Origin of the sequence: Streptomyces sp. NPDC005408, assembly GCF_040606445.1 — a bacterium.
Lineage (GTDB): Bacteria > Actinomycetota > Actinomycetes > Streptomycetales > Streptomycetaceae > Streptomyces.
On sequence record NZ_JBEXEX010000007.1, the window covers coordinates 1 to 222,770 of the forward strand.

The window sequence follows — 222,770 nt, forward strand, 5'->3', positions numbered from 1 at the left end:
GTGGCGGACACCTCTGGCGCCGGAGCCTCGCCTGCCGCGTCGCCGGACAGGGTGCGCCCGCCCGGGCGCACGCCGGGCAGCCCTTGCCCAGCGAACTCGGGAGGAACCGGCGTTGCACGTCCAGGAGTGGCTCGAGACCGTCCCTGCGGTCAGCATCTACCTCCTGGTGGGGGTGGTCATCGGCCTTGAGAGCCTCGGCATCCCGCTGCCGGGGGAGATCGTCCTCGTCAGCTCGGCCCTGCTCGCCTCGCAGCACGGCGAGATCAATCCGTACATCCTCGGCGCCTGTGCCTCGGCCGGCGCGATCATCGGCGACTCGATCGGCTACGCCATCGGTCGCAAGGGCGGACGGCCGCTGCTGGCCTGGCTCGGCGGGAAGTTCCCCAAGCACTTCGGTGAGGCGCAGATCGCCATGGCCGAGCGGTCCTTCGAGAAGTGGGGCATGTGGGCGGTCTTCTTCGGCCGCTTCGTCGCACTGCTGCGTATCTTCGCCGGGCCGCTCGCGGGCGTCCTGCGCATGCCGTACTGGAAGTTCCTCATCGCCAACGTCCTCGGCGGAATCATCTGGGCGGGCGGCACGACCGCCGTCATCTACTCCGTGGGCGTCGTCGCCGAGGCCTGGCTCAAGCGCTTCTCGTGGCTGGGGCTCCTCCTCGCCGTGCTGATCGGACTCACCTCGATGCTCGTGCTCAAGAGCCGGGCCAAGAAGGCCGCCGCGCAGGCGCAGGCCCGTCCGGCTGACGAGCCGGAGCCCTTGCCCGCCACCGACTGAGCGGCACGGTCCGACCCGTACAACGCGGTCCGAACCAGGTTCGAACCGGCCTCGACAAGGAGCACAGGCGATGGCAGGACAGGCACTGATCGCGGCAGTGGGCGGCAAGAAGCCGAGCATCGCGCCCGACGCCTTCACCGCTCCCACGTCCGTCGTGATCGGTGAGGTCACCATGGCCCCGGGCTCCAGCGTCTGGTACCACACGGTGCTGCGCGCGGACTGCGGCCCGATCGTCCTGGGCGCCGACACCAATATCCAGGACAACTGCACGGTCCATGTCGACCCGGGCTTCCCTGTCACCGTGGGCGAGCGCGTCTCGGTCGGTCACAACGCCGTGCTGCACGGTTGCACCGTCGAGGACGACGTACTGGTCGGCATGGGTGCGACCGTCCTCAACGGCGCTCACATCGGTGCCGGTTCGCTGATTGCCGCCCAGGCGCTCGTACCGCAGGGGATGCGCGTACCGCCCGGCTCGCTCGTCGCGGGTGTGCCCGCCAAGGTCAAGCGTGAGCTGACCGAGGAGGAGCGGGAGGGCATCAAGCTCAACGCCGCGATGTATCTGCTGCTGGCCAAGGGGCATCGCGAGGCCACGGAGACCGACTGAACTCCCGCAGGTTTCCCAGCGGGAGCTCGACCCGGCCGCAGCCGGCTACACGGGCGGTCCGCCTGGGGAGGCGGGCATGACAATCTCGGCCGCCACCACGCTGCCCGCTTCGAGCCGGCGCGTGGTGGTGCGGGTCGCGAAAGCGTCGACGAGCCGGAGTCCATGACCGAGGTCGGCGTGGGCATCCAGCGGCTCCGTCCGCCGTACTGAGCGGTGCTTCCACCGCCCGCCGTCCCTGACCTCGGTGATCAGGGTGTTCCCACGCACCCTGATGGCCACTGCCACCCACGTGCTTCCGCTGTGCAGCACCACATTGCTGACCAGTTCGGTGACGATCACCGCAAGTGCCTCGTGGAAGTCGTCGTGGAGTCGCCACCGCTGCGCGACGGCGCGGGCGAAGTGCCTCAGCGTGCGCGCGGCTTCCGGCGTCGCCGACATCGCACACTGGGCCAGACCCGAAATTCCGCCATGCGGCACCCGGCCGGTAGGCGGATGGTGGGAGGACTCCTCTGCTGATGCGATCACTGTCGGCTCCTTTTGCCCAGGTGATGCCCGGGCGCTGGGTCTAACCTCGTGGGCGGCGCACAGTCCGCGCAATTGGGGAGACTGAAGTACGGATACGTAAAGAAATGAAATGCCCGGAAATGTCGAGGAGGGTGAGCTGGTGAGCACGCTCAGTGACGAGGCCTGGGAACGGTGGCTGAAGCAGACCCTCGACCGCCCCACCCGCCAGCCGGCCCTGCTGCTGATCGAAGGAGTGGCGGGAACCGGCAAGAGCCGGCTGGTCGACCGCCTGCTAGACGCCTCCGAGACGGGCTCACGGCCACGCGTCGTCCTGACCTTCACCGCCTCCGGCACCGCACTGGCACATCACCCCGCGCATCCGCCCCGCCCCGAGGCGGGCAGCGACGGGCCCGTCGGGCGCGCCCGCCTCGAACCGCCCCCATTGCCGCCGCGCATCTATCCGGAGGCAGCCGCCCTTGCAGAGGAACTGGCACCGCTGCTGGAGTCCGGCGGCCCGGTACTGCTGATCGCGGAGGACGTGCACCGCGCCGACCCCGGCAGCCAGGACCTGCTGCGCCGCCTCCTCGAGCGGCCGCCCGCCGGGCTCGCGGCCGTACTCGTCTACCGGCCCGAGGAGCTGGCCGAACCCGGTCTGGTGCTGGGCAGGCCCGTCGCCTACCCGGCCCGGCTGTCCCTGCTGCGCATACGTCTCGAACCGCTGGACGCCGAGCAGGTGCGCCGGCTGATCGAGGATCGGCTGGGCCCCGAGAGCTGCCCGCCGGAACTGGTCGTCCGGATTCACGAGCGTTCCGCCGGAATCCCGCAGGTCGTCGTCGACCTGGTGCGCCAGCTGGAGGACATGTGCGGCCCCAGGGAGCGGTACACCGCACGGGACGTGGACGCCACGGGGACTCCCGTACGGCTGGCCGAGCTGGTACTCGGCCGGCTGGCCGCGCTGGCGCCCGAGCACCGGGCCGTCGCCCGAGCTGCGGCCGTACTGGACGAGCCCAGCACCGCCGATGACCTGTACGCGGTGGCCGCGCTGCCCGCGGAAACAGGGCGCCAGGCCCTCGTGGCGGCCCTGCGCGGAGCCGTACTCCAGGAGACCGGCAGCGATGTGTACGGATTCCCCTCGCCGCTCGCAGGCACGGCCGTCTACCAGGAGCTGCCCGGGCCACTGCGCCAGGACATGCACCGCCGGGCAGCCACCGTCCTCGCCCGCCGCCACCCCGTCCCCTGGGCCCGGCTCGCCACACACCGGCACCGCGGCGGCCAGCTGCGCGGCTGGCTGAAGGCCGTTGAGAGGGCCGCGGAGCAGTCCGCGGAGGCCGGTGAGCACCAAAGGGCCATGGACCTGCTGGAACATGCCCTGTCCCACCCCTCGGTCCCGCGCGAGGTGCGTGCCCGCCTCGCGCCACTGCTGGCCCACAGCGCGGTGCTCGGGCTGCACACCGACCAGACCGTGCAGGTGCTGCGGCAAATCCTGGACGACCAGTCCCTGCCCCCGGCCGTACGCGGCCAGATCCGGCTCGACCTGGGACTTGTTCTGTACAACCAGGCCGGTATGGGGCTTCAGGGCTGGGTGGAACTGGAGCAGGCGGTCGACGAGCTGACGGAACGTCCGGCCCTCGCGGCACGCGCCATGTCGGCGCTCGCCATGCCCGTGATGTCCGCGGTTCCGCTGGAACGCAATCTGCACTGGCTCGAAAAGGTCCAGAAGATGGCAGCCCGCAGCGACGACGCCGAAGTGCGCACGGCGGTCGCCGCCAACTGCATCGCCGTACAGCTGGAGATCGGGGATCCCTCGGCCTGGGACGTGCTGGAACGGCTGCGCGCGGACACCGATCACCCCGACCGGCTCACGCATGTGGCACGCGGCCTGGTGAACGCGGCGGACGCCTCCCTGTGGCTCGGACATCTGCAGCGCGTCGGAGATCTGCTGGAGGAAGGGCTCGATCTGGCGGCCCGCAGTGGTGCGTCCTACGTCGAACAGGACGGGCGCGGCACCGTTCTGCTGCTGGACTGGATCACCGGCCAGTGGGAAGGGCTGGCAGGCCGCGCGCGTACCTTCGTCGCCGAGACGGGCGTCATGCCGGGCCCCGCGGCCGACGCCCGGATCGTCCTCGGCATGCTCGCCCTGGCGCAGGGCGAATGGCAGCAGATGGCGGCCTGGCTGTCGGGCGACGGGCATCCGCTGCCCGTCGGCTCACCGCTGCCGCATGTGGCCGCGGCCGCCGGTGCGTTGGTGCGCACCGCACTCGCCCGCGGTGATGTCGACACCGCCGCGTCCGAGGCGGCCGACGCCTGGGACAGGCTGCGTGACAAGGGCGTCTGGGTGTGGGCCCCGGAGCTCGCGCCCTGGGCCGTCGAGGCGACCGCCCGCGCGGGGCGCCGGCAGGCGGCCGAAGACATGCTCGCCGAGTTCGAGACCGGCCTGAAGGGCAATCTCGTCCCGTCGGCCGTGGCGGCACTCCACTGGTGTCGCGGCGTCCTGCTGGAGACGGCGGGTGAACAGGCTGAGGCGGTGCCTCACTTCCGCGAAGCGGCGGCCATGTACACGGAGATGCCCCGCCCGTATGCGGCGATCCTGACCACCGAGGTCGCGGCCCAGTGCGTACTTGAGTCGGGCACGAGCACCGGCGCCGAGGGTGCCGTGGAAGACCTGGCCCTGTGCGTCCAGCAGCTGACCGATCTCGGCGCGGGCTGGGACGCGGCACGGGTACGGGCGACACTGCGGGCTCATCAGCCCGCGGCGGAACAGCGCCCCCGTGGCCGCCCGAGCTACGGGGACCAGCTCTCCCCGCGCGAGCAGGAGGTCGTCGACCTGGCCTCCGCGGGGCTCACCAACCGGGAGATCGCCGCGACGCTGCACCTGTCGCCGCGTACCGTGGAACAGCATGTCTCCCGCGCTCGCCGGAAGCTCGAATCGCAGTCCCGGCAGCAGCTCAGCCGGACCAGGAACCACCGCCCGGGCTGATTTATTTGCGTATCCGTAGATCGCCTCCACGGATATGCGCCCGTCTGGCTGCGGCATAGCTTCCAGGCACCGAAAAGCGGAACGCACCGTTGCCGCGTCTCGTCGTGGCAGCAGAGTGCCCGCTTCGGTGCTGTGCCCGGGATTGCCGGAAGGCCGGGGCGAGTGCGGGCCACGTCCCCCACCACGGTGGCCGCCCTCGTTGAGGCAAGGGGGGTCCGGCCCCGGGCACGGTCTTCGTCGCTGACGGACAATCAATGACCTTGTGTGCTGCGCGGTGGGGTGAACATCACAGCCAACCGCCGTGATCAGGCCAGGTGGGCGGACTACCGTGTGCGGGTGCCCAAGAACCGAAACATGTTCTCATCGCTTGCCGCCTGGCGGCGCCGCGTCCTCGCGCGCGCCGTGCACCGCGGCTGGCGCTGGGTGCAGGAGGCGGGCGCCGTCACGGCGGAGCACCCCGGCCGGCTGCGGTTTCGCCGGCTCGGCTCCGGCACCCGGCTCGCCTTCCCGCAGGGCACCGTCTTCGGCGAGGCGTGGATCGAACTGGGCGACCACTGCATCATCGCCGAGCAAGTGACCCTCACGGCCGGGATGATGCCCGGTCTTGACCTGGGCGCCGAGCCCATACTGACGCTGGGCAACGGCGTGGTTCTCGGCCGCGGCAGCCATGTCATCGCCGACACCCGGGTGACCATCGGCTCGGACACGTACTGCGGGCCGTATGTCTACATCACCTCGACCAACCACAGCTACGACGACCCTCATGAGCCGGTCGGCAAGCAGTGGCCGCGAACCGAGCCGGTCGACATCGGCCCTGGATGCTGGCTGGGCACCGGAGCGGTGATCCTTCCCGGCGCTCGGCTCGGCCGCAATGTGGTGGTCGCGGCGGGCGCTGTCGTACGCGGCGAAGTCCCCGACCACTCGGTGGTAGCGGGGGCTCCCGCCCGTGTCGTACGCAGTTGGGATCCGGTCCAGGGCTGGCAGCCTCCGCTGCGTACGCCGGCTCCTGTGCCGATCCCGGAGGGCGTCACCCCCGAACAACTGCTGGCGCTCGCGGAGTTGGACCCGGACGCCTCCTAGGGCCTAGCCGGTGGCCAGCAGTACGGTGCCCACCAGCGCGAGCCCCGCGCCCGTCGCCTGGACCACACGCAGCCGCTCCTTGAGCATCATGAGCGCGGCGAGGACCGTCACCACCGGGTAGAGGTTCGCGAGTACGGCGGCGATGGTGACGGGGCCGTGCTGCGCGGCGATGGAGTAGGTGCCGTTGGCCGCGACATCGGCGAGCCCGACGAAGGCGAGCGCCGGGAGCGAGGCGAGGACGACCCGCATCCCGCCGTCCTCGGGCAGCGCCCGCGCCCCGCGCTTCACCGATACGAACAGAGCCGCGCCGCCGACCGTGACATTGGTGACGCGCTGTACGAACAGGGCGAGGAAGAGCCCGGTGATCGTGGTCGAGGCCTCGGCGATCAGCGCCATCACGGCACCGAAGCCGAAGGCGGCGAGGAGGGTGAGCAGGATGGCCTGACGCTGCACCGGCGCACCGCGCAGCTGGGGTCCGCCCGCCAGCACGATCCCTGCCACGGCGACTGCGATTCCGGCGAACTGCAGCAGCCCGGGCCGCTCACCGAGGGCCAGCCCGACGCATACGGGCACCGCGACGCCCAGTGACCCGAGCGGGGAGACCACACCCATCGGGCCAAGGGCGAGCGCCTTGTAGAAGGAGAGCATCGCCACCGGGCCGACGACGCCCGCCGCGACGGCGTACCAGAGCTGCGGTCCGGCCTCGTCCAGGCCGCCCGTGGCGATGACGATCGCGCCGAGGACCATCACCGCGATCGCCTGCGAGGCGACGACGACCGTCAGGGCCGGCATGCGACGCGTCAGCAGTCCGCCGCCGAAGTCTGCCAGCCCCCACAGGAAGCTGGTGGCCAGCGCGAACAGTGCGGTCATGGCGGGCCTCGCAGTACAGTGCAGTGAACGTTTGGGTGCATCACACGGTAGTGCACTGTATTGAACTCTGTCATCCAGAATATTGGACGGAACGTGTCGGACCTCGACCAGCTCACGCAGTCGCTCGCCCGCAATCTCAAGCGCTGGCGCGGCGAGCGGGGGTTCACGCTCGATGCCCTCGCCGCCCGGTCGGGGGTCAGCCGCGGCATGATCATCCAGATCGAGCAGGCGCGCACGAATCCGAGCGTCGGGATCACGGTGAAACTCGCCGACGCGCTCGGCGTCAGCATCACCACGCTCCTCGACTACGAGCAGGGCTCTCAGGTCCGCCTCGTACCCCCGGAGCAGGCCGTCCGCATGTGGTCCACATCGACCGGCAGCTACACCACTCTGCTGGTCGGCACCGAACGCCGCGGGCCCCTGGAACTGTGGGCCTGGAAGCTGATGCCCGGCGACACCAGCGAGTCCGACCCGCACCCGGAAGGGACGATCGAAATGCTCCACGTCACCGCGGGCGAGCTCACGCTCGTCGTCGACGGCGAGCCCCACACCGTACCGTCAGGCACGTCCGCCACCTTCGAGGCGAACGTTCCGCACGCCTACCGGAACGAGGGGGACGAGGCGGTGGAGATGACGATGGCCGTCTCCATCCCGCCCGTACGCTGAGACGGCCAATCGTGCCCGGCGGCGGCGCTGTTAGCGTGACGGCATGCGCGCTCCGATGGGGAACTTCGACGACGCCCGGCCCGCCCCCGACTGCCTCGAACTGCTCACCCGGCCCGTCGCGGACGCCGTGCGCGCGTGGCACGGCGACATCCCGGTGGAACAGCTGATCTACGTCGACACCGACCCGGAGATCGCGGACACCGCCGTCTTCGTGGAGCACTACGGGCAGGAGCTGCTCGAACAGTCGGCGAACTGCGTGGTGGTGTCGGGCAAGCGGGGCGGCGAATCGACGCTCGCGGCGTGTGTGGTCCTGTCGAGCACCCGAATCGATGTCAATGGCGTGGTCCGCAAGCAACTGGGCGCCCGCAAGGCGTCGTTCGCGTCGATGGACACGGCGATCGTCGAAACGGGGATGGAGTACGGCGGCATCACGCCCATCGGGCTGCCCGCCGGCTGGCCGCTGCTCGTCGACTCGGCGGTGGTCGACTCGGAGTGGGTCCTGATCGGCAGCGGGCGCCGGCGCGGCAAGCTGATCGTGCCGGGGAAGGTGTTCGCGGGACTGCCGGGCGCGGTGGTCGTCGAGGGCCTTGGAATCGGCCCTTCCTGACCTGCCGGTCCCCCTAACCCAGCCGCGGTATCTCGATCGCCGGGCAGCGGTCCATCACCATGTCCAGACCGCCCGCACGGGTGCGCTCGTACGCGTCCTCGTCGATCACACCCAGCTGGAACCAGACCGCCTTCGCGCCGATGGCCGCCGCCTCGTCCGCGACCGGTCCGGCGAGGCCCGAATTGACGAAGACATCGACCACGTCGATCGCGAAGGGGATGTCGGCGAGCGTCGCGTAGCCCTGCTCGCCATGGACCGTCTCGGCCTTGGGGTGCACCGGGACGATGCGCTTGCCGTAGCGCTGGAGGACGTCGGCGACCCCGTACGCCGCCCGCGACCGGTTGTTCGACAGGCCGACCATCGCCCAGGTGTCGCCCGTCGAGGTGAGAATCCTGCGGATCGTCTCTGCGTCTGCGTACATGCACGGGACAACGGGCGGCCCGCGCGGAGCATTCCCCTCCGGTCGGTCTGTGTCTGCGCGGCGCATAGGGTGGCCGGATGCAGGAGCAGTACCGGACGGTGTCCCGCGAGGGTGTGCACGAGACCGAGGTCAACAGATCGCGCTTCATCTGCGCGCTCGCGCCCGCCGCGACCGAGGAGGAGGCGCAGGCCTTCGTCGCACGCATCCGCAAGGAGCACCCGACCGCCACGCACAACTGCTTCGCGTACGTGATCGGCGCCGACGCCTCCGTGCAGAAGGCGAGCGACGACGGCGAACCCGGCGGGACCGCGGGTGTCCCGATGCTGCAGATGCTGATGCGGCGTGATGTTCGTTATGCCGTGGCCGTGGTGACCCGGTACTACGGCGGTGTGAAACTCGGCGCCGGCGGGCTGATCAGGGCGTACGGCGGAGCTGTCGGCGAGGCCCTGGACGTGCTCGGCACCATCACCCGGCAGCGCTTCCGGCTTGCCACCGTCACCGTCGACCACCAGCGCGCGGGCAAGCTGGAGAACGATCTGCGGGCGACCGGGCGGGCTGTGCGCGAGGTGCGGTACGGGGAGACCGTGACCATCGAGATCGGGCTGCCGGACGCCGATGTCGATGCCTTCCGCAGCTGGCTGGCCGACGCCACGGCGGGGACGGCGGGACTGGAGCTGGGGGGCGAGGCGTATGGAGACGCCTGAAGCCGCCCGTGATGTCAGACCCCACCGATACTCTCGGGGATCATGAGATTCCTGCATACGTCGGACTGGCACTTGGGGCGGTCGTTCCACCGGGTGAGCATGCTCGACGCCCAGGCCGCGTTCCTCGACCACGTGGTGGCGACGGTGCGCGATCGCGACGTGGACGCGGTGCTGGTCGCGGGAGATGTGTACGACCGGGCGGTGCCGCCGCTCGCCGCCGTCGAGCTGTTCGACCGGGCGCTGCACCGGCTCGCCGCCGTGGGTGTGCCGACCGTGATGATCTCCGGGAACCATGACTCGGCGCGCCGGCTGGGTGTCGGGGCCGGGCTGATCGAGCGCGCAGGGATCCATCTGCGTACCGATCCGGCCGGGTGCGGCACACCGGTTCTAATGAGCGACGCCCACGGGCCAGTGGCCTGCTACGGACTGCCCTATCTCGAACCCGCCCTGGTGAAGGACGAGTTCAGGACGGAGAAGGCGGGACACGAGTCCGTCATCGGTGCGGCCATGGAGCGAGTGCGGGCCGACCTCTCGACCCGGGAGGCGGGCACCCGGTCCCTCGTCCTCGCCCATGCCTTCGTGGCGGGCGGCGAGGAGAGCGACAGCGAGCGGGACATCACGGTCGGCGGTGTCTCCGCCGTGCCCGCCGGTGTGTTCGACGGCGTCGACTATGTCGCCCTCGGCCATCTGCACGGCTGCCAGACCGTCACCGATCGCGTGCGCTACTCCGGATCGCCGCTCGCCTACTCCTTCTCGGAGACCCGCCACCGCAAGACGATGTGGCTCATCGATCTCGGCGCGGACGGCGAGATCGGCGCCGAGCGCATCGACTGTCCTGTGCCGCGGCCGCTCGCGCGGCTGCGCGGAGCGCTTCAGGAACTGCTGGACGACCCTGCGCTCGAAGGGCACGAGCAGTCGTTCCTCGAGGCCACCCTCACCGACCCCGTCCGCCCGGCCGAGCCGATGGCGCGCCTGGCGGAGCGGTTCCCGTACACCCTGAGTCTCGTCTTCGAACCCGAGCGGTCCGACGACGGCGAGGTCGCCTCGTACGCACAGCGGCTCAAGGGTCGCGACGACCACCAGATCGCCGAGGACTTCGTGGCCCATGTGCGCGGCGGCAGCGGGCCCGACGGTCTGGAGCGCACCGTGCTGCGCGGCGCCTTCGACGACGTACGGGTGGCCGAGGGCGTACGCGAGGTGGCCAGGTGAGACTGCACAGGCTGAGCGTCACCGCCTTCGGGCCGTTCGGCTCCAGCCAGGAAGTCGACTTCGACGCGCTGTCCGCGGCAGGGATCTTTCTGCTGCACGGGCCGACCGGTGCGGGCAAGACCTCCGTCCTCGACGCGGTCTGCTTCGCGCTGTACGGGGCGGTGCCGGGCGCGCGGCAGAGCCCGGGCGCGTCACTGCGCAGCGACCACGCGGCGGCCGGGACCTTCACCGAGGTCTGCCTCGAACTGACCGTCGGAGGGCGGCGGTTGGAGATCCGGCGCCGACCCGCGCAGCCTCGTCCCAAGCGCAAGGGCGCGGGCTTCACCACCGAGAAGGCTCAGAGCTGGCTGCGTGAGTACGACGCCAAGGAAGGCGCGTGGAAGGCGCTGAGCCGGTCCCACCAGGAGATCGGCGAGGAGATCGCGCAGCTCCTGGGGATGAGCCGCGAGCAGTTCTGCCAGGTGGTGCTGCTGCCACAGGGCGATTTCGCCCGCTTCCTGCGCGCCGACGCGGAGGCGCGCGGCAAGCTGCTCGGACGGCTCTTCGACACGCGCCGCTTCGCCGCGGTCGAGGAGCGCCTGGCCGACCGGCGACGCGCTGCCGAGCAGCAGGTACGGGCCGGTGACGAGCGGCTGCTCGCGATCGCCCACCGGATGGAGCAGGCCGCGGGCACGGTTGCGGGGGACTGGCCGCCGCCGAGGCAGCAGCCAGGGGATCCCGGACTCGCCGCGGCCGTCCTGGAGTGGGCGGCCGTCGCCCGCGCGGGCGCCCGCGAAACGCAGGACATCGCCGGCTGCGCGCTCTCCGCGGCCGAAAGCCGGCAGGCGGCCGCCCGCCATGCCCTGGACGCCGAGCGCGAACTGGCCGGGCTGCAGGCGAGATACGAGGACGCACGGAGGCGGGGTGAAGCCCTGGAGGCTCGGCGTCCGGAGCGTGAACAGCTCCAGGCCAGGCTGGAACGCGCCCGGAAGGCGGAGCGCGTGGAGCCCGCGCTTTTGCTGCGTGACGACGCCGAGCGGGAGCACCGGGGCGCCCACACGGACCGGGATCGGGTACGTGCCGGGCTGCCGCCCGAACTCCAGGACGCGGGAGCGGAGCAACTGGCGGCCCTGGAGCGGAAACTGCGCCAGGACCTGGGCGGCCTCGAAGCCGCCCGGCGCGCGGAACGGCGCAGCACGGAGATCACCCGCGAGCGGGCCGACCTCGACCGTCAGGCCCGGGCGGACGACGACATCCTCGAGGATGCGGCGGCCTGGCTGGCGAGCTGGGAGACGGTCAGGCGCACCCATCAGGAACGGATCGCGGCCGCGCAGGAGGCGGCGACGCGCGCCGAACACCTCGCGGGGAAGCTCGAGCCCGCGCACCGCAGGGCACGGGCGGCCCGCGAACGGGACGAGCTGGCGGCACGCACCGTGCAGCTGGAGGAACGGCTGCGTACGGCCCGCGAGCGTGCGAACGCGGCGCGCGAGAGCTGGCTCGACCTCAAGGAACGCCGACTGCGGGGCATCGCGGCGGAGTTGGCGACCGGCCTGGTCCCCGGCGAGCCCTGCGCGGTTTGCGGCTCGCCGGACCACCCCGCCCCGGCCCGCGCGGGAACCGGCCACGTGGACCGCGCGGCGGAGGACGCGGCCTACCAGGACTACACGCGCGCGGAGGCCGCCAAGACGGAGACGGAACGCGAACTGGCGGTGGTGCGCGAGGCGTTCACGACGGCGAGTGAGCAGGCAAGGGCCACCGCCTCGGGCGAAGGCGGCTCGCCGCTCCTCCCCGACACCGAAGCCGACACCGGAGCCGACACCGCCCCCGATGCCGCCGAGCTGTTCGCCCTCGTCGAGAAGTTGGAGCGCGAGTACCACCACGCGCACGGCGTCGCCTCCGGCATGCACGACGCGCGTGAGGCGCTCGACCGCGCCGAGCGGGAGCACCAGGGGCGGCTCGATGCGCAGCAGCAGGCCGAGCGGCGGGTCGCGGCGCGGACCTCGCAGCGGGAAGGGCTCGACCGGGAACAGGCCGCGCTGGAAAGCGAGTTGGCCCGGGCCAGGGGTGGCGCGGGCAGTGTCGCCGAGCATGCCGCGCTGCTGGAGCGGCGGGTGCGGCTGCTCGCCGACGCCGCCGAGGCCGTACGGTCCTTCGACCTCACCGCGCAGCGGCTGAAGGAGGCCGACGACCGGTTGGCCGACGCCGCGTTCCGGGCCGGGTTCGACACACCGCGCGCTGCGGCCGCCGCGCTGCTCGGGGCCGCGGAGCACCGCGAGCTTCAGCACCGTATCGACGCCTGGCAGACGGAGGCGGCCGCCGTCGCCGACCGGCTGGCCGAGGCGGACACACGGAGCGCCGCGGAGCATCCGCCCGCCGACCCGGAAGCAGCCCGCGCCGCCCACGACGATGCAGAGCGAGCGCTGCGCAACGCAGCGTCCGTGCTCGCCGCCGCCCGCTACCGGTGCACCGAACTCTCGAAACTGTCGCGCCAGGCCGTGGCAGAAGTACACAGGCTCGGCCCGCTGCGCGACGAGTACGACCGCGTCGCCCGCCTCGCCGCGCTCACCGCCGGCACGTCCGCCGACAACGAACGCAAGATGCGCCTCGAGTCGTATGTGCTCGCGGCCCGCCTCGAGCAGGTCGCGGCCGCCGCCACCGCCCGCCTGCAGCGCATGTCGTCCGGCCGCTACACCCTGGTCCACAGCGATGCCAAGGCCGGCGGCAAGCGCTCCGGGCTCGGCCTGCATGTCGTGGACGCCTGGACCGGAAGCGAACGCGACACCGCGACGCTGTCCGGCGGCGAGACCTTCTTCGCCTCGCTCGCCCTCGCGCTCGGCCTCGCCGATGTCGTCACCGACGAGGCCGGTGGCGTACGACTGGACACCCTCTTCATCGACGAGGGCTTCGGCAGCCTGGACGACCAGACCCTCGACGAGGTGCTCGACGTTCTCGACTCGCTGCGTGAAAGGGATCGCAGCGTCGGCATCGTCAGCCATGTCGCCGATCTGCGCCGCCGGATCCCCGCCCAGCTGGAGGTCGTCAAGGAACGGCACGGCTCTGTCGTGCGGCTCCTCTCGACCCCGCTCAGCGGCTGATCGCCCGCCGCGGGAGAGGTGAGGAGTAGACGACGCTGGTCGTGACCGACCCCAGCGCGCCGATCTTGCCGGAGACCTCTTCGAGATGGGTCATCGAGCGGGTCGCGACCTTGAGGACGAAGCAGTCGTCGCCGGTCACATGGTGGGCCTCGAGGATCTCCGGGGTCGTCTCCAGCAGATCGTGGAACGGCTTGTAGTTGCCGTTCGGATAGCGCAGCCGCACGAAGGCGAGGATCGGCAGTCCCAGCCTCTCCTGGTCGACCACCGCCGTGTAGCCCGCGATGACTCCCCCTTCCTCCAGCCGCCGCACCCGCTCGGTGACGGCGCTCGCGGACATGGAGACGGCCCGTGCCAGCTCGGAGAAAGTGGCCCGGCCCTGGTGCTGCAGGGCATGCAGGATGCGCCAGTCGGTGGCGTCCGGTGAATATCCGGTCATGTCCGAGAGATAACAGGGGATTCCCCGGCCGATCAAGACAAGCCCCGGGAATTCTCACTTCAGCCGGACGATCACGGACCGTAGATTTTCAGTCATGACCACGACGCAGCTCACCGCGAACCCCGTCCTCCGCGTGCCGCCGGCCTCGCCCGCCGCTGCCGCCGCGTACTTCGGTGCCAGTCTCGCCTTCCACGCCGATGTCTCCGACGTCGCCTCGGCGCTCGCGGCGGGTGGCGACCCCGGATTCGTCGTTCTCGACTCCCGTTCCACCGAGTCCTGGGACCAAGGGCACGTCCCCGGTGCGATCCATCTGCCGACCGCGCTGATCCCCGAGCAGGCCGAGCAGCTGCTGGACAAGTCGGTACCGGTCGTTACGTACTGCTGGGGTCCGGGCTGCAACGGTGCGACCCGCGCCGCGCTCGCTCTCGCCGAACTGGGCTACCAGGTCAAGGAGATGCTCGGCGGCTTCGAGTACTGGGCCCGTGAGGGCTTCGAGTTCGAGACCTGGGAGGGCAGCCGGAAGCGGGAGGCCGACCCGCTGACGGCGCCGGTCGACGCGGACGACTGCGGCTGCTGAACCCGTACGGGGGACGGCTGGGCAGAGGGGGCCGCGGGCTCAGGCCTCGCGGCCGAGCCCGGACGCACCCCGCTGGGGCCGACGCGGGGGCGTGCCCGGCCCCGGGCCCGCCCCAGCCGACGGCGGGCCGGGCTTCGCCTCGCGCCTGAGCCCGGCACCCGGCCCGTCCTTCAGACCGCGGGCGTCAGAGCTTCGACAGCTCGTCGACCAGATCGTCGAGACCCAGCGACCCCTGCGACAGCGCCGCCATGTGCCACGCCTTCGCGTCGAACGCGTCGCCGTGCGCCTTGCGGGCGTTCTCCCGGCCCAGCAGCCACGCCCGTTCACCCAGCTTGTAGCCGATCGCCTGCGCGGGCATCGACAGATACCGCGTCAGCTCGCTCTCCACATAGTCCGCGGGCCGCCCGCTGTGACTGCCGAAGAACTCCTGCGCCAGCTCCGGAGTCCAGGTCTCGCCCGGGTGGAAGGGCGAGTCCGCCGGAATCTCCAGCTCCAGATGCATGCCGATGTCCACGATCACGCGGCACGCCCGCATCATCTGCGCGTCCAGATAGCCGAGCCTGCGCTCCGCGTCGGGCAGGAAGCCGAGCTCGTCCATCAGCCGCTCCGCATACAGCGCCCAGCCCTCCGCGTTGGCGCTGACGCCGCCGACCGTCGCCTGGTAGCGGGACAGCTGGTCCGCGACATGCACCCACTGCGCGATCTGCAGGTGGTGGCCCGGCACACCCTCGTGGTACCAGGTCGACACCAGGTCGTACACCGGAAAGCGTGTGTCGCCCATGGTCGGCAGCCAGGTGCGTCCGGGCCGGGTGAAGTCCTCGGAGGGAGCCGTGTAGTACGGCGCCGCAGCGCCGCCCGGAGGAGCGATCCGTGACTCCACCTTCCGTACCCGCTCGGCGAGTTCGAAGTGGGTGCCGTCCAGCGCCTCGATCGCCTCGTCCATCAGCTTCTGCAGCCAGACCCGTACCTCCTCGACGCCTTCGATGTGCTCGCCGTGCACATCGAGGTGCGCAAGCGCCTCCCAGGGCCCCGCGCCCGGAAGGATCTTGTCGGCCTCGGTCTTCATCTCGGCCAGCAGCCGGTGGTATTCGGACCAGCCGTACGCGTATGCCTCGTCGAGATCGAGGTCGGTCCCGTTGAAGAAGCGCGACCAGCGGGCGTAGCGCTCGCGGCCGACCGTGTCGGGCGCGTCCGCGACGGCGGGGGCGTACACATCGCGCATCCAGTCACGCAGCTCGGCCAGGGCCTCGGTCGCCGAGCGGGCCGCTGCGTCGAGTTCGGCGCGGAGCGAGACGGGGCCGTCCGCCACGAACTGGTCGAACCAGCTGTGGCCCGTGCCGAGCCACTCCGTCATTTGGCCGATATTCGTCTGTGTGGCACGGGGACCGCCGAACAGTTTGCGCTCGAGTCCCAGTTCCAGCGAGGCCCGGTAACCATCGAGCGCGCGCGGCACCGCACGTAGCCGCTGCGCGATGGCTGCCCAGTCCTCATCGGTCTCCGTCGGCGTCACCGTGAACACCTCGCGCACCGTATGTACCGGTGAGCGCAGATTGCTCACCGTGCGCAGCCCCTCATCCGACTCGTGAACAGCGAGTTCGGCCGTAAGGCGCTCCCGCAGCAACCGCCCGCAGCGCCGCTCCGCGTCGGTGTCGGCCCCCGGCAGCTTCTCCGCATCGTCGAGCCGGGCGAGGGTCTCGCGGGCCAGTACGGCGAATGCCTCCTGACCTGCGGGGGAGTAGTCGGGCAGGAGACCTGAGCTCTTCTTGACCCCGAGATATGTGCCAATGGTCGGATCGAGTTCGATGAGTGCGTCGACGTAGGCGTCGGCGACCTGGCGGGGCAGCTGGCTGCTGAGGGTGACTGGCATGCGCACATCCTCATACGAGTGGGCCCTCCGCGTCACCATCATCCGGTCTCAGCGGCCTGTCAGCCACCTGTCTGAGGAGGCAGCAACGGGCCGCAGTCCCACTGCTGGAATATCAACCGGGTCTCGACACGGGCGACTTCGCGCCGCGAGGTGAATTCGTCCACCACAAGTCGCTGCAGATCCGCGGTGTCCGCCACGGCGACATGCACCAAGTAGTCGTCGGGGCCGGTGAGATGGAACAGCGCGCGTGACTCGGGCAGCGCCCGGATGCGCTCCACGAACGGGCCGATCAGTTCACGCCGGTGCGGACGCACCTGTACGGAGAGCAGCGCCTCCAGTCCCCGTCCGAGCCGCGCCGGGTCCAGGGCCAGCCGGTGCCCGAGGATCACGCCGGAGCGGCGCAGCCTCGCCACCCGGTCGAGGCATGTGGAAGGAGCGACACCGACCTCCGCCGCCAGGTCGCGGTAGGTGGTCCGGGCGTCGTTCTGCAGCAGGCGGAGTATGTGAAGATCCACCGGGTCGAGAGCGACAGTTTCAGCCATTCGCCGAACGTAGCACGGGCTCTGGCCAAGACCTGCCGGTAGGTGTTCACAGTGCGGGCATGGAGAACGCAGCCTTCGCCGCCCACCCACCCCGGGCGCTGGCCACCGAAGCAGTCCACGCCGGACGCGAGGATCTCGCGCAGCTCGGTCTGCACGCCCCGCCCCTGGATCTGTCGACCACCTACCCCTCGTACGACGCCGCCGGAGAGGCCGAACGGATCGACGAGTTCGCCGCCACCGGAGCGCGCCTGGAGGGGCCGCCCGTCTACGCCCGGCTGGACAACCCGACCACGGCCCGCTTCGAGACGGCACTCGCCAGGCTCGAGGGGGCCGAGAGCGCGGTGGCATTCGCCAGCGGGATGGCGGCGCTCACCGCCGTACTGCTCGTACGGGCGAGCATGGGCCTGCGTCATGTGGTCGCGGTCCGTCCCCTCTACGGCTGCAGCGACCATCTGCTCGGTGCCGGGCTGCTGGGCACCGAGGTGACCTGGACCGACCCGGCGGGCATCGCCGAGGCGATCCGGCCGGACACCGGTCTGGTGATGGTGGAGACGCCCGCGAATCCGACGCTGGCGGAGGTCGATCTGCGTGCGGTACGGCACGCCTGCGGCTCGGTGCCGCTGCTCGTCGACAACACCTTCGCCACTCCCGTGCTCCAGCGGCCGGTCGAGCACGGCGCCCGCATCGTGCTGCACAGCGCCACCAAATACCTGGGCGGGCACGGCGATGTCATGGGCGGGGTGGTGGCCTGCGACGAGGAATTCGCGGGCAAGCTGCGCCAGGTCCGTTTCGCGACCGGCGGCGTTCTGCACCCCATGGCCGGATATCTGCTGCTGCGGGGACTGTCGACGCTGCCCGTACGGGTACGGGCCGCCTCCACCACCGCTGCCGACCTGGCCTGCCGGCTGGCGGCCGACCCGCGCGTCGCCCGAGTGCACTACCCGCAGATCGGCGGCGCGATGGTCTCCTTCGAGGTGTACGGCGACCCGCACGGCGTGATCGCCGGCGTACGGCTGATCACTCCGGCGGTCAGTCTCGGCAGCGTCGACACCCTGATCCAGCACCCGGCCTCCATCAGCCACCGCATCGTGGCTGAGGGAGACAGGCGCTCGGCGGGCGTCAGCGACCGGCTGCTGAGGCTGTCGGTCGGTCTTGAGGACGTCGAGGATCTGTGGCGCGATCTGGCCGAGGCCCTCAGCGCTCAGCCTGTTCGAACCGGGAACGGGGGCGAACGGCAGTCGCGTCCAGTCGGGCGGTGATCACCAGCGTGCCCTCCTCGATCTGGAAGTCGAGCGGCAGCCCGAGACTGCGCATGGCCGCGACCATGCCGGTGTTGGAGGACTGGGTGACGGCGTAGACGCTTTCGCAGCCGGCCTCGACGGCGAGGTCGACCAGCCGGCCGAGCAGCTCCGAGCCGATGCCGCGGCGCTGCCAGGCGTCCTCGATGAGCAGGGCGACCTCCGTCTCGTCGCCGTCCCACAGCAGATGGCCGAGGGCGACGAGCTTGCCCGAGGCCGTCTGCACGGCGAGGGTGCGGCCGAAGCGAGGGCTGAGGAGATGGTTGAGATAGCGGTCGGCGTCACCGATCGGGCCGTGGTAGCGCAGGCTCAGGGTGCGGTCGGAGCAGCGGTCGTGCATGGCCTTGGCCGCCTGGACGTCGCCCTGGTCGGCGCGGCGCACGGTGATCTCGTTGCCCTCGGGCAGGGTGAGGACGTCCTCGCTGCGCGGGATGCGAGGGCCGAGTCGGGCATCCAGCTCGACCAGGGCACGCGCCCGGGCGAACTCCGTGGGCGTGAACGGGAGATAGGGCCGCTCGACGGTGATCGCGCCGCCGTTCGGGTCGCGCAGCCGCATCACTGTCTCCTCCAGCACGCCCTCCACAGGCGGAGTCTCGCCCGTGGGGCGGCCGCTGAGGCTGACGGCCGGGAGCGAGTGGATCGTGCAGCGGCCGAGCAACTGGCGCAGCGCGAGCGGCAGTTCGGCCGCATCCAGCGCGGTACGGGTGGCGAGGCCGAGCACCCGGGTCGGGGTGTCGACGAGATCGTGGGTGTCGGCGCGCTCGATCCACGTGTTGCTGCCGCCGACCGCCGAGATCTCCCGGGTGAGCTGCTGGGCCTGGAGGGAGGCGGGGGCGCGCAGCAGGAACTCGTCCACCGTGCCCTCGGCGAGCGGGTGCGTCTGCAGGGTGAGGATGTCGACCCGGTGCAGGGCGAGTGCGGTGCACAGCGCGGCGAGGCTCCCGGGTGTGTCCCGCACGGTGGTGCGCATCCGCCACAGCGAGGTCTCGAGCAGCTCACCGCCCTGTCCCGCGAGTTCGGTGGCGACGACCCCCTGGGCCGCGGCGCCCTGCTTAGCCCCGCCGGCGGTATCGGATGTGATCACCGGAGGGGCATGGCTGTGGCGTCGTGCCCACCATGTGTGGAAGGCGGCCGTGGCGATGAGCGCAACCGCCGAGGCGATGAGCAGGAATGGACCGTCGGGCCCGTGCCCGATCATGTTGGCGATGGCATCGGCGACGGCCACGGCGGTGAACAGGGCCGCCAGCTCGACGAGATCCCGCCGCCAGTGGTGCGGGCGGCGGGCGGTCTTCGCAGAAGTCACATCAGTCATGGCATCACTGTGACCGAATGGTGTTGCGTGATCACGAACGCTTTGTGACTGATGGGTTAAGCCCGGATCTGGAACGCTATCGACTGGTTTTCGCCGTTTCTGGCCTGGACTGATCGGCTCCCTGATGCAGCGCGGTCTGCAGCCGGGATGCCTGCGCCACGAGCTGGGAAGAGCCCCGGCGCGTGGCAAGCTCCGCCAGCCCGAGTATCCCCTGCGGACCCACCGAGACCGCCGCGGGCGTCCCCGCGGACGCCGCGGTGGTCTCTGCCGTCCCGGCCGTCCCACAGTGCTCGACACAGTCGGCGGCCACGCCCAGTATCTCGCCCAGCCCACGCGCCGGTGTATCCGGGCTCAGCAGCCCGGGCAGCGCCCCTGCGAGCACGGACCAGGTCGTCGCATAGGCGCCGGTCGCCGCCGCCGTACGGGCGGAGTCGGCAAGCCGGTTGGGCTTCACCGTGCCCCGCCCCACCAACTCCGCCAGATCACGGCCGAGCAGCTCGCCGTCCAGCTGTCCACGGGCGGCCAGCACGAGCAGGGCATCCACCGCCGCCAGCCGGTCCTCCGGGCGACGGGCTCCCAGACCCGCGGCCAGCGCCCGATGCAGCGCGGGCCCCGCGACCTCCCGCGCGCCTCCGGCCTCGGCGAGCGTGGGCAGACTCGCGGTGGTGCCGGGCAGATCCTCCTGCGCGGACTCCATCAGCGCGGGCAGCAGCCAGCCGGCCAGTGCCTCCCGCTCGTGCGGCAGGATCGCCGACGCGTGCGCGTGCAGGCCCGCCCAGTGGTAGCAATGCCGGTACGAGTTGGTCTGCGCGCGGCCCAGCCAGTGGAACGGACGGGGGAACTCCCGTTGTATCGCCAGCCGTTCCTTGGTCTCGTGCAGCTTGCGGCGGGTGACCGTGGCGGGCCGTTGGAACAACCGGCGTGCCGGGACGTCCGAGGGCTCCGGCTCGGCGTCGGCCTCCAGCGCGGGCATGGCGGGCCCGCCCCCTGACAACCACGCGGCCAGCCGGTCGCCCTCCTTGGTACCCAGGTCCGCGGCGGCCCTGGCCACCGCATCTGCTCCGGACCGCGGAACCCTCAACAGAGCCAGAGCGAAGTCCACAGGAGCGATCGGCACATCGAGCCGTTGGTACTCCCGCAGCCGCCCAACTAGTTCAGCAGGATCCAGTGCACCGGTCTGCCAGGTCGGGGTTGCCAGCAGGAACGGCAGCGGCCGGGTGCGTACGAAGAACGCGACCTCCCACAGCCGGGCGTTGACGACGGCCTCGAGCCCCGCATGGGCGCAGGTGTCCGGCGCGGTCGCCCGTACCCGTGCGTTGTGCAGGGTCTTGACCGACACCCGCTCCAGCAAGGCCGCGGCCACCACCTCCACCCCGAACGGATGCCCGGAGAAGCGCTGGTCGCGGTCCCAGCGGAAGGAGCTGTCGAGCCACCACCGATCGGCCAGAGTGGCGCGCAGCGCCTCTGCCAGCGCCTCCGGCTCCCGGTGGATCATGCGGACGAGGCCGTCCAGCGTGCGCTCGTAACGGCTCATGTCATCGTCGGCGCGCAGGAGGACCATCAGGTCCTCGACCAGTTCGGGGACGGAATCAGCAGCGGGAGCGAGCCTCCTCGGTTCGGGCGGTGGCGGCAGGATCTCTTCGTACGCCTCCCGGGTCCCGGCATCGGCCAGGGCGCCGAATACCTCGACTGCCGCAGCCCGGTGCGCCGGGCTCAACAGGGCGGCTGAGGCGGCCAGTTCCTCACGCAGGTCCTGCTCGCCGACGGGCGGGACAGCGCGCAGATGCCGGGCCACCAGCTTCAGCGCCCGCTCCTGAACGTCCACATCCTGATGGCCGAACGCCTCGGCCACCACCGGCAACAGCTCCCGGGACGCCTCCGAGTCGCTCCGCATCACCTTGCCCAGCAGCACCAGTTGAGCCCGTACCAGCTTCTTCTCGCTGCGGAACAGAACGGCGCCCGACATATGAGCAAGGGCGGACGTGGACAGTCCACCGGTCCCGGCGATCCGGCCCAGCACGCTCTGGGCGTGGGCGGCCACGGTCGACGTCCCGTCGGACGCCATGCCCATCCAGTCCGCGACCCGGGCCCTCTCCTCGGCCGGGGTCAGCGCGAGGCGGCGCAGCAGGATCAGGAAGAACCGCATCTCACCAGGCCGCCCACCGCGCAGCAGCCGGGAGACACAGGCGTCCACCAACAGCTCCCGGTCGAGCACACCTTCGTCGGCGAGGCAGGTGAGTACCGAAGGCCAGTGGGCCGGGTTGTCGGGCTCGTCGTACCAGCCCAGCGGGCGGGCCAGCTGGGGCGTCTCGAAGAGCCGGGGCACCAGGATCCGGACGGCCGTGTCCTCGCGGAGCGTGGCGAGCAGGTTTCCCTGCGGCCGGGAGACGGCCTCTGCCCATCCGTACACATAGCCGTCCGTCGTGGGCACCGGGCACTTGGCCAGCTTCACGAGCTCATGAATCAGCGGATAGTCGTCCTGTGCGGTCGACGTCCGCCCGGCCAGCCGGTGGGCGACATCGCCCAGCCACTGCGGATCCCTGTCCGAAAGGACGTCGACGATCATCCCGTACGGCAGGTCCTGCCAGTCGCGCAGATCGCGCGCTCCGATCCAGGCCGCGGCGGCGGCCGCCCCCGTGTGACAGCCGGCGCCCGCGACGACCATGGCGGCCCGGATACGGGCGCGCTCCCGCCAGCGGTCCCAGTCCCAGCCGCGCAGCTCGGCGCGGATGGTCTTCAACTCGGCGAGCAGCGCCTTGCGTTCGGCCGGAGTCAGAGGCTTGAGCAGACCCGGAACCTCGCCGGACCGCCCTGCCCGCACGGCTTCGAGCAGCTCCTTCATCGCGTCTCTCCAGCAGTCGCATCGGCGGTCATCCCGTGCATCGGGGTGTCCGCAGGCGTGGCCCCACGCCGGGCCATGCGGACGGCCAGCGCGTGTTTGCACGGGCCGCGCCTGCCCCGGTAGTCCGACCACCACTGGCAGGTGCAGCTCAGAGCGCCCGCCGACTCGCGCACCTGGTAACGACGCTCACCGGAGACGACCGACGCCAGTTCCCCGGCGAGCTCGACCGCCCCGGACGAGACCAGTTCGCGGGCCGCGACCAGACGCGGATTGTGCCGCTCCGCGCGGTCCGCGTCGTAGGGCAGCTCGCGGTGGAAGTACGCGGCGTCGGCGATGTCATAGCCCACCCGGCCCGCCGTGCCGAGCCTCGTGAGCGCGGCCCTCACCCGCTGGACCGGCAGCCCTGACCGGTCAGCCAGCTCCGCCGGGTCGATCTTCGGCTCCCAGGCGAGCAGTACGGAGATCAACTCGGCGTCCTGGGCGGCCTCTTCGGTGGCCAGCGCCTCCAGCACCCCGCCCTCGCCGGAGAATCCCCGCGACGCCTCCGGGGAGAGAGTGAGGGTGAGCCGCATCCCCGGCAGCACGACCTCCCAGGCGCTCGCCGTCGCGGCGCCGTCCGTCGCCGGGCCGTACACCCGCAGCGCCGTCGCATGCCGCAGCACCCGCTGCAGCGCGGCCAGCCGCTCGGGACCCGGCAGACACACAGCCCCCGTCACCGGCCTCGTGGTCGGCCGCAGCGTCCTGCCCGCCGGTACGACCCACATCGCGCCCCGGGACGCAACGCCCGACCCACGCGGCAGGGAGCGCAGAAAACGCACCGTGTCGGCGGCCGGCAGCTCTGCCCGCAGATCGAAGCCCACGCTTGCCACCTGTGCCTCGGCGAACCCCCGCAGCCAGCGGTCCGGTAGCGGAACCTTCCGCTCCACCACCGCGCCCTCCAGCGTGGTGACCGCGAGCTCCTGCGGTCCCACGCGCAGATGGAGCGGGTCGTCGCCGGTCATCCGCGAAAGAGCCTCGCGCAGGGGGTTGTTGACATCCACATTGGTCGTACCGTGGCCGGTCTCGGCCCCGTCGAGTCCTTCGCGCAGCACGTCGAGCCGTGCGTACACGCCGCAGCAGCCCGAGAACGACTCGAAGCGCAGCCGGTCGCCGTTCCCCGTCACCACCGGGTCGAGCAACGGGCGCCGGGTGGGGTCCCAGTAGCGGGCGGCCGCGACATCCGCGACCGCGAGCAGCCCGCGTGCCGTTATCTGCGGCGACGTCAGAAAGCCGGAGAAGAACGTGGGATGGGCCTGCGCGCCCGTCGGGGTGAGCCCGCCCGAAGTCTCCAGGCCGAGGAGCCGTCCGCCCCCTGCGGATTCGAGGGCGGACGGCCGGGCGTAGGCGAGCGCCTGCATTGATCGCGTCATGCAAACGACGTTAGGACCCACCACTGACAATCGGTCCCGGCACGGGGACGGGCCAGGTACTGCTGGCCCCCGCGCACTACTGGCCCCCGCGCCCAGGCTGCAGCACCTTGCTGAACAGAACCGTTCCGCCCTCGGCCCGCAGCCGCACCGTCAACTCGCCGCTGCCGCCGTCGATGTCGACCTCGCCGAAGTACTGCGGGGACTCCATCGGCGAGACATTCGCGCGCTCGGGCGCCCGTACGAAGACACGCTCGGGACCGAAGGTGCCGTCGAGCGCGTTGGCCGGGAAGCCGCCCGCCGCCAGCGGACCCGAGACGAACTCCCAGAACGGCGCGAAGTCCTTGAAGGCCGCACGCTCCGGCGCGTAGTGCTGCGCCGATGTGTAGTGCACATCCGCCGTGAGCCAGAGCGTGCCCGTGATCCGGCAGTGCTTGATGAACCGCAGCAGCTCGGCGATCTGGAGCTCGCGCCCGAGCGGCGCGCCCGGATCGCCCTGCGCCACGGCTTCGAAGTTCGTCGCGCCGTCCGGCACGACCAGGCCGAGCGGCATGTCGGAGGCGATCACCTTCCACACCGCACGCGACCGCGACAGCTCTCGCTTCAGCCAGGCGAGCTGCTCGGCGCCGAGGATGCCCTGGGTGTCGTCGGCCTGCCGGTCGGGGGAGTTGGCGTTGCGGTACGAACGCATGTCGAGGACGAAGACATCGAGCAACGGGCCGTGCCGCACGACCCGGTGGACACGGCCGTCGCTCCCGCCCGAGGGGAGCGTCGAGATCGGGAAGTACTCACTGAAGGCGCGCATGGAGCGCTCCGCGAGCACGTCCACGTTCTTTTCCGTGTAGCGCACGTCGTCCAGGATCTGGCCCGGGTACCAGTTGTTGCGTACTTCGTGGTCGTCCCACTGCACGATCGTCGGTACCTGCGCGTTGAAGCGCCGGACGTTCTCATCGAGGAGGTTGTAGCGGAAGTTGCCGCGGAACTCTCCGAGGGTCTCCGCCACCTTGGACTTCTCCTCGGTGGTGATGTTGCGCCAGATCCGGCCGTCCGGCAGCGTCACGCTCGGCTGGATCACGCCGTCCGCGTAGACCGTGTCGCCGCTGCACAGGAAGAAGTCCGGGTCCAGACGCCGCATTTCCTCGTACGCGCGGTAGCCGCCGATGTCCGGGTTGATGCCCCACCCCTGGCCCGCGATATCGCCCGACCACAGAAAACGCACGCCCGCGCGGCGCGTCGAAGGAGCCGTACGGAACGTCCCGTACACCGGCTCACTGGTGCGCCGCGGATCGTCGGGGTCGGCCAGAGTGACCCGGTAGTACACCTGCTCGCCCGCAGGCAGACCGCGCAACGAGGTTGTGCCCGTGAAGTCCGTGCCGGGCCCGAGCAGTGGGCCGTGCCGGCGGTGCGTGCGCCGGAAGGAGTCCGTCGCCGAGGTCTCCACGATCATCCGCGCGGGACGGTCCGAGCGCACCCACACCAGGCCGGAGGAGGTGGTGACATCGCCGGTCTGCACACCCCACGCGGCGCGGGGGCGGCCGGACAGCCCCAGCGCGGGCGCCGCCCCGAGGGTGGGCAGCGCCAGCGCCGCCGAAGCGGCGACCGTGCCGCGCAGTACGGAACGGCGGTCGGGGGACGGTCTCCGCGGGCTGTGCGACATCGCTGCGCCTCCTGGGGCAGGTCGGACGGGTGTGCCGAGCCATGCCTAGCGCCCGGCCACGGCCGGAGCGCGAACCCCAAGTGAACAACTGCCCCTACGGCTTACGGTCCCGGATGTGCCGCCTCCGCCATGAGCCGGACCCCGCGGACGATGTCGGACGGCGCCAGGTGCGCATACCCGAGGACCAGCCGTACGCCCGTTTCCTCGGCGCTCACCGTCCGGTAGTCGGCCAGCGGGCGCACCGCGACACCGGCGCCGGCTGCGCCTTCCAGAAAGCGTGCCTCGGGGCCGTAGTGCTCCGGCAGCGCGGCGATGATGTGCAGTCCGGCCGCGATACCGCTGACCTGCGAGCCCGGGAAGTGTTCCGCCAGCGCCGCGACAAGCGTGTCCCGCCGCTCCCGGTAGGCGCGCTGACAGCGGCGCAACTGCCGGTCGTAGCCGCCGCGGTCGACGAATTCCGCGAGGAGCGCCTGGTCGATGGCGGGATTGCCGAGATCCATGGTGCGTTTGCGCTCGACCACCTCGTCCACCAGGTGCGCAGGGACCACCAGCCAGCCGAGTCGCAGCCCCGGCGCCAGCGACTTGCTGACCGAGCCCGTGTACGCGACGTGCTCCGGGTCGAGCCCCTGGAGAGCCCCGACGGGAGCCCGGTCGTAGCGGAAGTCGCCGTCGTAGTCGTCCTCGACGATCAGACCGTCCACCGACCGTGCCCAGTCGAGGAGTTCGGCGCGACGCCTCGCGGAGTACTCGATTCCGGTCGGGAACTGGTGGGCCGGCGTGGTCACCACGGCACGGACACCGGACCCCTCCAGTGGCCCCGTGGCGAGCCCTTCGTCGTCCAGGGGCAGCGCCGTCATGCTCAGCCCTGCCGCCGAGAACAGCGGTCCGTGCTCGGGACTGCCCGGGTCCTCGACACCCACGGTCCGCAGCCCGTGCCCGTGCAGCACAAAGCCGAGCAGCGTCATCGCCTGCGCGACGCCGGAACACACCACCAGTGACTCCGGATCGGCCACCACGCCGCGCCGCCGGGTGAGCAACGAGGCCAGCGCGGTGCGCAGTTCAGGCAGCCCGCGCGGATCGGGATAGCCCAGCGCGCGGTGCGGCAGCCGTGCGAGCACGGACTTGTGCGTGGCGGCCCATGCGGCCCGCGGGAAGAGCGAGAGATCGGGCGTCCCGGCACGGAAGTCCACCTGCGCGCCGGGAGCGCGCGGCGCCAGGTCCCGCGCCCCGCGCACTGCCGCGCGCGCCGCGTCCCCGACCCAGGTGCCCGCGCCCCGGTCGCTGCGCAGATAGCCCTCCGCCGTCAGCTGCTCGTACGCCTCGGTGACCAGGCCCCGCGAGACGCCCAGATCGGCTGCGAGCTCGCGGCTGGACGGCAGCCGTGTGCCCGCCGCCAGCCGTCCCGATCGCACGGCGTCGCGCAGCGCCGACTGCAAGGCACGGCCGCGCTGCCTGGCCGGAGCGGCGGCCGCGGGCAGCAGCAGTTCCCAGGCAGCGTTCCAGGAGTCACCCCGGGAGGGTCCGCCTGCCGCCGAAGTGGTCCCCGATGACGTCATGGAAGTGGACCTTAATCGGGACCGCCCTGATCCATAGCGTCGCCATCATGAACGCGAACTCCCTGCGCGGGGCGCTGCTCGTCAGCTTCGCCTATGTCCTCGTCGGCGCCTCCTTCACCGCCAACAGCGTCCTCGGGGACTATCCGTACGCAGGCGGCCAGGCTCTGCGCTACGCCCTGGCCTGTCTGCTCCTGCTGCCGCTGCTCGGCGGCCGGGCCGCGCTCGCGCCGCTGCGGGCCCTCGGCCGGTCTCAGTGGGTTCGGCTGGCCGTGCTCGCCGCCGTCGGCATGGTCGGCTTCAATCTGGCGATCCTGGCCGCCGAACGCACCTCGGAACCGGCCGTTCCGGGCGTGTTCGTCGGCTGCGCACCCGTCATCGTCGCCGTACTCGTACCGCTCCTGGACGGCCGCCGGCCCGCGCGGCCCGTGCTGTACGGAGCGCTGCTCGTCGCCGCCGGGGCCTTCGCCGTCCAGGGCTGGGGCCGTACGGACCTGATCGGCATCGTGTGGTCGGTCGGAGCACTGGCCGGTGAGGTCGGCTTCGCCGTACTGGCGACTCCGGTGCTGCGGCCGCTCGGCCCCAAACTGCTCACCGCCACCGTCTGCGGCATCGCCGCCGTCGAGTCCACGGCCATCGGCCTTGTCCTCGACGGCGCTGGCTTTGTCCGCATGCCGGCGCAGGGGGAGACGCTCGCGCTGCTGTGGCAGGCTGCCGTCGTCACGGTCATCGGCTTCGTCACCTGGTACATGGGCGTTCAGCGCATCGGCGCCGAGCGCGCCACGCTCTTCACCGGACTGATCCCGGTCGCCGCAGCCCTCACCGCGCCACTCGTGGCGACGGGCTCGTTCGGCGCGCCCCAGGCCGCGGGCGGTGTGCTGGTCGGGGTGGGCGCGGCGCTCGGCTCGGGCGTGTTCACCAGGCGGTCAGCGGCCGCCGTCCAGGATTCAGCGGCTGCCGTCCAGAATCACGCGGGCCACAAGCGCGGGATCGTCGTTCATGGGGACATGGCCGCAGCCGGGCAGCCGCACCAGCCGGGCACTGGGAATGACGTGCTTGGCCCGGATGCCCTGGCGGCGCAGCAGCAGCCGGTCCCGCGTGCCCCAGCCGATGGTGACCGGCACATCGGGCACATCGTCGGTGAACAGGACGTCACGGCCGGCGGCGAGCGTCTGGTGGAATCCGGTCGCCTCGCGCAGGGCGAGGGTCTCGGCGACGGCCGCATCGGGTGAACGCCGCCCGGGCCGGGCGTAGATGGTGCTGATCAGCGCCGCCCGCCCGGCGGCCGACCGGGACAGCCCCTCGATCAGCGGCAGCGGCATCGCGCGCGCCGCACGCCGCATGGTGAGCAGCACCCCGAAGGCGTACTGCCGCTCGCCCGGCGACCAGAAGCCGGCGGGCGACAGCGCCGTCACCGACCGTACGAGCTTCTCCCTGCCCAACTCCAGGGCGAGCAGACCGCCCAGAGAGTTCCCCACCACGTGAGGGCGTTCGATCGCGAGAGCTTCGCAGAGCACGCCGAGGATCGAGCCGACGGTGGTGAGGTCGTACGAAACGCCGTCCGGCAGCGCCGGAGACGTGCCGAAGCCGGGCAGGTCGATGGCGATGACATCTCGTTCGGCCGCGAGGATTCCCATGACCGGCTCCCACGCCTGCCAGTGATGCCCGATGCCATGGAGCAACAGCAGCGGCTCGCCCTTGCCCGCGCGCTCGTAGCTGACGGACAGCGCCTGGCTGCCGCGGGGGGACTCGATGGAGAACGAGATCTTCTCGGCCATACTTGCTGCTCCCTGGTGTCGCCCACGTGAAGACGTTTTAGACGGCTTGTCAGTAACAATTACCGCTCAGTAGCTTCGAGTTCAAGGGGGCGAGCCTACGCCGCGGCGGTTGTGTCGCGCGCCGCACCCAAACCGGCTGGACAGGCGCAGGGCGGTCGGCTGGGATGGAGGGGTGGCAACCGACACCGTGACCGACGTCTTCGAAGAACACCGGCCAGTTCTGACCGGCGTGGCCTACCGCATGCTCGGCCGGGTGGCCGACGCCGAGGACGTGGTGCAGGATGCCTGGCTGCGCTGGTCGGCCGGCGACCGGAGCGATGTCGTCGAGCCGCGCGGGTATCTCGTACGGATCACCACCCGCCTCGCCATCGACCGGCTGCGGCAGGCCCAGTCGCGGCGCGAGGCGTATGTCGGGCCCTGGCTGCCCGAGCCGCTCGCCACCGACTTCGGGTACACCGTCCCCGACACCGCCGAGCAGGCCGTTCTCGCCGAATCCGTCAGTCTCGCCGTCCTCGTGGTGCTGGAGGCGCTGTCGCCGCTGGAGCGCGCGGTGTTCGTGCTGCGCGAGGCCTTCGGATTCCCGTACGCGGAGATCGCCGCCACCCTCGACCGCTCCGAGGCGGCCGTGCGTCAGCTCGCGGGCCGGGCCCGGCGCCATGTCGAGGAGCGCAAGCCTCGCTTCGACGTCGACCCCACCGAATGCCGTGATCTCACCGAGCGCTTCCTTGCCGCCGCCTCGGGCGGTGACCTGGAGTCGCTGCTGAGCCTGCTGGCACCCGATGTGCGCCTGGTCGGTGATAGTGGCGGCAAGGCCAAGGCGCCCCTGCGGGTCCTGGAGAGCGCGGACAAGGTCGGACGCTTCCTGTTCGCCGTGGCGCACCAGCCGATTCCGGAGCCGGGCTTCCGCTTCACGGAGCTCAACGGAGCGCCTGCGCTCCTCGTGCTCTCCGGCGGCAAGCCGGACACCGTCCTCCAGTTGGAGGTCCTCGACGGTCGGATCCAGTGCGTCTACATCATCCGCAACCCCGACAAGCTCACCTCGCTGACCGCGACATAGACGGTCCTTTCGCACGTCAGACCCCGTGTCCAGATCCGGCCACGGGGTCTTTTGCTGCGCGCGTGTCACCAGGTACGAACGTCCTGTGAACGCTCTGCGAATCCGGCTGGTTCCGCTGCGTAACGGCCGCAGGATTGGTCTTGACCAAGTAGATGTACCGTCCTATGGTCGCAGAGTTAGTGCAGGAACCTTTAATAAACAAGGGCGCGGAATAGCCGCCGCTGAAACGGCGATTGCGGAGGATCAGGGTGGGGACCACGCAGCTGGAATCGGTGCCGGAACCTAAGTACTGGCACCTCAAGACCGTGCTCGGCCAGGCACTCGACTCCGATTTCGCGGTGGGGGAGATCCTGCCGAACGAGCGTGATCTGGCCGCTCGCTTCGGAGTCGCCCGCGCCACACTCCGTCAGGCACTCGAACAGCTGGAGCTGGAAGGCCGGTTGCAGCGGCGCCGCGGCGTCGGCACCACCGTCGCCCCGCCGCGCATGGGCGTCGACGTCTCCACCACCGAGCACGCCTGGCCGGGCACCGGGCAGGACGCCTGGCAGTCCATTGACTGCTCGGCGGTGGTCCCGCCGGCCGCGGTCGCGCGACTGCTGGAGACCGAGGCCGACGAGATGACGCACACCGTTCGCAGGCTGCGTGTCTCCCACGGCCAGTCGGTCGCCGCGGAGCTGCTGTACGTCCCGGCCTCGTCCGTGCCCGAACTGTCCGCGATCGACGCCCCGGCCGGTCCCGCCCGGGCCCGCGCCGTACTGCGCGAGCTCCAGCACCTCGACCTGGAGGGCCAGGACCGCGCAGTGGAACTCGGCTCGGCCCGTGCCGACGACGCCAAGGAGCTCGACCGGCTGCCGGGCGCGCCCGTGCTGGTCGTCACCACGCGCTACTTCTCCGAGGGCAAGACCGCGGCCGTCTCGGTCGCCACCTACCGCGCCGACACCTGCCGGCTCACCTTCGGGGACTCCGGCGATCTGGAGATCAGCCACGACGACCAGGAGCGCCGCGCCTCCTGAGCCTCGCCGCCTTCTGCTTTCTGTTTTACGTACGCCCCGTCGGTACGGCCCGTCGCATTGAGCTCGCGCTCAGCGGCGGGCCGTCACCGTTCCCTCGATGGCGAAGAGCTGCTCCTCGACATGGTCGAGCGCGAGGCGCAGCGCACCGGTCGCCACGGCCGCCTCGCCGAGCAGCGACAGAGCCACCCGCGGCGGGCGCAGACAGTACCGGGACAGCTCGTCGCGCAGCGGATCGAGTACGCCGTCGAGACCCGCGGCCCAGCCGCCGATGACCACCAGCTCCGGATCGAGCGCCAGCACCAGCGCCGCCACATCGTGCACCAGACGCTGGATGAACCGCTCTACGGCCTCCTGCGCGCGGGAGTCGCCCTGCTTGGCGAGCGCGAAGACATCGGCCACCGCCTGCTCGTCCAGCGGATGCAGCGGCTCGTCCGTCGTCGACAGCAGTTTCTCCGGGGTCACCTCGCGACCCAGCAGATGCAGCGCCCCGATCTCGCCCGCCGCGCCCCCGAAACCGCGGTGCAGCCGTCCGCCGATCAGCGAGCCCGCACCCGGGCTCAGCCCGGCCAGCACGAACACGATGTCGTCGGACTCGGTCGCGGCGCCCTTCCAGTGCTCGGCTACCGCGGCGGCGTTGGCGTCGTTCTCGACGAGTACCGGACAGCGGAAGGATCTGCGCAGCCGCTCGCCGAGCGCCAGACCGGTCCAGCCGGGCAGCGCGGTCCCGAGTCGTACGGTTCCGTCGGCCTCCACGATGCCGGGTGAGCCGACCCCGACGGCCCGCAGACTGCTCCGCGCGACCCCGGTCCTGCGCAGGACATCGGCGACCACCTGCCGCACCCGCTCAAGACGCTCGTCCTCGGACGCCGTCTCCGAGACATCCCTGGATCCGGCGCCGATGATCCGCCCGTCCAGGCCGGAGAGCAGGGCGGCGATCCGGTGAGACCCGATCTCCACACCCAGCAGATGACCGGCCTCGGCCCGGAACCTGAACCGCCGCGCCGGCCGTCCCTGACGGCGTGCAGCGCCCTCCTCGGGGATGCTCTCGACGACGAGCCCGGCCTCGATGAGCCCCTCGATCACGCCCTCGACAGTCGGCCGTGACAGACCGGTGATCCGGGTCAGATCCGTGAGCGTGGGGGAGCCAGCGCCCCGCAGTGCATGGAGTACCACCGCGGAATTGATCCGCCGCAGCAGCGACGGGTCTCCGCCGGTCAGCCGCCCCACGGTGTGTCCTCCCAGCTCGAGCGCGTGTCTGCCGGATCGTACTCGCTGGCCGCGACGGCGGCGAGCATCCGTAGGAGGCGGCCGCGATCAGGCAGGGGCCACGAAACCGGACTCGTACGCGGCGATGACCGCCTGGGTGCGGTCGCGGGCCCCCAACTTGCCGAGCACCGCGCTGACATGGGACTTCACCGTCTCCGTGCCGACCATCAGCTCGGCGGCGATCTCCGCGTTGGACAGCCCACGCGCCATCAGACGCAGCACAGCCGCCTCACGCTCGGTGAGCGCAGCCCGCTCCATGGCCGCGCGGGCGGTGTTGTTCCCGTACTCGGCGGCCAGGGAGCGCACAGCGGCCGGGAACAACAGGGACTCGCCCTCGGCGACAAGGCGCACAGCGTGCACGATTTCGGCGGGACGGGCGCGCTTGAGCAGAAAGCCGTCCGCCCCGGCGCGCAGCGCTTCGTAGACGTACTCGTCGTTCTCGAAGGTCGTCACGACCAGGATCTTCGGCGGGTCCTGCACGGTGCGCACCACCGCCCGGGTCGCCTCGATGCCGTCGAGCAACGGCATCCGGACGTCCATCGCCACCACATCGGGGCGCAGCTGCCGCACCAGCGGGATCACGGCGGCTCCGTCGGCGGCCTCGCCGACCACCTCGATATCGGGCTGCGCCTCGAGCACGGCGCGCAGGCCCGCGCGGACCAGGGGTTCGTCGTCGACCAGAAGAACGGTAACCGGCATCCGGTCAGCGTAGGCCGTTCAGCGGCAGTCTCACGCGCACCCTCCATTCCCCTTCGAACGGTCCGGTCTTGGCCTTTCCGCCGAGCAGCGCCGCCCGCTCCCGTATGCCGCGCAGCCCGCTGCCGCCCTGACCCGTCGATGCCGTGCCGTCCGTGAGCGGATTGGTCACGTCCATCTCCAGGCGCTGCGCCAGGACGGCGATCCTCACCCGCACGGGGACGGGCCCGCAGTGGCGCAGCACATTGGTCAGCGCCTCCTGGAGGATGCGGTACCCCTCGCGTGACACCGGCCCCGGCACCAGCTCCAGCGCACCCGTCATCTCCGCCTCGACCTTTGCACCCGAGGCCCGCGCCGACTCCAGCAGCCGGTCCGACTCGTCCAGCGTGGGCCGCTGACTCACCGGCTGCCCGGTCTCGCGCAGCACGAGGAGCACGCGCTCCAGATCGTCCAGCGCGGCCCGGCCGGTCTCCTCGATCGCAGCCAGGGCGCGCTCGGTGAACTCAGGGTCCCCTGCGGCCCGAGCGGCACCTGCCTGCACCACGGCGACGGTCAGCGCGTGCCCGATGGAGTCGTGGATCTCCCTGGCGATGCGGTTGCGTTCGAGCAGCTGCTCGGTGCGCTCCTCAAGAGCCGTGAGACGCTCGGTCGGAGAGGGACCGAGCAGCCGTCCGGCGAGAAAGGTGACGAGTTCACCGAGCACCACGAAGCAAGCGAGCAGCACCACGATCGGTATCACCGCGAGCAGCGCGTACCACCAATGCGGTTCCCAATCGCCCAGCACTGTGGGGTCGGTGGGCGCGGCGCCCGACGCCTGCGAGATCAGATCGACCGCGGTTACCGGCAGCCACACGCTCACCATCGTGGCCAAGCCGGACAGGAGCAGCCGCGCCTCCAGCCACAGCACCGTCCGCCAGCGGTCCCGCCAGGTCGCCGCGGGCGCGACCGCGATAGAGGCATCCGGCTTGCCCCGTTCGTCCGGCGTCAGCAGCAGCTGGGCCTGCATCCCCTCTTCGAGCCGCACCGCGGGAACGAGACCGACCGGAACGGCCAGCAACGCCACGATGTAGACCCGCTCCATGTCGATGAACAACCAAATCGCCACGAAGGCTATGGGGATGCACAGATGGAGCCAGCGTGTGTAGGTGACAGGCCGGGTCAGCGGGCGGAAGAAGTGGAGCATCCTGCCATCGTGCCAGCGCCATGATCGCCCCGGCTCCCCCGCACGGGGGAAACGATCTCCACGGGCGGGGGAGGCCCAGGACCTGGTGCGACGGCCAAAGTTGAGACATGACCAGCATCGACGTCCAAGAACTCACCAAGCAATACGGCGCGACCCGCGCCGTCGACCACCTCTCGTTCAGCGTGCGGCCCGGCCAGGTCACCGGATTCCTCGGTCCCAACGGCGCCGGAAAGTCCACCACCATGCGGATCGTCCTCGGTCTGGACCGGCCGACGTCCGGAAGCGCCACCCTCGCCGGACGCCGGTACGTCGAGTACGACGAGCCGCTGCGACAGGTCGGTGCGCTGCTCGACGCGCAGGCCGCGCACGGTTCGCGCACCGCACGGAACCATCTGCGGGCGCTCGCAGTGAGCAACCGCATCCCGGCGCGGCGCGTGGAAGGGGTCCTTGAGGAGGCGGGCATCGCGAGCGTCGCCGACCGTCGGATCAAGACCTTCTCGCTCGGTATGCGCCAGCGGCTCGGGATAGCGGCGGCCCTGCTGGGCGACCCGGCAGTGCTGATACTCGACGAACCGTCCAACGGTCTGGACCCCGAAGGGATCATCTGGATCAGGGAGTTGATGCGCTGTCTCGCGGGGGAGGGCCGGGCCGTCCTTGTCTCCAGCCATCTGATGAACGAGACCGCCTCGTTCGCCGATCACCTGGTGGTCCTTGGCCGGGGGCGGCTGCTCGCAGACACCCCGATGCGGGACTTCATCGACTCGCGCATCCGGCCCAGGGTCCGGCTGAGGACGACGGAAGGAGACCGGCTGCGCCCTGTCCTGCTCGGCAAGGGTCTGGCGCCCGTCCAGAGGGAGGAGGGGCTCTGGACCGTCGAAGACGTTCGGGTGGAGGAGATCGGGCGGATCGCCGCGCAGGAGGGCATTCCCGTCCTCGAACTCACCCAAGAGGAAGCCACGCTGGAGCAGGCCTATCTCGATCTGACCGCCGGTGAGGCCGACTACCAGTCCGTACGTCCGACCGTGACCCAGGAGGCATGACCGTGTCATTCCCAGCAGTTGTCCACGCCGAGTGGATCAAGGTCCGCTCGCTGCGCTCGCTCTCCGCCTCGCTCATGTCCGTCTTCCTGGCAACAGCCGGACTCTCCATCCTCGTCTGCTCCACGCTCGGCCGTCCGGAGCCCGACGTCACGGACTTCGATCCCGTGCTGTTCTCCTACTACGGCCTGAACCTCGGACAAATGGCGGCCCTCACCTTCGGCGCCATAGCCATGGCCGCCGAGTACAAGAACGCCGGTATCCGGGTCTCCCTGGCTGCCGTTCCGAACAGAGCGCTGTTCTATGCGGCCAAACTGGCCGCGGTGGGCGGGCTGGCGTTGATCGTCGGCATGATCACCAGCCTGACCTGCTTCTTTTCCGGCCAGGCACTCATGGACAAGGGATTGGGCATAGGCATCGGCGATCCGGGAGCGCTGCGCGCAGTCGTCGGCTGCGCCCTCTACTTCATGCTGATCAGCCTGCTGTCGGCCGGGCTTGCCGCCCTGCTGCGAAGTGTGACGGGTGCGCTGAGCCTGCTCGTTCCGCTGTTCCTGATACTCCCCTTCGTGATCGGGGACGTCTCGAACGACAGCGGCGCCGCCGATTTCTTCCCCGACCGGGCGGGCCAGCAGGTCCTGCTGCAGGATCCCTCGGGGTCGCTGGGGCCCTGGAGCGGCCTGGGGGTCCTGGCAAGCTGGTCGGCCCTAGCGGTGGCGGCCGGCTGGTGGGCGCTGCGCCGCCGGGATGCCTGACGGACAGCCAAATGTCAGTGGAGGCCGGTTTACTGGGGGCATGACCACGGCACAGCACCTCGAGACGATCGACTTGCTGCGCTCCCGGGGGTTCCCCGCGGAGCCCGGCCCGTCGGACGTCGGCCAGGAAGGCCCGGGATTTCACATAGCGGAGCTGAACGGGCATTTCGGCGACGACGCGGACGCCGAACAGCGCCTGGCCGAGCACGACGCCCTGCTGGACGTGCTCATAGAACGGTGGGGCGAGCCGGACCTCTTCAGTCTCGCCAGTACGCAGCTGCGCGCCGACGGGGACGAGGACGTGCCCGATCCGTGGCGGCGGCTCAGCGAGCAGATGGGCTGGCTGCACCTGTGGCGCATCGAGGACCTGTGGATTGCGCTCGGCCTGTCCGAGTTCCAACTGCTGGCCGTGGTCACCGACATAGACCCGCTTTAGAGGGAGCCGTCCCCCGGCGAACGGTCCGCTTCTACCGCAGCTTCCGCTTCTGTTTCCGCCTCCGCTGCCGCACGCAGCCGGCCGAACTCCTCGGCCATCGTCTGCGCGGTCCAGTGCGCGTTGAGCCCGCTCGGATTGGGCAGCGCCCAGGTCCTCGTCTCGCCGATCGTGCGCTCCTGCGGCCCGATCTTGGCCTTCTTCTCGCCGAAGGCCGTGCGGTACGCGGTGACACCGACGACCGCCAGCCATCGCGGACGCAGCCGCTCAACCTTGGCCGTCAGCAGGCGCCCGCCCTCGCGGAATTCCTCGTCGCTCAGTTCATCGGCACGAGCCGTCGCGCGGGCCACGACATTGGTGATGCCCAGCCGGTGCGCGAGCAGTTCCTCCTGCTCCGCGGGTCTGAACTGACGAGGGGTGAAGCCCGACAGATGTAGTACCGGCCAGAACCGATTGCCGGGTCTTGCGAAGTGATGGCCCGTCGCCGCCGTCATCAGACCCGGGTTGATCCCGCAGAACAGCACGGAAAGCCCGCCCGCGACCACATCGGGAACGATGCGGTCGCGAGCGGCCTCCAGATCCTCGGGGGTCAGAGGATCGACCCCGGGGTGTAACCGGCGGCCTCCGGGTGCTGCTTGGCGATCTCCTCGATCCGGGCGACCACCACCGCCACCTGGTCGCTCGCCGCGCCGGTGAACGACAGCTTGTCGGCCATCAGCGCGTCCAACTGCGCGCGGTCCAGCGGGATCCGCTCGTCGGCGGCCAGTTTGTCGAGCAGCTCATTGCGCTCGGCGCCCTGCTCCCGCATCGCCAGCGCCGAGGCGACGGCGTTCTCCTTGATGGCCTCGTGCGCGAGTTCGCGGCCGACCCCGGCGCGTACGGCACCCATCAGCACCTTGGTGGTGGCCAGGAAGGGGAGGTAGCGGTCCAGCTCACGCGCGACGACGGCGGGGAACGCGCCGAACTCGTCGAGCACGGTCAGGAAGGTCTCCAGCAGGCCGTCGAAGGCGAAGAACGCGTCCGGCAGCGCGACCCGGCGGACCACGGAGCAGGAGACGTCGCCCTCGTTCCACTGGTCGCCCGCCAGCTCGCCCGTCATCGAGGCGTAGCCGCGCAGGATGACCATCAGGCCGTTGACGCGCTCGCAGGAGCGGGTGTTCATCTTGTGAGGCATCGCGGAGGACCCGACCTGGCCGGGCTTGAAGCCCTCGGTCACCAGCTCGTGCCCGGCCATCAGCCGGATCGTCTTGGCGATCGAGGACGGCGCGGCAGCCAGCTGCACCAGCGCCGAGACCACGTCGTAGTCGAGCGAGCGGGGGTAGACCTGGCCGACCGAGGTGAAGGCGTGCGCGAAGCCGAGGTGTCCGGCGATGCGCTGTTCCAGCTCGGCGAGCTTCGCCGCGTCGCCGCCCAGCAGGTCGAGCATGTCCTGAGCTGTGCCGACCGGGCCCTTGATGCCGCGCAGCGGGTAGCGGCCCAGTAGATCTTCGAGGCGTCCGTACGCCACCAGCAGTTCGTCGGCCGCGGTCGCGAAGCGCTTGCCCAGCGTCGTGGCCTGCGCGGCGACGTTGTGCGAGCGTCCGGCCATCACCAGCTCGGCGTACTCACCGGAGAGCTTGCCGAGACGCGCGAGCACCGCCACCGTGCGGTCGCGCATCAGCTCCAGCGAGAGCCGGATCTGCAACTGCTCGACGTTCTCGGTCAGATCGCGGGAGGTCATGCCCTTGTGGACCTGCTCATGGCCCGCGAGCGCGTTGAACTCCTCGATGCGCGCCTTCACATCGTGGCGCGTGATCTTCTCGCGCTCGGCGATCGACGCAAGGTCGACCTGGTCGAGCACCCGCTCGTAGTCGGCGATGGCGGCCTCGGGCACCTCGATGCCGAGGTCCTTCTGGGCGCGCAGCACTGCGAGCCAGAGCTGACGCTCCAGCTTCACCTTCTGCTCGGGGGACCACAGGACGGCCAGCTCCGCGGAGGCGTAGCGGCCGGCCAGGACATTGGGGATGCGGGGCTTGGCTGTCACGTGTACGGATTCTACTGGCGGTTTACGCAGGCCAGCGCCCCGGCCCGGTTTGTGGCTTACTACGAACCCGGAGCCTCGTACGGCAGCAGCTCGGGCCTCTTGGCCGGACGGCCGTCCCCGGAGGAGCGGCCCGTCAGCCGTCGCCCGATCCACGGGCCCAGATACTGACGCGCGAACCGCAGGTCACCGACCCGCCGCGCCGCCCAGCCGGTCCGCACCGCTGGAGGCAGCAGCGACTGCCAGTCGTCCTCCGCGTCGTGCCCCAGGGTCTGCCAGACCGCCTCGGCCACTCGCCGGTGCCCCTCGGCCGTCAGATGGAGCCGGTCCACGTCCCACATCCGCTGGTCGGCGAGCACCTCGGAGCCGTACAGATCGACCACCAGGGCGCCGTGCCGGGCCGCCAGTTCGTCGACGAAACCGAACAGCTCCTCCATGCGGGGGCGGAAGCGTTCCAGCACCGGGCCGGTGCGGCCGGGGCTGCGCATCAGCACCAGCTGCCGGCAGGACGGCGCCAGCTTCTCCACGGCCTCCTCCAGGAGCCCGCGCACCCTGCCCATGTCGCACTTGGGCCGCAGCGTGTCATTGAGCCCGCCCACCAGTGTGATCACATCGGCCTGCATGGCGGCCGCCACGTCCACCTGCTCGTCGACGATCTGGCCGATGAGCTTTCCGCGGACGGCGAGATTGGCGTACCGGAATCCCGGGGTATGCGCGGCCAGCCGGCCCGCGAGCAGATCCGCCCAGCCGCGGTAGGAACCGTCGGGCAGAAGGTCGGACATCCCCTCGGTAAAGGAATCGCCGACCGCGACAAAACTGGTGTAGTTGGCATTCATCTCCATGGCGGAGCGATCGTACCGCGCGGTAAGGTCCGTCGGTTCCGTACCGGGAGGGGAGCTCTGTGAGTGACGCGCTGCTGAACGCCCTGGCCGAGGCGCTGGCCGATCTGGTGACCACGATCGACACCTGTGACGACGATGTCCTGGACCCCGACACCGCGGTGAAATGGCTGGAGAACACGGGCTATCTGCTCGCCCGGCTCTCGCCCGCGGACCGCCGGGCCCTGTCCGCCCTGGTGCGCCGGGCCGCGGCGCGCGGGCCCGACGGCGCCTGGCGCGACGACCTGCTGCGGATCCCCGAGAGCTTCGGCCTCGATGACGACCAGCACGAGCTCTACTGCGACTCGGTCGAGCGTCTGGAACGCCGGTTCGTCGAGACCGTGCGGGGCGTGGCCCCCGCCACGCCCGTGCCGACCTGCCCCGGCTGGACCTTCGCCGACCTGGTCAAGCATCACGGCGCGACGCACCGCTGGATGGAGCACCTCGTACGGACCCGGGCAGCCGAGCGCGTCTGGTCGCGGGACGTCCCCCTCGAACTTCCCGACGACCCCACGGCGTATCCCGAGTGGCTGGCCCGCAGCGCCGAAGCCACGCTGCGGACCCTGCGCGCGGTCGACCCGGAGACACCGATGTGGTCGCACGGCGCCGACCAGCGGGTGCGCTTCTTCCCGCGCCGGCTGCTCTTCGAGGCCGTCGTCCATCTGGCCGACGCCGAACTCGCGCTGGGTCTGGAACCGCGGATCGAGGGGGGCACGGCCGCGGACGGTATAGAGGAGTTCCTGGAGAACCTGCCGTACTACTCCTGGACAGCCGAGCCGGTCGCCGCTCTCGCGAACGGCTCGGTCACGCTGACGGCCAGGGACACCGGTGCCGCCTGGAGGGTCAGATTCGGGGACGGCGGCTACTCCTGGACCAAGAGCGCCGACGAGACCGCCACGTGCGTCGAGGCCACGGCGGGCGATCTGCTGCTGCTCGTCTACGGACGCCACCGCGCCGACGACGCACGCTTCCGCGTCAGCGGAGACCGCGCCGTTCTCGATGCCTGGCTGGCGGCGACCGCGCTGTAAATCTGCCGCCGGGTCTGTCGGTACGGCGCGTTCCGCAGTATGTCCAGAAGCATGTTCACCGCAGACTTCTGGAAAGCCACCGCGGAGCGCGCCGTGCGCACCTTCGCCCAGTCCCTGGTCGCCGTCCTGATGGCCGGCGCGACGAACCTCTTCGACGTCGACTGGCCCGCCGCACTCGCCACCGCGGGCCTGGCCAGTGTCCTCGCCGTACTCACCGCGATCGGCGCGGCCAAAGCCGGACGGCCCGGCCCGGGTCTCACCGAGACCACGGAACGGGCCGCCGCCACCACGACTGCTGCCGCGCCTGCCACCGGGGCGGGCTAACCGGGCATGCCCACCAGCTCCCGCAGCACGTCCTCCATCGTCACCAGGCCCACGGGCGTGCCGTCCTCGTCCAGCACCGCCGCCAGATGCGTACGGCTGCGCCGCATCGCGGTGAGGACGTCGTCGAGCGGCGTCACCGCCCGCACCCGTGCGATCGGGCGCAGCGCCGTGACGGGGAAGGGCTCATCGCGCGGAGTCGCGTCCAGTGCGTCCTTCACATGGAGATAGCCGAGGATCCGGCTGCCCGAGTCCACCACCGGGAAGCGGGAGAACCGGGACTCGGCGGACAGCGCCTCCAGTTGCTCGGGCGTCGTCCCGGCCTGCGCGTACACCACGCGCTCGACCGGCATCACCACATCGCGCACCGGCCGGCGCCCCAGCTCCAGGGCGTCGCGCAGTCGCTCGGCCGAGCGGTCGTCGAGCAGACCGGCATCCCCCGCGTCCCGCACCATCCGCGCCAGCTCGTCGTCCGAGTAGGTCGCCGCCACCTCGTTCCTGGTCTCGACCCGCAGCAGTTTCAGCAGCCCATTGGCGGCAGCGTTGATCGTGAAGATCACCGGACGCAGCGCGCGGGCCAGTGTGACCAGCGGCGGGCCGAGCAGCAGCGCGCTCCGCGCGGGCTCGGCCAGTGCGATGTTCTTCGGCACCATCTCGCCGAGCAGCATGTGCAGATACGTCGCCACCGACAGTGCGATCACGAACGAGATCGGGTGGATCAAGCCGTGCGCCACACCCACCGCGTCGAACACCGGCTCCAGCAGATTCGCGATGGCGGGCTCGGCGACGATGCCGAGCACCAGGGTGCACAGCGTGATGCCGAGCTGCGCGGCGGCAAGCAGCGCCGAGACATGCTCCAGGCCCCACAGGACGCTGCGCGCCCTCCGGTTCCCGGCCTCCGCCTCCGGCTCGATCTGACTGCGGCGTACGGAGATCAGGGCGAACTCCGCGCCGACGAAGAAGGCGTTGACCACCAGGGTCAGCAGGCCGATGAGGAGCTGGACGGCGGTCATCGTCCGGCCTCCTCGGTGTCGTCGGCCGACGGGAGCGGTGCGTGCATCAGCACCCGGGCCGCACGCCGTCCGGACGCGTCCACGACATCGAGCCGCCAGTCGGCGAGCTCGATCCGGTCGCCCTCGACGGGGATGCGTCCCAGCGCGGTGGCGATCAGACCGGCGAGTGTCTCGTACGGGCCCTCGGGCACCCGCAGGCCGACCCGCTCCAGCTGGTCGGTCCGCGCCGCGCCGTCCGCCGACCAGAGCGAGCGGCCGTCGGCGTCCTCGCCCGCCCGGGCCAGGTCCGGAGTCTCGTGCGGATCGTGCTCGTCGCGCACCTCGCCGACGACCTCCTCCACGATGTCCTCCAGCGTTACGACGCCTGCCGTACCGCCGTACTCGTCGATGACGACGGCCATGGTGTTCTTGCCGGACAGCCGGTCGAGCAGCCGGTCCACGGTCAGGCTCTCGGGCACGAGCAACGGCTCACGCAGCAGTTCGGAGACGCGGTGGCGGGGACGGCGCGCGGCCGGGATGGCGAGGACGTCCTTGATGTGCGCGATGCCGACGACGGTGTCCAGGCTTCCCTGGTAGACGGGGAAGCGGGACAGGCCGGTGGCGCGGGTGGCGTTGGCGACGTCCTCGGCGGTGGCTTGCACCTCCAGGGCGGTGACCTGGACCCGCGGGGTCATCACGTTCTCCGCGGTCAGCTCGGACAGATTGAGGGTGCGTACGAACAGCTCGGCGGTGTCCGCCTCGAGCGCGCCCTCCTTCGCGGAGTGCCGGGCGAGGGCGACCAGTTCCTGCGGGCTGCGGGCGGAGGCCAGCTCCTCGGTCGGCTCCATGCCGAGCCATCGCAGGATGCGGTTGGCCGTGTTGTTGAGATGGCTGATGAAGGGCTTGAAGGCGGCGGTGAAGACCCGCTGCGGGGGCGCCACCACCTTGGCCACGGCCAGCGGCGACGAGATGGCCCAGTTCTTGGGGACCAGCTCGCCGACGACCATGAGCACGATCGTCGACAGGCCGGTACCGATGACCAGGGCGACCGACGAGGCCGTCGAGGGGGAGAGACCGAGCGCCTCGACCGGGCCGCGGAGCAGCTTCGCGATCGACGGCTCGGCGAGCATGCCGACGACCAGATTGGTGACGGTGATGCCGAGCTGGGCGCCGGAGAGCTGGAAGGTGAGGCTGCGTACGGCCTTGAGGGCGCTCGCCGCCCCGCGTTCGCCGCGCTCGACGGCCGCTTCGAGATCCCCGCGCTCGACGGTGGTGAGGGAGAACTCCGCCGCGACGAACGCACCACAGGCGAGTGAGAGCAGCACCGCCACGACGAGCAGGAGCACTTCGGTCATCGGGTCACCTCCGTCCCATGATCGGGCAGGGCCAGGAGGAATGCTCGATGTCGGCTACTGGGAGGCTCGCCCATGGGCGGACGCTCACACCTTTCGTACGTGGGGGAGTGAATGGTTCACCCATGGTAAAGGACCGGCAAAGTACCCGGTGCCGCGGAGGTCTGTGCCGAACGCCACGGCCGTCTAGGTCCAGTCCGGCCGATCTGCCGGGCTCGCGTGCCCTGGTGCGCACTCCCCCGTAGCCCTTCGGGCACGGGAGGTGCCCCCACGCCGCGTTGCGTCAGTCGCCGACGCTCCGCGTCGGCTCTCCCCCTGCCTTCGGCGGGGGGACCCCCATCCTCCGTCTTGCGATCGCACGCACCGCAGTGACATCAGCCGCTCCGCGGCGGGCCGCTCACTGATCCGGCCTGATCCAAACGACAGGACCTAGGCGAAGGGCTTCACCCAGCGGCGCCAGTGGTCCTCGCGGTGGTACCCGGCCGCGGCCCACGCATGCTGGGCGCGCTCGTTGGCCTCAAGCACCATGGCGTCGCCCCGCCTGCCGCCCGCGGCCAGGAAGCGCCGCTCGGCCGCGTCGAGCAGTGCAGTCGAGATCCCCTGCCTGCGGCGGGAGGGAAGGACGGCCAGGCGGTACAGCGAGCAGCGCCACCCGTCGTACCCGGCGATCACCGAGCCCACCAGCAGCCCGCCGGACTCGGCCAGGATCAGCGCCTCGGGGTCCCGCTCGATCAGGCGGGTGAGCCCGTCCACGTCGTCGGTGATGCTCGTGCCCTCGGCCGCTTCCTTCCAGAAGGCCAGGACGGTCTCCGCCTCGTCCGCCACCGCGGGGCGTATATGCAGGTCGATCATGGCCAGGAGCCAAGCACGGTCCGGCTCCGGCCCGCCACTGACTTCCCACGGTTCGAGACGGCCCGCCGGAACGGGGGCGGTTCACCCGCGCAGTTCCTGGATCACCGGGCCGAAGGTCTCCAGATACGGGTCGAGGACGGTGATGTACGAGAAGCCGTACCGCTCCCGCTGGGCGCGCAGCTGGTCGGCGATCTCCCGGACGGTGCCCACGGTGACCAGCGGCAGGGCGAGCACCTGCTCCTCGCTCAGATACGGCACCCGGGCCAGCAGGTCCTGCACCGCGGCGCCGCGGTCGTCGGTGACCGCGACGAGCTGGAGGAGCAGATTCAGCTCCGGCGGATCGGCACGGTCCGCGACCAGCCTCCGGTACACCGCGATCCGGCCGTCCAGCTCCTCGGCCGTGTGTACCTCCAGGCCGTCCTTGCCCACACGGGCACCGGTGAAGGCGACGATTTCGGCGTGCTGCACCGCGAGCTTCAGCACCTGGTCGCCGTTCCCGCCGATCAGCAGGGGCGGACGCGGCCGCTGCACCGCACGGGGCACATGCTCCTCGTCGCCGAGGAGCCGGTCCAACTCCTCGACCGTACGCCGCAGATGGCCGACCCTCCCGCCCGGCGAGAGGAACTCCAGGCCCGCCCGGTCGTGTTCCTCCTTCACATAGCCGGCGCCCAGGCCGATCTCCAGCCGCCCGCCGGTGAGGGCGTCCGTCGTGGCGATCTCGCGGGCGAGCAGCGCCGGATTCCAGAAGCCCGTGTTCAGGACGAAAGTGCCGACCCGGGTCCGCTCGGTCGCCTCGGCCGCGGCGACCAGCGCCGGGAAAGGCGCGGGCATTCCGAGATGGTCGGGCACCTGGATCACGTCGTAGCCGAGCTCTTCGGCACGCCGGCACTTTGCGCGCCACTCCTCGCCCCCGGCGGGCGTGAGCATGTTCACCGCGAAACGGAACGGCCTGGCCATGAACTCCCCTTCCACGGACGGCTACTCGTGCGCGATGGCGGCCAGCACATTCATCCGCGAGGCCCGCAGGGCCGGAAGCACCGCCGCGGCGAGCCCCACGATCACCGAGCCCACGACGACCGCGATGACAGTGCCCCACGGCACGGCGAACGCCTTGAGCCCCTCCAGCGCCAGCACCTGCTGCACCGACACACCCCAGACCATGCCCAGCGCAAGCCCCAGCAGTGCCCCGAAGACCGCGATCACGACGGATTCCAGCCGGATCATGCGCCGCAGCTGGATCCGCGAGAGACCGATGGCACGCAGCAGTCCGATCTCCCGGGTCCGCTCGACCACCGACAGGGCAAGGGTGTTGACCACGCCGAGCACGGCGATGACGATCGCGAGCCCCAGCAGCGCGTACACGAGATAGAGCATCACGGCGATCTGCTGGCGGATCAGCTCCTTGTAGTCGGCCTGGTCCCGCACCTGCACCTGCGGATAGGGATCGAGAGCCTTCTCCAGGGCCTTGCGCAGCTCCTTGGCGTCGCTGCCGCTCGCGGCGTTGACGTACAGCACGGCCTCCTGGCCGCCCGGCAGATACTTCTCGACGGTGGACAGCCCCATGAACAGGCCGCCCTGCATTCCGGGCCCGCCGCTCTGGTCCATGTTCGTGAGCGCCCCGACCGTCAGCCGTGCCTTCTGCCCGCCCGCGAACTCGGCCGGCAGGACCGATCCGACGCGCACCTTGTGGTCCTCGGCGAATCCGCGGTCCATCGCGATGCTGTCCGGCGCCAGCGCGGCCCTCGTGTCTCCGCTCGCGTAGGTGATGTGCGCGGCCTCGTCCAGCTGCGGGTCATAGCCCGAAGCGGTCGACTCCACCCGCTTGCCGTCCGGCATGCTCAGCGCAAGAGGCGCGAAGCGCTGGCGTACGACGGTGCCCGCGCTGTCGACGTCCTTCACCTTCTGTGTGATCTCCTCGGGGAACGGCATGAAGTTGGCGTTCTGTACGACGAAATCGGCGCCCAGTGTCTTGTCGATCTGGTTGTCGAAGGACTTGGTCATCGAAGCGCTGGCAATCGAGAGACCGCCGACCAGCGCCAGGCCCACCATCAGGGCTGCCGCGGTGGCACCCGTACGCCGGGGATTGCGCAGCGCGTTGCGCTGACTCATCCGGCCGACCGAGCCGAACAGCTTGGGGAAGGCCCCGCCGAGCACCCGGATCACCGGCCGCACCAGCAGCGGTCCCGCCACCACCGTCGCGATCAGCGTCAGCACCACGCCGAGCCCCAGCAGCGAGGCGGCCGACGAGGTCTTCTCGCTCACCGCGCATCCGGCGAGCGCGGCGGCACCGGCCGCGGCGACGACGGCTCCGGCGATGGCCCGGATCTTCAACGGCCGTCCCACTCCCGCCACTTCGGCATCCGCGAGCGCGGCCATGGGGGAGACCCGGGCGGCCCGCCGGGCGGGCAGATACGCGGCCACGAACGTGACGCCGAGCCCGACCACATACGCCGATACCGGAGTCGCCACCCCCACCACCATCTCGGCGGCGCTCAGATTCATCCCGAGCAGGCCCATCAGCTCGATCAGCCCGGCCGCGAGCCCGATTCCGGCGGCCAGTCCGAGCGTCGAGCCGACCAGACCCAGCAGCAGCGCCTCGGTGAGGACGGAATTGCGGACCTGGCGGCGGTCCGCGCCGAGCGCCCGCAGCAGCCCCAGCTCGCGGGTGCGCTGGGCGATCAGCATCGAGAAGGTGTTGACGATCAGGAAGACGCCGACCAGTACCGCGACGCCCGCGAAGCCGAGCATCACGTATTTGATGACATCGAGGAACGGGCCCAGTTGGGCGGCGGCCGACTCGGCCTGCTCGTCGGCGGTCTTCAGTTCGTACGTATCACCCAGCGCGGCCGCGATCCGCTGTTTGAGCATCGCATCGCTCACTCCGTCGGCCGCCTCCACCGACACCGAGGTGGCCACACCGGTCCTGCCGAGCAGCTTGGTCTGGGCGGTCGGGGTGTCCAGGAAGACCAGCGCGGCACCGGGGTTGGTGGTGGTGAAGGTCGCGATCCCGACGATCTCGACCTTGAACGAACCGGGCTGCGCGAGAACGCTGAGCGTGTCCCCGATGCCCAGCTTCTTCTTGTCGGCGGTGTCCTTGTCGAGCAGCGCCTCACCGGGGCCGTGCGGCTCGTGACCGCTGGTCAGTTTCACCGGGCTGCGGTCGGATACCCGCCAGGCGGTGGCGATGGTGGGTGCACCGGTCGTCGGCCCGACGGCCTCGTTCTCGTCGTCGACGACCGTGATGTTCTGTACGGACGCCTCGATGTGGGTGGCCTTGACGCCGTCGACCGAGCCGACGCGGTCCGCGAGCGATGCGGGCACCGTCCGGACGACTCCGGTGGGCACGCTCTCGCTGATGCCCTCCTTCGGGGAGATGGTGACGTCCGCCGCCGTGGAGGCGAAGAGCCGGTCGAAGGTGCGCGAGACGGTGTCCGAGAAGATCAGACTGCCGCTGACGAAGGCCACGGACAGCAGTACCGCCAGTGCCGAGAGCAGCAGTCGGCCCTTGTGTGCGAAGAAGCTCCGCAGCGTTGCCTTGAGCACGGTGTCCTCAGCTCTTGCGCGGGTCGTCGAAGCCGGGGGTCTGGGGGTTTCCCCCAGAGAAGAGGCGCATGCGTTCCAGTACCGCCTCTGCTGTCGGGTCGGGCATGACGTCGACGATCCTGCCGTCCGCGAGGAACAGCACCAGGTCCGAATGGGCGGCGGCGCCCGGGTCGTGCGTCACCATCACCACGGTCTGCTCCAGCCGGTCGACGGCCTCGCGCAGGAACGCGAGCACCTCGGCGCCCGCGCGTGAGTCGAGATTGCCGGTCGGCTCGTCCGCGAAGATCAGCTCGGGTCGGGAGGCCAGCGCACGGGCACAGGCCACGCGCTGCTGCTGCCCGCCGGACAGCTCCGCGGGCCGGTGCTTCAGCCGGTCGCGCAGCCCGAGTGTGTCGATGACCTGCTCCACCCACTCGCGGTCGGGTTTGCGCCCGGCGATGTCCATAGGGAGCGTGATGTTCTCCGCCGCGGTGAGCGTGGGCAGAAGGTTGAACGCCTGGAACATGAAGCCGATCCGGTCCCGCCGGAGCCGGGTCAGTTCGCGGTCCTTGAGTCCGGTGATCTCGGTGTCGCCGAGCCAGACCTGTCCGGCGGAGACCGTGTCGAGGCCGGCGAGGCAGTGCATCAGCGTGGACTTGCCCGAGCCGGACGGGCCCATGACCGCGGTGAACCGGCCGCGTGCGATGTCGACATCGACGGCGTCCAGGGCGCGCACGGTCGTCTCACCCGTGCCGTAGGCCTTGGTCAGAGCCCGCGCCCGGGCCGCGAGCGGCACATCCGCGGCTTGATCGTAGGTGGGTGCAGTGGCTGGTGTGGACAAGGCCGCCTCCCGGGTCGTGGCCGCTCCGGCTCCCGTACAGGAGGCGAGGGTAGAGCGGGCGTCGGTGTTTCGGCATCCATCCCAGGTCCGGTCCTCAGGGTTGATGTAAGGGACACGGGACGGCCCTCTTGCCGATGCTAGCGTCAGCGCGCTAGCTTGATGATGTGGCGAAGACTCAATTGAACGTGAGAGTGGACGAGACAACCGCGGAGGCCGCGCGCCAGCGGGCGATGCAGCGCGGGATGAGCGTGAACCGCTACATCGAGGAGCTCGTCAAGCAGGACGCCGGCGAGGTGGGACGCACCTTCGTGGAGGCGGCGTCGGACTTCATGAAGCAGTACGAGTCCGTGTTCGCCGAGGAGTTCGGCACGGAGCACGGCAAGGGCAAGCGGTGACTGCGACGACCACGCCGGAGCGGCTGCGTACCGAATGACCCTCTCGATCGACCTCGCCTGGCTGCTCATGGTCGCCGAGCACAAGACACCCGGCGACCCGCAGGTCTCCGACTGGGGGGCGCTCGTCGCCGCCGTCAGCCGCCACGAGGCGGAGATATTCGGCATCCCCGTCTACAGCGACCCGCACGCCCGTGCCGCGTCCCTGCTTCAGCTGCTGCTCCATGTCCCTGCGCTGGAGCACTCCAACGCGATGTTCGCCTCCGCCGTGGCCTACGGCTATCTCGTCGCCTGCGGACTCAAGGTCGTCACATCGCCCGTGCAGGTACGGGATCTGGCGCGGCTGGTCAAGGACGGCACGGCGGACGTAAGGACCATCGCCGACGAACTGCGGCAGTGGAGCCACTGATCACGCCGGCGGCGCGTCCATGACGAAGGGCCGCCGCGCCACGCCCAGCACGCAGGACGACGTCGGCAGCCGCACCCCTCGCCCGGGCACCTGCAGCCTGCGGTACATACCGAGTTCGAAGCCCGCTGCCTCGATCGCGGCGATGGTGTCCCGCGCGGTGTGACACCCCCCGAACAGCAGCGGCCAGACCGTGCGGTCAAGCGCGCGCTGGGTCCTGGCCATGCCCTTGGTCCCGGCCAGGCCGTGCTCGAAGAACCGCAGCTCGCCGCCCGGCCGCAGGACCCGTCTGATCTCGCCGAGCGCGCGCGGCAGATCCCGTACGGAACACAGCACCAGCGACGCCACGGCCGCGTCGAAGGCCTCGCTCTTGACCGGCAGTGCCTCCGCAGCGCCCGGCACCACGTCGACCGGGACCTCGGCGGTCCGCGCGGCCTGCGTCGCCAAGTGCCGCAGGCTGCGCTCCGGTTCGAGCGCCACGACCTCGGAGACGGCCGCCGGGTAGTGCGCGAAGTTCAGTCCGTTGCCCGCGCCGATCTCGATGACCCGTCCGGAGAGGCCGGACAGCAGCTCCTCGCGAAACGCCAGGATCCCCGCGCTCTTGTCGGCCGCCACGCTGAACCTGGCGTAGAAGCGGGCGAAGACCGGATGGTGAACTGCGTCCTGGGGCACTTTGGTGCTGCTCCGGGGCATGGCGGGCCTCCTCGGGACGGCGGTGCACTCACCGCCATTGTCCCCCCGCTCAGACGAAGCAGAACTCGTTGCCCTCGGGATCCCTCAGGACCTGGAAGCGGCCGTACTCGTCGGTGATGGCCGCTCCCACCCGTACGGCGCCAAGAGCGACCGCCTCGTCGGTGGCCGCGTCGACGTCGCCCGCGTCGAGATCGAGGTGGAGCCGGTTCTTGGCCGCCTTGCCCTCGGGCACGCGCTGGAAGGCGACGCGTACGAAACCGGGCGGATCGATGTACGACCAGTCGTCGCTGCGGTCGACCGGGTCCCCGCCGAGCAGGGCGGCCCAGAAACGCACCAGGCCGGCGGGGTCGTGACAGTCGAAGACGATCTCCTCGATACGGGCTCGCATGCGATCAGCGTACGGCTGCGCCGAACGTCTCGGCGTCCCACACGCCGCCGAGCGGTGGCGCGAGCCAACTCCCGGCGCGAGCACGGAACTCGGAGGGTGCCAGCGAGCCCGCTCTCTCCGGGACGGCCCCGAGCAGCGGCGCCCCGGCAGCCTCCGGAAGGTCCGCAAGATTGCACCGCTCGGCCAGATCCGGCTCACCGGGCCAGCTCCCCACGACCACGCCCAGCTGCTCCAACTTCCGCGCCCGCAGGGCCTCGGCGGTCAGCGCGGTCGTATTGAGGGTCCCGAGCCCGGCCGCCACGACGACGATCACCGGAGCGGCCAGCAGCCGGGCGACATCGGCGAGGGTCGCCCCGTCCTCGTCGAGGCGCACAAGCAGTCCGCCGGCTCCCTCGACGAGTACGAGGTCATGCTCGGCGGCGAGCTTCTCCACGGCCTCGACCACATCGCCGGGCCGCACTGCCGCCATCTTGGCCCGCCGCGCGGCGGTCGCGGGCGCGAGCGGCTCGGGAAACCGCGCGAGCTCAACGCCGGTCACGTCCCCGCCGAGCCGCACCACCTCGGCGACGTCACCGTCCTCCCCGGCCGCGATCCCGGTCTGCGTGGGCTTCACCACGGCAACGGACCGCCCCTGCGCCCGGAAGGCCGCGGCGACGGCAGCGGTAACGACGGTCTTCCCGACCTCGGTCCCGGTCCCGGTGACGACGATGACTGCCATTGGCTGTGCGCTGCCTTTCTGTATGTGTACGTCGCGGGTTGCAGGGGACCGGGGCGTCAGCCCGCGGCCGCCGCCGCGCCCACCGCGCGGCACACCCGCTCCAGATCCTCGTCCCCCGTCACATACGGGGGCATCGTGTAGATGAGGTCCCTGAACGGCCTCAGCCAGACCCCTTCCCGCACCGCCGCCTCGGTCGCCGCAGCCATGTTCACCTCATGGTCCAGCTGTACGACGCCGATCCCGCCCAGCACACGGACATCCCTCACGCCGGGCAGCTCGGCCGCCGCCGCGAGCCCGTCCCGCAAACCCGTCTCCAGGCGTTTGACCTCCTGCTGCCAGTCCTGCGCGAGCAGCAGATCGATCGACGCGCACGCCACCGCCGACGCCAGCGGATTGCCCATGAACGTCGGGCCGTGCGCCAGCACCGGGACCTCGCCGCGCGAGATGCCATCGGCCACCCGCGTCGTACACAGCGTCGCCGCCATCGAGAGATAGCCGCCGGTCAGCGCCTTGCCCAGGCAGATCACATCGGGCGAGACCCCCGCCTGCTCCGCCGCGAACAGCGTGCCGGTGCGGCCGAATCCCGTCGCGATCTCGTCGAAGACCAGCAGTACGCCGTGCTCGTCGCACGCCTCCCGCAGTACCCGCAGATACGCGGGGGAGTGGAAGCGCATCCCGCCCGCACCCTGCACGACCGGCTCCACGATCACCGCGGCCAGCTCGTCCGCATGCCGCGCGACGGCATCGCGCAGCTCCTGCGCGTACGACTCCTCGAACTCCACCGGCGGCGCGCCCACGAAGATCTGCCGCGGCAGCACTCCGGACCACAGCTCGTGCATCCCGCCCTCGGGGTCGCACACCGACATCGGCTGCCAGGTGTCCCCGTGGTACCCGCCGCGCCAGGTCAGCAGCCGCTGCTTGGCCGGCCGCCCCACCGAGCGCCAGTACTGCAGGCACATCTTCACCGCGACCTCGACCGAGACCGAGCCCGAGTCGCAGAGGAAGACATGCCGCAGCGGTTCGGGTGTGATCTCGACCAGCTTCGCGGCCAGCCGCACGGCGGGCTCGTGCGTGAGCCCGCCGAACATCACATGGCTCATCCGCCCCAGCTGGCCGTGCGCGGCTTCATTGAGCACCGGGTTGTTGTAGCCGTGGATCGCCGACCACCAGGACGACATGCCGTCGATCAACTCACGCTGCCCGTGGACCGGTTCGGCGAGCCGCAGCCGTACGCCGGACGCGGATTCCACGATGAGCGGATCCGTACGGCCCGGCATCGGGCCGTACGGATGCCAGACGTGCGCCCGGTCCAGCGCCAGCAGCTCGCCGGGGCTGTAGCCGGAGTCCTGCACGGACTCAGGCATTGGGCGCGACATCGGTGCCCGCGCCGCGGCGGCGCACGGCGACCAGGTCCGTCCGGGCCGCGGGAACCTCGGAGACGGGCTCGGTGACCGCCTCGCCGTCGGCCTCGCCGTCACCGCACGGCGCACACCCGCCGGAGTGCGAACCGCAACCGCCGCCGGCCGGCGCGTCCGCACGGTGCTGCGGCAGCGTCGTCGTGTCCGTGCCCTCCACCTCGAAGCCCGCGTCCGCGATCATGTCGAGGTCGGCCTGACCCGCCTGGCCCTCGCTCGTCAGATAGTCGCCGAGGAAGATCGAGTTGGCCAGGTTCAGCGCGAGCGGCTGCATCGAGCGCAGATGCACCTCGCGGCCGCCCGCGATCCGGACCTCCACGTCGGGGCAGACGAACCGCACCATCGCGAGAATCCGCAGGCAGCGCTGCGGGGTGAGGTTCCACTCCTTCGCCAGCGGGGTGCCCTCGAAGGGGATCAGGAAGTTGACCGGTACCGAGTCCGGGTCGAGCTCGCGCAGCGAGAAGACGACGTCGACCAGGTCCTCGTCGCTCTCGCCCATGCCCGCGATCAGCCCGGAGCAGGCGGAGAGCCCGGCGGCGTGCGCCTTCTGCACGGTGTCGACGCGGTCGGCGTACGTGTGGGTCTTGGTGATCTCGCCGTACGTCGCCTCGGACGTGTTGAGGTTGTGGTTGTACGCGTCGGCGCCCGAGTCCCGCAGCCGCTCCGCCTGGCCGTCCGAGAGCAGCCCGAGGCAGGCACAGACCTCGACGCCCTCGTTCTGCTCCTTGATCGCCTCAATGGTCTTGCCGACCCGTTCCACGTCCCGGTCCGTCGGACCGCGGCCGCTGGCGACCAGACAGACCCGCTTGGCGCCACCGGCCACACCGGCGGCCGCCGCCTGGGAGGCCTCGTCGGGCTTCAGCCAGGTGTACTTCAGGATCTCGGCCTTGGACCCGAGGCGCTGGGAGCAGTACGAGCAGTCCTCGGGGCACAGCCCCGACTTCAGATTGACGAGATAGTTCAGCTTCACCCGCCTCCCGAACCACTGGCGGCGCACCTTGCCGGCCGCGGCCACCACTTCGAGCAGATCGTCGTCGGAGGTCGCCAGCACGGCGAGCGCTTCTTCACGGCTCGGCAGCTCGCGCCGCAGCCCCTTGTCCACCAGCGTGTTCAGCAGGTCCATGGCGCTGATCCTGACGTACGGGATGCGCCAGGGCCAAGGAGGAACTCGACAAGAGAGCATGTTCGAGGTGTGTGCATGGCCACATCCGCTCCTCTAGTGACCCCGGTTAGGGTCTGTGCGCTGCCTACAAAAGGACCGGACCACCATGCCCCAGGATCCTTTCGACTGGATCGACCACGAGTCGCGCCGCCGTGAGCGGGCGGGTCTCGTGCGTACGCTCCGGCCGCGCACCGCCGAGTCCGAGCTGCTGGATCTCGCCAGCAACGACTATCTGGGCCTCACCCGCCACCCGGAGATCACCGGCGCCGCGGCCCATGCGGCCCGCCGCTGGGGCGCGGGCGCCACCGGCTCCCGGCTGGTCACGGGCAGCACCGCCCTCCACGCCGAGCTCGAGCGGGAACTCGCGGCCTTCTGCGGTTTTGAGGCGGCCCTGGTGTTCTCGTCGGGCTATGCCGCGAACCTCGCCGCCGTGACCGCGCTGAGCGGCCGCGGCGCGCTGATCGTCTCCGACGCGGGCAACCACGCCTCGATCGTCGACGGCTGCCGCCTCTCGCGCGCGGAGACCGCGGTCGTCCCGCACGCCGATGTCGAGGCCGTACGCAAGACGCTCGACGCGCACCCGGGGCAGCGGGCCCTCGTGGTCAGCGACTCGGTCTTCTCGGTCGACGGGGACGCCGCGCCGCTGGCGGGCCTTGCCGAGGCCTGCCGTGAGCACGGCGCGGCCCTCCTCGTCGACGACGCGCACGGCTTGGGCGTACTCGGCGAAGGCGGCCGGGGAGCCCTGAACGCCGCCGGGATCGCGGGCGCCGACGGCGTCGTCGCCACGCTCACGCTCTCCAAGTCCCTCGGCAGCCAGGGCGGAGCGGTACTCGGCCCGGCCCGGGTGATCGACCACCTGGTCAACGCGGCCCGTACGTTCATCTTCGACACCGGCCTCGCTCCGGCCGCCGCGGGAGCCGCACTGGCGAGTCTGCGGCTGCTTGGTCGCGAACCGGCGCTGGCGGACCGGGCCCGGACGGTCGCCGCGACGCTGCACCGGCGCCTCACGGACGCGGGACTGACCGCCGTACGACCCGACGCCGCCGTGGTCTCCGTACAGGCGCCGTCGCCTGAGGCGGCGCTGCGCTGGGCGGCCGACTGCCGTGCCGCAGGGCTTGTCGTCGGCTGCTTCCGCCCTCCGTCGGTGCCGGACGGCATCTCAAGGATCAGGCTCACGGCGCGGGCGGATCTGACGGATCAGCAGATCGAGCAGGCGGTTACGACCATGGTCGGGGCCGCGCCGGTCAGTTGACGGTGTCCTCGTGGAGGGACGTGAGGAAGCGGGTCCAGGCGTGAGGCGAGAAGCGCAGGGCCCGCCGCGCGATGTTCTTGGAGTCGCGGACCGCGAGCGTGTCGTCGGCCAGCAGTGCCGTCTCGACGCAGTTGTTCATCCCCGTACTGCGGCTGCTGCGCCGCCACCGTAACGCGCTGTGCGTGAGGCCATCGGACATGGGGGGTGCCTCCCTATGCGCCCTCACTGATCCGGGCGATGAGATCCATTGAGTCGGCGGGTGACAGAGCGCGCGCCTGCATGGTCCGGAACGCGGCGCCATACACCTCAAGGTCTTCTTTCCGCTCGAGGTAGAGGCTACTCGTCAAGTGGTCGAGAACAACCACATTCAGATCAGAGATGTTCGGAAAGGAGAAAATAACGAAAGGACTTGTGAGGCCGACATAGCCGCCGACCGAGAACGGCAGTACCTGTAGCCGCACATGAGGCAGCTGCGCCGTCTCCCTCAAGGCATCCAGTTGCGCCCGCATCACCTGCACTCCGCCCACCTCGCGCCGCAGCGCCGCCTCGTCCAGCACGGCGCTCAGCTCCAGCGGTCTCTCGGCCGTCAACACCGACTGGCGGGCGATCCGCACCTCCACCAGGGAGTTGACGGTCGCAGCGGGCAGCTCCTCCAGAGCGGCCCTGGTCACCGCGCGCGCGTAGTCGGGTGTCTGCAGCAGGCCGGGCACCACCGAGGTCTCCAGCGTGCGTGCCGCGCAGGCGTGCGCCTCCAGCGAGATGAAATCCCGGTACTCGGGCGGGAGCAGCCCTCGATAGGCGTGCCACCACCCGTCGCCCCCGCCGTCCGCTGCGTCAGCCAAGGTCTCGAGCAGCGCGCGCAGTTGAGGGTCGGCCACCTCGTACACATCGAGGAGCAGAGTCACATCGGCAGCCTTGACCCCACTGGCCCCGGTCTCGATCCGGCTCACCTTCGACTGGTGCCACCCGGCCCGCAGACCGGCGTCCCGGCTGGTGAGCCCCGCGTCCAGCCGCAGCCTCCGCAGCTCCTCGCCCAGCTTGCGCCGCCGTACCGCGGGACCGTGCCGCATCCGAGGCTCCTTCCCAGCGCGCGCGGCCAATGTGAGAGTGCGCCGCCCAAATACGGTCTCGCGTAGCAGAGTTCACCGCTTTGAGCGACAGATATATGCATATCTTGGTGGATCGCCACCTCCGACAGCACGATAAGTGGCACTCTGGCGCGAAGCACAATCCGTGGCCTCCTCGCAATTCCGCTACGAGTCGGAGCGCGGCCACGGTGGGAAAGGGACAGCGCGCCATGGCAGACCATCAGGAAGCCTCCGTCACCCTGCCGAGCGATCCCGCCTCGGTCTCCGCCGCCCGGAAATACGCCACAAGTGTTGTCTCCGAGTGGGGCCTGCCCATCGAGACCGAGGCCCTCGACACGGTCCGGCTCATCGTCTCCGAACTCGCCACCAACGCCGTCCAGCACACCTTCGGCCAGTCCCCGACCTTCACCGTGGACCTGCGTCTCGAGCGCGACGAGGAACTGCGCATCGGCGTCACCGACAGCCATCCCCGCTGGCCGCAGCGGCTGCCCGCCGCGGTCCGGCAGGACAACGGCCGAGGCATGGTCATCATCCGCAGCCTTACCGCGGAGTGTGGCGGACAGCTCTCGGTCATGCCGACCCCGGACGGCGGCAAGACGGTCTGGATCGCCCTGCCCTGGACGGCCCCGGTCCAGAACTGACGATGGCCTGGCACCTCGGGCCAACCCCGACGCCCTCGATCTGACGGCCCAGTCCCTGCCGTTCAGTTCGCCGCGCGGCCGAACGTGCCCCGGAGCAACGCCCGAAGCGACTCCGCCGCCGGGCCCGACTCCTCGCCCCGGTGCGCCACCGAGATCGTCCGCCGGAAGTCCGCCGGTTCCAACTGCCGTACGCCGAGCGGCGTCGCCGACATCGCCGCGACCATCTCCGGCACCACCGCGACCCCGATCCCCGCGCTGACCAGTGCGCACACCAGCGCATAGCCCGGTGACTCGCACACCACGGCAGGGCTCGCCCCCGCCCGCGCGAGCGCCGTCTCGACCCCCTTGCGCGGCGGATGCGAGGGCGCGCTGCTGACCAGCGGCTGTCCGGCGAGATCGGCCACCGGCAGCCGTCCCGAGCCGCCCGCCAGCGCATGGCCGGGCGCCGTGACCAGCACCAACTCCTCCACCAGCAGCGGCTCGAGAACCACGCCTGCGGGCGGCGGCGCCGGTTCGCCCGGTTCATATGTGTGCGTCAGAGCCAGATCCACCTCGCCGGCCGCCACCGCAAGCACCCCGCCCGGCGGCTCGTACTCCGCGACTGTCAGGTCCACATCCGGATGCGCCCGGCGGAACGCGCTGAGCACCGGCGGCAGCAGATGGACGCCCACCGTGGTGAACGTGCCGACCCGCAGCCGACCGCCCGACAGCCCGGACAGCCGTGCCAGTTCGTGCCGCGCCCGGTCCATCTCGTCCAGCACCCGGCGGGCCCGGGCGGCCAGCACCTCGCCCGCGGCGGTCAGCCGTGCCCCACGGTGGCTCCGCACCAGCAGCGCCGCTCCCGCCTCGCGCTCCAGCTTGGCCAGCTGCTGGGAGAGCGCGGGCGCGGTATAGCCCAGACGGGCTGCTGCCCGGGTGATCGAACCGGCTTCGGCGACCGCCACCAGGGCCGCCAGCCGTGTCGGGTCGTACATGCCACCCCTTAAGCATTGCTTTAGACAGACCCAAGAAGATTACAAGTACACGTTAAGGCCCTGGCCGCTCCACGATGGTCGCCATGGACGCACAAGTGGTCGCCTTCATCGGAGTCGCCGCGGGCATGGTCGCCATGCCGGGCGCGGATTTCACCGTCGTGGTACGCAATGCGCTCGCCTCCCGGCGCGCGGGCGTGGCCTGCGCGGTCGGCGTCGCCGGGGGCCTGCTCGTACACACAGCGCTGGCGGTCGCGGGACTCGCGGCCGTCCTGGTCGCCGTGCCGGTGCTGTTCCGTACGCTCCAGATCCTGGGCGGCGCCTACGTGCTGTACCTGGGTGTACGGGCCGTACGCTCCGCACTGCGCCCGGCGCCCGCACTCGAGGATCCGCAAGAGGCAGCCGCCGACGGCATCGGCCGCAGTCTGCGGCAGGGATTTCTCACCAACGTCCTCAACCCGAAGGCGCCGGTCCTCTTCCTCAGCCTGCTCCCGCAGTTCGTGCCGGACGGTGCGCCGGTCCTGCCGCGCACTCTGCTGCTCGCGACGATCGTCGTCGTACTGGCTCTGCTCTGGTTCCCGGCCGTGGCCCTGCTCGTGGACCGTCTCGGGAAGTGGCTGCGGCGGCCGCGCACCACGCGGGCGGTCGAAGGCGTCACCGGTGGGGCGCTCACCGCGCTCGGCGTGACCCTGCTCGCCGAGCCGCTGGCACACTGACCCGGCGCCGACCCCGGGGGCCGGGGGGTCCCGTGCGCCGGTCGCCGCGACGCGCGGCGACCGGCGCACGATCAGCCACGGATCGTCAGCTCACCCGGCCGTACCAGACGCTCTTGGTCCAGATCTTCTCCAGCTTCACCCAGGAGCCGGTCTTCGGCGAGTGCCAGATCTTGCCTCGGCCGGCGTAGATGCCCACGTGGTAGACGCTGCTGCCGGAGTGGAAGAAGACCAGGTCTCCCTGCCGCCGGGAGGAGGCCGGGACCCGGCGGGTCTTGTTGTACTGCTGCTGGGCCGTACGCGGGAGCTTCTTGCCCGCCTTCTTGTACGAATAGAGCGTCAGCCCCGAGCAGTCGAACCTGGACGGACCGGTCGCGCCGTACTTGTACGGCGCCCCTTTCTTCGAGGCGGCCACCTTGAGTGCCTTGTTCGCGAGGGTCGTTGCCGCGTATGCCTCGGAAGCGGTGCCCGGTACCAGCAGTGAGCCGCCGACGGCGGCGAGGGTCAGGGCCGATACCGCGCCCGCCCTGGTCATCAGAAACGGGACATGAATCTGCGCAGTCATGCGCAACCCTTCGTCAGCCGCCTGTGAAGGATGACCTGTCGGGTTCGGACGGACGAAGATGCCCGGCCGCGGTTGCGGCTTCACCCCGAGGGACGACCGGACCGTCCGGCTGCCCCGTCCTGCTTGGGTCCTCCACTCCTGCCGATGCACTCCTGTCGACCAGACATCCGGAGCGGCGGCAGGACTCGGCGTCCGCCCGGACCGCCCCGCCGAGGTGGCGGGGGCTTGTCGTCCCAGGGATCTTGACCCACGACATGCCGGATTTCCGAGGCGAAACGGCGGTATGTGACGTTCGCCACCACTAACCTGTTCGAGTGGACAGAACCGATTTGCGGACGGGTGCGCGACGACTGAGGAGCCTCGCACCAGCACCGGAACAGGCCATTCCGCCAGATCGGTAGTCATGGTGCGCAAGTTGTCCGCAGTCGTTGAAGACTTGGCGACTACACCGAATGGGGGATGCCCCCCAGTACCCTGTTGGCGGTAGACGGAAGTGGGTGTTTCGTCAACGCATGGCCGCGGGCGGCATCGTCACCCGGCCCGCCCGCCGTTCGCCGTCGAGAACCCTGAGCGCCTCGGCGAGCGTCGCGGCATGGACCTCGCTCTCGCCCCGCATGTGCATCAGCGTCAGGGCGTCCTTGAGTGCCTCGGCCCGTCCGACCAGCGCTTGAGCCGCACGCAGTGCCCCATAGGTGTGCGTGCCGCGGGCCGGGTTGATCCTCCCCAGCAGATCGAGGACCTCGAGATAGCTGTCGATGAACTCGCACTCGGCGCGGGTCAGGGCGGGCAGCGGCGGCAGTTCGGGTGGCAGCATCCGGCGCTCACCTCGAACCGGTGGAGGGGAGCGAGGTCTTGCGGTTCTTGATCACGTGATCCACCAGGCCGTAGGCCCTGGCGTCCTCGGCGTCGAAGATCTTGTCGCGCTCCAGGTCGGCGGCGATCCGCTCAGGGGTCTGGCCCGTGTGGCGTACGAGCATCTCGGCGAGTTGGGTCCGCAGCCGCAGCAACTCCTGTGCCTGGATCTCCAGATCGGATGGCTGGCCCTGCAACGGTTCCTCGAACGCGGGCTGCTGAACGACGATCCGGGCGCCCGGCAGCGCCATCCGCTTGCCGGCGGTCCCGGCGGCGAGCAGCAGGGCGGCGGTCGATGCGGCCTGCCCCAGGCAGGTCGTCTCCACATCGCAGGTGACCACCTGCATCGTGTCGTAGATCGCGGACATGGCGCTGAGCGAGCCGCCGGGGGAGTTGATGTAGAGGGAGATGTCCCGGTCCGGGGCCGCGTACTCGAGGTGCAGGAACTGCGCGATCACGTCGTTGGCCGCGGTGTCGTCGACGGCGGTGCCGAGGAAGATGATCCGCTCCTCCAGCAGCTTCGAGTACGGATCGAGGGTGCGGGCGCCCGCGCTGGTGCGCTCGGTGAACTGGGGGAGGACATAGCGGGCGGCAGGTCGGTTCATGACGTACGTCTCCTCTCGCACGGCCATCTGTAAAAAATGTACAGGATGTACAGGCCGTTATGATGGGGAGCATGGCCTACGAGATTCCGGTGACGCAAGCCCGCGCAGAGCTCGCCGAACTGATCAACCGCGTCGTCTACGGCGGGGAGCGCGTCGTCGTGACCCGGCACGGGAAGCCGCTCGTGGCGCTGGTGTCCGCCGCTGACCTGGAACGACTGGAGCGGGATCAGGAGGCCGCCGAGGAGCAGGTGATCAGCTCGGTCTCCTCGATCGGCTCGGCCGCATCCGCTACCGGCGAACGGGGGCGCTTCGGCCTGGCGGCCGAGCACCGGCGCCCCGACGAGCGCCGCTGACCACTCCCGGACGCACAGAAAGGCCGCGCGCCCCCGTCGGCTGCAGCGGGGACGCGCGGCCGGTCCGGGTGGCGACCACGTCCACGTATACGACCCGGTCCTCGATCGCGGTACGGGCAGCGGCCTCCTCCTCGTGGCGGTGAAAGACCGGACCAAGATCAGTTAACGCGCCGGAAAAACTTTCCGCCTAACGTTCAAACGCTCGCCGAGAAACACCCGTGCATTGGTCAACAGAGTGTTGAAGCGGGTTAGCGTCCCGCTGCACCCAGGCGGGTCTGGGCCGGACGACTGTGAGGTGGACGCGTGCAACTCTCCCCGCACGAGCAGGAACGACTGCTCATACATGTGGCGGCCGACGTGGCGGACAAGCGCCGAGCGCGCGGAGTGAGGCTCAATCACCCCGAATCCGTAGCCCTGATCACCGCGCACATCCTCGAAGGCGCCAGGGACGGCCGTACCGTCGCCGAACTCATGGCCTCGGGCCGCAAGGTCCTCACCCGCGACGACGTCATGGAGGGCATCCCCGAGATGATCCACGACGTCCAGGTCGAGGCGACCTTCCCGGACGGCACCAAGCTCGTCACCGTCCACGACCCGATCATCTGAGGGGGATGCAGTCGATGATCCCCGGAGAGATCCTCTTCGCCGACGGCCCCGTGCCCCTCAATGAGGGCCGCCAGGTCACACGCCTCGCCGTCGTCAACGCCGCCGACCGGCCCGTCCAGGTCGGCTCCCACTACCACTTCGCCGAGGCCAACCCCGGTCTGGAATTCGACCGGGCCGCCGCCCGCGGCCTGCGGCTGAACATCGCCGCGGGCACGGCCGTGCGCTTCGAGCCCGGCATCCCCGTCGACGTCGAGCTCGTCCCCTTCACCGGACGCCGCGTCATCGCCGGCCTGCGCGGAGAGATCGGAGGCGGTCTCGATGCCTGAGCTGAATCGCGCCGTCTACGCCGATCTCTTCGGCCCCACCACCGGCGACCGGATCCGGCTCGCCGACACCGACCTCCTCGTCGAGATCGAGCAGGACCGCTCGGGCGGGCCCGGACTCGCGGGCGACGAGGCCGTGTTCGGCGGCGGCAAGGTGATCCGCGAATCGATGGGCCAGTCCCGTACGACACGGGCCGAAGGCGCACCCGACACCGTCATCACCGGCGTCGTCATCGTCGACCACTGGGGCATCGTCAAGGCCGACATCGGCATCCGCGACGGCCGCATCACCGGCATCGGCAAGGCCGGAAACCCCGACACGATGGACGGCGTACACCCCGATCTCGTCATCGGGCCCGAGACCGAGATCATCGCGGGCAACGGGAAGATCGTCACCGCGGGCGCCATCGACGCGCACGTCCACTTCATCTCGCCGACCATCATCGACCAGGCTCTCGCCACGGGCGTCACCACGCTCGTCGGCGGCGGGACCGGACCGGCCGAGGGCACCAAGGCGACGACCATCACCCCCGGCCCCTGGCACCTTGCCCGGATGTTCGAGGCGATGGACTCCCTCCCGGTCAATATCGGACTGCTCGGCAAGGGCAACACGATGTCCCGCGAGGCCATGCACTCCCAACTGCGGGGCGGGGCACTGGGGTTCAAGATCCATGAGGACTGGGGGGCGACCCCCGCCGTCATCGACGCCTGCCTGAGCGTCTGTGAGGAGACCGGCGCCCAGCTGGCCATCCACACGGACACGCTCAACGAAGCGGGCTTCGTCCAGGACACCCTCGCAGCGATCGCGGGCCGCACCATTCACGCGTACCACACCGAGGGCGCGGGCGGCGGGCATGCACCGGACATCATCACGGTGGTCGGAGAGCCGCATGTACTGCCCAGCTCCACGAACCCGACCCGGCCGCACACCGTCAACACCATCGAGGAACACCTCGACATGCTGATGGTCTGCCACCACCTCAACCCGGCCGTGCCCGAGGACCTCGCCTTCGCGGAGTCCCGTATCCGGCCCTCGACCATCGCGGCGGAGGACATCCTGCACGACCTCGGCGCCATCTCGATCATCTCCTCCGACTCCCAGGCCATGGGTCGCGTCGGCGAGGTGATCATGCGCACCTGGCAGACCGCGCATGTGATGAAGAAGCGCCGGGGCGCGCTGCCCGGCGACGGCCGTGCCGACAACCACCGGGCACGTCGCTATGTCGCCAAGTACACGATCAACCCCGCGGTCGCGCAGGGCCTCGCCCACGAAATCGGCTCGGTCGAGACCGGCAAGCTCGCCGACCTGGTGCTCTGGGAGCCGGCCTTCTTCGGCGTCAAGCCGCAGCTGGTCATCAAGGGCGGTCAGATCGCATACGCACAGATGGGTGACGCCAACGCGTCCATCCCGACCCCGCAGCCGGTGCTGCCGCGGCCGATGTTCGGCGCACTGGGAAAGGCCGCGTCGGCGAGCTCGTTCAACTTTGTCGCCGAGGCGGCCATCGAGGACGATCTGCCCGAACGCCTCCGCCTCGGCAAGAAGTTCGTGCCGATCACCAGCACGAGGCGGGTCACCAAGGCCGACATGCGGGAGAACGACGCACTGCCGCGCGTCGAGGTCGACGCCGACACCTTCACGGTGACGATCGACGGCGAGCCGGTCGAGCCCGCGCCCGCGGCGGAACTGCCCATGGCCCAGCGCTACTTCCTCTTCTGATGAGCAGCGATGAGTAGAGCCGGCCTGCTCGTTCTGGCCGACGGCCGGTTCCCCGCCGGTGGGCACGCCCACTCCGGCGGGGCCGAGCCGGCCGTCAAGGCGGGACGGATCCGCGATGCCCGGGACCTGGAGGCCTTCTGCCGGGGGCGGCTGCACACCACCGGACTCACATCGGCGGGGCTCGCCGCCGCGGCGGCCCTCGGCCTCGACCCGCTCGCGCTCGACGAGGCCGCCGACGCCCGTACCCCCTCACCCGCACTGCGGGCCACCGCCCGCAAGCTCGGCCGCCAGATGATGCGGGCCGCCCGCTCCACCTGGCCGAGTGCCGAACTGGACGCTCTCGCTGCGGCGTTCCCGCGCGGTACGCACCAGCCGATCGTCCTCGGGCTCACCGCCCGATCCGCCGGACTCGGCCCCGAGGACGCCGCCCACTGTGCCGTGTACGAGTCGGTCAGCGGACCGGCCACCGCCGTCGTACGCCTGCTGAGTCTGGACCCCTTCGAGGCCACCGCCGTCCTCGCCCGCCTCGCGCCCGCGATGGACGAGGTCGCCGGGCAGGCCGTACACGCCGCGTACGAAGGGATCGACGCGTTGCCCGCAGCGTCCGCACCACTGCTCGACATCACGGCGGAGGCGCACGCCGCCTGGCCCGTACGCCTCTTCGCCTCGTAGGACATCAAGGAGCCGCACCATGCACCTCGACCACTCGCACGCCGGCCCGGCCGCCGTCAGCGCCGACGCCGTACGCCCCGACGGCACCCGGCGTGCCCTGCGCATCGGCCTCGGCGGCCCTGTCGGTTCCGGCAAGACCGCCACCGTCGCCGCGCTCTGCGGCGCCCTGCGCGACCAGTTGTCCATCGCCGTCGTCACCAACGACATCTACACCCGCGAGGACGCTGAATTCCTGCTCCGTAACGCCGTACTGCCGCCCGAGCGCATCCAGGCCGTCGAGACCGGAGCCTGCCCGCACACCGCCATCCGCGACGACATCTCCGCCAACCTCGAAGCGGTGGAGGACCTGGAGGAGAGCGTCGGTCCGCTCGATCTGATCCTCGTCGAGTCCGGCGGCGACAATCTCACCGCGACCTTCTCCAAGGGCCTCGTCGACGCCCAGATCTTCGTCATCGACGTCGCGGGCGGCGACGACATCCCGCGCAAGGGCGGACCCGGTGTCACCACCGCCGATCTCCTCGTCGTCAACAAGACCGACCTCGCACCCCATGTCGGCTCCGACCTCGGCCGGATGGCGCGCGACGCCAAGGAGCAGCGCGGTGAACTCCCCGTCGCCTTCACCTCGCTGAGGGGCGAGGACGGCGTGCGCCCGGTCGCCGACTGGGTGCGTGCCCAGCTGGCCGCCTGGACCGCATGAGCATCCGCGCCACCGCCCGAATCGTCGCCACCCGCGACGGCGGCCTGCCGGTGCTGACGAGCGACGGGCCGCTCGCGCTGCGCCGCACACGCGCCACCGGCCCCTGCACCCGGGTCACCGTCGTCGGCGCGATGAGCGCACCGCTCGGCGGCGACAGGCTGGCCATCGAGGCGGAGGCCGCCGACGGCGCACGGCTCCACATCGACTCCGCCGCCGCGACCATCGCACTTCCCGGCCGCCTCCCCGAACAGGCCCACTACGACGTGCGGTTGACGGTCGGCGAGGAGGCCGAACTGCGCTGGCTTCCGGAGCAGCTCATCTCGGCGTACGGCAGCGATCTGCGGATGCGTACGCGTGTCGAACTGGCCGCGAGCGCACGGCTGGTGCTGCGCGAGGAGCAGATCCTCGGCCGCTACGGCGAAGAGCCCGGCACCCTCGCGACCCGCCTCACCGTCCACCGCGCCGGACGTCCGCTGCTGGACCAGGAACTGGGTTACGGACCCGGTGCTCCCGGCGGCTGGGACGGCGGAGCGGTCCTGGGGGGAAACCGTGCCGTGGGCCAACTCCTCGTCGTGGACCCCGTGTTCGAGGAAAAGCCTGCCCAGGCACGGCTGTTGGGCGAGAGCGCGGTGCTGACTCCGCTCGCCGGTGCGGCCTTCCTGGTCACGGCCGTCGCCCCGGACGCCCGCCAACTCCGCTCCGTACTGGACGAAGTGCTTTGTGCGGAACTGCCCGAGTAGGGAGAACTGGGGCATTTTGGTGCACCGCTGAGCGGGACACTACTTACCGGTTATTGGTTCGGTAAAGAAATACCAGTACGACCTGTTCCCGGCAGCCCCACAGACGAAAGGATCCCCCGGAGAACTCGACAACAGAAGGGGGAGTTCTACGTGAGACGCACAGCAGTGCTCGGCTCGGCCGGCACTCTGATCGCGGGCACCCTCATCACGGGCGCGATCGCCGCTCCGGCGGCGAACGCCGAAAGCCGCACCAACGGCTGGTCCGAGGCACGTGGTGTTCAGGTCGCCGCGGAGCGGGCCGCGAAGAACGGGATCGACTGGGCCGACTGCCCGGCGGGCTGGGGATTTGCCAAGCCCATCCAGTGCGGCTGGGTGAGCGTGCCGCTCGACTACGCGCGGCCGAACGGCAAGCAGATCAAGATTGCCGTCGACCGAATAGGCAACACCGGCACCAAGGAGGAGCGCCAGGGCGCCCTCGTCTACAACCCGGGCGGCCCCGGTGGCTCGGGCATGCGATTCCCGACCCGGGTCACCAACAAGAACCCGCTCTGGGTCAACGCCTCGAAGGCGTACGACTTCGTGGGCTTTGACCCTCGGGGTGTGGGCCACTCCGCTCCCATCTCCTGTGTCGACCCGCAGGAGTTCGTGAAGGCGCCGAAGGCCGACCCGGTGCCGGACAGCGAGGCCGACAAGCGCGCCCAGCGCAAGCTCGCCGCGGAGTACGCGGACGGGTGCGCCGAGCGCAGCGGCTGGATGCTGCCGCACATGACCACGCCGAACACCGCTCGCGACCTGGACGTCGTCCGGGCCGCCCTCGGTGAGAAGAAGCTCAACTTCCTGGGCGTCTCCTACGGCACCTACATCGGCGCGGTCTACGCGACGCTCTTCCCGGGCCACGTGCGCCGGATGATCGTCGACAGCGTCGTCAATCCCTCGCGGGAGAAGATCTGGTACGAGGCCAACCTCGACCAGGACGTCGCATTCCAGATGCGCTGGAACGACTGGAAGGCCTGGGTCGCCAAGAACGACGCGACCTTCCACATCGGGGACACCCCCGAGAAGGTCGAGCAGCAGTGGCTGAAGCTGCGGGCCACCGCCAAGAAGAGCCCCCTCGGCGGGGTCGTCGGACCGGCGGAGCTCATCAGCTTCTTCCAGAGCGCGCCGTACTACGACTCCTCCTGGGTGCCCGTCGCCCAGGCCTTCAGCAAGTACGTCGCGGGTGACACCCAGGCACTGGTCGACGCCGCGGCGCCCGACCTGTCCGACACCAAGGGCAACATCGCCTCGGAGAACGGCAACGCCGTCTACACGGCCGTCGAGTGCGCGGACGCCAAGTGGCCGACCAGCTGGAAGAAGTGGGACCGGGACAACACCCGGCTCCACAAGGACTACCCGTTCATGACGTGGGCCAACGCCTGGATGAACCTCCCGTGCGCCACGTGGTCGTCCAAGCAGCAGAACCCGCTGTACGTCAGGACGGGCAAGGGTCTGCCGCCGGTGCTCATCGTGCAGTCGACCCGCGACGCAGCGACTCCGTTCGACGGCGCCGTCGAGCTGCACAAGCGGCTCAAGGGCTCGCGTCTGATCATCGAGAAGGACGCCGGCTCGCACGGTGTGACCGGCCTGGTCAACCCGTGCATCAACGGGCGGGTGGACGCCTACCTGCTCAGTGGCAAGGTGGACGGCAGCGATGTGACGTGCACGCCGCACGCCACGCCGAAGCCGTAAGTCACAGCTGATACGGGGGAGGGGCGGCCGGTTCCGGCCGCCCCTCCTTTCGTGTTCCCGCTTTCGTGTTCCCTGCGGTGGTCAGCTCGCGATGCCGGCTGTGCGGGGCTCCGCGATCGCCCTGTAGTCGGCCGTGCGCAGCGCCAGCGAACGGTCCAGTCGCGCCGCGTTGAAGAAGATCTCCTCGTGCACCAACAGACCCGGATCCACGACCAGTTCGAGTTCCGGGTCGAAGGAGAACGGCAGGATGGTGCCGCTCACGCTGCGCGCCAGCCGCTCGGCCACCTCCGGTGTGGCGAACCCGGCGTACGTGCCACCGAGGAGGCCCTTCACCGCTCCCAGATCCACCCGCCGGTCGCCGGGCACCACGGCCAGGACGTACCGCTTCTCCTTCTTGCCGATCTTCACCATCACGACGATGCACTTGGCTGCCTGCGCCAGGGTGTTCCCGCGTAGCGCGCTGACCGCCTCGGTGGCACCCTGCTCCTCGTGCTCGATGATCCGGTACGCCGCACCGCGCTCGTCAAGCAGGGCGATCAACTTGGCGTAGGTGTCGTGCTGTTCGCTGTCGGGCTGTTCGCTCACTGCGCTCCCCATCCGTGCTCCCTGAGCCATGCGTCCTCCTCCGCGTACCCGAAGAGGTCGCCGTGGGGAGCGTACTGCGCTGCCATTTTCGGGAACGCGTCCGTCCAGTCCTTGCCGCTCAGCTGCTCGGCAAGCCACTCGACGGTCGCGGGCAGGGACTCCTCGTACGTGGTGACGGCCCGATAGCCCAGCTCGTGCCCGGCGGCCGACATGTCGTACACGATCGGATGCTCCAGACCCCAGGGCGTCTCGCCCACCGAGCCACCCGGGGAGTCTCCTTCGATCAGTACGGTCTCGCTCTGCCGGCCGAGCACCCGGTCGACGGCGACGCCGATCTCGGCGACCGTCGGCACGTTCGGGTCACCGGCGTTGAGTACCCGCGAGCCCGGCGTCCGGGCCGCGAGCCGGATCAGCTCGGCGAGGTTCGAGACATGCACCGGGTGGAAACGGCTGCGGCCGCCGTACGCGAGCACCCGTACCGGGCGGTTGTCCAGGGCCCGCTTCACGAAGTACAGCTCGCGCGGGGTCCGGCAGTACGGTCCATGGATCGCGCCCGCCCGCAGCAGAGTCGTCGGCAGGGCGTCGCCCGCCGCCAGCAGCTCCTGTTCCAGCGCCACCTTTCGGGTGCTGTAGGTAGCTTCCCCGGGCGCGACGGTGACCTGGGTCTCCGGAATTGGCACAGGGTAGCGGGGAAAGCCGTCGGGCTCGTCCTGGGTGTCGAAGCTGCGGCCCTGGTCGTCCGCGTACACCGCGCCGCTGGAGATCACGACCGCCGAGCCGATCCGGTCCGCGAAACCCCTCAACTGCCGTGCGTGGCCCGTCCCGTACGCCACCATGTCCACCAGCACGTCGCAGCCGTCGCCGAGCGCCGCGGCCAGCGCCCCGTCGTCCTCCCGGTCGGCGCGCACCGTGCGCACGCCGTCGGGCCGGCTCTCGTCCCGGCCGCCGCCGCGCGAGACCGCTCGCACGTCCCAGCCGTCCGCGGCGAGGGCGCGCACCGCTGCCCGCCCCACCTGTCCTGTCGCTCCCAGCACAACTGCGCTTCCCGTGGTCATACGAGGCACGCTAGGCGCGCGTGGTTGCCGGGCCCAGAGGGGTTCGCCGAACGCGGATTCGCTCTCAGCCTCTTCGCCGCGGGAACTTCTTCGGTGGCTCCAGCTCCGCCTTGACCTCGGCGGCGTAGCGGTCGACGTACTCCTGACCGGACAGTTCGAGGATCGCGTACATGATCTCGTCGGTGACCGCGCGGATCGCGGCCTTCTCGTTCTCCATGCCCGCGTACCGCGAGAAGTCCAGCGGCTCCCCGAACCGCACAGTGACCCGCTTGATCTTCGGGACGACCTGCCCGGGCGGCTGGATCTCGAAGGTCCCCACCATCGCGCACGGCACGACCGGAACTCCCGCCTTGAGTGCCATCACGGCGACACCCACCTTGCCCTTGTAGAGCCTGCCGTCGTGCGAACGCGTGCCCTCGGGATAGATCCCCAGGAGCTCGCCCTTGCTCAGCACCCCCAGCCCCTCGCGGATCGCCGCCTGCCCGGCCTCCTTGCCGGAGCGGTCGACCGGGATCTGCCCGGCGCTGCGGAAGAAGGCGGCGGTCAGGCGGCCCTTCACACCCGGCCCGGTGAAGTACTCCGCCTTCGCGAGGAACGTGATACGCCGCTTGATGATCGCGGGCATCAGGAAGTGGTCCGAGAATGACAGATGATTGCCCGCGACGATCGCCGCGCCCTCCGCCGGGATGTGCTCGAGTCCCTCGATTCCGGGCCGGAACAGCAACCGCAACAGCGGCCCCAGAATGACGTATTTGAGCACGTAATAGAACAATTGAGGGTGCTCCTCGCTCGGTCCGGATCGGCTTGAGGCATGCGTTGTGCCAGGTCATCGGGCACGCCGGGGGTGGACAGTCTAAGTGCAGGGCTTACCGGGCGTAAGCGTCTGCGGTGAGACACGTGATGACTCGATGCCGACCGTCACCGCTTGCTCCGGACGGGCGATGTGTTGCGGTCTTGGGCACCCGAGGTCAGTCTGGGGGGTGACCCAAAAGCGACACTTGCTCACTCTTCGCACTCGGGGGTCCGCAACAGAAGAGGTGACCAGGTCGCGGTGAGGAGTAACGGTCATGCAAGCCACGGCCGCCTGCCGCTACACCTTGGAAGTGCAGGCATCCATAGAACGGATTCCCCAGATCCGGCGCATTCTCGCAGCGCATCTTCGGTACTGGAGCCTTGAGGACCACATCACACCGGTCTGCCGCGCGGTGGACGAACTCGTCGGCAATGTCGTCCAGCATGTGAAGGGCGACAAGACGTGCGTGGTGGAGTTGCGCTGGACGGGTCGGCACCTGATCGCCTCCGTGGCGGACAAGGACCGCAGGATGCCGCGAGTGACCAGTTCCAGCCCTTCGAAGGGCGGCCTCGCGACCGTCGCCGTCCTCAGTGACAGCTGGGGCACGTGCGGCACCGCCACCGGCAAGGTGATCTGGTTCAGCAGGCGCGTGAAGGAAGTCCAGCGCGTCCTGCGGGCAGCGCCGGTCCCGATGCCGCCCGCCCGTGAGTTCAGGCCGCTGCCGGTGAGCCTGCAGCTCCCGGAGGACGGCGGCTCGGCGGCGCCGAAGGACGTCCGCGAGCCGGACCGCGTTGTCGCGGCCGCCGCGGTCGGCTGACGGCCCACGACGGTGTCCGGGGACGCGAACCGCTTCCGAGCGGCTCCGCCCCCGGTCCGCCGGTCAGGTGCCGCGCGAAGCGATCACCCCGATCGTCACCAGACCGAGCACCACCCAGCCGAACCAGAGCCAGCCATTGCTTCCGAGTGCCGCCGTGTAGGCCGTCACGACCACCAGGGTCCCGACGGTGAGCACTCCCATCGCCTTCGTGGATCCGGACATGCGCGCCCTCCTCAGACGGCCACGGCCGTCGACCTCATGGTCACCCGTGAGGAGGGAATCGCGCTACTGCCCGGTTACTGTCCGCGTGCCTGGAGCGAGGCGAGATACGCGTTGTACGCCTCGAGATCCTTGTCGCCGTCCCGGTCCGCGGCCCGGTCCATGCGCCGCGCCTGCCGCTGTTCGGAGCGGTACCACTGGAAGACCAGCGCGACGAGCACCAGCACGGACGGGATCTCACTGAAGGCCCAGGCGATGCCGCCCGCCGCGTTCTGGTCGGTGAGCGCGTCGATGCCGAGCGAGGCCGGCGGATTCTTGTACGCGTTGATCATCGGCTCGGTCGCCATCATCAGGGCGATGCCGAAGAAGGCATGGAACGGCATGCCCGCGAAGAGCTCCAGCATCCGCATCACATAGCCGGGGCGGTGCGGCCCCGGGTCGATTCCCATGATCGGCCAGAAGAAGACGACGCCCACCGCGAGGAAGTGCACCATCATCGCCACATGCCCGGTCTTCGACCCCATCAGGAAGTCGAAGAGGGGGCTGAAGTAGAGCGCGTACAGGCTCGCGATGAAGAGCGGGATCGTGAAGGCCGGGTGCGTGACGATCCGCATGTAGCGGCTGTGCAGCAGGGCGAGCAGCAGCTCGCGCGGCCCCTTGCTGCCGCGACGGCTCGCGACCGGAAGCGCGCGCAGCGCCAGCGTCACGGGCGCTCCGAGCAGCAGCACGATGGGGGACAGCATGCTGATCACCATGTGCTGCACCATGTGCACGCTGAACATGACCATGCCGTAGTCATTCAGCTTGGTGCACATCACGAGCGCCACGCTCAGCACGCCGACCGTGAAGAAGACGGTCCGGCTGACCGGCCAGCTGTCGCCGCGCCTGCGCAGCCGCAGCACCCCCCAGCCGTACAGGCCGAGAGCCAGCAGACAGCCGACGAGGAAGAACGGGTCCGGTGAGTACTCGAGCCCCCGCCCCAGCGTGAACGGCGGCAGATCCATCGTCATGCCGTGCCCGCTGTGATCCATCCGCTCGCTCCCGATTCGCGCTTGTTGTCCGGACCAGACTAGAACCGCCCCCGGCCGCAGCAGCGGCCGGGGGCGGTTCCAGTCGTACGCTCCTGCGTCAGAGCACGCACTCGGCCTCGGCATAGCGCTCGGCCGGGACGGTCTTCAGCGTCTCCACGGCCTCGGCCAGCGGCACCATCGTGATGTCCGTGCCGCGCAGCGCCGTCATCATGCCGAACTCACCGCGGTGCGCGGCCTCCACGGCATGCCAGCCGAAGCGGGTGGCGAGCACTCGGTCGTACGCGGTCGGGGTTCCGCCGCGCTGCACATGCCCCAGGATGACCGCCCGGGCCTCCTTGCCGAGCCGCTGCTCCAGCTCGACGGCGAGCTGCTGGGCCACGCCCGCGAAGCGCTCGTGCCCGTAGATGTCCCTGCCGCCCTCGTTGAACTCCATAGAGCCCTCGCGCGGCTTGGCGCCCTCGGCGACCACGACGATCGCGAACCGCTTGCCCGCCTCGAAGCGCTCGCCGACCCGCTTGGTCAGCTCGTCGATGTCGAAGGGCCGCTCGGGCACGACGATGGCGTGCGCGCCGGCGGCCATGCCGGAATGCAGCGCGATCCAGCCGGTGTGCCGACCCATGACCTCGACGATCAGCACCCGCTGGTGCGACTCGGCGGTGGTCTTCAGCCGGTCGAGCGCCTCGGTGGCCACGCCCACGGCGGTGTCGAAACCGAAGGTGACATCGGTCGACGCGATGTCGTTGTCGATCGTCTTCGGTACGCCGACGATCGGCAGCCCGCCCTCGGAGAGGAGGTTGGCCGCCTTGAGGGTGCCTTCGCCGCCGATCGGGATGATCGCGTCGAGGCCCAGCTCGGCGACATGGCCCCTGGCCCGCTCCACGCCGTCGCGCAGATGCGCGGGCTGGACCCGGGAGGAGCCGAGAATCGTGCCGCCGCGGGCCAGGATGCCGCCGACCGCGTCAAGGTCGAGCTTGCGGTAGTCGCACTCCAGAAGGCCCTTCCAGCCGTCGTGGAAGCCGATGACCTCGTCGCCGTGGTCGACGACGGCGCGGTGTACGACGGAACGGATGACGGCATTCAGACCGGGGCAGTCGCCGCCGGAGGTGAGCACACCAATGCGCATAGCCCGAAATACCTTTACAACGTGGGCAGAGTCCCGGACCACGTCGTCCGGTCGGATCCCCGTCACCCTACCGGCGCTGGGTGACGGGGCCGAACCGGATGTCCGACTGATGGACGTCAGCTTTCTGTCAGGCGGGCTGACAGGCGGGCCGAAGGTGAGCGGTCAGGCGGGCTGCGTCGCGGACGCGATGCGCTCGGCGCGCAGCGCCTCGTACCACCGGTCGTCCGTCGGCGGCAGCGCGTTCACATCGAGGGCCAGCTTCAGCAGCAGGTCCGCGATCTGCGGATTGCGGGCCATCACGGGGCCGTGCATATAGGTGCCGAAGACGGTGTCGTTGTACGCGCCCTCGGTGCCGTCGCCGGTGCCGTTGCCCCGGCCGAGGACGGTGCGGGCAAACGGCCGGGCCGTCGGGCCGAGGTGCGTGATGCCCTGGTGGTTCTCGAAGCCGGTCAGCTGCGGCAGGCCCAACTGCGGGTCGATGTCCGCCAGTACGTCACCGACGCACCGCTCGCCCTCGCCGCGGGTGGAGATCACATCGATCAGGCCGAGACCCGGCTCGCGCTCACCGAGGTCGTTGATGAACTCGTGGCCCAGGATCTGGTAGCCGGCGCAGACGGAGAAGATGATCGCGCCGTTCGACGCGGCCCGGCTGAGCCCGCCGTCGCGGCGCAGCCGCTCGGCCGCGAGCCGCTGCGGCCGGTCCTCGCCGCCGCCGATCAGATAGATGTCGCCGGAGGTCGGGATCGGCTGGTCGCTGCGTACGTCGATACGCATCACGTCCAGGCCGCGCTGCCGGGCCCGGCGCTCGACGACCAGCGCGTTGCCCTGGTCGCCGTAGGTGCTGAGCAGGTCCGGGTAGACCCAGACCAGACGCAGGCTGTTGTCGCTCATGCTCATGTCCTTTTCGCAGGTCCGCGGGTCAGTTGCCGACGCGGCGGCGAACGTCCTGGAAGGCGGTGTAATTGGCGATCAGCTCGATCCGGCCGGGAGGGGCGAGCTGCACCGCCTCCTCGACGGTTTCGCACACCCGGAAGTCCAGGCCCGCGACTTCGAGGCGTACGGCCAGGTCCAGCCTGCGGTCGCCGATCACAAAGATCGGGTGGCCGGCGAGACGCGTGTAGTCGACGTCCCAGAGCCAGGAGGTGTCCGTGCCGTCGGCGCCGCGGGCGTTGACCGAGAGGATGACCGGGGTCGGCGGCGGGTCGATCAGGGAAAACGTTTCGAGCCAGCCCGCCGGGTTCTTCGCCAGCAGCAGGCGCAGATCGCGGCCGAGGAAGTTGACGACGTCATAGCGGCCTGCGACGGCCTGCACGGAGTACATGCGCTCAAGGGCGACCTGCGGCGGCACCCCGAAGCAGGCGGCGACGGCGGCGGAGGTGGCGGCGTTCGCCTTGTTGGCGCGGCCGGGCAGCTGGAGGTGGATCGGCCAGGCCGAGCCGTGCGGGTCGAGGACGTGGTCGCCGCTGAGCACCCAGCTGGGGGCGGGACGGCGGAAGCCGCACTCGCCGCAGAACCAGTCGTCGCCGGGGCGCTGCATCACGCCGCCGCAGGACGGGCAGGACCAGGCGTCGTCCTTCCACTCCTGTCCGGCGGCCACCCACACCACATTGGGCGACGAGGAGGCGGCCCACACGATCAGCGGGTCGTCGGCGTTGGCGATGACCATGGCTTTCGTACCGGACAGGCCCTCGCGCCACTTCTCGGCCAGCATCCGGGTCTCGGCGGCGCGGTCCAGCTGGTCGCGCGAGAGGTTGAGCAGCGCGATCGCCTTGGGCGTCACATCGCGTGCGACGCCGGCGAGGTACTTCTCGTCGACCTCGATCACACCGAACTTGGCGTCGGAGCCGCCGGCCAGCGCCGAGGTGATGCCTGCGGGCATGTTGGCGCCGAGCGCGTTGGAGACGACCGGTCCGGCGGCCCGGAGGGCCTCGGCGATCAGCCGGGTCGTCGTGGTCTTGCCGTTGGTCGCCGACACGAGGACGACGTCCAGGTGCTGCGCCAGCCGCCCCAGCAGATCGGGGTCGAGCTTGAGCGCGACCCGGCCGCCGATCACCGATCCGCTGCCGCGTCCGGCGGCGCGCGACACCGCCGCAGCGGCCTTGCCTGCCGTCACGGCCAGCTTGGCGCGCGGCGTCAGGGGCTCCGAGTTGCCTGACATCGTCCTTGATCCTCCTTGCATCGGTCCGGCCCAGCCTATCGAGGTCCGGCCGGGCGCCCGTACGTCGGCACCGCCGGAGACTGTGGAGGTCATGGCGGACCGTACTGTTACGGCCATGCGAAACCGGCCCATCCCCGGCAGTTCTGGACTCGTCAAGGCCATGAGCCTGCTCGGAGATCCGCTGCTGCACGCGCCCTGTGAGCCCGTCACGGACTTCTCACCCGCGCTGAAGCAGCTCATCGAGGACATGTTCGCGACGATGTACGCGGCGCAGGGTGTGGGCCTCGCCGCGAACCAGGTGGGCGTCCCGCTGCGGGTGTTCGTCTACGACTGCCCCGACGACGAGGACGTCCGCCATCTCGGACACATCGTCAACCCGCGTCTGGTGGAGGCGGACGGTGTCACCGTGCGCGGCCCGGAAGGCTGTCTCTCGCTGCCCGGCCTCGAAGCCGGGACGGAGCGCTTCGACCACGCGGTGGTCGAGGGCGTGACGGCGGACGGGGAGCCGGTGCGGGTGGCTGGTACGGGGTTCTTCGCGAGGTGCCTGCAGCACGAGTGCGACCACGTGGAGGGGCTGGTCTACACGGACCGGCTGACGGGGTGGCGGCGGGCGCGGGCCATACGGGCGGCACGGCGGGCGAAGTGGGGTGCGGGTGAGGGCCGGTAGGCCTGACCGCCGCGCGGGGCTTGTTCCCCTGCCCCGCCCCTTCCCGCTGTATCGATGTGCGGCTCCGCCGCGCGGGGCAGCTCAGCCCCGAACCCCGTACGCGCTTCGCGCGGCGGAGCGAGGTCTGGGGCGGAGCCCGGTCAGAACCCGGGGCTGCCCGCGCGGTCCGCTGCCGCGGCCAGCCGGCCCCAGAGCAGGTCCGCCAGGCATCGCACCAACTCCGCACGGGAGCATGGGCGTTCGCCCAGCCACCAGTCTCCGGCCGCGTGCATCATGCCGACGATGCCGTGGCCCCACACCCGCGCCAGCTGCTCGCTGTCCGGACCCAGGTCGACCCGGTCATGGATGACCTTCGCCAGCTCCTCGCCGAGGCGGCGCAGGAGCGGAGCCGAGTGGAGGCCGACGTCGAAGCCCGTGTCCGAGCCCGCGTCCGCGGGCTGGTTGTCCTCGGACGGATGCATCAGGAAGCGGTAGACCTGCGGCCGTGCCTCGATCGCCGCGAGATACGTGTCGAGCGTGGCCTCGACCCGCTCGCGCCGGTCGGCCGGGGCGTCGACAGCCGCCCGCAGCGCGTCCAGCAAGGCGTCGGTGTGGCGCTTGGCGAGGGCCCGGTACAGGCCGCCCTTGTCGCCGAAGTGCCGGTACAGGATGGGCTTGGTGATGCCCGCTTCCGCGGCGATGGCGTTCATCGACGCCTGTGGCCCGTCCCGGAGCACCACCCGGTCGGCCGCCTCCAGCAGCTCCCGGCGCCGCTGGTCGGCCGACCGCTGTTGGCCCGCCGCCTGCTGTGTGGTCTCCATAGGTGTTTCTCCCCGCCCGAGCGATTACGCGACGCCCGCGATTCCGTGGCGCCTGCGCAACGTAACACCATGCCCCTACGTGCAGGGGATCGGCCAGTGGCTGGTTGACAGGGGCTACTTGTCGGTAACAGACTCTCGTTACCGCAAGTAACATGCAGGATGTCACCGCAGTGCTGGAGGGGAACATGGCCGAGTTCGCGCTCGAACTCAACGACGACCAGAAGCAGGTCCGCGATTGGCTGAACGGCTTCGCCAAGGACGTGATGCGCCCGGCCGCCGCCGAATGGGACGAGCGTGAGGAAACCCCCTGGCCGGTGATCCAGGAGGCGGCCAAGGTCGGAATCTACTCCCTCGACTTCTACGCCCAGCAGTTCTTCGACCCCACCGGCCTCGGCATCCCGATGGCGATGGAGGAGCTCTTCTGGGGCGACGCGGGCATCGGTCTCTCCATTGTCGGCACGGGCCTCGCGGCCGTCGGCGTCCTCGCCAACGGCACCGAGGAGCAGATCGGCACCTGGATCCCGCAGATGTACGGCGACGTCGAAGACGTGAAGGTCGCGGCCTTCTGCTCGTCCGAACCGGACGCGGGCTCCGACGTCGGGGCCATGCGCACCCGCGCCGTCTACGACGAGGCCAAGGACGAATGGGTGCTCAACGGCACCAAGACCTGGGCCACCAACGGCGGCATCGCCAACGTCCATGTCGTCGTCGCCGTCGTCGACCCGGAGATCGGCTCCAAGGGACACGCCTCCTTCATCGTCCCGCCGAACACCCCCGGCCTCTCCCAGGGCCAGAAGTTCAAGAAGCACGGCATCCGCGCATCCCACACCGCCGAGGTGGTCCTGGAGGACGTCCGCGTTCCCGGGCACTGCCTGCTCGGCGGCAAGGAGAAGCTGGACCAGCGTCTCGCCCGGGCGCGCGAGAGCGCAAAGAAGGGCGGCGAGCGCGTGAAGAACGCCGCGATGGCCACCTTCGAGGCGTCCCGCCCGGCGGTCGGCGCGATGGCGGTGGGCACCGCCCGTGCCGCGTACGAGGTCGCGCTCGACTACGCGATGACCCGCAGCCAGTTCGGCCGCCCGATCATCGACAACCAGGGCATCGCCTTCCAGCTGGCCGACATGCGCACCCAGATCGACGCGGCACGGCTGCTGGTGTGGCGCGCCTCCTGGATGGCGGCGGCGGGCAAGCCCTTCGAGTCGGCCGAGGGCTCGATGTCCAAGCTGTACGCCTCCGAGACCGCGAAGAAGGTCACGGCCCAGGCCATCCAGATCCTGGGCGGCAACGGCTACACGCGTGAGTACCCGGTGGAGCGCATGCACCGCGACGCGGCGATCTACACGATCTTCGAGGGCACGAGTGAGATCCAGCGCCTGGTGATCGCCCGCACTCTGTCGGGTATGCCGATCCGCTGACCGCCGTCCTCAATCGCCGGGCGGCCTTCTCGAGCCCGCCCGGCGAATGATCGCGTTACGCGCCGAGCAGCGCCTCGATCGCGGCGATGACAGCCGGGTCCTCGGGCTCCGTGCGCGGGCGGATACGGGACACGACCTGGCCGTCCTTGCCGATCAGGAACTTCTCGAAGTTCCACTGGATGTCCCCGGACTCGCCCTCGGCGTCCGCGACCTTCGTCAGCTCCGCGTACAGCGGGTGCCGGCCGTCCCCGTTCACATCCGTCTTCTCCAGCATGGGGAAGGTCACGCCGTACGTCGCCGAGCAGAAGGACTCGATCTCCTCCGCGCTGCCCGGCTCCTGTCCCGCGAACTGGTTGCACGGCACGCCGACGACGCTGAAGCCCTGCTCGGCGTACTGCTTCTGCAGCCGCTCCAGACCGGCGTACTGCGGGGTCAGTCCGCACTTGGAGGCAACGTTCACCACCAGGACGGCCTTGCCCTCGTAGTCGGCCAGGGACGTCGGCTCGCCGCCGAGCGTGCGCAGCGGGATGTCGTACAGGGTCATGGAAATCTCCTCATGGGCAGGCAATCGACATTCATTGTGAACCCCACGGACGGAAGAGACCTTCCTGCACGACCGAAACGAGCAGATTGCCCGTCCGGTCGTAGATGCGGCCGCGCGCCAGGCCCCGGCCGCCCGTGGCGATCGGGGACTCCTGGTCGTAGAGGAACCACTCGTCCGCGCGGAAGGGCCGGTGGAACCACATCGCGTGATCCAGCGAGGCCATGTCGAAACCGCGCCTGCCCCACAGCGGCTCCACCGGGATACGGACCGCGTCCAGCAGGGTCATGTCGCTCGCGTACGTCAGCGCGCAGGTGTGCACCAGCGGATCGTCGCCCAGCGGGCCCACCGCGCGCATCCACACCGCGCTGCGCGGGTCCGCCTCCTTGATCTCCTCATCGGTCCAGCGCAGCCGGTCGGCATAGCGGATGTCGAAGGGCTGGCGGCGGGCCATCCGCTCCAGCGCCTCCGGCAGCTCTCCCAGGCGCTCGCGGACCTCCGCGGTGACCGTGGGGAGAGTCTCCGGATCCGGGAACTCCAGCCGCGGCGGCAGCTGGTGCTCGATGCTGCCCGCCTCCGGCCGGTGGAAGGAGGCGGTCAGATTGAAGATCGTCTTGCCCTGCTGCACCGCCGTGACCCGGCGGGTGGTGAAGGAGCGGCCGTCCCTGACCCGTTCGACCTGGTAGACGATCGGCACACCGGGGATTCCCGGCCGCAGGAAGTAGGCGTGCAGCGAGTGGACCGGGCGCTCGCCGTCGGTGGTACGGCCGGCCGCGACCAGCGCCTGGCCCGCCACCTGCCCGCCGAAGACCCGTTGCAGGGATTCGTTCGGGCTGAGGCCGCGGAAGATGTTGACCTCGATCTGCTCCAGGTCGAGCAGATCGACGAGGCGCTCCGCCGGGTTCGTCATCGGGTGTTCTCCTGTGTTCCCAGTGTCGGAGGTGTCAGAGCTGGCCGACGGACGTGACGCGCACGACGGCCCGGCCTTCTTCGTCGGAGGCCGCGAGATCGACCTCCGCGCTGATACCCCAGTCATGGTCGCCGTTGGGGTCGGCGAAGATCTGCCGGACGCGCCACAGCCCGTGCTCGGCATCCTCCTCGATGAGCAGCAGCTTGGGGCCGCGGGCGTCGGGTCCGGTGCCCAGGTCCTCGTACTCGTCCCAGTACGCGTCCATCGCCTCACCCCAGGCGTCCTCGCCCCAGCCGGACTCGGCGTCCAGCTCCCCGAGTTCGCCGACCTTGTCGAGCGCGGCGAGCTCCACCCGGCGGAACATGGCGTTGCGTACGAGTACCCGGAAGGCGCGCGCGTTCGCGGTGACCGGCTTGACCTGGTCGGCCTTCTCCTGGGCCTGCTCGGCGGTCTCGACCTCCGGGTTGGCGAGCTGCTCCCACTCGTCGAGCAGACTGGAGTCGACCTGCCGCACCATCTCGCCGAGCCAGGCGATCAGGTCCTGAAGGTCCTCGGTCTTGAGGTCGTCGGGGATGGTGTGGTCTAGCGCCTTGAACGCGCTCGCGAGATAGCGCAGCACGATGCCCTCGGTGCGCGCGAGCTCGTACCAGGAGGTGAACTCCGTGAAGGTGAGGGCCCGTTCGTACATGTCACGGATGACGGACTTCGGCGAGACCGGGTGGTCACCGACCCACGGGTGCGACTTCTTGTAGACGTTGTACGCGTGCCAGAGCAGCTCTTCCAGCGGCTTGGGGTACGAGATGTCCTGGAGCCGCTCCATGCGCTCCTCGTACTCGATGCCGTCCGCCTTCATCTGGCCGACCGCCTCACCGCGTGCCTTGTTCTGCATGGCGGCGAGGATCTGGCGGGGGTCGTCGAGCGTCGACTCGACGACGGAGACCATGTCCAGGGCGTAGGACGGGGACTCCGGGTCGAGCAGGTCGAAGGCGGCGAGTGCGAACGTCGACAGCGGCTGGTTCAGCGCGAAGTCCTGCTGGAGGTCGACGGTGAGCCGGATGGTGCGGCCCTCGGCGTCGGGCTTGTCCAGCTGCTCGACCACCCCGCCGTCCAGCAGCGAGCGGTAGATGGCGATGGCCCGGCGGATGTGGCGCAGCTGCGCCTTGCGCGGCTCGTGGTTGTCCTCGAGCAGGTGGCGCATCGCATCGAAGGCGTTCCCGGGCCGGGCGATCACCGAGAGCAGCATGATGTTGGTGACCCGGAAGCGCGAGGTCAGCGGCTCAGGATCGGAGCCGATCAGCTTCTCGAACGTGGTGTCCGACCAGGCGACAAAGCCCTCGGGAGCCTTCTTCCTGACCACCTTGCGGCGCTTCTTCGGGTCGTCGCCGGCCTTGGCGAGCGCCTTCTCGTTCTCGATGACGTGCTCGGGGGCCTGGGCGACCACAAAACCGGCGGTGTCGAAGCCTGCCCGCCCGGCGCGACCGGCGATCTGATGGAACTCGCGGGCGCGGAGCGTACGTACGCGACTGCCGTCGTACTTGGTGAGAGCCGTGAACAGAACCGTGCGGATGGGGACGTTGACCCCGACGCCGAGCGTGTCGGTACCGCAGATGACCTTCAACAGGCCCGCCTGCGCGAGCTTTTCGACCAGACGGCGGTATTTGGGCAGCATGCCCGCGTGGTGCACACCGATGCCATGGCGTACATAACGGGACAGGTTCTGCCCGAACTTGGTGGTGAATCGGAAGTTGCCGATCAGTTCGGCGATCTTGTCCTTCTCCTCGCGCGTGCACATGTTGATGCTCATCAGCGACTGCGCGCGCTCGACCGCCTGGGCCTGTGTGAAGTGCACGATGTAGACCGGCGCCTGCCTGGTTTCGAGCAGCTCGGTCAGGGTCTCCGTGATGGGCGTCGTGACGTACTCGTACGAGAGCGGGACGGGCCGGGTCGCCGACCGGACGACCGAGGTCTCGCGGCCGGTGCGGCGGGTCAGGTCCTTCTCGAACATGGAGACGTCGCCGAGCGTCGCCGACATCAGGATGAACTGCGCCTGCGGCAGCTCCAGAAGCGGGATCTGCCAGGCCCAGCCGCGGTCCGGCTCGGCGTAGAAGTGGAACTCGTCCATCACGACCTGGCCGATGTCGGCGTTCTTTCCGTCGCGCAGGGCGATGGAGGCCAGCACCTCGGCCGTGCAGCAGATGACGGGAGCGTCGGCGTTGACGGACGCGTCGCCCGTCAGCATCCCGACGTTCTCCGTGCCGAAGAGCTTGCAGAGATCGAAGAACTTCTCGGAGACGAGCGCCTTGATCGGCGCGGTGTAGAAGGTCACCTGGTCATTGGCGAGAGCGGTGAAGTGCGCGCCCGCTGCGACGAGGCTCTTTCCGGATCCCGTGGGGGTCGAAAGGATCACATTCGCCCCGGAAACCACCTCGATCAGCGCCTCCTCCTGAGCCGGGTAGAGCGTGATGCCCTGGCCTTCAGCCCATGAGGAGAAGGCTTCGAAGAGGGCATCGGGGTCGGCATCCGGCGGCAGCTGATCGATAAGGGTCACGCCCCCATCTTGCCTGCCTTCACCCCGGATCAGGGAACCGGAGGTCGGCGGCAAGATCACGGGCGATACGCTGCCCTGTCAACTCGGCTTAACCACAAGAGCAATGGGGCGGGAAACACACATGATGGGACCGGCGCACTCACTGTCCGGGGCGGCTGCCTGGCTGGGGGTGGGCGCGGCGACAGCCGCCGCCGGCCACCCGATGCCGTGGCCGGTCCTCGTCGTCGGAGCGCTCATCTGCGCGGGCGCGGCGCTGGCGCCGGACCTCGATCACAAGGCGGCGACGATCTCGCGGGCCTTCGGGCCCATCTCGCGCGGGCTGTGCGAGATCGTCGACAAACTGTCGTACGCGGTCTACAAAGCGACAAGGAAGCAGGGCGACAAGCGCAGGACCGGCGGCCATCGCACGCTCACCCACACCTGGCTCTGGGCGGTCCTGATCGGAGCGGGCACCTCGGCGCTGGCCATCTTCGGAGGCCGGTGGGCGGTCCTCGCGATCCTCTTCATCCATCTGGTGCTCGCGGTGGAGGGTCTGCTGTGGCGGGCGGCGCGGGTCTCCAGCGATGTACTGGTGTGGCTGCTGGGCGCCACGAGCGCATGGATCCTCGCGGGCGTGCTCGACAAGCCGGGCAACGGCGCGGACTGGCTGTTCACGGCCCCCGGCCAGGAGTACATGTGGCTGGGTCTGCCGATCGTGCTGGGCGCGCTCGTGCACGACATCGGCGATGCCCTGACGGTCTCGGGCTGCCCGGTCCTGTGGCCGATCCCGGTGGGCCGCAAGCGCTGGTACCCGATCGGCCCGCCGAAGGCGATGCGGTTCCGGGCCGGGAGCTGGGTGGAGCTGAAGGTGCTGATGCCGGTGTTCATGCTGCTCGGTGGTGCGGGCGGAGCGGCGGCGCTGGGGTATATCTAGGGGGTGTCTTTCGGATCTTGCCGGGTTCGCGTGCCCTGGCACGAACGCTCGCTGCGTTGTCGTCAGTCGCCGACGCTCCGCGTCGGCTCCTTCCTCCGCCTTGCGATCGCACGCACCAGACCCCGCTCACTGATCCGGCCTGATCCAAACGACACCCCCTAGCGCGTCACAGGTCGGCCGTGGACCAGACACTGCCGTCGTCGCCGACCAGCTCCACGCGGTCGATGGTGCTCGCCGTGCCGTACGCGATCCAGGTCGCGCGTCCGGATGCCGGCACCCACCAGGCGCCTGCGTCACGGACCGTGCCGTCCTTCAGTACCAGTCGGCAGGAGTAGTGCTTGCCGGGTGGTGCGTCGGTGATCTGCATGACGACTACCCGCTCGTCCCCGGCCCGGCTCGGCTCGACCGAGCCGACCGTGGACCCGGTGCGGCTGACGAGCCGTGCGCCGTTCTCGCTGACCGCGACGTTCGCCGGGGCCCGGTCGGCGACCGTCGCGGTCACGGCCGAGCCGATGCCGATCCCGACGGCCGCCGCTGCTGCCGCGACCAGCACAGGGATCCGGCGCGACCGGCGCGAGCGGCGCGGCGCGGGGCTCGCGGGGGGCTTCACACCGAGCCGCTCGAGGACCCTGGCGTCGAAGCCCGCCGGGGGAGCGACGGTCGGCGCCGCGGGCAGCACGGCGTCCACGGCACCCGAGATGTCGTCGTACGCCGTCCGGCACGCCTGACAGTCGCGCAGATGCTCCAGCATCGCTGTCTGCTCGTCCTGAAGATCGCCGAGCGCGAGGGCGACCAGCTGTTCCTCGACCAGGTGGCTCTCAGTCACGGCTCTCCTCCTTCAGCGAGTCTCGCAGCCTGCGCAGACCCGTGCGGATACGGGTCTTGGCGGTGCCGAGCGGAATGTTCTCGTGCCGCCCGACCTCGGCGGCGGTGCACCCACCGATAACGGCGAGCACGACGGCCCGCGCCTGCTCGGTGGGCAGCGTACGGAGCCGTGCGACGGCGCGTCTGCTCTCGACGGCGATGAGAGCCAGCTGCTCCGGGCCCTCTGTCTGAAGCGTCGCGCCGATCAACCGCTCCAGGGTTTCGGTCAGTACCGGGCTCGGCCGCCGGGTCCGCACCGCGTCGATGGCCGCGTTGCGGGTGATGGTCAGCAGCCAGGTGAGCACGGACGCGCGGCGCGCGTCATAACTGCCGGCAGCGCGCCAGGCCCGTACGAACACCTCCTGGCTGACGTCCTCGGCAAGGCCCGGTTCGCGGGTCACCGACAGCGCGAGACCGTACACAGCCCCCTGGAAGCGGCGGACGAACGCGGTCGATGCCGCCTCGTCGCCTATGCCGAGCCCGGCGAGGAGTGAGGCGTCGTCGGTCCGGTCCGCGCGCGAGAACAGCTCCACATCGCATACATACGTCACCGCGCAGCGAAGGGATTGCATCGCCGCGCAATCCGTTGCCGCCGTCCCTGCGTACAACCGGGGTCAAGGAAGGGATGGCACACCATGAGCAGGAGCACCATCGCAGCGATCGCGCTCGTCTTCTCCGCTTCTCTCGGACTCGCGGCCTGCGGGGACGGGAGCGCGGGCGCCACCGGCACCAGCGGATCGAGCGGCACGGCAGCCTCCGCCGTCAAGGACCCGTCCACCGTCAAGATCGCCGACTCCTCGCTCGGCAAGATCCTCGTCGACGGCAAGGGGCGCACCCTCTATCTGTTCACCGCCGACGGCAAGAACACGAACTCGATGAAGTGCGACGCACAGTGCCTGAAGCTGTGGCCGCCCATGGAGGGCAAGCCCAAGGCCGGTGCAGGCGCCGACGCGAAGCTGATCAACACCACGGACGTGGCAGGGAAGACCCAGGCGACGTACGCCGGTCACCCGCTCTACTACTACGCGCCCGACAAGGCGGCCGGCGATGTGAAGGGCCAGGGCATCGACAAGGTCTGGTACGTCATCGACGCGCACGGCAAGGCGATCACCAAGGCCGTACCCGCCGGAAGCAACGACGGCGGATACGGCTACTGACCCCTCACCCGTGCCAGGACCGCCACAGCGCCGCATAGGCCCCGTCCGCGGCCACCAGCGCGTCATGGCTGCCCAGCTCGCTGATCCGGCCGTCCTCCACCACCGCGATCACATCCGCGTCGTGCGCGGTGTGCAGGCGATGGGCGATGGCCACGACCGTACGGCCGTCCAGGACCCGTGACAGCGAGCGCTCCAGATGGCGGGCGGCCCGCGGGTCGAGCAGCGAGGTCGCCTCGTCCAGGACCAGCGTGTGCGGGTCCGCGAGCACCAGGCGGGCCAGCGCGATCTGCTGGGCCTGAGCCGGGGTGAGGGCGAGACCGCCCGAGCCGACCTCGGTGTCCAGACCGTCGTCGAGGCTCTGTGACCAGGAGTCCGCGTCGACCGCGCCGAGCGCCGCCCACAACTCGGCGTCCGGCGCGCCGGTACGGGCCAGCAGGAGGTTGTCGCGCAGCGAGCCCACGAAGACGTGGTGCTCCTGGTTGACCAGGGCGACATGCTGGCGGACGCGTTCCGCGGGCATCCGGGACAACTCGGCGGCGCCGAGCGTGATCTGTCCGGCACGCGGGGCGTAAATGCCCGCAAGCAGCCTGCCGAGCGTCGACTTGCCCGCGCCGGACGGGCCGACGAGGGCGAGCCGGGTGCCCGGCGCGACCGCCAGGGACACCTGGTGCAGCACGTCCACGCCCTCGCGGTAGCCGAAGTGCACCTCGTCCGCGCGGACATCGCGGCCGTCCGGTACGACGCCCGCGTCGCCGGCGTCCGGCTCGATGTCGCGTACGCCGACGAGCCTGGCGATCGACACCTGGGCGACTTGGAGCTCGTCGTACCAGCGCAGGATCAGATTGACCGGGTCGACCAGCATCTGCGCGAGCAGGGCGCCGGTCGTCAACTGCCCCACGCTGATCCAGTCCTGGAGGACGAAGGCGCCGCCGATCAGGAGCACGGAGCAGAGGATCGTCGTATGCGTCACGTTGATGACGGGGAAGAGCACCGACCGCAGATAGAGCGTGTAGCGCTCCCACGCGGTCCACTCCTGGATCCGCTGCTCGGACAGCGCCACCCGGCTACCGCCGAGGCGGTGCGCCTCGACGGTCCGCCCTGCGTCGACGGTCTCGGCCAGCATCGCGGCAACTGCCGCGTACCCGGCGGCCTCCGAGCGGTACGCCGACGGCGCACGCCTGAAGTACCAGCGGCAGCCGATCACCAGCGCAGGAACGGCGACGAGCACCGCGAGCGCCAGCGGCGGCGCTGTCACCGTGAGCGCACCGATCAGCAGCGCCGCCCAGACCACGCCGATCGCCAGCTGCGGTACGGCCTCGCGCATGGCGTTGGCCAGCCGGTCGATGTCGGTGGTGATACGGGAGAGCAGATCACCCGTACCGGCCCGCTCAAGGACGCCCGGCGGCAGCCCGACCGACCGCACGAGGAAGTCCTCGCGCAGGTCGGCCAGCATCTCCTCGCCGAGCATCGCGCCGCGCAGCCGCATCAGCCGTACGAACACCGTCTGGACGACCAGCGCCACCGCGAACAGCGCGGCGGTGCGCTCCAGATGGAGATCGCGCGCACCGTCCGCCAGGTCCTGGACGAGCCCGCCCAGCAGATAGGGGCCGATCATCGAGGCGATCACAGCGACGGCGTTGACCGAGACCAGCAGCACGAAGGCCCTGCGGTGCCGCCGCAGCAGTTCGCGGACGTAGGCCCGAACGGTCTCCGGTGTTCCGACCGGCAGGGTCGCCGCTGTCTCCGGGGCCGCCGGGTCGTACGCCGGTGGCGCCACGCCGATCATGCCGACTCCTCGATTTCTTCCAGTTCCTTCAGCGCGTCGATGGCGGTGATGCCACCGAGCTGCTCTTCTTCTGTCTCGCGGGTGACGACCGCGCGGTAGTCGGCTGTGCTGTGCAGCAGTTCGCGGTGCACACCGACCGCCGCCACCTTGCCGTCGTGCACGAACACCACCCGGTCCGCGCGGTCGAGCAACAGCGGCGAGGATGCGAACACGACCGTGGTGCGGCCGGTCCGCAGCCCCTTGATGCCCTCGGCGATCCGCGCCTCCGTGTGCGAATCCACGGCGGACGTGGGTTCGTCCAGGACCAGCACCCCGGGGTCGGTGACCAGCGACCGTGCCAGCGCGAGCCGTTGACGCTGCCCGCCGGACAACGACCGTCCGCGCTCGGTGATCCGCGTCCGCATCGGGTCGCCGTCGGTGTCGACGGACGCCTGCGCGAGCGCGTCCAGCACATCGCCGCACTGGGCCGCCTTCAGAGCGTCCTCGGCGGACACCTCCCCGGAGGAGGGGATGTCGAGCAAGTCCCGCAAGGTACCGGACAGCAGCACCGGATCCTTGTCCTGTACGAGGACGGCGGCACGGGCCTCGTCGAGCGCCAGGTCGTCCAGCGGCACCCCGCCGAGCAGCACGGAGGCAGCGCCGTCCGTGTCGGTGGCCGGATGCCCGCCAAGGCGCTCGGCCAGCAGTCCCGCGGCGTCCGGGTCGCCGCACACCACGGCGGTGAACCGGCCCGCGGGCGCGAGGACGCCGGTGGCGGGGTCGTACAGATCGCCGCTCGGGCTGCCGTACTGCGCTCCGGAGGGCTGCGTCGCACGCCGCAGAGACAGCACCCGAGCCGCACGTTTCGCGGAGGGCCGCGAGAAGGAGTACGCCATGGCGATCTCCTCGAAGTGCCTCAACGGGTACATGAGCAGCGTCACCGCGCTGAAGGCGGTGACCAGTTCGCCGACCTCGACCCGGCCCTCCCGGGCGAGCCCGGCTCCGTACCAGATCACCGTGATCAGCAGCAGACCCGGCAGCAGCACCTGGATCGCAGAGATCAGCGACCACATACGGGCGCTGCGGACTGCGGCCCTGCGCACCTCCTGCGACGCCTGCCGGTAGCGGCCGAGGAACAGCTCCTCGCCGCCGATGCCGCGCAGAACCCGCAGGCCCGCGACGGTGTCCGAGGCCAGCTCGGTGGCCTTGCCCGCCTTCTCGCGCTGGATGTCGGCGCGCCGGGTCGCCCGCGGGAGCAGCGGCAGTACGGCCAGTGCCAGCACGGGGACCCCGACGGCGACAACCACGCCCAGCGCCGGTTCGTACAGGACGAGGCCGACGCAGACGAGGACCACGGTGATGGCGGCCGCGGCGAAGCGCGAGACGGCCTCCACGAACCAGCCGATCTTCTCGACGTCGCCGGTGGAGACGGCGACCACCTCGCCGGCCGCGACCCGGCGGGTCAGCGCCGATCCCAGCTCCGAGGCCTTGCGGGCCAGCAGCTGCTGGACCCGTGCCGCGGCGGTGATCCAGTTGGTGACGGCGGTCCGGTGCAGCATCGTGTCGCCGAGGGTGATCGCGACGCCGCACAGGACGATGAGCGCTCCGGCGAGCACCAGGGCACTGCCGGAACGGTCCACGACCGCCTGGACGGCCCGGCCGACACCGAGCGGCAGTCCGGCCACACCGCAGAAGTGCAGCAGACCCCAGGCCAGCGCTTTGAACTGTCCGCCCAGCTGATTCAGCCCGAGCCAGAGCAGAAAACGCGGCCCGGACCTGGCATCGGCCACACCAGGGTCGGGATACGGAAGATCGCGAATCTGCATGATGTCCCAGTGCTCGAAAGTGTGGCGGAAACCGTGCAAGGTTCGCCTTTCGGAGCCCTGTCCCGCAATCGATTTTTGTGCGGCAGGACACACAACTCGCCAAGATCGAACACCTGGCTCCAGGTCGTGTCTTCAAAGTCCCGTCTGCCCGCCCTTCGGGCGGACGACGCTACTTTGAAGACACTCCCTGGCGCTGCGGCCCCACACACGCTTCACTCCTGACGCATGAGACGACAGATCATGTCCATGCTCGCCGGCCTGGCGCTGGCGGCGGGATCGCTGCTCGGCGCCGGGCCCGCCGCAGCGGCCACCGAGCCCCCTGCCGAGTTCGGAACCGACTGGCACGACCCGGTCACCGCCGCACCGCCCGTCGCCCGGCCCGACACGAAGTCCTGCCAAGTGACGCTCGCAGAGGCGCAGTTCCGCGACTTCACGCCGTACAAGGGGAGCTACGCGCCTCCCAAGGGCTGCGGCACAAGCTGGAGCAAGGTAGTGCTACGGCTGGAAGGGAGCGTCAAGGGACGGCAGTTCGACCGGCTCGGTTATCTCACCGTCGGCGGAGTGGAGATCCTTCGTACGTCCACTCCGGAGCCTTCGCCGGACGGCATCGCCTGGTCCGTGGAGAAGGACGTCACGCGCTACAGCGACACGCTGCGCAGCGCCCAGCCGGTCGAGATGCTCATCGGCAATGTGGTCAATGAGACGTACACCGGCATATTCGACGTCAAGGTGACGCTGACCTTCTACGCGGCGGGCCGCGCGGCGAAGGCGGCCGTGACACCCGACAAGGTGCTTACGGTGGACGGCACTTCGCTCAGCACGCCGCGTAACTCCGAACGGATCGTCGCCGAGGTGTACGCGACGGGATCGGGCGGCGGCTGCGAGGAGTACTGGTATCTGACCGTCCCGGACTCCGCCCCGTACTCCTGCAAGGCCGCAGGCGGCCCGTACCGCGAGGTGCAGATCAAGGTCGACGGACAGCTCGCCGGAATCGCGGCGCCGTTCCCCACGGTCTGGACCGGCGGCTGGTCCAACCCCTTCCTCTGGTACGTGATTCCAGGGCCGCGCGCCTTCGACATCAAGCCCATCCAGTACGACCTGACACCCTTCGCCGCCCGGCTCAACGACGGCAGGCCGCACCGGATCGAGGTGTCCGTCGTCGGAGTCCCCGAAGGGCAGACCGGCTGGAGCACGCCCACCAATGTGCTGGTCTGGCAGGACGAAGGGAGTGCCGTGGTGACCGGTGCTCTGACCCGTCACGAGGAGTCGGCACCGGTCAACTCGGTGACGTACACGCCCGGTTCGGAGCACCGGCTCGACACCAAGGGCGCCCATGGGCTCACCGTCGGGGGATACCTCGAGACCTCGCACGGACGGGTCGCCACCACTGTCAGCCGCACGCTCGCGAACACCTCCGTCCACCGCTGGACCGAGGGCGAGAACCTGGACGCGCTCCAGGGGACGTGGAACGACGACGAGAGCGTCACCAGCGGGCGGCAGGTCACCCTCACCCGTCGCACGTACACGATGGACGGCATCACGACGCTCGGCGAAGGGGACCGGCTGCGGACCGTCCTCACCCTCGGGGACAAGGCCGACACCGTCGTCGCTCGGGGTGGTGAGCGTCTGCTGTGGTCGCGTCTCGACGATGCGTACACCGGAGACGCGACCTACACCGCCAATGTGCCGCGCGATCAGCGGCACGCGGTGGGAACGACGGCCGAGCGCTACCGGCTCCGCGGCTCGGAGGGCTGCTACGACCGCAGTCTGCGCACGGTCCAGGGGACGGTGACCGAGGACCGGCGGAGCTGCTGAGGCATGGGTGCGGGGCCCGGCGCGGGCGAGGGCCGGGCCCCGCGGCCCTCGTCAGTTGGTGGGCTTGTCGGAGTCCATGCCGGGGCGGGCCTTCCTCCACTCACCGCGCGTGAAGTCGGGGATCTGCTGCGGCGCGCCCTTCGCCTTGATCGACGCATGGCTGAGCGGGACCGGAGCCGTCCAGGTCGCCGCGTCGTACACATCGAAGTCGGGCACCAGGCCCAGCTGCATGCACTGCATCAGACGGAAGACCATGATGTAGTCCATCCCGCCGTGCCCGCCGGGCGGGTTGGCGTGTTCCTTCCACAGCCAGTGGTCCCACTCGGCGTATGCGCCGAAGTCGCCCCACGCGTCATCGGTGTGGTCGGGCTCTATGTAGATCCGCTCGGGGTAGTCCTCGAAGACACCCTTCGTGCCGCCGAGACTGTTGATCCGGCTGTAGGGGTGTGGGGTCGACACATCGTGCTCCAGGCGGATGACCCGGCCCTTCGCCGTCTGGACCAGGCTGATCGTCCGGTCGCTCTCGATGTACGTCTCTTTCCAGCTCGGGTCGCCCGGCGGCATGTTCGCCTTGCGGTACTGGGCGAGGCCGAGGGCCGGGGTGCCGAAGCTTGAGATGCTCACCGCGCGGTCACCGCGGTTGATGTCCAAGTAGTTGGAGACGGGACCGAAGCCGTGGTTGGGGTACAGGTCGCCGCGCAGCCGGGTGTGCCACAGCCGCCGCCACGGACCCTCGTAGTAGTCCGGGTCGAACATCAGGCCGCGCAGATCGTGGTTGTAGGCGCCAGCGCCGTGCAGCAGATCGCCGAACTTGCCCGCGTGCGCCATGCGCAGAACCCGCATCTCGTTTCTGCCGTAACAGCAGTTCTCCAGCTGCATGCAGTGCCGTCTGGTGCGCTCGGAGAGGTCGACCAGCTCCCACAGCTCGTCCAGGCGCATCGCGATCGGACACTCCACGCCGACATGCTTGCCGTTCAGCATGGCGGTCTTGGCCATCTCGAAGTGGACGTCCCAGGGCGTGGCCGCGTGGATGAAGTCGACGTCGCCGCGCTTGCACAGGTTCTCGTAGTCGTTCTCGCCGTTGGTGTAGACGGCGGGCGCGGGCTGACCGGCCTTGACCACCTTGGCCGCGGCGGCCTCGATCTTGGCTTTGACCGGGTCGCAGAGGGCGACGACCTGGACTCCGGGAAGGGCGAGATAGAGGTCGATCATGCTGCTGCCGCGGTTACCGAGGCCGATCAGCCCGACCCGTACGGTGCTGCGCCGCTCGAAGGGCACACCCACCATCGTGGGGCCCGTGCGGGCGGGCGTTTCAGCGGTGGCCCCCGCGGTCGCCGTCTGCGCGGCCGTTGTCCTGCCGGTCTCCGCCGCTGCGGCGGTACCCGTGCCCAGCGCGCCGAGTCCGAGTCCTGCGCCCGCCACACCGGCGGTGGTCCGTAAGACCGAACGGCGGCTCGGCGGCGCGTCGCCGTCCGAAGTGCCTTCCGTCATACCGGGGTTCTGCTGTGCTGCGTCGTTCATCGAGCCTCCAGGAGAGCGGTCCTTGAGCTGACGTTGCGCGGCCTGTTCATGAACTCCGGTAAGGACCTTGGAGGTTGGTGCCACTGGTGCGCAAGAGCACAGTTTGGACTCTTGGTTCGAACCCATGGACTCTTCATCGCAGCGTTCGCGCGGCCCCTGGCCCGGCGAAAGCGGAATCCGCTTGCCGCGCCACGAGAGGAATGACGACCGGCCTGGAAGGAACGCGACGCACAGGGGCGGCTGGTGGCCGACTTCGCGAAGTGGCCCCAACGGCATGAAATGGCGCGGTGGGTAGCGCCTAGGGAGTGTCTTCAAAGTAGCGTCGTCCGCCCGAAGGGCGGGCAGACGGGACTTTGAAGACACTCCCTAGCGGCTGCGGCTAGTGGCTCGCACGGCGACGGGTCGCCCGCTCAAGCTCCAGCAGGACGGAGTAGTAACTGCGGCCCGTCGCCCGGTCCATGCCGATCTCGCACATGCGGTTGGCGCTGAGATGCGCGTCGAAGTGCCGTGAGGTGACCTCGGCGGCCTCGCGTGCCGTCGCCGAGTCGGTGAGCTCCTTGTGGAGCATCCCGCGGTCGCCCGCGAAGGCGCAGCAGGCCGCGTCGTAGGGCACCACGACCTCGTCGGCGCACGCCTCGGCGAGGGCGCGCAGCTGCGCCTCGTCTCCCAGATGGTGCATCGAGCAGGTCGGATGGACGACGGCGGACCCGGTCCTGCGCCGGACAGTGAGGTGGGGGAGCAGTTCGTCGGCGGCCCAGACGAGGGAGTCGACGACAGTCAGCTCGGCGTGCAACTCACGGTTGTCGTCGGTGAGATACGGCACCACCTCGCGCGCGATGCCGAGTGTGCAGGACGAGGCGTCCACCACCAGCGGCAGCCGCCCGCCCGCCGTCCAGCCCCAGGCCGCCTCGACGATCCGGTTCGCCATCAGACGGTTCCCCGCTTCGTACCCCTTGGAGTGCCAGATCGTCGCGCAGCATGTGCCCGCCACATCTTCCGGGACCCACACCGGCTTTCCGGCGCGGCCCGACAGCGCCACGACGGCCTGCGGGAGCGAGGGCCCCTCGTGGCCGTCGGGCGGGCCGAAGATGCGGTTGACACAGGCCGGGTAGTAGACGGCGGACGCTCCGACGCGGTTCGTACGGGGCAGTGGGCGGGCGGCGGCGCCCGGGATCTGGGGCAGCCACTCCGGTACGAGATCGGGCCGGACCGCCTTGCGGGCAAGGCCCGTCACGGACTGGAGCAACCCGTCGCCCATCCTGTGAGCGGTTGCGACCGCGAGGCGTGCCGAGGCCTCGACGGCACGGAAGTTCCTCGCGGTGAGCTCGGCGATCCGTTCCTCGCGCGGTGAGTGGCGACGGTGCCGGAAGTCGTTCATCAGCGCGCCGGTGTCGATCCCGACGGGGCAGGCGAGCTTGCAGGTCGAGTCGCCCGCGCAGGTGTCGACGGCGTCGTAGCCGTACGCCGCGAGCAGTTCGGCCTCGACCGGTGATCCCTCGCGCTGGCGCATCATCTCGCGGCGCAGCACGATCCGTTGACGCGGTGTCGTGGTCAGATCCTTGCTGGGACAGGTCGGTTCGCAGAAGCCGCACTCGATGCACGGGTCGGCGATCGGCTCGACCGTGGGGATCGTCTTCAGCCCGCGCAGATGGGCCCTGGGGTCGCGGTCGAGGACGATGCGGGGAGCGAGGACGCCGTCGGGGTCGATGACCTGCTTCGTACGCCACATCAGCTCGGTCGCCTTCGGACCCCACTCCAGCTCCAGGTAGGGCGCGATATTGCGGCCGGTGGCGTGCTCGGCCTTCAGCGAGCCGTCGAAACGCTCCACCGTCAGGCGGCAGAAGTCGTCCATGAAGGCGGCATAGCGGTCGACGTCGTCGGGCCGGGCCGCGTCGAAAGCGAGGAGGAAATGCAGATTGCCGTGCGCGGCATGACCGGCGACGGCAGCGTCGAAACCGTGCCGGGTCTGGAGATCGAGCAGCGCCTCGCAGGCGTCGGCGAGACGTGAGGGCGGTACGGCGAAGTCCTCGGTGATCAGTGTCGTACCGGAGGGTCGGGCGCCGCCGACCGCGGTGACGAAGGCCTTTCGGGCTTTCCAGTAGTCGGCGATCGTGCCGGCGTCCCGGGTGAACTCATTGGTCACGGAGGCTACGGGAGCGACCAGTTCCAGCCGGGCAAGGGCCCGGGCCGCGGAGGCTTCGTACCCCTCCTGGCGCGCCTCGTCGGGTGCGCGGAACTCCACCAGCAGCGCCGCGGTCTCCTTCGGCAGAGCGGCCCAGTCCGCCGGGACCCCCTCGACGCGGACCGAGGCGCGCAGGGTGTTCCCGTCCATCAGCTCGACCGCGATGGCGCCCGCTTCGTTGAAGCGCGGGACGGCGGCAGCGGCCGCGGGGAGGCTGGGGAAGAAGAGCAGGGCGGTGGAGACCTTGCGGTCCAGCGGCAGGGTGTCGAAGACGACCTCGGAGATGAAGCCGAAGGTGCCCTCGGAACCGACCATCAGCCCGCGCAGGATCTGTGCGGGCGTCGCGCCGTCCAGGAAGGCGTCCAGGCGATAGCCGTTGGTGTTCTTGATCTCGTACTTGGCGCGGATACGGGCGCTCAGCTCCGCGTCCGCCTCGATCTCCGCCTTGATGGCCAACAGGCCCTCGCACAGCCGCGGTTCGGCGTGCGCGAGCTGCTCGTCGGCGTCGGGTTCACCGGTGTCGACCACGGTGCCGGACGGCAGGACGAAGGTGAGCGAGGAGACGGTGCGATACGAATTACGGGTCGTCCCGGCCGTCATCCCGGATGCGTTGTTGGCGACGACCCGCCGATGGTGCAGGCGATGGCGCTCGCCGGGTCCGGGCCCAGCACACGGCCGTGGCGCGCGAGAGCGGCATTGGCCCGCACGACGGTCGTGCCGGGGCTGATACGGGCCCGCGCGCCCTCGTCGAGCACCTCGGTCCCGGCCCAGTGACGGCGTACGTCGACGAGGATGTCCTCGCCCTGGGCCTGGCCGTTGAGCGAAGTCCCGGCCGCACGGAAGACGACCTGACGGTGCTTGCCGTGTGCATAGGAGAGGACGGCGGACACGTCGTCGATGTCCTCGGGGACCACCACGACCTGAGGGACGAAGCGGTACGGGCTCGCGTCCGACGCGTACCGCACAAGGTCGGAGACCCTCCAGCGCACCTTGTCCTCGCCGAGCAGGGCGATCAGCTCACTGCGCAGCGGCTCGGGCGTGCCCGCGGCCTGCCGGTCGGGGACCCGGTCGGGTGACTCGCTCCGCGCCATGTCCGGGCGGAGAGCTTCTGGCTTCGGCTCCAGCAGCGGCATGGCACGGTCCCCTCGGCGACTTCAGCAGCGTGACCCCGGCCCGTCGACCAGGGCGGACAGCAGTCCGCCGAGCACCTCGCGCTGGTCGGCGGTCAATGGAGCCAGGATGTCCTCTGCGGCCGCCCGGCGCGCGCTTCGCAGCGCTCTGAGCGTGGCGCGGCCCGTGTCGGTGAGCTCGATCCGGATCACCCGGCGGTTGGTGGGGTCGGGTGCGCGGCGCACGCAGTCGCTCGCCTCGAGGCCGTCGACGAGACTGGTCACGGCGCGCGGGACCACCTCAAGGCGGGCGGCGAGATCGGCCATGCGCGGCGGCTGTTCGTAATGCGCGAGGGTGCGCAGCAGGCGGGACTGCGCGGGCGTGATCGCGATGTCGGCCGACTCCAACTGCCGCTTCTGGCTGCGGTGGAGCCGTCGGGTCAGCCGAAGGAGCTGCTCGGCCAGCAGGCCGTCCGGGTCGGTGCTCATGCCGGGAACAATATCAGGACCGGACTCATTGTGAATATAGGTAACAATGAGCTATGCTCTCAAAATCTTTGCTGCCAGACCCTTTGTGCTGTCTCACCCGCCTTTGCCGTCTCATCCTTGAAGGAGCCCATGCGTATCAACGCCGAGTCCACCTGGACACCACCGCCCCGTGATCCGGAACAGCCGCCCGCCGAGGTTCGGCGGATCCTCCGGCTCTTCCACCCCTACCGCGGCCGCCTCGCCGTCGTCGGCCTGCTCGTCGGCGCCGCGTCGCTCGTCTCGGTCGCCTCGCCCTTCCTGCTCCGCGAGATCCTCGACACCGCGATCCCGCAGGGCCGCACCGGGCTGCTCAGCCTGCTCGCCCTCGGCATGATCCTCACCGCCGTGATGACCAGCGTCTTCGGAGTGCTCCAGACACTGATCTCCACCACCGTCGGCCAGCGCGTCATGCACGATCTGCGCACCGCGGTCTACGCCCAGCTGCAGCGCATGCCGCTCGCCTTCTTCACCAGGACCCGCACCGGAGAGGTCCAGTCGCGCATCGCCAACGACATCGGCGGAATGCAGGCGACCGTGACCTCCACGGCGACCTCCCTGGTCTCCAACCTCACGGCCGTGGTCGCCACCGTCGTCGCGATGCTCGCGCTCGACTGGCGGCTCACCGTCGTCTCGCTGCTCCTGCTGCCGCTGTTCGTCTGGATCAGCCGCCGGGTCGGCCGCGAGCGCAAGAAGATCACCACGCAGCGCCAGAAGCAGATGGCCGCCATGGCTGCCACCGTCACCGAGTCGCTCTCCGTCAGCGGCATCCTGCTCGGCCGCACCATGGGCCGGGCCGACTCGCTCACCAGGTCCTTCGCCGAGGAGTCCGAGCGGCTCGTCGACCTCGAAGTGCGCTCCAGCATGGCCGGGCGGTGGCGGATGTCCACCATCGGCATCGTCATGGCCGCGATGCCCGCGCTCATCTACTGGGCCGCGGGACTCGCCCTCCAGTCCGGCGGACCCGCGATATCGATCGGCACGCTCGTCGCCTTCGTCTCGCTCCAGCAGGGCCTGTTCCGCCCGGCAGTGAGCCTGCTCTCCACCGGAGTGCAGATGCAGACCTCGCTCGCGCTCTTCCAGCGGATCTTCGAGTATCTCGATCTGCGGGTGGACATCACCGAGCCCGAGAAGCCGGTCCGGCTGGAGAAGATCCGTGGCGAAGTTCGGTTCGAGGACGTCGACTTCGCCTACGACGCCAAGCAGACGCGGCCCACTCTGGACGGCATCGACGTGACCGTGCCGGCGGGCGGCAGCCTCGCCGTCGTCGGGCCCACCGGCTCCGGCAAGTCCACGCTCAGCTATCTGGTCCCGCGGCTGTACGACGTCACGGGAGGCAAGGTCACGATCGACGGCGTCGATGTACGCGACCTCGACTTCGACAGCCTCGCCAGGGCCGTGGGGGTCGTCTCCCAGGAGACCTACCTCTTCCATGCCTCCGTCGCCGAGAATCTGCGCTTCGCCAAGCCGGACGCGACCGAAGCCGAAATCGAGGCGGCCGCGCGTGCGGCGCAGATCCACGACCACATCGCATCGCTGCCCGACGGCTACGACACCCTGGTCGGGGAACGCGGCTATCGCTTCTCCGGCGGTGAGAAGCAGCGCCTCGCCATCGCCAGGACGATTCTGCGCGACCCGCCCGTCCTCATCCTCGACGAGGCGACCAGCGCGCTCGACACCCGTACTGAACATGCCGTGCAGCAGGCGATCGACGCGCTCTCGGCGGGCCGGACGACCATCACCATCGCCCACCGGCTCTCCACGGTGCGGGACGCTGACCAGATCGTGGTCCTCGACAAGGGACGCATAGCCGAGCGGGGGAGCCACGACGAGTTGCTCGACCGGGACGGCCGTTATGCCGAACTGGTCCGCAGGGATGCCCAGTTGGCTCCGGTCGCACCCTGACGGACCGTCGCAGGCCCGGGTACGGCATGATCACCGGCCATGAGAGCTCTCCTTGGTGTGGAACTGCCCGGGTACCGGCCCGTCGACCAAGACGTCTGGGCCAATGACGAAGGCGATGTGCTGTCGCTGCACTTCTTCGGGCTGCCGCCCGACCTTCCGGCCTCGCTCGACGACGGTCCTTCGCTGCGTGCCGCGCTCACCCGCCTCACCGCCAACGCGGGCGGCGGACTGATCGAGGCCTCGGTGAAGTCGCTCGGAGCCCTCCCGGCACTGAAGCAGATACTGAAACTGCCGCTGCCGGGACAGCCCAGCGGCCAGGCCTTCATCGGCAGCTTCACCGTGCCGCGCGCCACATGCAGCACCGTGGTGAAGATCCAGGCGCCCGAGCGAGGGATGACGGGGATGCGAGAGGCTATGGTGATGGCCCAGGTCGGACACGACCAGTACTTCCGGCCGCACCCGTACGCGCCCGAGGTGCAGGGCGGTCTGCCGTTCCACGCTGCCGACCACGCCCAGTGGGACGCGCAGTTCCCGGACCATCCGCTGAGCCGGGTGCGGCGCGCTCTCGACGCGCTCGCCGCCGCGGTTCAGGTGGTGCCGGAGTTCGCCGCGCTGCCGCCTTTCACGCCGTAGTCACTCACAACCGGTCGGCATGCGTACGTCCGATCCCGGTGCCCGTACCGCTCGGCGCCGGGTGCCGGGATCGCTGGATGCTCCGGGTTAGCGTGCCTGTATGACGAACGAACCCCCGCCGGCAGAGTCCGGGCGCAGGTTCCGGCTGACCCGCCGGGGCCGGCTGATGCTGATCGTGACCGCGGTCGTCGTCGCGGCGGTCGCTGTGCTGGTGCCGCTGCTGCTCGGCCGGGGCCAGCAGGAGGAGAGAAAGTCGCTGCTGGTCCCGGAGGGCTGGCGCGCCTCTCAGGTCTACGCGGCGGTCGACGAGGCTCTGGACAAGTCGCCGGGCACGACGGCGAAGGCGGTCGGCACGGCGCAGCTGAAGCTCCCGGCCGACGCCCGGGGCAACCCCGAGGGCTACCTCTTCCCGGCCACGTATCCCGTCGACTCCCGGTCCACGCCGGAGAGCCTGCTCAGCTACATGGTCAACACGGCCAATGAGCGCTTCGGGGCCGACCACATCAGCAGAGGCGCACAGCGCAGCGGGGTCACGGTCTACCAGACGGTGAACATCGCCAGCATCGTGCAGGCCGAGGCCGATACGCCCCAGGACATGGGGAAGGTCGCCCGCGTCATCTACAACCGGCTCGCGCAGGGGACGCCGCTGCAGATGGACTCGACCCTGAACTACGCACTGAACCGCAGCACGCTGGACACCACGGCCGCCGACACCCGGATCGACAGCCCGTACAACAGCTATCAGCGCCGGGGACTGCCGCCCACCCCCATCGCCAACCCGGGGGAGCAGGCGATGCGTGCGGCGATCAGTCCCACGCCCGGCAACTGGCTGTACTTCGTCACCGTGGCGCCGGGGGACACCCGCTTCACGGCGAGTTACGCGGAACATCAGCGCAATGTCGAGGAGTTCAACGCCAGGCGCAGGGGCGCGAGCAGCAGCGGCTGACCGGCCTCAGACGAGGGCCCCTCAGACCAGGGCCGCCTCATTCAGGACCGGTTCGCGCTCCAGCAGCCGCGTGATCTCACGGACCGCCGCCCGGCCGGCCCGGTTGGCGCCGATCGTCGAGGCCGAAGGCCCGTACCCGACGAGATGGACGCGGGCGTCCCGTACCGCCCGGGTGCCGTCGACCTGGATGCCGCCACCCCGTTCGCGCAGCTTCAGCGGCGCGAGATGGTCGATCGCCGCACGGAAACCGGTCGCCCAGAGGATCACATCAGCCTCGACCGTCCGTCCGTCGTCCCAGGCCGCCCCCGTCGGCGTGATCCGGTCGAACATCGGCAGCCGGTCCAGGACGCCCGATTCGCGGGCCTGCCGTACGGCGTCGTTGAGGGGCAGGCCGGTCACCGAGACCACGCTCTGCGGCGCCAGTCCGCGGCGTACGCGCTCCTCGACCATGGCGACGGCCGCCCGTCCGGCGTCCTCGTCGAAGGGGCCCTCGCGGAAGACGGGGGGACGGCGCGTCACCCAGGTGGTTTCCGCCGCGAACTCCGCGATCTCCATCAGATGCTGGGTCCCCGATGCCCCGCCGCCCACCACGATCACGCGCTGTCCGGCGAACTCCTCGGGCCCCGGATAGTCCACGGTGTGCAACTGCCGCCCCCGGAAGGTCTCCTGACCCGGGTAGCGCGGCCAGAACGCACGGTCCCAGGTGCCCGTCGCGTTGATCAGCGCCCGGGCCGCCCACGTCCCCTCCGAGGTCTCGACGAGCAGCCGTCCGCCCTCGCCTTCGCGCACGGCCCTGACATCGACCGGCCGGTGGACGCGCAGACCGAAGCGTTTCTCGTACGCGGTGAAGTACTCGCCGATCACCTCGGAGGACGGGCGTCCGTCGTCCGCGCCGGTCAGTTCCATGCCCGGCAGGGCGTGCATGCCGTGCACCTTGCCGTAGGTCAGCGACGGCCAGCGGAACTGCCAGGCGCCCCCGGCCCGCGGGGCATGGTCGAGCACCACGAAGTCGCGGTCCGGCACCAGCCCGGAGCGGCGCAGATGGTAGGCGCCGGACAGTCCTGCCTGTCCGGCGCCTATGACGACCACGTCCACGTCGCGCACCCCGAAATTGTTCACGGTTCTACCAACCGCGTGGGGTGCGTGGATCTTCCCGATCCCTACAGGAAGTTCACTCCCTGGGCCAGCGGCAGGCTGTCGGAGTAGTTCACCGTGTTCGTCGCCCGCCGCATGTACGCCCGCCACGCGTCCGAACCCGACTCGCGCCCGCCGCCGGTCTCCTTCTCGCCGCCGAACGCCCCGCCGATCTCGGCGCCCGAGGTGCCGATGTTGACGTTGGCGATGCCGCAGTCGGAGCCGTCCGCGGCCAGGAAGCGCTCCGCCTCCCGCTGGTCCTGCGTGAAGATGCTGGACGACAGGCCCTGCGGGACCCCGTTCTGCAGCGCGACAGCCTCCTCCAGGCTCCGGTAGGTGAGCACATAGAGGATCGGCGCGAAGGTCTCCCGGCGTACGACGTCCGTCTGCGCGGGCATCCGCACCACCGCTGGCCGGACATACGCCGCCTCCGGCGCCTCGTCGGCCAGCTGCCGGTCGCCGCCGGTGAGGATCTTCCCGCCGTCGGCCTCGGCCGCCGCCAGCGCCTCGCTCATCGCCGTGTGCGCCGTGCCTGAGATCAGCGGTCCGACCAGCGTGGCCTCCTGGAACGGGTCACCGACCGGCAGCTGGCCGTACGCATGGACGATCTTCTCCACCAGCTGGTCCGCGATGTCCTCGTGGACGATCAGCCGGCGCAGGCTGGTGCAGCGCTGGCCCGCGGTGCCCGCCGCGGAGAACACGATCCCGCGTACGGAGAGGTCGAGATCGGCGGACGGGGTGACGATCGCCGCGTTGTTGCCGCCCAGTTCGAGCAGACAACGCCCGAAACGGCCTGCCACGCGGGGGCCGACCTCGCGCCCCATCCGGACCGAGCCCGTCGCGCTGACCAGCGCGACGCGCTCGTCGTCGACCAGCCGCTCGCCCGTCTCGCGTCCGCCGAGCAGCAGCCGGTGCACACCGGCGGGCGCACCGGTGTCGGCGGCGGCGCGCGCCAGCAGGGCGTCGCAGGCCACCGCGGTCAGCGGAGTGAGCTCCGAGGGCTTCCAGACCACCGTGTCACCGCAGACCAGAGCGATCGCGGTGTTCCACGCCCAGACCGCCACCGGGAAGTTGAACGCCGAGATCACGCCCACCACGCCCAGCGGGTGCCAGCTCTCGGAAAGCCGGTGGCCGGGACGCTCGGACGCCATGGTCCGCCCGTACAGCTGCCGGGAGAGACCGACCGCGAACTCACAGATGTCGATCATTTCCTGCACTTCGCCGAGCGCCTCGGAGCGGATCTTGCCCGCCTCGATGGTGACCAGGTCGGCCAGCTGCTCCTTGTGCTCACTCAGCAGCTCACCAAGACGCTTGACCAGCGCCCCGCGCTGCGGCGCCGGAACCGTGCGCCACTCGCGGAACGCCGCATCGGCCGCGCCGATCGCAGCGTCGGTCTGCTCGGGCGTCGTGGCGGGCAGGGTGAACAAAGTGGAGCCGGTCAGCGGCGTACGGGCGATGACATCGCCGCCGTCCGCGGGCAGTTGGGCGCCGCAGCCGAGCAGGCTCTCGCGGGCCCGGGCACGCAGCGAGTCGTTGTCGGGGAGCGTGGTGCTGTTGCTGGTCACGGTGTGTCCTTGGGGAGTCCGATGGCCTGACGGGCCTGGCGAAGTGAGCTGTCCTGCTGAGCGGCGTAGAGATCGAAGGGGTCGTGGACGGGGCGCTCCAGTACGCCGGAGAGCCATTGCTGGTCGTAGTGGGCGCCGGTGGCTGTGGCGTCCCGGGTGCCCTTGTCGGTGAGGTTCGACTGGAAGATCCCGGCCGCGGACCTGGGGAGGAAGTCCTCGTAGACGATGGGATTCGCGCGCAGCCAGCCGCCGTCGACGAGCCCGGCGAGATCCTCCGGCGGGCGGCGGTCGTCGCGAGGCCGGTCGCGAACCGTCTCGTAGCGGAAGAACGCCTGTTCCTGGACGGCCAGTTGACGTTCAGTGCGCGGGAAGCGCTCCTCCCAGACCTCGACGGGCTCACCGATCAGCTCGTCGTACAGGGCACGGCCCGCCCGGGTCAGCGCGATGCCCCGCGCCTCGACCTCGCCGAAGCGCACCCGCAGCGAGCCTTCGCCGACGCTGCCGTCCGGCTCGCGGAAGCGGCGCAGCTCGGCCAGTGCGCGGAACGACGTCTGCCGCAGCAGCACATCCGGCCCGTCCCAGTGCGGCGGCCCCTGGATCCGGTCGATCATCGTGATCCCGCGCTCACCCATGCGCCGGTAGAGCTCGTCGATGTCCAGGACCCGCGGCGTGAGGTGATTGACATGGGTGCCCGAGACGCCTCCGATGTCGGCGGCCACGGCGGAGATCCGCTCCAGCTCCGCGTACCAGGAACGGTCCACCGGCTCCGGGGAGAGCTCGAACGCGGCCACCGCCAGGGTGAGGAAGCGCTCGGCGGACGGCTCGTCCAGTCCCTGCTCCCGCTCGGCTCGCGCCGCGAGGTCCAGCAGCTCGGGCGGGAAGAGCTCACGCCGGCCCAGGAAAGTTTCGAGGCGCTCCTCAAGATCCGCGTCGAAGAACCGCCGGTCGGCGGTGGTGAGCAGGGAGGTGAAGACCCGGAAGGGGTTGCGCTCCAGCTCATCTGCGTCGACCGGCCGGAACGCGGTCGAGACCACCGGCACCGCACTGGCCGCAGCCTCGCGCAGATCGTAGAAGCCCACCGGCTCCATACCCAGCGCGGCGAAGATCTGGGCCGCCTGGCGCATCTCGCGCGGCGTGCCCACGCGGATCGCGCCGTGCCGCTCGGCCGTGACCCGCTCGATGCCGCCGAGACGTCCCGCGTCGCCGTCCTTGCCGATCACCTCGTCATTGACCTGCGCCGACACCTCCAGAAGCGTGGTGTACGCGGGGACCTCCGTCCCGTACATGTCGGAGAGCCGACGGGCGAACGCGGCCCGCAGCCGCCAGGTGGGGAGCATTCCGTCCTCCTTCCGGTACCCGTCGTGCGGGCGTCAGATGATGTGAGCCTCGGGGCGGACGGCGGCGGCCCGGCCCTCGAAGCGGGCCGCGGACAGCGGGCCCACATCGATGAACGGGGTCCGCTCCAGATACAGATCACGGACGATCTCGCCGACAGCGGGCGCCTGCAGAAACCCGTGCCCGGAGAAACCGGTGGCATACAGAAAACCGTCCACTTCGCCCGCCCGGCCGATCAGCGCATTGCGGTCGGGCGTCATCTCGTACAGCCCCGCCCAGCCGCTTGTGGCCTCAAGTTCCGCGAGCGCAGGAGCCCGTCGCCGGGCCGCCTCGCGGAACGGCTCCAGCCACTCCCGGCTGAACTCCCGCCCGAACCCCGGCTCCTGGCGCTGGTCGGAGAGGCCGAGCACCAGCCCGTCCGCGCGGTCGTTGTGGAAATAGAGCGTGGACGCGAAGTCGAGGGTGAAGGGGATACGCGGCGGTGCCGGGGACAGCCGGCCGGTCAGCGCGATCTGCCGGCGCAGGGGGGTGACCGGCAGCTTCACCCCCGCCATCGCGCCGACGGCCGCCGACCAGGGGCCGGCCGCGCAGACCACGGCAGAGGTGCGGATCGTGCCCTCTGTCGTACGCACCGCCCGCACCCGGCCGCCGTCGGTATCGATGCCGGTGACGGTGCAGTGCGTACGGAGCCTCGCACCGAGGCGCCGGGCCGCGCGCAGATAGCCGTTCACCGCCGCTTTCGGCAGCGCGAAGCCGTCGTCGGGGGAGTAGGCGGCGGCTTCCAGGGAGCCCGGATCCACATACGGGCACAGCTCGTGCGCCTCGCGCGGCGTGATGATCCTGCTGGGTACCCCGAGCTCGTTCTGTACGTCGACGGCCTGCTGGAACGTCGCCACCTCGGCCTCGCTGCCGAGCAGGAAGAGATAGCCGACGCTGTCGATCCCGATGTCGGCCCCGGGGCGGGAGATGAACGCCCGCCACGCCTCCAGGCTGCGCTGCCCCAGCCTGATGTTGAGCGGATCCGAGAACTGGGCGCGAATCCCGCCGATCGGCTTGCCCGAGGAGCCGGACGCCGGTTCGTCGCGCTCCAGGACCAGGACGTCCCGCACCCCGGCCTCGGCGAGATGGAAGGCGATGCTCGCCCCGATGACACCACCGCCGACGATGACGACCTCGGCGCCGACCTCAGCACTGTGTCCCATGAAAGCCATGGTGGATGCGGCCGACTCTTCGCGTCCATTGACAGTTTCAGCAGTCGATCTTTTAGATCCTCTCTATGGAACTGGGAGGAGCGCATCTGCGTGCGCTGGTCGAACTCGCCCGCTGCGGCACGATGACGGCGGCCGCGGCTGCGCTCGGATACACGCCCGGCGCGATCTCCCAGCAGATCGCCCAGCTGGAGCGGACGGCGGGCGCGCAGCTGATCAGGCGGGCCGGCCGCCGGGTCGAGCTCACCGACGCCGGACACACCCTCGTCGTCCACGCCGGGCGCATCCTCCAGGCCCAGGCGGAGGCGGCGGCCGCCATCGAGCGCACCCGCACGGAGATCGCGGCCAGGCTGCGGCTCGGGGTGTTCGGCACGGCGGCAGCGGCGTTTCTGCCGCCCGCCCTGCGCTGGCTCGCCGAGCACCATCCGGGCGTACGGGTGGTCAGCCAGGAGGTGGATGTCGACCAGGCCCATGCGGAAGTCTCGGCCGGCCGGGTCGATCTGGCGCTGGGCCTGGACTATCCGGATGCCCCGCTGGCCCGGGACGAGGCCTCCGAGCTGGTACGGCTCCACTCCGAGCGCTTCTCGCTCGCGGTACCGGCAGCGAGCGCGCCGCCCGAGGGGACGTCGTGGCGGCTGACCGAGCTGGCGGACCGGGACTGGATCCTGCCCGCTGCCCACACGTACTACGGACGGGCAGTGCGCACGGCCTGCCGCCGCGCCGGATTCGAACCCCGCGTCGTCCACGAGGTCACCGACACGGCCACCTCGCTGGCGATGGTCGGCGCGGGGCTCGGGGTGGCACCACTGACCGGGCTGATGCTGCGGCTGCGCTCCGAGGGAATCGTGCCGGTGCCGCTGGACGATCTGGTTGAACGCCATGTGGTCGTGGCGGTGCGTGCAGCCGTGCGGGGGCGGCCGTCGGTGGAGGTACTCATCGAGGCACTACGGAGGGCGGCGACGGGAAAATCCAGCCCGTCCGGCGTCTGAGGACTACGCCCGAAGGGCGCACCCCCCGTGCCCGCCCCGCCTCGCACCAGGCCGACGGCCCGCCCAGAGATTCGGCGAGATCTCCAGCTCGTGGCGGTCGACCGACCCGCTTCCGTGCAGCGCGAGCATGCGCTGCCGGCCTGTGCTGCGCCAGCGCAAGGGGTCACCGGCTCCAGAGCGGGGGACGCAGGCAGGAGGAGATGTGCCTCGGCGCCCGCGCGTGGCGTGACTACGGGAGCACGGCGAGCACAGCGGGCGCGCGTTCAGCGAGGTGAGGCAGCAGAATCAGACAGAGCGCGGGGAGAGCGCTGAAAAGGCGTCAGCAGCCGCGACAACACGACACGGAAGCCACCCCCGCAGCAGGTCGATGTGACCGCGCGTGGTGAGCAGAGCTGTACGCAACACGGGGCAGACGTAGCCTCCGCGCCCGGTCAACGGCGTCTCGGTCCTCGGACGCGCGATCTTGCGGTACGAACGGGATGATGGAGCCATGCCCGGACCCTTCACCACCAGGACCCTGACCATCTCCACCGGCTCGGCCGAGACCGTGGCTGATCTGACCCGTGCCTGCGAGCAGTTCCTCAAGGAGGCCGCGGGCGGCAGGGACGGCCTGCTCAATGTCTTCGTCCCGCATGCGACAGCCGGAATCGCCGTGATCGAGACGGGCGCGGGCAGCGACGACGATCTGCTCGCCGCGCTGCACACCCTGCTGCCCGCCGACGACCGCTGGCAGCACCGCCACGGCAGCCCGGGCCACGGCAGGGACCATGTCCTGCCCGCCTTCGTCCCGCCGCACGCCACACTGCCGGTCATCGGCGGCCGACTTGAGCTCGGCACCTGGCAGTCCGTGTGCCTGGTCGACACCAACAGGGACAACCCCGAGCGGAAGGTACGCCTCACCTTCCTCGGCTGACCAGGATCACCAGTACCCGTAGTCCTCGATCAGACGGACGACGAGCTGGTGCAGGGTCCCCCTGTCGGAGGATCAGGTTTCGACGAGTGCGCGTACCGCGTCGGGGTCGCCGATGTCCCCTCGACGGCCGGCGACCGCGTCGGCCTGGACGAGGAGCGCCGGGCCGATGGTTCACGGCTTCCGTTCGGCCGGCCGGTCGGCGTAGTCCTCGACCAGGTTGCCGATGATCGCCAGCAGGGCGTCGGTCCGGTGCCGGTCCTCGCGCTGGTTCCGCAGCTTGTGGTCGAGCGCCCGGAAACTGGTCAGGGCGGCCGGATCCCGGCGCCTCACCGCGTCCAACAGCGGCGTGGTGATGAGGTCCAGGCATTCGGTGAACAGGAGCCGCGTGGCCGGCGCGGGGGGAGCCGGGTCGGCGGCGGCGAAGCCGGTGGTCAGGTACCGGGCAGGGTCGGTGAGGCTCCAGCCGACGACGGTGCCGTGCTGGACGAGGAGTGCCACGTCGGGGGCGATGCCGATGCGGGCGTCCAGGGGCTCGTCGAGGACGTCGAGTTCGCGCAGGCAGGTGAGCACAGTGTCTCCGGGGGCGCGGCAGAGCTCCGTGGTGACCTCCAGGCGGAAGTCCCGGGCCTCGTCCGCGCGAAGGCCGCCCGGGCGGACGGGGGGCGTGGCGGGAACGCGGGCAGAGTCCTCGGCAGGAGCGGACTCGTAGGGCAACCGGAACCCGGCGCCGACCAGTTCCCGGCCGGCCTGGTCGAACCGGAGCTCGTCGGGAGCGTCCCACAGCCACTCCTGGCTGCCGAAAGTCTCCACGAGGAACCGCTGCCATTCCTCCATGTCCGCGTACTCCGCAATGCGTACACGTTGGCCCGGGAAGTCGAAGCGCGGGGTGCTGCGCAGAGGTGCGCCCGTCACCGTCGCGCGCCAGTCGCCGTCAAATGTCAGTTTCATGGCGATTGCTGCCTCATCTGATCGGCACTGCTGGAGCCATGTAGCCACGCTTGGCAGGAATCCTGCCCCCCGTGGTGTCCTCGCGTTGGTGGCCTCGGCGTCCGCCTTGTGTCCCGGCTCGGCCTTCCCGGCCTACCGTCACCAGTTCCCGTAGGTGTCCACCAGGTTGGCGATCAGCTCACGCAGGGCGTCGGCCCGGTGCCGGTCCTCGCGCTGATCGCGCAGGGCCTCGTCGGCGGCCCGCAGCCGGGCCAGGGCGGCCGGCTCCCGGTCCTCCACGTCGTAGATCAGCGGATCGGTGACCAGATCCAGGCACTCGGTGAGCAGCCGACGGGTGGCAGGGGACGGCGGGTTGGGGTCGGGGTCGGTATATGGAGTGGTCAGGTATTGGGCGGGTTCGGTGAGGCTCCAGCCGACGACGGCGCCGTGCTGGACGAGGAGCGCCACGTCGGGGGCGATGCCGATGCGGGCCTCCAGCGGCTCGTCGAGGACGTCGAGGTCGCGCAGACAGGTCAGCACGGTGTCCCCGGGAACGCGACACAGCACCGGGCACATCTCGTGCCGGAAGTCCTGGACCTCGTCCGCGCGGAGCCCGCCGGGGCGTAGCGCGGGCATGACAGGAACACGGTCGGAGGTCTCGCAGTAAGGGGACGTGCACGGCATCTGGAATTCAGCCCCGACCAGCTGCAGGCTGTCCTTGTCGAACCGGAAGACGTCAGGGGTGTCCCACAGCCATTCCTGGCTGCCGAAGGTGGCCACAAGGAACCGCTCACGTTCCTTCACGTTCGCGTAGTGCGCGACGTCTACAGAGTTGCCTGCGAAGCGGGGGGTGATGGGCAGCGGATCGCCCGTCACCGTTGCGCGCCAGTCGCTGCCGAAGGTCAGTTTCATGGTCAATGCTGCCTCATTTGATCTTCACCGCGGGGGGCATGAATCCGTCCTTGCTCGGAATCCTCCCCTTCACGATGTCCTCGTGGGTAACCGGCGCACCGGGGTCCGTGGGCTTGCCGCCGAGCGCCGTCACCCCGGAGTCGCCCTTGATCCCCGACGGGCCGTACGCCGTGACGGCCTGTCCGGCCTCGGAACCGGGCCCCTTGGTCACGACGACGTCCTCGCCCTGCCGGAAGATGAGATTTCCGGCCGAGCCCGTCGAGTGGTACACCGCGTCCGGGTTCTTCAGGATCTCCAGGACCCGCTCGTCGCTGAAACCGTGCCTTGTGTCCCCGTGGTACTCGGGGTGCTTCCGGAACCTGTCGTCCTGCGCCTTCTCGATGACCCCGTCCGAGGCCTTGACGGCCCTCTGCTGGGCCTTCTCCTCCTTCGTGTACTTGGGCATCAGGCCCAGCGGGTCTGACGCGGTGTTCGGGTTGTCCACGTAGCCGAGGGGATTCGGCGCGGGAGCGAGGCCCAGGGGGTCCGCGGAGGTGTAGCGGCCGGTCTCGGGGTCGTAGTGGCGGAAGACGTTGTAGTGGAAGCCGGTCTCGGGGTCGTAGTACTGGCCGGGGAAACGGAGAGGGATGTAGGTGCTGCTGTCGCGGGCCCAGGCGGTGGTGCCCCACAGCGTGGACCGAGAACGCCACGCGATGTCGCCGGACTCGTCGATCAGTTCGGTGGGGGTGCCGATGAGGTCCGTGGCGATGGCGAAGAAACGGCGGTCGACCTCCGCCTGGCGGTCGTCGGCCGTGAGGATCCGTTCGGTCTGGGACAGGGGAACGACGCCACGGTGGTCCCAGGTGAGGGCGATCGCGTTCGGCTGGTCCGGCTGGTGGGTGGTCTGTTCGCACAGGGTGAGGCCGTCCCAGGTGAAGCAGACCTCCTCCACCACGCTCTCGCCGTCGGCTGCCAGCCGCTGCTTCGCGGTACGGCGGCCCAGGGCGTCGTAGCGGTACTTCCACCGTGTTCCGTCGGGCGTGGTGACGGAGGTGAGGCGGTTCTCCGTGTCCCACTCGTAGCGCCAGGTGTCCGGCTTGCGGGAGAGGCGGGTCTTCTGACGCAGGACGACCCTGCCGAGGGCGTCGTGCTCGAAACGCACGCCTCCGGCTCGGGTGATGGTGGTGCCGGTGTAGGCGCGTGGTCCGGCAGCCTCGCTGCCGGGGTGGCCGGACGGCCAGGACGCCGAGGCCTGGTTGCCGGCGTCGTCGTAGGCGTACCGCTCCGTCCAGCCCTGGGCGTGGACGGCGGTGACCCTGCCCGCCCGGTCGAGATCGAAGGTGCGGGTGCCTGACAGCCGGTCCGCGACGGAGGTCACGTGACCGTCCGCGCGGTAGGAGTAGGCGCGGCTGTTGACGGCGCGTCCTCCGGCGGTGATGTGCTGCTCGGAGAGCCGTCCGGCCTCGTCCCAGGCGGAGGTCATCGTGATCGCGTCGCCGAAGACACGGGCCAGTTCGCGTCCGGCGGCGTCGTGGGTGAAGTCGACACGGTGGCCGCCGGTGGTGAGACGGTGGGCCTGTCCGTCGTCGCCGTAGGCGTAGGAGGTGACGTGACCCGTGGGTGTGGTGCGGCGCGTACGGCGGCCCAGGACGTCGTACGCGTACATGATGGGGCGGCCGTCGACCAGTTCCGTCTTGGTGAGTCCGCGACGGTCGTATTGGTACCGCACTTCGCTGTCCGGTCCGGCTGCCTCCAGCAGGCGACCAGCCCTGTCGTAGGCGTAGGTCGTCACCCCGCCGTCGACGTCCTTGCGAATCACCTGGCCGAGCCGGTCACGCTCGAACGCGACGGTCCCGCCGAGCGTGTCGGTGCGGGCGGCGAGCCGGCCCGCGGCGTCCACCCGGTAGGTGAGGGTGCGGCCGTCGAAGTCGGTCTCGGAGACGATGTTGCCCGCGGCGTCGTACTCGTAACTCCAGGTCATCCCCTGCGGGTTGACCACGCGGGTGAGGCGCAGCTCGGCGTCGTGCTCGAACTCGTAGCGCGCGCCGTCGGGCCGGGTGCGGGCGACCGGCAGGTCGAAGTGGGTGTACTCGAAGCGGGAGACGCCACCGGACGCGCCGGTGTGGGTGAGCCGGCTGCCCTCGCCGTCGTAGGTCCACGACTCCGTGGCGCCGTCGGGGCCCGTACGGCGTGCGAGCCGGCCGTCCGCGTCCCACTCCAGGTGCGTGACCCCGCCCACCGGGTCGGTGACGCGGACCGGGCGGCCGAGGGCGTCGCGCTCCGTGCGGGTGATGGCGCCGGCCGGGTCGGTCACCTCCACGGGCAGCCCCACCGCGTCGCACACCACGCGGGTCGTGGCCCCGAGGGCGTCGGTGACCGAGGTGAGCCGGCCGCCGTGGTCGTAGGTGTAACGGGTGGTGGCGCCGGCCTGGTCGGTGACCGCCGTGCGGTTGCCGCGTTCGTCGAACTCGTGGACCACGCGGGTGCCGTCCGGCCCGAAGACCTCCACCGGCAGGCCGAACGGGCCGCGCACGGTGCGCAGTTCGCTTCCGTCGGGGCGGATGGCGGATATGAGCCGGTCGTCCTCGTCGTACGAGAAGGCGGTCGTGAGGCCCAGCGGGTCGGTGCGGGTCAGGGTGTTGCCGCGCGGGTCGTGGGTGAACCGGGTGGTGTGGCCGAGCGGGTCGGTGATGGCCAGGAGACGGCAGCCGGGGCCGTACACGTGGCGGGTCGCGTGCCCGTCGGGGGTGGTGATCGTGGTGGTGTGATGGCCGTTCTCGGGGTCCGGTTCGGTGTAGGCCAGGGTGATCTGGATGTGGCCGGCCTCGCCGCCCTCGGCCACGACGCGGTCGCGGTCGTCGTAGACGTAGTCGTAGCGGCTTCCGTTGGAGTCGATCCAGGCGATGACGCGGCGGCGGTCGTCGTAGACGAAGGCGGTGGTGGCGCCCGAGGGCTTGGTGACGGCGGTGAGGTCGCCGTCCTGGTAGCCGTAGCTCATCAGTGGCAGGTCCGCGCCGCCCTCGCCCGCGCCGGCCAGTGACAGAGCGGTGACCAGGCCGTCGGCGACGGACAGCTTCACCTGCTGGCCCGCCGAGTGGACCAGGGCCAGCGGCAGGCCGTCCTCGGTGCGGTCGACGGTCAGGGAGTGGCCGTTGCGTTCGGTGATCCGGGACAGCCAGGCGTCGCCGTCACCCCCCGGCTCGCTGCCGGACGGGGCGGTGAAGTGGAAGGTCAGGCCGCTGTCGGGGTCGGTGACCGTGTAGTCGCCGTCGGCGTCGCGGGCCAGCAGGGTGCGGGCCCTGCCCGTCTCCGGCCGGGTGGGCGCGCCGGGGACCGGGTGCGGGTACGGGATCAGGAGCCCGTCGGCGGTGACGTGGATGACGCCGACGGCGTCTATCTTCAGACGCTCGTCGACGGTGGACGTCCAGGAGGGCCCCAGGAAGCGGCCGACCGCGCAACCTGACTCGGTGCGGCGGGTGAAGACCAGCGGCAGGATGCCGGGCAGTTCGATGTCGGTCTGGGGCAGGAACATCCGGCCCGTGGCGAGGTCCACCGGGTCGCCGCCGGCGGTGCGGTCGCCGTCAGGGGTGTTGTGGGTGCCGTCCGGGGCGTCGTCGACCAGCCTGCGCAGCCGTGCGGCGTCGGCGGCGTCCGCGGCGATGCGCACACCCTTCGCCGCGGCGCCGCCCCCGCCGGTGGCCACGGTCAGAGCGAGGTCGGGCAGCAGACGGCCGAAGCCCTCGGCCGGGTCCTTCATGAAGTCGCTGACCATCTGGCGGCCGGTGCCGATCGGGTCGTTGGCGGCGACCACCAGCCCCGCGGCCAGGCTGTTGAGCGATGTGGCGTACTCGGCCGGGTGCGTGATGTTGTACGGGTCCAGGGGGTTGACCTGGCGGACGAAGTTCAGGATCCCCGCGGTGCCCTTGATGATGCCGCCGCCGACGTGGTCCCCCATGATCTGCAGTTCCTCGAGACCGTCGCCCAACTGCTCGGCGTACGACGGCTTCTCCGGGGCCTTGTCGCGGGCTGCGCGGACCGCGGTGCGCGCGGTCTCGGCGGCCGTGTTCCGCTGCTTGCGGGCCTCGGCGAGGATGTCCTGCGCATCCTGCATCAGCTTCTTGCCGGAGTCGGCGAACGTCGGGGCGGGGCAGGGCGGGAGCGTGGATGGGTCGCGCTTGTCGGCGGGCTGGGCGTTGTAGCGTTCGACCGCGCTGTTGTAGTCGTCGATCTTCTTGCGGTGGGCGTCGGCGGCGTCCGCGGAGGCCTTGGTGCCCTCCTTCCACTTGTCGATCGCCGTCTGCGCCCGTCCCTGCGCCCAGGTGACCGTGCCGGCGAACGTCTCCATCGCCGCGGCCGCCTTCTCGCAGGCGTCGGCACCGGTGAACCACTTGGGCGGCTGGGTGCTCACGGCGGTCCGCAGCGCCTCGGCCGCCTCGCACTTGAGCCGGGAGGTCGAGTCCCTTCAGGCCTTCGCCGGCGTTGTCGAAGGACTTCTGGAATGCGCGGAGTTGCTTGGCGGTGGAGTGGATCTTGTCCGGGCTCCCGTAGATCAGCTTGGTCTTGTCCTCGGTCTGTCCGAGGTCCATCTCGTCGACCTCGGCGCCCATCCGGTTGGCGAGCGAACGGGACTGCTCGCGCACCCAGTCCGCACCGGACTCCCAGCCGACGTCGTCCAGCCGGTCGGCGGTCCAGTTCCCGGCGTCCTCGACGCGGTTGCCGGCCCACTCGACGCCGTCCTCGACCGCGTCCTCGACCGCGTCGGGCGTGATGTCACTGATGAAGTCGCCGATACCCATGGTCAGTTCCCCCCGGACTCACCCTGCTGCTACGCCTGTTGGGCGCGTTCCTCCGGCGACGGGCCGAAGGTGTCGTCCAGCGCCTGGTTCCACTGGTCGTCGGAGATGCCGAGCGCGTCATTGAGAATCTCCGACTGCCGGCCGCCCTGGCCCTCGGTGAGGACGGTGCGGCCGGTGTCCTTCCACGTCTGCCCCATCTCCTGGCCGGCCTGATCCCACGACTCGGCGCTCCAGTCCGGGTTCAGGTAGTCCGGCGTGAACACGTCGCCCCAGTTCTGCTTGGTGATCTCCTCCTCGGTGGCGTGCGGGTTGCCGCCCATCACGGAGTTGACGCCCACCTTCAGTGCGCCCTCGACGTACTGGTCGTGCTCCCACTGGGTGCCCGCCGCCAGGCCGAGGCGGTTCGCGATCGAGCTGGCGTCGCTCACCAGGGCTCGCACACCCCACTCCCAGCGCTCGCAGAAGTCCTCGAAGTCGACCGAAAGGCCGTGGTACCCGGCCTCCATCCCGGTCATCGACAGCTCCGAGAAGCCCTTGCCCATCACCGAACCGGTGGCGCCGCCGAGTTCACCGAGCTGGTCGATGGTCGCGCCCACGCCCTGCGTGAACTTCGCGACAGACGCCTTGTCGAAGTTCAGATCCGCCCCGTCACCGCCCATGGCTGCGCCCCTCCTCTGCCTCACCGGAGTCGACGGCGGCCGCCTCCGGGACGATGCCGACTACCGGCGGGAAAAACATCGACCCGTCCTCGGTGGCGATGTCGACGGCGAGGCCGACGGGCTCGTCCAGGGAGGGCACGACCTCGTCGACGATGCGCGCACCAAGCAGCGCCGCCTAGTCCATGGGCTGATCACCGGATGCGTGAAGCAGGGCGAACCGGGCCAGTGCGGCCTCGTCGGTGAACCCGCAGATCCACCGCACCCCGCCCGACCGCGCCGACCAGAGACCTCCGCCGGCCGTCGGCACCAGAAGGACCGAGCGCCGCATCTCACCGACCAGCGCACGAGGGTCACCGACTCCCCTTCTCTGCTCGGCAATTCGCTCGGCGAGCGCTGTCCTTGCCTGCCCCACGGCCCCTCCCCCGTCGTAGGTCACTGATGGCACTGTCGATCAGGACGCGCGCCAGGGCAGGGTCGGTTCTCGCGAACGTCGCTCGGGGCCGACTGGTCTCGAGGCGCAGCAGGCGTGCAGCGGCCCACCAAGCTCAGAGCCCGGTGACTTTGGCGCTCGCCGACAGCTCGTAGACCAGGGTGACCGTGCGGCGGCTGCCGGGCGGGAGGGTGACGTCCCAGCGGGCGATGCCCTCGGCGTCGACCACGTCGGGCGCCGGGGAGCATGAATCCTTGTGCAGGCGTATCTCCACCGCCGAGACCTCGGAGACCGGGATCCGCTCCCGAAGGACGACCACCCGCTCGCCGTGCTCCCCGGGGGCGGAGAACCGGGACAGGTGCAGCCGGACCGTGCGGGTGACCACGGTCCGCGGGGTGATTCCGGCCACGTCGCGGGATTCCTCGGCATGCCGGACCACCCTGTAGTCGTCGCAGCTGCCGAAGGCCAGCTCAACGGGTGCGCCGGGGGCGGTGAAGTCCAGCGTGCCGCGGCCGCTGAATCCGCTGCCGCGGACCAGGTCCACGGGCCCGGCGAGCAGCGCGTGGCCGGACAGGTTGTCGAACCGCACCACTTGGGTGACCAGGGGGGACAACTCCGGTGAGCAGGCGTACTCACTGGGCGCGGACGCGGTGAATGCGGAGAGCGGCACTCGGTGGGCGCGGCCGTCACCGGGCACCGAGACTGGCGCGGGGGATCTCAACACCCGCGCCTCGCCGCCGTCGTCCACCCCCGGCAGGCCGAGCACCGGGGCCGGGCCGAGGGCCCCGATCTCCTCCTCGCGCAGCTCGACGTCGACCGTGCGGCGCTCCGCTGCGGAGCGGTCCTTGAGCGTCAGCCGGTCCTCGCCCAGCCGTGCCGGATCGGTGGCCAGCGCCGAGCGGGCCGTCGACAATGTCAGCCGTACATCCGACCAGTCCTCACCGGTGCGCTGCCAGACCATCGCGTCGGTCTCCAGTGTCAGGGAGTTCCCGTCGAGCACGGCCCGGTAGGCGGGCCGCCACAGCGCACACGGGGTGAGGTGGCTCAGGCGCAGCCCGACCGGCCCGGCGACCGTGGCCTCCACGGTCAACTCGACATGGCCGACCAGCTCGGCCGCTTCCTCCTCGGAGAGGTGCAAGGCCCGCTGGGCTTCCCCGAGTTCGGCAGCGAGGGCGGCCAGCCGGGCCTCCACGGTGCGGAGTTGCTCGCCGTGCGCGTCGCGCTCGTCGTCCACCCGGTCCAGTTCGCGGGCCCAGCGGGGCCGCTCGGTCTCCCCGGAGCCGGCGCCTTCGCCGATCTCCCGCAGCAGATCGGCGGCGAGGCGGCCGAGCAGGTCGAGGCGGGCATGCAGCCGGTCGCCTCGCTGCCCCAGGGCCAGCCGCTCCTCTTCGAGGGTGTGTACGCGGCGGCGCAGGGCGGAGTCGTCGTCGGTGGACGGCAGCGGCCCGCGCGGCGTCCAGCTGCGGACGATCCGCACGTCGAGCACGGTCGCGGGGTGATCGGCGGTCAGCTCGGCATGCAGGGTCCGGTCGACGGCCAGCGCACTGACGGGCCCGAGACGCAGCCGCTGGACCCCGGCCTCCAGGTCGAGCACGACGGCGCGCTCGATGTGGGCGCGATCCTCAAGGCACGTGATGGCGGTGACGGGGAGGGCGATCGGCTTCGGGGCCGTGGACATGGCGTGTGTCAGCTCCTGCGGTTGCCGCCGACCAGGGCCTTGCCGGTCGGGATGCGGATCTCGTAGCCGCCGTCGAGGACGGCAGTGGCGCCTGCGGGCAGGTCCAGCCGCCAGACGCGGGTGCCCGGCGCATGGCGATCGGGCCCCGTGCCTTCCTCGGGTGCCGTCCAGTCGGCCCGTTCCTCGATCCGGACGTCCGGTTCGGAGGTGACCGGCACCCGCTCGCGGACTTCCACGGTGACGGGCCTCGCGAGCCGGTTGGCCAGCTCCACGTGGGCGCGGTGGTCGAGCACGGTGGTGTTGTTGCGCAGGCCCGAGGTCGACTCGTGCAGGTTCGTACGGCGGGTGACCCGGATGCCCTCGGCCGGCCCGAGCCCCACCCGGCGGACACCGCCGGGGGCGAGCGTGGGCAGTGCGGCGGTCAGCAGGAAGTCGTCGTCGACGGTGACCTCCACCGGGCCGGCCAGCAGTGCCTGGTCGGTGGCGTTGGAGAGCACCAACGTCGCGTACACGGTCTGCTCCACGGACGGCACGCAGAGGTACTCGGTACGCAGGCCGACCGGGATCTCGCCGACGGTGACGGTGTGCCAGGTGCCGTCCGACGGAATGTCGGCGCGGGCGGTGGCATCGAAGCGGTGGTCGAAGGAACCCGCCGACTCGCGGGGCCGCACGGCCTGTCCGGGCAACGGCAGCGCGGCCACCGCTTCGGCGCGGCGGCGGTACTCGGCCGCCACCGGGTCGAAGGGAGAGTCGGGAAACAGCCGGCCTCTGCGACCGCCCTGCTCGTCGGGGCCGCACAGGACAAGGGCGGCGTAGTCGAGCTCGGCGCCGCTCGGCTGCGGCGGACCGGCTACCGGTGCCGGAGGGGGTGGCGGCGCAGCCCGGCCAGGAGCCGCGGGCGCCATGGCGGCGGGGGCACCCGCGAAGGACCTGCTGCCAGTACGCGGCCTGTCGCCCGGTCGCGACCGGGCCGGCTGCGCGAGTGCGGGCATCCCGACGCCGAAGACTTCCGGGGGAGCGCCGTCTGCGCCGCCGGGCACCGGGACGGCGGCCGGCGGACCGCCGTAACTCTGCGGTGCCGGCGGCGGGGGAGGCGGCGGTGGCGGAACAGGACCGGACGCGGAGCCGCCCGCGGCACCCACGGGCGCGGAGCCGGCCCCGACAGCCGCGGGTGCGGCGGTCGTGGCTGGGCCAGTGCCTGCCGCGTCGTACCCGGAGAACAGGTCGACGAGCCCGGCCGGGGGCTCGCGCCAGCCAGAAGGCGCGGGGGCGGGCTGACTGCGTCCGATCCGGATCGAGCGGAGCCTCGGCAGGTCGGTGCGGCGCCGAAGATCGGCGGTGGCCAGGGCGATGCGCACGCCGGTCCAGTCCTCGCCGGTCCGCTGGGCGACCGAGGCGCGCAGCACCAGACGGCCGCTGCCGTCGCCCTGACGGTGAGTGAGACGGTAGGCCGGCACCCAGACGGCGCCCGGCACCCCGTATTCCAGCTCCAGCTCCGCCTCACCGGTGCCCTCGAGGGTCAGGACCGCGCAGACCGTGGTCTCCACGTGCGCTGACGGCGCGTCGGTTGAGGCGCGGGCGAGCCTGTCGGCGGCGACGGTGAGCTCGTGCTCGACGTTGCGCAGTGCCTCCTCCAGCTCGACGAGGCGGTTGTGCAGTCCCGTCAGCCGCTCGTCGACGAAGTCGGCGAGCTCCAGCCACGCGTCGACCGGGGTGCGGCGGTGCGGGTCCTCGCGCCTGCGGGCAGGTGGGACCGGGTGGAGAGCCCTGACCTCCTCGATCAGGCTCAGCTGTCGGTCCCGGCGTCCCTGCGCCGCCGCGTACTCGTCGCTCAGCCGCTCGACCGGGCGCCGCAACTCGTCGGGCGTGTCCGTGCCGAGCGGCTCGGCCTCGACTTCCACCCGGGCCTCGGTGACGCGCATCCCGGGGGCGCCCAGGACACGGGCCCGCAGCGAGCCCGGGTCCAGCGAGCGGGGCAGTCCCGTCACTCGCACCCGGCCGTCGGGCGACACGCTGCCCCGGGCCAGGCGGCGGCAGACCGCGCCCTGCGCGTACACCACGACCGAATCGAGGGTCGACCCCCACCTCTGTGTTGACTCAGCCGTCATGTGCTCCGCCCCCGCCGCGTCCATGCTGAGCGAAGCCTACGCCCCGGCGGTCTGCGCGTCCGCGTCGAATCAGGAGGATGGCGTGGGGGCAACCCCGACGGCCAGGGCACGCGAACCCGGCAAGATCCGAACGACAGGCCCTAGGTGCGGCTCTCGTTCCTCGGCTGACACCACATCTTCCTCGGCTGACACCGCATCCGAGGCGGCCGCCGTATCAGGCGTGCGTCGGACGAAGCCAGTCGTACGCCGCCCGCGCCGTGAACTCGCTCTGCCCGCCCGCGAAGAGCAGCCCCGCCGCCCGGAACGCCGGATCCCCGGCAGTCTTGGGGACATAGGGAACGGCGATGCAGCGCATGCCCGCCGCGTGCGCCGCCGTCGCGCCCGGAGCGGCGTCCTCCACCACCACGCAGTCGGCGGGCACGGTCCCCAGACGGCGCGCGGCCTCCAGGAAGATGTCGGGCTCCGGCTTGCCCTGCGCGACCTCCTCGGCCGAGACGGTCGTGGGGATGAACGCGTCAAGGCCGGTGCCTGCCAGCACCGCCTCGATGGCGGCGCGGGAGGAGCCCGAGGCCACCGCCATCGGCACTCCGTCGGTGTGCAGCAGCTCCACGAACTTCCGCATCTCGGGGAAGACGCCCGTCGAGGCGCGCGCCAGCTCCAGATAGTTCCGGTTCTTCCCGGCGAGCAGCTCGTCGACCGGGGCCTCTATCCCGTACTCCCCGCGCAGAATCTCCAGGGTCTCCCGCGTACCGATGCCGATGAACCGTGTGTGGTGCTCCCAGCTGAAGTCCGTCACGCCGTGCTCGGCCAGGAGCCTGCGCCCCGCCTCGTAGTAGTTCGGCTCGCTGTCCACGAGTGTGCCGTCGAGATCGAAGATGACCGAAGGGGTGCGCGAATTGCTCATGCGCTCCAGCATGCCAAGCCGTGGCTCACCGTGATGTGCCGGCCGCCCGGCCCACCGACTCGACGAGGGGCAGCAGCCGGTGCGGAACGCGCTCGCGCAGGGCCATCTCGGTGCGGGTACGCACCACGCCCGGCAGCTGGATGAGCCGTTGGATGACGTCCTCCAGATGCCCGTTGTCCCGCGCGGCGACCCGGGTCAGCAGATCCCCGCCGCCGGTGATCGAGAAGGCCTCGATGATCTCCGGTACGGCGGCGAGCGCGTCGCCGACCTCGTCCAGGTGTCCCTGCGTGACCTCGATATGGACGAAGGCGAGCACCGGGTGCCCCAGGGCGGCGGGGGAGAGATACGGCCCGGTGCCGGTGATCACGCCGTCCCGCTCCATCCGGTCGATCCGGGCCTGCAGGGTGCCGCGCGCGATGCCGAGAATCCGGGCGTACTCGCGCACGCTGGTACGCGGCTGCTCGATCAGCACTCGCAGGATCCGGGTGTCGAGCGCGTCCACGGCCATGGTCCGTTGGCCTCCCGCTGGTCCGAAATTTCCAAGTGCCACTGTACCAATGGCATAGCGTCCAGCCATCGAGTTGAGCCAGCGTCCGCCGTAGTGCTTTCCTCTGAGGAGAGATGGCGCTGCGCAGCGCCGGAACGGCGACGGAGCCGGACCGGACCCGCGGCGCCTTTGCCATGTCTGCGGAGCTTTTCCGCGGAGCGTGTCCGCAGAGGGTGTTGAAACAGCAAGGGGGGCGGGACGGCCGTCGTGAAGAGCCTGACCGGTGTGAAGAGGATGTTCGTCGCGCCCGATCCGGGGCGCGTGCGGCTGCGTGTCTCGGCGCGGGCCGTGCTCGGCGTCGGTCTCGCGGTCGCGGCCGCCGAGCTGGTGGGGCTCTCCCTCATCGCCTCCATCACCGGCGGCCTGGCCGCACTGCTCGCCCTGTTCACCGTCGGCGACCCGACGGTGCGCCGCCAGGCGGTCACCACCGCGCTTCTGCCCGCCGCGGGCTTCCCCGTGCTCGCGCTTGCGACCACCCTGCACGGACAGCCGCTGCTGCGCGCCGCCGCCTGGCTGGCCGTGGTCTTCTGCGGTGTCTACGCCAGGCGCTGGGGCCCGCGCGGACACGCGCTGGGGATCTTCGCCTTCATGATGTTCTTCGTCACCCAGTTCCTGCACGCGGTCCCGGCCCAGCTGCCGGAGCTGTACGGGGCGGTGGCGCTGGCCGTCACCGCGTCCTCGGCGGTGCGCTTCGGGCTGTGGTGCATCGAGCGGCGTACGCCCCCGCCCGCCGCACCCGCGCCCCTCCCCGGCCGCGGACTGGCCCGCCCCACCACCCGGCAGGCCTTCCAGGCGACCTTCGCCTGCGGCATCGCACTGGCCGCCGGGCAGCTGATCTCGCCGGACCGGTTCTACTGGGCCGTCGGCACCGCCTGGTGGATCTTCGTCAACACCGCATCCCGCGGCGAGACCCTCGTACGCGGCTTCCGCCGGGTCGTCGGCACGGTCACCGGAATCGCCGCGGGTCTGCTGATCGCCATCCCGATCGCGGGCGCGCCCGCGCCCACCGCGGCCCTGGTCGCCGTCTGCGTCTTCGGGATCTTCTACACGGCCGCGCCCTCCTACAGCTGGATGATGTTCTTCGTCACCGTCATGGCAGGACTGCTGTACGGGCTCCTCGGCGTCCTGCATCCCGGCCTGCTGCTGCTCCGCTTCCAGGAGACGGCGGTCGGCGCGCTCGGAGCGGCACTCGGTGTCGCGCTGATTCTGCCCGTGACCACCCATGCGGCGACCGACGCCTGGATCCGGCGGGCACTGCAGTGCGTCCACGGCTGCACCACGGCAGCGGCGCGCCGTCTCGCCGGGGACGAGCAGGCCGACCCGGCGCCGCTCGCCGCCGAACTGGAGCTGCTGCTCGGCCGCGTACGGTTCTCCCTCGCCCCGCTCGTCCACCCGCTCAGCCCGCTGCGGGCCCGCAAGGCGCGCGCCCGCCAGGTGATCGAGCTGCTCGACGACTGCGCGCGCGAGGTGCGCGGACTCACCGCCGTAGCCGCCGACCCCGACGCTTCCCACGACGCCCGGCTGGCCGCCGCGTGCAGCCGTGTCGAAGGCGCCGTGCACGCGCTGGTCCCGCCCGCCCCCCGGCAGACCAGGGTCCGTCTCGACTCCGTACCGGCGCCGCGGCACCACCCGGGGGCCGAGGCGGCACTCACGCACCTCCAGGCACTCGAGCAGGCGCTCGCCGAACTCGACGCGCCCCTGCGTACCTCGCCGCGTGCCCCCCTTGTGCCTGCCTGACCTGGGTCATAGACACAAGGCCCTTGAATGAGGCAATTTCCACTGGCACACACAGGGTGGATCACCGTGTTCAAGGGGTAACCAGAGCGGCATCCACGTACGTCCTGAGGGACCCAGGAGGTGCGCATCATGCGGAAGTCTCTGTTCAGATCCTTGCGCCGGACCGGCGCGCGTCAGGAAAGACCGGAGCCGGCGCCCTCGCCCGTGGCGCACTGCCCGGTGAGCCACACCGAGCCGCCCGCGTTCACCGCGGACAGCGAACTGCGTGAAGAGGCCGAGGACTTCATCCGGCTCTTTCACCGGGAGGAGGCGGCTGGGGACCCGGAAGCCCGTATCGCCGCCGTACGTGCGGAGATCGAGGGGACCGGCACGTACCGTCACACCCGGGCCGAACTCGTCTACGGCGCGCGGGTCGCCTGGCGCAACAGCAATCGCTGCATAGGCCGCCTCTACTGGCGCTCCCTGCACATACGCGATCGCCGTCACATCGAGGACGCCGACGCCGTGGCACGCGAGTCGGCGGAACACCTGCGGGAAGCCACCAACGGTGGCCGCATCCGCCCCCTGATCACGGTGTTCGCCCCGGACGCGCCCGGCAGGCCAGGACCGCGGATCTGGAACGAGCAGCTCGTACGGTACGCGGGCTACGGCTCCGCTCACGGGCCCGCCGTCGGTGATCCGCGCAATGCCGGGCTGACCGACTTCGCACTCCGGCTCGGCTGGGCGGGCGGTCCCGGCACGCCCTTCGATCTGCTGCCCCTCGTCATCGAGGACGGCGACGGCAAGCCCCGCTTCTTCGAGCTGCCACGCGACGCCGTACTCGAAGTGGAGCTGCACCACCCGGAGGAGAGCTGGTACGCGGACCTGGGGCTGCGCTGGCACGCCGTACCCGCGATCGCGAACATGTGCCTGGAGATCGGCGGGATCTGCTACCCCGCGGCCCCCTTCAACGGCTGGTACATGGGCACCGAGATCGGCGCGCGCAATCTCGCCGACACCGACCGCTACGACCTGCTCCCGCGCATCGCCGAACGGCTGGGCCTCGACACCGCCAACGACCGCTCGCTCTGGAAGGACCGGGCGCTGGTCGAGCTGAACCGCGCCGTCCTGCACTCCTTCGACCGCGCGGGCGTCACCGTCACCGACCACCACACAGAATCGCGCCGCTTCCTGACCCATCTGGACCGCGAGGAGAGCCGAGGCCGTGGCGTGGGCGCCGACTGGTCGTGGATCGTGCCGCCGATCTCGGGGTCCGCGACCGCCGTCTTCCACCGGACGTACGACCCGACCCAGTGGCGCCCCGCCTATGTGCACCACCCGGAGGCGCAGGCGCGTGCCCGCGGCGAGTGGGGCGGATCGCCGGAGTTGGTCTAGACCGACTGCTACCGTCGGCCCGGCAGCAAGCGATCAGAGGCCGGAGAAGGGGAGACGCTGTGGGCGACACAGGCGTAGGGCGGGCATTCATCGGGTCGTTCACCTCGGCCGGAGGCCGCGGGATCATCGCGGCAGTCGTCGACGGGGAGACCGGCGGGCTGAGCGAGACGGGAGCGAGCGACGCCCTCGCGGACCCGTCGTATCTCGCGCTCGCGACCGGGCCCGGCGGCACGGTCCTCTACGCCGTCTCCGAGACGGAGGAGGGCGCGGTGGCCGCCTTCGACGTCGACGGCCCCTCACCGAGGCCGATCGGCGCCAGAGTCCCGGTGTGCGGCGAGGGCCCCACCCATCTCGCACTCGCCTCGGGCCACCTGGTGACAGCCAACTACAGCTCCGGCAGCGTCAGCGTGCTTCCCATCGGGGGCGCCGGGGAGCCGGGCGCAGCCACCGGCGTCCTGCAGCACGAGGGCACGGGACCCCACCCGGAGCGCCAGCGCGGGCCACACGCGCACCACGTGCTGCCCGACCCCACCGGGCGATGGGTGCTCGCGGTCGACCTCGGCACCGACCGCGTACGGATCTGCGCACTCGACACCGGGGCGGGCGAGCTGTCGCTGCACGGCGAGACCGCGCTGCGCCCCGGGACCGGTCCGCGTCATCTCGCCTTCCACCCCGCGGGCAGCCACGCCTATGTGCTGAACGAACTGGAGCCGACCCTCACCGTCTGCCGCTGGGACGCGGACGCCGGTGTGCTCGAACCACTCGGCGAGACGTCCGTGCTGCCCGACGGCGTGGAAGGGCCCGTCTATCCCTCCGAGGTGGTCGTCTCGCACGACGGACGCCACCTCTGGACCGCCAACCGCGGCCACGACAGCATCGCTGTCCTCGCGCTCGACGAGAGCCGCGAGACGGCGGAGCTGGTCACCACCGTGCCGTGCGGGGGGCGCTGGCCGCGCGATCTGGCCCTGGACCCGGCAGGACGCAGGCTGTACGCCGCCAACGAGCGCTCCGGGGACGTCACCTGGTTCGACATCGACCCGGACACAGGCGTGCCGCACAGGGCGGGCTCCCTGGCCGCCCCGGCGGCTTCCTGCGTGATCTTCGCCTGACCGGCACCGGCACCGGCACCGGCACCCGCACCCGCAGCCTCGTGCCGAGAAGGGCCCGCACCGTTCGAGTGGTGCGGGCCCTTCCCTGTGACTGCGGCAGACCGTCAGAGCGAGGGCGAACCCTGCGGCTGCGTGCTGATGCCCAGCGCGGTCGCGTACTGCGAAAGCACCAGCTTGCCGATCGCCGGATAGGCGCCCAGCGCCTCGGCGGCGGCGCAGCCGGCCTCCTTCGCGGCGGCGTCGAGCAGGCCGTCGGGCAGCTCGGGACCGACGAGATACGGCGCCAGCGCGAGCTGCACCGAGCCGGAACCGCGCAGCTGCTCGGCGATCGCGCCGACCGCGCCCTCGTGGTCGAGCGCGGCGGCCATCACCGGCACCGCGAGGCGCGCGGCCAGCAGCATGCCGGTGATCCCGGCGGCCTGGACGGCCTCGTCGCCGCCGATCGTGGCCAGGATGATGCCGTCGGCGGCGGTGGCCACGGTGAACAGCCGGGCGCGGTCGGCACGCGCCAGGCCGGCCTCCGAGAGCCGGACGTGCAGGGCCTCGGCGAGCAGCGGGTGCGGGCCGAGGACATCGGTCAGCTCGGCGGCGGCACGGCTGTCCATGAGGGCCTGGCGGATCCGGCGCATCAGGACGTTGTCGGGACCGGCGAGGAGCGGCACCACGACGGCGGCGGGCCCTTCGGGCGCAGCCACTTCACGGCCCGCGGCCTTGGCGATCTCGTACCGCTCGGTGCGCCGGGCGGCGGTCTGGGCGAGGACAGTCTCGAGCGTGGGGTACTCGACGTTGTCGCCGTCCAGGTAGCCGATGCCGACATCGAGGCCGGGCAGCTCGGAACGGGCAATGCTTATGACCTCTTCGGCCAGGCTGCGCGTGGCGGGCGCGGGGGCGCCGGGAACGGCGAGCACCAGCGCGGGCGCACCCTCGGGAGCCGCCACGGGCTCCGGGCGGCGGTGCCGCCCGGACTGGCGGGGTCGCGGCATTCGTACAGGCAGGCCGGATGCCGGCCCAGTGGGGGAGCTCATGGCGCCGCATGCTACTGGTTTTGTCTGCTCGACTGTTCGGGGAGGGGGCAGTCAAGTGTTATCTGTACGCATTTATCCGATGAATGCAGTACGCATCAACTGCCCTGCTCTGTCGGTACGTGCAGCATCGTCGGATGGCGCGGCAGCAGCAGCGAATCTGTGGCGAGCGCGGCCGCGAGGAGCACCGCTCCGGTGAGCGGATCACCGGCCGCGGACACCTCCCGCGCATGCGGCAGTTGTCCGGCCAGCTCCGCCCTCAGCGGCAGAAGCAGAGGTTCGCCCAGCCTCAACAAGCCACCGGTGAGCGCGACTTGGGGCCCTCCGGGAACCTCCGACGCCGGCGGGCACACGGCCGCGGCGGCTTCCGCGATATGCCGGGCGGCCGCCGCGAGGATGCCCGCGGACACCTCGTCACCGTCCGCCGCGCACCCGGCGACCTCCGGTGCGAAGGAGGCGAGCACCGCGGGCCGGTCGGAGCGCGGATAGAGCAGTCCCGGCAGCTCCTGCGCCGGACCGAACACCGACTCCATCCTGGTCAGCAGCGCACGCGAACCACCGCGCCGCCCGTCGTGTGCGCGCAGCGCGGCCTCCAGACCGGCCCGGCCGATCCACGCACCGCCGCCGCAGTCGCCCAGCAGATGACCATAGCCGTCCGCCCGGTGCCAGTCGTGCAGATCCGTGCCCGTCGCGATCATGCCGGTCCCTGCCGCGACGACGGCCCCGGGGCGCTGGCCGAGCGCCCCCGTGTACGCCGTGACCGCGTCGGCGGCAAGCGCAAGACGCCGTACACCCAGTGACTCGGCCAGTGCCGCGGGCAGTTCGGCACGCAGGCGCCCGCCGAGCGTCGCCATCCCCGCGGCGCCGATCGCGACGGCGGACAGGGAGCCGCCGTCTGACCGTTCCAGCAGCGTGCGCGCCATCGGCAGCAGCTGATCCAGCAGGTGCTGTGCGTCGATGCCCCCGCTGCCCGTGCGTACGGGTTCGGGTGACGCGGCGGTCTCCGCGCGCTGCGGGTGGGCGGCGTCGGCGAGCGCCGCACGCAGCCCTGAGCCGCCGGAGTCCACCCCGAGCACCCAGCTGCCGCGGCGGTCGGTCACGGAAGCCGCCAGTCGACCGGCTGCGCCCCCTGGCGTTCGAGGAGTTCATTGGTACGGCTGAACGGACGGGAGCCGAAGAAGCCGCGGTCGGCGGACATCGGGGAGGGGTGCGAGGACTCGATCGCCGGAAGATCGCCGAGCAGCGGACGCAGATTACGGGCGTCACGTCCCCACAGGACGGACACCAGCGGCTTGCCACGCGCGGCGAGGGCCCGGATGGCCTGCTCGGTGACCTCCTCCCAGCCCTTGCCGCGGTGGGCGGCGGGCTTGCGGGGCGCGGTGGTGAGCGCCCTGTTGAGCAGCAGCACCCCCTGCTGGGTCCAGGGCGTCAGGTCGCCGTTGGCCGGCCGGGAGTGCCCCAGGTCCGCGTGCATCTCCCGGAAGATGTTGTCCAGGCTGCCGGGTACGGGCTGCACCTCGGGCGCCACCGAGAAGCTCAGCCCCACCGCATGCCCGGGCGTGGGATACGGATCCTGACCGACGATCAGGACACGCACCTCGTCGAAAGGCTGCTGGAAGGCCCGCAGCACATTCGGTCCGGCCGGCAGATAGGTGCGTCCCGCGGCGATCTCCGCGCGCAGGAAGTCGCCCATCGCGGCGATGCGTTCGGCCACCGGCGCGAGGGCGTCAGCCCAGCCCGGCTCGACGATTTCTTTCAACGGTCGTGCTGCCACGGGGCGTCACTCTACTGGTGCAGCGAGCCCCCGTCTCACGCCATGGCCACCGCCCGCACACAGAGCACATCCGGCAGATGCGAGGCGAGCAGCTGCCAGCTGTCGCCGTCATCTGCGCTGGCGTACATCTCGCCGTTGCGATTGCCGAAGTACACGCCCGCCGGATCGGCGTCGTCCGTGCACAGGGCGTCCCGCAGCACCGTGCCGAAGTGGTCACCCTCGGGAAGCCCGGCCGACAGCGCCTCCCAGCTGCGGCCCGCGTCACTCGTACGGTAGACACGACAGCGACGCCCGGCGGGCACCCGGTCCGCGTCCGCCGTGATCGGGAAGACATAGGCCGTGTCGGGGCGGTGCGGATGGGCGGCCACGGCGAAGCCGAAGTCGGACGGCAGACCCTCGCCGATGTCGGTCCACTTGGCGCCCGCGTCGTCGCTGCGGTACACACCCCAGTGGTTCTGCAGATACAGCCGGTTCAGATCGCCCGCGTCCTGCGCGATCTTGTGGACGCACTGGCCGAACTCCGGGTTGGGGTCGGGCAGGAAGACTGCCTGCACCCCCTGATTGGACGGCGCCCAGCTCGCGCCGCCGTCCGTGGAGCGGAACACCCCGGCCGTCGACACGGCGACCGTCACGGACTCCGGGTCCCGGCGGTCGGTCACCACCGTGTGCACCGCCTCACCGCCGCCGCCCGGCACCCACTTCGAGCGGGTGGGGTGCTCCCACAGCGGCCGTACGAGCTCGAAGGTCTCGCCGCCGTCGTCCGAGCGGAACAGTGCGGCGGGCTCCGTGCCCGCGTACACCACATCCGGCGCGGCGGGTCCTGCCGGATGCAGCTGCCAGACGCGCTCCAGCGATGCGCCCGTGTCCTTGGGGAACTTCACGGCCGGCTTCGGCGGCTCGATCCAGGTCTTGCCGAGATCGTCGGAGTGGAAGACCGAAGGACCCCAGTGCGCGCTGTCCCCGCCGACCAGCAGCCGGGGCACGGCTCGGCGCGTGTCGATCCCGATCGAGTACACGGCCTGCGCATTGAAGTGCGGGCCGTCGAACTCCCATGTGCCGCCGCGCCTGCGGCCGATGAAGAGCCCTTTTCGAGTGCCTACGGTCAGAAGTACATCGGTCATGGCCTTGTGCCTCCAGGACGACTCTGTCGCGGATACGGGCCAGTCTGCACCTGCCCACTGACAGTGGCCCGTGGGCGGGGCTTCGTGCAGGTCAGCCGGGTTGGGAAGGTGGGAGCGAGGGGCTTTCAGTCGACGACCGAGCCGCAGGTGATGTTGAGGGCTGTGGCCGTCATCGAGCGGGCCATGTCCGAGGCCGCGAAGACGGCCGCATTGCCGACGTCCTCCAGCGAGGCCGCCCGCCCCAGCAGGGTCTGCCCCGCGATCTCCTCGGTGATCGTCTTGCCCCACTCGAAGCCCTCGGGGATCGTCTCGGGCACGCCGCCCGTCTGGAGCGTGAGGACGCGGATGCCGTGCGGGCCCAGTTCGGCGGCCAGATTCCGGCGGAGGTACTCCATGGCGCCGAACGCGACCTGGAGGCCGCCCACGAAGTGGTTGCGCGGCGGGTCGCCGTAGCCGCCGAAGGCGAGGATCACACCGGACTTCTGCCGGATCATGTGCCGTGCCGCGGCCCTGGAGGTGAGGAACATCGTGCGTACGGCGTTGTGCACCGGCTGCTCGAAGTCCGCGAGGGTCATCTCGGCGATCGGCGTCCCCTGGACATCCTCGTACGAGATGAGGTTGAAGGAGATGTCGAGGCTCCCGGCCCGCTCGGCCACGGCGTCGGCGTGCCGTTCGACCGCCCCCTCGTCGAGGGCGTCGACCTGGTCCGTCTCGGCCCGACCGCCCGCGGCACGGATGGATTCGGCCACTTCCTCCAGGCTCTTGCGGGTGCGTCCTGCGAGATGGACGCGGGCTCCCTCGCGGGCGAAGGCGCGGGCCACCGCCCCGCCGATCGCGCCGCCCCCTCCGTAGATGACAGCGTTCCTGTTCTCGAGCAGCACGATGTGCCTCCTTGGTACGCACGTACTCAGTGCAGACCGGCCCGGGCCCCGGAACTCATCGGTGCGGCCTGGGCGAGCCTGCCGGAGCTGTTCAGGCTTCGCAGCGCGGCGGCGCAGCCGAGCCCGAGTACGAGCAGCGCGAGCCAGGGAAGCGCGGGGACACCTGCCTCGCGCGCGGCGTCGAGCGACGAACCCGCGCTGCCCCTCGGACTCGATGCGTGTTTCGGTGCTCAGGCGGATCGGTGCGTATCGATGCTCAGACGGAGCGGTGGTACTGCTCGGGAACATGGACCTCGCCGCCGAGCTCGCGGGCCGCGTGCCGCGCCCAGAACGGGTTGCGCAGCAGTTCGCGGCCGAGCAGCACGGCGTCGGCCTCGCCATTGGCGAGGATCTTCTGCGCCTGCTCGGCATCCGTGATCATGCCGACCGCGGCGACCGGGAGTCCCGTCTCCGCCTTCACCCGCGCGGCGAACGGCACCTGGTAGCCCGGGCCGGTCGGGATGCGGACCCGCGGGGCGTTGCCGCCGGTGGAGACGTCGAGCAGGTCGACGCCGTGCTCCTTGAGCAGCGAGGCGAAGCGGACCGTGTCGTCGGCCGTCCATCCCGCCTCCTCCAGCCAGTCGGTGGCGGAGATACGGAAGAAGAGCGGCAGCTCCTCGGGCCATACCGCGCGCACCGCGTCGACGACCTCCAGGGCGAAGCGTGCGCGGTTCTCGAAGGAGCCGCCGTATTCGTCCTCGCGCTTGTTGCTGTGAGGCGAGAGGAACTCGCCGATCAGATAGCCGTGCGCACCGTGGATCTCGGCGATGTCGAAGCCGGCGTCCAGCGCCCGGCGGGCAGCGTCCGCGAACTGCCCGGTGATCTCCGCTATCTGAGCAACCGTCAGCTCGGTGGGCACGTGGTGTCCCTCGTCGAACGGCAGCGGGCTGGGCCCGACCGGCTGCCAGCCGTGCTCGTCGGCGCCCACCGGTCCGCCGCCCTTCCAGGGGCGGTCGGTCGATGCCTTGCGGCCGGCGTGCGCCAGCTGAATTCCGGGGACGGTGCCCTGGCTCCGCAGGAAGGAGGTGATCCGGCGGAATGCCTCGACCTGGGTGTCGTTCCAGATACCCAGGTCGGCGGGGCTGATCCGGCCCTCGGGGCTGACCGCGGTCGCCTCGGTGAGGATCAGTCCCGTACCGCCGGCGGCGCGGGCGGCGTAGTGGGCGAAGTGCCAGTCGTTCGGGGCGCCGGCGTCCTGCCCGGACACCTCTGCCGAGTACTGGCACATCGGCGCCATCCAGGCGCGGTTGGGGATGGTCAGCGATCGCAGGGTGTAGGGCTGGAACAGCGCGCTCACGGCGACTCCAATCGAGGCGGGACCCGGTTATGTCTCGTACGATACCCATCGTAGTACGGGGGGTGTCAAACTACGAGAAGTCTCGTACAAGACGCCACCGGGCCCCTGGCTCAGAGAACCTTCGAGAGGAACGACTTGGTGCGGTCGTGCTGCGGGTTGGACAGGACCTCGCGGGGGTGGCCCGCCTCGACCACCACGCCGTCGTCCATGAACACCAGGGCGTCGCCGACTTCGCGGGCGAAGCCCATCTCGTGGGTGACGACGATCATGGTCATGCCGTCCTCGGCCAGACTCCGCATGACATCCAGGACGTCACCCACCAGTTCCGGGTCGAGCGCGGAGGTCGGCTCGTCGAAGAGCATCAGTTTCGGCTCCATCGCCAGCGCGCGGGCGATGGCGACGCGCTGCTGCTGGCCGCCGGAGAGCTGGGACGGGTAGTTCCTGGCCTTGTCGGCCAGGCCGACCCGGTCGAGCAGACGCCCGGCCCGCTCCCTGGCCGCCGCTTTCGACTCGCCGCGCACCTGTACCGGTGCCTCCATCACGTTCTCGATGGCCGACATGTGCGGGAAGAGGTTGAAGCGCTGGAAGACCATGCCGATGTCGCGCCGTTTGAGGGCGACTTCGCTGTCCTTGAGCTCGTACAGCTTGTCGCCCTTCTGTCGGTAACCGACCAGTTCGCCGTCGACCGACAGCCGTCCGACGTTGATCTGCTCCAGGTGGTTGATGCATCGCAGGAACGTCGACTTGCCGGAACCGGAGGGGCCGATCAGACAGAACACTTCGCGCGGAGCGACCTCCAGGTCGATGCCCTTGAGGATGTGCGCCGCGCCGTAGGACTTGTGGACGCCCTCCGCCTTCACCATGGCGCTCATGCGAGGCCTCCCTTCGGACGGCCTGTCGACAGCAGAGCGGCCTTGAGCTTCTGGTACGGGGTGGACGGGAGGCTGCGCGTGGAGCCGCGCGCGTAGTACCGCTCGATGTAGTACTGGCCGACGGACAGCACCGAGGTGAGGATCAGATACCAGGCGGCGGCGAGGAAGAGCATCTCCACCGGTGCTCCGGATGTCTGCCCGATGTCCTGGGAGTACCGCAGGAGTTCGTAGTACTGAACGGCGGAGACCAGCGAGGTCGTCTTCAGCATGTTGATGACCTCGTTGCCGGTCGGCGGCACGATCACACGCATCGCCTGGGGCACCACGATCCGGCGCAGCGTCCTGGCGTGGCTCATGCCGAGCGCGTGCGAGGCCTCGGTCTGGCCCTCGTCGACCGAGAGCAGACCGGCGCGGCAGATCTCCGCCATGTACGCGGCCTCGTTGAGCCCCAGGCCCAGCAGCGCCGTCAGGAACGGCGTCATGAAGCTGGACCAGTAGTCCTTGTAGAGGGGTCCGAGGTTCATGTACTCGAAGACCAGACCCAGGTTGAACCAGACCATCAGCTGGACCAGGACCGGGGTCCCGCGGAAGAACCAGATGTAGAACCAGGCGATGGAGGAGGTCACCGGGTTCTTCGACAGACGCATCACGGCGAGGAGCAGGCCGCCGGCCACGCCGGTCAGCATCGACACGACGGTCAGCAACAGGGTCTGGCCGACGCCCTTGACGATGCGGTCGTCGAAGAAGTAGTCCGGTACCGCTGCCCAGTTGATCGCTCCCTGGCTGAAGGCGTAGACGATCGAGACGAGGGCGGCGACGGTGGCGAGGGCGGAGACAAAGCGGCCGTAGTGGCGGATCGGGACGGCCTTGATCTGGTGGAGTGCGGCGGCCGGCCCCGGCGGCGCGGAACCGGCCGGGGACGCCTTGTCGAAATGGACGGACACGAGGGTGCCTTTCACGGAGGCAGGCTGACAGGGAGGTGCGCGGGCTCAGGAGCCGCCGTTGGTCCTGCTCTGAGTCACCGCGCCGTCCTCGACGCCCCACTTCGAGATGACCTTTGCGTACTCGCCGTTCTTGATGACCGCGTCGAGGGCGGCCACGAGCGCGTCCCGCAGCTGGGTGTTGGACTTGGCGACAGCGATGCCGTACGGAGCCGCCGACACCTGCTCGCCGACGAGCTGGAAGTCCTGGCCGCCGCCCGAGGTCTGCACGGCGTACGCGGCGACGGGGAAGTCGGAGGCCCCGGCGTCGGCACCGCCGCTGCGCAGCCGGGTCTGGGCCTGCTGGTCGTTGTCGAAGGCCTCGATGGCGAGCTGCCGGCCGGCCTGGCACTTCGCCGACTGGGCCTTGGCCAGGTCGTGGGAGACGGTGCCGCGCTGTACGACGACCTTCTTGCCGCACAGGTCCGACCAGGTCTTGATGCCCAGGTCCTTGCCCTTGCCGGTGTAGACCGAGACACCGGCCGTGAAGTAGTCGACGAAGTCGACACCCTCGCCGACCTTCTTCTTGGTCGTCGCGTCGACGCCGTTCTGCCGGTCCTTGGTGTCGGACATCGCGGACATGGCGATGTCGTACCGCTTGGACCGCAGACCCGTGAGCAGCGTGTCGAAGGTCGCGTTCTCGAACACGAACTTCACACCGAGCTGCTTGCCCATCGCGTCCGCCAGATCCGGATCGATGCCGACGGTCTCACCGGTCTTGTCCTTGAACTCGACCGGCGGGTACGCGATGTCGGAGCCGACCCTGATGACCTTGGAGGCCTGAATCGGCTTCGGCAGCTGAGAGAAAAGGGGCGCCGACTGCCCCTGGGCCGCGTTGGCCGCCGTGGTGCCCTTGGTCTGGTCTCCGCAGGCGCCGAGCAGCAGCCCGGCGGCGAGTGTCGCGCAGGCGACGGCAAGGGTCCGGGGCCGACAGGAAACCGGGCGGCGTATTTCTCGTGCGGGCATGGTTGGGGTCCTCCTGAGGTGGTTGCGGTCTCAGCTGTGTGCGGGGGTGTCGACGACGCGGAAGGTGGCCAGATCGGGGTCTGCCGCGCCTCGTACGTGTCCCGTGGGTGCGGCGACAGTGCGGTGCAAGAAATCGACGAGCTCGGGGGTGATGACCTCGCCGGGGAGCACATTGGGGATGCCGGGCGGATAGGCGGCCAGGGTGTCGGCGGAGATACGGCCGACGGCCTGAGCGGCGGGCACGGCACGGCTGGGGGAGAGGAACGCATCGCGGGTGGTCATACGGACCGGGCCCGGGTCGGGCAGGCGCAGCCGCAGTGGTTCCGCGGAGTGGACGAGATCGTCCGGAAGCGCGTGGAGGGCCTGTGCGAAGCGCTCGGCGTCGGGGGCGGAGCCCGCGCCGACCACCGCCACGATCGCCGCGTCGGTCGCCACCTCCACGAGGATGCGATGGTGCTTCATGAGCTGCCAGCGCGCCTCATGGCCGGAGATCCCGCCGGACCGGGTGTTGATCGCGACGCGCAGCGGATCGGCGGCGGCGATGTCGGCGAAGCGCCCGAAGTCGTCGCTGACCACCGAGAACCGGCCCGTCGCATGCACGGCGGCGCGCATGTTGCCGGCCGCGTCGACGGAGGCGGAGATCGCGCCCGCCTCATTGACCAGGGTCTGCCGCGCGGTGTCCAGCGAGGCGAGGAGCAGGGAGCTGGCGCTCGTCGACTGGGTCAGCCGGAACACGCGGTCGACGAGAGGCTCCAGCACATCCGCGAACGGCCCGTCGGCCAGATGCAGCATCGCGGACTGCGTCAGACTTCCACCGAGCTTGTGCGTGCTGGAGATGACGATGTCCGCACCCTGCGCGAGGGCGTTGGCGGGCAGGGCCGGGTGGAAACCGAAGTGGGCGCCCCACGCCTGGTCGACGATGAGCGGAACGCCGGCCCGGTGTGCGACCTCCACGAGGGCAGGCACATCGGCGACCGCCCCGAAGTAGCTGGGTGTCACGACATACGCGGCTGCCGCGTCGGGGTGGGCGGCGAGCGTCGCGGCGAGATCGTCGGCGGTGATGCCGTGGGCGATGCCGAGCGAGGCGTCCACAGACGGCTGGACGAACGCGGCCTTCTGGCCCGAGAACACCAGGCCGTCGATCACGCTGGAGTGCACGCTGCGCTGGACGACAAGCGTCTCGCCGAGGGCCCGCGACACCAGGGTGGCCATGCGATTGCCCTGCGAGGCCCCATTGGTGAGAAACCAGGTGCGCCGGGCTCCCCAGGCCTCGGCAGCCAGGACGAGTGCGCGGTCCAGCGGGCTGCCCGGCCCGAGGTCGATTCCGTCGAGCAGCGGAGGGACGTCGAGCGCCAGCGGTGCCGTGCCCACAAGACCGGCCAGCGCGCCGAAGCGCTGCGGGGCGGCGCTGTGCCCGGGGACGTTGAGCCGCAGCCAGTCGGTCTCGGCGAAGGCGCTGAGGGCCTCGGCGTACGGTGCGCCGAGCTGCGCCTCGGTCGGGCGGCGGCGGGTGGCCGGGAGAGCGGTACTCGTGGTCATGCCGGAGACAGTGACAGCCCTCTGGACTAAGCAGAAGGCTTCAGTTATCTGTAGATGTACAGGGAACTTCTACAGCTAGGTACTCCGGTGTTCGAGCTCCGCCATCTCCAGGTACTGCGGGCCATCGCGCGGGAGGGCTCGCTCGCGGCGGCCGCGCGATCCCTGCACTACAGCCACCCGACGATCGCCCACCACCTCACCACCCTTGAGGCGCACTTCGACGCGCGGCTGGTCTACCGGGGGCCGCGCGGCACGGCGCTCACCGAAGTGGGGGAGGCCCTGCTGCCGCATGCCGAGGCCATCCTGGAGCGGGTGCTGCTCGCCGAGCGCGAGACCCGCGACATGGTGACGCACGGCGCCACCGCCCTGCGCGTCGGGACGTTCCCCACGGCGGGCGCGCTGCTGCTGCCGCCCGCGGTCAGGACTCTCCACGAGGCGGGGGTGCATGTCTCGCTGACCGAGGGCGAGCTGCCCGAGCTGCTGCGTGGGCTGCGCGAGCGTGAGCTGCATGTGTCGCTCGTCTTCTCCCAGCCGGGCGACCGCCTCGATCTGGACGAGGAGTTCACGGTCCACCCGCTCCTCGAAGACCCCTTGCTCCTCGTGCTGCCGGCCGATCATCCGCACGCCGCCCTGGAACAGGTCCCGCTCGACTCCCTGAAGGACGACAAATGGATCATGGGGACAACGGACTGGGACCCCTGTGACCGTGTGCTCTCGTGGGCCTGCGCCCAGCACGGCTTCGAGCCCGTGCACGGGATGCGAACGGACGACTACGCGGTGATGCAGGGTTTCGTGGCCGCCGGGATCGGCGTCGCGCTCGCCCCGCGGCTGGGGCTGAGCAATGCCCGTCCGGACATCGCCGTACGGCCTGTCGCGGGCCCGCCGCTGGCGCGGCAGATCGGGGTCGCGATGCTCCATGCGACGGCGGCGCGCAGTGCGGAGCAGCTGCTTACCGCACTGCGCGCCGAGTCGGCGCGTATCCGGTCGGCCTGGTAGGCCCGGAACGCGCCGTAAGGACAGAGGAGTTGACCGCTACGCGCGGATCTCCTGGGTGCAGCACTTCGCCCCGCCGCCCGCCTTGCGGAACTCCGAGAGATCCACCGGAATGGGCTCGTAACCGTGCGCTGCGACGTTCTCGATGAGGCCCGTCGCGTCCTGCGCCATCACCACATGGCGGCCGTCGGAGATGGAGTTGAGCCCGAAGGCCAGTGCGTCCTGCCTGGTGGATATGACGGCGTTGGGGAAGAGCTTCTCCAGGACCTTCTGGCTCCCCGCCGAGAAAGCGCCCGGATAGTAGGCGATGTTGCTGTCGTCGAGAGCGAAGAGCGCCGTGTCCAGATGGTAGAAATGCGGATCGACGAGGTGCAGGCTCACCGTCGGCGTGCCGAAGAATTCCTGGGCCTCGTGATGGGCCGCCGGGAGCGTACGGAAGCCCGTACCGGCGAGAATGAAGCCGCCGACCGGGGTGAAGTCCCCTTCCCCTTCGCAGGTATGGGACGGAACGAGGGTCTCGAAACCGGCGCTTTCGAACCAGGTCCGGTAGTGCGCAGCCTCCGGCTGCCGCTCAGGTGCGTGGAATTGCGCGCCGAATGCCCGGCCGTCCATTACGAGCGCCGAATTGGCCGCGAACACCATGTCGGGAAGATCGGCGACGGGCTCCATCGTCTCGACGACATGACCCAGCTCGCGATACAGGGATACGAGAGCGTCCCACTGCTTATGGGCCAGCGCGACGTCGACCGGTTCCTGTGAAGTCATCCAGGGGTTGATGGCGTACCGGACGTCGAAGTGCTCCGGGGGGCAGACAAGATACCGGCGCTGCTTCGCAGTTCGGATGGACGGCATCCTCGGCTTCCTTTCATAGGGCGGGGGGATGCCTTCAACGCTAGGGAGGGTGACGCACAGCGACAAGACGAATGACTTGCGTGCAGGGACAACTATGTTGCGTTTCCGGGGCTCGGACCCACCACTTGTTACGTCATCTCCGGTGAGATGCGTCCGGATCCGGCCTCGGGGCTGCCCGGCAGGAGGTGAGTGAGCACGATGAAGCTGTTGGTGGCCTTCACGAAGGACTCGGACCGGATCCGTTCGAGGACGTCTTCGAAGTGCGCCACATCCAGCGCCCTGATGTGCAGGATCGCGTCGGCCCGGCCCGTGACGGTGACGGCCGACTGGATCTCGGGGTGACTGCGGACCACCTCCGCCAGCCTCCTCGGCGGAGCGGCGTCGTCGCAGAACACCTCCACGTATGCCTCGGTGTGCCAGCCCAGCGCCGAGGGCTTCACCACCGTGGTGAAACCGGTGATCACCTCTTGCTCCCGCAATCGGTCGACCCGGCGTTTGACCGCGGGCGCCGACAGGCCGATCGACACGCCGATCTCCCGGAGGCTCGCCCGCGCGTCGGCCATCAGGGCGGCGATGATCTTGCGGTCGAGTTCGTCCAGGTCAGCTCCGCGCCGGGACATGGGCAGCTCCTTTGTTCGCGGTGATCCTGTCACCCGCCACCGCGTGGCGCCTGCGCGGCTCTGGCCTCGGGCTCGTACGAGATCAATCGTATTACGGCGAGTGTCAAACTACGAAAGGTCTCGTACAATGGAGGCCCCGACGAAGTGGAGCCGCCGTGACCACCGCGACAAGCCCCCGCGTGCTCGCTCACCCCACGCGCGACGAGATCCGCCTGGAGGGTGTGCTCCACGCACTCGCCGATCCCATGCGGCTGCAGGTGGTCCGCGAGCTCGCCACCGCCGAGGGGCCCCTGTCCTGTTCGTACTTCGACCTTCCCGTCACCAAGTCGACGACCACGCACCACTTCCGCGTGCTGCGCGAGAACGGCGTGATCCAGCAGATCTACCAGGGCACGGCCAAGAAGAACGGCCTGCGCCGCGAGGACCTGGACGCGCTTTTCCCCGGCCTGCTGGACAGCATCCTCGCGGCGGCGACAGGCCAGGCGGAACGCCACGGCGACGAGTAGGCCGGCCCGAACCCGGGGGCTTGCTCCCAGTCACCTCCCGTCGGCCGCGCTCAACAGCCCCGACCAGTCAGGGATCTTGACGGACCGTCGCCCGAGCGTCTGCCCCAGCGTCGCCTCCGCCACCTCGATCGCCAGCCAGCCCGGCCATTGGACGGGGCTGTGCCCCGACTCTCGCAGCACGGCCAGCGGATCGGCCGCGACCGGGCGCAGCGCCAGCGTCGCCGCATCGTCGAGCAGAGAGAGCACCGTCTCCTTGGCACACGGCCTGTTGGTGCCGATCACCCCCGTCGGGCCCCGCTTGATCCAGCCCGCCACATACTCGCCGGGCGACGGAACCCCGTCCCGCAGCACCCGGCCCGCGGCATGCGGCACCGTGCCTCGCCACTCGTCGAAGGGCAGCCCGGGCAACGGCACACCGCGGTAGCCGACCGCCCGCAGCACCAGTTGCGCCTCGATCTCCTCGTAGGCCCCGGTGCCCCGCACGCCCCCTTCGCCGTCCGGAACGGTGCGCTCGAACCGTACGCCCCCCACCCGTCCCATCCGCTCCAGCAGCTCCACCGGGCGCAGGAAGAACCGCAGATGGATCCGCCGATCCCGGCCTTCGGAGGGCTGTGCCGCCCAGCCGCGTACGACATCGAGGTTGCGCCGGTTGACCGCGGGCAGCGCGGCCGCGGCCGAGGCATCCGCGTACGCCGGGTCGAGGGCCAGGTCACCGGGATCGACCACCACGTCCGCCGAGGGCAGGGAGCCGAGTTCCCGCAGCTCCTTGGTGGTGAACTTCGCCTGCGAGGGACCACGTCTGCCGACCATGTGCACCTCGCGCACCTGGCTGAGCGCGAGCGCCCCGAGCGCGGCCTGCGGAACATCCGTGGGGCGCAGCTCGTCCGCGCCCCGCGCCAGGATGCGGGCCACGTCGACGGCCACGTTCCCGACACCGATCACGACGGCCGAACGGGCCGCGAGCGCAAAGCCGTTGTCCGCCGCGTCGGGATGTGCGCTGTACCAGGAGACGAAGTCGGTGGCGGAGTGGCTGCCCGGCAGGTCCTCGCCCGGAATGCCGAGCCTGCGGTCCTTCGCGGCTCCCACGCAGTACACGACCGCGTGATAGAGCTCGAGCAGCTGCTCGGGACCGAGCCCGTGCGATCCGACCTCCACATTGCCGATGAAGTCGATCCGGTCGTGCTCCAGCACGCTGCGCAGATTGTTCTGCAGCGACTTGATCTTCTCGTGGTCGGGCGCGACTCCGTAGCGCACGAGTCCGTAGGGGCAGGGGAGCCGGTCGAGTACGTGGACCCGCACATCGGGCACCCGGCTCTGCTGGACGAGATCCTGCGCGGCGTAGACCCCGCTGGGTCCCGATCCGACAACGGCGACGCGAAGCACAGCTGCGCTCCTTCCCGCAGGGGGACTCCAGCATCGCACCAGGGTGCGGGGCTGGGGAGATGAGCTGACGGGGTGCCTTGCGGCGGAACGGCGTGCGTGCCGCCGGGGAAGCAGATGATTTGGCTGGTTACGTGCTAATTGTGCAAGAAACTACGTTTCTTAACGGTAATGATCAGTATGACCCTGATGAGACGCTGCCCTATCCACCCGTCTGGGAGCTGCATGGTGCCGGGAGGGTCACCTCGGAGCCCGGCGGGCACGACATCTCTTCGCCCTGGTTCAACGTCCTGCTGACCTTCGCCGACGGCGCCCGGATCGACGTGGTCGCCGTCGTCGCCGACGGGCGGATCGCCATCGAGGACCTGCGGGCCGACCCGCCACTGCCCCTGGAGGGCCTCGCGGTGCTCGCGGACCGGATCGAGGACCCGCTGGAGGACGCCTGCGGGGTCGCCGCGCAGCAACCCGGACCGGTCGAAAAGGAACCGGCGGACACACCGATGCCCGGCCGTCGCCGGGCCCGGCCCGCAGTACCGCGCGGCAGCGCCGGCCGACGGATCGCCGCCGACGTCTACCGGGCTGCGCAGCAGGAGGGCCGCGACCCCGTACTCGCGGTGATGGCCGCGACCGGGCGCAGCCGCCGCAAAGCGCTCCGGCTCATCGCGGGTGCCCGGGACAAGGGCTACCTCGCGCCCCGCCACAACCGCCGCCGGACGCCCCCCGAAGCCCCCGGTCCTGCGGCCCTGCCACACCCCTCGCAGCTGCCTGTCACATCGAGCGCATCCGGTTGATCTCGCTCGTCTGCTGGGCGATCACATCGTTGGCCATCTCCTCGATCAGGACGTTGTTCCCTTCCGAGAGGACTTCGGTGGCCATCGTGAGTGCGCCCTGGTGGTGAGTGATCATCAGTTTCAGGAAGAGTTCGTCGAACGCCTTGCCCTTCGCGGCGCGCAGCTGCGCCAGTTGGGCGGCGGTGGCCATCCCCGGCATGGCGGCATGACCATGGTCATGACCCCCCGAGTCTGCTTTCCCCTTGTCCCCTCCGTTGGTTTTCAGCCAGCCCTGCATCGCGCCCATCTCCGGCTTCTGTGCGGCAGTTATCCGCTCCGCCAGCCGCTTGACCTGCGTGGATTTCGCCCGCTCGGGCGCCAGCGCGCTCATCTCCAGGGCCTGGCCATGGTGCGTGATCATCATCTGCGCGTAGGAGAAGTCCGCCGCGTTGGGGGTGTCGTCGGGTGTGGCCTTCGCGGCGTCCTCGGCGGAGAGAGTCTTGGCGGGCTCACCCGGCTTGCCCGGCGCGATCACTGACGGTCCGGCAGCCCCCTTGGCCTTGGCCGGAGCGTCCGAGTCCGACTCGCAGGCGCCCAGGGTGAGTACGGCGGCAGCGACCGCGGCAGCGACGACCGATCTGCGGACACACGCGGTCCTGCGACGGTTCAACACGGTGACCTCCTGTGGCACTTGGGGTATTCGGGGACCGTCTTAGCACTCTTCCGCACGCGGATGATCAAAAACTTTCATTACGTCTCTGTTGCCATCTGTTGTGATGTACATGGAAAGGAAGATACTGCCGGGGTCCGTGAACCGTTCAACTTCGAACGGATACAAGGGAGGACACCGCAGTGACCCTGTTGCACACCACCCGAGTGCGGCGCAGACGACTGGGCGTGGCGGCAGCCGCGGCCGGGCTCATCGCCACCCTGCTGACGGCCGGACCCGCGGCCGCCACGCCCGACCCGGGGGACACTCCCGCCCAGGGAACGGTCTCATCGGGACAGGCTGCCACCACCAAGTCGGCCATCGAGAGCGGCGAGATACCCCCTGTGGATGCGGTCGTCCACAGCGACAACATCGAACACCTGATCAACATCCCCAAGGACGCCCTCAAGGGCACCAACTCGGACCTCGCCTTCCAGGGCAAGTACGCCTACGCGGGCAACTACGACGGCTTCCGGATCTTCGACATCAGCAACCCGAAGGCCCCGAAGACCGTCGCGCAGGTCCTGTGCCCTGGATCGCAGAACGACGTCACCGTCTCCGGTGACCTGCTCTTCCTCTCCACCGACTCCTCGCGCAGCGACAACTCCTGCAACAGCACCACGCAGCCCGCGACGGAGAAGTCGTCCTGGGAGGGCATGAAGATCTTCGACATCAGCGACAAGCGCAACCCGAAGTACGTCGCCGCCGTCGAGACCTTCTGCGGCTCGCACACGCACACCCTGGTGCCCGAGCGCCGCAACGTTTACATCTACGTCTCCTCGTACTCGCCGAACGCGACCTTCCCTGACTGCCAGCCGCCGCACGACGGAATCTCCGTCATCAAGGTGCCGCGCAAGGCCCCCGAGAAGGCGGCGGTCGTCAACTTCCCGGTGCTCTTCCCGGGCGAGGGCCCCGACGGCGGCGGCAACCCCGGCTCGCCCACCAATCCGGGCGTCTCCAAGACCACCGGCTGCCACGACATCACGGTGCTCCCCTCCAAGGACCTGGCCGCCGGCGCCTGCATGGGTGACGGCATCCTGTTCGACATCAAGGACCCCGAGCACCCGAAGGTCATCGATCAGGTCCAGGACAATGTGAACTTCGCGTTCTGGCACTCGGCGACCTTCAACCAGAAGGCCAACAAGGTCATCTTCACCGACGAGCTCGGCGGCGGCGGCGCGGCCACCTGCAACGCCGCGATCGGTCCGAACCGCGGCGCCGACGGCATCTACGACATCGTCGGCAGGGGCGACCACCGCAAGCTGGTCTTCCGCAGCTATTACAAGATCCCCCGGCACCAGGCGGACACCGAGAACTGCGTGGCCCACAACGGCTCGCTGATCCCGGTCAAGGGCCGCGACATCATGGTCCAGGCCTGGTACCAGGGCGGCGTCTCCGTCTGGGACTTCACCAACTCGAGCAAGCCCAAGGAGATCGCCTACTTCGAGCGTGGCCCGATCAGCACGGACACGATGGTGACCGGCGGCTCCTGGTCGGCGTACTACTACAACGGCTACATCTACTCGAACGACATCGCCAAGGGCTTCGACGTGCTGAAGCTCCACGACCGGCGGACCGATCCGGCGAAGCGGGTGCGGATGGACGAGCTCAATGTCCAGACCCAGCCCGACTACTTCGACGACTTCGACCGCGACTGAACAAGCGGATCGACAACGGTGTCATCAGGCGTTCCGCCGAGCGAGTCCTCGTCCGGCGGAACGCCGAGCTCCCAGTCGAGCCCGTAGCGCTGGAACAGCTCCGCGCGCAGCCGCGACAGCGGCATCGGCACGCCCGGCAGCAGAATCGCGAACACCGCTCCCATCAGAAGCGCCCGCAGCAGCGGATAGTCGGCTTCGACGTTCGGCGATCCGTACCGCTCCACCGTGTCGCGCAGCAGGGCCGCAAGCCGCTGCTGCTCCGGGCACTGCCTGAACCCGTCGGCCTGCAGCACCCCCGACATGTGCGTCCGCATCAGTACCGGATGGTCGACCGCAAGCCCGAGAATCGCGTCGATCGCCCGAGCCAGCCGCTCCCGCCCGTCGTCGGTCCGGGGCTCGCGCTCCAGCGCGGCTTCGAGTGTGAGGTACATCAGGCGGTGCACGGCCGACTGCAGGAGCTGCCGCTTGCCCGGGAAGTAGTACGAGACCAGACCGCGCGCCGAGCCTGCTCTGTCGGCGATGTCGGCCAGCGTCGTGGCCTCGTATCCGTGCTCTCCGACCAGCTCCACGGTCGCCTGCAGAAGCCGCTCCCGGGAACGCCGACGAAGTTCTTCGTTGACCGATGCGCTTCGCGGGGACATGCTTGACTCCTGCGTTGACTGGCTCTGAGCCAATATACTCAGCGCATGCTGCTGCGTGGCCTTCAGGGCCTGGTCAGCAGCGGTAATGCTGCCCGAACCGGGCGACGCGGGGGATCGTCCGGTTCGGCTGGCTTTGCCATGTCTTCAGTGTGCTCCTGTGTGGCGATTCGCCGGTTTCCGCGGCTTTGTGCCCTGGGCTGATCCGTGGATTCACCCGACGAGTCCGAGCACCGGGCGCAGCCCCGCCGGACGTTCCCCGACCGGCAGATGGTCCACGAAGTGGACAGCGCATCCCAGATCCTCGGCACCGGCGTCCGCGTCTCTGCTGTCGCCGACCATCAGAACGTCGGCCGGGTCCTGGCCCAGTGCCTCGCAGGCCGCGCGGAAGAGCCGTACATCCGGCTTCTGCACTCCGTGCTCGTAGGAGAGGGTGTACGCGTCCACCCACCCGTCCAGACCGTGGGCGCGGAAAACCGGTCGTAGATCCCAGCCGATGTTGCTGACCACAGCGATGCCCACACCCCGCTCCCGCAGCGTGCGCAGCACCTCGGCGGCGTCGGGGTAGGGGCGCCAGGCGGCGGGCGTCTTGTGGCGTTCGTAGAGCGCGTCGTACAGGCCCGGGTCGGGCAGTTCCACCTGGCGGGCGAGCCCCGTGTACGCGGCCCGGTGCCGCTCCATGCTCTCGTCGCGGGTCGCCCACAGCTCTGTGAGATGAGCGGGCAGCCGCTGCGGGGACGAACCGCCCGGCAGTGCCCCGGCAGCCGCCAACTGCTCTGCGTACCGGGTCAGTTCGGCCTCGGGGAGCTGGTTGCCGCGCGCGGTGAGGACCGCGTGCAGCCAGTCCCGTGCCGACTCGATACGGAAGAGGGTTCCGGAGAAGTCGAAGAGCACACCCTTGATCGCCATGGCCGTGATCCTCGCGGGGTCAGCGCTCCCGGGACAAGACCGCACGCTCGTACGCCGCGATCGACAGGGCGACCCAGCAGGCGCCCAGCAGCCAGCCGCCGAGCACGTCGGACGGCCAGTGCACGCCGAGGTAGAGCCGCGTGAAGCCCACGCCGACGACGGAGACGGCGGCGGCAGCGACGCCCAGGATCCAGAGCGGGCCCCGGGCTCCGTACCGCCTGAGCAGCCACAGCAGGAGCCCGCAGCTGATCATTGCCGTCATTGCATGGCCCGACGGGAAGGCCGCGTTGTGTGCCGAGTCGACCGGATCGGGCCACTGCGGCCGCTCGCGGCCGACGGCGGACTTCAGCCCCTGCTGCACAAAGGTGCCCACCGCGCTCGTCACCGCGATCCACGGCGCGAGCAGCCACTCCCTGCGCCACAGCAGCCAGACGACGGCTACGGCGATCAGCAGGCGCATCGTCCAGGGGTCCCACACCCAGTCGGTGAGCACCCGGTTCACGTGGGTGAGCCCCGGCTCATCCACCGCCGACCGGTGCAGCGAGTCCGCGACCGTCCGGTCGAAGGAGAGAAGGGGCGCCCAGGAGACCGCGACCAGGATCAGCAGCACCGCCGAGAGAGCGGCGAGCAGCGCGCCCGTACGGGCTGCTGCCGGGACCGGGATGTGCGCCGGCGAGGTGGGGCGTGCTGCGCGCGGGAAGTCCATGGGCAAGATCCTCGCCCCCGGCCGGCGCACGGGGCTAGCCCAGCGCGCGCAGTCCGGGCACGAATGCCACAACCAGCGGGACCGCCGGGACGAGTGCGGCGGCCGCGGTGAGCCGCAGCCGACGGGCCGCGGTCAGCCGCGGCACCGGCGTCAGCAGCCGGTTCACCCGCTGCGGCAGCTGGGCGTCCGGAGTGGGGCAGGGACCGAACACCCCTCGGTCCTCGTTGAGTTCGACCAGCGCCAGCGCGATCGTCACCCGGCCGAATCGCCTGGAGGCGACATCGTCGGCGGCCAGCTCGACCAGGCGGTGCATCTCGTCGCGGAACGCCGCGAACACCGGGATCTGCGGAAAGCCGCCTGCGAGCGCGGCGGAACAGTGCAGCAGCCAGTCGTGCCGGGCCCGCGCGTGCCCCTGCTCGTGGGCCAGTACGGCATCGAGCTGACGCCCCTTCAAGCGGCGCAACGCAGCCGTGGTGATGACCAGTTGGGGAGCGGCGCCCGGCAGCCACCAGGCGTCGGGCCGCTCGCCCTCCAGGACGACGAGCGGTTCACTGCCGGGCTCCTCGCCCGGCATCAGGGGTGAACGCACGAACAGTTCCGTGCGCCGCCGCTTGCGCCGGACATGCGACCGGTAGATCTCCCGGGTGAGCATCGCTCCCGTCCACAGACCACAGGCGGCCAGGATGACGGCGAGGGCGGCGGACCATGGTTCGTCCGCGCCGAGCGCGTATGCCTCCATCACGCCGCTCGGCGCCGAGGCGAAGACCTGCCCCCGCACCAGCTGCCAGGCCGCGGCCGCGCTGAAGGTCATCGAGAGGGCGAAACAGAGCAGTACGGCCGCCACCACGCACTGCCAGACCCACAGTGCCACCACGGGCTCCCGCTCCGGCCAGTCGGCACGCGACACAAGTCGCGGGGCCACGACGGCGGCCAGTGCGCCGAGAGCCAGCAGCACGAGGGAGACCAACATGTTGTCAGCCTATGAGCGGGGAGCTACTTGCGGGTATGGCCGGGCACGCCAAGTGACGTAGGACACGGCTTCGGCATCGTGCGCCGGCAGAGGGCTCGCAGGGGACTCAGAGAGTGATCAGCATCGCCAGCATGGCGAGGCCCATGGCGAGTCTGCAGGCAGGCGCCAGTTCGGCGCGCGCGCCCCAGGAGACCGTCGCTGCGCCGCCCGCGGGGGCGGGCACGGGTATCAGCCGGATGCCCGAGCGCAGCACGTACACGGTGTAGTACGCCAGAAGGCCACCGGTGAGCAGCGGAACCCCGGCGGCCGCATGCGAGGCGTGGGGACCGGCGCCGGATGTCATCTCCACCGCCATGTAGACCATGGCGAGGGAACCGACGAGATGGTGCAGATGGTGGGTGCTGCGGCGGGCGGGCCACAGGGCGCGCAGGGCCGCGGCGCCGAAGACCGTCGCGTACACCACCCACGCCCAGTCGGGCGGCGCGAGCACCGCAGCGGGCACCGCCATCGCCGCCATGCCGAGCCCCATCAGGGCCTCGCCGCCGGCCGCCTCGCGTGCCTCGCCGGAGCAACTGCGCATCCGCACCAGGCAGTACGCCCCGGTGGCCGCGCACAGCGCCACGAGCAGCCAGCCGGACGTCGCGGGTCCGTGCACGGCGTACCTCCCCCTCGGACGGCGTCAAGGGAGTCGATGCCCGGCCCCCGAGGGGCCTACACGAGCGCACGGGGGCGCTGGGGGAGCGCGGACCGGGGTGCGAGCGGGCGCACGCGGCCCGCGCCCGCGGCCCGTCGCAACGCGTCGAGCGAAGCCGTCTCAGGGGCGGGAACGCAGCGGGTGATCCGCCGGAACCTCGACCATCGCGATCCGGTGACCGTCCGGGTCCGCGATCCACATCTCGATCAGTCCCCACGGCTCACGGAGCGGCGGCCGCAGCACTTCGACGTCGAGCCCGGTGAGCTCGGCGTGCACGGCGGCCGCGTCCTCGACCTGGAGCCAGAGCTGTACGGTCGGCGACGGGGCCTCCGCCGAGCGCCCGGACACCTCCAGAAAACCGCCGCCGAGGAAGTAGACCGTGCCCCGATCGGGGCCGGTGCCGAATTCGCGGTAGACGGGCAGACCGAGTGTCTGCCCGTAAAAGCGCCGGGAGCGCTCCGGATCGGCTGGGCGCAGAAGGATCCGGCTGCTGAGCACATGAACCATGGCCAAACCCTAGGGCGGGAGGCCCGGGTTAGTCTCGGGGCACATGCAGACAGTCGAGAGGGGAGTCCGCTTCATGGACACCGCACCACTCCGGGACTCCGGCGAGCTCACCTACCGTGACGCGGTCGGGGCCGATGTGCCGGCGCTCGTGCCGCTGATCGAGTCCGCGTACCGAGGTGACGCGAGCCGGACCGGCTGGACCACCGAGGCGGACATACTCGACGGCCAGCGCACCGACCCGGAAGGCGTCCGCGAGGTCATCACCGCCCCCGGCAGCACCCTCCTCGTCGTGGAGCGGGACGGCGAGCTGGTCGCCTGCTGCCAGCTCGAACACCGCGGCGACGCAGCCTACTTCGGCATGTTCGCAGTCCGCCCCGAGCTCCAGGGCGGAGGCCTGGGCCGTCAGATCATCGCCGAGGCGGAGCGCAGCGCGCGTGAGCGCTGGGGTGTGAGCGAGATGCACATGACCGTGATCTCGGTACGGGACGAGCTGATCGCCTGGTACGAGCGCCGCGGTTACCGCCGTACGGGAAAGCTGAGCCCCTTCCCGTACGGCGACGAGCGCTTCGGCCTCCCGCAGCGTGACGATCTCGCCTTCGAGCTCCTCGTGAAGGACCTGGACGTGTCCTAGGCCGTGAAGCGGCCGGTGCGCCGGATCTCGGGGAAGTCGGTGGTCGCGCCATCGAGTTCGAGTGCGCGCACCAGCCGCAGATGGTCCTGGGTGTTGACGACCCACCCGATCACCTGAAGTCCCTCGCCGTGCGCGTGCTCGACGGTCTCCAGGGTCAGTCTGCGGATGTTCAGAGCGAGCGAGGCGGCGCCCACGGTCTTCGCACGGTCCACGATGTCGGCGCCCCAGCGGCTGGCGATCAGCGCGGTCCGTACACCCGGCACCAGGCCCGCGATCTCGGCGATCGCGTCGTCGTGGAAGGACGACACCTCGACGCGGTGGACGAGATCGCGGCGGAGCATCACATCGGCGAGCGCCCGGGCCGCGGCCACATCCTTGATCTCCACCTGGAGGGGGGCCCGTACGGCGTCGAGGACCTCGTCGAAGACCGGCACACGCTCGCCGCTGCCCGCGTCGAGCTCCCGCAGCTCGGCGAGGGTCTTCTCGGCGATCGGGCCGTTTCCGTCGGTCGTACGGTCCACGTCGGCGTCATGCATGACGACGAGCGCGCCGTCCTTGCTGAGATGCAGATCCAGTTCGATGGCGTCCATGCCGGACTGTTCGGCACGGATGAAGGAGCGCAGGGTGTTCTCCGGCTCGACGCCCATGACCCCGCGATGACCGATGGTGAGGAAAGTCAAGATTCTCTCGCTTCCGTCGACGGCGGCTCCCGCGCGGCGCATCCCGGCAGCCGCACGGCAAGCTCGCAGCCTAACGGCCTGCCTCCGCGATGGGACCGGTCTCGCGCGGGGGAGTGGAGTGGTCCGCTCTGGCCCCCGCGATCCCCAGGACGGAACCGGTGATGAGGGCTGCGACAAGGACGGCACGGGTGCTCACGCGGTTCGGCTCCGGGGCGAAATTGGCGGGATAGGGACCCTCCGTCATACCGGTGACGCTCCGCACACCGCCAACAGTGTCACTCGCCCGTGGGCGCGTCCTGTCTGGGTTGACGGCCGCCGACCGCAAAACCTCCGGTGATCAGGGGTTGGGGCAGGATAATTTCCAATGGCTCCACTTGTACGGGAGAAGCATGCCCAGATACGGTGTCTTGACGCGAGGTTCTCCCGTGAAGGAAGTGACATGACGGAAATTCTTGTGCAGGACCCAGCCGTAGGGGGCATATCGAATGCTGCCCCGGTGATTGAGCACCCGGCCTGGCTGAAACTCAAGAGTGCCGTCGAGGAGATCCGCCCCTGGCAGTCCAAGGACGGCTCCATCGACTTCGACGCCGAGGGCGCCCCCGCCCGCGTCTCTGCCGAAGCCGCGCTCGACCGCGTGATCGACGCCGTGGAAGAGCTCTCCCCGTTGCTGCCGCACGATGCCGCGTACCACCGCGAGCTCGTCGCCGATCTGCACAAGTGGGCCGACAGCGCCTTCGCCGTCCCCGATTTCCTGGACTCGCTGCTCGCCTTCCAGCCGGCCGCCTCCCGCGCCGACGGACTGCAGCACCTGGTCCTCTTCCCCATGTACACGCAGAACGGCAACCCGGACCGCAACCTTGAAGCGGTCGTGCTGCGCATGGTCTGGCCGGAGTGGCTTTCCGAGCTCGAGCGCACCCGCTACGACAACCCCCTCTTCTGCGGCATCACCTTCGAGGACTTCACCGCGGGCTACGACACCAACTCGGCGGTGCTCTTCCCGGAGACGATCGCCGTGCGCGAGGCCCCCGAGCGCTTCACCTGGGGCGGCATCTTCTGCGACCGTGAGGCGGCCCGCTTCCGTGCCGTCACCAATGAGGCCGTGCGCGTCCTCGGTCTCGAACTCCCCGACGACATCCACGAGATGGTCGGCGACCAGAAGCGCTGCGAGCAGGCCTTCGTGCTCTGGGACATGGTCCACGACCGCACCCACAGCCACGGCGATCTGCCCTTCGACCCCTTCATGATCAAGCAGCGCCAGCCGTTCTGGATGTATGGCCTGGAGGAGCTGCGCTGTGACCTCACCGCCTTCAAGGAGGCCGTGAAGCTGGAGGCCGAGGGCAACCGGCACGGCCGCGATGTGCAGTACGCGGTGCTCTTCGACCGGATGTTCCGCTTCCCCGTCTCCGGCGACCGGGTGCGCAACTACGACGGCCTCGGCGGCCAGCTGCTCTTCGCCTACCTCCACAAGCACGACGTGGTGCGCTGGACCGACAACAACCTGAAGATCGACTGGGACCGCGCGCCGCAGGTCACCAACCAGCTCTGCGCCGAGATCGAGAAGCTCTACCGCGACGGCATCGACCGTCCGAAGCTCGTCCACTGGTTCGCCGCGTACGACCTGGTCTCGACCTACCTCGCACCGCACCCCGGCTCCCGCTGGGCCAAGGGTCCCGATGCTCTCGATCTGACACAGCCGCCACGCAAGCTTGTCGACGACGTGCTTCCTGACGAGTTTCCGCTCAGCATGTTCTATGAGGCGCTGTCCAAGAAGCTCAAGGCCGTGATCGCCTCCACCAAGGGCATCACCGCGGCGGGCGCCGGGCAGGCAGCCGCGTGAGCACTCGCACCCAGGAGGCCAGGTCCATGAACACGAACGGCAACGGGGCGCTGGACGGTGCCGTGATCGCGGTAGCCGGAGCGGCCGGCCCGGCGGGCCGCGCCACCCTGCTCAAGCTCGCCGAGGCCGGGGCGATCGTGGTGGCCTCCGACGCGGACACCGCGCGCCTGGCCGAGGCGGTCGACGCCGCCCGGTACGCGCACGGCGGAGCGACCGTCACAGGGGACACGGTCGATCTGCTCGACCTGGACGCGACACGCGACTGGGTGAACCAGACCGAGAAGGAGTTCGGCCGGATCGACGGCCTGGTTCATCTCGTCGGCGGCTGGCGCGGCAGCGCCACCTTCGCCGAGAGTGACCTGGCCGACTGGGCATTCCTCGAGAAGCTGCTGATCCGTACTGTCCAGCACACCTCCCTCGCCTTCCAGGAGCCGCTCCAGCGAAGCGGCAAGGGCCGCTTCGTGCTGGTCAGCCAGTCCGGGGCGACCAAGCCCACCGAGGGCAATGCCGCATACGCGGCATCCAAGGCCGCGGCCGAGGCCTGGACTCTCGCGCTCGCCGATGCCTTCCGCAAGGCCGGGGACGAGGAGGGCCCGAAGGCCGCTGCTGTCATCCTGGTCATCAAGGCACTCGTGCACGACGCCATGCGCGCCGAGCGCCCGAATGCGAAGTTCGCGGGCTTCACGGACGTGACGGAACTGGCCGAGGCCATCGCCGGAGTCTGGGACCGGCCCGCCCGGGAAGCGAATGGACAGCGCCTGTGGCTGACCCCCAAGCCGTGACACCGCCGAAGACCGACGCCCGACGCCATCACGACCCCGCGGTACGGGGCTTCGCCAGCGACAACTACGCCGGCGCCCACCCCGAGATTCTCGCTGCGCTCGCTCTCGCCAACGGCGGTCACCAGGTCGCGTACGGCGAGGACGAGTACACCGAGCACCTCCAGCGGGTCATGCACAGCCACTTCGGGCCGACGGCCGAGGCCTTCCCGGTCTTCAACGGCACCGGCGCGAACGTCACGGCGCTCCAGGCGCTCACGGACCGCTGGGGCGCGGTGATCTGCGCCGAGTCGGCGCACATCAACGTGGACGAGGGCGGAGCGCCCGAGCGGATGGGCGGGCTGAAGCTGCTGACCGTACCGACTCCGGACGGCAAGCTCACGCCCGAGCTCATCGACAGGCAGGCGTGGGGCTGGGACGACGAGCACCGGGCGATGCCGCAGGTCGTGTCGATCACCCAGAACACCGAGCTGGGCACGGTCTACACGGTCGAGGAGATCCGGGCGATCGTCGACCACGCCCACGGGCACGGCATGAAGGTCCACCTCGACGGGGCCCGGATAGCCAACGCGGCCGCGTCACTGAATGTGCCGATGCGCGCCTTCACCAACGCGGTCGGCGTGGACGTCCTGTCCTACGGCGGCACCAAGAACGGCATGCTGTTCGGCGAGGCCGTGGTCGTCCTCAACCCGGACGCCGTGAGCCATATGAAGCATCTGCGGAAGCTGTCGATGCAGCTCGCCTCCAAGATGCGCTTCGTGTCGGTGCAGTTGGAGGCGCTGCTCGCGCGCGATCTGTGGCTGCGCAATGCCCGGCACTCCAACGCCATGGCCCAGCGACTGGCCGATGGCGTACGCGCCGTCGACGGTGTGAAGATCCTCCACCCCGTCCAGGCCAACGCCGTCTTCGCGCGCCTGCCGCACGATGTGAGCGAGCGGCTGCAGAAGCGATTCCGCTTCTACTTCTGGGACGAGGCGGCAGGTGATGTCCGCTGGATGTGTTCCTTCGACACCACCGAGGACGATGTCGACTCCTTCGTCCAGGCGCTGAAGGAAGAGATGGCGCGCTAGTCCACCGCACTGCATAAGTATGTGGCCGATCGGAAAGTGATTGACTTCCGTTCGGCCACTTCCTTAGGGTCGGCGGGCATGGAGCTGATCCAGCAAGTACCCCAACTCTCCGCGTATCTCGCCGCCGACGAGGTGGTCGACCACGGGCATCCCCTGGTCCGCGAAACTTCGGCCCGTTTGGGGGTTGACACCCTCCCCGCATACTCATACGCAAAAGCGGCCTTCGAGTTCGTACGAGACGCGATCCCGCACTCCAGCGACTCGGGGGACATGCGCGTCCCCTGGCGTGCTTCCGACGTCCTCGCGCAACGCACCGGCATCTGCTGCGCCAAGTCCCATGCGCTGGTCGCCCTGCTGCGCGCCGGGTCCATCCCTGCCGCCTTCTGCTATCAGCGGCTGAATGTCGTGCACGGGCTGGTCGCGCTGAAGCTTCCCGGCAGGCAGGAGTGGGCGCGGCTGGATCCGCGCGGCAACAAGCCCGGAGTCGACGCGCAGTTCTCGCTCGATCGGGAGCGCCTCGCGTTCGACGTACGGCCCCAGTCCAATGAGATGGACTATCCAGTGCTCTATGATGCACCTCATCGGGCCGTGCTCGACGCCCTCAAGGCGGCGCCCGACCGCGAAACCCTCTGGACCCTGTACCCGGCCGAACTGTGAGGCACCAAGAACCATGACGCCAACGCTCACCGTCTCCGACGAGGTCAGGGACCTCGCACCCGGCTTCGTCCACCTCGCTGTGGAGGCCCGCGGTCTGGTCAACGGGCCGAGCAGCGCTGACAGTTCGGCCCTGCTCGACGATGCCGCCCGCAAGCTCGCCGAGCGGCTGGGCTCACGCGCCCCGCACGAGGACCCGCACATCGCCGCCTGGCGCGAGGCGTACACCGCCTTCGGGGCCAAGCCGTCGCGCACCCGCAACTCCGCCGAGGCACTCGCCAAGCGCGCCCTCGCGGACGGCGGCCTGCCGCGGATCAATCGGCTGGTCGACGCCTACAACGCGATCAGCGTGGCCCATCTGATCCCAGTCGGCGGCGAGGACACCGACCACATCAAGGGCGGGATGCGGCTTGTGCGGGCCACCGGCGAAGAGCCGTTCGTCACCGTCGCGGGCGGCGAGGAGACCGTGGAGCATCCGGAGCCGGGCGAGGTCGTCTGGTGCGACGACGAAGGCGTCACCTGCCGCCGCTGGAACTGGCGTCAGGGCGTACGGACCAGGCTCACTGAACAGTCCGTGAACGCGCTCTTCCTACTGGAGGCCATGGCCCCCATGACGACCGGCGAGCTCGAGGCCGCAGCCGCCGAACTCGCCGAGTCGCTGGAGAAACTGAGCCCCGGGGCGCGGATCACCGTCCACCCGCCCCAGCCTCAGGTGTGACGTTTCAGCCCGCCTCGCGGACCTCGGCCGGAGTCGGCGCCGTACCCCCGAGGTGCGCGGGCACCCACCAGGTGTCGCTCGCGTCCTTGGGGCGTACGGGATAGGCGCGCTGCGCGGCCTCCAGGAGCTCCTGAACCCGCTCGCGCAGCCGTCGCGTGATCGCGCCCGCGTACTGGTCGGCGGGGGCCTCCACGGGCTCGCCCACCCGGATCGTCACCGGGATGTGGCTGCGCCTGAAGTTGCGCGGGCGGCCCTTGGTCCAGATCCGCTGGGTGCCCCACAGCGCCATCGGGATCAGCGGTACGCCGGCCTCCTGGGCGAGGCGGGCCGCACCCGACTTGAAGGACTTGAGGGTGAACGACTGCGAGATCGTGGCCTCGGGGAAGACGCCGATGATCTCGCCGGAGCGCAGCGAGTCCAGTGCGTGCGCGTACGCCTGCTCGCCCTGCTTGCGGTCCACCGGGATGTGCTTCATTCCGCGCATCAGCGGGCCGGAGATCTTGTGCCGGAAGACCGACTCCTTCGCCATGAAGCGCACCAGGCGCTTCTGGGGGAGCGCGGCGAGCCCGGTGAAGATGAAGTCCAGGTAGCTGATGTGGTTGCTCACGAGCACAGCGCCGCCCGAGCGCGGGATGTTCTCCGAACCCTGAGTGTCGATCTTCAGGTCGAGCGCCTTGAACATGGTTCGAGCGGCGCCGATGACCGGCCGATAGACGAGCTCTGCCATCTGGAGAAGACCCTTCTGTTGTGCCCGGGGAGGGTTCTCCCGGCGGAAGTTACGCAGCCGTAGGTTTTCGGCATTGGGCAGATCGTGCCCCATGCACGGCGTGCTGACCAGTCCTGGGTGCTCCGGCGGGCGAGATTCTTCTCACGTCCTTCTTGTCACATCATGACCGGACAGGCGTCAGGCGCCGCAGCAGCAGATACAGCTCGCACCCCAGGCAGTACCCGAAAACGGCGTTGAGGAACGCGGCGGCCAGTGCGCATCCGGTGGCCGCGAGCCCCAGCCACTCGGGCCCCCAGAAATAGCCGACCAGGCCAACCAGCGCGAAGGCCAGCCCCACACCCTGCGCGAAGCGCGGCGGCGTCGGTGACTCGAGCTCGGCCGGCGGCCCCAGCCTCGGGCGTACGGCGGTGCGGAAGAGCCATCCGTACGGAGAACGCTGCACGCCGAGCAGCGCGCCGGCGGCGAAGGCGAGCGCCTGCCAGGCGAGCAGGATGCCGCTCCCGGTGACGAGAACGGCTGCGAGTACGACCGTGGTGACGGTGGCCCCGAAACGCGGGCCCCTGACGTCGATGTCCATGCCTCACAGCATCGCGCAGCCGATCCGCAGGAAGGGTGCGGGAATCTTTGCGGTCTCGTGAACGCTGCACTCCGGGATGACCGGACTTGTGGTGTGTGCGGTGGTGCTCGCGGCGGCGAGCGCCTTTGGCGTGTGGCAGCGGCGCAGCGGCGGGAGGCTGAAGGTGCGGGGACGGGACGCGGGCAGACGGCTCGGCGCAGCCGAGTTGGGCGTCGGACTTGGGGAGCGGGCGACGCTCGTGCAGTTCTCCAGCGCGTTCTGCCAGCCGTGCAGGGCCACCCGGCGCACCCTCGCCGAAGTCGCCGGCATGGTCGACGGAGTCACCCATGTCGAGATCGACGCGGAGGAGCGGCTCGCGCTGGTGCGGGAGCTGGGGATCCTCAAGACGCCGACCGTGCTGGTGCTCGACGCGGGCGGCCATATCGTCAACCGGGCCTCCGGCCAGCCCCGCAAGGCGGATGTCATCGCCGCGCTCGGGCAGGCGGTGTGACGCCCCGTGACACGTGTCGCACATCGTGGAACGCACTTGACTGCACGCGCCATGCATCGTCACGCTGACGCTGTGCCTTCAGAACTCCTTCTCTACAGGCGAGCTCATGTCGACCTCGCCCGGAACGCGAGCGCTCGGTGTCCGGCTGTCTGAGCAGCCACCGACGCCCCGTTCGCATCCCCCAGAAGGACAATTCCATGACGGCTTCGCCTGAACTCGGCACTCCTCAGCTGGCCTCTCCCGACCTGCTCCGCTCCGTCTTCCGTCAGCACGCCGCGGGCGTCGCGGTGATCACGGCCCAGGGTGAGCAGCCCGTAGGATTCACCGCCACCTCTCTCAACTCGGTAGCCGCCGAGCCCCCGTTGATCTCCTTCGGTGTGGGGTCCTCGTCCTCCAGCTGGCCGGTCATCGCCCGGGCCGAGCACATCGGCGTGCACATACTCGGCGAGCATCAGCACGATCTGGCGGCCACCTTCGCGCGCAGCGGCGCCGACCGGTTCGCGCAGCCGACCTCCTGGCGCAGCGGCCCCGAAGGCGTTCCTGTTCTCGACGGAGTTCTGGCCTGGCTGGTGTGCCGGATCATCAACCGGGTCCCGGCCGGGGATCATCGCATCGTGATCGCCGAGGCCGTCGTCGGAGATCCCGCGGGAGCGGGCCGTCCGCTTCTCTATCACCAGGGACGCTTCAACGCGCTGCGGGACTGAAAGGCGCCGGTTACGGAGCGTTGGCAAGGTCACAGCTCAAAGCGCTTGCTTACCGGGAATGCAATGGGTGTACTGAGCGTACTGGCGAGTAATATTTCGTTCGGAGCGCGGCCGCCCCGGCCGGGATCCGCCCCGTCAGACGCCTATGCTGCGAGCAAGGCAGCCCAGTAGAGACGATGCAGTAGGAGAGCCGGCGTGAGCTTGAGGATCGTTGTCTGTGTGAAGTACGTGCCCGACGCCACCGGCGACCGGCACTTCGCCGATGACCTGACCGTCGACCGAGACGACGTCGACGGCCTGCTGTCGGAGCTGGATGAGTACGCGGTCGAGCAGGCGCTGCAGATCGCGGATGAGGCGGACGACGCGGAGATCACCGTGCTGACCGTCGGTCCCGAGGACGCCAAAGACGCACTGCGCAAGGCGCTGTCCATGGGTGCCGACAAGGCCGTCCACGTCGAGGACGACGACCTGCACGGCTCCGACGTCATGGGCACCTCGCTGGTGCTCGCCAAGGCGATCGAGAAGACCGGCTACGACCTGGTCATCGCCGGTATGGCGTCGACGGACGGCACCATGGGCGTGCTCCCGGCGATCCTCGCCGAGCGTCTGGGCGTCCCGCAGGTCACGCTGCTCTCCGAGGTCTCGGTCGAGGACGGCGTCGTCAAGGGCCGCCGTGACGGTGACACCGCGAGCGAGCAGCTCGAGGCGTCCCTGCCGGCCGTCGTGTCCGTGACGGACCAGTCGGGCGAGGCCCGCTACCCGTCCTTCAAGGGCATCATGGCGGCCAAGAAGAAGCCGGTCGAGTCCCTGGACCTGGGGGACCTCGAGATCGACGCCGACGAGGTCGGCCTCGAGGGCGCGTGGACCGCTGTGGACTCGGCGGCCGAGCGTCCGGCCCGTACTGCCGGCACGATCGTCAAGGACGAGGGCGAGGGCGGCAAGCAGCTCGCAGAGTTCCTCGCGAGCCAGAAGTTCATCTGAGCTTCGGTCACTTCCCCAACCGCCCCCAGATACTTCGCATTCGCAGGAGAGCAATCCCATGGCTGAAGTTCTCGTCTATGTCGACCACGTGGACGGCGCCGTCCGCAAGCCCACCCTTGAGCTGCTGACCCTGGCCCGCCGTATCGGCGAGCCGGTCGCCGTCGCGCTGGGCTCCGGCGCCGAGGCCACTGCCCCGGCCCTCGCCGAGCACGGCGCGGTCAAGGTCCTCACCGCCGACGCCCCGGAGTTCGCCGACTATCTCGTCGTGCCGAAGGTGGACGCGCTGCAGGCCGCGTACGAGGCCGTCTCCCCGGTCGCGGTGCTCGTCCCGTCCTCCGCCGAGGGCAAGGAGATCGCGGCTCGCCTGGCGGTCCGTATCGGCTCCGGCATCATCACCGACGCCGTCGACCTCGAGGCCGGCGACGAGGGCCCGGTGGCCACCCAGTCGGCGTTCGCCGCCTCCTTCACCACCAAGTCCCGTGTCTCCAAGGGCACCCCGGTCATCACGGTCAAGCCGAACTCGGCCGCCGTCGAGGCCGCTCCGGCCGCGGGCACCGTCGAGGCCCTCGCGGTCTCCTTCTCCGAGAAGGCCACCGGCACCAAGGTCGTCTCGCGCACCCCGCGTGAGTCCACCGGCCGCCCCGAGCTGACCGAGGCCGCGATCGTGGTCTCCGGCGGCCGTGGCGTCAACGGCGCCGAGAACTTCCACATCATCGAGGCGCTGGCCGACTCGCTCGGTGCCGCTGTCGGCGCCTCGCGTGCCGCGGTGGACGCCGGCTGGTACCCGCACTCCAACCAGGTCGGCCAGACCGGCAAGTCGGTCTCCCCGCAGCTGTACATCGCCTCCGGCATCTCCGGCGCGATCCAGCACCGGGCCGGTATGCAGACTTCGAAGACCATCGTGGCCATCAACAAGGACGCCGAGGCCCCGATCTTCGACCTGGTGGACTACGGCGTGGTCGGCGACCTGTTCCAGGTCGTGCCGCAGCTGACCGAAGAGGTGCAGTCCCGCAAGGGCTGACCTGCACATGTCTCGCTCGGCCGGGGCCGCACGGTGTTTGTCACCGTGCGGCCCCGCCGTCATTCGGGCGACCATTGACGCAGGTCGTAGCCGCCTATTAACTTCGCTATACGGATTGTAGATTCCGTGCAGCGGAAAACAGGAGGATGCAGGGATGGGTCAGCAGGAGAAGGTGGCAACGAGCCTCGCCGGAGCGGTCAGCGAGGGCATCAGCGCCTCCCTCGCGCCGGTGGACGCCGAGCTCGCCCGCCGTTACCCGGGAGACCCCGGCACGCGCCAGCCCGTCCACACCGTCTACGTCCCCGGCGACGCCTTCGCCGCCGACACCATCCGCTCCTGGGGCGACCAGGCGCTGGCCGCGCTCGACGAGCACGCCCCGGACGCCGCCTCACTCGCAGCCGTCCTCGGCCTCTCCGACGAGCTCGCCGCCCCCGTGTACGACCGCGTACGGGCCAAGCTGGAGCGCGAGCCGATCGAGGATCTGCGCATCGACTTCGAGGACGGCTACAGCGGCCGCGGCGACGCCGAGGAGGACGCGCACGCCGCACGCGCCGCCCGGCTGATCACCGAGGCGTACGAGAACGGCACCGCCGCCCCGTACATGGGCATCCGTATGAAGTGCATGGAGGCCGCCGTACGCGACCGCGGCATCCGTACCCTCGACATCTTCCTGACCGGCCTCATCGAGGCCGGCGGTCTGCCCGACGGGCTCGTGCTGACGCTGCCCAAGGTCACGTACCCCGAGCAGGTCACCGCGTTCGTCCAGCTGCTCGAAGCCTTCGAGAAGGCCCAGGGACTGGACGCCGGCCGTATCGGCTTCGAGATCCAGATCGAGACCAGCCAGTCCATCCTCGCCGCCGACGGCACCGCCGCCGTGGCCCGGATGATCGACGCCGCCGGCGGCCGGGCCACCGGACTGCACTACGGCACCTTCGACTACAGCGCCTGCCTCGGCGTCAGCGCCGCCTACCAGGCCAGCGACCACCCGGCCGCCGACCACGCCAAGGCCGTCATGCAGGTCGCCGCAGCCGGCACCGGCGTACGCGTCTCCGACGGCTCCACCAACGTCCTCCCCGTCGGTACCACCGAGAAGGTCCACGACGCCTGGCGGCTGCACTACGGCCTCACCCGCCGAGCGCTGGCCCGCGCCTACTACCAGGGCTGGGACATGCACCCCGGCCACCTGCCGACCCGCTACGCCGCCGTGTTCGCCTTCTACCGCGAGGGCTTCGAGCAGGCCGCCGCGCGGCTTGCCGCCTACGCCAACCACGCGGGCGGCGACGTGATGGACGAGCCCGCCACCGCCAAGGCGCTCAGCAGCTATCTGCTGCGCGGCATCGACTGCGGAGCCCTCGACACCGCCGAGGTGGCACGGCTGACCGGCCTCACGCGCGCGGACCTCGACGGCTTCGCCGCCCCGCGTCGCGGCGACCTCACTGCCACAGCCAAGTAACAGCCACCGCCGCTGTCATCGCTGCCCCGTACTCTGTACGCGACCACAGTCGCAACAGGATCGGGGCAACGGTGTCTTCGGGGGAGAACGAGCGGCTCGCCGGCCGCTACCGGGTGATCGAACAGCTGGGCCGCGGCGGCATGGGCGTCGTCTGGCGGGCCTTCGACGAAGTGCTCGGGCGTGAGGTCGCGGTCAAGGAACTGCGCACGTACAACGACTCCTCGGGCCCCGAACTGGCCGACCTGAGAGTGCGGATGCAGCGCGAGGCCCGCGCGGCCGCGCGCGTGCGCCACCCCGCGGTCATCGCCGTCCACGACGTCACCGAGCATGAGGGCCGCCCGGTCATCGTCATGGAACTCATCGACGGCCCCTCGCTGGACGATGTCCTGCGCGAACGCGGCGTCATGGACGCGCGCGAAGTCGCCGCCATCGGCGCCAAGGTGATGGAGGCGCTGGGCGCCGCGCACCGCGCCGGAGTGCTGCACCGTGACGTCAAGCCGGGCAATGTGCTGCTGGACCGCGGAGGGCGGGTGGTGCTCACCGACTTCGGCATCGCCGCGATGGACGACCCCGGCGACGGCTCCACCACGAACCTCACCCGCAGCGGCGAAATCGTCGGCTCGCTGGACTACTTGGCGCCCGAGCGTGCCCAGGGCCAGGAGCCGGGCCCGGCCTCCGACATCTGGGCGCTGGGTGCCACCCTGTACGCCGCGGTCGAGGGCTCGTCCCCGTTCCGCCGCACCTCCACCTGGTCGACGCTCAACGCCATCGTGGTGGAGCCGCTGCCCGAGCCGCACCGGGCCGGGGAGCTCGGACCCGTGCTGCGGCAGCTGATGGACAAGGACCCGGCGCAGCGCCCCGACGCGGACACCGCGGCGCGGCTGCTGGCCGCCGTGGTAGCGGGCCAGGACACCGGCACATCGACCGCGTCGCTCGGGCCCGTGCCGCCGCCACCGGACCCGGCGACGCGGGTGCCCACGGAGCTGAATGCGATGCCGCACCGGCCCGAGGGCTTCGGCCCCGCCGTGCCGCAGGCCCCGGCGCAGCCGGCCGCCACACCCACACCCACACCCACACCCACACCCGCTCCCGTCCCCGCCTCTGCTGCTGCCGCGGCTCCCGCGTCAGGCGGCCGTGGTCGCGCCAGGGTCCTGGTCGCGGCCGGAGTCGCCGCCGTCCTGCTGGCCGGAGGGGGCATTACGTACGCCCTCGTCGACCGGGACGGGACCAGGGGCAGCGAGCTCGCGGGAGGCCGCGGCGATAGTCCGGCGGCCGGTTCCAGCGCGCCCGGGGAGCCCGGGGAGTCCGGCGGGAGCCTCACCGCCGGGAAGCAGAGCCCGAGCAGCAAGCCGCCGGAGAAGGGCGGCACCAAGTCGCCCTCGCAGTCCGCGAAGCCGCCCGCGCCCGGCACCGGCTCCGGTGGTTCCGGCTCCGGGACCACGGGCGGCAGTGCGGCCACCGGGGGATCCTCGGGCACCACCGGTGGGGGGTCCACCGGCGGTTCCAGCACCACGACCACAGGCGGCAGTTCGACGACGGGCGGCGGTTCGACGACCGGCGGAGGCTCAACCCCGACCCCGGCACCCGCATGCCACTCGATCGGTGGCGGCAAGTACAACTGCGAGGTCTGGCGCACCTCGAACTCGTACACCGCGTCCGGTACCCAGGTGGGCACGCTGAACGCGGGCACGAACTACTTCTACTGCCAGCAGAATCTGGGCCGCCGCGAGACCTCGGGCAAGTGGACGAACGTCTGGTGGGCCAAGACCGACGACGACAGCGGCAACACCAATGTCTTCGTCAGCGACGTCTACATCAAGGGCGGCGACAACGATCAGCCGGTGCCCGGCCTGCCCGTCTGCTGACTGCCCGGCCTACTCGTCTGCCGACGGTGGGATCTCGCCCGAGCCGCGCGGGATCAGCACCGTCTCCAGCGCCATCTGCGCGGGCGCGTCGTCCGCGCCGTCGAGACGCCGGAACAGCCGCTCGGCCGCCGTACGTCCCAGTGTCGCGGCGTCCTGGGCGATGACCGTGATGCCCAGCAGATCGGCCAGTTCGATGTCGTCGAAGCCGACCAGAGCGACGGGCCGCTCGCGCTCGGCCAGCGCCCGTACCGCCGTCACCGTCACCCGGTTGTTGCCCGCGAAGATCGCGGTGACCGGGTCGGGACCGGTCAGCATCGCGGTCACGGCGGCCCGCACCCGCTCGGGCGCGGTGGAGCCCAGCGACACCCAGGACTCGTCCACCGCGAGCTCCGTGTCCTCCATTGCGGCGCGGTAGCCGCGCAGCCGCTCGACGGCCGTGTGGATCCGCGGCTGGTCGCCGATGAAGCCGATACGGCGGTGGCCGTGGGCGATCAGATGGGCCACGCCCGCGCGGGCTCCGCCGAAGCTGTCCGAGAGCACCACGTCGGCGTCGATCTGCCCGGGTGGGCGGTCCACGAATACCGTGGCGATCCCCGCCTTGATCTCGGGCTCCAGATAGCGGTGGTCGTGGCCCGCGGGGATCACGATGAGCCCGTCGACCCGGCGGGCGCACAGCGCGAGCACCAGCTCCTGCTCGCGGTCGGGGTCCTCGGCGCTGGAACCGTTGATCAGCAGCGCGCCGTGCGCGCGGGCGACCTCCTCGACGGCGCGGCTGAGCGGGCCGTAGAAGGGGTCGGCGAGATCTTCGAGGACGAGCCCGATGGACGCGGTGCGGCCCTTGCGGAGCACGCGCGCGCTGTCGTTGCGGCGGAAGCCGAGGGACTCGATGGCCTCCTGCACCCGGCGCTCGGTGTCGGGGGTGACACCCGGTTCGCCGTTGACGACCCGGGAGACGGTTTTGAGGCCCACTCCCGCCCGGGCGGCGACGTCTTTCATGGTGGGCCGATTGCCGTAGCGGGGCTCGGGGCCTTTGGGGCGCCCGTGCGATGCCAGGGGATGGTCGGTCTCGGCCACAGCGCGCTGTCCTGTCGTCGTCGGGTGTGCAAGGGTGTGGCGTCGAGCATAGGCCCTGGACAACGTTGTCAGGGGAATGGAGACTGTTACCGAACCCGCAGGTCCGACAGCTCCCATTGGGGGATCCCACACCGATGCATACCGACCTCGTCGCCGCGCTCGACATCGGCGGCACCAAGATCGCCGGCGCGTTGGTGGACGGCAGCGGCAGAATACTGGTGCGGGCCCAGCGTCCGACACCCGCCAAGGAGGACGGCCAGACGGTGATGCGCGCCGTCGAGTCCGTCCTCGGCGAGCTCGCCGCTTCCCCGCTCTGGGTGCGTGCCTCTGCCGTGGGCATCGGCAGTGCGGGCCCCGTGGACGCGTCCGCCGGAACGGTCAGCCCGGTCAACGTCCCGGGCTGGCGCGGCTTTCCGCTGGTCGCTCGGGTGCGCGAAGCTGTGGGCGGGCTGCCTGTCGAACTGGTCGGGGACGGTGTCGCGATGACGGCCGCCGAGCACTGGCAGGGCGCGGCCCGGGGTTACGACAACGCCCTGTGCATGGTGGTGTCGACGGGCGTCGGCGGCGGACTCGTTCTCGGCGGCAAGCTCCACCCGGGCCCGACCGGCAACGCCGGGCACATCGGCCACATCAGCGTGGACCTCGACGGCGACCTCTGCCCCTGCGGCGCCCGCGGCTGCGTCGAGCGCATCGCCAGCGGCCCGAACATCGCACGCCGGGCGCTGGAGAACGGCTGGCAGCCGGGTCCCGACGGCGACACCTCGGCCGCCGCCGTGGCCGCGGCCGCCCGCGCGGGAGACCCGGTCGCCATCGCCTCCTTCGAGCGCGCCGCCCAGGCGCTCGCGGCCGGTATCGCCGCCACCGCGACCCTCGTGGAGATCGAGATCGCGGTGATCGGCGGGGGAGTGGCGGGCGCGGGCGACGTGCTCTTCGCTCCTCTGCGCCGCTCCCTTCGCGACTACGCCACGCTCTCTTTCGTCCAGCGGCTGACGGTCGCCCCCGCGCTGACGGGCACGGACGCCGGACTGGTGGGTGCGGCCGCTGCCGCCTCGCTCGGCCGGCACGGCGAGGCAGCAGCGGTGGCCGGCAGCCGGTCCTGAGACCGGCTCGGTGCACCTCGTCAGCAGCCGATCCTGAGATCGGCCCAGTCGGCGTGGTCGGAGTCGACGCCGTCCCCGCCGTCGGTGACCACCAGACGTACGACCTTCGCACCACTGATGTCCGCAGTAATCGGCTGTGCGGGCATGGCATTGGTCAGTACGTCCGTCGACGCGGCCTTCTTGCCGTCCGCCCAGATCTCGAAGGTGACCGTGCCCTTCGCCGCCTTCTCGTCGTCCAGGCCGACCTGCGCGGTGACGGTGGTGCACGTGCCGCCCGCGTAGTACTCGACGGCACTCGCGGCATGCACACCGAGGCCCTTGGCGAAGACCTGGCCGCCTATGGTGATCGGCCTGCCGTCGCCCGCCTTGGACTCGCCATTGCTGGTGTCCTTCTCGACGGGACCCCAGCCGTTCGCGGCGCTCAGCCAGTCCAGATCACTGAGATACGACGCCCCGGCGGGCGGAGCCACGACCGCATGCACGCTCGCGGGCACGACGCTGGTCAGCCGCTGTCCGGTCAGCGCGCGGTACTTGGTCGTCAGCGTCAGTGCGTACGAACCGGGCGCGGTGCCCGGCGGTACGGCGACCTCCCAGCCGGTGGTGAGCTTCCTGCCGCTCAGGAGCACCGCGGCGGCGGCGGGGGACGTGGCCTTCACACTCCAGCCCTCTGGGCCGGTCAGCGCGACGGAGACGGCGAGCGCGGGCGTACGGCCCAGATCGGTGACGGTCGAGCCGATCTTCCCCGTCCCGCCCGCCTCGACCATCAGGCCCTCGTCGGCGCTCACGTCGACGGCCGGGGGCAGCAGCGCCCAGGTGCGGTCCGTCGAGACCCGCACCAGGACCGTGCCGTGTGCGGGCACCGTCGCCGAGATCGTCCCCGCGGTATTGGCGTCGGTGTGCTGCCACAGATCGCGCAGCCGGTATCCGGGTGCGTCGGGCAGCCCGACTGCCCCGGCCGTGGTGGCGATCCGCTGCGGGCTGCTGTTCTCGTTGAACAGCGCGACTGCGCGGCTGCCGTCCTTCATCTCCTTGGCCACCACCCAGCGGCCGCCCTCGGAGCTGATCACCGTGCCCTGCTTGCCCAGCGGATCCTGGTCCACGGCGATGACCTCGCGGTTGCCGAGGATGTCGAAGGCCGATGCGGGGGCCTTGCGCAGATCGGAGCCGATCAGCAGCGGCGCGGCCATCACCGACCACAGGGAGAAGTGCGAACGGTATTCGGTGTCCGTCATGCCGCCGTTGCCGACCTCGAGCATGTCGGGGTCGTTCCAGTGGCCGGGGCCCGCGTACGGCGCGAGCGGCAGATTCTTCTTCGTGATCGACACCATGGAGCCCCAGTTGTCGCTGATGTCGCCGGTGGTGCGCCACAGTTGTCCGACGCCTGTGGCCCACTCCCAGGGCTTGTTCTGTCCCCACTCGCAGATGCTGTAGACGATGGGACGACCTGTTGTCTCAGAGGCAGCCTTCAGGGCGTCGCGCATCGTGTTGTAGCGGAGCTTGGCGTCCACGCCCTGGTTATTGCAGTTGTCGTACTTGAGGTAGTCGACACCCCAGTCGGCGAACTGCTGCGCGTCGCTGTACTCATGGCCGAGACCGCCCGGGAAGCCCGCGCTGTTGCAGGTCTTGGTTCCGGCGCTGGTGTAGATGCCGAACTTCAGGCCCTTGGAGTGGACGTAGTCGGCGACGGCCTTGATGCCGTCCGGAAAGCGCACCGGGTCGGGCACGAGCTTGCCGTTCGCGTCGCGCTGTGGCAGAGCCCAGCAGTCGTCGAGATTTACGTACTGATACCCGACGGCCTTGAGGCCCTTGTCGACGAAGATGTCGGCGATTCCCTTGACCATCGCCTCGTTGAACTCGGCCCGGCAGTGGGTGGAGTTCCAGTTGTTGAAACCCATCGGAGGGGTGAGGGCGAGACCGTCGTCGAGCTCGGTGCCTGCCGGCGCGGAGCCGGCCTGTCCCGCCGGGGCATCGGCTGCGGCGGCAGGGGAGCCCAGGCCTGCCGCGCCGAGCAGCAGAACGGCCAGCGCTCCGACGACTCTGTGGCGGGTACTGCGTGTGGGAAGGTGACCCATCGTAACGTTCCTCCGTACTCGCGCGTTTTGGGATGGCGTCATGTACGTGTCAGTCGCGAGCGTTTACGGTAGGGCGTGTTGGAGTCTGTTGGAAGAGATGCGGTAACGGTTGTTCGATGTCTCGCCAAAACCCTTGACGACACCCCTTTCTGGGAGTGAGATCCAATCCTCGCGTTGAGTTGTGTTGGGTTGCACCCCGGAGGAGGGGACATGGCGCAGTCATCGTTCAACGGTTCTGCCGCGCCCGGGAGCGTGGCAGGACATCGGATGTCCCGGCGGAATCTGCTGCGCGGCGCAGCGGTGGGTGCAGGTGCGATCGCGCTGCCCTCGCTGCTCGCTGCTTGCGACAGCGGCCCCGGCGGGGACGGCAAGACCATCAAGCTGGGGTCCAACTCGTCCGACCCTGTGCCGAAGAAGGCGTTCGCCGACGCGTTCGCCGCGTATTCGCAGCAGTCGAAGGACGGACGGAAGGTCAAGGTCAACACCGTTGACCACAACACCTTCCAGGAGAACATCAACCGCTATCTGCAGGGCAAGCCGGACTCCGTCTTCATGTGGTTCGCGGGTTACCGCATGCAGTTCTTCGCCAAGAAGGGACTGCTGCACGACATCAGCGACAACTGGGCGGGCTACCAGGGCTTCTCACCCGCGCTGAAGGCCCAGTCGACGGGCGAGGACGGCAAGCAGTACCTCACGCCGTACTACTACTACCCCTGGGCCGTCTTCCACCGGAAGAGCGTCTTCCAGCAGCACGGCTACGAAGCCCCCAAGACGCTCGACGAGTACATAGCGCTCGCCAAGCAGATGCAGAAGGACAAGCTCGTCCCCATCGCCTTCTGCGACAAGGACGGCTGGCCCGCGATGGGCACCTTCGACTACATCAACATGCGCACCAACGGCTACGAGTTCCACAAGAACCTGATGGCGGGCAAGGAGGCCTGGACCGACAAGCGCGTCAAGGAGGTCTTCGACACCTGGCGCAGCCTCCTCCCGTACTGCCAGCCCGGAGCGAACGGCCGCACCTGGCAGGAGGCGGCGACCAGCCTGCAGAAGAAGGAGGCGGGCATGGCCGTCTTCGGACTCCCGCACCCCGGCGCCCAGTTCCCCAAGGGCGAGCAGGCCGACATCGACTTCTTCCCGTTCCCGGTTATCAACCCCGAGCACGGCCAGGACGCGGTCGAGGCGCCCATCGACGGCTTCCTGCTGGCGAAGAAGTCGAAGGAACTGAAGAACAGCAAGAGCATGGAGAGCGCCAAGGACCTGCTCAAGTGGCTGGCCACCGGCAAGGGGGAGGACATCTACCTCGCCAGTGACCCCAACAACATCGCCGTGAGCGACCAGGCCGACACCTCGAAGTACTCCCCGCTGCAGAAGAAAGCCGTCGAACTCGTCTCGGGCGCCAAGCAGATCTCGCAGTTCCTGGACCGCGACACGAGGCCCGACTTCTCCTCGACGGTGATGATTCCGGCCATCCAGACCTTCATCAACAAGCCGAAGGACGTGGATGGGTTGGTCAACAGCATCGAGAGGCAGAAGAAGACCATCTTCGCCTCCGAAGGCTGAACCGACACCGGCCGAAACCGACTTGGAGCCACCACCCGTGCCGCTGCTGCAATCTTCCGGGGAACACATCCCGGACCCCCTACCGGAGCCTCAGGCCGGCGGGGGCACTCCGAAGGACTCTGGGGGGCGATCGAGAGTGAGCATCTCGCGGCGCGCCGCACGGCGAGGTCCGCGGCGGTTCACCCGCCGCGACCTCGCCGTACTCGGCGTGTTCCTGGGCATACCGATCCTGCTCGACGTGGCCATCGTGTGGGGACCGACCCTTGCCTCCGTCGTGCTCTCCTTCACCAGCTGGGACGGCATAGGAGACATCTCCTGGGTCGGTACGAAGAACTACGAGACCCTCTTCACCAACTATCCGCAGTTCTGGCCGGCCGCCCGCCACAATCTGCTCTGGCTGGCCTTCCTCGGACTGGTCGCCACACCCTTCGGGCTGCTGCTGGCCGTACTGATCGACAGGGGCGTGCGGTTCAGCCGCTTCTACCAGTCCACGCTGTACATGCCGGTGGTGCTCTCGCTCGCCGTCGTCGGCTTCATCGCCCAGCTCGTCTTCTCCCGCGACCAGGGTGCGCTCAACGCGATCCTCGGCGACACCAAGAATCCCACCGACTGGCTCGGCGATCCCGACATCAACCTCTGGATGATCCTGCTGGCCGCGGCCTGGCGGCACACCGGCTATGTGATGATCCTCTACCTGGCCGGGCTCAAGGCCGTCGACCCCTCGCTGAAGGAGGCCGCGGCCATCGACGGGGCCAGTGAGGCGCAGACCTTCTTCCGCGTCGTGTTCCCGACCCTGCGGCCCGTCAACGTCATCGTCGGAGTCATCACCGTCATCGAGGCGCTACGAGCCTTCGACATCGTCTACGCGGTCAACAAGGGCAGAAACGGCCTTGAGCTGCTCTCTGTCCTCGTCACCGACAACATCATCGGCGAGGCCAGCCGGATCGGATTCGGCTCGGCGATCGCCGTCGTCCTGCTGCTCGTCTCCATGGGATTCGTCGTGACGTATCTGGTCCAGGAGATCCGTGGGGAGAAGAACCGATGACGCTCGACACCGCCCCGGCGCCCGCCACCACACCGGCCGCGGCCCCACCGCCCCGCAAGCGCGCCGTACGCCCCGGCCGGCTCGGCGTGCACGCCTTCCTGATGGCTGTCTCGCTGGCCTTCCTCGCGCCCCTGCTGCTCGCGGTGTACGCCTCGCTGCGCCCCTACGACGAGACCTCCGAGCACGGGTACTTCTCGCTGCCGAAGAAGCTCTCCTTCGACTACTACCAACAGGCGTTCAGCGACTCGGGGATGATGAAGTACTTCATCAACACCCTGATCATCGCCGTGCCAGGAGTGCTGCTCGCGCTGTTCTTCGCCTCGTTCGTCGCCTTCGCCGTGTCACGGCTGAAGATGCGCGGCTCGATCGTGCTGCTGATGCTGTTCACCGCGGGCAATCTGCTGCCCCAGCAGGTGATCGTCACTCCGCTGTACGTCATGTTCAATCGCATCCCGCTGCCCTACTGGATGTCCGACTCGATGACGATGTTCGACTCGTTCTGGGCCGTCATCGCCGTCCAGGTCGGCTTCCAGATCGGCTTCTGCGTCTTCGTCCTCGCCAACTTCATGCGCACCCTGCCGCAGGAGATCCTGGAGGCGGCGATCGTGGACGGCGCGAGCGTGTGGACGCAGTACTGGCGCATCACGCTGCCGCTGTGCCGCCCCGCCCTCGCGGCGCTCGGCACGCTGCAGTTCACCTGGATGTACAACGACTTCCTCTGGGCGCTTGTCTTCATCTCCGACGGCGACAAGCTCCCGATCACCTCGGCGCTGAACAACCTCCGCGGCCAGTTCTTCACCGACTACAACCTGCTGGCCGCGGGCTCGGTGATCGTGGCACTGCCGACGCTGATCGTCTTCCTGCTGCTGCAGCGGCACTTCATCGCCGGGCTCACGCTCGGCTCCACCAAGGGCTGACAGGTGCGGCACGGCTCCCGCCCCGTGCGGGCGGGGGCCGCTGTGCCGCTAGCTGACCGCGTCCGCGGTCTGCTGCGGGACCACCACCAGGAACGCATCCGATTCCAGGTCCATCACGACCTCCGCCGCCAGACCCTCGTCCCGGCGGGCCCGTGCGAACTCCTCGGCCGGCCAGCTCCCGCGTGGCCCCCCGGCGGGAAACCGCTCCAACACCGTACGGCGCATCCCGCACCCCCTTTGTCTCTTCCGCTCCAACGACGCTCCGCGTCCCGGTGTCACGGTCCCGCGAAGCCGTCCGTTCACCGGGTGAGACGCATCAGGCTCCCGCACGGTGGTGGTGAACCGGCAACAGCACGGACACAGTTGGGTCCGGACGAAGCCCACGATCAACCGGCAGGTTCCCGACACGGGTTTCCGTGGCAGGGTGTTGCGGGCAATCCACTGAGGGCTACGGAAGAGGGGGAACCGTGATCGTCTGGATCAACGGTGCGTTCGGAGCGGGCAAGACCAGTACCGCGCGCGAACTGATCGATCTGATCCCGAACAGCACGCTCTACGACCCCGAACTCATCGGCGCCCAGCTGCGCCACCTGCTGCCGCAGAAGCGCCTGGCCGAGGTGAACGACTACCAGGACCTGCCGATCTGGCGGCGCCTCGTGGTGGACACCGCGGCGGCGCTGCTGGCGGAGCTCGGCGGTGTGCTGGTCGTGCCGATGACCCTGCTGCGCCAGGAGTACCGCGACGAGATCTTCGGCGGTCTCGCCTCCCGCCGTATTCCCGTACGGCATGTGCTGCTTCGACCGGAGGAAACGATCCTGCGCGAACGGATCGCCACCCGCGAGGAGCAGGCCGTCCCCGATGAGGACCTGCGCGTCAGGCAGTGGGCGTACGACCACATCGAGCCGTACCTCGCCGCCCTCGACTGGATCGGGGGCGACGCGCATGTCATCGACACCAGCCGGCTCGACCCCCTGGAGACGGCGCGGCGCATAGCCACGGCGGTACGGAACGGGGACGCCGCCGTCTGCGAGATCGTGCAGACCCCCGAGCCGACCGCCGAAACCCTCGCCGCCGGAGTGCTGCTCTTCGACGAGGAGGACCGGGTGCTGCTCGTCGACCCCACGTACAAGCCAGGATGGGAGTTCCCGGGCGGAGTCGTGGAGCGGGGCGAGGCACCCGCCCGCGCCGGAATGCGCGAGGTGACCGAAGAGCTCGGGATCGAACTCGCCGAGGTACCGAGGCTGTTGGTGGTCGACTGGGAGGCGCCGCGGCCGCCTGGCTTCGGCGGACTGCGGCTGCTCTACGACGGCGGCCGGCTGGAGAGCGCCGAGGCGGGGCGGGTGCTGCTGCCCGGATCGGAGCTGCGCGGCTGGCGGTTCGTCGCGGAGGAGGAGGCGGCGGAACTGCTGCCGCCGACCCGCTACGAGCGCCTGCGCTGGGCGCTGCGGGCGCGGGAGCGGGGCTCCGCGCTGTATCTGGAGGCAGGCGTCCCGGTCTGACGCGGTGAAGGGCCCCCGCCACGAGGCGAGGGCCCTTCACCGAGGGCGTACGGCTTTCAGCTCGCGCGTACGGCTTCAGTTCTGCGCGGACGCGCGGTTGAGGATCCGGATCAGGTTCAGAGTCAGCTCGCCGCGTAGTTCTGCAGGAACAGCGCCTCGGCGACCGACAGCCGCTCCAGCTCCTCGGGCGAGACGGACTCGTTCACCGCGTGGATCTGCGCCTCCGGCTCGCTCAGTCCGATCAGCAGGATCTCCGCCTCGGGGTAGAGCGCCGCGAGCGTGTTGCACAGCGGGATCGAGCCGCCCATGCCCGAGGACTGCATCTCCTCGCCCGGGTAGGCGACGCGCATCGCCTCGGCCATCGAGGTGTACGCGGGGCTCGTGATGTCCGCCTTGAAGGCCTGGCCCTGGCCCACCTGCTCCAGCGAGACCCGGGCGTTCCACGGCGTGTGCTTCTCGATGTGCGCGTACAGCAGCTTGGTCGCCTCGGCAGCGTCCTGGCCGGGCGGCACCCGCAGGCTGATCTGCGCCCGGGCGCTCGCCGGGATGGAGGGGGTCGCGCCGGCCACCGGGTGGCAGTCGATGCCGATCACGGTGACGGCGGGGCGCGCCCAGATACGGTCGGCGACCGTTCCCGCGCCGGGCAGGTCGACACCGGCGAGAACCTTGGCGTCCTTGCGGAACTCGACCTCCGGATACTGCAGTCCCTCCCACTCCGCCTGCGCCGGGAGCCCGTCGATCACCGTCGAGCCGTCCTCGGCGCGCAGCGAGTCCAGCACGCGGATGAGCGCGGCCAGCGCATCGGGTGCGGCGCCGCCGAACTGGCCCGAGTGCAGATTGCCCTCAAGGGTGTCGATCTGGACGCGGATCATCGTCATCCCGCGCAGAGTCGCCGTCACCGTCGGCAGACCCACCCGGAAGTTCCCGGTGTCACCGATCACGATGGCGTCGGCCGTCAGCAGCTCCGGGTGCGCCTCGGCGTACTGCTCGAGACCGCCGGTGCCCTGCTCCTCCGAGCCCTCGACGATCACCTTCACGGAGACCGGTATGCCGCCGTTCGCCTTGAGGGCGCGCAGCGCCAGCAGATGCATGATGAAGCCGCCCTTGCAGTCGGCGGCACCACGCCCGTACCAGCGGCCCTCCCGCTCGGTCAGCTCGAACGGCGGGCTCACCCACGCGGCCTCGTCCAGCTTCGGCTGCACGTCGTAGTGCGCGTAGAGCAGAACGGTCCGCGCGCCCTCCGGGCCGGGCAGCAGCCCGTACACCGACTGCGAGCCGTCGGGGGTGTCGAGAAGCGCGACGTCCTGGAAGCCCTCGGTGCGCAGCGCGTCGGCCACCCAGTTCGCGGCGGCCTCGCACTCGCTCTTCGGTGCCACGGCCTCGTCCGCCACCGATTGGAAAGCCACCAGTTCCGTCAGCTCCGCCTTGGCGCGGGGCATCAGGGACGCAATGGTCTCGGCGATCGGATTGGCGGTCATGGGCACGCTCCTTGTGGGTGCGACGTTGTGCGATATGTGTACGGCGAATGTGTGGTTGATCCTCCCACGGGCAGGAAGTGACCGCGCCGTAGGATGCCGTCGAGAGCATTGACCACGCCTCGGATCAGGAGCAGAAGCACATCGTGAGCAGCGAGAACGCAGACGCCGTGGGTGAGCCGGACGAGCCGGTGCGCGACCGGCCGGTGTGGGACGTCGTCGTGGTGGGCGGCGGGCCCGCCGGGGCCTCCGCCGCCTACGCGGCCGCGGTGGCGGGCCGTCAGGTGCTCCTCCTCGAGAAGGCCGAACTGCCCCGCTACAAAACCTGCGGCGGAGGGATCATCGGCCCCTCCCGCGACAGCCTGCCGCCCGGCTTCGAGCTGCCGCTGCTGGACCGGGTGCACGCGGTCACCTTCTCGCTGAACGGCAAGCTGACGCGTACGCGCCGTTCCAAGCGGATGCTCTTCGGGCTCATCAACCGGCCGGAGTTCGACGCCGGTCTTGTCGAGCAGGCACAGAAGGCGGGCGCCGTGCTGCGTACGGGCGCGACCGTCTCGCGCGTCGAGCAGCACGGACCTGCCGTGCCGGACCGGCGCACCGTCGCCGTGGTCCTGGCGGACGGCGAGACCGTGCTGGCCCGCGCGGTCGTCGGCGCCGACGGCAGCGCCAGCCGGATAGGCGCTCATGTCGGGGTGAAGCTCGACCAGGTGGACCTGGGCCTGGAGGCCGAGATCCCGGTGCCCGCGACGGTCGCCGAGGACTGGGCAGGGCGGGTGCTCATCGACTGGGGGCCGATCCCGGGCAGTTACGGCTGGGTGTTCCCCAAGGGGCAGACGCTGACGGTCGGAGTGATCTCGGCCCGGGGCGAGGGCGCGGCGACCAAGCGCTATCTGGAGGACTTCATCGCACGGCTCGGGCTCGCCGGGTTCGAGCCCGCGATCTCCTCCGGGCATCTGACGCGGTGCCGCAGCGACGACTCGCCGCTGTCGCGCGGACGGGTGCTGGTGTGCGGGGACGCGGCCGGTCTCCTTGAGCCGTGGACCCGGGAAGGGATTTCCTTCGCGCTGCGGTCGGGGCGGCTCGCGGGGGAGTGGGCGGTACGGATCTCGGAGGCCCACGACGCTGTGGACGCCCGGCGTCAAGCGCTGAACTACGCGTTCGCGATCAAGGCCGGACTGGGTGTGGAGATGGGCGTCGGGCGGCGGATGCTCGCGATCTTCGAGCGCCGTCCGGGGCTCTTCCATGCGGCGATCACCGGTCTGCGGCCCGCCTGGAGGGCGTTCGCGGACATCACGCGCGGATCGACGACACTGGCGGGTCTGGTGCGTACGCACGGGGTGGCGCGGCGGGCGCTGGAAGCCCTGGACCGACGCGCCGAGCCGAGCGAGCGCCGGGAGTCGAGCCGGCCGATGGGTGAGCCGGGCGAGCCGTCGGGCGAATCGTCCGCCTGACCGGCCGCGCCGGTCACTTGGTCACGGTGATCCGGAAGACAGGGTGCTTGGGGGCGGCTGCGAGGAGTTCCTCGTCCGTGGACTTGGCGTTGACGTCCCCGAAGAAACGTCCTACCTCCCAGCCCCAGCGCTCCAGATAGGTACGCAGCAGCGCGGGCTTCTCCTCGTCGGGCAGCTCGACCGCGGTGAACTGCTGGGTCTTGCGGCCGACTTGGAGCTGCCCGCCGCCCGCCGCGCGCAGATTGCGGACCCACTGGGAGTGGCCGCGGGCGGAGATCAGATACGGGCCGCCCTCGTAAGGGAGCGGGTTGACCGGGATGCGCCGCCATTCACCGCTGGTGCGGCCGCGTACCGAGAGCTCGGCGGTGCCCATGAGGCTGATGCCGTGGCGGGCGAGCCAGGCGACAGAGCCGTTGACGATGTTGTCGAAGCGGCCGGGCTTGATGTAGTGCGCCTGCGACATCGGGGTCTCCTGTGGTTGAGAGAGCAGTGCTCTCGCTTAAGAGCAGTGTGCACTGGATCGGCGATCCAATGCAAGAGCACTGCTCTCATTGTTGAGCACTGCTCCAAAACGTGAGAGACTGCACCCCATGACCACGATCCGAGGGGCCAGGGAACGGGCCCGAGTCGAAGTCACCGCAGCCATCAAGGACGAGGCCCGCAAACAGCTTGCGGCCGAGGGCGCCGCCAAGCTCTCCCTGCGCGCCGTCGCCCGCGAACTGGGCATGGTCTCCTCCGCTCTCTACCGCTACTTCCCCAGCCGCGACGAGCTGCTGACCGCCCTCATCGTCGACGCCTACGACGCCGTCGGCGCCGCAGCCGAGACCGCCCTGGCCAAGGCCCCCGACCTCCACGATCACCCGGACCGCTGGATCGCGCTCTGCTCGGCCGTCCGAGCCTGGGCGCTCACCCACCCCCATGAGTACGCCCTGATCTACGGCTCCCCCGTCCCCGGCTACTCCGCCCCCATGGACACCGTCGGACCCGCCTCCCGCGTCGGACTCGCAATGATCTCGATCGCCCGCGATGCCCACCGCGCCGACGGCATCGCGCTGCCCCCGCTCGCCGAGGAACTGCGTCCCGAAGCGCACCGGCTCACCGCCACCGTCGCGCCCGATCTGCCGCCCGCCGTCGTCGTGGCCCTGGTGAGCGCCTGGCCGCAGCTCTTCGGGCTGATCTCCTTCGAGCTCTTCGGCCAGTTCAACCGTGTCGTCGAGGACCGGGACGCCTTCTTCGCGCATGCCGTGGCCCGCCTCGCGCACGAGATCGGACTGCGGGACGCGCAGCCGCGGGGGCGTTGACGTACTGCACAGGGAGTACGTGTGATCACCACGCCCGGCTGACGCCCGGGCAGCCCTGCCCGGTCTAGCGTGGCCGGTATGGATGAGCAGCGCACCCGCTTCTGCGGTGGTCCCTCCTGGGCACGGGGCGGAGGACCGCCGCCGCCGTTGCGTCTGTGGGACACCCGGCGGAGCACCGGCAGGGTGCCCTGGCCGTCGACGGTCGTCCTGGCCGTCTTCGTCATGGTGGGGTCGGGATTCGCTGCGCACAGCCAGCCCGATCGTGAGGCGCTCGACACCTTCGCGCGCGTGCTGCTGCTCATCGGCCCGGCGATTTTGCTGCTGCGCAACCGCTGGCCGGTCTTCTCCGTCTTCGGCGTCTGCGCGACCGCGCTCGTCTACTTCGCCGCGGGTTATCCCTACGGGCCCGTCTTCCTCACCGTCGCAGTCGGCGCCTTCGCCGCCGTCGTCTCCGGGCACCGGCGCGCCGCCTGGTGGGCCGTCGGCGGGCTCTGGGTCTGCCATCTGCTGATCGCCCACTGGCTCTACGCGTATCTGCCACCCAGCCACGACAGGGCCGCACCCTGGGGACAGCAACTGGTCATCGCCGCCTGGGTGGTGGCGATTCTCGCGGCCTCGGAACTCGTACGCGTACGACGCGAGGTGTGGGCCCGTGAAGGCGCAGAACGCGCCGCCGCCGAGAAGCGCCGCGCCGACGAGGAGCGGCTGCGGATCGCCCGCGAGCTGCACGACGTACTCGCCCACTCCATCTCGGTCATCAACGTCCAGGCGGGCGTGGGCCTTGCCCTGCTCGACACCAACCCGGAGCAGGCCCGTACCGCGCTCACCACCATCAAGGCGGCGAGCAAGGAGGCACTGGGCGAGGTGCGCCAGGTCCTCGACACACTCCGTACGCCGGGCGACGCCCCGCGAGCGCCCGCCCCGGGCCTCGACCGGCTCCCCGAACTCGTCGAACAGGCCGCGAGCGCCGGACTGCGGGTGGAGATCGAGACGGAGGGGGAGCGGACAGCGCTGCCGCCGGGCACCGATCTCGCCGCCTTCCGGATCGTCCAGGAGGCCCTGACCAATGTCGTACGCCACTCGGGATCGCGCACCGCGCGCGTGCGGATCGCGTACGCCCCGGGCCGGCTCGATCTGCGGATCGACGACGAAGGCCCGGCCGCCCGTTCGGACGCGGGCGGCAGCGGCAACGGCCTCGTCGGAATGCGGGAGCGGGCCGCCGCGCTGGGTGGCACGATCGAGGCGGGGCCACGGCCGGACGGTGGCTTCCGGGTACGGGCCGACCTCCCCGTGCAGCCGAAGGAGACGATGTGATCCGCGTACTGCTCGCCGACGACCAGCTGCTGGTGAGGGCGGGCTTCCGGGCGCTGCTCGATGCCCAGCAGGACATCGAGGTGGCGGGCGAGGCGGCCGACGGCGAGGAGGCGGTCCGACTGGTGCGCGAACTGCGCCCCGACGTCGTGCTGATGGACATCCGGATGCCGGTACTCGACGGCCTGGCCGCCACCCGCAGAATCACCGGGGACGAGCGGCTCGGCGAAGTGAAGGTGGTCATGCTGACCACCTTCGAGCTCGACGAGTACGTCTTCGAGGCGATCCGCTCCGGAGCGTCGGGCTTCCTGGTGAAGGACACCGAGCCGGAGGAACTGCTCCGTGCGGTACGGGCGGTGGTGGAGGGCGACGCGCTGCTCTCCCCGGGCGTGACACGCCGTCTGATCGCGGAGTTCGCGGCCCGCTCCAAGGCGCCCACCGATGCCGAGGGGCTCGGCGAACTCACGGAACGGGAGCGGGAGGTGATGGCCCTGGTCGGCATCGGACTCTCGAACCAGGAGATCGCCCGCAGGCTCGTGGTCAGCCCGCTCACCGCCAAGACGCATGTGAGCCGCACGATGGTGAAGCTCGGTGCCCGCGACCGGGCCCAACTGGTCGTGCTGGCCTATGAGTCGGGCTTGGTACGCCCCGGCTGGCTCGGCTGACCGGGCTTGACCGCCCTACCGGGAAAGCGCCACAGCACGTACACCACGCGCACCGCGAAGACGAGCAGGCCGGCCACGGTGCCTGCGGCGACCAGTCCGCGCTCGGCCGCGGACGACATGGGGATCACCATCATCGGTCCGGCGATCGCCAGGAAGGTCAGCCCCCCGACCACGAAGGCGCTGGCCAGTGCGTAGCCGATCTCGACCGTGACCGCGTCGCGCTCCGCCTGTGTCCGTCTCCCCATGTACGGAGTGTCACAGGGCGGCGGCCGACGGGCAAGAACTCCCGTCGCCGCCGCCCCCTTGAGCACGGTGCCGGTCAGTCGCCGACCGTCACCCGCTCCGGCTCCGTCTCCGGCACGGACTTCGCCACCAGGACGGTCGGTCCGCTGGTGCGGGCGCGGCGCAGCCCGGTCAGCGTGATCAGCAGCCCGGCCGCCGCGATCGCGGTGACCACCACGAGGCCCGGCCTGAAGCTGTCGAGCACCGCCTGCGGAGAGCGGTCCGTGCCGCCTCCCGCCGTGATGACCGCGGTGACGACGGCGAGGAAGATCGCCCCGCCGACCTGGATCGAGGTGTTCAGCAGGCCCGAGACCATGCCCTGCTCGTGGTCCTCCACGCCGCTGGTGGCCTGGATGTTGAGCGAGGGGAAGACCAGGGCGCAGGCCGCGCCGAGCAGCAGCATCGACGGCAGGATCACGGCGGCGTAGGTCGGCGAGAGGTCGATCTGGAGGAAGAGCGCATACGCGATCACCAGCAGGCTGAAGCCGGCCGCGATCACGCGGGGCGTGCCGAAGCGGTCCACGACCGAGCCGATCTTCGTCGAGGAGATCGCCACCAGCGCTCCGGCCGGAAGGAAGGCCAGCGCCGTCTGCAGCGCCGACCAGCCGAGCAGGGACTGCATGTACTGCGTGACGAGGAACTGGAACCCGACGTACGAGCCGAAGAAGAAGGCCGCGCCGAGATTGGCCCGTATCTGGCTGCCCGAGCGCAGTACACCCAGCCGGATCAGGGGGTGCGAGCTGCGCCGTTCGATGGTGATGAAGACGGTGAGCAGCACGGCCACGGCCAGGAAGGACAGCAGGGTGCGTGCCGAGGCCCAGCCCGCTTCGGGGGCCTGGACGACGGTGAAGACGAGCAGCAGCATCGAGGCCGTGCCGGTGACGGCCCCCGGCAGGTCGTAGCCCTTCCCGGAGTCCTCGCGGCTGCTCTGCGGGATCAGCTTGATGCCGACCAGCAGGGCGAGCAGCGCGATGGGTGCGGGCAGCAGCATCGTCAGGCGCCAGCTCACCTCGGTGAGCAGCCCGGACAGCACCAGACCCATGGAGAAGCCGGTGGCGGCGCAGGTGGTGTAGATGGCCAGCGCGCGGTTGCGCTGCGGGCCTTCCTTGAAGGTCGTGGTGATGATGGAGAGTCCGGCGGGCGCGGTGAACGCGGCGCTCAGACCCTTGATGAAGCGACTGGCGATCAGCAGCGGCCCGGAGTCGACGAGCCCGCCGAGAAGCGAGGCGAGTGCGAAGACGGCAAGCGCGATCAGGAACACCCGGCGCCGGCCGAGGAGGTCGGCGGCGCGGCCGCCGAGCAGCAGCAGGCCGCCGTATCCGAGGATGTAGCCGCTGACGATCCACTGCAGGGTCGAGGTGGAGAGATCGAGATCGGTCCCGATCGAAGGCAGGGCGACGCCGACCATTGATACGTCGAGGGCGTCGAGGAACATCGCCGCGCAGAGCACGAGCAGAGTGCCCCACAGTCGAGGGCTCCAGCGTTCCTGCGCTACGGGTTCGGTGAGCGGAGAGGTCATGGGTAGGACAGTACATGCACATGCATTGAATGCAACTGCATTTAATTCCGATGCAACAAAGTCCGTCTTTTCTGCTAACGTGCGGTCATGGCGGCGAAGAAGTCCGAGCGAGCGCTCGTGGATGAGTGGCGTGACGTCCTCGCGCTGCATGCCCGTACGATCTGCGAGCTCGACCGCGAGCTCCATCAACACGGGCTCGGCGCCAGTGACTTCGAGGTCCTCGATGTGCTCGCCGAAGAGACCGGGGACGACGGCGACTGTTCGTTCCGGGTGCAGGAGCTCGCGTCCCGCGTCCATCTGAGCCAGAGCGCGCTGTCGCGGCTGGTCGCCCGGCTGGAGAAGGACGGCCTGGTCACCCGCGGGATGTGCAGCGAGGACCGGCGCGGTGTGCGGGTCGCGCTCACGGAAGCGGGCCGGGCCCGCCATGCCGAGGTGCAGCCGTTGCAGCGCGCGGTGCTCTCCAGGATGCTGCCGCGCCCGTCCGCGTAGGCGGATCTACGGCTCGGTGAGGGCGGACTGCTCACGCCACAGCTTCGCGAGCTCCGTGTCGCCCGTGACGGAAACGGCGCTCAGCGGCAGCCGGTTCCACAGTGTCAGATAGAGCTGCTCCGCTGTGCCGCTCAACTCGCAGTCCGCGGGCCCCTCTTCCATGGGCTCTGCGCGGGGCGTGTCCGTCGATATCCACACGGTCCATACGTCGTCCGTGTCGAGGGGCCGTACGCGAAGGGCGCGGGGTGCCTCGGAGCGCAGTCGGCTTCGGCCGTGAAAACCGGTCAGCAGCTCGGCGATGCCGTCCGCGGCGAAATCAGGCGCGACCGGGCCGGGCTTGCCCGCCGCCGCGGACTCGATGTCCGTTCGGTACAACGCCGTCTCGTGCGCCTGCCGCCGCGCCCAGAAGGCGAGCGGCGACGGCGCGGGCAGAAAGGTCCAGCACTCCACATCGGCAGGCGCCTCGCTCAGCGCAGCCACCAGCAGACCGTGACCCTCCCGGAACCACTCCACGAGCTCGTCCCCGTCGAGCTCGGTCTGCTCGTCGGCGGGGCGGTAGTGCGTCCGGCCCTCGGTGATGAAGGCGGTCGCCCAGCGGTGGACCGTGCCGATGTGCCGGAGCAGATCCCGCACCTGCCGGCCCGGGAAGGCCGGCACCGGTGCTTCGGGTCCCGCTTCGACGGCGGCCGCGGCCAGCAACTGGCCCTCCCGTACAAGGAACTTGATCAGCCGGTCGGTCTCCATGCCGCCGATTGTGCCACCGCGCTCACACGCCCTGGGGGTGCGCGGAGTGCGGCCTTCCGCGGAGCAGTCGTACGAAGAGTCCGAGCGCGAGCGACTGCACCAGTACGGACACCACCAGCGCGGTGTACAGGAACGGCGCGGACCCGATGACCGCGTCGCCGAAGAGTTCACCGGCCATCAGGAAGACGAACATCATCGGTGAGGCCAGCAGGAAGAGCCATATACCGGCGAACGAGGCGTCCTCGTGGTGGACGAAGACGGTGTCGATCGTGACGTAGAGCGTCGCGACCGCGACGAGCGCCAGATACACCTGGGAGGCGCGATTGCCGAAGGTGAGCCGCGTCAGTGTGCCGAGCCGTTCCGATGTCATGGTGTTCTCCCGCATGGGCGACGTTGTTCCCATGGTCCGCCCGGGACGGCGGATCGGCCTGAGTAGGCGTACTCAGCCGCCCTGGGGTACGGACACCTTTCGTGCCGTGTACCCGATCAGGGCCGCCCCACCGGCGAGGGCGGCCACGGTCGTCAGGGCCACGGGCAGCGAGAACCAGTCGGCGAGGAAACCGATCGCGGGCGGGCCCAGCAGCATCCCGCCGTATCCGAGCGTCGACGCCGCCGCGACCCCGCCGGGTCCGGCGAGTGCGCCCGCCCTGGCCACCGCGACCGGGAAGATGTTCGCGAGACCCAGGCCGGTCACCGCGAAGCCGAGCAGAGCGAGCCACGCCGTGGGCGCGAGCGCGCCGAGCAGCATTCCGGCCGCCGCGGTGGTGCCGCCCGCGACGAGCGTGCGGGTCTGGCCGAGCCGTTCGAGCAGCGCCGTGCCGGAGAGGCGGCCTGCGGTCATGGCGAGCGCGAAGAGGGAGTAACCGGCGGCGGCGATGCCCGGGTGGGCGTGCAGGTCCTGTTCGAGGTGGAGCGCGCCCCAGTCGGCCATCGCGCCTTCTCCGTACGCCGTGCAGAGCGCGATCACGCCGAAGAGGACGACGATCCGGCGCGTACGCCCCTTCAGCCTGCTCGGTGCCCGCTCCTTCTTCGCCCGGTCGGCGACGGGCGCCGGGTGGCGCAGCAGGACGGGTCCCGCGACGCCGGTGACCAGCAGGCCGATCACGGTGAGGGTGAGCAGATGCGCGGTGGGGGAGAGGCCGCCCGCGACGAGTCCGCCCAGACCCGCGCCGATCATGCCGCCGAGGCTGAACGCCGCGTGGAAGCTGGGCATCACCGGCCGCCGCATGGCCGCGACCAGATCCACCGCCGCGCTGTTCATGGCGACATTGACCCCGCCGTACGCGGCCCCGAAGACCAGCAGCACAAGACCGAGCGCGAGCGCCGAATGCGTCAGCGGCGGAAGGGCGATGCTCAGCGACATCAGGGCGCCGCTGACGACCGTCACCGGATGGCTGCCGTAGCGGCGGCAGAGGCGCCCGGTCAGCGTCATCGTCACCACCGCACCCGCTGAGACGCCGAGCAGGGCGAGCCCCAGATCGCTCGCCGACGATCCGGTCTGCTCCTTGATCGCGGGGATGCGGACAACCCAGCCGGCGAAGAGGAAGCCGTCGAGCGCGAAGAACACGGTCAGCGCGGTGCGGAGGCGGGACAGGGAGGCTGAGGCGGTGATTCCGCCGGGTCCCCCGGGAACGGCCGTCCGTGGTTTGTTTAGTAGCGGCACAAAGTCAGGATAGGGCCCGGAGCCCGATCCGTACAAGGCGGCTGCTCAGCCTCCGGATCATGGGAGACTCGCCTGCATGAACGGCAAGGCGACAACGATCAAAACGAGGCTGGAGAGGGGCCGTGGTGCTCTCGGCCCCGCGCTGGAACTGGTTCATACGGGCCGCGCGCCCACCCGCGCCGTACTCACCGCCGAACTCGGCGTCACTCGCGCCACCGCCGGCGCGGTGGCCGCGGAACTCGTAGCGCTCGGTTTGATCCGGGTCGACTCCAGGCCCGGCGCCGCCGCCGGCTCCCAGGGCCGCCCCTCCCACCGGCTCGCCGTCAACGATGCGGGCCCTGTCGTCCTCGCCGCCCAAGTGCACGCCGACGGCTTCCGCGCCGCGCTCGTCGGACTCGGCGGCCGTACCGTCGCCACCGCACCCGGCTGCGTCACCGTCTCCGAAGACCCGGCCCAGGTGCTCGGCGAGGTCGTCGACGCGGGCGCCGCCCTGCTCCGCGAGAGCGGCAGGCGGTGTGTGGGCGCGGGCCTCGCCGTGCCCTCGGCCGTCGCCGAACCGGAAGGCACCGCCCTCAATCCGCTCCACCTCGCCTGGCCTGCCGGGGCCCCCGTCCGCGACATCTTCGCCGAGCAGGTCCGCGCCGCGGGCATCCAGGGGCCCGCGTTCACCGGCAACGATGTCAACCTCGCAGCCCTCGCCGAACACCGGCACGGCGCGGGCCGCGGTGCCCAGCACCTGCTCTGCGTCGCCACCGGCCACCGCGGCGTCGGCGGGGCGCTGGTCCTCGACGGCCGTCTGCACACCGGCAGTTCCGGCCTCGCGCTCGAAGTCGGCCACCTCACCGTCAACCCCGAGGGACGCCCCTGCCACTGCGGCAGCCGCGGGTGCCTCGATGTCGAGGCCGATCCGCTCGCCTTCCTCACGGCCGCGGGACGCGACCCCGGGCCCGAGGTCTCGCTGCTCCAGCAGTGCCGGGAGCTGCTGCGTACGGAGTACGACGACCCGGCCGTACGAAACGCGGGCGAGGAGCTCATCGACCGCCTCGGCCTCGGGCTCGCCGGTCTTGTCAATATCCTCAACCCCGACCGCATCATCCTCGGCGGGCTGCACCGCGAACTGCTCGACGCCGACCCCGAGCGGCTGCGCGCCGTGGTGGCCGACCGCAGCCTGTGGGGGCGCAGCGGCGGCGTGCCGATCCTGGCCTGCACGCTGGATCACAACAGCCTGGTGGGAGCTGCCGAGTTGGCATGGCAGCCGGTCCTCGACGACCCGCTGGGGGCGCTCGGCTGACCCCCGTGGTCGTAGGGTGGCCGGCACGCAGGAGAACTTCGGCGGCCAGCCATACGACAGCGGAGATGGCCATGCGGACGGTGCTGAGGCGCAATCGGATCGCCCACGACGACGCCCTGAGCGGGGACGGGGATCAGACGGCGGCCGCGGGCACGGGCGGACCCGGCCATGGCGCGCAGCGGGATGCACGACCTGCCGGCCGCACGGGCGGGAACACCCGTCCGGGGGCACGATGGACGCGTGGCGGCGCACTTCCGGGTAGTCGACGACCTATGACCCACAAGCCCTCCGGCGCGGCTCCACACGCGCACCGGCTCCACGACCTGCGCCGCAGGATTCTTGCGTCACCCGTCGGGCTGGCCTGGAACCGCGGCCGCGAGATGGAGCTGATGCATCGTGCGATGGGCTTCGCCGCACTGGGCTTTCTGACGCTCGTCCCGCTGCTGATCGTCGTCGCGGCGGCCGACCCGGCGAGCGGACAGGGATTCGCCCGCTGGCTGAGCCAGGCGCTGGGGGTCTCGGCAGCCTCCCAGGACGAGGTCGAGCGGCTGTTCGCATCGCCGGGTGAGGCGTTGCAGCGCACGACCGCGTTCGGTCTCGCCGCGCTCGCAGTCTTCGGTCTGACCTTCGGCTCGGCCGTACAGACGGGTTACGAGAAGGTCTGGGATCTGCCGACCGCCCGCTGGCACACCATGTGGCGGCATGTCGTGTGGCTGGCCCTGCTCATCTTCGGCCTCCTGGCCTTCGTCAACACGCCCCTGTCGGAGGAATCGATCCCGGTCACCGTGCTCGGCGCCGTCGCCGACCTGATCGGCACCATCCTGTTCTTCTGGCTCTCCCAGCGGGTGCTGCTCGGCGGCCGGGTCCGCTGGCGGGCGCTGCTGCCCGGGGCGGTGGCCACGGCCGTGGGCATGCTGGGCCTGCGGGTCTTCTCGCAGCTCGTCTTCTCGCCGCTGATCGCCTCGAACGCCGTCACCTTCGGCCCGTTCGGGACGGTGCTCGTCATCCAGTCCTGGCTGGTCGGCGTGGGCTTCGTGGTCTACGGCGGCGCGCTGGTGGGACGCCTGTTCCACGAAGAGCGCGTACGGCGACAGCTGGAACGCGAGACGGCAGAACCGGTCTAGAGGGTGTCTTTCCCCCTAGACCCTGTCCGGCCGATCTTGCCGGGTTCGCGTGCCCTGGCACGCACTCCCCCGTAGCCCTTCGGGCACGGGAGGTGCCCCCACGCTGCGTTGTCGTCAGTCGCCGACGCTCCGCGTCGGCTCCTTCCTCCGCCTTGCGATCGCACGCACCGCAGTGACATCAGCCGTTCCGCGGCGGGCCGTTCACTGATCCGGCCTGATCCAAACGACAGGCCCTAGGCCCACTCGGCTGCGAAGGCGCATGGCTCACCAGTGCCGACCCCGGGGCAGTTCGGGCCGCTGCGGGGCCGACAGATGCAGGACCTGGAAGGCATCGCCGGCCGCCTCGGGCGCGTCCTTGGCCCAGAGCGCGAAGTGCAGCAGTTCCCAGTTCCGGGGATCGATGGCTGCGGCGGCCGCCACCGCACCCTCCGAGCTCGCGAGTCCTCGATGCTCCTCCAGCGCCCGTTCCACGGCTGCGGCGGGCGCTTCGTACTCCCGCAGGCGTACCCGACGGCGGGTAGCGGCCTGCGGCACGGCTCCGGATGCGGGCCCCTCCTCGTAGGCCAGGCCCGTCCAGTGCTGTACGACAGGCCGTCCGAAGTCGTTCACGATGCCCTGGAATCCGGGCCCCCACAGGAAGCCGTTCATGCCTTCGGGCGCGGCCCACAGATAGAACGGCGCGTACTGGTTCACCGGCGAGCCGTCGGCGCGCTCGCGCATCAGATACGCCTTGAGGCCCAGCCCGGGGAAGTCGTCGAGGAGATGCCCCCTCGTCGCGACCCGCTCACGGATGATCCCCATGTCGTAGTCGGCGGGCAGGGTGATCTCGTACTGCATCGCATGCATCAGTCGCTCCCGTTGGTCCGCAGCAGGGTGAGCAGGCCCCTCACGCCCGCGTCGAAGACGGCCGTGGAGCCGGAGGCCCGGGCCAGCACATAGCCGCCCTGCACGGTCGCGACGATCGTTGCCGCGATCTCGGCGGGTACCAGCGCGGTGCTCAACTCGCCCCGGTCCAGGCCCTCCTGGACGATCGCAGCGAGTCGGCCCCGCAGCCAGTCGAGCGTCTCGTCGACGGGGGCGCGCAGCTCGTCGCTGGCGATGACGTCCGGGTCCATCGTCAGCCGTCCGACCGGGCAGCCGCGCAGCACATCGCGCTCGCGCAGCAGATACGCGCTGATCCGCTCGTAGGCCGTCCCCTCGACGCCCAGTGCCGCATCCGCGCTCGCGCGCATCTCCTCGGCCGTGCGCCGGATCGCCGCCAGTGCCAGATCGGGCTTGCCCGTGAAGTGGTGGTACATGCTGCCCTGGCCGGCGCCCGCCTGCTGCTGGATCGCCTTGGGGCTGGTGCCCACATATCCGCGCTCCCACAGCAGCTCACGGGTGGCCTCGATCAGCCGCTCGGGAGTGCTCATGGAGGCACTGTACATACTAGTAGGTACAGAATCCAGGGCGGTCGGGAGCAGTCGCGAAAGCCCTGCGTACTCCCGGGGTGGTACGCGCAGTGCCGCTGGCCGTACGACGACTTCGACCCCCTGTCGGCGGGAGCCTCGGAAGCGACAAGGAACCACGCACCACCATCGCCACCGAGGAGCTGAACCGAGATGAACACCCTGGCGTACGACGGGCCCGGCCCGTGGATTCTCTTCTTCCCGCTGATCTGGGCGGCCGTCGTCGTCGGCGTCGTCACCGTCCTGCGCCGCACCGGTATCTGGCGCGGCCGCCGCGGCCCCGGCCCCTGGCAGGGCACCCGCGCGGCCTACGGCGAGAACTCGCCCATCGCGATCATCGGGCGCCGCTTCGCCTCCGGTGAGATCGACGAGGACGAATACTGGCGCCGACTGTCCGTCCTGGACGAGCAGTTCGGCCGCACGGCGGGCAAGGACGGTGCGGCATGACCACCACCGCCACCCTGACCCGTGTCGCCGCCCGCGTCGTCGACGCCGTGAAGGTCTACGGCAAGGGCGACACCGAAGTGAGGGCCCTGGACGGGGTGAGTGTCGACTTCCCGGTCGGCCGCTTCACCGCGATCATGGGGCCCTCGGGCTCCGGCAAGTCCACGCTGATGCACTGCGCCGCGGGGCTCGACACGCTCACCTCGGGCTCAGCCCTCATCGGCGACACCGATCTGAGCGCGCTCGACGACCGCAAGCTCACCCTGCTGCGGCGCGAGCGCATCGGCTTCGTCTTCCAGGCCTTCAACCTCATCCCCACCCTCACCGTCGCCGAGAACATCACGCTCCCCATGGACCTGGCGGGGGAGCGGGCCGAGGGTGAGTGGCTCGACGCCCTCATCGACACCGTCGGACTGCGCGACCGGTTGCACCACCGGCCGAGCGAGCTCTCCGGCGGTCAGCAGCAGCGCGTCGCCGTGGCCCGCGCCTTCGCCGGCCGGCCCGACGTGGTCTTCGCCGACGAGCCCACCGGCAATCTCGACTCCCGCTCGGGCGAAGAGGTGCTGCGGCTGCTGGGCCGGGCGGTGCGCCAGACGGACCGTACGGTCGTGATGGTCACCCATGACCCGGTCGCCGCAGCCCACGCCGACGAGGTCGTCTTCCTCGCCGACGGACGGCTCGTCGACCGGATGGAGGCCCCGACCGCCGAGCGCGTCCTGGACCGTCTCAAGGCCTTCGACGCCAAGGGGGCGACGACATGAGCGGCAGCCGCGCCTCGCTGCGCATCAGCCTCAACTCCCTGCGCGCCCACAAACGGCGCTTCGCAGGCACCTTCACCGCCGTACTGCTCGGCGTGGCCTTCCTCGCGGGCACCCTCATCATGGGCGACACACTGCGCGGCAGCTTCGACACCATGTTCGCCAGCGCCAACGGCGGCACGGACGCCGTCGTCCGCAGCTCCAACGTCGTCACCGTCTCCGGCGAGGGTCAGGGCACCAGGCAGCCCGTGCAGACCGACCTCGTGTCCAGGATCGAGAAGACCCCGGGCGTCGCCGCCGCCGAGCCCAGCATCCAGGGCGCCGGACAGCTCGTCGGATCCAACGGCAAGGCCATCGGCGGTCAGGGCCCGCCCACCCTCGCCGGCAACTGGATCGCCGACCCGGAGCTCAACCCGTACCAGCTCGCCGAAGGACGTGCCCCGGCGAAAAGCGGCGAAGTCGTGATCAACCGCGGTACGGCAGACAAGGGCGGGCTGAAGATCGGCGACCAGACCGTGCTGCGCACACCCGACCCGGTGAAGGTCACCGTCGTCGGACTTGCCACCTTCGGCGGCGAGGACGGGATGGGTCAGGTCACCTTCACCGGCATGACCCTGGCCGACGCCGAGAAGTACCTCACCCCGAAGCCGGGCGAGGCGGCGTCCATCCAGGTGCGGGCCGGTCCCGGCACCAGTCAGCAGGAGCTCGTCGACGCGCTGACGCCCGTACTCCCCAAGGGAGTAGAGGCGATCACCGGGCAGGAGTCCACCGAAGAGAACCAGGACATGATCTCCGGTCAGTTCCTGAATCTGTTCACCACACTCCTGCTGGTCTTCTCCGGCATCGTGCTGCTCGTCGCGACCTTCTCCATCTACAACACGTTCGCGATCGTCATCGCCCAGCGCACCCGTGAGAACGCGCTGCTGCGCGCGCTCGGCGCATCGCGCCGTCAGGTCGTCGGTTCGACGCTCGTCGAGGCGGCCGTCGTCGCGCTGGTCGCGTCCACGGCCGGACTGCTCGGCGGCATCGGTATCGCCGCCGGACTCCAGGCGCTCTTCCCGGTCATCGGCTTCCCCTTCCCGGACGGCAACCTGGTGATCAGCGGTGTCTCGATCGTGCTGCCGCTCGCCGTCGGCATGATCGTGTGCCTCGGCTCCGCGCTGATGCCCGCCGTCCGCGCCGGGCGCACCGCACCGCTGGCCGCGCTGCGCGAGACGGCCGTGGACGACTCCGCTGCCTCCAAGCAGCGTGCGTACGTCGGTACGGGCGTGGCACTGGCGGGAATCGGCATGATCCTGGTCGGAGCCGTCGTCAGCCCGTCCATCTGGCTCGCGGCGGCGGGCGCAGTGCTGGCCCTGGCCGCCTTCGTGGTGCTCGGTCCGGTGGCGTCCTCGTACGCGGTACGGATCCTGGGCGGGCCGCTCGACCGGCTTCGCGGTGTCTCAGGCAGCCTGGCCAAGCGCAACGCCCTGCGCAGCCCCAAGCGCACCGCCGCCACCGCGACCGCGCTGATGATCGGCGTTGCCGTCGTTTCCCTGTTCACCGTCTTCGGCGCCTCGCTGAAGGCGACCATGGACCAGACGGTCTCCCGGTCCTTCGCGGGTGATGTCGCCGTCAGCGCGCCGTCCTTCGGCGCCGGCGGCAGCGGGCTCAGCCCGAAGCTCGCCCCGGCCATCGCCGCGCAGCCCGAGGTGCAGACCGCGGTCGGCCTCGGCAAGGGCGTCGCGGAAGTCGACGGCGCGGGGCGCCAGCTGACCGTCACAGACCCGGTGGCGCTCGGCACGTCCTTCGATCTCGGCACCGTGCAGGGCTCGCTCGCCGATCTGGGCACCAATGGCCTGGCCGTCGCGGACACCGAGGCCGGCAAGAAGGGCTGGAAGCCCGGATCCACCGCCGAACTCGCCTTCACCGACGGCAAGAAGCAGACCTTCACGGTCCGCGCCGTCTTCGAGCAGTCGGAGCTGGCGGGCGACTATGTCATCACCCGCCAGGCCTGGGCACCGCACCGGGGGCAGGACTCCGACACCCTGATCGCCGTCACTTTCAAGGACGGTGTGTCCGCCGCCGACGGCAAGGCCGCGGTGGAGAAGACCGCGGCTGCGTACGGCAATCCCGAGGTGCAGACCCGCGGCGAGTACGCGCAGAGTGCGGCCGGAGCCATCGACATGATGCTCACCCTGGTCTACGCCCTGCTCGCGCTCGCCGTCGTGATCGCGTTGCTCGGCATCGCCAACACCCTCACCCTGGCGATCCACGAACGCACCAGGGAACTGGGTCTGTTGCGGGCCGTCGGACAGACCAGGAGGCAGCTGCGCTCCATGGTCCGCTACGAGTCGGTGCTGGTCGCCGCGTTCGGCACGGCAGGCGGCCTGGCGCTGGGCGGACTGCTCGGCTGGGTGCTCGTCAAGGCGTCCGAAGGCGCGGGCGACACCGCCTTCGCGTTCGCCGTACCGCCGGTGCAGCTCCTGGTGGTCGCGATGGTCGGCCTGGTGGCCGGTGCGGTCGCGGGCTGGCGGCCCGCGCGCCGCGCGGCACGCCTGGATGTGCTGCGCGCCATCGCCACGGAGTAGTCCGAGCGTTGCCCTTGAGCGCCGGACGGGCTTGAAAGCCCGTCCGGCGCTCAAGGGCAGAACACAGCAAGCCCGTCCGGCGCTTGACGGCAAACACAGCGAGCCGGTCCGGCGCTCGCGATCAGCGTGCCACGGTCGAGCGCGCCGTTGCGCGTTCGCGCACACCGTCCTGTGTCTCGGCGAACGGGCCGTCCGTCGTCGCTCCGTACACCATCGGATACGTCGGCAGAGCCACCGCGGGCGAGGGCGCCGAGAGCGTGAACCAGACGATCTTCCCGGTGTCGCCCTTGGGCCGTACGCCCCAGCTTTCGCTCACCGCCGCTATCAGCGAGAGCCCACGGCCGGAGGTGGCCAGAGCATCGGCGTCCCGCACGGCCGGAAGACGTGGATCGTGGTCATGGACCGAGACCGTGAGCCGGTCGAGCAGCAACTCGATCTCGACGGTGCACATTTTGTCGGGTTGGGCATGGCGGTGGACATTGGTCAGCAACTCGGTGACGCCGAGCGCCGCCTGGTCGATCAAAGGATCGAGATGCCAGTAGCGCAGTTGCGCCGAGATGATTCTGCGGACCTGACCGATCCGCGACGGCAGGGCCTGGAGCTCCACCGTGCAGTGCCTGCTTGGCTGGCTGATCACGGCTGCGACTCCCCGAATGAGGTCCGGAAGACGAAGGATCGGATCCAGCAGTTGGCTGGCTGCTGATGTGTCCGGCGGGCTGGATCACAGCGTGACCGCCGGTAAACCCTGAGTGACGTGAGACAAGCGTGAACCAGTGACGACGGTCCCGCAACTCGCAGCACCCGGGCGGGTACTCTCAGCTCCTGGCGCCGCCCGCGCCGCGCACGGCCTCCAGGAAGCGTCCGGCCAGCGCCCGGCCCTCCGGCCTGTGGTCGCGCTGCCCCATAGTGAGCCGGTACCTCTTGCCGTTCAGCGTCGCGATCGTGCTCGCGTCGTCGGCGAACCAGGGCTTACCCGCCCTGACCGCGCGCACCGGTGCGCTCGCGATCACCCGGCCGTAGCTGGTGAGCAGCGCCAGCCTGCCGTCCTTGATCAGCACTTGTCCGGCCCTCGTGAGCGAGCGCGGCCACCGCTCGATCCGCACGCCCGTAGCGCTGAATTCGGGCTCTGCCATCGCCATCGAGTCTCCGCCCCCTTCGCACCTTTTCCTGGTGGCAAGTCTGCACAACTCAGGCCGGGTTCACCAGTACGTGACCGAAGGCAGGGTCGGCTCCTGGCCTGCAAGTGACCCCTATGGATCCCCAAAGTGAACGTTTGTGCAGGTGAGGGGCTTACTGTGGCGAGTGGGGACCGGATTGGACAAGGCGAGGAACGGCACGGATGAGCACCAGTGGGAAGTCAGTGACGGGCGAGGCGATGGCGACCGTCGATGTGGACCGCAGCGATCCGCAGTACCGGGCATGGCTGAAGGAAGCAGTACGCAAGGTCCAGGCCGATGCGAACCGCTCCGCCGACACGCATCTGCTGCGTTTCCCGCTGCCCGAGGAGTGGGGAATCGACCTCTACCTCAAGGACGAGTCCACCCATCCGACCGGCAGCCTCAAGCACCGCCTCGCGCGGTCGCTGTTCCTCTACGGCCTGTGCAATGGCTGGATCCGGCCGGGCAAACCGGTCATCGAGGCCTCCAGCGGCTCGACCGCGGTCTCCGAGGCGTACTTCGCCAAGCTGATCGGCGTCCCCTTCATCGCGGTGATGCCGCGCACGACCAGCCCCGAGAAGATCCGACTGATCGAATTCCACGGCGGGCAGTGCCACTTCGTGGACGACTCGCGGAAGATGTACGAGGAGTCGGCCTCCCTCGCGGAGCGCACGGGCGGCCACTACATGGACCAGTTCACCTACGCGGAGCGGGCCACCGACTGGCGCGGCAACAACAACATTGCCGAATCGATCTACCAGCAGCTGCGGTTGGAGCGCTATCCCGACCCGACGTGGATCGTGGCGACCGCCGGCACCGGCGGTACCTCGGCGACCATCGCCCGCTATGTGCACTACATGCAGCACGACACCCTGATCTGCGTCCCCGACCCGGAGAACTCCTGTTTCTTCGAGGGCTGGACCAAGGGCGACCCGGGCGCAAGCAGCGACTGCGGCTCCCGTATCGAGGGCATCGGACGGCCCCGCATGGAGCCGAGCTTCGTGCCCGGCGCCATCGACCGGATGATGAAGGTGCCCGACGCGGCGAGTATCGCCGCCGTGCGGGCCCTGGAGAAGGCCATCGGCCGCAGGGCGGGCGGCTCGACCGGCACCGGTCTGTGGAGCTCGCTGAAGATCATCGCCGAGATGGTGGCCGAGGGCCGCAAGGGCAGCGTGGTCACTCTGCTCTGCGACCCGGGTGACCGCTACCTCGACAAGTACTACTCCGACACCTGGCTGGCCGAGCAGGGCCTGGACATCGCCCCGTACGCGGCGACGATCGAACAGTTCCTGGCCACGGGGGAGTGGCCCCGCTGATCTCTCACTGCGTGGCGGAGCGGGCGAGTTTGCGGTCCAGATTGCGCACCGCGCCCCGGAAGGACGCCCCCAGGCCCGCGCGGCCGAGCTTCAGTAGGACGCGCATCGCCGCCGGGGCGTCCACCGCGAAGGTCCACTGCACGCGGGTGCCGGAAGCATTGGGCGTGAGCCGCCACTCCTCCAGCAGGGCGCGCAGGCCAGGGGCGTTGGTCCGGTCGACGCGATACGCATAGCGCTCGTCGGGGTCGGTGGCCAGGATCGTCTCGGCGAAGAAGACCCCACCCCTGAGCCTGACCTCGCGGCCCGCGCCCCCGTGCGTCGGTGTGGCGGAGGTGACGGCGTCGAACCAGGAGGGCAGGCCCTCGACATCCTCGGCGAGCGCCTCGTAGACCGCCTTCGGCGAGGCCGAGACCTCGGCCGAGAAGACCAGGCGCAGCGGTGCGGACTCGACGAAGTCGAGTTCCACGGGGCTCAGTCGGCGTGCCATGGGACCGTACCTCCGGCGGAGAGGGCTGGAGCCGCACACCATAGCTGACAGTGCGTCAGTTGTCCGCAGGTGCTTCAGACATGAGACCCGGATCTCCGCAGGAGTCCGTCCAGGGCGCGGCCGAACACCAGCCGGCCAGCCCGGACGACCAGCGGGTCCAGCAGCCGGGGCACGAAGCGGATACGCAGCTCCTCGACCCAGACCACCACGGCGCCGGGACCCTCCGGGAGCACCTCGATCTCCGCCCAGCCCGTGATGACGGATCCGCGCTTCTCCAGCCGGCAGCGCCCGGGCCTGCCGTCCTCGGGCGGCTCCCAGCGGACGACCTCCATCGGATCGTCGAATCCGGCGCGGCCCACTCCGGAGCGCGCGACGAAGCGAGTGCCCACCCGGGTGGGCGGCGGCGTGACGACGGAGACGGACGTCAGGGGTACCTGAGCCGCGTGTGCCCGCCAGTCGGTGACCCGCGACCAGGCCTCGTCGGCCGGCAGCGCGACGGCCCGGGTGAGCCGGAAGGTGGGCATCCGGCCTCAGCCGTCCTGCCCGCCGTTGCTCTCGGAACCGCCGGCACTCTCGGAACCGCCGGCACTCTCGGGACCGCCCGCCACCACAAGACCCGGCAGATGCTCGGCCATCTCCTCGCGGGCTTCCGCCGAGAGACCGGCGTCCGTCACCAGCGTGTCGACCTCGGCCAGCGCGGCGAATGAACTCAGCCCCACCGTCCCCCACTTGGTGTGGTCGGCGATCACCACCACCCGGCGCGCCGCCTGGACGAAACGGCGGTTCGTCTCGGCCTCCGCCAGATTCGGCGTGGACAGCCCCGCCTCGACCGAGATCCCGTGCACACCGAGGAAGAGCACATCGAAGTGGAGTGAGCGGATCGCCTGGTCGGCGACCGGTCCGACCAGCGAGTCGGAAGGGGTACGCACTCCTCCGGTGAGGACCACCGTGGCCGCGCCGGGCCGCTGACCGCCCGCCGCACCTGCACGCTGCGCCGCGTGGAACACATCCGCGACACGCACCGAGTTGGTGACCACCGTCAGATCGGGCACTTCGAGGAGGTGGTGTGCCAGGGCATAGGTCGTGGTGCCGCCGGAGAGCGCGATCGCGCTGCCGGGCACCGCCATCCGAGCCGCAGCCCGTGCGATGTCCTCCTTGGCGCTCAGCTCCAGCGCCGACTTGGCCTCGAAACCCGGCTCGTGCGTGCTCGCCTCGACCACCGGAACCGCGCCGCCGTGGACCTTCTCGATGACCCCTTGCCGGGCCAGAGCGTCCAGATCCCGGCGCACCGTCATGTCGGAGACATTGAGCTTGCGGGTGAGCTCATTGACCCGCACCCCGCCGCGCCTGCGCACCTCGTCGAGGATGAGGGCGCGCCGCTGCTCCGCGAGCAGGTTCTGGTTGTCGGTCACTGCCGGGGCCGGTCCTTCCATGTCGTCGTACTCCGCGTGTCGTACACCGCCTGTGGCCAAGGCTGCTCATCCTCGCACGGCCGGTGCGGCCGGAGCTCGGGGAGATTCGGTAAGAGCCGTGCGGTGAACTGCCATGATCCGGGATTCTGGTCATGAACCGCCGCGCGGCCGCGCACTGATCGATCCTTCCATCGAGAGCCTTCCATCGAGAGAGCGAGTCACAGAAGTGTCCTCTGCCACTCCGGTCCCGCAGAACGGAGGGCCCGCGCTGGAGCTGCTGGTCCACGGCGTCGGCGGAGCCACCCCGCAGGACATGCTCGGCGACCCCCGCACGATCCGGATCTCCGGTGACGAGAAAGCCGCCGTGTTCCGGCGCACCGACGACGAGAAGGCGGAGAGCCACCCCGACCGGTACGAGGACCGGCCCATCCCCGAGGCGTACTGCTGGTCCAACCTCACCTCCGGCAACAGCGCACGGGCCCTGTGGCTGCTGCTGCTCCCCTTCATGGTGGCCAACCTCGCGCACTGGATGCGCCCGCGCGCCAAGGGCCGCAGGAGAACGACACGGCTGTACGGAGTGCTGGTGCGGCTCGTCGCCCTCAGCCTCACCGTGCTGCTGACGGCTGCCGCCTGCGAGGTCGCGCTCGACCTGCTGGCCTGGCAGTGCGCAGGCTCTGCCGAGTGCACCCAGGACAGGTCCTGGCTCGGATTCGTGTCGAGCGCGCAGGGCGGCTGGTGGTCACAGCCCGGCAGGCGTCTCGCGCTCGCCGCGGTCGTGCCGGCCGCGCTGGTCGGCCTGCTCTGGTACCTCTCCAACCGCACATGGAGCGCCTACGAATCCCAGCGGCCGCCGACCGGCGAGGACATGAGTGACGAGGAGGGTCTTGAGGAGATCGAGGAAGACGTCGTCGAGCCGAAGAACCCCGTCGTACGGCCCGCACTCGGTCGCCCGGGATTCTGGTACGGCCGCCGGCTCGTCGCGAGGCTGCGTGCCGCGCACACCGCTGCGGGCTTCCTCACCGTCGCAGCCGCCGTCGCCGGAGCGGCCGCCCGCCACGACCGGGGCGGCGACGACACCCTGCTCGAAGTCTGCGGCTGGCTGCTGGAGGCGGCCCTCGTCATCGGGCTGCTCGGCGTGCTGTGGGTCGTGGTGCGCAGAGGCCGCAGCGAGCGGCGGATCGATGCCCGGATCGACCGCGCCGCCGTCCGCTGGCTGCCCGGCGCCGCACTGGCGGAGTTAGGTCTCGCGCTGCTCTACGCCTCGTGGTCGCGGCCCGGCTGGGTCTCCACCGCCACCCTCCCCGGGGATGTGACCTTCCGCGTCATCGCCCTCGCCCAGGGCACCCTGGTCATCGCTCTGGGCGTCACCGCCCGGGTCCTGCACCGCCGTGCACGTCATGCGCGCACCGCCATGCACGGACTGGGCGGGCCCGCCGTCGCGATGCTCGCCTGCGCCCTCGGCGGGGTGATGACGGGCGGTGTAGCCCAGCGTGTTGCCGATTGGCTGGACGGCCCCGGCACCCCCGGCATGGACGGCGAAGGGTCCATTCCCGGGCCTCCCGTACTGCTCAGCTGGCAGGCCTCGGTCATCCCCGTACTGCTGATCGTTCTGTTCGTCCCCGCCGTCGTCCTCGCCGTACGAACGTGGAAGACGGCCCGCGGCCTCGCGGGCGACGTCGAGTCGGACTACGCCGTGAGCCGTCCCGACGAGGTCCGCACCCGGCGGATAGCGGGCACCCGCGCCCGGGCCGCCCTCACCGACGCCGCGCCCTGGATCGTCGGCATCGTCTCCGGCGCCACCCTGCTCCTCGGCGCGGGCGCGCTTGCCGGGGCGTGGGCCGGAGGCGACGTGCCCGGCAAGGCCTTCGGCGACGGCTTCGCCGAATCCGTCGCCGAGGCCGCGCAGGCCATCGGCTCCTGGCTGATCGGCTTCGGCTTCATACTGTTCGTCACCTGGGGCCGCCGTGCCTACCGCGACGCCTCCGCCCGGCGCACCATCGGCATCCTGTGGGACGTGGGCACCTTCTGGCCGCGTGCGGCCCACCCCTTCGCGCCGCCCTGCTACGCGGAGCGCGCCGTCCCCGACCTCACCTGGCGGATGTGCACCTGGACCGCACGCACCGGCGGCAGGCTCGTGATCTCCGGTCACTCCCAGGGCAGCGTGCTGGCCGCCGCTGCCGTCTGGCAACTGCCCGCGGCCACCCGGCGCCGGGTGGCGCTGCTGACGTACGGATCACCGCTTGAACGCCTCTACGGCCGTTGGTTCCCCGCCTACTTCGGGCCCGTGGCGCTGGCCGAGCTGAGCGGCCAGGTGCACACCTGGCGCAATCTGTGGCGGCACACCGACCCGATCGGCGGGCCCGTCCTGGTCCCTGCCGACGGCGTACGACCCGGAGTCGACTGCAAGGCGTTCAAGGACCCGGTCGTGTACGGGCGTTCGGACCTGCATCCGCTGCCCGAGCCGATCCTCGGGCACTCCGACTACCAGGCCGATCCGGCCTTCGACAAGGAACGTCGCGAGCTTCTCGACCGGCTCACGCCCGCCGTTCCCCACCAGGCTCAGGGTAGTTCGGGCAGATCCTCCGGGTAGAGCAGGGTCAGGTCGTCGGTGTTCACCTCGGTGAGCTCGGCGACCCGGCCCGCATGCCGCTCCACCATGGACTCGAAGGTCTGGCGGGCGGTGCGGCCATTGCCGAAGGCGGGGCCCTTGGGCAGCGCGGTGAAGTACTTCAGCAGTGCTTCACCCGTGCCCGTGCCCAGCCGGTACTCATGGTCCTCGGCCTGCTGCTCCACGATCCGCAGCAGTTCCTCGGGCGCGTAGTCGTGGAAGGTGATGGTCCGTGAGAACCGCGATGCCACACCGGGGTTGACCGACAGGAAGCGCTCCATCTCCGCGGTGTACCCGGCGACGATCACCACCACCGCGTCCCGGTGGTCCTCCATCAGTTTCACCAGGGTGTCGATGGCCTCCTTGCCGAAGTCACGCCCGGAGTCCTCGGGGGAGAGGGCGTACGCCTCGTCGATGAAGAGCACACCGCCGCGCGCCCGGTCGAACGCCTCCTGGGTACGGATCGCCGTCGAGCCGATGTGCTCGCCGACGAGGTCGACGCGGGAGACCTCGACGAGATGGCCGCGCTGCAGCACTCCGAGCGAGGCCAGGATCTCGCCGTAGAGCCGGGCAACTGTGGTCTTTCCGGTGCCGGGTGAGCCGGTGAAGACCAGATGGCGCCGGACCGACGCGGCCTTGAGACCCGCTTCCTGGCGGCGCCTGCCGACCTCGATCATGTTGGTGAGCGTGCGGACCTCGCGCTTGACGCTCTCCAGGCCGACGAGCGCGTCCAGTTCGCCGAGGACCGCACCCGAGGTGCGTACGGGCTCGGCAGGCGTCGCGGCTTCGGGGGCGCGCTGGTCGGGCACCGCGGTGAGCAGCCCGGGGGACTGGGTCGCGGTCACCGCGGCCGTTGCCGGCTCGGTCGTGGGCAGTACGCCGCTCTCGTCGCTCGTGCAGTCCTCGGCGACGACGCTGTCGGACTCGGCGAACTCGTAACCGCCGCGCGCACAGCGCTCGGTGCGGCAGCGGCTCATCGTCGTACGGCAGCCGTCCATCACATGGAAGCCGTAGCCGCCGCTGCCGGTGACCCGGCAGCCGCGGAAGGTGCCGCGCCCCTCCGCCGAGACATAGAAACCGGCCTCGGCGGGCGAGGTGACCGTGCAGCGCTCGATCACCGGATCCGCCCCCTTGGTGACGATCACGCCGGTCTGCGCCGCGTCGATGGTGCAGCCGTTCAGCGTGCCGCCGCTGCCGTGGTCGCGGAACCAGGCGCCGGTGGATGCCTCCCTGATCCGGCAGTCGTCGAGCTGCGCCGTCGCGCCGTCGCTCACCGACACCGCGGTGTTGCGGACCTGGGAGAGATCGCTGTCGACGACATCGACGCGCGAGCCGCGATCGAGGACGAACAGTGCGTCCGGGACATCGTGCACACGGCACGAGTCGAGGACGGCACTCGCGCCGTCGCTGACCCAGACGGCCGGATAGTCGCCCGTACTGTCGTGGATCTCGCACTGGTTGGCGTCCACGCGCGTGCCCGGGTCCCACACCGACAGGCCGTTGCGCCCGAATCGGCGGACCGTGGAGCGGGTGAGTGTGAGCACCGACCGGGAGCGCAGATCGATCGCGTTCTCCGGAATGTCGTGGATGTCGCAGTCGGAGAGCGTGAGCACGGCGTCGGTGTCGAGAGTGATGCCGTCCGCCGAGGTGCGGTGCACGGTGGAGTCCGTCAGATGGGCCGTGGCACGTGACGCGATCTGGACGCCGGTGCCCTTGATCTCGTACACCTCGCAGCCGATCGCCTCCAGGCCGCTGCCCTCGCCCGTCACGGTCAGGCCCGCGCCCGACGCGTGATGCACCCGGCAGCGCTCAAGACGTGGATGCGCGCCGCCGCGCACAGAGATGCCCGATTGACCCGCCGCGACGACCTCGCACTCCTCGAACACCCCGCCGGCGCCTTCCAGTACACCGATGCCGACGCCCGCCGGATTGTCGACGGTGCAGCGGCGGACGGTGGGACGGGCCGCGCCACGCACCTCGAGACCTGCCGCGGAGCGGGTGACGATCCGCAGATCGATCAGCTCGGGAGTGCCGTCCTCGACCAGGAGCGCGGGTGCCGCCGAGTCCTGCCCCTCCACATGGAGGTCCTGGACGGTGGCGGAGGCACGCACGGTGAGCGGCACACCGTCGGCGGGCGCGATACGGACGGAACCGACCGCGCCCTCGGAGCCGCGGAGGGTCACCGCCCGCTGGACGACGAGGTTTTCGCGGTACGTCCCCGGCGCGACGGTGAGAACGTCGCCGTCGCCCGCGGCCTCCAGGGCTGCGGCCAGTGAGGGGTACTCGCCCGTGCGGCGCCGCCACCGCGATGTGCCGGTGTGCGTCACCTGGACCGTGCCCTGTGCCATCGTGCTGCTCTGCCCCCACCTCGTGAAAGTGCTCCGCCGCGCGCCTCTGAGGGGGACGCCCCCTTACCCCCGACGGGGTGGCCCCACCGTAGCGCGCGCGACGAGCGGGAGTTGACGAGATGTGACCGGTCAGCTGCCCGCGCCGGTGCGGCCCCAGTCGGGGCCCGCCGCGGCCCAGGCCCGGTCCAGGCGCGCGTATCTGCGTCGTACGAGCCGCCACACGACCAGCCGTCTGGTGCATTCGACGAGCCCGGCGGCGGACAGGGCGGCGCCGATACCGGCGAGAACTGCGTGCACCCGCGCGGTCGCCGCGTCCATCGGGCGATTGACGATCATGCCCGTGCGGTCGGTCCACAGGGTGAAGGTGACTCCCGGCCGGGCGGTACGCAGCACGGTCGAGACGTTGCCGGTGTGCCGACTGCCGTCCACCGCCGTCCACTTCGCCACGACCGGACGGCGCTTCTCGCGGGTCGCCGACCCCTCGGGGTCGTACGCCGGGGGCTTGGGCTCCTTCGCCGGTCTCAGCACCGTCGCGGTGACTGGATGACGCTGCTGGCGCTGGATCCGTACCGACTGTCGCAGCGAGTCGTCCGTCAGACTCCCGCTGAGCCAGCCGAAGGCCGGAGCGGCGGTGACGAGAAGCACGGCCGCGACGAGCGCCACCCATGCCTCCAGAAGATCCGTCGCACGGCGCAGGGGATTGCGGCGCCAGCGCCAGACTCCTGTGGCTGCTCGCACGGTCCTGCACCCCCTTCCGCGTCCGTCATAGCCCGGTGCGGCACGGCTCAAGCGCGGGTGGCCCGAACAGAGAGCAAAGTAACCCCTGCCACTCGCCACGCCCCGGCCCCCGCAAACCGTCCAACGCGCCTGGCACCACGGAGGGTTCCCACGGGCGCGAGTCGGCGCGGATCGGCCGGATTCTGCCGCCCCGCGGGGCCAGGAAGGGCCGACGACCGCGCCCGGACATGCGCCAACGCCGGCAGTCGACTGCCGGCGTTGGGTGGCCACCTTGGCCAAAGGGTCGATCAGTGTCCACCGACGGTCCCCCGGCGAATCCCCGCGGCTTCTCAGCCGTTTCGCCGGGTGCGCACCCCGCGTCCGACATCGGACCGGGTGGACAGTCGGTCGGTCAGTACCCCCGGCCGCCCTGGTACGGGCGGTTGTACGGGTCCTCGTAGGGCGACGGCGCGGGAGCGGGACGGGCGGCCGCCGGCCGCATCGCCTCGTAACCAGTGGCCACCGGACGCGGCTGCTGTTGCTGCTGGGCGTAGCCCTGGGGGCCGGGGTACCCGCGCGGCACCTGGGGCTGCTGCGGGATGTACGGCGCAGGCGCGTGCTGCAGCGGCATGGGCTGCTGCATCTGCTGCATCTGCGGATAGCCGTAGGAGGGAGTGGGCGAGGGAGCCGCCGGGAGGGCGGGCAGGGCCGCGGGGAGCGCCGGCAGATAGCTGTTGCCGGTGTCGTACGCGGAAGGCACTCGGATCGGGGCGATCTGAGGTGTGCCCCGCTCCGCGACCAGGGAGTCGTAGATGGGGGTGTCGGGGAACGACGGAGCGGAGTAGTAACCGCCGCCGTAGGTGGCGCGGGGGGAGGTCATGGCACATAAGTTAAGCCCACGATGTGCTGGTTGGGGAGCCCGATAAGAGGGTTGTTTCGGGAGATGCGAGTGACAGTGGATCCCCAATGCGAGCGAATCTGGGGAAATCGGTCTCAGGCAAGTGCTTAGATCGTGTAAAGGGCAAGCTGAGAGCGGGTTACCCACGGGTCGGCCGGGGCGTTCGGGCCGCCCCGGTGATTAGGTTGTCCGCAGATGAACTTTCCGGGCACCGCGACTCGCGATGGGGGCGAGCATGTCCATGCTTAAGGGAGCCAATACTCCGGTGCCGGCGCAGCAGGTTCGCGTCGAGCTGGGCTGGCGTTCGGGCCCCGGCGTGCCTGACGTCGACGCCTCGGCACTCCTCCTCGCGTCGGGAAAGGTCCGCTCCGACGCGGACTTCGTCTTCTACAACCAGCCCACGCACGCCTCGGGAGCCGTACGCCACGAGGGCAAGCAGACCGGGCCGGACGGTGTGAGGGACCTGGTGTCGGTCGACCTCGCGCGCGTGGAGCCCGCGATCGAGAAGATCGTGCTGGCCGCATCGGCCGACGGCGGCAGCTTCGGTCAGGTGCCCGGTCTCTACATCAAGGTCCTCGACGCGGGCTCCGGAGCCGAGATCGCGCGCTACGACAGCCAGGACGCGACAGTGGAGACGGCCTTCGTCCTGGGCGAGCTCTACCTGCGTCAGGGTGCGTGGAAGTTCCGTGCGGTGGGACAGGGCTACAGCACCGGACTCGAAGGCCTGGCGACGGACTTCGGCATCACGGTCGACGAGCCGCAACAGGCGGCACCGGCTCCGCATCCCGCTGCCCCGATTCCCGCAGAGCCCGTGATGCCTCCTGCACCTCCTGCCCCGATGCCGCCTCCTGTTGCACCTGTGGCGCCTCCGGTTTCTGCGCCGCCTGCGCCCGCTGCCCCGCCCTCCGCTCCCGTACGCCTCACCAAGGTGACGCTCACCAAGGACACTCCCTCCGTCTCCCTCACCAAACAGGGCGGCACGTCGGGCGCGATGCGCGTCAACCTCAGCTGGCAGGTACGCAAGCAGTTCCAGGGCTGGGGCGCCAAACTCGGCAGAGCCGTCGCCATGCACGGCGACCTCGACCTCGATCTGTGCGCGCTCTACGAACTCACCGACGGCCGCAAGGGCGTGGTCCAGGCTCTTGGCAACGCCTTCGGCGCGCTCCACCAGCCCCCGTACATTCATCTCGACGGAGACGACCGCACCGGCGGCACCTCCGGCGAAAACCTCACCATCAACCTGGACCACAAGGACCGGCTGCGCCGCGTCGTCATCTTCGTCACCATCTACGAAGGCGCGCGCAGCTTTGCCGATCTCGACGCGACGGTCACACTCCAGCCGCAGCACGGTGCCGCGATCGACTTCTCACTCGGCGAGTGCACCGTGCCGTCGACCGTCTGCGCGCTCGCGCTGATCACCAACACCGGCTCGGATCTCGTCGTCCAGCGCGAGGCCCGCTTCCTGGTCCCGGAGCGCGGCGTGAGCCCGCAGCGCACCATCGACTACGCGTACGGCTGGGGCATGAACTGGACGCCCGGCAGGAAGTAGCGCCTCACCGGTCGGGAGCCGTCTGGGGACGTGAGTACGTACGCCCCTTCCAGGCGGCTCCCCGGCCGCGGTAGTGCTGCACCGCCGAATCGACCGTCATCAGCAGATACAGCAGCGCGGTGAAGGGCAGCAGGGGCGCGAGGAGCATCGGCAGCCGGTAGTAGCGCAGCATGGGCAGATACGTCCCCGTCATCACCGCCCACGCCAGGCCGCCGGCCCAGCCCGCGGCCGCGTCGTGCCCGAACAGTCCGGCGCAGAGCGTGACGGGCGGGGCGAGATAGACCAGTGCGAGACCGACGACCGTCCCTGCCAGCAGCAGGGGACTGTGCAGCAGTTGCGCGTACGCGCTGCGGGACACCATCCGCCACAGGTCTGCCGGCCGCGGATACGGCCGCACGCTGTCCACCCGCTCGGCAAGTCCCAGCCAGATCCGGCCGCCCGCCCGCTGTACCGCCCGCGCCAGCGACACATCGTCGATCACCGCCTGCCGGATCGACTCCGGCACGCCCGCCCGCTCGGCGGCCTCGGTGCGCAGCAGAACGCAGCCGCCCGCCGCTGCCGCGGTCCCGGCCCCCGGGCGGTTGACCCGGCGGAAGGGGTAGAGCTGTGAGAAGAAGTAGACGAAGGCGGGCACGATGAGCCGTTCCCACCCGCTCGCGACCCGCAGTCGTGCCATCTGGGACACGAGGTCGAGCCCGTTGGTGCGGGCCGCGGCCACCAACTCGCGCAGGCTGTCCGGCCCATGGGCGATATCCGCGTCGGTCAGCAGCAGATACTCGGGCTCGCGCGCCGCCCGGGCCACGGCGATGCCGTGCCGCAGCGCCCAGAGCTTGCCGGTCCATCCCGGCTCCGGCTCACCGGGGGAGACCACGCGCAGCGGCAGCCCGCCGTGCCGCTCGGAAAGCGCCCGGGCCAGCTCTCCGGTTCCGTCCGTGCTGCCGTCGTCGACCAGAACGATCTCCGCGCGTCCGGGATAGTCCTGCCCAAGGAGCGAGGGCAGGCTGACCGGCAGGACCTCCGCCTCGTCCCGCGCGGGCACCACAACGGCCACATCCGGCCAGTCGGATGGGGCCTCGCGCCGGGGCAGCCGCTGGTCAGTACGCCAGAAGAAGCCCTGCCCGAGCAGCAGCCACCCCCAGGCGGCCAGCGATCCGACGGCGATCCAGGCAACGGCGCTCATTCGCCGAAGTCTGCCCCACCACGCAGGTACCGCAAGGGCAGTCGACTATGGTGACCGGGTGAAGATCGCGCTCATGGACTCCGGAATCGGCCTGCTCGCGGCGGCCGCCGCGGTGCGCCGGCTGCGGCCGGACGCGGATCTTGTCCTCTCCTCCGACCCCGACGGCATGCCCTGGGGCCCGCGTACGCCGGACGATCTCACCGAGCGTGCACTGGCCGTGGCCCGTGCGGCCGCAGCCCATCGCCCCGACGCGTTGATCGTGGCCTGCAACACCGCATCGGTGCACGCCCTGCCCGCGCTGCGCGCGGAGCTCGAGCCCTCGATCCCGGTCATCGGGACGGTCCCCGCGATCAAACCGGCGTCGGCCGGTGGCGGCCCCGTCGCCATCTGGGCCACGCCCGCCACGACGGGCAGCCCGTACCAGCGCGGCCTCATCCGGGACTTCGCCGACTCGGTCACCGTCACCGAGGTGCCCTGCCCGGGGCTCGCTGACGCCGTGCAGCAGGCGAACGAGACGGCCATCGACGCGGCCGTGGCAGCCGCGGCCGGCCTCACTCCCGCCGATGTAAGGGCCGTCGTCCTGGGCTGCACCCATTACGAGCTGGTCGCAGACCGCATCAGTGCCGCTGTCGGGCGGCATGTCGTCCTGCACGGCTCGGCCGGGGCCGTCGCGGCGCAGGCGCTCCGCCGTATCGGCCAACAGCCCGCCCCCGACGCCGCCCCGGGCGGTCTCACCGTGCTGCTCAGCGGCCGCGAGTCCGCCCTTCCCGAACAGGCGATGAGCTATGCCGAAGGCCGTCTGCTCCAGGCAGTGACGACCGCGCACTGACGGTGATCGCTCTTACGGCCCCGATCCTGGCCGTATCCGGCTTGCCGAGTCCATGCTGCGCCGCGGGAAGCTGGGTACCCTGCTGCCATGACGGACCACCCGCACGACTCTCTGCCCACCACAGAGCCGCGGCCAGCGGTCTGGACGGGCCGTGCGACAAACCGCTACCAGTGGCTGCTCGCCGCGGCAGGCGCGGCCTGCATGGCGCTGGGTATCGAGCTGGCCGTCGACTACGCGTGGAACGCGGGCATCGTCGCCCTTCTGATGTCCGTGATCGGCTGTGTCGCGGCGGGGCTGTTCATCCTCTACGGGACCCTCGCCTTCGTCCATGTGGCGGTGAAGGTGGACAGCGATGCCGTCGAAGTGCGCTGCGGCCACATCGGGCTGCCGCGCCGACGGATCCCGCTCTCCCATGTCGTGGGCGCGGAGTACGACCCGAAGGTCAATCCGCGGCAGTGGGGCGGCTGGGGGTACCGCTGGCGCCCGGAGAAGGGCACCGCCGTGGTCGTGCGCCGTGGTGAGGGCATCGTCGTCACTCTGGGCGACGGCAGGACCTTCACGGTGACCGTCGACGACGCGGAAGCGGCCGTCAGGGCGATTCGGCACTGCCTCGGGCCGGCCGGCACGGGGACGGTCAAGCCCGCGGAAGCCTGAGCGCCAGGCTGCCGGTCGACGTGCGGTACGCCTGCGCGGGTTCTTGAACGGCTCCGTCCGACCCCTAAAGCACCGGGCTGTCCGCCTGCCGCTGCCTCGCCGCATGCCGGTGCCCTCCCGCTGAACCCTCGCCCGGCAAACGCGCCGTCGCCAGACCGGCGAGCAGCCCCGCGCCCGCCGTCACCGGAGTGAAGCTCAGAGCGTTGCCGACGCTCGCCAGGAACGCCAGTGCCGTCAACGCGGCGCCCGCGCTCAGCACCACCGGCGTGGACCGGGGCGAGCGCCGCAGGCCGTAGAGCATCCAGCCGAACGCCGCCCCCAGCAGTGCAACCCCCACCACACCCTGCTCGGCCGCCTGCTGCAGCGAGGCCGAGTGCGGCTTGCCGTCGGAGCCCAGCGACAGCTGCGCCGTGGTGCTCAGCTTGTCGAAGCGGTCGGGGCCGACTCCCCGTATCGGATCCTCTTTGGCGAGATGGACCGCGTCCTGCCACAGAGCCACGCGGTTCTGGGTCAGCTGTCCCTCCAGCGAGACCGTGAGCCCTTCCGGCAGCGCGTCCTCGGCCACACCCCACGTCGTGGCGACGACCAGGCCGGTGACGACGGCGAGTCCTCCGAGCGCGAGCGTGCGGCGGCGCATCCGGACCGCCGCGAGCGAGCAGAGCAGTACGCCGATGGTTGCGGCGAACCCGGGCACGGAACCGAGCGCCAGCGCGGTGGAGGCGACCGCGAGCGCGAGCAGTCGCAGTGCGAGCCGCAGCACCGGCGGACGGGCCGCCGAGGCGGCGCAGCAGGCGGCGCCCGCGGCGAGGACCAGCAGGGCGGCGGACGCACCGGTATGGCCGGGCTGGGTGGCCGCCCCGGCGTTCGCGCCGGGTACGCCCTGCCGTGAGGCGATCGCCAGACCGAGGGCTGCGAGCGCCGCGGCGGACGCGGCGGCGACCGGCAGGAGTGTGCCGGAGATACGCCCGCAGGCGTATCCCGCGGCGACGGCGAACACGGCGAGCAGCACGCCCTCGGGCCTTGCCTCGCGCCCAGCCGCGCTGACCAGCGACCACACGACGCATCCGCTGAGGACGACGACGCCGACTACGTCGGTCGCGCTGCCGCGCTCGCGCGCCGCGGACCGGCTGTCCGGTGCAGCCATCCCGTCGACCCCCCGACCTGTGACGGGCCCTGCCGCAGCAGCCGAACCGGATCGGGTGGCAGGGACTGGCGCACACGGTAACGGCAGATGCGGGGGTTTGTGGATGGGTTGCGCAGGAACGTTGCAGCAGCCGTGATCGCACCCGTGGTGGCAGGCGGCTCCGGTTGGGATACGCGGCGGGTGATCGGACCGGACTGCCGGGAGCACAGGTCGCCGCCGTAGACTCCGCTGCGTGAGTGCCACCATCACCTCCGTCGACACCCCACAGCCCGCCACCGCCGCAGGCCGCCCGCTGCTGCGCCGGTCCGTACGGCCGGGCGCCGCCGCCCTGTCCGGGGTGATGCTCTTCCTGAGCTTCCCGCCGCGGCCCCTGTGGTGGCTTGCGCTGCCTGCCTTCGCGCTGCTCGGCTGGAGCCTGTACGGACGCCGGCTGCGGCCCGCCTTCGGCCTCGGTTACCTCGCCGGGCTCGGCTTCCTGCTGCCGCTGCTCGTCTGGACGGGCGAGGAGGTCGGCGCCCTGCCGTGGGTGGCCCTGTCAGCCGTCGAGGCGGTGTTCGTCGCGCTCGCCTGCATGGGCGTCGCCGCGGTCTCCCGCCTTCCCGTGTGGCCGGTGTGGGCCGCCGGCGTGTGGATCGTGAGCGAGGCGGCTCGTGCGCGGATGCCGTTCGGCGGCTTCCCCTGGGGCAAGATCGCCTTCGGTCAGGCGGACAGTGTCTTCCTGCCGCTCGCGGCGGTGGGCGGGACGCCACTGCTCAGCTTCGCTGTCGTCCTGTGCGGCTTCGGCCTGTACGAGACCGTCCGCCGCGTCCTCGCGTACAGGCGCACCGGCGAACTGCCGCGCGGTGCCACGGTCGCGGCGATCCTCGCGGTGCTCGTCCCCGTCGCGGGGAGCCTTGCCGCACTGCCGCTCGTCGACGACTCCGCCGAGGACGGCACGGCTACCGTCGCCGCGATCCAGGGCAATGTGCCGCGCCTGGGGCTCGACTTCAACTCCCAGCGCCGCGCGGTACTCGACAACCACGCCCGCCGTACCCAGCAGCTCGCTGCTGATGTGAAGGCGGGCAAGGCGGCGAAGCCGGACTTCGTGCTCTGGCCGGAGAACTCCTCGGACCTCGATCCGTACCGCAATGCCGACGCCAAGCTGGTCATCGACGATGCCGTGCAGGCGATCGGCGTACCGACCGTCGTGGGCGCCGTCGTCACTCCCGACACCGGCAAGCTCCGCAACACCCTCATCGAATGGGACCCCGTGCGCGGGCCCGTCAACACGTACGACAAGCGTCATGTGCAGCCCTTCGGCGAGTACATCCCGATGCGGTCCTTCGTACGGCTCTTCAGTTCGGACGTCGACCGGGTCCGGCGCGACTTCGGTCCCGGCCACAAGGTCGGTGTCTTCGATCTGGCGGGCACCAAGGTCGGGTTTGTCACCTGCTTCGAGGCGGCGTTCGACGACGCCGCGCGGGACACGGTCACGCACGGCGCGCAGCTGATCTCCGTACCCAGCAACAACGCCACGTTCGGGCGAAGCGAGATGACCTACCAGCAGCTGGCGATGTCGCGGGTGCGGGCCGTCGAGCACGGGCGCTCCGTCGTCGTCCCCGTCACCAGCGGCGTCAGCGCGGTGATCATGCCGGACGGAAAGATCGTTCAGAAGACGAAGATTTTCACTCCGGACGCGCTGGTGGCCAAGGTGCCGCTGCGTTCCTCGCTCACTCCGGCGACGCGGCTCGGAACCTGGCCCGAGGGGATTCTGGTGCTGGTCGCGGCCGGTGGTGTGGGCTGGGCGGTCGCCCGCGCGGGCGCGGCCCGCAGGCTGCGGAAGACGGAGCAGGGCGCGGTCGACGCCGGTTAGGGTCGAGGACATGGCAACCCCTGACTTCATCCGAGAGATCCGGGCCGGTGCCGGCCATCAGCTGCTCCTGCTGCCCGGCGTCAGCGCTGTCGTCTTCGACGACAACGACCGGGTGCTGCTCGGCAGGCGTGCCGACACCGGCAAGTGGTCGATCATCGGCGGGATCCCGGAGCCGGGGGAGCAGCCGGCCGTCACGGCTGTGCGCGAGGTGTACGAGGAGACCGCGGTGCGCTGTGTCGCGGAGCGGGTCGTGCTAGTCCAGGCGCTGCGGAAGCCGGTCACCTACCCCAACGGCGACCAGTGCCAGTTCATGGACATCAGCTTCCGCTGCCGGGCGGTGGGCGGCCAGGCACGCGTCAATGACGACGAGTCGCTGGAGGTGGGGTGGTTCTCCGTGGACGCGCTGCCGGAGCTCAAGGAGTTCTCGCTCTTCCGGATCAAGCAGGCCATGACCGAGGGACCTGCATGGTTCCAACCCACTGTCGAGCAGTGAAGTATGGGCGCTGAACACATCGGTCGGCGGATCATCACTGCCTAGGGTGCGAAGCATGACCGCCCCCACCGCACCAGGTCCCGCACCCCACCTCCGTACCCCCACGGTCGATCTCGATCTCGGCGGCCGTACGGCACTTGTCACCGGCGCTGCGGGCGGCATCGGCCGCGCCTGCGCGCTGCGGCTCGTGGCCGCCGGCGCCAAGGTCAGGGCGGTCGACCGGGACGCCCAGGGGCTCGATGCCCTGGCCGCGTACGCCGAGGGGCTGGCGGGTGCCGTCGAACCGGAGGTCCTCGATCTCACCGATCTCGACGCGGCGGAGGCGGCCGCGGCCGGTGCGGACATCCTGGTCAACAACGCGGGGCTGCAACTGGTCCGGCCCATCGAGGAGTTCCCGCCGGACGTCTTCCACACCGTGCTCACCGTGATGCTGGAGGCGCCGTTCCGCCTGATCAGGGGCGCGCTGCCGCACATGTACGCGCAGGGGTGGGGCCGGATCGTCAATATCTCCTCCGTGCACGGGCTGCGCGCCTCGGCCTTCAAGTCCGCGTATGTGGCCGCCAAACACGGTCTTGAGGGGCTCTCCAAGACCGCGGCCCTCGAAGGTGCACCGCACGGGGTGACATCGGTCTGCGTCAATCCCGGCTATGTGCGGACCCCACTGGTCGAGAGGCAGATTGCCGACCAGGCGGCCGCGCACTCCGTGGCCGCGGAGCGTGTGCTCGCCGACGTACTGCTCAAGGACTCCGCGATCAAGCGCCTGATCGAGCCGGAGGAGGTCGCCGAGGCGGTGCTGTATCTGTGCACTCCGCAGGCGTCCTTCATCACCGGAACCTCGCTCACCCTCGACGGCGGCTGGACCGCTCACTAGCGCGCACGGCCGCGGAGCCTTCCGGCCGCGGCCGGGGGGTGACGAGGTTGTCCACATTGGCTTCGTCGTCCACAGGTCTGGTGCGACCACCCGTACGGCAGGTAATCCTGTGTCCATGTCCCACGATCAAGCCTCCTACCTGGAGCTCCTCGCACGCGGTGCCGCCGCCGAGGCGTACGACCGCCCGCTGCTGCTCGCCCGCGCGAGCGGCGCAGGCCCGGACGAGCTCGCCGCACTCGACCAGGCCAAGCAGCTCGCACTGCGGGTGCGCGCCGAACTGGAGGGACGGCGACGGCGTGAGGCCGAGCTGTCCGCGCTCTTCGAGACCGCGCACGATCTGGCGGGACTGCGCGATCTCGACGCCGTGCTGCGCGCGATCGTGCAGCGCGCCCGCTCGCTGCTCGGCACCGAGGTCGCCTATCTGAGCCTGAACGACCCGTCGGCGGGCGACACCTATATGCGCGTCACCGAAGGCTCGGTATCGGCGCGCTTCCAGCAGCTGCGGCTGGGCATGGGGGAGGGGCTCGGGGGGCTCGTCGCCCAGACCGCACGGCCGTATGTCACCGACAGCTACTTCGACGACCCCCGCTTCGAGCACACCAGGGCGATCGACACAGCGGTGAGCGACGAGGGCCTGGTCGCGATCCTCGGGGTGCCGCTGATGCTCGGCAGCCAGGTGATCGGCGTGCTCTTCGCCGCCGACCGCCGTGCGAGAGTCTTCGAACGGGAACAGGTGGCGCTGCTCGCCTCGTTCGCGGCCCATGCCGCCGTTGCCATCGACACCGCGAACCTGCTGGCGGAGACCCGTTCCGCACTGGCCGAGCTGGAGCGGGCCACCGAGATCATCCGGGACCACAGCGGCGTCATCGAGCGCGCCTCGGAGGTCCACGACCGGTTGACCGAGGTGGTCCTGCGGGGCGGCGGTGTCCATGATGTGGCCGCCGCGCTGTCCGAAGTCCTGGACGGTACGGTCGAGTTCAGGGACGACGACCTCGAGGCGCCCGGCGCCGACGGACACGCGGTGCGGCACGGGGACGACTGGGTGGCCGCGGTGTCCGCGGGCGGTGAGCTGCTGGGTGCCCTGGTTCTCCGCGGCCATCGGGACCTCGATCCCGTCGACCAGCGCACTCTGGAGCGCGCCGCCATGGTCACCTCGCTGCTGCTGCTTGCCCGGCGCTCGGCCCACGAGGCCGAACAGCGGGTGCGCGGCGAGCTGCTCGACGACCTCCTGGACGCGGCGGACCGGGACCCGCGGCTCCTGCGCGAGAGGGCGGCGCGACTGAATGCCGATCTCGACATCCCGCATGTGGTGCTCGCCGCCCGTATCGACGCACCCGGCGCGGACGCCACGGGACGGGATGCCGCAGGGCGGGGTTCCGACGCGGGCGACACCGCGGAGCGGGAGACCGCTGACCGGCAGCGTCTGTGGTCTGCCGCTTCGCATCTGGCCGCGACCCGCTCGGGTCTGGCGGCTGCCCGCGACGGCGGCACCGTACTGCTGCTGCCGCTCGGCCCCCGCGACAGCGCGTCGGAGCTCGCCCGCCAGACAGCCAGACAACTGGGCGGCACGCTCAGGGAGTTGGTCACCGTCGGCGCTTCCTCGCCGGTCGCCGCGCCCGCGGGCGATCCGGGCCCGATAGCGGGGGCGTACGAACAGGCGCGCCGCTGCCTAGATGCCCTGCGCCTGCTCGGCCGCTCTGGGCAGGGCGCCGCGGCACAGGACCTGGGATTCCTCGGCCTGCTGCTCGCCGACCCCGGTGACATCGACGGTTTCGTCCAGCGCACGATGGGCGAGGTCGTCGACTACGACCGCAAGCGCGGCACGGACCTGGTGCGCACCCTTGACGCGTACTTCGCCAGCGGTATGAGCCCTGCCCGTACGAAGGACGATCTGCACGTCCATGTGAACACCGTGGCCCAGCGGCTGGAGCGAATAGGCCGGCTGCTCGGCCCCGACTGGCAGTCACCGGGCCGCGCGCTCGAGATCCAGCTGGCGCTGCGTCTGCACGCGATGTCCACGTCGGTCGCCCGCTGAACACGGCGCCGCGCGGACCCCCTTCGGGAGTCCGCGCGGCAGGCGGGAGTTGTACGTCTCCGCGGCGTCAGGCGGTGCGCACATCCGCCGAGCGGGCGGCGGGCGCCTCGTCCACCGGCTCCGCGTCGACGGCGTTCAGATCCCGCTGCCGGGTCTCACGCGCACATCCGATGGCCACCACGGTGATCAGTGCCGCGGCGATGACATACAGGGCGATCGGCGTCGACGAGTCGTAGTCGGCGAGCAGCGCGGTGGCGATCAGCGGCGCCGGGGCTCCGGCCGCGACCGAGGAGAACTGCGCGCCGATGGAAGCTCCGGAGTACCGCATGCGCGTCGCGAACATCTCGGCGAAGAAGGCGGCTTGCGGTGCGTACATCGCTCCGTGCAGCACGAGTCCGACGGTGATGGCGAGCAGAAGATTGCCGAAGCTGCCGGTGTCGATGAGCGAGAAGAACGGGAACATCCAGGCACCGACGCCGATCGCGCCGATGAGATACACGGGCCTGCGCCCGATCCGGTCCGAGAGCGCGCCCCACGCCGGGATCACGGCGAAGTGCACGGCCGAGGCGATGAGGACGGCATTGAGCGCGGTCTGCTTGCTCATCTCCACCGCGGTCGTCGCGTACACAAGGATGAAGGCGGTGATGACGTAGTAACTGATGTTCTCCGCCATGCGTGCGCCCATCGCCACCAGGACATCGCGCCAGTGGTGCCGGAGCACGGCGACGAGCGGCATCTTCTCGGCCTGCCCGGCCGTTGCCTTGCGCGCCTCGGCCTGCGCCAGAGCGGCCTTGAAGACCGGTGATTCATCGACAGAGAGACGAATCCACAAACCGACGATCACGAGTACACCGGAGAGGAGGAAGGGTATGCGCCAGCCCCATGAGGTGAAGGCGGCGTCCGACAGCAGGGCGGTGAGCGCGGACAGCACCCCGGTGGCGAGCAACTGCCCGGCGGGAGCCCCGGTCTGCGGCCACGACGCCCAGAACCCGCGCCGCTTGGCGTCCCCGTGCTCCGACACGAGCAGCACGGCCCCGCCCCACTCACCGCCGAGTGCGAACCCCTGCACCAGCCGCAACGCGGTGAGCAGCACGGGCGCGGCGGATCCGACGGTGGCATGCGTCGGCAGCAGCCCGATCGCGAAGGTCGCCCCACCCATCAGCAGCAGACTCAGCACCAGCAGCTTCTTACGGCCGAGCCGGTCGCCGTAGTGCCCGAAGACCAGCGCGCCGAGGGGACGGGCGGCGAACCCGACGGCGTAGGTGAGGAAGGAGAGCAGGGTTCCGACGAGCGGGTCGGAGCCGGGGAAGAACACCTTGTTGAAGACCAGCGCGGCGGCCGATCCGTAGAGGAAGAAGTCGTACCACTCGATGGTGGTCCCGATGAGGCTCGCGGCGACGATGCGCTTGAGGGAGCTGGGGGCAGGGGCTGGTGGGGCGGATGCCGAGGCGGCCATGGTCACCACTTCCGAGCGGGGGGACGGAGACGATTCGATTTCGGCACACGGTAGAAACCCGCTGGTCACAGGCACATGTGGTGGGACAACATAGTTCCTGGGCGGGGCATGAGCCGAGCCCCCATGCCAGCGTTCCGGCCCGAATCGGGGGACCGACGCGGCGCGCACCTGCGCAGGAACACTGGGATGCTGAAGGGGAGAGCGCTGCCCATGACCTGACGAACAGTGTTGTGAGCGCCATGGCTGGGTGCGCACGGGCTACCGCCGGGGGTGACCCGGTGGCCGACGGCGGGCGGGACGCTGGCCCAGAGAGGTCCCCGTACACCGCCCCGTCGGCGGTCCGGGAGCGCTCCGCTCGATCGCGTGAGGAGGAGCCATGACCGTGTCGCGTGATCCGGCACCGCGTACCGGACCGGAACAGATGCCCGAGGGGGCGGCCCCCGGCCCGGTGGGCGACCCTGCGGAAGTGTTGGCGGAACTCGGGCGTTCATGGAAGTGGATCCTGGGTTCTGCGGTTGCCACGCTCGTGCCGGGCATTCTGGTACTGGTCTGGCCGGAGGAGACCCTGCACGTCCTGGCGGTCCTCATCGGCCTGTACCTGCTCGTGATCGGGGCATTCCGGTTCGTTGCGACCTTCGGCCGGGACGACCACGGCGAACGGCTCCCCGGGCTGCTCCTCGCGGTGCTGTACGTCCTGGCAGGCGTGCTGTGCCTGAGGAACCCGTTGCAGACCATCGCCGCGCTCTCGCTGATCGTCGGGATCGTCTGGCTGGTGTCCGGCATCCTCACCCTCTACACGGCCATCGCCGCCAAGGACCTGCCCCACCGCGGCTTCGTCATCGGCGCCGCGGTGATCGGCATCGTCGCGGGGATCGTGGTACTGGCCCTGCCGACCGAGTCCGCCCGGGCGCTGACCCGGCTGCTCGGTCTGTGGCTCGTCCTGATCGGCCTGGCCGAGGTGGCGCTCGCCTTCGCATGGCGAGCCGCACTCCGCAGGTCCGGCATCGCTGGGCCGCAGGGCCCCGACGGGACGGCCTGAGCCCCCGGCCGGCCGTGTCGGCCGGCGCTCACCCGCCTCGGGTGAGGCCGCCCGGTCTGGCCCTGAGCTGGGTGAAGGCGTACCTGTCTGGTGTTCGCGGCCTTGGCGCTCGGCGTCGCTGTGGTCAGCCGCGGTGCGAGCTCTGGTTCGTGAGGATGGCGGTGCGGCGGGACCAGGTCGCGTCGGTGAGCTGCGTGAGCATGAAGTGGGCGACGTCGGCGCGGCTGATGCTGGGCAGGCCCTTGATGTCGACATGGTCACCGACACGGTAGGTGCCGGTGAAAGGCTTGTTGGTCAGCGTCACCGGATAGACGAGGGTCACGTCGAGGCCGCTGGCAAGGAGCTTGCGGTCCGCCTGTCCCTTGTCCGGATAGATCTTCCTCAGCATCGTGCGGTAGAGGAACCGCTGCTGCCACGAAGCCTGGGAGTACGTCTCGTTGACGCCGAAGGCCGAGAGGAAGATCAGGCGATCGACTCCCGCCTCGTGCATGGCGGGGATGAGCGCGTCAACGGTCCGGCCGACGATGTCGGACGTCAGGCTCTTGCCCGACCCCATAGTGCTCAGCACGGCGTCCTGGCTGACGGCGGCACTCGCGATCTCCTGCTCGTCGATGACATCACCGACGAGCACAGTCAGCCGGTCGCCTGGCCGGGGAAGCTTTTCCGGGCTGCGGACGAGCGCGGTGACGTGGTGGCCCTCGTCAAGGGCCCGACCGACCAGCCGGCGGCCGGTGGGGCCGGTCGCGCCGAGAACCAGGAGGTTCATGTCGGACTCGCCTTCCGGTCTGCCGCGGGGGCCGGGACGACTCACTTTCCTCCAGCCTGGGCCAGCGGGATGCACGGCGCTACCGCGCAGGAAGGTCTCGGTGCCGAAGAGGAGACCACAGGTCACAGGACACCATGCGTCTCCCCCGAGCCGTCGGGGTGACGGTGGCGACGGTGTCAGTAGCGCTCGACCACCGGCGCGCCGCTGTACTTGGAGCCGGAAAGGCCGAGCGTCGCCGCGTACGCCCTCTTGTGATCGCCGTTCTCGTCGTGCGCCTCGAGTGCGTCCGTCACCGCGTCACGCAGCGCCTCGTCGTCCTTGTTCATGCCGACGCCGTAGGGCTCCTCGGTGAACGGGTTGCCGACGACCCTCAGCTTGTCGGGGCGCTGGGCGGCGTAGCCCATGAGGATGGCGTCGTCCGTCGTGACGGCATCGACCTTCTTGTCGAGCAACTGCTGGACGCACTCGAAGTACTTGGACGTCTCGACGGTCCTCGTGTTGTAGTCGGGCTTCTTGATCTCCCGCAGCGCCGTCGAGCCCTTGACCGAGCAGACCGTCTTGCCCTCCAGGGAGTACGGCCCGCCGATCGTCTTGTCGTTCTCGCGGACCAGGAGGTCGGCGCCCGCCACGAAGTACGGGCCGGCGAATCCCACCTTCTTCTTGCGCTCGTCGTTGATCGTGTACGTGCCGACGTACAGGTCGACCTCGCCCTTGGAGATGGCGGCCTCGCGGTCGCGGGTGTCGACCGTCTTGAACTCGATCTTGTCGGGCGAGAACCCGAGATCGGCGGCGATCATCTTGGCGATCTCGATGTCGAATCCGGAGCGCTTGCCGTCCGACTCCTCGAAGCCGAGGAAGGGCTGGTCGTTCTTGGCGCCGATGACGAGCTTGCCGGCCTTCTGGGCCCTCTTCAGGGTCGGAGAGTCGATCGTGACGTCCTTGGCGACCGCGTACGTGGGCAGCCTCGGGTGGTTTCCGTTCGAGATGGCGGTGGGCCCGTCACTGGAGCCGTCGTCGGACGTGCCGCTGCAGGCGGTTGCGGTGAGGGCGACCGAAAGCACAGTGATCGCCATGACTGCGGCGGACTTGCACGACTTCATGGTGAAACATCCTCAATGTCAACAGAACCAGCAGGCTCGACAGTTCGGGGCAAGATGGGAGGACAGTAGGGACACGGTCATCGAACCGTCATCACATCTGAGGGGAACTTGAGCATCACGGTCCGGCCACGGAAGGCCGTCGTCCCTCCTGGCCCGGTCGAGACCCCGGATCAGTGAGCCGCGTACACGATCCAGATCTGTCCGGGGGCGAAGGGCATCGACGTGCCGTCAGGTGTCGTGAATGCTGTCCCGGACGCGGCGGTGCCGCGCTTCCATTCGGCCTTGTACGCCTTGCTGTTGCGCAGGACGAGCGCCGTGCCCGAGCCGACGGTCTCGGTGTACGGAGTGGTGTTTCCCCCGCGGTCGTGGAACTGCGACGGGCGCACGGTGACGTACTGCACGACGACGGTGGCCGCACCCAGCTGCTGTCCTGCCGGTGTGCGGGACGGGGCGCCGTCCATGCCCACCAGCCACTGCCGCCTCTCTGCCGACCACGTGAAGCTGAAGCGTGCGGCCGGATACCGGACGCTGTACGTGGCAGTCGGCTTCCCTCCTGCGGGCGCGGGGCCGAAGGTGAAGCCGGCGTAGGTCGCGGCGTTCACGCCGGGGATGTCGCGCCGGGTGCGCTCGGGCCGTAGAAAGAGATTGTGCGGCGCGGCCCGGTCCTGGCTGCGGAAGTACGCGTCCGGTTCCTTTCCCGGCGGAAGCGCGTACACCGGGGCTGCCGCGATGACCGGCAGGAGCTTGCTCTGTGCCCCGGAGAAGGCGAGGGTCGGCCGGTCGAACTGCCGGAGCAGTTCCAGGTCGGATTCACGGGCACTGCGCACCGGGCCGACGACGGGGGGCACCTGAGAGGAGTAGAGGGCGAGTATCCGGCTGAGCCCCGCCTCGACCTGCTCGGCGTAGACGATGTCCGCCTTGTCGAGCCCTGTCTGCGGCCGTGCGGGACCGACGTTGTCGATCTTCACCGCGAGCACGTGGGAGCCCGGGACGGATTTGCCGGAGGACGGTCCACGGTTGTCCGTCGGCGGGGCGCCGTCGCCGCCCTGGCATCCCGAGGTGGCAAGGGTGAGCGTCGCGAACAGCATCGCGAGTGCGGCGGCGGCCGATCTCTTCTTGGTCTTCGCGGGCATGGCTGAAGCCCTTCGGCATGTCTCACTCTCTGTAGTACGAGAGTACGGTGCGCGAGGGCCGAACGTTCTGTCATCCCGACGCGCCGGGAGAGCGGCAATGTGTCCCTGCCCTGCGACACCCGGCATGACCTAACGTCGCGATCATGACGACGTTCAGCAGTTTCGCCGTACACATCCCCGACGCCGATCTTGAGCCCGACCCGCTCGACCCGGCACAGATTCTCCAGGGCACTCCCGAGGTGTCGGGCAAGGTGCTGTGGGAGTCGGAGGACGGCAAGAACATCCGTGGAATCTGGCAGATCACCCCCGGCGTGGTGACCGACACCGAGGCCAACGAGCTCTTCGTCGTCATCAGCGGCCGGGCCACCATCGCCGTCGACGGCGGCCCCTCCTTCGATGTCGGCCCGGGCGACGCATGCGTACTGCGCGAGGGCGACCGGACGACCTGGACCGTGCACGAGACACTGCGGAAGGCGTACCAGATCACCTCGCAGTGACCGTGGCTCGAACTCCCGGATCACGCGGGCCTGACAAGGGGAATTGCTACAGTTTGGGTGCCCGCGTGCGGCCGATCCGAGGCGGACGGAGTATGAAGCCGATGAGCGGAGTGACAGTGAGCAATGGACATGCCACGCAGGCCAGGAGCGACGCCCTTATCGCGCTGAGCAAGGTCAACAAGCACTTCGGCGCGCTCCATGTGCTCCAGGACATCGATCTGACCATCCACCGTGGCGAGGTTGTCGTCGTCATCGGGCCGTCCGGGGGCGGGAAGTCGACGCTGTGCCGCGCCGTCAACCGCCTGGAGACCATCGACTCCGGCGAGATCGCCGTCGACGGCAAGCCACTGCCCGCCGAGGGCAGGGAACTCGCCCGGCTGCGGGCCGATGTGGGCATGGTCTTCCAGTCCTTCAACCTCTTCGCGCACAAGACCGTCCTGCAAAACGTGATGCTGGGCCAGATCAAGGTCCGCAAGACGGACAAGAAGGCTGCCGAGGAGCGGGCGCGTTCGCTGCTCGACCGGGTGGGGGTCGCCTCCCAGGCGGACAAGTACCCGGCGCAGCTCTCCGGCGGCCAGCAGCAGCGCGTCGCGATCGCGCGCGCACTGGCCATGGATCCCAAGGTCATGCTCTTCGACGAGCCCACCTCGGCCCTCGACCCCGAGATGATCAACGAGGTCCTCGAGGTCATGCAGCAGCTCGCCCGTGACGGCATGACGATGGTCGTCGTCACTCACGAGATGGGCTTCGCCCGCTCCGCTGCCAACCGTGTCGTCTTCATGGCGGACGGCAAGATCGTCGAGGAGACGACGCCGGAGGAGTTCTTCACCAATCCGCGCAGTGCCCGCGCGAGGGACTTCCTTTCGAAGATCCTTCACCACTGAGCCGGCCCCGATCCCGGTGCCTGTGCCAGGTGCCGTCGCCCTTGCGGGCCGGGAATGTATTTGGCAGCATGAAATGTTGGCTTATACATCGAGCTGCTGGCTCGACACCACCCGTGCGGGCCCACCGCCCGCCCCCCCCACCAGCGAGGCCCCGTGAACAACGACACCCCTGAGCAGCCCGCCGACATCGTGGCCCGGCTGCGCGCCACCTTCCGCTCCGGTCGTACCAAGCCCGCCGACTGGCGCACGGCTCAGCTGCGCCGGCTGCGGGAGATGCTCACCGAGAACGGCGCCGACCTCGCCGCCGGCCTCAACGCCGACCTGGGCAAGAGCTCCACCGAGGCGTTCCGCACCGAGATCGACTTCACCGTCCGCGAGATCGATCACACCCTGGACCACCTCGACGTGTGGCTGCGCCCCGAACCGGCTCCGGTGCCGGCGCACATCGGCGAGGCGACGGCCTGGACGCAGTACGACGCCCTGGGCGTGGTGCTCGTCATCGCCCCCTGGAACTATCCGTTGCAGCTGCTGCTCACGCCCATGATCGGCGCGCTGGCCGCCGGCAACGCGGTGGTCGCCAAGCCCAGCGAGATGGCACCGGCCACGTCGGCCGTGCTCACGCGGCTGTTGCCGCAGTACCTCGACACCGACGCCGTGGCCGTCGTCGAAGGCGGGATCCCGGAGACCACCGCCCTGCTGGCCGAGCGTTTCGACCACATCTTCTACACCGGCAACGGCGCCGTGGGCCGTATCGTCATGACCGCTGCCGCCCAGCACCTCACCCCGGTCACTCTTGAACTGGGCGGAAAATCCCCGGTGTTCATCGACCGGGACGCCGATCTGCGCACCGTCGCCGCACGGCTGGCGCGCGGCAAGTTCCTCAACGCGGGGCAGACATGCGTGGCGCCCGACTACGTCCTCACGGACCCGCAGACGGCCCGTGCCCTCGAGCCCGCTCTCGTCGAGGCCATCGAGGCGTTGTACGGATCCGAGCCGGCGGCGTCCCCCGAGTACGGGCGGATCGTCAACGAGCGGCACTTCGACCGGCTGAGTGCGCTGCTCGACTCCGGCCGCGTCGTCGTCGGCGGCACCGGCGAGCGCAGCACGAAGTACATCGCGCCCACCGTGCTCGCCGATGTCGACCCGAAGGCGCCGGTCATGCAGGAGGAGATCTTCGGCCCCGTTCTCCCGATCGTCACGGTGCCGGACCTGGGCGGGGCCATCGACTTCATCAACGACCGCGACAAGCCCCTCGCCCTGTACGCCTTCACCGAGTCCGAGACCACGCGGCAGCGCCTGGCGTCCGAGACCTCGTCCGGTGGCCTCGGGTTCGGCCTGCCGCTCGCCCATCTCACTGTCTCCGACCTGCCGTTCGGGGGCGTCGGCGAGAGCGGCATGGGCAACTATCACGGCCGCTACTCGATCGAGACGTTCAGCCACCGCAAGGCGGTGCTCGACAAGCCGCTGTCCTGACCCGGGCATTCCGGCCGGCTACACCCCCTCCCGGCGACCCCCGACCCGTCGCACGACCTGGAGCAGATATTCCTTGCGGTTGAGCGGATCGTGGTCCGTCCGCGGCCGGCTCGGGATCGTGCCGCGGACCGCCTGGTAGCGTTCGAAGGCGTATTCCAGTACGCCCTCGCCGCGTGTGAGTCCAGGCAGTTGCTGCTCCAGCGCATGCATCCGATCCGCCGGAATCTCGCCCTCAAGTACGCCTGCCGAATCCCGCACGACCGGCGTCTGCGGGATGGCACCCAGCCGCGCCAGTACGGGCAGAATCGGCCCGAGCACGTCGGCCGGAAGCTCCAGCCGGAAGCGGTGCATCGGCTCGAACACCCTGGTGCCTGCCTGTTGCAGCGCGCTCATCAGGACCAGCGGCGTCAGATTGCGGAAGTCCCCGGCCGTGCTCGACATGCTCTTGTCGAAGGTGCCGTGGGAATGACTCTGCCGCGCCCAGTAGCCGGAATGCGTCATGGTTACGGTGCAGTCGGTGACCTGCCATCCGTAAATCCCTTGCTGCAGCGTCTCCTTCACGGTTTCTTCGACCGCCTTGATGAAGGAGAAGGGCATCGAGCCCAGCTCGACTTCCAGCCGGAATTCCACGCCGGAGCCGACCGGAGCGGGATCGACGCGCAGGCCGACAGTGGCGAGAAACGGATTGGGCTCCTTGGCGATGATCTCGAAGGATGCACCCGTGCCGACAGGGCGTTCCAGGCAGATCGTCGTCGTCTCGCGGAAAGTGACGTCGACGCCGAAGTCGTTCGCCAGCGTCGCCTGGATGACCTCTTTCTGCACCTCGCCGTAGAGCGAGACGGATACTTCCTGCCGGATGTCGTCCTGGCGCAGATTGATCAGCGGGTCCTGCTCGGCGAGCTGGGCGAGCGCGAGATGCAGTGCCCCCTTGTCGGCGGCGCGGCAGGGAACGACGACCGTCTCCAGCGTCGGCGGGGCGAAATACTGCTGCTCCGGCGCGGGCGTTCGCGAGACGCCGATCGCGTCGCCGATCCGGATGCCCCCAAGGCCCCAGAGCTTTGCGATCCGCCCGGCGGCGACCGATGTGTGCCGGACCGCCGAACCGCGGTCGAAGACGCTGATCGCGGTGACCTTCTCCTCCTCGTCCCCGCGGATGCGCAGCCGGTCTCGTGTTCGCAGGGTCCCCGACAGCATGCGGACGTACGCGACCTTCTCACCGGCCGGGCCGCGCTCGATCTTGAACACGGTGCCCGAGACGGGTCCTTCGGTATCGCCCTCGCTCGCGGGCAACAGCTCCCTGATACCGGCGATCAGCGCATCCACGCCCGCGCCGGTGACGGCCGAGCCGAAGTACACGGGATGCACGAGCGCCTGCCGGGTCTGCGCCGCCAGTTCGTCGCGGAGTTGCGCGTACGAGATCGTGGTCTCGTCGTCGACATACGCGGCCAGGAGCGCGTCGTCGTGCCCGGACAGCAGGTCGACCAGCGCGGAGGCAAAACCTGCGTCGGCTTCGGTGTACGCAGTGGCGAAGGCGCCACGGGTGCCGAGCCCGGCGGTCGAACCCATCGGGACGATCTCCCGGCTCAGCTTCTCGGAAATGGCCCCCAGAACGGGCTCGTACTGCGCGCCACCTCGGTCGATCTTGTTCACGAAGATGAGCGTGGGGATACGCAGCCGATGCAGCGTCCGCATCAGCACACGCGTCTGCGCCTGCACGCCTTCCACGGCGGAGATGACCAGCACGGCACCGTCTAGCACGCTCAGGACCCGCTCCACCTCCGCGATGAAGTCCGGGTGGCCGGGCGTGTCGATCAGGTTGACCGTGATGTCGTCGACGACGAACGACACGACCGCGGACTTGATCGTGATGCCGCGCTGTCGTTCCAGCGCCAGTGAATCGGTCTGGGTACTTCCGTCGTCGACGCTGCCGATCTCGTCGATGACTCCGGCCGCGTGGAGCAGCCGCTCGGTCAGGCTTGTCTTACCGGCGTCTACATGCGCCAGAATTCCCAAGTTCAACGTTCGCACTGAGCGTCAGGTCCTCAAGATAGGTGTCAATTGCCTTCTGGATGGACGTGAACGCTCCGCGCATAATCATCTCCTTGGTCGATCAGCTGTCATCGTGAGTCCAGCAGACGGCCGCGCTGAGGGGCAACCGATTTTGTCGGCGCCCCGGTCCCGTACCGCGGCGCCAAACAGCCACCCCGCGGCACCGGGAACCGTCGATCTTCAGCGCCCGCCGAGGCGGAGGAATTGCGCTGCCTCCCGCCCGGCGGGAGGCTGGACATATCAGCCCCGCGGCGCCCGATTGCGCCTGCGGCCCGTGAAGTGCTCGGGCCAAGACTCCGCCGACGGGGGACAACGCGGCGGCGAGGCGTTGGAAGGTGCGGCCGGAACGGCCGGGAGGCCGGGCGGGTTGCGCTCTGCACCCCGTCTGGGAGATGGCCATGGACGGCACAACCTTGGAAGCGATGCGGACCGCCCTGCGCGGTCCGGTGATCGGCACACAGGACCCGGATTACAACCAGGCCCGCAAGATCTACAACGCCATGATCGACCGGCGCCCGGCCGCATTCGTGCGCTGCTCGGACGCTGCCGACGTCATGAACGCGGTCGACTTCATTCGCGACCACGGTCTCGAACTCGCCGTCAGAGGCGGCGGACACAGTGGCGCGGGCCTCTGTCTCGTGGACGACGGCGTCACCGTGGACCTCTCTGCGATGCGCTGGGTTCGCGTCGATCCGGCCGCCAGGACCGCGTCGGTCGGCGGCGGCTCACTGCTCGGCGACCTCGACCATGCCGCTCACGCCTTCGGTCTCGGCACACCCGCGGGCATCATGTCGACGACCGGCGTCGGCGGGCTCACCCTCGGCGGTGGTCACGGCCACCTCACACGTAAGTACGGCCTGACGGTGGACAATCTGCTCTCCGCCGACGTCGTACTCGCGGACGGCAGCTTCGTCACCGCGAGCGAGAGCGAGCACCCGGACCTGTTCTGGGCACTGCGCGGCGGTGGCGGGAACTTCGGCATCGTCACCTCGTTCAACTTCAAGCTGCATCCGGTGCACTCCGTGGGTGTCGCGATCTCGGTCTGGCCGGTCGACCAGACACGCGAAGTGCTGCAGTGGTACCGCGACTTCCTGCCGCAGGCACCCGACGACCTGAACGGCTTCTTCGCGCTGCTGGCCGTGCCGCCAGGTCCGCCGTTCCCTGAGGAGATCCACGGACACAAGATGTGCGGCGTGGTGTGGTGCTGGACGGGGGACCTGGCCCAACTCGACGAGGCGCTCATCGCCGTGAACGAGCCCGGAGCGCCGACCTTCCACTTCACGACGCCGATGCCCTACCCCGCGCTGCAGACCATGTTCGACGAGCTGATCCCCACCGGGCTGCAGTGGTACTGGCGCGGCGACTTCTTCGACCGGATCACCGACGAATCCATCGGCGTCCACCTCAAGTACGGCGAGAACCTTCCCACCGGCCTGTCGACCATGCACCTCTACCCGGTCGACGGTGCCGCGGCCCGGGTCGGCAGCGACGACACCGCGTGGGCCTACCGGGACGCCGTCTGGTCCGGCGTGATCGGCGGCATCGACCCCGACCCGGACAACGCCGAGACCATCAAGCAGTGGGCCGTCGACTACTGGGAAGAGCTGCATCCGTACTCGATGGGCGGCTCGTACGTGAACTTCATGGGCGCGGGCGAGGGCGAGGAGCGGGTGAAGGCCACCTACCGCGACCACTTCGACAAGCTCGCGGAGGTCAAGGCGACCTACGACCCGAAGAACCTGTTCCACGCGAACCAGAACATCGAGCCGGCCAAGAAGGGCTGACGCATCAGCGGACGGCGGCCACCGCCATTGCGCCAACCGTGGGCCCAACCCCGGGGGAGCGCTCAGACGTGCGAGCGTCTGCGCGGGACCGCGCCGGTCGTCTGAAGGGCTTCGGTGATGAGCCGGACGCCGCGAGCCAGGCGGTTGAGCTGCTCCAGCTCGATCGCGTACATCCTGATGGTGCTCTCGATGATCGACTCGGCCACTCCGAGAGTGGGCAGTTCGGCCCGGCAGGTCTGCAGCGCGGTCCGGACCGCCCGGATCTCGTGCTGCACCTGGAAGTGTGCATGGCGGGCGAGCAGGATCGGGTGGCGGGTGAGCGGCGAGTAGCCGGCGTAGCGGGCCGGAAGGAGGTCTCGCAGCCATCGGGCCGCCGTGCGTTCCCAGTCCTGGCTGCCGGGAGCCATGACCTGGCACGGCCAGTCCGCGTTGATCGGGGTGTAGATCTGGGACATCGTCGTCCTTTTGGGATGTCGTGCGGATGTCGTACGCGTGGGCTGTGATCGAGGGGATTTCCGGCGGCCCCGGCCCAGGGGTTGACCGGGGCCGCCGATGGCGGGCGTCCGAGGGGAGACGGAGCGCCCTGTTGGAACACCGCGGGCCGACATGAGGAGTCGTCGGCCTTCGATGTCCGGCTTCTGAGGCCCGTGAGGGCCGTGGTTCCGGCATGCGGCTCCGGGAGACCCGGGGCCACCGGAGAAGTAAATATATATACCGTCGAGTACGCAAGGGTATGAAAAATTTCATGCATCAAAAAACATGAAAACTCCTGGTCTGCGAGCCTTCGTCACTTTGGGCGGAAGGGCCCGGATCAGTCCTCGAGGAAGAAGTTGTGCTGCTCCGCGACCTGCTCGTAGCCCTCGAGCCGGACCTGCGTGCGCTGAGGGTCCGCATCCGCCATCGCCTGGAGGAGGGCGGCGGAGAGAACCCCCGGTGCCGCGTACGAGTCGAAGACCAGGCGTGAGCCCGTTCCGGCGATCAGCGCCACATCGGCCTCGTCCACCAGCGGCCCGAAGGCAAGATCGGTGATCAGCGCGACGCGCAGCCCGATACGGCGGGCCGTACGCATCGTCGCCAGCGTCTCGTTGGCATGCCTCGGCATGGCGAACGCCAGCACCCAGGTCCCGCCCGCCTCGTGAGACTGCAGCAGCGCGTCGTAGGCAACGCTGCCCCCGCGGGTCACCGTGCGCACATCGGGATGGATCCGCCGTGCGGCGTAGGCGAAGTACTCCGCCAGCGACACGGAGATCCGCAGGCCCAGAATCGTCAGCGGAACGGACCGGGCCAGCTCGCGGCCGACGTCGAGCACCTGGTTGGTGTCGGCGAGGAGCCGGCCCAGGCTCTCCAGGTTCTCGATCTCGGCGTCCACAGCCGCCTGAAGCTCATTGCGGCGGATTTCCTCCCGCGTGTCCGGCGAACCGGCGACCGCGCTGAGGGCGATGGGCTGCAGCGCCTCCCGCAGCGCGGGGAAACCGCTGAATCCCAGCGAGGCCGCGAAGCGGGTGACCGAGGGCTGGCTCACCCCCACGCGCTCCGCGAGCTCCGTGATCGACAGGAAAGCGGCCTCGGTGAGATGGTCCACCAGGTACTGGGCGATGCGCCGCTGCGCGGGGGACAGCCGGTGGCCGCCGAACAGGGCGAGAACCCGGTCCGTGGGGGCGGCCTCCGTCTCGGGAGACTGCCCTCCCGGCGTGATCGCAGACGCCTGTGCGCGTGCCTGCTGATCTGATGCCACCGGTGTCACTCCTTCTCGTCCCACTTCCGCTCAACATAGCTCACTCACCGTGGTCGCAAGGGGCCGAGAACGAGAACGGGCAGCCACCG

At 70.3% G+C, this 222,770-nt stretch carries 208 protein-coding genes, 5 pseudogenes and 1 riboswitch; of the genes and pseudogenes, 91 read left to right on the plus strand and 122 right to left on the minus strand.

Annotated elements, in window-relative coordinates:
• Positions 1–112 precede the first annotated feature (112 nt).
• Together ABZS64_RS09335 and ABZS64_RS09340 are read left to right on the plus strand one after the other, a co-directional pair.
• Positions 113–772, plus strand: a complete 660-nt coding sequence (locus ABZS64_RS09335) for a DedA family protein (protein ID WP_355825451.1) — start codon at positions 113–115, stop codon at positions 770–772.
• A gap of 70 nt (positions 773–842) precedes the next feature.
• Entirely contained in the window at positions 843–1,376 is a 534-nt protein-coding gene (locus tag ABZS64_RS09340) for a gamma carbonic anhydrase family protein (protein ID WP_355825453.1), read from the plus strand.
• 45 nt (positions 1,377–1,421) lie between these two features.
• Here the strand turns inward: ABZS64_RS09340 and ABZS64_RS09345 are convergent, their stop codons facing one another.
• Positions 1,422–1,901, minus strand: coding sequence for an ATP-binding protein (locus tag ABZS64_RS09345; RefSeq protein WP_355825455.1), 480 nt, complete (start codon positions 1,899–1,901; stop codon positions 1,422–1,424).
• Positions 1,902–2,040: 139 nt separating this feature from the next.
• Between ABZS64_RS09345 and ABZS64_RS09350 the strand changes: the two genes are divergently transcribed.
• On the plus strand, positions 2,041–4,857 hold the full coding sequence (locus ABZS64_RS09350) for a LuxR C-terminal-related transcriptional regulator (RefSeq protein WP_355825458.1): 2,817 nt from the start codon (positions 2,041–2,043) through the stop codon (positions 4,855–4,857).
• A gap of 336 nt (positions 4,858–5,193) precedes the next feature.
• Positions 5,194–5,937, plus strand: a complete 744-nt coding sequence (locus ABZS64_RS09355; RefSeq protein WP_355825461.1) for an acyltransferase — start codon at positions 5,194–5,196, stop codon at positions 5,935–5,937.
• Positions 5,938–5,940: 3 nt separating this feature from the next.
• Here ABZS64_RS09355 and ABZS64_RS09360 read toward each other — a convergent pair whose 3' ends face one another.
• A complete protein-coding gene (locus ABZS64_RS09360; protein ID WP_355825463.1) occupies positions 5,941–6,807 on the minus strand; it encodes a DMT family transporter in 867 nt (288 codons plus the stop codon).
• Between the two features lie 93 nt (positions 6,808–6,900).
• Between ABZS64_RS09360 and ABZS64_RS09365 the strand changes: the two genes are divergently transcribed.
• Together ABZS64_RS09365 and ABZS64_RS09370 are read left to right on the plus strand one after the other, a co-directional pair.
• Complete coding sequence (locus ABZS64_RS09365; protein ID WP_355825466.1) at positions 6,901–7,473, plus strand: XRE family transcriptional regulator; 573 nt, start codon at positions 6,901–6,903, stop codon at positions 7,471–7,473.
• Between the two features lie 43 nt (positions 7,474–7,516).
• Entirely contained in the window at positions 7,517–8,080 is a 564-nt protein-coding gene (locus tag ABZS64_RS09370) for a YbaK/EbsC family protein (protein ID WP_355825469.1), read from the plus strand.
• 13 nt (positions 8,081–8,093) lie between these two features.
• Here the strand turns inward: ABZS64_RS09370 and ABZS64_RS09375 are convergent, their stop codons facing one another.
• Positions 8,094–8,501 carry a CoA-binding protein gene (locus ABZS64_RS09375; RefSeq protein ID WP_355825470.1) on the minus strand — a complete coding sequence of 136 codons (408 nt, stop codon included), beginning with the start codon at positions 8,499–8,501 and terminating at the stop codon, positions 8,094–8,096.
• Positions 8,502–8,578: 77 nt separating this feature from the next.
• On the opposite strand from ABZS64_RS09375, the gene ABZS64_RS09380 reads away from it, so the two are divergent.
• From ABZS64_RS09380 to ABZS64_RS09390, 3 genes are read left to right on the plus strand one after another with little or no spacing between them, the layout of a single operon-like run.
• Entirely contained in the window at positions 8,579–9,205 is a 627-nt protein-coding gene (locus ABZS64_RS09380; protein WP_355825473.1) for a YigZ family protein, read from the plus strand.
• Positions 9,206–9,247: 42 nt separating this feature from the next.
• Entirely contained in the window at positions 9,248–10,414 is a 1,167-nt protein-coding gene (locus ABZS64_RS09385) for an exonuclease SbcCD subunit D (RefSeq protein ID WP_355825476.1), read from the plus strand.
• Entirely contained in the window at positions 10,411–13,488 is a 3,078-nt protein-coding gene (locus tag ABZS64_RS09390; protein ID WP_355825479.1) for an SMC family ATPase, read from the plus strand. The genes ABZS64_RS09385 and ABZS64_RS09390 overlap by 4 nt, the downstream gene beginning before the upstream one ends.
• On the opposite strand, the gene ABZS64_RS09395 is transcribed toward ABZS64_RS09390, so the two are convergent.
• A complete protein-coding gene (locus ABZS64_RS09395) occupies positions 13,478–13,924 on the minus strand; it encodes an Lrp/AsnC family transcriptional regulator (protein ID WP_355825481.1) in 447 nt (148 codons plus the stop codon). The two genes, ABZS64_RS09390 and ABZS64_RS09395, sit on opposite strands and share 11 nt — an antisense overlap.
• A 94-nt stretch (positions 13,925–14,018) precedes the next feature.
• Here ABZS64_RS09395 and ABZS64_RS09400 point away from each other — a divergent pair, with 94 nt between their 5' ends.
• Positions 14,019–14,501 (plus strand): rhodanese-like domain-containing protein, encoded by a 483-nt coding sequence (locus ABZS64_RS09400; RefSeq protein ID WP_355825484.1) that lies wholly within the window; start codon positions 14,019–14,021, stop codon positions 14,499–14,501.
• A 184-nt stretch (positions 14,502–14,685) separates the two neighbouring features.
• Here ABZS64_RS09400 and ABZS64_RS09405 read toward each other — a convergent pair whose 3' ends face one another.
• Together ABZS64_RS09405 and ABZS64_RS09410 are read right to left on the minus strand one after the other, a co-directional pair.
• Positions 14,686–16,368: a DUF885 domain-containing protein gene (locus tag ABZS64_RS09405; RefSeq protein WP_355825487.1), complete on the minus strand. Its 1,683-nt coding sequence runs from the start codon at positions 16,366–16,368 to the stop codon at positions 14,686–14,688.
• 59 nt (positions 16,369–16,427) lie between these two features.
• On the minus strand, positions 16,428–16,910 hold the full coding sequence (locus ABZS64_RS09410; protein ID WP_266488317.1) for an Lrp/AsnC family transcriptional regulator: 483 nt from the start codon (positions 16,908–16,910) through the stop codon (positions 16,428–16,430).
• 59 nt (positions 16,911–16,969) lie between these two features.
• Here ABZS64_RS09410 and ABZS64_RS09415 point away from each other — a divergent pair, with 59 nt between their 5' ends.
• Positions 16,970–18,169, plus strand: coding sequence for a PLP-dependent transferase (locus ABZS64_RS09415; protein WP_355825491.1), 1,200 nt, complete (start codon positions 16,970–16,972; stop codon positions 18,167–18,169).
• On the opposite strand, the gene ABZS64_RS09420 is transcribed toward ABZS64_RS09415, so the two are convergent.
• The 5 genes from ABZS64_RS09420 to ABZS64_RS09440 form a co-directional block, all read right to left on the minus strand.
• The gene (locus ABZS64_RS09420; protein WP_355825493.1) at positions 18,105–19,520 is read right to left on the minus strand and encodes a GNAT family N-acetyltransferase; all 1,416 of its coding nucleotides are present in this window, start codon (positions 19,518–19,520) and stop codon (positions 18,105–18,107) included. The genes ABZS64_RS09415 and ABZS64_RS09420 overlap by 65 nt on opposite strands.
• A gap of 76 nt (positions 19,521–19,596) precedes the next feature.
• A complete protein-coding gene (locus ABZS64_RS09425) occupies positions 19,597–22,362 on the minus strand; it encodes a DUF6493 family protein (protein ID WP_355825496.1) in 2,766 nt (921 codons plus the stop codon).
• Positions 22,359–23,771, minus strand: coding sequence for an SWIM zinc finger family protein (locus ABZS64_RS09430; protein ID WP_355825499.1), 1,413 nt, complete (start codon positions 23,769–23,771; stop codon positions 22,359–22,361). The genes ABZS64_RS09425 and ABZS64_RS09430 overlap by 4 nt, the downstream gene beginning before the upstream one ends.
• Positions 23,772–23,847: 76 nt before the next feature.
• A complete protein-coding gene (locus ABZS64_RS09435; protein WP_355825502.1) occupies positions 23,848–25,425 on the minus strand; it encodes an alkaline phosphatase D family protein in 1,578 nt (525 codons plus the stop codon).
• 101 nt (positions 25,426–25,526) lie between these two features.
• Positions 25,527–26,981, minus strand: coding sequence for a PLP-dependent aminotransferase family protein (locus tag ABZS64_RS09440; protein ID WP_355825505.1), 1,455 nt, complete (start codon positions 26,979–26,981; stop codon positions 25,527–25,529).
• Between the two features lie 47 nt (positions 26,982–27,028).
• On the opposite strand from ABZS64_RS09440, the pseudogene ABZS64_RS09445 reads away from it, so the two are divergent.
• A pseudogene (locus ABZS64_RS09445) lies at positions 27,029–27,868 on the plus strand (DMT family transporter); the annotation flags it as partial.
• A 57-nt stretch (positions 27,869–27,925) separates the two neighbouring features.
• Here ABZS64_RS09445 and ABZS64_RS09450 read toward each other — a convergent pair.
• The gene (locus tag ABZS64_RS09450) at positions 27,926–28,756 is read right to left on the minus strand and encodes an alpha/beta fold hydrolase (protein WP_355825508.1); all 831 of its coding nucleotides are present in this window, start codon (positions 28,754–28,756) and stop codon (positions 27,926–27,928) included.
• Positions 28,757–28,928: 172 nt separating this feature from the next.
• Between ABZS64_RS09450 and ABZS64_RS09455 the strand changes: the two genes are divergently transcribed.
• Positions 28,929–29,813: an RNA polymerase sigma-70 factor gene (locus ABZS64_RS09455; RefSeq protein WP_355825510.1), complete on the plus strand. Its 885-nt coding sequence runs from the start codon at positions 28,929–28,931 to the stop codon at positions 29,811–29,813.
• Positions 29,814–30,061: 248 nt separating this feature from the next.
• A complete protein-coding gene (locus ABZS64_RS09460; RefSeq protein ID WP_355825513.1) occupies positions 30,062–30,826 on the plus strand; it encodes a GntR family transcriptional regulator in 765 nt (254 codons plus the stop codon).
• A 69-nt stretch (positions 30,827–30,895) separates the two neighbouring features.
• On the opposite strand, the gene ABZS64_RS09465 is transcribed toward ABZS64_RS09460, so the two are convergent.
• The 3 genes from ABZS64_RS09465 to ABZS64_RS09475 form a co-directional block, all read right to left on the minus strand.
• Positions 30,896–32,053, minus strand: coding sequence for an ROK family transcriptional regulator (locus ABZS64_RS09465; protein WP_355825516.1), 1,158 nt, complete (start codon positions 32,051–32,053; stop codon positions 30,896–30,898).
• An 87-nt stretch (positions 32,054–32,140) separates the two neighbouring features.
• Positions 32,141–32,791 carry a response regulator transcription factor gene (locus ABZS64_RS09470; protein WP_355825518.1) on the minus strand — a complete coding sequence of 217 codons (651 nt, stop codon included), beginning with the start codon at positions 32,789–32,791 and terminating at the stop codon, positions 32,141–32,143.
• Positions 32,792–32,795: 4 nt separating this feature from the next.
• Complete coding sequence (locus ABZS64_RS09475; protein ID WP_355825521.1) at positions 32,796–33,971, minus strand: histidine kinase; 1,176 nt, start codon at positions 33,969–33,971, stop codon at positions 32,796–32,798.
• Positions 33,972–34,078: 107 nt separating this feature from the next.
• On the opposite strand from ABZS64_RS09475, the gene ABZS64_RS09480 reads away from it, so the two are divergent.
• From ABZS64_RS09480 to ABZS64_RS09490, 3 genes are read left to right on the plus strand one after another with little or no spacing between them, the layout of a single operon-like run.
• On the plus strand, positions 34,079–35,011 hold the full coding sequence (locus tag ABZS64_RS09480; protein WP_355825525.1) for an ATP-binding cassette domain-containing protein: 933 nt from the start codon (positions 34,079–34,081) through the stop codon (positions 35,009–35,011).
• A complete protein-coding gene (locus tag ABZS64_RS09485) occupies positions 35,008–35,760 on the plus strand; it encodes an ABC transporter permease (protein WP_355825528.1) in 753 nt (250 codons plus the stop codon). The genes ABZS64_RS09480 and ABZS64_RS09485 overlap by 4 nt, the downstream gene beginning before the upstream one ends.
• A 40-nt stretch (positions 35,761–35,800) precedes the next feature.
• Positions 35,801–36,196, plus strand: a complete 396-nt coding sequence (locus ABZS64_RS09490) for a hypothetical protein (RefSeq protein WP_355825531.1) — start codon at positions 35,801–35,803, stop codon at positions 36,194–36,196.
• Here the strand turns inward: ABZS64_RS09490 and mug are convergent.
• The 3 genes from mug to ABZS64_RS09505 are packed head-to-tail and all read right to left on the minus strand — an operon-like array spanning position 36,193 to position 39,055.
• Positions 36,193–36,786, minus strand: a complete 594-nt coding sequence (mug, locus tag ABZS64_RS09495; RefSeq protein WP_355826038.1) for a G/U mismatch-specific DNA glycosylase — start codon at positions 36,784–36,786, stop codon at positions 36,193–36,195. The genes ABZS64_RS09490 and mug overlap by 4 nt on opposite strands.
• Complete coding sequence (gene purB / locus ABZS64_RS09500) at positions 36,783–38,216, minus strand: adenylosuccinate lyase (RefSeq protein WP_355825534.1); 1,434 nt, start codon at positions 38,214–38,216, stop codon at positions 36,783–36,785. Before purB ends, mug begins: the two co-directional genes overlap by 4 nt.
• Positions 38,217–38,275: 59 nt before the next feature.
• Complete coding sequence (locus tag ABZS64_RS09505; protein ID WP_355825536.1) at positions 38,276–39,055, minus strand: SGNH/GDSL hydrolase family protein; 780 nt, start codon at positions 39,053–39,055, stop codon at positions 38,276–38,278.
• 59 nt (positions 39,056–39,114) lie between these two features.
• Here ABZS64_RS09505 and ABZS64_RS09510 point away from each other — a divergent pair, with 59 nt between their 5' ends.
• A complete protein-coding gene (locus ABZS64_RS09510; RefSeq protein ID WP_355825539.1) occupies positions 39,115–40,119 on the plus strand; it encodes a maleylpyruvate isomerase family mycothiol-dependent enzyme in 1,005 nt (334 codons plus the stop codon).
• Between the two features lie 51 nt (positions 40,120–40,170).
• Entirely contained in the window at positions 40,171–40,443 is a 273-nt protein-coding gene (locus tag ABZS64_RS09515; protein WP_355825542.1) for a holin, read from the plus strand.
• Here ABZS64_RS09515 and ABZS64_RS09520 read toward each other — a convergent pair.
• The 6 genes from ABZS64_RS09520 to ABZS64_RS09545 form a co-directional block, all read right to left on the minus strand.
• Positions 40,440–41,453 carry a hemolysin family protein gene (locus ABZS64_RS09520; RefSeq protein ID WP_355825545.1) on the minus strand — a complete coding sequence of 338 codons (1,014 nt, stop codon included), beginning with the start codon at positions 41,451–41,453 and terminating at the stop codon, positions 40,440–40,442. The genes ABZS64_RS09515 and ABZS64_RS09520 overlap by 4 nt on opposite strands.
• A complete protein-coding gene (locus ABZS64_RS09525; RefSeq protein WP_355825548.1) occupies positions 41,450–42,787 on the minus strand; it encodes a hemolysin family protein in 1,338 nt (445 codons plus the stop codon). The genes ABZS64_RS09520 and ABZS64_RS09525 overlap by 4 nt, the downstream gene beginning before the upstream one ends.
• 426 nt (positions 42,788–43,213) lie before the next feature.
• Complete coding sequence (locus tag ABZS64_RS09530; RefSeq protein WP_355825551.1) at positions 43,214–43,636, minus strand: GNAT family N-acetyltransferase; 423 nt, start codon at positions 43,634–43,636, stop codon at positions 43,214–43,216.
• A gap of 81 nt (positions 43,637–43,717) precedes the next feature.
• A complete protein-coding gene (locus ABZS64_RS09535; protein WP_355825554.1) occupies positions 43,718–44,593 on the minus strand; it encodes an LLM class F420-dependent oxidoreductase in 876 nt (291 codons plus the stop codon).
• A 21-nt stretch (positions 44,594–44,614) separates the two neighbouring features.
• Complete coding sequence (locus ABZS64_RS09540; RefSeq protein ID WP_355825556.1) at positions 44,615–47,179, minus strand: FtsX-like permease family protein; 2,565 nt, start codon at positions 47,177–47,179, stop codon at positions 44,615–44,617.
• A gap of 7 nt (positions 47,180–47,186) precedes the next feature.
• Entirely contained in the window at positions 47,187–47,999 is an 813-nt protein-coding gene (locus ABZS64_RS09545) for an ABC transporter ATP-binding protein (RefSeq protein WP_355825559.1), read from the minus strand.
• A gap of 164 nt (positions 48,000–48,163) precedes the next feature.
• Here ABZS64_RS09545 and ABZS64_RS09550 point away from each other — a divergent pair, with 164 nt between their 5' ends.
• Together ABZS64_RS09550 and ABZS64_RS09555 are read left to right on the plus strand one after the other, a co-directional pair.
• Complete coding sequence (locus ABZS64_RS09550; RefSeq protein ID WP_355825562.1) at positions 48,164–48,394, plus strand: antitoxin; 231 nt, start codon at positions 48,164–48,166, stop codon at positions 48,392–48,394.
• Positions 48,395–48,428: 34 nt separating this feature from the next.
• A complete protein-coding gene (locus ABZS64_RS09555) occupies positions 48,429–48,800 on the plus strand; it encodes a fic family toxin-antitoxin system, toxin component (RefSeq protein ID WP_355825565.1) in 372 nt (123 codons plus the stop codon).
• Here the strand turns inward: ABZS64_RS09555 and ABZS64_RS09560 are convergent, their stop codons facing one another.
• Genes ABZS64_RS09560 through bioB form a run of 5 tightly spaced genes read right to left on the minus strand, consistent with a single transcriptional unit; the run spans position 48,801 to position 53,134 of the window.
• Positions 48,801–49,490 (minus strand): class I SAM-dependent methyltransferase, encoded by a 690-nt coding sequence (locus tag ABZS64_RS09560; RefSeq protein WP_355825567.1) that lies wholly within the window; start codon positions 49,488–49,490, stop codon positions 48,801–48,803.
• A 49-nt stretch (positions 49,491–49,539) separates the two neighbouring features.
• Positions 49,540–49,878 carry a VOC family protein gene (locus tag ABZS64_RS09565; protein ID WP_355825570.1) on the minus strand — a complete coding sequence of 113 codons (339 nt, stop codon included), beginning with the start codon at positions 49,876–49,878 and terminating at the stop codon, positions 49,540–49,542.
• 4 nt (positions 49,879–49,882) lie between these two features.
• Positions 49,883–50,596: a dethiobiotin synthase gene (gene bioD / locus ABZS64_RS09570; protein ID WP_355825573.1), complete on the minus strand. Its 714-nt coding sequence runs from the start codon at positions 50,594–50,596 to the stop codon at positions 49,883–49,885.
• A gap of 56 nt (positions 50,597–50,652) precedes the next feature.
• Positions 50,653–51,960 (minus strand): adenosylmethionine--8-amino-7-oxononanoate transaminase, encoded by a 1,308-nt coding sequence (locus ABZS64_RS09575; RefSeq protein ID WP_355825576.1) that lies wholly within the window; start codon positions 51,958–51,960, stop codon positions 50,653–50,655.
• The gene (bioB, locus tag ABZS64_RS09580; protein WP_355825579.1) at positions 51,953–53,134 is read right to left on the minus strand and encodes a biotin synthase BioB; all 1,182 of its coding nucleotides are present in this window, start codon (positions 53,132–53,134) and stop codon (positions 51,953–51,955) included. Before bioB ends, ABZS64_RS09575 begins: the two co-directional genes overlap by 8 nt.
• A 145-nt stretch (positions 53,135–53,279) precedes the next feature.
• Here bioB and ABZS64_RS09585 point away from each other — a divergent pair, with 145 nt between their 5' ends.
• Positions 53,280–54,425 carry an 8-amino-7-oxononanoate synthase gene (locus tag ABZS64_RS09585; protein ID WP_355825582.1) on the plus strand — a complete coding sequence of 382 codons (1,146 nt, stop codon included), beginning with the start codon at positions 53,280–53,282 and terminating at the stop codon, positions 54,423–54,425.
• Here ABZS64_RS09585 and ABZS64_RS09590 read toward each other — a convergent pair.
• Both ABZS64_RS09590 and ABZS64_RS09595 read right to left on the minus strand, forming a co-directional pair.
• Positions 54,418–54,624 (minus strand): DUF397 domain-containing protein, encoded by a 207-nt coding sequence (locus ABZS64_RS09590; protein ID WP_355825585.1) that lies wholly within the window; start codon positions 54,622–54,624, stop codon positions 54,418–54,420. The genes ABZS64_RS09585 and ABZS64_RS09590 overlap by 8 nt on opposite strands.
• A 13-nt stretch (positions 54,625–54,637) precedes the next feature.
• Positions 54,638–55,495, minus strand: coding sequence for a helix-turn-helix transcriptional regulator (locus ABZS64_RS09595; protein ID WP_355825588.1), 858 nt, complete (start codon positions 55,493–55,495; stop codon positions 54,638–54,640).
• Positions 55,496–55,722: 227 nt separating this feature from the next.
• On the opposite strand from ABZS64_RS09595, the gene ABZS64_RS09600 reads away from it, so the two are divergent.
• On the plus strand, positions 55,723–56,154 hold the full coding sequence (locus tag ABZS64_RS09600; protein WP_355825591.1) for an ATP-binding protein: 432 nt from the start codon (positions 55,723–55,725) through the stop codon (positions 56,152–56,154).
• 62 nt (positions 56,155–56,216) lie between these two features.
• Here the strand turns inward: ABZS64_RS09600 and ABZS64_RS09605 are convergent, their stop codons facing one another.
• A complete protein-coding gene (locus ABZS64_RS09605) occupies positions 56,217–57,128 on the minus strand; it encodes a LysR family transcriptional regulator (RefSeq protein WP_355825594.1) in 912 nt (303 codons plus the stop codon).
• 83 nt (positions 57,129–57,211) lie between these two features.
• Here ABZS64_RS09605 and ABZS64_RS09610 point away from each other — a divergent pair, with 83 nt between their 5' ends.
• Positions 57,212–57,841, plus strand: a complete 630-nt coding sequence (locus ABZS64_RS09610) for a LysE family translocator (protein ID WP_355825597.1) — start codon at positions 57,212–57,214, stop codon at positions 57,839–57,841.
• Positions 57,842–57,926: 85 nt separating this feature from the next.
• Here the strand turns inward: ABZS64_RS09610 and ABZS64_RS09615 are convergent, their stop codons facing one another.
• The 3 genes from ABZS64_RS09615 to ABZS64_RS09625 all read right to left on the minus strand — a co-directional run bounded on the left by ABZS64_RS09615 (position 57,927) and on the right by ABZS64_RS09625 (position 59,860).
• Positions 57,927–58,403, minus strand: coding sequence for a C40 family peptidase (locus ABZS64_RS09615; RefSeq protein ID WP_355825600.1), 477 nt, complete (start codon positions 58,401–58,403; stop codon positions 57,927–57,929).
• Between the two features lie 3 nt (positions 58,404–58,406).
• A riboswitch (cyclic di-AMP (ydaO/yuaA leader) is annotated at positions 58,407–58,591 on the minus strand.
• A gap of 317 nt (positions 58,592–58,908) precedes the next feature.
• Positions 58,909–59,217, minus strand: coding sequence for a hypothetical protein (locus tag ABZS64_RS09620; protein ID WP_355825603.1), 309 nt, complete (start codon positions 59,215–59,217; stop codon positions 58,909–58,911).
• Between the two features lie 7 nt (positions 59,218–59,224).
• Entirely contained in the window at positions 59,225–59,860 is a 636-nt protein-coding gene (locus ABZS64_RS09625; RefSeq protein ID WP_355825606.1) for an ATP-dependent Clp protease proteolytic subunit, read from the minus strand.
• 71 nt (positions 59,861–59,931) lie between these two features.
• Here ABZS64_RS09625 and ABZS64_RS09630 point away from each other — a divergent pair, with 71 nt between their 5' ends.
• The 8 genes from ABZS64_RS09630 (at position 59,932) to ABZS64_RS09665 (ending at position 66,696) form a co-directional block, all read left to right on the plus strand.
• Complete coding sequence (locus tag ABZS64_RS09630) at positions 59,932–60,213, plus strand: type II toxin-antitoxin system Phd/YefM family antitoxin (protein ID WP_355825609.1); 282 nt, start codon at positions 59,932–59,934, stop codon at positions 60,211–60,213.
• Between the two features lie 303 nt (positions 60,214–60,516).
• Positions 60,517–60,819 (plus strand): urease subunit gamma, encoded by a 303-nt coding sequence (locus ABZS64_RS09635; protein ID WP_355825612.1) that lies wholly within the window; start codon positions 60,517–60,519, stop codon positions 60,817–60,819.
• Between the two features lie 14 nt (positions 60,820–60,833).
• Positions 60,834–61,145: an urease subunit beta gene (locus ABZS64_RS09640; RefSeq protein ID WP_355826040.1), complete on the plus strand. Its 312-nt coding sequence runs from the start codon at positions 60,834–60,836 to the stop codon at positions 61,143–61,145.
• The gene (locus tag ABZS64_RS09645; RefSeq protein ID WP_355825615.1) at positions 61,138–62,859 is read left to right on the plus strand and encodes an urease subunit alpha; all 1,722 of its coding nucleotides are present in this window, start codon (positions 61,138–61,140) and stop codon (positions 62,857–62,859) included. Before ABZS64_RS09640 ends, ABZS64_RS09645 begins: the two co-directional genes overlap by 8 nt.
• A 9-nt stretch (positions 62,860–62,868) precedes the next feature.
• Entirely contained in the window at positions 62,869–63,531 is a 663-nt protein-coding gene (locus ABZS64_RS09650) for an urease accessory UreF family protein (protein WP_355825617.1), read from the plus strand.
• Between the two features lie 19 nt (positions 63,532–63,550).
• Positions 63,551–64,228, plus strand: a complete 678-nt coding sequence (gene ureG / locus ABZS64_RS09655; protein ID WP_355825620.1) for an urease accessory protein UreG — start codon at positions 63,551–63,553, stop codon at positions 64,226–64,228.
• Positions 64,225–64,968, plus strand: coding sequence for an urease accessory protein UreD (locus tag ABZS64_RS09660; protein ID WP_355825622.1), 744 nt, complete (start codon positions 64,225–64,227; stop codon positions 64,966–64,968). Before ureG ends, ABZS64_RS09660 begins: the two co-directional genes overlap by 4 nt.
• Before the next feature lie 150 nt (positions 64,969–65,118).
• Positions 65,119–66,696, plus strand: a complete 1,578-nt coding sequence (locus tag ABZS64_RS09665) for an alpha/beta hydrolase (protein WP_355825624.1) — start codon at positions 65,119–65,121, stop codon at positions 66,694–66,696.
• A gap of 81 nt (positions 66,697–66,777) precedes the next feature.
• Here ABZS64_RS09665 and ABZS64_RS09670 read toward each other — a convergent pair whose 3' ends face one another.
• The 3 genes from ABZS64_RS09670 to ABZS64_RS09680 all read right to left on the minus strand — a co-directional run bounded on the left by ABZS64_RS09670 (position 66,778) and on the right by ABZS64_RS09680 (position 69,108).
• Complete coding sequence (locus ABZS64_RS09670) at positions 66,778–67,293, minus strand: YbaK/EbsC family protein (RefSeq protein ID WP_355825627.1); 516 nt, start codon at positions 67,291–67,293, stop codon at positions 66,778–66,780.
• Entirely contained in the window at positions 67,278–68,336 is a 1,059-nt protein-coding gene (locus tag ABZS64_RS09675; protein WP_355825630.1) for an NAD-dependent epimerase/dehydratase family protein, read from the minus strand. The genes ABZS64_RS09670 and ABZS64_RS09675 overlap by 16 nt, the downstream gene beginning before the upstream one ends.
• Before the next feature lie 64 nt (positions 68,337–68,400).
• Positions 68,401–69,108 (minus strand): lysophospholipid acyltransferase family protein, encoded by a 708-nt coding sequence (locus ABZS64_RS09680; protein ID WP_355825633.1) that lies wholly within the window; start codon positions 69,106–69,108, stop codon positions 68,401–68,403.
• A gap of 295 nt (positions 69,109–69,403) precedes the next feature.
• Between ABZS64_RS09680 and ABZS64_RS09685 the strand changes: the two genes are divergently transcribed.
• Positions 69,404–69,946, plus strand: a complete 543-nt coding sequence (locus tag ABZS64_RS09685) for an ATP-binding protein (protein WP_355825636.1) — start codon at positions 69,404–69,406, stop codon at positions 69,944–69,946.
• 63 nt (positions 69,947–70,009) lie between these two features.
• On the opposite strand, the gene ABZS64_RS09690 is transcribed toward ABZS64_RS09685, so the two are convergent.
• From ABZS64_RS09690 to ABZS64_RS09710, 5 genes are all read right to left on the minus strand, one after another.
• Positions 70,010–70,168 (minus strand): hypothetical protein, encoded by a 159-nt coding sequence (locus ABZS64_RS09690; protein WP_328680583.1) that lies wholly within the window; start codon positions 70,166–70,168, stop codon positions 70,010–70,012.
• Between the two features lie 74 nt (positions 70,169–70,242).
• Positions 70,243–71,196 (minus strand): cytochrome c oxidase assembly protein, encoded by a 954-nt coding sequence (locus ABZS64_RS09695; protein ID WP_355825640.1) that lies wholly within the window; start codon positions 71,194–71,196, stop codon positions 70,243–70,245.
• A gap of 97 nt (positions 71,197–71,293) precedes the next feature.
• The gene (locus tag ABZS64_RS09700; protein WP_355825642.1) at positions 71,294–72,319 is read right to left on the minus strand and encodes a 6-phosphofructokinase; all 1,026 of its coding nucleotides are present in this window, start codon (positions 72,317–72,319) and stop codon (positions 71,294–71,296) included.
• A gap of 162 nt (positions 72,320–72,481) precedes the next feature.
• Positions 72,482–73,210: a glutamine amidotransferase gene (locus tag ABZS64_RS09705; protein ID WP_355825645.1), complete on the minus strand. Its 729-nt coding sequence runs from the start codon at positions 73,208–73,210 to the stop codon at positions 72,482–72,484.
• 28 nt (positions 73,211–73,238) lie between these two features.
• Positions 73,239–74,477, minus strand: a complete 1,239-nt coding sequence (locus ABZS64_RS09710; RefSeq protein ID WP_355825647.1) for a MurT ligase domain-containing protein — start codon at positions 74,475–74,477, stop codon at positions 73,239–73,241.
• A gap of 115 nt (positions 74,478–74,592) precedes the next feature.
• Between ABZS64_RS09710 and def the strand changes: the two genes are divergently transcribed.
• Positions 74,593–75,144: a peptide deformylase gene (def, locus tag ABZS64_RS09715; protein WP_355825649.1), complete on the plus strand. Its 552-nt coding sequence runs from the start codon at positions 74,593–74,595 to the stop codon at positions 75,142–75,144.
• 140 nt (positions 75,145–75,284) lie between these two features.
• Here def and ABZS64_RS09720 read toward each other — a convergent pair whose 3' ends face one another.
• On the minus strand, positions 75,285–75,944 hold the full coding sequence (locus ABZS64_RS09720) for a TetR family transcriptional regulator (RefSeq protein WP_355825652.1): 660 nt from the start codon (positions 75,942–75,944) through the stop codon (positions 75,285–75,287).
• Between the two features lie 185 nt (positions 75,945–76,129).
• On the opposite strand from ABZS64_RS09720, the gene ABZS64_RS09725 reads away from it, so the two are divergent.
• Complete coding sequence (locus ABZS64_RS09725) at positions 76,130–77,356, plus strand: acyl-CoA dehydrogenase family protein (protein WP_355826043.1); 1,227 nt, start codon at positions 76,130–76,132, stop codon at positions 77,354–77,356.
• Between the two features lie 55 nt (positions 77,357–77,411).
• On the opposite strand, the gene ABZS64_RS09730 is transcribed toward ABZS64_RS09725, so the two are convergent.
• From ABZS64_RS09730 to ABZS64_RS09740, 3 genes are read right to left on the minus strand one after another with little or no spacing between them, the layout of a single operon-like run.
• Complete coding sequence (locus tag ABZS64_RS09730; RefSeq protein WP_355825655.1) at positions 77,412–77,900, minus strand: glutathione peroxidase; 489 nt, start codon at positions 77,898–77,900, stop codon at positions 77,412–77,414.
• A gap of 31 nt (positions 77,901–77,931) precedes the next feature.
• On the minus strand, positions 77,932–78,807 hold the full coding sequence (locus ABZS64_RS09735; protein ID WP_355825658.1) for an acyl-CoA thioesterase II: 876 nt from the start codon (positions 78,805–78,807) through the stop codon (positions 77,932–77,934).
• Positions 78,808–78,841: 34 nt separating this feature from the next.
• Positions 78,842–81,415, minus strand: a complete 2,574-nt coding sequence (locus ABZS64_RS09740) for a DUF3516 domain-containing protein (protein ID WP_355825661.1) — start codon at positions 81,413–81,415, stop codon at positions 78,842–78,844.
• Between the two features lie 61 nt (positions 81,416–81,476).
• Between ABZS64_RS09740 and ABZS64_RS09745 the strand changes: the two genes are divergently transcribed.
• Positions 81,477–82,268: a metal-dependent hydrolase gene (locus ABZS64_RS09745; RefSeq protein WP_355825663.1), complete on the plus strand. Its 792-nt coding sequence runs from the start codon at positions 81,477–81,479 to the stop codon at positions 82,266–82,268.
• A 166-nt stretch (positions 82,269–82,434) separates the two neighbouring features.
• Here ABZS64_RS09745 and ABZS64_RS09750 read toward each other — a convergent pair whose 3' ends face one another.
• Positions 82,435–83,094 (minus strand): anti-sigma factor, encoded by a 660-nt coding sequence (locus ABZS64_RS09750; protein WP_355825666.1) that lies wholly within the window; start codon positions 83,092–83,094, stop codon positions 82,435–82,437.
• Positions 83,087–83,704: a sigma-70 family RNA polymerase sigma factor gene (locus tag ABZS64_RS09755; RefSeq protein WP_355825669.1), complete on the minus strand. Its 618-nt coding sequence runs from the start codon at positions 83,702–83,704 to the stop codon at positions 83,087–83,089. The genes ABZS64_RS09750 and ABZS64_RS09755 overlap by 8 nt, the downstream gene beginning before the upstream one ends.
• A gap of 63 nt (positions 83,705–83,767) precedes the next feature.
• Here ABZS64_RS09755 and ABZS64_RS09760 point away from each other — a divergent pair, with 63 nt between their 5' ends.
• Positions 83,768–84,289 (plus strand): hypothetical protein, encoded by a 522-nt coding sequence (locus ABZS64_RS09760; protein ID WP_355825672.1) that lies wholly within the window; start codon positions 83,768–83,770, stop codon positions 84,287–84,289.
• Positions 84,290–84,293: 4 nt separating this feature from the next.
• Here the strand turns inward: ABZS64_RS09760 and ABZS64_RS09765 are convergent, their stop codons facing one another.
• Both ABZS64_RS09765 and ABZS64_RS09770 read right to left on the minus strand, forming a co-directional pair.
• Positions 84,294–86,075 (minus strand): ABC transporter ATP-binding protein, encoded by a 1,782-nt coding sequence (locus ABZS64_RS09765; protein WP_355825675.1) that lies wholly within the window; start codon positions 86,073–86,075, stop codon positions 84,294–84,296.
• Complete coding sequence (locus ABZS64_RS09770; RefSeq protein ID WP_355825677.1) at positions 86,072–87,880, minus strand: ABC transporter ATP-binding protein; 1,809 nt, start codon at positions 87,878–87,880, stop codon at positions 86,072–86,074. The genes ABZS64_RS09765 and ABZS64_RS09770 overlap by 4 nt, the downstream gene beginning before the upstream one ends.
• A 225-nt stretch (positions 87,881–88,105) precedes the next feature.
• Here ABZS64_RS09770 and ABZS64_RS09775 point away from each other — a divergent pair, with 225 nt between their 5' ends.
• Entirely contained in the window at positions 88,106–89,695 is a 1,590-nt protein-coding gene (locus ABZS64_RS09775; protein WP_355825680.1) for a peptide-N4-asparagine amidase, read from the plus strand.
• A 51-nt stretch (positions 89,696–89,746) separates the two neighbouring features.
• Here the strand turns inward: ABZS64_RS09775 and ABZS64_RS09780 are convergent, their stop codons facing one another.
• The 3 genes and pseudogenes from ABZS64_RS09780 to ABZS64_RS09790 form a co-directional block, all read right to left on the minus strand.
• The gene (locus tag ABZS64_RS09780; protein ID WP_355826044.1) at positions 89,747–91,186 is read right to left on the minus strand and encodes a Gfo/Idh/MocA family oxidoreductase; all 1,440 of its coding nucleotides are present in this window, start codon (positions 91,184–91,186) and stop codon (positions 89,747–89,749) included.
• Between the two features lie 409 nt (positions 91,187–91,595).
• A pseudogene (locus ABZS64_RS09785) lies at positions 91,596–94,531 on the minus strand (FAD-binding and (Fe-S)-binding domain-containing protein).
• Between the two features lie 21 nt (positions 94,532–94,552).
• Entirely contained in the window at positions 94,553–94,996 is a 444-nt protein-coding gene (locus tag ABZS64_RS09790; RefSeq protein ID WP_355825683.1) for a MarR family transcriptional regulator, read from the minus strand.
• 129 nt (positions 94,997–95,125) lie between these two features.
• Here ABZS64_RS09790 and ABZS64_RS09795 point away from each other — a divergent pair, with 129 nt between their 5' ends.
• The 3 genes from ABZS64_RS09795 to mltG all read left to right on the plus strand — a co-directional run bounded on the left by ABZS64_RS09795 (position 95,126) and on the right by mltG (position 98,516).
• A complete protein-coding gene (locus ABZS64_RS09795) occupies positions 95,126–96,937 on the plus strand; it encodes an ABC transporter ATP-binding protein (protein ID WP_355825685.1) in 1,812 nt (603 codons plus the stop codon).
• Between the two features lie 39 nt (positions 96,938–96,976).
• Positions 96,977–97,570: a hypothetical protein gene (locus ABZS64_RS09800; protein WP_355825687.1), complete on the plus strand. Its 594-nt coding sequence runs from the start codon at positions 96,977–96,979 to the stop codon at positions 97,568–97,570.
• A 100-nt stretch (positions 97,571–97,670) separates the two neighbouring features.
• A complete protein-coding gene (mltG, locus tag ABZS64_RS09805) occupies positions 97,671–98,516 on the plus strand; it encodes an endolytic transglycosylase MltG (protein ID WP_355825689.1) in 846 nt (281 codons plus the stop codon).
• A 21-nt stretch (positions 98,517–98,537) separates the two neighbouring features.
• On the opposite strand, the gene ABZS64_RS09810 is transcribed toward mltG, so the two are convergent.
• From ABZS64_RS09810 to ABZS64_RS09825, 4 genes are read right to left on the minus strand one after another with little or no spacing between them, the layout of a single operon-like run.
• Positions 98,538–99,620 carry an NAD(P)-binding domain-containing protein gene (locus ABZS64_RS09810; protein ID WP_355825691.1) on the minus strand — a complete coding sequence of 361 codons (1,083 nt, stop codon included), beginning with the start codon at positions 99,618–99,620 and terminating at the stop codon, positions 98,538–98,540.
• 56 nt (positions 99,621–99,676) lie between these two features.
• On the minus strand, positions 99,677–101,215 hold the full coding sequence (locus ABZS64_RS09815; protein ID WP_355825693.1) for an aldehyde dehydrogenase family protein: 1,539 nt from the start codon (positions 101,213–101,215) through the stop codon (positions 99,677–99,679).
• The gene (locus ABZS64_RS09820; RefSeq protein WP_355825695.1) at positions 101,212–102,552 is read right to left on the minus strand and encodes a VOC family protein; all 1,341 of its coding nucleotides are present in this window, start codon (positions 102,550–102,552) and stop codon (positions 101,212–101,214) included. The genes ABZS64_RS09815 and ABZS64_RS09820 overlap by 4 nt, the downstream gene beginning before the upstream one ends.
• Before the next feature lie 33 nt (positions 102,553–102,585).
• Positions 102,586–103,752: an FAD-binding oxidoreductase gene (locus ABZS64_RS09825; RefSeq protein WP_355825697.1), complete on the minus strand. Its 1,167-nt coding sequence runs from the start codon at positions 103,750–103,752 to the stop codon at positions 102,586–102,588.
• A 74-nt stretch (positions 103,753–103,826) separates the two neighbouring features.
• On the opposite strand from ABZS64_RS09825, the gene ABZS64_RS09830 reads away from it, so the two are divergent.
• Positions 103,827–104,747 carry a LysR family transcriptional regulator gene (locus ABZS64_RS09830; RefSeq protein WP_355825699.1) on the plus strand — a complete coding sequence of 307 codons (921 nt, stop codon included), beginning with the start codon at positions 103,827–103,829 and terminating at the stop codon, positions 104,745–104,747.
• Between the two features lie 26 nt (positions 104,748–104,773).
• On the opposite strand, the pseudogene ABZS64_RS09835 reads toward ABZS64_RS09830, so the two are convergent.
• Positions 104,774–104,894: pseudogene (locus tag ABZS64_RS09835) on the minus strand (alkanesulfonate monooxygenase); the annotation flags it as partial.
• A 343-nt stretch (positions 104,895–105,237) separates the two neighbouring features.
• Between ABZS64_RS09835 and ABZS64_RS09840 the strand changes: the two are divergent.
• The gene (locus tag ABZS64_RS09840; protein WP_355825701.1) at positions 105,238–105,660 is read left to right on the plus strand and encodes a secondary thiamine-phosphate synthase enzyme YjbQ; all 423 of its coding nucleotides are present in this window, start codon (positions 105,238–105,240) and stop codon (positions 105,658–105,660) included.
• Positions 105,661–105,831: 171 nt separating this feature from the next.
• Here ABZS64_RS09840 and ABZS64_RS09845 read toward each other — a convergent pair whose 3' ends face one another.
• From ABZS64_RS09845 to ABZS64_RS09890, 10 genes and pseudogenes are all read right to left on the minus strand, one after another.
• A complete protein-coding gene (locus ABZS64_RS09845; RefSeq protein ID WP_355825703.1) occupies positions 105,832–106,608 on the minus strand; it encodes a hypothetical protein in 777 nt (258 codons plus the stop codon).
• A gap of 138 nt (positions 106,609–106,746) precedes the next feature.
• Positions 106,747–107,499 (minus strand): hypothetical protein, encoded by a 753-nt coding sequence (locus ABZS64_RS09850; RefSeq protein ID WP_355826047.1) that lies wholly within the window; start codon positions 107,497–107,499, stop codon positions 106,747–106,749.
• A 13-nt stretch (positions 107,500–107,512) separates the two neighbouring features.
• Positions 107,513–111,433, minus strand: a complete 3,921-nt coding sequence (locus ABZS64_RS09855; RefSeq protein WP_355826050.1) for an RHS repeat-associated core domain-containing protein — start codon at positions 111,431–111,433, stop codon at positions 107,513–107,515.
• A 105-nt stretch (positions 111,434–111,538) separates the two neighbouring features.
• Positions 111,539–112,274, minus strand: a pseudogene (locus tag ABZS64_RS09860) (putative T7SS-secreted protein); the annotation flags it as partial.
• 29 nt (positions 112,275–112,303) lie between these two features.
• Complete coding sequence (locus ABZS64_RS09865; RefSeq protein ID WP_355825705.1) at positions 112,304–112,933, minus strand: hypothetical protein; 630 nt, start codon at positions 112,931–112,933, stop codon at positions 112,304–112,306.
• A pseudogene (locus tag ABZS64_RS09870) lies at positions 112,923–113,345 on the minus strand (hypothetical protein). The gene ABZS64_RS09865 and the pseudogene ABZS64_RS09870 overlap by 11 nt, the downstream one beginning before the upstream one ends.
• A 133-nt stretch (positions 113,346–113,478) precedes the next feature.
• Positions 113,479–115,041, minus strand: a complete 1,563-nt coding sequence (locus ABZS64_RS09875) for a DUF4139 domain-containing protein (RefSeq protein WP_355825708.1) — start codon at positions 115,039–115,041, stop codon at positions 113,479–113,481.
• A gap of 8 nt (positions 115,042–115,049) precedes the next feature.
• A complete protein-coding gene (locus ABZS64_RS09880; protein WP_355825711.1) occupies positions 115,050–117,149 on the minus strand; it encodes a DUF4139 domain-containing protein in 2,100 nt (699 codons plus the stop codon).
• Between the two features lie 214 nt (positions 117,150–117,363).
• Positions 117,364–118,053: an HAD family phosphatase gene (locus ABZS64_RS09885; RefSeq protein WP_355825714.1), complete on the minus strand. Its 690-nt coding sequence runs from the start codon at positions 118,051–118,053 to the stop codon at positions 117,364–117,366.
• 25 nt (positions 118,054–118,078) lie between these two features.
• Positions 118,079–118,561, minus strand: coding sequence for an Lrp/AsnC family transcriptional regulator (locus ABZS64_RS09890; protein ID WP_355825717.1), 483 nt, complete (start codon positions 118,559–118,561; stop codon positions 118,079–118,081).
• Between the two features lie 273 nt (positions 118,562–118,834).
• Between ABZS64_RS09890 and ABZS64_RS09895 the strand changes: the two genes are divergently transcribed.
• The 3 genes from ABZS64_RS09895 to ABZS64_RS09905 all read left to right on the plus strand — a co-directional run bounded on the left by ABZS64_RS09895 (position 118,835) and on the right by ABZS64_RS09905 (position 122,820).
• Complete coding sequence (locus ABZS64_RS09895; protein WP_355826053.1) at positions 118,835–120,337, plus strand: FUSC family protein; 1,503 nt, start codon at positions 118,835–118,837, stop codon at positions 120,335–120,337.
• 219 nt (positions 120,338–120,556) lie between these two features.
• Positions 120,557–121,711, plus strand: coding sequence for a nitric oxide synthase oxygenase (locus tag ABZS64_RS09900; protein WP_355825720.1), 1,155 nt, complete (start codon positions 120,557–120,559; stop codon positions 121,709–121,711).
• Between the two features lie 59 nt (positions 121,712–121,770).
• Entirely contained in the window at positions 121,771–122,820 is a 1,050-nt protein-coding gene (locus ABZS64_RS09905; protein ID WP_355825722.1) for a lactonase family protein, read from the plus strand.
• A gap of 104 nt (positions 122,821–122,924) precedes the next feature.
• Here the strand turns inward: ABZS64_RS09905 and ABZS64_RS09910 are convergent, their stop codons facing one another.
• The 10 genes from ABZS64_RS09910 to ABZS64_RS09955 all read right to left on the minus strand — a co-directional run bounded on the left by ABZS64_RS09910 (position 122,925) and on the right by ABZS64_RS09955 (position 133,311).
• A complete protein-coding gene (locus tag ABZS64_RS09910; protein ID WP_355825724.1) occupies positions 122,925–123,845 on the minus strand; it encodes a hypothetical protein in 921 nt (306 codons plus the stop codon).
• Positions 123,846–123,940: 95 nt separating this feature from the next.
• Positions 123,941–124,942 carry a BadF/BadG/BcrA/BcrD ATPase family protein gene (locus ABZS64_RS09915; RefSeq protein ID WP_355825727.1) on the minus strand — a complete coding sequence of 334 codons (1,002 nt, stop codon included), beginning with the start codon at positions 124,940–124,942 and terminating at the stop codon, positions 123,941–123,943.
• Complete coding sequence (locus ABZS64_RS09920) at positions 124,939–125,616, minus strand: uracil-DNA glycosylase (RefSeq protein WP_355825729.1); 678 nt, start codon at positions 125,614–125,616, stop codon at positions 124,939–124,941. The genes ABZS64_RS09915 and ABZS64_RS09920 overlap by 4 nt, the downstream gene beginning before the upstream one ends.
• A 35-nt stretch (positions 125,617–125,651) precedes the next feature.
• A complete protein-coding gene (locus ABZS64_RS09925) occupies positions 125,652–126,737 on the minus strand; it encodes an exo-alpha-sialidase (protein WP_355825731.1) in 1,086 nt (361 codons plus the stop codon).
• A 125-nt stretch (positions 126,738–126,862) separates the two neighbouring features.
• Positions 126,863–127,618 (minus strand): SDR family oxidoreductase, encoded by a 756-nt coding sequence (locus ABZS64_RS09930; protein WP_355825734.1) that lies wholly within the window; start codon positions 127,616–127,618, stop codon positions 126,863–126,865.
• A 256-nt stretch (positions 127,619–127,874) separates the two neighbouring features.
• Complete coding sequence (locus ABZS64_RS09935) at positions 127,875–128,954, minus strand: NADH:flavin oxidoreductase/NADH oxidase (RefSeq protein ID WP_355825737.1); 1,080 nt, start codon at positions 128,952–128,954, stop codon at positions 127,875–127,877.
• Positions 128,955–129,064: 110 nt separating this feature from the next.
• Entirely contained in the window at positions 129,065–129,817 is a 753-nt protein-coding gene (locus ABZS64_RS09940; RefSeq protein ID WP_355826055.1) for an amino acid ABC transporter ATP-binding protein, read from the minus strand.
• 5 nt (positions 129,818–129,822) lie between these two features.
• Complete coding sequence (locus ABZS64_RS09945) at positions 129,823–130,698, minus strand: amino acid ABC transporter permease (protein ID WP_355826058.1); 876 nt, start codon at positions 130,696–130,698, stop codon at positions 129,823–129,825.
• Positions 130,699–130,815: 117 nt separating this feature from the next.
• Positions 130,816–131,772: an ABC transporter substrate-binding protein gene (locus ABZS64_RS09950; RefSeq protein ID WP_355825740.1), complete on the minus strand. Its 957-nt coding sequence runs from the start codon at positions 131,770–131,772 to the stop codon at positions 130,816–130,818.
• A gap of 30 nt (positions 131,773–131,802) precedes the next feature.
• Positions 131,803–133,311: an amino acid decarboxylase gene (locus ABZS64_RS09955; protein ID WP_355825743.1), complete on the minus strand. Its 1,509-nt coding sequence runs from the start codon at positions 133,309–133,311 to the stop codon at positions 131,803–131,805.
• Positions 133,312–133,398: 87 nt separating this feature from the next.
• On the opposite strand from ABZS64_RS09955, the gene ABZS64_RS09960 reads away from it, so the two are divergent.
• The gene (locus ABZS64_RS09960; RefSeq protein ID WP_355825745.1) at positions 133,399–134,307 is read left to right on the plus strand and encodes a LysR family transcriptional regulator; all 909 of its coding nucleotides are present in this window, start codon (positions 133,399–133,401) and stop codon (positions 134,305–134,307) included.
• A gap of 36 nt (positions 134,308–134,343) precedes the next feature.
• Here the strand turns inward: ABZS64_RS09960 and ddaH are convergent, their stop codons facing one another.
• Both ddaH and ABZS64_RS09970 read right to left on the minus strand, forming a co-directional pair.
• Positions 134,344–135,156, minus strand: coding sequence for a dimethylargininase (ddaH, locus tag ABZS64_RS09965; RefSeq protein WP_355825747.1), 813 nt, complete (start codon positions 135,154–135,156; stop codon positions 134,344–134,346).
• Between the two features lie 128 nt (positions 135,157–135,284).
• Positions 135,285–135,776, minus strand: coding sequence for an Lrp/AsnC family transcriptional regulator (locus ABZS64_RS09970; protein WP_355825750.1), 492 nt, complete (start codon positions 135,774–135,776; stop codon positions 135,285–135,287).
• A gap of 155 nt (positions 135,777–135,931) precedes the next feature.
• Here ABZS64_RS09970 and ABZS64_RS09975 point away from each other — a divergent pair, with 155 nt between their 5' ends.
• The gene (locus ABZS64_RS09975; protein ID WP_355825753.1) at positions 135,932–136,282 is read left to right on the plus strand and encodes a helix-turn-helix transcriptional regulator; all 351 of its coding nucleotides are present in this window, start codon (positions 135,932–135,934) and stop codon (positions 136,280–136,282) included.
• A 30-nt stretch (positions 136,283–136,312) separates the two neighbouring features.
• Here the strand turns inward: ABZS64_RS09975 and ABZS64_RS09980 are convergent, their stop codons facing one another.
• Positions 136,313–137,665, minus strand: a complete 1,353-nt coding sequence (locus ABZS64_RS09980) for an FAD-dependent oxidoreductase (protein WP_355825756.1) — start codon at positions 137,663–137,665, stop codon at positions 136,313–136,315.
• 140 nt (positions 137,666–137,805) lie between these two features.
• Between ABZS64_RS09980 and ABZS64_RS09985 the strand changes: the two genes are divergently transcribed.
• Positions 137,806–138,453 carry a DUF6214 family protein gene (locus ABZS64_RS09985; RefSeq protein WP_355825759.1) on the plus strand — a complete coding sequence of 216 codons (648 nt, stop codon included), beginning with the start codon at positions 137,806–137,808 and terminating at the stop codon, positions 138,451–138,453.
• On the opposite strand, the gene ABZS64_RS09990 is transcribed toward ABZS64_RS09985, so the two are convergent.
• The gene (locus tag ABZS64_RS09990; RefSeq protein ID WP_355825762.1) at positions 138,431–139,105 is read right to left on the minus strand and encodes a DUF305 domain-containing protein; all 675 of its coding nucleotides are present in this window, start codon (positions 139,103–139,105) and stop codon (positions 138,431–138,433) included. The two genes, ABZS64_RS09985 and ABZS64_RS09990, sit on opposite strands and share 23 nt — an antisense overlap.
• Positions 139,106–139,284: 179 nt before the next feature.
• Between ABZS64_RS09990 and ABZS64_RS09995 the strand changes: the two genes are divergently transcribed.
• A complete protein-coding gene (locus ABZS64_RS09995; protein ID WP_355825765.1) occupies positions 139,285–140,799 on the plus strand; it encodes a hypothetical protein in 1,515 nt (504 codons plus the stop codon).
• Here the strand turns inward: ABZS64_RS09995 and ABZS64_RS10000 are convergent.
• From ABZS64_RS10000 to ABZS64_RS10025, 6 genes are all read right to left on the minus strand, one after another.
• On the minus strand, positions 140,772–141,440 hold the full coding sequence (locus ABZS64_RS10000) for a helix-turn-helix domain-containing protein (protein WP_355825768.1): 669 nt from the start codon (positions 141,438–141,440) through the stop codon (positions 140,772–140,774). The two genes, ABZS64_RS09995 and ABZS64_RS10000, sit on opposite strands and share 28 nt — an antisense overlap.
• 210 nt (positions 141,441–141,650) lie before the next feature.
• Positions 141,651–142,346, minus strand: a complete 696-nt coding sequence (locus tag ABZS64_RS10005; RefSeq protein ID WP_355825771.1) for an HAD-IA family hydrolase — start codon at positions 142,344–142,346, stop codon at positions 141,651–141,653.
• Between the two features lie 19 nt (positions 142,347–142,365).
• Positions 142,366–143,052: a phosphatase PAP2 family protein gene (locus ABZS64_RS10010; protein WP_355825774.1), complete on the minus strand. Its 687-nt coding sequence runs from the start codon at positions 143,050–143,052 to the stop codon at positions 142,366–142,368.
• Positions 143,053–143,086: 34 nt separating this feature from the next.
• On the minus strand, positions 143,087–144,022 hold the full coding sequence (locus ABZS64_RS10015) for a M48 family metalloprotease (RefSeq protein ID WP_355825777.1): 936 nt from the start codon (positions 144,020–144,022) through the stop codon (positions 143,087–143,089).
• Positions 144,023–144,128: 106 nt separating this feature from the next.
• Positions 144,129–144,677 (minus strand): DUF5134 domain-containing protein, encoded by a 549-nt coding sequence (locus ABZS64_RS10020; protein WP_355825780.1) that lies wholly within the window; start codon positions 144,675–144,677, stop codon positions 144,129–144,131.
• 159 nt (positions 144,678–144,836) lie between these two features.
• Positions 144,837–145,223 (minus strand): VOC family protein, encoded by a 387-nt coding sequence (locus ABZS64_RS10025; protein WP_355825783.1) that lies wholly within the window; start codon positions 145,221–145,223, stop codon positions 144,837–144,839.
• A 73-nt stretch (positions 145,224–145,296) separates the two neighbouring features.
• Between ABZS64_RS10025 and ABZS64_RS10030 the strand changes: the two genes are divergently transcribed.
• On the plus strand, positions 145,297–145,854 hold the full coding sequence (locus ABZS64_RS10030; RefSeq protein WP_355825785.1) for a GNAT family N-acetyltransferase: 558 nt from the start codon (positions 145,297–145,299) through the stop codon (positions 145,852–145,854).
• Here the strand turns inward: ABZS64_RS10030 and ABZS64_RS10035 are convergent.
• Together ABZS64_RS10035 and ABZS64_RS10040 are read right to left on the minus strand one after the other, a co-directional pair.
• Positions 145,851–146,534: a glycerophosphodiester phosphodiesterase family protein gene (locus tag ABZS64_RS10035; RefSeq protein ID WP_355825788.1), complete on the minus strand. Its 684-nt coding sequence runs from the start codon at positions 146,532–146,534 to the stop codon at positions 145,851–145,853. The genes ABZS64_RS10030 and ABZS64_RS10035 overlap by 4 nt on opposite strands.
• A 70-nt stretch (positions 146,535–146,604) precedes the next feature.
• Positions 146,605–146,778: a hypothetical protein gene (locus ABZS64_RS10040; protein ID WP_355825791.1), complete on the minus strand. Its 174-nt coding sequence runs from the start codon at positions 146,776–146,778 to the stop codon at positions 146,605–146,607.
• A gap of 195 nt (positions 146,779–146,973) precedes the next feature.
• Between ABZS64_RS10040 and ABZS64_RS10045 the strand changes: the two genes are divergently transcribed.
• The 5 genes from ABZS64_RS10045 to ABZS64_RS10065 all read left to right on the plus strand — a co-directional run bounded on the left by ABZS64_RS10045 (position 146,974) and on the right by ABZS64_RS10065 (position 151,592).
• Complete coding sequence (locus tag ABZS64_RS10045) at positions 146,974–148,371, plus strand: DUF6421 family protein (RefSeq protein ID WP_355825794.1); 1,398 nt, start codon at positions 146,974–146,976, stop codon at positions 148,369–148,371.
• Positions 148,372–148,397: 26 nt separating this feature from the next.
• The gene (locus ABZS64_RS10050; RefSeq protein ID WP_355825797.1) at positions 148,398–149,153 is read left to right on the plus strand and encodes an SDR family NAD(P)-dependent oxidoreductase; all 756 of its coding nucleotides are present in this window, start codon (positions 148,398–148,400) and stop codon (positions 149,151–149,153) included.
• A complete protein-coding gene (locus ABZS64_RS10055; protein ID WP_355825799.1) occupies positions 149,132–150,220 on the plus strand; it encodes a low specificity L-threonine aldolase in 1,089 nt (362 codons plus the stop codon). Before ABZS64_RS10050 ends, ABZS64_RS10055 begins: the two co-directional genes overlap by 22 nt.
• 78 nt (positions 150,221–150,298) lie before the next feature.
• Positions 150,299–150,877 carry a transglutaminase family protein gene (locus tag ABZS64_RS10060; protein ID WP_355825802.1) on the plus strand — a complete coding sequence of 193 codons (579 nt, stop codon included), beginning with the start codon at positions 150,299–150,301 and terminating at the stop codon, positions 150,875–150,877.
• Between the two features lie 13 nt (positions 150,878–150,890).
• A complete protein-coding gene (locus ABZS64_RS10065) occupies positions 150,891–151,592 on the plus strand; it encodes a phenylalanine--tRNA ligase beta subunit-related protein (RefSeq protein ID WP_355825805.1) in 702 nt (233 codons plus the stop codon).
• Positions 151,593–151,596: 4 nt separating this feature from the next.
• Here ABZS64_RS10065 and ABZS64_RS10070 read toward each other — a convergent pair whose 3' ends face one another.
• On the minus strand, positions 151,597–152,319 hold the full coding sequence (locus ABZS64_RS10070) for a lysophospholipid acyltransferase family protein (RefSeq protein WP_355825808.1): 723 nt from the start codon (positions 152,317–152,319) through the stop codon (positions 151,597–151,599).
• A gap of 160 nt (positions 152,320–152,479) precedes the next feature.
• Positions 152,480–152,896 carry a DUF4395 domain-containing protein gene (locus tag ABZS64_RS10075; RefSeq protein ID WP_355825811.1) on the minus strand — a complete coding sequence of 139 codons (417 nt, stop codon included), beginning with the start codon at positions 152,894–152,896 and terminating at the stop codon, positions 152,480–152,482.
• Between the two features lie 76 nt (positions 152,897–152,972).
• Here ABZS64_RS10075 and ABZS64_RS10080 point away from each other — a divergent pair, with 76 nt between their 5' ends.
• The 6 genes from ABZS64_RS10080 to ABZS64_RS10105 all read left to right on the plus strand — a co-directional run bounded on the left by ABZS64_RS10080 (position 152,973) and on the right by ABZS64_RS10105 (position 159,410).
• Positions 152,973–153,386, plus strand: a complete 414-nt coding sequence (locus ABZS64_RS10080; RefSeq protein WP_355825814.1) for a thioredoxin family protein — start codon at positions 152,973–152,975, stop codon at positions 153,384–153,386.
• 197 nt (positions 153,387–153,583) lie between these two features.
• Positions 153,584–154,090: a flavin reductase family protein gene (locus ABZS64_RS10085; RefSeq protein ID WP_355825817.1), complete on the plus strand. Its 507-nt coding sequence runs from the start codon at positions 153,584–153,586 to the stop codon at positions 154,088–154,090.
• Positions 154,091–154,285: 195 nt separating this feature from the next.
• Positions 154,286–155,071 carry an electron transfer flavoprotein subunit beta/FixA family protein gene (locus ABZS64_RS10090; protein ID WP_355825819.1) on the plus strand — a complete coding sequence of 262 codons (786 nt, stop codon included), beginning with the start codon at positions 154,286–154,288 and terminating at the stop codon, positions 155,069–155,071.
• A 58-nt stretch (positions 155,072–155,129) separates the two neighbouring features.
• On the plus strand, positions 155,130–156,092 hold the full coding sequence (locus tag ABZS64_RS10095) for an electron transfer flavoprotein subunit alpha/FixB family protein (RefSeq protein ID WP_355825822.1): 963 nt from the start codon (positions 155,130–155,132) through the stop codon (positions 156,090–156,092).
• Positions 156,093–156,246: 154 nt separating this feature from the next.
• On the plus strand, positions 156,247–157,545 hold the full coding sequence (locus tag ABZS64_RS10100; protein ID WP_355825825.1) for an aldolase/citrate lyase family protein: 1,299 nt from the start codon (positions 156,247–156,249) through the stop codon (positions 157,543–157,545).
• Between the two features lie 71 nt (positions 157,546–157,616).
• Positions 157,617–159,410 (plus strand): serine/threonine-protein kinase, encoded by a 1,794-nt coding sequence (locus ABZS64_RS10105; RefSeq protein ID WP_355825828.1) that lies wholly within the window; start codon positions 157,617–157,619, stop codon positions 159,408–159,410.
• Between the two features lie 9 nt (positions 159,411–159,419).
• On the opposite strand, the gene ABZS64_RS10110 is transcribed toward ABZS64_RS10105, so the two are convergent.
• Positions 159,420–160,406, minus strand: a complete 987-nt coding sequence (locus ABZS64_RS10110) for a LacI family DNA-binding transcriptional regulator (protein ID WP_355826061.1) — start codon at positions 160,404–160,406, stop codon at positions 159,420–159,422.
• A gap of 212 nt (positions 160,407–160,618) precedes the next feature.
• On the opposite strand from ABZS64_RS10110, the gene ABZS64_RS10115 reads away from it, so the two are divergent.
• Positions 160,619–161,584, plus strand: coding sequence for an ROK family protein (locus ABZS64_RS10115; RefSeq protein WP_355825831.1), 966 nt, complete (start codon positions 160,619–160,621; stop codon positions 161,582–161,584).
• A 20-nt stretch (positions 161,585–161,604) separates the two neighbouring features.
• Here ABZS64_RS10115 and ABZS64_RS10120 read toward each other — a convergent pair whose 3' ends face one another.
• The gene (locus ABZS64_RS10120) at positions 161,605–163,656 is read right to left on the minus strand and encodes an NPCBM/NEW2 domain-containing protein (protein ID WP_355825834.1); all 2,052 of its coding nucleotides are present in this window, start codon (positions 163,654–163,656) and stop codon (positions 161,605–161,607) included.
• Positions 163,657–163,923: 267 nt separating this feature from the next.
• Here ABZS64_RS10120 and ABZS64_RS10125 point away from each other — a divergent pair, with 267 nt between their 5' ends.
• The 3 genes from ABZS64_RS10125 to ABZS64_RS10135 all read left to right on the plus strand — a co-directional run bounded on the left by ABZS64_RS10125 (position 163,924) and on the right by ABZS64_RS10135 (position 167,181).
• The gene (locus tag ABZS64_RS10125) at positions 163,924–165,219 is read left to right on the plus strand and encodes an ABC transporter substrate-binding protein (protein ID WP_355826065.1); all 1,296 of its coding nucleotides are present in this window, start codon (positions 163,924–163,926) and stop codon (positions 165,217–165,219) included.
• Between the two features lie 136 nt (positions 165,220–165,355).
• The gene (locus tag ABZS64_RS10130) at positions 165,356–166,264 is read left to right on the plus strand and encodes a sugar ABC transporter permease (RefSeq protein ID WP_355825836.1); all 909 of its coding nucleotides are present in this window, start codon (positions 165,356–165,358) and stop codon (positions 166,262–166,264) included.
• Positions 166,261–167,181: a carbohydrate ABC transporter permease gene (locus ABZS64_RS10135; RefSeq protein ID WP_355825839.1), complete on the plus strand. Its 921-nt coding sequence runs from the start codon at positions 166,261–166,263 to the stop codon at positions 167,179–167,181. The genes ABZS64_RS10130 and ABZS64_RS10135 overlap by 4 nt, the downstream gene beginning before the upstream one ends.
• A gap of 48 nt (positions 167,182–167,229) precedes the next feature.
• On the opposite strand, the gene ABZS64_RS10140 is transcribed toward ABZS64_RS10135, so the two are convergent.
• Complete coding sequence (locus tag ABZS64_RS10140) at positions 167,230–167,406, minus strand: hypothetical protein (protein ID WP_355825842.1); 177 nt, start codon at positions 167,404–167,406, stop codon at positions 167,230–167,232.
• A 242-nt stretch (positions 167,407–167,648) separates the two neighbouring features.
• On the opposite strand from ABZS64_RS10140, the gene ABZS64_RS10145 reads away from it, so the two are divergent.
• Positions 167,649–168,680 (plus strand): NUDIX domain-containing protein, encoded by a 1,032-nt coding sequence (locus ABZS64_RS10145; protein WP_355825844.1) that lies wholly within the window; start codon positions 167,649–167,651, stop codon positions 168,678–168,680.
• A 122-nt stretch (positions 168,681–168,802) separates the two neighbouring features.
• Here the strand turns inward: ABZS64_RS10145 and ABZS64_RS10150 are convergent, their stop codons facing one another.
• A complete protein-coding gene (locus ABZS64_RS10150; protein ID WP_355825848.1) occupies positions 168,803–170,158 on the minus strand; it encodes a dipeptidase in 1,356 nt (451 codons plus the stop codon).
• A 143-nt stretch (positions 170,159–170,301) separates the two neighbouring features.
• On the opposite strand from ABZS64_RS10150, the gene ABZS64_RS10155 reads away from it, so the two are divergent.
• Positions 170,302–171,606 (plus strand): geranylgeranyl reductase family protein, encoded by a 1,305-nt coding sequence (locus tag ABZS64_RS10155; protein ID WP_355825851.1) that lies wholly within the window; start codon positions 170,302–170,304, stop codon positions 171,604–171,606.
• Between the two features lie 13 nt (positions 171,607–171,619).
• Here ABZS64_RS10155 and ABZS64_RS10160 read toward each other — a convergent pair whose 3' ends face one another.
• Positions 171,620–172,069: a nitroreductase family deazaflavin-dependent oxidoreductase gene (locus ABZS64_RS10160; protein WP_355825853.1), complete on the minus strand. Its 450-nt coding sequence runs from the start codon at positions 172,067–172,069 to the stop codon at positions 171,620–171,622.
• 127 nt (positions 172,070–172,196) lie between these two features.
• Here ABZS64_RS10160 and ABZS64_RS10165 point away from each other — a divergent pair, with 127 nt between their 5' ends.
• The 3 genes from ABZS64_RS10165 to ABZS64_RS10175 all read left to right on the plus strand — a co-directional run bounded on the left by ABZS64_RS10165 (position 172,197) and on the right by ABZS64_RS10175 (position 174,883).
• Positions 172,197–172,907, plus strand: a complete 711-nt coding sequence (locus tag ABZS64_RS10165; RefSeq protein ID WP_355825856.1) for a TetR/AcrR family transcriptional regulator — start codon at positions 172,197–172,199, stop codon at positions 172,905–172,907.
• A gap of 78 nt (positions 172,908–172,985) precedes the next feature.
• Positions 172,986–174,221, plus strand: a complete 1,236-nt coding sequence (locus ABZS64_RS10170; RefSeq protein WP_355825859.1) for a sensor histidine kinase — start codon at positions 172,986–172,988, stop codon at positions 174,219–174,221.
• Positions 174,218–174,883: a response regulator transcription factor gene (locus tag ABZS64_RS10175; RefSeq protein ID WP_355825862.1), complete on the plus strand. Its 666-nt coding sequence runs from the start codon at positions 174,218–174,220 to the stop codon at positions 174,881–174,883. The genes ABZS64_RS10170 and ABZS64_RS10175 overlap by 4 nt, the downstream gene beginning before the upstream one ends.
• On the opposite strand, the gene ABZS64_RS10180 is transcribed toward ABZS64_RS10175, so the two are convergent.
• Positions 174,844–175,128 carry a DUF6332 family protein gene (locus ABZS64_RS10180; RefSeq protein ID WP_355825865.1) on the minus strand — a complete coding sequence of 95 codons (285 nt, stop codon included), beginning with the start codon at positions 175,126–175,128 and terminating at the stop codon, positions 174,844–174,846. The two genes, ABZS64_RS10175 and ABZS64_RS10180, sit on opposite strands and share 40 nt — an antisense overlap.
• Positions 175,129–175,202: 74 nt before the next feature.
• Positions 175,203–176,684, minus strand: coding sequence for an MFS transporter (locus tag ABZS64_RS10185; RefSeq protein ID WP_355825868.1), 1,482 nt, complete (start codon positions 176,682–176,684; stop codon positions 175,203–175,205).
• An 87-nt stretch (positions 176,685–176,771) separates the two neighbouring features.
• Here ABZS64_RS10185 and ABZS64_RS10190 point away from each other — a divergent pair, with 87 nt between their 5' ends.
• The gene (locus tag ABZS64_RS10190; RefSeq protein ID WP_355825871.1) at positions 176,772–177,173 is read left to right on the plus strand and encodes a MarR family transcriptional regulator; all 402 of its coding nucleotides are present in this window, start codon (positions 176,772–176,774) and stop codon (positions 177,171–177,173) included.
• 6 nt (positions 177,174–177,179) lie between these two features.
• Here ABZS64_RS10190 and ABZS64_RS10195 read toward each other — a convergent pair whose 3' ends face one another.
• From ABZS64_RS10195 to ABZS64_RS10205, 3 genes are all read right to left on the minus strand, one after another.
• Positions 177,180–177,917: a maleylpyruvate isomerase family mycothiol-dependent enzyme gene (locus tag ABZS64_RS10195; protein ID WP_355825874.1), complete on the minus strand. Its 738-nt coding sequence runs from the start codon at positions 177,915–177,917 to the stop codon at positions 177,180–177,182.
• 22 nt (positions 177,918–177,939) lie between these two features.
• Complete coding sequence (locus ABZS64_RS10200; protein ID WP_355825877.1) at positions 177,940–178,287, minus strand: hypothetical protein; 348 nt, start codon at positions 178,285–178,287, stop codon at positions 177,940–177,942.
• Between the two features lie 72 nt (positions 178,288–178,359).
• Positions 178,360–179,580, minus strand: a complete 1,221-nt coding sequence (locus ABZS64_RS10205; protein WP_355825879.1) for an MFS transporter — start codon at positions 179,578–179,580, stop codon at positions 178,360–178,362.
• 76 nt (positions 179,581–179,656) lie between these two features.
• Between ABZS64_RS10205 and ABZS64_RS10210 the strand changes: the two genes are divergently transcribed.
• Both ABZS64_RS10210 and ABZS64_RS10215 read left to right on the plus strand, forming a co-directional pair.
• Positions 179,657–180,871, plus strand: a complete 1,215-nt coding sequence (locus ABZS64_RS10210; protein ID WP_355825882.1) for an ROK family protein — start codon at positions 179,657–179,659, stop codon at positions 180,869–180,871.
• A gap of 272 nt (positions 180,872–181,143) precedes the next feature.
• Positions 181,144–181,995 (plus strand): YhjD/YihY/BrkB family envelope integrity protein, encoded by an 852-nt coding sequence (locus ABZS64_RS10215; RefSeq protein ID WP_355825885.1) that lies wholly within the window; start codon positions 181,144–181,146, stop codon positions 181,993–181,995.
• Positions 181,996–182,259: 264 nt separating this feature from the next.
• On the opposite strand, the gene ABZS64_RS10220 is transcribed toward ABZS64_RS10215, so the two are convergent.
• Together ABZS64_RS10220 and ABZS64_RS10225 are read right to left on the minus strand one after the other, a co-directional pair.
• Positions 182,260–182,841, minus strand: a complete 582-nt coding sequence (locus tag ABZS64_RS10220) for a DUF4865 family protein (protein WP_355825888.1) — start codon at positions 182,839–182,841, stop codon at positions 182,260–182,262.
• Entirely contained in the window at positions 182,841–183,422 is a 582-nt protein-coding gene (locus ABZS64_RS10225) for a TetR/AcrR family transcriptional regulator (RefSeq protein WP_355825891.1), read from the minus strand. The genes ABZS64_RS10220 and ABZS64_RS10225 overlap by 1 nt, the downstream gene beginning before the upstream one ends.
• A 174-nt stretch (positions 183,423–183,596) precedes the next feature.
• Between ABZS64_RS10225 and ABZS64_RS10230 the strand changes: the two genes are divergently transcribed.
• The 3 genes from ABZS64_RS10230 to ABZS64_RS10240 are packed head-to-tail and all read left to right on the plus strand — an operon-like array spanning position 183,597 to position 187,215.
• Positions 183,597–183,890, plus strand: a complete 294-nt coding sequence (locus ABZS64_RS10230) for an SHOCT domain-containing protein (RefSeq protein ID WP_355825894.1) — start codon at positions 183,597–183,599, stop codon at positions 183,888–183,890.
• Entirely contained in the window at positions 183,887–184,648 is a 762-nt protein-coding gene (locus ABZS64_RS10235; protein WP_355825896.1) for an ABC transporter ATP-binding protein, read from the plus strand. The genes ABZS64_RS10230 and ABZS64_RS10235 overlap by 4 nt, the downstream gene beginning before the upstream one ends.
• On the plus strand, positions 184,645–187,215 hold the full coding sequence (locus ABZS64_RS10240; protein WP_355825899.1) for an FtsX-like permease family protein: 2,571 nt from the start codon (positions 184,645–184,647) through the stop codon (positions 187,213–187,215). The genes ABZS64_RS10235 and ABZS64_RS10240 overlap by 4 nt, the downstream gene beginning before the upstream one ends.
• Before the next feature lie 121 nt (positions 187,216–187,336).
• Here ABZS64_RS10240 and ABZS64_RS10245 read toward each other — a convergent pair whose 3' ends face one another.
• A complete protein-coding gene (locus ABZS64_RS10245) occupies positions 187,337–187,852 on the minus strand; it encodes an ATP-binding protein (protein ID WP_355825901.1) in 516 nt (171 codons plus the stop codon).
• Positions 187,853–188,030: 178 nt separating this feature from the next.
• Positions 188,031–188,354, minus strand: coding sequence for a hypothetical protein (locus tag ABZS64_RS10250; protein ID WP_355825904.1), 324 nt, complete (start codon positions 188,352–188,354; stop codon positions 188,031–188,033).
• A 200-nt stretch (positions 188,355–188,554) separates the two neighbouring features.
• Between ABZS64_RS10250 and ABZS64_RS10255 the strand changes: the two genes are divergently transcribed.
• Positions 188,555–189,688 (plus strand): PLP-dependent cysteine synthase family protein, encoded by a 1,134-nt coding sequence (locus ABZS64_RS10255; RefSeq protein ID WP_355825906.1) that lies wholly within the window; start codon positions 188,555–188,557, stop codon positions 189,686–189,688.
• Positions 189,689–189,692: 4 nt separating this feature from the next.
• Here ABZS64_RS10255 and ABZS64_RS10260 read toward each other — a convergent pair whose 3' ends face one another.
• From ABZS64_RS10260 to ABZS64_RS10270, 3 genes are all read right to left on the minus strand, one after another.
• Positions 189,693–190,175 carry an SRPBCC family protein gene (locus ABZS64_RS10260; protein ID WP_355825909.1) on the minus strand — a complete coding sequence of 161 codons (483 nt, stop codon included), beginning with the start codon at positions 190,173–190,175 and terminating at the stop codon, positions 189,693–189,695.
• A gap of 74 nt (positions 190,176–190,249) precedes the next feature.
• Entirely contained in the window at positions 190,250–190,699 is a 450-nt protein-coding gene (locus tag ABZS64_RS10265; protein WP_355825911.1) for an SRPBCC family protein, read from the minus strand.
• Positions 190,700–190,705: 6 nt separating this feature from the next.
• The gene (locus tag ABZS64_RS10270) at positions 190,706–191,587 is read right to left on the minus strand and encodes a DeoR/GlpR family DNA-binding transcription regulator (RefSeq protein ID WP_355826067.1); all 882 of its coding nucleotides are present in this window, start codon (positions 191,585–191,587) and stop codon (positions 190,706–190,708) included.
• 226 nt (positions 191,588–191,813) lie between these two features.
• Between ABZS64_RS10270 and ABZS64_RS10275 the strand changes: the two genes are divergently transcribed.
• Positions 191,814–194,177: a hypothetical protein gene (locus tag ABZS64_RS10275; RefSeq protein ID WP_355825914.1), complete on the plus strand. Its 2,364-nt coding sequence runs from the start codon at positions 191,814–191,816 to the stop codon at positions 194,175–194,177.
• On the opposite strand, the gene ABZS64_RS10280 is transcribed toward ABZS64_RS10275, so the two are convergent.
• From ABZS64_RS10280 to ABZS64_RS10290, 3 genes are all read right to left on the minus strand, one after another.
• Entirely contained in the window at positions 194,147–196,543 is a 2,397-nt protein-coding gene (locus tag ABZS64_RS10280) for a right-handed parallel beta-helix repeat-containing protein (protein WP_355825916.1), read from the minus strand. The two genes, ABZS64_RS10275 and ABZS64_RS10280, sit on opposite strands and share 31 nt — an antisense overlap.
• A 129-nt stretch (positions 196,544–196,672) precedes the next feature.
• On the minus strand, positions 196,673–197,281 hold the full coding sequence (locus tag ABZS64_RS10285; protein WP_355825918.1) for a hypothetical protein: 609 nt from the start codon (positions 197,279–197,281) through the stop codon (positions 196,673–196,675).
• Positions 197,282–197,672: 391 nt separating this feature from the next.
• Complete coding sequence (locus tag ABZS64_RS10290; RefSeq protein ID WP_355825921.1) at positions 197,673–198,140, minus strand: DUF6643 family protein; 468 nt, start codon at positions 198,138–198,140, stop codon at positions 197,673–197,675.
• A gap of 253 nt (positions 198,141–198,393) precedes the next feature.
• Between ABZS64_RS10290 and ABZS64_RS10295 the strand changes: the two genes are divergently transcribed.
• Positions 198,394–199,707: a TerD family protein gene (locus ABZS64_RS10295; RefSeq protein WP_355825924.1), complete on the plus strand. Its 1,314-nt coding sequence runs from the start codon at positions 198,394–198,396 to the stop codon at positions 199,705–199,707.
• 4 nt (positions 199,708–199,711) lie between these two features.
• On the opposite strand, the gene ABZS64_RS10300 is transcribed toward ABZS64_RS10295, so the two are convergent.
• A complete protein-coding gene (locus tag ABZS64_RS10300; protein ID WP_355825927.1) occupies positions 199,712–200,887 on the minus strand; it encodes a glycosyltransferase in 1,176 nt (391 codons plus the stop codon).
• Between the two features lie 58 nt (positions 200,888–200,945).
• Here ABZS64_RS10300 and ABZS64_RS10305 point away from each other — a divergent pair, with 58 nt between their 5' ends.
• Entirely contained in the window at positions 200,946–201,716 is a 771-nt protein-coding gene (locus tag ABZS64_RS10305) for an aspartate/glutamate racemase family protein (protein WP_355825930.1), read from the plus strand.
• 87 nt (positions 201,717–201,803) lie between these two features.
• Positions 201,804–202,370 (plus strand): hypothetical protein, encoded by a 567-nt coding sequence (locus tag ABZS64_RS10310; protein WP_355825933.1) that lies wholly within the window; start codon positions 201,804–201,806, stop codon positions 202,368–202,370.
• 64 nt (positions 202,371–202,434) lie between these two features.
• Here the strand turns inward: ABZS64_RS10310 and ABZS64_RS10315 are convergent, their stop codons facing one another.
• Positions 202,435–203,514, minus strand: a complete 1,080-nt coding sequence (locus tag ABZS64_RS10315; protein ID WP_355825936.1) for an O-antigen ligase family protein — start codon at positions 203,512–203,514, stop codon at positions 202,435–202,437.
• A gap of 232 nt (positions 203,515–203,746) precedes the next feature.
• Here ABZS64_RS10315 and lnt point away from each other — a divergent pair, with 232 nt between their 5' ends.
• The 4 genes from lnt to ABZS64_RS10335 all read left to right on the plus strand — a co-directional run bounded on the left by lnt (position 203,747) and on the right by ABZS64_RS10335 (position 208,765).
• Positions 203,747–205,366 carry an apolipoprotein N-acyltransferase gene (gene lnt, locus ABZS64_RS10320; RefSeq protein ID WP_355825939.1) on the plus strand — a complete coding sequence of 540 codons (1,620 nt, stop codon included), beginning with the start codon at positions 203,747–203,749 and terminating at the stop codon, positions 205,364–205,366.
• A 10-nt stretch (positions 205,367–205,376) separates the two neighbouring features.
• Positions 205,377–205,859 (plus strand): NUDIX domain-containing protein, encoded by a 483-nt coding sequence (locus tag ABZS64_RS10325; protein WP_355825942.1) that lies wholly within the window; start codon positions 205,377–205,379, stop codon positions 205,857–205,859.
• Between the two features lie 55 nt (positions 205,860–205,914).
• A complete protein-coding gene (locus ABZS64_RS10330) occupies positions 205,915–206,730 on the plus strand; it encodes a 3-hydroxybutyrate dehydrogenase (RefSeq protein WP_355825944.1) in 816 nt (271 codons plus the stop codon).
• Between the two features lie 115 nt (positions 206,731–206,845).
• Entirely contained in the window at positions 206,846–208,765 is a 1,920-nt protein-coding gene (locus ABZS64_RS10335; protein WP_355825945.1) for a GAF domain-containing protein, read from the plus strand.
• A gap of 67 nt (positions 208,766–208,832) precedes the next feature.
• Here ABZS64_RS10335 and ABZS64_RS10340 read toward each other — a convergent pair whose 3' ends face one another.
• Positions 208,833–210,221: an MFS transporter gene (locus ABZS64_RS10340; RefSeq protein ID WP_355825947.1), complete on the minus strand. Its 1,389-nt coding sequence runs from the start codon at positions 210,219–210,221 to the stop codon at positions 208,833–208,835.
• A 376-nt stretch (positions 210,222–210,597) separates the two neighbouring features.
• Here ABZS64_RS10340 and ABZS64_RS10345 point away from each other — a divergent pair, with 376 nt between their 5' ends.
• The gene (locus tag ABZS64_RS10345; RefSeq protein WP_355825950.1) at positions 210,598–211,260 is read left to right on the plus strand and encodes an HdeD family acid-resistance protein; all 663 of its coding nucleotides are present in this window, start codon (positions 210,598–210,600) and stop codon (positions 211,258–211,260) included.
• 124 nt (positions 211,261–211,384) lie between these two features.
• Here the strand turns inward: ABZS64_RS10345 and ABZS64_RS10350 are convergent, their stop codons facing one another.
• The 3 genes from ABZS64_RS10350 to ABZS64_RS10360 all read right to left on the minus strand — a co-directional run bounded on the left by ABZS64_RS10350 (position 211,385) and on the right by ABZS64_RS10360 (position 214,259).
• On the minus strand, positions 211,385–212,026 hold the full coding sequence (locus tag ABZS64_RS10350) for an NAD(P)-binding oxidoreductase (protein WP_355825953.1): 642 nt from the start codon (positions 212,024–212,026) through the stop codon (positions 211,385–211,387).
• A 176-nt stretch (positions 212,027–212,202) separates the two neighbouring features.
• On the minus strand, positions 212,203–213,126 hold the full coding sequence (locus ABZS64_RS10355) for a glutamate ABC transporter substrate-binding protein (RefSeq protein ID WP_355825956.1): 924 nt from the start codon (positions 213,124–213,126) through the stop codon (positions 212,203–212,205).
• Between the two features lie 170 nt (positions 213,127–213,296).
• On the minus strand, positions 213,297–214,259 hold the full coding sequence (locus ABZS64_RS10360; protein WP_355825959.1) for a DUF3048 domain-containing protein: 963 nt from the start codon (positions 214,257–214,259) through the stop codon (positions 213,297–213,299).
• A gap of 143 nt (positions 214,260–214,402) precedes the next feature.
• Between ABZS64_RS10360 and ABZS64_RS10365 the strand changes: the two genes are divergently transcribed.
• From ABZS64_RS10365 to ABZS64_RS10375, 3 genes are all read left to right on the plus strand, one after another.
• Positions 214,403–214,756: a cupin domain-containing protein gene (locus tag ABZS64_RS10365; RefSeq protein ID WP_355825962.1), complete on the plus strand. Its 354-nt coding sequence runs from the start codon at positions 214,403–214,405 to the stop codon at positions 214,754–214,756.
• 101 nt (positions 214,757–214,857) lie between these two features.
• Positions 214,858–215,640, plus strand: coding sequence for an amino acid ABC transporter ATP-binding protein (locus tag ABZS64_RS10370; RefSeq protein ID WP_355825965.1), 783 nt, complete (start codon positions 214,858–214,860; stop codon positions 215,638–215,640).
• Positions 215,641–215,793: 153 nt separating this feature from the next.
• Positions 215,794–217,113, plus strand: a complete 1,320-nt coding sequence (locus ABZS64_RS10375) for an aldehyde dehydrogenase family protein (RefSeq protein ID WP_355825968.1) — start codon at positions 215,794–215,796, stop codon at positions 217,111–217,113.
• An 18-nt stretch (positions 217,114–217,131) separates the two neighbouring features.
• Here the strand turns inward: ABZS64_RS10375 and ABZS64_RS10380 are convergent, their stop codons facing one another.
• Positions 217,132–219,141, minus strand: coding sequence for a translation factor GTPase family protein (locus tag ABZS64_RS10380; RefSeq protein WP_355825970.1), 2,010 nt, complete (start codon positions 219,139–219,141; stop codon positions 217,132–217,134).
• Positions 219,142–219,560: 419 nt separating this feature from the next.
• On the opposite strand from ABZS64_RS10380, the gene ABZS64_RS10385 reads away from it, so the two are divergent.
• Positions 219,561–220,946 carry an FAD-binding oxidoreductase gene (locus tag ABZS64_RS10385; protein WP_355825971.1) on the plus strand — a complete coding sequence of 462 codons (1,386 nt, stop codon included), beginning with the start codon at positions 219,561–219,563 and terminating at the stop codon, positions 220,944–220,946.
• 62 nt (positions 220,947–221,008) lie between these two features.
• Here ABZS64_RS10385 and ABZS64_RS10390 read toward each other — a convergent pair whose 3' ends face one another.
• Together ABZS64_RS10390 and ABZS64_RS10395 are read right to left on the minus strand one after the other, a co-directional pair.
• On the minus strand, positions 221,009–221,401 hold the full coding sequence (locus tag ABZS64_RS10390) for a hypothetical protein (protein WP_355825974.1): 393 nt from the start codon (positions 221,399–221,401) through the stop codon (positions 221,009–221,011).
• 356 nt (positions 221,402–221,757) lie between these two features.
• The gene (locus ABZS64_RS10395) at positions 221,758–222,681 is read right to left on the minus strand and encodes a MurR/RpiR family transcriptional regulator (protein WP_355825977.1); all 924 of its coding nucleotides are present in this window, start codon (positions 222,679–222,681) and stop codon (positions 221,758–221,760) included.
• Positions 222,682–222,770 lie beyond the last annotated feature (89 nt).

Excerpts from the sequence above, each read along its gene's own strand:
- ddaH (WP_355825747.1), bottom strand. The coding sequence starts at position 135,156 with ATGCCGTCCATCCGAACTGCGAAGCAGCGCCGGTATCTTGTCTGCCCC.
- ABZS64_RS09840 (WP_355825701.1), top strand. The coding sequence starts at position 105,238 with ATGCCCGGACCCTTCACCACCAGGACCCTGACCATCTCCACCGGCTCG.
- ABZS64_RS10195 (WP_355825874.1), bottom strand. The coding sequence starts at position 177,917 with ATGGAGACCGACCGGCTGATCAAGTTCCTTGTACGGGAGGGCCAGTTG.
- ABZS64_RS09890 (WP_355825717.1), bottom strand. The coding sequence starts at position 118,561 with ATGGCCGTGGACGCGCTCGACACCCGGATCCTGCGAGTGCTGATCGAG.
- ABZS64_RS10120 (WP_355825834.1), bottom strand. The coding sequence starts at position 163,656 with ATGGGTCACCTTCCCACACGCAGTACCCGCCACAGAGTCGTCGGAGCG.
- ABZS64_RS09770 (WP_355825677.1), bottom strand. The coding sequence starts at position 87,880 with ATGCAGATTCGCGATCTTCCGTATCCCGACCCTGGTGTGGCCGATGCC.
- ABZS64_RS09725 (WP_355826043.1), top strand. The coding sequence starts at position 76,130 with ATGGCCGAGTTCGCGCTCGAACTCAACGACGACCAGAAGCAGGTCCGC.
- ABZS64_RS10060 (WP_355825802.1), top strand. The coding sequence starts at position 150,299 with ATGGAGCTGATCCAGCAAGTACCCCAACTCTCCGCGTATCTCGCCGCC.
- ABZS64_RS09865 (WP_355825705.1), bottom strand. The coding sequence starts at position 112,933 with ATGGGCGGTGACGGGGCGGATCTGAACTTCGACAAGGCGTCTGTCGCG.
- ABZS64_RS10280 (WP_355825916.1), bottom strand. The coding sequence starts at position 196,543 with ATGGCACAGGGCACGGTCCAGGTGACGCACACCGGCACATCGCGGTGG.
- ABZS64_RS10025 (WP_355825783.1), bottom strand. The coding sequence starts at position 145,223 with ATGGTTCATGTGCTCAGCAGCCGGATCCTTCTGCGCCCAGCCGATCCG.
- ABZS64_RS10100 (WP_355825825.1), top strand. The coding sequence starts at position 156,247 with ATGGGTCAGCAGGAGAAGGTGGCAACGAGCCTCGCCGGAGCGGTCAGC.
- ABZS64_RS10040 (WP_355825791.1), bottom strand. The coding sequence starts at position 146,778 with ATGACGGAGGGTCCCTATCCCGCCAATTTCGCCCCGGAGCCGAACCGC.
- ABZS64_RS09420 (WP_355825493.1), bottom strand. The coding sequence starts at position 19,520 with ATGACTGATGTGACTTCTGCGAAGACCGCCCGCCGCCCGCACCACTGG.
- ABZS64_RS09650 (WP_355825617.1), top strand. The coding sequence starts at position 62,869 with ATGAGTAGAGCCGGCCTGCTCGTTCTGGCCGACGGCCGGTTCCCCGCC.
- ABZS64_RS09850 (WP_355826047.1), bottom strand. The coding sequence starts at position 107,499 with ATGAAACTGACCTTCGGCAGCGACTGGCGCGCAACGGTGACGGGCGAT.
- ABZS64_RS09435 (WP_355825502.1), bottom strand. The coding sequence starts at position 25,425 with ATGTCGCACAGCCCGCGGAGACCGTCCCCCGACCGCCGTTCCGTACTG.
- ABZS64_RS10295 (WP_355825924.1), top strand. The coding sequence starts at position 198,394 with ATGTCCATGCTTAAGGGAGCCAATACTCCGGTGCCGGCGCAGCAGGTT.
- ABZS64_RS09475 (WP_355825521.1), bottom strand. The coding sequence starts at position 33,971 with ATGCTCCACTTCTTCCGCCCGCTGACCCGGCCTGTCACCTACACACGC.
- ABZS64_RS10225 (WP_355825891.1), bottom strand. The coding sequence starts at position 183,422 with ATGTACAGTGCCTCCATGAGCACTCCCGAGCGGCTGATCGAGGCCACC.
- ABZS64_RS10345 (WP_355825950.1), top strand. The coding sequence starts at position 210,598 with ATGACCGTGTCGCGTGATCCGGCACCGCGTACCGGACCGGAACAGATG.
- ABZS64_RS09425 (WP_355825496.1), bottom strand. The coding sequence starts at position 22,362 with ATGAAGGAGCTGCTCGAAGCCGTGCGGGCAGGGCGGTCCGGCGAGGTT.
- ABZS64_RS09595 (WP_355825588.1), bottom strand. The coding sequence starts at position 55,495 with ATGCGGCACGGTCCCGCGGTACGGCGGCGCAAGCTGGGCGAGGAGCTG.
- ABZS64_RS09605 (WP_355825594.1), bottom strand. The coding sequence starts at position 57,128 with ATGTACGACCCGACACGGCTGGCGGCCCTGGTGGCGGTCGCCGAAGCC.
- ABZS64_RS09520 (WP_355825545.1), bottom strand. The coding sequence starts at position 41,453 with ATGACCGCCGTCCAGCTCCTCATCGGCCTGCTGACCCTGGTGGTCAAC.
- ABZS64_RS09385 (WP_355825476.1), top strand. The coding sequence starts at position 9,248 with ATGAGATTCCTGCATACGTCGGACTGGCACTTGGGGCGGTCGTTCCAC.
- ABZS64_RS09505 (WP_355825536.1), bottom strand. The coding sequence starts at position 39,055 with ATGGAGATGAATGCCAACTACACCAGTTTTGTCGCGGTCGGCGATTCC.
- ABZS64_RS09450 (WP_355825508.1), bottom strand. The coding sequence starts at position 28,756 with ATGGCCGAGAAGATCTCGTTCTCCATCGAGTCCCCCCGCGGCAGCCAG.
- ABZS64_RS10135 (WP_355825839.1), top strand. The coding sequence starts at position 166,261 with ATGACGCTCGACACCGCCCCGGCGCCCGCCACCACACCGGCCGCGGCC.
- ABZS64_RS10165 (WP_355825856.1), top strand. The coding sequence starts at position 172,197 with ATGACCACGATCCGAGGGGCCAGGGAACGGGCCCGAGTCGAAGTCACC.
- ABZS64_RS10220 (WP_355825888.1), bottom strand. The coding sequence starts at position 182,841 with ATGCATGCGATGCAGTACGAGATCACCCTGCCCGCCGACTACGACATG.
- ABZS64_RS09575 (WP_355825576.1), bottom strand. The coding sequence starts at position 51,960 with ATGCCTGAGTCCGTGCAGGACTCCGGCTACAGCCCCGGCGAGCTGCTG.
- ABZS64_RS10260 (WP_355825909.1), bottom strand. The coding sequence starts at position 190,175 with ATGGCACGCCGACTGAGCCCCGTGGAACTCGACTTCGTCGAGTCCGCA.
- ABZS64_RS09695 (WP_355825640.1), bottom strand. The coding sequence starts at position 71,196 with ATGGATCACAGCGGGCACGGCATGACGATGGATCTGCCGCCGTTCACG.
- ABZS64_RS09600 (WP_355825591.1), top strand. The coding sequence starts at position 55,723 with ATGGCAGACCATCAGGAAGCCTCCGTCACCCTGCCGAGCGATCCCGCC.
- ABZS64_RS10385 (WP_355825971.1), top strand. The coding sequence starts at position 219,561 with ATGGACGGCACAACCTTGGAAGCGATGCGGACCGCCCTGCGCGGTCCG.
- ABZS64_RS09670 (WP_355825627.1), bottom strand. The coding sequence starts at position 67,293 with ATGGGGAGCGCAGTGAGCGAACAGCCCGACAGCGAACAGCACGACACC.
- ABZS64_RS09710 (WP_355825647.1), bottom strand. The coding sequence starts at position 74,477 with ATGTCAGGCAACTCGGAGCCCCTGACGCCGCGCGCCAAGCTGGCCGTG.
- ABZS64_RS09765 (WP_355825675.1), bottom strand. The coding sequence starts at position 86,075 with ATGATCGGCGTGGCGCCACCGGCGTACGACCCGGCGGCCCCGGAGACA.
- ABZS64_RS10170 (WP_355825859.1), top strand. The coding sequence starts at position 172,986 with ATGGATGAGCAGCGCACCCGCTTCTGCGGTGGTCCCTCCTGGGCACGG.
- ABZS64_RS09630 (WP_355825609.1), top strand. The coding sequence starts at position 59,932 with ATGGCCTACGAGATTCCGGTGACGCAAGCCCGCGCAGAGCTCGCCGAA.
- ABZS64_RS09555 (WP_355825565.1), top strand. The coding sequence starts at position 48,429 with ATGACCCTCTCGATCGACCTCGCCTGGCTGCTCATGGTCGCCGAGCAC.
- ABZS64_RS09730 (WP_355825655.1), bottom strand. The coding sequence starts at position 77,900 with ATGACCCTGTACGACATCCCGCTGCGCACGCTCGGCGGCGAGCCGACG.
- ABZS64_RS10240 (WP_355825899.1), top strand. The coding sequence starts at position 184,645 with ATGAGCGGCAGCCGCGCCTCGCTGCGCATCAGCCTCAACTCCCTGCGC.
- ABZS64_RS10250 (WP_355825904.1), bottom strand. The coding sequence starts at position 188,354 with ATGGCGATGGCAGAGCCCGAATTCAGCGCTACGGGCGTGCGGATCGAG.
- ABZS64_RS10050 (WP_355825797.1), top strand. The coding sequence starts at position 148,398 with ATGAACACGAACGGCAACGGGGCGCTGGACGGTGCCGTGATCGCGGTA.
- ABZS64_RS10310 (WP_355825933.1), top strand. The coding sequence starts at position 201,804 with ATGACGGACCACCCGCACGACTCTCTGCCCACCACAGAGCCGCGGCCA.
- ABZS64_RS09705 (WP_355825645.1), bottom strand. The coding sequence starts at position 73,210 with ATGAGCGACAACAGCCTGCGTCTGGTCTGGGTCTACCCGGACCTGCTC.
- ABZS64_RS10215 (WP_355825885.1), top strand. The coding sequence starts at position 181,144 with ATGACCCACAAGCCCTCCGGCGCGGCTCCACACGCGCACCGGCTCCAC.
- ABZS64_RS09375 (WP_355825470.1), bottom strand. The coding sequence starts at position 8,501 with ATGTACGCAGACGCAGAGACGATCCGCAGGATTCTCACCTCGACGGGC.
- ABZS64_RS09660 (WP_355825622.1), top strand. The coding sequence starts at position 64,225 with ATGAGCATCCGCGCCACCGCCCGAATCGTCGCCACCCGCGACGGCGGC.
- ABZS64_RS09845 (WP_355825703.1), bottom strand. The coding sequence starts at position 106,608 with ATGAAACTGACATTTGACGGCGACTGGCGCGCGACGGTGACGGGCGCA.
- ABZS64_RS09675 (WP_355825630.1), bottom strand. The coding sequence starts at position 68,336 with ATGACCACGGGAAGCGCAGTTGTGCTGGGAGCGACAGGACAGGTGGGG.
- ABZS64_RS09820 (WP_355825695.1), bottom strand. The coding sequence starts at position 102,552 with ATGCTCCCCACCTGGCGGCTGCGGGCCGCGTTCGCCCGTCGGCTCTCC.
- ABZS64_RS09880 (WP_355825711.1), bottom strand. The coding sequence starts at position 117,149 with ATGACGGCTGAGTCAACACAGAGGTGGGGGTCGACCCTCGATTCGGTC.
- ABZS64_RS09480 (WP_355825525.1), top strand. The coding sequence starts at position 34,079 with ATGACCAGCATCGACGTCCAAGAACTCACCAAGCAATACGGCGCGACC.
- ABZS64_RS10095 (WP_355825822.1), top strand. The coding sequence starts at position 155,130 with ATGGCTGAAGTTCTCGTCTATGTCGACCACGTGGACGGCGCCGTCCGC.
- mltG (WP_355825689.1), top strand. The coding sequence starts at position 97,671 with ATGACGAACGAACCCCCGCCGGCAGAGTCCGGGCGCAGGTTCCGGCTG.
- ABZS64_RS09625 (WP_355825606.1), bottom strand. The coding sequence starts at position 59,860 with ATGAACCGACCTGCCGCCCGCTATGTCCTCCCCCAGTTCACCGAGCGC.
- ABZS64_RS10265 (WP_355825911.1), bottom strand. The coding sequence starts at position 190,699 with ATGCCCACCTTCCGGCTCACCCGGGCCGTCGCGCTGCCGGCCGACGAG.
- ABZS64_RS10350 (WP_355825953.1), bottom strand. The coding sequence starts at position 212,026 with ATGAACCTCCTGGTTCTCGGCGCGACCGGCCCCACCGGCCGCCGGCTG.
- ABZS64_RS09515 (WP_355825542.1), top strand. The coding sequence starts at position 40,171 with ATGTTCACCGCAGACTTCTGGAAAGCCACCGCGGAGCGCGCCGTGCGC.
- ABZS64_RS09415 (WP_355825491.1), top strand. The coding sequence starts at position 16,970 with ATGGAGAACGCAGCCTTCGCCGCCCACCCACCCCGGGCGCTGGCCACC.
- ABZS64_RS10365 (WP_355825962.1), top strand. The coding sequence starts at position 214,403 with ATGACGACGTTCAGCAGTTTCGCCGTACACATCCCCGACGCCGATCTT.
- ABZS64_RS09560 (WP_355825567.1), bottom strand. The coding sequence starts at position 49,490 with ATGCCCCGGAGCAGCACCAAAGTGCCCCAGGACGCAGTTCACCATCCG.
- ABZS64_RS10335 (WP_355825945.1), top strand. The coding sequence starts at position 206,846 with ATGTCCCACGATCAAGCCTCCTACCTGGAGCTCCTCGCACGCGGTGCC.
- ABZS64_RS09615 (WP_355825600.1), bottom strand. The coding sequence starts at position 58,403 with ATGACTGCGCAGATTCATGTCCCGTTTCTGATGACCAGGGCGGGCGCG.
- ABZS64_RS10330 (WP_355825944.1), top strand. The coding sequence starts at position 205,915 with ATGACCGCCCCCACCGCACCAGGTCCCGCACCCCACCTCCGTACCCCC.
- ABZS64_RS10150 (WP_355825848.1), bottom strand. The coding sequence starts at position 170,158 with ATGACCGCCAATCCGATCGCCGAGACCATTGCGTCCCTGATGCCCCGC.
- ABZS64_RS10360 (WP_355825959.1), bottom strand. The coding sequence starts at position 214,259 with ATGCCCGCGAAGACCAAGAAGAGATCGGCCGCCGCCGCACTCGCGATG.
- ABZS64_RS10190 (WP_355825871.1), top strand. The coding sequence starts at position 176,772 with ATGGCGGCGAAGAAGTCCGAGCGAGCGCTCGTGGATGAGTGGCGTGAC.
- ABZS64_RS09755 (WP_355825669.1), bottom strand. The coding sequence starts at position 83,704 with ATGCAATCCCTTCGCTGCGCGGTGACGTATGTATGCGATGTGGAGCTG.
- ABZS64_RS10235 (WP_355825896.1), top strand. The coding sequence starts at position 183,887 with ATGACCACCACCGCCACCCTGACCCGTGTCGCCGCCCGCGTCGTCGAC.
- ABZS64_RS09470 (WP_355825518.1), bottom strand. The coding sequence starts at position 32,791 with ATGCCGGTTACCGTTCTTCTGGTCGACGACGAACCCCTGGTCCGCGCG.
- ABZS64_RS10230 (WP_355825894.1), top strand. The coding sequence starts at position 183,597 with ATGAACACCCTGGCGTACGACGGGCCCGGCCCGTGGATTCTCTTCTTC.
- ABZS64_RS09955 (WP_355825743.1), bottom strand. The coding sequence starts at position 133,311 with ATGACCACGAGTACCGCTCTCCCGGCCACCCGCCGCCGCCCGACCGAG.
- ABZS64_RS10010 (WP_355825774.1), bottom strand. The coding sequence starts at position 143,052 with ATGGACTTCCCGCGCGCAGCACGCCCCACCTCGCCGGCGCACATCCCG.
- ABZS64_RS10070 (WP_355825808.1), bottom strand. The coding sequence starts at position 152,319 with ATGGCAGAGCTCGTCTATCGGCCGGTCATCGGCGCCGCTCGAACCATG.
- ABZS64_RS10015 (WP_355825777.1), bottom strand. The coding sequence starts at position 144,022 with ATGTTGGTCTCCCTCGTGCTGCTGGCTCTCGGCGCACTGGCCGCCGTC.
- ABZS64_RS09525 (WP_355825548.1), bottom strand. The coding sequence starts at position 42,787 with ATGACCGAAGTGCTCCTGCTCGTCGTGGCGGTGCTGCTCTCACTCGCC.
- ABZS64_RS10115 (WP_355825831.1), top strand. The coding sequence starts at position 160,619 with ATGCATACCGACCTCGTCGCCGCGCTCGACATCGGCGGCACCAAGATC.
- ABZS64_RS09830 (WP_355825699.1), top strand. The coding sequence starts at position 103,827 with ATGGAACTGGGAGGAGCGCATCTGCGTGCGCTGGTCGAACTCGCCCGC.
- ABZS64_RS10290 (WP_355825921.1), bottom strand. The coding sequence starts at position 198,140 with ATGACCTCCCCCCGCGCCACCTACGGCGGCGGTTACTACTCCGCTCCG.
- ABZS64_RS09640 (WP_355826040.1), top strand. The coding sequence starts at position 60,834 with ATGATCCCCGGAGAGATCCTCTTCGCCGACGGCCCCGTGCCCCTCAAT.
- ABZS64_RS09440 (WP_355825505.1), bottom strand. The coding sequence starts at position 26,981 with ATGACGTCATCGGGGACCACTTCGGCGGCAGGCGGACCCTCCCGGGGT.
- ABZS64_RS09685 (WP_355825636.1), top strand. The coding sequence starts at position 69,404 with ATGCAAGCCACGGCCGCCTGCCGCTACACCTTGGAAGTGCAGGCATCC.
- ABZS64_RS10325 (WP_355825942.1), top strand. The coding sequence starts at position 205,377 with ATGGCAACCCCTGACTTCATCCGAGAGATCCGGGCCGGTGCCGGCCAT.
- ABZS64_RS09775 (WP_355825680.1), top strand. The coding sequence starts at position 88,106 with ATGAGACGACAGATCATGTCCATGCTCGCCGGCCTGGCGCTGGCGGCG.
- ABZS64_RS10300 (WP_355825927.1), bottom strand. The coding sequence starts at position 200,887 with ATGAGCGCCGTTGCCTGGATCGCCGTCGGATCGCTGGCCGCCTGGGGG.
- bioB (WP_355825579.1), bottom strand. The coding sequence starts at position 53,134 with ATGGACCTGCTGAACACGCTGGTGGACAAGGGGCTGCGGCGCGAGCTG.
- ABZS64_RS10180 (WP_355825865.1), bottom strand. The coding sequence starts at position 175,128 with ATGGGGAGACGGACACAGGCGGAGCGCGACGCGGTCACGGTCGAGATC.
- ABZS64_RS10075 (WP_355825811.1), bottom strand. The coding sequence starts at position 152,896 with ATGGACATCGACGTCAGGGGCCCGCGTTTCGGGGCCACCGTCACCACG.
- ABZS64_RS10110 (WP_355826061.1), bottom strand. The coding sequence starts at position 160,406 with ATGAAAGACGTCGCCGCCCGGGCGGGAGTGGGCCTCAAAACCGTCTCC.
- ABZS64_RS10185 (WP_355825868.1), bottom strand. The coding sequence starts at position 176,684 with ATGACCTCTCCGCTCACCGAACCCGTAGCGCAGGAACGCTGGAGCCCT.
- ABZS64_RS09530 (WP_355825551.1), bottom strand. The coding sequence starts at position 43,636 with ATGATCGACCTGCATATACGCCCCGCGGTGGCGGACGAGGCGGAGACC.
- ABZS64_RS09940 (WP_355826055.1), bottom strand. The coding sequence starts at position 129,817 with ATGGTGAAGGCGGAGGGCGTCCACAAGTCCTACGGCGCGGCGCACATC.
- ABZS64_RS09490 (WP_355825531.1), top strand. The coding sequence starts at position 35,801 with ATGACCACGGCACAGCACCTCGAGACGATCGACTTGCTGCGCTCCCGG.
- ABZS64_RS09950 (WP_355825740.1), bottom strand. The coding sequence starts at position 131,772 with ATGCCCGCACGAGAAATACGCCGCCCGGTTTCCTGTCGGCCCCGGACC.
- ABZS64_RS10210 (WP_355825882.1), top strand. The coding sequence starts at position 179,657 with ATGAACGGCAAGGCGACAACGATCAAAACGAGGCTGGAGAGGGGCCGT.
- ABZS64_RS09565 (WP_355825570.1), bottom strand. The coding sequence starts at position 49,878 with ATGCGAGCCCGTATCGAGGAGATCGTCTTCGACTGTCACGACCCCGCC.
- ABZS64_RS09745 (WP_355825663.1), top strand. The coding sequence starts at position 81,477 with ATGATGGGACCGGCGCACTCACTGTCCGGGGCGGCTGCCTGGCTGGGG.
- ABZS64_RS09855 (WP_355826050.1), bottom strand. The coding sequence starts at position 111,433 with ATGGGGGACCACGTCGGCGGCGGCATCATCAAGGGCACCGCGGGGATC.
- ABZS64_RS09410 (WP_266488317.1), bottom strand. The coding sequence starts at position 16,910 with ATGGCTGAAACTGTCGCTCTCGACCCGGTGGATCTTCACATACTCCGC.
- ABZS64_RS10255 (WP_355825906.1), top strand. The coding sequence starts at position 188,555 with ATGAGCACCAGTGGGAAGTCAGTGACGGGCGAGGCGATGGCGACCGTC.
- ABZS64_RS09430 (WP_355825499.1), bottom strand. The coding sequence starts at position 23,771 with ATGACGCGATCAATGCAGGCGCTCGCCTACGCCCGGCCGTCCGCCCTC.
- ABZS64_RS10085 (WP_355825817.1), top strand. The coding sequence starts at position 153,584 with ATGACGGCTTCGCCTGAACTCGGCACTCCTCAGCTGGCCTCTCCCGAC.
- ABZS64_RS09970 (WP_355825750.1), bottom strand. The coding sequence starts at position 135,776 with ATGTCCCGGCGCGGAGCTGACCTGGACGAACTCGACCGCAAGATCATC.
- ABZS64_RS09875 (WP_355825708.1), bottom strand. The coding sequence starts at position 115,041 with ATGTCCACGGCCCCGAAGCCGATCGCCCTCCCCGTCACCGCCATCACG.
- ABZS64_RS09360 (WP_355825463.1), bottom strand. The coding sequence starts at position 6,807 with ATGACCGCACTGTTCGCGCTGGCCACCAGCTTCCTGTGGGGGCTGGCA.
- bioD (WP_355825573.1), bottom strand. The coding sequence starts at position 50,596 with ATGGCAGTCATCGTCGTCACCGGGACCGGGACCGAGGTCGGGAAGACC.
- ABZS64_RS10200 (WP_355825877.1), bottom strand. The coding sequence starts at position 178,287 with ATGACATCGGAACGGCTCGGCACACTGACGCGGCTCACCTTCGGCAAT.
- ABZS64_RS10045 (WP_355825794.1), top strand. The coding sequence starts at position 146,974 with ATGACGGAAATTCTTGTGCAGGACCCAGCCGTAGGGGGCATATCGAAT.
- ABZS64_RS10160 (WP_355825853.1), bottom strand. The coding sequence starts at position 172,069 with ATGTCGCAGGCGCACTACATCAAGCCCGGCCGCTTCGACAACATCGTC.
- ABZS64_RS10080 (WP_355825814.1), top strand. The coding sequence starts at position 152,973 with ATGACCGGACTTGTGGTGTGTGCGGTGGTGCTCGCGGCGGCGAGCGCC.
- def (WP_355825649.1), top strand. The coding sequence starts at position 74,593 with ATGCGAAACCGGCCCATCCCCGGCAGTTCTGGACTCGTCAAGGCCATG.
- ABZS64_RS10030 (WP_355825785.1), top strand. The coding sequence starts at position 145,297 with ATGGACACCGCACCACTCCGGGACTCCGGCGAGCTCACCTACCGTGAC.
- ABZS64_RS10000 (WP_355825768.1), bottom strand. The coding sequence starts at position 141,440 with ATGTCCCCGCGAAGCGCATCGGTCAACGAAGAACTTCGTCGGCGTTCC.
- ABZS64_RS09610 (WP_355825597.1), top strand. The coding sequence starts at position 57,212 with ATGGACGCACAAGTGGTCGCCTTCATCGGAGTCGCCGCGGGCATGGTC.
- ABZS64_RS10390 (WP_355825974.1), bottom strand. The coding sequence starts at position 221,401 with ATGTCCCAGATCTACACCCCGATCAACGCGGACTGGCCGTGCCAGGTC.
- ABZS64_RS09790 (WP_355825683.1), bottom strand. The coding sequence starts at position 94,996 with ATGAGCACCGACCCGGACGGCCTGCTGGCCGAGCAGCTCCTTCGGCTG.
- ABZS64_RS10370 (WP_355825965.1), top strand. The coding sequence starts at position 214,858 with ATGAGCGGAGTGACAGTGAGCAATGGACATGCCACGCAGGCCAGGAGC.
- ABZS64_RS09645 (WP_355825615.1), top strand. The coding sequence starts at position 61,138 with ATGCCTGAGCTGAATCGCGCCGTCTACGCCGATCTCTTCGGCCCCACC.
- ABZS64_RS09620 (WP_355825603.1), bottom strand. The coding sequence starts at position 59,217 with ATGCTGCCACCCGAACTGCCGCCGCTGCCCGCCCTGACCCGCGCCGAG.
- ABZS64_RS09925 (WP_355825731.1), bottom strand. The coding sequence starts at position 126,737 with ATGACCGATGTACTTCTGACCGTAGGCACTCGAAAAGGGCTCTTCATC.
- ABZS64_RS09400 (WP_355825484.1), top strand. The coding sequence starts at position 14,019 with ATGACCACGACGCAGCTCACCGCGAACCCCGTCCTCCGCGTGCCGCCG.
- ABZS64_RS09590 (WP_355825585.1), bottom strand. The coding sequence starts at position 54,624 with ATGTCCGATGGCCTCACGCACAGCGCGTTACGGTGGCGGCGCAGCAGC.
- ABZS64_RS09895 (WP_355826053.1), top strand. The coding sequence starts at position 118,835 with ATGTTCGTCGCGCCCGATCCGGGGCGCGTGCGGCTGCGTGTCTCGGCG.
- ABZS64_RS09735 (WP_355825658.1), bottom strand. The coding sequence starts at position 78,807 with ATGACGAACCCGGCGGAGCGCCTCGTCGATCTGCTCGACCTGGAGCAG.
- ABZS64_RS10125 (WP_355826065.1), top strand. The coding sequence starts at position 163,924 with ATGTCCCGGCGGAATCTGCTGCGCGGCGCAGCGGTGGGTGCAGGTGCG.
- ABZS64_RS09800 (WP_355825687.1), top strand. The coding sequence starts at position 96,977 with ATGAGAGCTCTCCTTGGTGTGGAACTGCCCGGGTACCGGCCCGTCGAC.
- ABZS64_RS09885 (WP_355825714.1), bottom strand. The coding sequence starts at position 118,053 with ATGAGCAATTCGCGCACCCCTTCGGTCATCTTCGATCTCGACGGCACA.
- ABZS64_RS09370 (WP_355825469.1), top strand. The coding sequence starts at position 7,517 with ATGCGCGCTCCGATGGGGAACTTCGACGACGCCCGGCCCGCCCCCGAC.
- ABZS64_RS09780 (WP_355826044.1), bottom strand. The coding sequence starts at position 91,186 with ATGACGGAAGGCACTTCGGACGGCGACGCGCCGCCGAGCCGCCGTTCG.
- ABZS64_RS09485 (WP_355825528.1), top strand. The coding sequence starts at position 35,008 with ATGACCGTGTCATTCCCAGCAGTTGTCCACGCCGAGTGGATCAAGGTC.
- ABZS64_RS09380 (WP_355825473.1), top strand. The coding sequence starts at position 8,579 with ATGCAGGAGCAGTACCGGACGGTGTCCCGCGAGGGTGTGCACGAGACC.
- ABZS64_RS10140 (WP_355825842.1), bottom strand. The coding sequence starts at position 167,406 with ATGCGCCGTACGGTGTTGGAGCGGTTTCCCGCCGGGGGGCCACGCGGG.
- ABZS64_RS10005 (WP_355825771.1), bottom strand. The coding sequence starts at position 142,346 with ATGGCGATCAAGGGTGTGCTCTTCGACTTCTCCGGAACCCTCTTCCGT.
- ABZS64_RS09760 (WP_355825672.1), top strand. The coding sequence starts at position 83,768 with ATGAGCAGGAGCACCATCGCAGCGATCGCGCTCGTCTTCTCCGCTTCT.
- ABZS64_RS10355 (WP_355825956.1), bottom strand. The coding sequence starts at position 213,126 with ATGAAGTCGTGCAAGTCCGCCGCAGTCATGGCGATCACTGTGCTTTCG.
- ABZS64_RS09700 (WP_355825642.1), bottom strand. The coding sequence starts at position 72,319 with ATGCGCATTGGTGTGCTCACCTCCGGCGGCGACTGCCCCGGTCTGAAT.
- ABZS64_RS09405 (WP_355825487.1), bottom strand. The coding sequence starts at position 16,368 with ATGCCAGTCACCCTCAGCAGCCAGCTGCCCCGCCAGGTCGCCGACGCC.
- ABZS64_RS09720 (WP_355825652.1), bottom strand. The coding sequence starts at position 75,944 with ATGGAGACCACACAGCAGGCGGCGGGCCAACAGCGGTCGGCCGACCAG.
- ABZS64_RS09340 (WP_355825453.1), top strand. The coding sequence starts at position 843 with ATGGCAGGACAGGCACTGATCGCGGCAGTGGGCGGCAAGAAGCCGAGC.
- ABZS64_RS09795 (WP_355825685.1), top strand. The coding sequence starts at position 95,126 with ATGCGTATCAACGCCGAGTCCACCTGGACACCACCGCCCCGTGATCCG.
- ABZS64_RS09910 (WP_355825724.1), bottom strand. The coding sequence starts at position 123,845 with ATGAGCTCCCCCACTGGGCCGGCATCCGGCCTGCCTGTACGAATGCCG.
- ABZS64_RS09535 (WP_355825554.1), bottom strand. The coding sequence starts at position 44,593 with ATGGCCAGGCCGTTCCGTTTCGCGGTGAACATGCTCACGCCCGCCGGG.
- ABZS64_RS10340 (WP_355825947.1), bottom strand. The coding sequence starts at position 210,221 with ATGGCCGCCTCGGCATCCGCCCCACCAGCCCCTGCCCCCAGCTCCCTC.
- ABZS64_RS10315 (WP_355825936.1), bottom strand. The coding sequence starts at position 203,514 with ATGGCTGCACCGGACAGCCGGTCCGCGGCGCGCGAGCGCGGCAGCGCG.
- ABZS64_RS10065 (WP_355825805.1), top strand. The coding sequence starts at position 150,891 with ATGACGCCAACGCTCACCGTCTCCGACGAGGTCAGGGACCTCGCACCC.
- ABZS64_RS09825 (WP_355825697.1), bottom strand. The coding sequence starts at position 103,752 with ATGGGACACAGTGCTGAGGTCGGCGCCGAGGTCGTCATCGTCGGCGGT.
- ABZS64_RS09585 (WP_355825582.1), top strand. The coding sequence starts at position 53,280 with ATGCCCCAGGATCCTTTCGACTGGATCGACCACGAGTCGCGCCGCCGT.
- ureG (WP_355825620.1), top strand. The coding sequence starts at position 63,551 with ATGCACCTCGACCACTCGCACGCCGGCCCGGCCGCCGTCAGCGCCGAC.
- ABZS64_RS09690 (WP_328680583.1), bottom strand. The coding sequence starts at position 70,168 with ATGTCCGGATCCACGAAGGCGATGGGAGTGCTCACCGTCGGGACCCTG.
- ABZS64_RS09395 (WP_355825481.1), bottom strand. The coding sequence starts at position 13,924 with ATGACCGGATATTCACCGGACGCCACCGACTGGCGCATCCTGCATGCC.